Source organism: Streptomyces sp. NPDC001787 (assembly GCF_040297465.1).
In the GTDB taxonomy this organism is placed as follows: Bacteria; Actinomycetota; Actinomycetes; order Streptomycetales; family Streptomycetaceae; genus Streptomyces.
Window position 1 is genome coordinate 1 of sequence record NZ_JBEOZE010000012.1, and the last position, 230332, is coordinate 230332.

The 230332-nt window shown below is 72.2% G+C and carries 157 protein-coding genes, 1 pseudogene and 1 riboswitch; of the genes and pseudogenes, 82 read left to right on the forward strand and 76 right to left on the reverse strand.

What is annotated here, in order from left to right:
* Positions 1–259 precede the first annotated feature (259 nt).
* A complete protein-coding gene (locus ABT170_RS18290; protein WP_351868491.1) occupies positions 260–1708 on the reverse strand; it encodes an aldehyde dehydrogenase family protein in 1449 nt (482 codons plus the stop codon).
* A gap of 254 nt (positions 1709–1962) precedes the next feature.
* On the opposite strand from ABT170_RS18290, the gene ABT170_RS18295 reads away from it, so the two are divergent.
* Positions 1963–3420: an APC family permease gene (locus ABT170_RS18295; protein WP_329947064.1), complete on the forward strand. Its 1458-nt coding sequence runs from the start codon at positions 1963–1965 to the stop codon at positions 3418–3420.
* Here ABT170_RS18295 and ABT170_RS18300 read toward each other — a convergent pair.
* Entirely contained in the window at positions 3377–4333 is a 957-nt protein-coding gene (locus ABT170_RS18300) for a helix-turn-helix domain-containing protein (RefSeq protein WP_351868495.1), read from the reverse strand. The genes ABT170_RS18295 and ABT170_RS18300 overlap by 44 nt on opposite strands.
* A 228-nt stretch (positions 4334–4561) precedes the next feature.
* On the opposite strand from ABT170_RS18300, the gene ABT170_RS18305 reads away from it, so the two are divergent.
* Positions 4562–5962 carry an MFS transporter gene (locus ABT170_RS18305; RefSeq protein WP_351868498.1) on the forward strand — a complete coding sequence of 467 codons (1401 nt, stop codon included), beginning with the start codon at positions 4562–4564 and terminating at the stop codon, positions 5960–5962.
* 47 nt (positions 5963–6009) lie between these two features.
* Here the strand turns inward: ABT170_RS18305 and ABT170_RS18310 are convergent, their stop codons facing one another.
* The 3 genes from ABT170_RS18310 to ABT170_RS18320 all read right to left on the reverse strand — a co-directional run bounded on the left by ABT170_RS18310 (position 6010) and on the right by ABT170_RS18320 (position 11217).
* Complete coding sequence (locus tag ABT170_RS18310) at positions 6010–8490, reverse strand: SpoIIE family protein phosphatase (protein WP_351868500.1); 2481 nt, start codon at positions 8488–8490, stop codon at positions 6010–6012.
* A gap of 114 nt (positions 8491–8604) precedes the next feature.
* A complete protein-coding gene (locus ABT170_RS18315; protein WP_329947060.1) occupies positions 8605–9777 on the reverse strand; it encodes a glycoside hydrolase family 26 protein in 1173 nt (390 codons plus the stop codon).
* Between the two features lie 162 nt (positions 9778–9939).
* Positions 9940–11217, reverse strand: coding sequence for a cytochrome P450 (locus ABT170_RS18320; protein ID WP_351868502.1), 1278 nt, complete (start codon positions 11215–11217; stop codon positions 9940–9942).
* 222 nt (positions 11218–11439) lie between these two features.
* On the opposite strand from ABT170_RS18320, the gene ABT170_RS18325 reads away from it, so the two are divergent.
* Complete coding sequence (locus ABT170_RS18325) at positions 11440–11982, forward strand: tyrosinase family oxidase copper chaperone (RefSeq protein WP_329947058.1); 543 nt, start codon at positions 11440–11442, stop codon at positions 11980–11982.
* 19 nt (positions 11983–12001) lie between these two features.
* Positions 12002–12862 carry a tyrosinase family protein gene (locus tag ABT170_RS18330; protein ID WP_329947057.1) on the forward strand — a complete coding sequence of 287 codons (861 nt, stop codon included), beginning with the start codon at positions 12002–12004 and terminating at the stop codon, positions 12860–12862.
* Between the two features lie 120 nt (positions 12863–12982).
* Here ABT170_RS18330 and ABT170_RS18335 read toward each other — a convergent pair whose 3' ends face one another.
* The 12 genes from ABT170_RS18335 to ABT170_RS18390 form a co-directional block, all read right to left on the reverse strand.
* Positions 12983–13264 (reverse strand): chaplin, encoded by a 282-nt coding sequence (locus ABT170_RS18335; RefSeq protein ID WP_329947056.1) that lies wholly within the window; start codon positions 13262–13264, stop codon positions 12983–12985.
* A 212-nt stretch (positions 13265–13476) separates the two neighbouring features.
* A complete protein-coding gene (locus ABT170_RS18340) occupies positions 13477–14625 on the reverse strand; it encodes a GNAT family N-acetyltransferase (RefSeq protein ID WP_351868507.1) in 1149 nt (382 codons plus the stop codon).
* Positions 14622–15299, reverse strand: coding sequence for a YveK family protein (locus ABT170_RS18345; protein WP_351868509.1), 678 nt, complete (start codon positions 15297–15299; stop codon positions 14622–14624). Before ABT170_RS18345 ends, ABT170_RS18340 begins: the two co-directional genes overlap by 4 nt.
* Positions 15296–16432 (reverse strand): glycosyltransferase, encoded by a 1137-nt coding sequence (locus tag ABT170_RS18350; RefSeq protein WP_329947053.1) that lies wholly within the window; start codon positions 16430–16432, stop codon positions 15296–15298. Before ABT170_RS18350 ends, ABT170_RS18345 begins: the two co-directional genes overlap by 4 nt.
* Positions 16429–17253 (reverse strand): polysaccharide deacetylase family protein, encoded by an 825-nt coding sequence (locus tag ABT170_RS18355; RefSeq protein WP_351868511.1) that lies wholly within the window; start codon positions 17251–17253, stop codon positions 16429–16431. The genes ABT170_RS18350 and ABT170_RS18355 overlap by 4 nt, the downstream gene beginning before the upstream one ends.
* Positions 17243–19021 (reverse strand): lipid II flippase MurJ, encoded by a 1779-nt coding sequence (locus ABT170_RS18360; protein ID WP_351868514.1) that lies wholly within the window; start codon positions 19019–19021, stop codon positions 17243–17245. The genes ABT170_RS18355 and ABT170_RS18360 overlap by 11 nt, the downstream gene beginning before the upstream one ends.
* On the reverse strand, positions 19018–20376 hold the full coding sequence (locus tag ABT170_RS18365; protein ID WP_351868517.1) for an O-antigen ligase family protein: 1359 nt from the start codon (positions 20374–20376) through the stop codon (positions 19018–19020). The genes ABT170_RS18360 and ABT170_RS18365 overlap by 4 nt, the downstream gene beginning before the upstream one ends.
* Positions 20377–20378: 2 nt before the next feature.
* Entirely contained in the window at positions 20379–21869 is a 1491-nt protein-coding gene (locus tag ABT170_RS18370; RefSeq protein ID WP_351868520.1) for an exopolysaccharide biosynthesis polyprenyl glycosylphosphotransferase, read from the reverse strand.
* Positions 21866–23041, reverse strand: a complete 1176-nt coding sequence (locus ABT170_RS18375) for a glycosyltransferase family 4 protein (protein WP_351868523.1) — start codon at positions 23039–23041, stop codon at positions 21866–21868. The genes ABT170_RS18370 and ABT170_RS18375 overlap by 4 nt, the downstream gene beginning before the upstream one ends.
* Positions 23042–23518: 477 nt before the next feature.
* The gene (locus tag ABT170_RS18380) at positions 23519–24166 is read right to left on the reverse strand and encodes an SUKH-4 family immunity protein (protein ID WP_329947047.1); all 648 of its coding nucleotides are present in this window, start codon (positions 24164–24166) and stop codon (positions 23519–23521) included.
* Between the two features lie 171 nt (positions 24167–24337).
* Positions 24338–25387 (reverse strand): polyprenyl synthetase family protein, encoded by a 1050-nt coding sequence (locus tag ABT170_RS18385; protein WP_351868526.1) that lies wholly within the window; start codon positions 25385–25387, stop codon positions 24338–24340.
* The gene (locus tag ABT170_RS18390) at positions 25384–26436 is read right to left on the reverse strand and encodes a tetratricopeptide repeat protein (protein ID WP_329947045.1); all 1053 of its coding nucleotides are present in this window, start codon (positions 26434–26436) and stop codon (positions 25384–25386) included. The genes ABT170_RS18385 and ABT170_RS18390 overlap by 4 nt, the downstream gene beginning before the upstream one ends.
* 318 nt (positions 26437–26754) lie before the next feature.
* Here ABT170_RS18390 and ABT170_RS18395 point away from each other — a divergent pair, with 318 nt between their 5' ends.
* A complete protein-coding gene (locus tag ABT170_RS18395) occupies positions 26755–27813 on the forward strand; it encodes a phosphotransferase family protein (RefSeq protein WP_351868529.1) in 1059 nt (352 codons plus the stop codon).
* Positions 27814–27886: 73 nt separating this feature from the next.
* Here the strand turns inward: ABT170_RS18395 and ABT170_RS18400 are convergent, their stop codons facing one another.
* Positions 27887–30133, reverse strand: a complete 2247-nt coding sequence (locus ABT170_RS18400) for an FAD-dependent oxidoreductase (protein WP_351868532.1) — start codon at positions 30131–30133, stop codon at positions 27887–27889.
* A 97-nt stretch (positions 30134–30230) separates the two neighbouring features.
* Positions 30231–32048 carry a DUF8769 domain-containing protein gene (locus ABT170_RS18405; protein WP_329947042.1) on the reverse strand — a complete coding sequence of 606 codons (1818 nt, stop codon included), beginning with the start codon at positions 32046–32048 and terminating at the stop codon, positions 30231–30233.
* A gap of 228 nt (positions 32049–32276) precedes the next feature.
* On the opposite strand from ABT170_RS18405, the gene ABT170_RS18410 reads away from it, so the two are divergent.
* From ABT170_RS18410 to ABT170_RS18430, 5 genes are all read left to right on the forward strand, one after another.
* Positions 32277–33659, forward strand: a complete 1383-nt coding sequence (locus ABT170_RS18410) for an ABC transporter substrate-binding protein (RefSeq protein ID WP_329947041.1) — start codon at positions 32277–32279, stop codon at positions 33657–33659.
* Between the two features lie 96 nt (positions 33660–33755).
* Positions 33756–34724, forward strand: coding sequence for a carbohydrate ABC transporter permease (locus ABT170_RS18415; RefSeq protein WP_351868536.1), 969 nt, complete (start codon positions 33756–33758; stop codon positions 34722–34724).
* Positions 34724–35650: a carbohydrate ABC transporter permease gene (locus ABT170_RS18420; RefSeq protein WP_329947039.1), complete on the forward strand. Its 927-nt coding sequence runs from the start codon at positions 34724–34726 to the stop codon at positions 35648–35650. Before ABT170_RS18415 ends, ABT170_RS18420 begins: the two co-directional genes overlap by 1 nt.
* 169 nt (positions 35651–35819) lie before the next feature.
* Complete coding sequence (locus ABT170_RS18425; protein WP_351868539.1) at positions 35820–38618, forward strand: hypothetical protein; 2799 nt, start codon at positions 35820–35822, stop codon at positions 38616–38618.
* Between the two features lie 158 nt (positions 38619–38776).
* Positions 38777–39751: an acetylxylan esterase gene (locus ABT170_RS18430; RefSeq protein WP_329947037.1), complete on the forward strand. Its 975-nt coding sequence runs from the start codon at positions 38777–38779 to the stop codon at positions 39749–39751.
* 12 nt (positions 39752–39763) lie between these two features.
* Here the strand turns inward: ABT170_RS18430 and ABT170_RS18435 are convergent, their stop codons facing one another.
* The 6 genes from ABT170_RS18435 to ABT170_RS18460 all read right to left on the reverse strand — a co-directional run bounded on the left by ABT170_RS18435 (position 39764) and on the right by ABT170_RS18460 (position 48895).
* Entirely contained in the window at positions 39764–42778 is a 3015-nt protein-coding gene (locus ABT170_RS18435) for an alpha-mannosidase (RefSeq protein WP_351868542.1), read from the reverse strand.
* Positions 42779–42901: 123 nt separating this feature from the next.
* Entirely contained in the window at positions 42902–43612 is a 711-nt protein-coding gene (locus ABT170_RS18440; RefSeq protein WP_351868545.1) for a polysaccharide deacetylase family protein, read from the reverse strand.
* Positions 43609–44724 (reverse strand): Gfo/Idh/MocA family protein, encoded by a 1116-nt coding sequence (locus ABT170_RS18445; RefSeq protein WP_329947034.1) that lies wholly within the window; start codon positions 44722–44724, stop codon positions 43609–43611. The genes ABT170_RS18440 and ABT170_RS18445 overlap by 4 nt, the downstream gene beginning before the upstream one ends.
* 117 nt (positions 44725–44841) lie before the next feature.
* Positions 44842–46476, reverse strand: coding sequence for an FAD-dependent oxidoreductase (locus tag ABT170_RS18450; RefSeq protein ID WP_351868548.1), 1635 nt, complete (start codon positions 46474–46476; stop codon positions 44842–44844).
* Positions 46477–46490: 14 nt separating this feature from the next.
* Entirely contained in the window at positions 46491–47663 is a 1173-nt protein-coding gene (locus ABT170_RS18455) for a substrate-binding domain-containing protein (RefSeq protein ID WP_266926709.1), read from the reverse strand.
* A gap of 161 nt (positions 47664–47824) precedes the next feature.
* Positions 47825–48895, reverse strand: a complete 1071-nt coding sequence (locus tag ABT170_RS18460; protein ID WP_329947032.1) for a LacI family DNA-binding transcriptional regulator — start codon at positions 48893–48895, stop codon at positions 47825–47827.
* A 147-nt stretch (positions 48896–49042) separates the two neighbouring features.
* On the opposite strand from ABT170_RS18460, the gene ABT170_RS18465 reads away from it, so the two are divergent.
* The 3 genes from ABT170_RS18465 to ABT170_RS18475 are packed head-to-tail and all read left to right on the forward strand — an operon-like array spanning position 49043 to position 51353.
* Positions 49043–49720 (forward strand): ABC transporter permease, encoded by a 678-nt coding sequence (locus ABT170_RS18465; protein ID WP_351868553.1) that lies wholly within the window; start codon positions 49043–49045, stop codon positions 49718–49720.
* The gene (locus ABT170_RS18470; protein WP_329947030.1) at positions 49717–50394 is read left to right on the forward strand and encodes an ABC transporter permease; all 678 of its coding nucleotides are present in this window, start codon (positions 49717–49719) and stop codon (positions 50392–50394) included. The genes ABT170_RS18465 and ABT170_RS18470 overlap by 4 nt, the downstream gene beginning before the upstream one ends.
* The gene (locus ABT170_RS18475) at positions 50391–51353 is read left to right on the forward strand and encodes an ABC transporter substrate-binding protein (protein ID WP_351868557.1); all 963 of its coding nucleotides are present in this window, start codon (positions 50391–50393) and stop codon (positions 51351–51353) included. Before ABT170_RS18470 ends, ABT170_RS18475 begins: the two co-directional genes overlap by 4 nt.
* Before the next feature lie 16 nt (positions 51354–51369).
* On the opposite strand, the gene ABT170_RS18480 is transcribed toward ABT170_RS18475, so the two are convergent.
* Together ABT170_RS18480 and ABT170_RS18485 are read right to left on the reverse strand one after the other, a co-directional pair.
* Positions 51370–52344, reverse strand: coding sequence for an acetylxylan esterase (locus tag ABT170_RS18480; RefSeq protein WP_329947028.1), 975 nt, complete (start codon positions 52342–52344; stop codon positions 51370–51372).
* Positions 52345–52396: 52 nt separating this feature from the next.
* Positions 52397–53560 carry an ABC transporter ATP-binding protein gene (locus ABT170_RS18485; protein WP_329947027.1) on the reverse strand — a complete coding sequence of 388 codons (1164 nt, stop codon included), beginning with the start codon at positions 53558–53560 and terminating at the stop codon, positions 52397–52399.
* A 106-nt stretch (positions 53561–53666) separates the two neighbouring features.
* On the opposite strand from ABT170_RS18485, the gene ABT170_RS18490 reads away from it, so the two are divergent.
* Entirely contained in the window at positions 53667–54962 is a 1296-nt protein-coding gene (locus ABT170_RS18490) for an alpha/beta fold hydrolase (RefSeq protein ID WP_329947026.1), read from the forward strand.
* A 114-nt stretch (positions 54963–55076) separates the two neighbouring features.
* Here ABT170_RS18490 and ABT170_RS18495 read toward each other — a convergent pair whose 3' ends face one another.
* Positions 55077–55649, reverse strand: a complete 573-nt coding sequence (locus tag ABT170_RS18495) for a rhodanese-like domain-containing protein (protein WP_351868562.1) — start codon at positions 55647–55649, stop codon at positions 55077–55079.
* A 98-nt stretch (positions 55650–55747) separates the two neighbouring features.
* On the opposite strand from ABT170_RS18495, the gene ABT170_RS18500 reads away from it, so the two are divergent.
* Positions 55748–56026, forward strand: coding sequence for a metal-sensitive transcriptional regulator (locus ABT170_RS18500; RefSeq protein WP_323179569.1), 279 nt, complete (start codon positions 55748–55750; stop codon positions 56024–56026).
* Positions 56027–56082: 56 nt separating this feature from the next.
* Here the strand turns inward: ABT170_RS18500 and ABT170_RS18505 are convergent, their stop codons facing one another.
* Positions 56083–56850, reverse strand: coding sequence for a sulfite exporter TauE/SafE family protein (locus ABT170_RS18505; protein WP_351868565.1), 768 nt, complete (start codon positions 56848–56850; stop codon positions 56083–56085).
* Complete coding sequence (locus ABT170_RS18510; protein WP_351868568.1) at positions 56847–58214, reverse strand: MBL fold metallo-hydrolase; 1368 nt, start codon at positions 58212–58214, stop codon at positions 56847–56849. The genes ABT170_RS18505 and ABT170_RS18510 overlap by 4 nt, the downstream gene beginning before the upstream one ends.
* A gap of 131 nt (positions 58215–58345) precedes the next feature.
* On the opposite strand from ABT170_RS18510, the gene ABT170_RS18515 reads away from it, so the two are divergent.
* From ABT170_RS18515 to ABT170_RS18580, 14 genes are all read left to right on the forward strand, one after another.
* Positions 58346–59080: a PIG-L deacetylase family protein gene (locus tag ABT170_RS18515; RefSeq protein ID WP_329947022.1), complete on the forward strand. Its 735-nt coding sequence runs from the start codon at positions 58346–58348 to the stop codon at positions 59078–59080.
* A 131-nt stretch (positions 59081–59211) separates the two neighbouring features.
* Positions 59212–61905: a glycoside hydrolase family 84 protein gene (locus ABT170_RS18520; RefSeq protein ID WP_351868571.1), complete on the forward strand. Its 2694-nt coding sequence runs from the start codon at positions 59212–59214 to the stop codon at positions 61903–61905.
* Between the two features lie 133 nt (positions 61906–62038).
* The gene (locus ABT170_RS18525; RefSeq protein WP_266926729.1) at positions 62039–62638 is read left to right on the forward strand and encodes a helix-turn-helix domain-containing protein; all 600 of its coding nucleotides are present in this window, start codon (positions 62039–62041) and stop codon (positions 62636–62638) included.
* A gap of 170 nt (positions 62639–62808) precedes the next feature.
* Positions 62809–63777: an NADPH:quinone oxidoreductase family protein gene (locus ABT170_RS18530; RefSeq protein WP_329947019.1), complete on the forward strand. Its 969-nt coding sequence runs from the start codon at positions 62809–62811 to the stop codon at positions 63775–63777.
* Positions 63774–64964: an acyl-CoA dehydrogenase family protein gene (locus tag ABT170_RS18535; protein ID WP_329947018.1), complete on the forward strand. Its 1191-nt coding sequence runs from the start codon at positions 63774–63776 to the stop codon at positions 64962–64964. Before ABT170_RS18530 ends, ABT170_RS18535 begins: the two co-directional genes overlap by 4 nt.
* A complete protein-coding gene (locus ABT170_RS18540; protein ID WP_329947017.1) occupies positions 64961–66094 on the forward strand; it encodes an acyl-CoA dehydrogenase family protein in 1134 nt (377 codons plus the stop codon). Before ABT170_RS18535 ends, ABT170_RS18540 begins: the two co-directional genes overlap by 4 nt.
* Positions 66095–66306: 212 nt before the next feature.
* Positions 66307–67908 carry an ABC transporter substrate-binding protein gene (locus ABT170_RS18545; protein ID WP_351868577.1) on the forward strand — a complete coding sequence of 534 codons (1602 nt, stop codon included), beginning with the start codon at positions 66307–66309 and terminating at the stop codon, positions 67906–67908.
* Positions 67909–67931: 23 nt separating this feature from the next.
* Entirely contained in the window at positions 67932–68897 is a 966-nt protein-coding gene (locus ABT170_RS18550; protein ID WP_266927934.1) for an ABC transporter permease, read from the forward strand.
* Complete coding sequence (locus ABT170_RS18555; RefSeq protein WP_329947015.1) at positions 68890–69747, forward strand: ABC transporter permease; 858 nt, start codon at positions 68890–68892, stop codon at positions 69745–69747. Before ABT170_RS18550 ends, ABT170_RS18555 begins: the two co-directional genes overlap by 8 nt.
* Entirely contained in the window at positions 69744–70739 is a 996-nt protein-coding gene (locus ABT170_RS18560; RefSeq protein WP_351868581.1) for an ABC transporter ATP-binding protein, read from the forward strand. Before ABT170_RS18555 ends, ABT170_RS18560 begins: the two co-directional genes overlap by 4 nt.
* Complete coding sequence (locus tag ABT170_RS18565) at positions 70732–71412, forward strand: ABC transporter ATP-binding protein (protein ID WP_351868584.1); 681 nt, start codon at positions 70732–70734, stop codon at positions 71410–71412. Before ABT170_RS18560 ends, ABT170_RS18565 begins: the two co-directional genes overlap by 8 nt.
* Positions 71413–71649: 237 nt before the next feature.
* Positions 71650–72516, forward strand: coding sequence for a phosphatidylinositol-specific phospholipase C/glycerophosphodiester phosphodiesterase family protein (locus ABT170_RS18570; RefSeq protein ID WP_351868755.1), 867 nt, complete (start codon positions 71650–71652; stop codon positions 72514–72516).
* A gap of 135 nt (positions 72517–72651) precedes the next feature.
* A complete protein-coding gene (locus tag ABT170_RS18575; RefSeq protein ID WP_329947012.1) occupies positions 72652–72846 on the forward strand; it encodes a hypothetical protein in 195 nt (64 codons plus the stop codon).
* Between the two features lie 81 nt (positions 72847–72927).
* Positions 72928–73668, forward strand: a complete 741-nt coding sequence (locus ABT170_RS18580; protein ID WP_329947011.1) for a hypothetical protein — start codon at positions 72928–72930, stop codon at positions 73666–73668.
* 24 nt (positions 73669–73692) lie between these two features.
* Here ABT170_RS18580 and ABT170_RS18585 read toward each other — a convergent pair whose 3' ends face one another.
* A complete protein-coding gene (locus ABT170_RS18585) occupies positions 73693–74058 on the reverse strand; it encodes a DUF779 domain-containing protein (protein WP_329947010.1) in 366 nt (121 codons plus the stop codon).
* Between the two features lie 87 nt (positions 74059–74145).
* Here ABT170_RS18585 and ABT170_RS18590 point away from each other — a divergent pair, with 87 nt between their 5' ends.
* Together ABT170_RS18590 and ABT170_RS18595 are read left to right on the forward strand one after the other, a co-directional pair.
* Positions 74146–74523, forward strand: coding sequence for a hypothetical protein (locus ABT170_RS18590; protein ID WP_329947009.1), 378 nt, complete (start codon positions 74146–74148; stop codon positions 74521–74523).
* A gap of 87 nt (positions 74524–74610) precedes the next feature.
* Complete coding sequence (locus ABT170_RS18595) at positions 74611–74802, forward strand: DUF6381 family protein (RefSeq protein WP_329947008.1); 192 nt, start codon at positions 74611–74613, stop codon at positions 74800–74802.
* 53 nt (positions 74803–74855) lie between these two features.
* On the opposite strand, the gene ABT170_RS18600 is transcribed toward ABT170_RS18595, so the two are convergent.
* Positions 74856–75872, reverse strand: coding sequence for a PHP domain-containing protein (locus ABT170_RS18600; protein ID WP_329947007.1), 1017 nt, complete (start codon positions 75870–75872; stop codon positions 74856–74858).
* 184 nt (positions 75873–76056) lie between these two features.
* Here ABT170_RS18600 and ABT170_RS18605 point away from each other — a divergent pair, with 184 nt between their 5' ends.
* Both ABT170_RS18605 and ABT170_RS18610 read left to right on the forward strand, forming a co-directional pair.
* The gene (locus tag ABT170_RS18605) at positions 76057–76668 is read left to right on the forward strand and encodes a hypothetical protein (protein WP_351868591.1); all 612 of its coding nucleotides are present in this window, start codon (positions 76057–76059) and stop codon (positions 76666–76668) included.
* An 82-nt stretch (positions 76669–76750) separates the two neighbouring features.
* Positions 76751–79258 (forward strand): SpoIIE family protein phosphatase, encoded by a 2508-nt coding sequence (locus tag ABT170_RS18610; RefSeq protein ID WP_443034404.1) that lies wholly within the window; start codon positions 76751–76753, stop codon positions 79256–79258.
* Between the two features lie 46 nt (positions 79259–79304).
* Here the strand turns inward: ABT170_RS18610 and ABT170_RS18615 are convergent, their stop codons facing one another.
* Positions 79305–80705: an FAD-dependent oxidoreductase gene (locus ABT170_RS18615; RefSeq protein ID WP_351868594.1), complete on the reverse strand. Its 1401-nt coding sequence runs from the start codon at positions 80703–80705 to the stop codon at positions 79305–79307.
* Between the two features lie 488 nt (positions 80706–81193).
* Positions 81194–81352: riboswitch (cyclic di-AMP (ydaO/yuaA leader) on the forward strand.
* A gap of 2 nt (positions 81353–81354) precedes the next feature.
* Here ABT170_RS18615 and ABT170_RS18620 point away from each other — a divergent pair.
* Together ABT170_RS18620 and ABT170_RS18625 are read left to right on the forward strand one after the other, a co-directional pair.
* Positions 81355–82251, forward strand: coding sequence for a transglycosylase SLT domain-containing protein (locus ABT170_RS18620; RefSeq protein ID WP_351868597.1), 897 nt, complete (start codon positions 81355–81357; stop codon positions 82249–82251).
* 187 nt (positions 82252–82438) lie between these two features.
* Positions 82439–84082, forward strand: a complete 1644-nt coding sequence (locus ABT170_RS18625) for a GMC oxidoreductase (protein ID WP_329947003.1) — start codon at positions 82439–82441, stop codon at positions 84080–84082.
* A gap of 1 nt (position 84083) precedes the next feature.
* On the opposite strand, the gene ABT170_RS18630 is transcribed toward ABT170_RS18625, so the two are convergent.
* The 3 genes from ABT170_RS18630 to ABT170_RS18640 all read right to left on the reverse strand — a co-directional run bounded on the left by ABT170_RS18630 (position 84084) and on the right by ABT170_RS18640 (position 86624).
* Complete coding sequence (locus ABT170_RS18630; protein ID WP_329947002.1) at positions 84084–84563, reverse strand: carboxymuconolactone decarboxylase family protein; 480 nt, start codon at positions 84561–84563, stop codon at positions 84084–84086.
* Positions 84560–85639, reverse strand: coding sequence for an NAD(P)H-dependent amine dehydrogenase family protein (locus tag ABT170_RS18635; RefSeq protein ID WP_329947001.1), 1080 nt, complete (start codon positions 85637–85639; stop codon positions 84560–84562). Before ABT170_RS18635 ends, ABT170_RS18630 begins: the two co-directional genes overlap by 4 nt.
* Positions 85640–85730: 91 nt before the next feature.
* Positions 85731–86624, reverse strand: a complete 894-nt coding sequence (locus tag ABT170_RS18640; protein ID WP_351868602.1) for a UbiA family prenyltransferase — start codon at positions 86622–86624, stop codon at positions 85731–85733.
* Positions 86625–86741: 117 nt separating this feature from the next.
* Between ABT170_RS18640 and ABT170_RS18645 the strand changes: the two genes are divergently transcribed.
* Genes ABT170_RS18645 through ABT170_RS18655 form a run of 3 tightly spaced genes read left to right on the forward strand, consistent with a single transcriptional unit; the run spans position 86742 to position 89353 of the window.
* Complete coding sequence (locus tag ABT170_RS18645) at positions 86742–87797, forward strand: type III polyketide synthase (RefSeq protein WP_351868604.1); 1056 nt, start codon at positions 86742–86744, stop codon at positions 87795–87797.
* A gap of 12 nt (positions 87798–87809) precedes the next feature.
* Positions 87810–88337 carry an isoprenylcysteine carboxyl methyltransferase family protein gene (locus ABT170_RS18650; protein ID WP_329946998.1) on the forward strand — a complete coding sequence of 176 codons (528 nt, stop codon included), beginning with the start codon at positions 87810–87812 and terminating at the stop codon, positions 88335–88337.
* Positions 88334–89353 carry an NAD(P)/FAD-dependent oxidoreductase gene (locus ABT170_RS18655; RefSeq protein ID WP_329946997.1) on the forward strand — a complete coding sequence of 340 codons (1020 nt, stop codon included), beginning with the start codon at positions 88334–88336 and terminating at the stop codon, positions 89351–89353. The genes ABT170_RS18650 and ABT170_RS18655 overlap by 4 nt, the downstream gene beginning before the upstream one ends.
* 7 nt (positions 89354–89360) lie before the next feature.
* On the opposite strand, the gene ABT170_RS18660 is transcribed toward ABT170_RS18655, so the two are convergent.
* Genes ABT170_RS18660 through ABT170_RS18710 form a run of 11 tightly spaced genes read right to left on the reverse strand, consistent with a single transcriptional unit; the run spans position 89361 to position 103692 of the window.
* On the reverse strand, positions 89361–90959 hold the full coding sequence (locus ABT170_RS18660; protein WP_351868608.1) for a PucR family transcriptional regulator: 1599 nt from the start codon (positions 90957–90959) through the stop codon (positions 89361–89363).
* A gap of 2 nt (positions 90960–90961) precedes the next feature.
* Positions 90962–91897, reverse strand: coding sequence for a serine hydrolase (locus tag ABT170_RS18665; protein ID WP_351868611.1), 936 nt, complete (start codon positions 91895–91897; stop codon positions 90962–90964).
* Positions 91894–93000, reverse strand: a complete 1107-nt coding sequence (gene menC, locus ABT170_RS18670; protein ID WP_329946994.1) for an o-succinylbenzoate synthase — start codon at positions 92998–93000, stop codon at positions 91894–91896. Before menC ends, ABT170_RS18665 begins: the two co-directional genes overlap by 4 nt.
* A complete protein-coding gene (locus ABT170_RS18675) occupies positions 92997–93857 on the reverse strand; it encodes a GNAT family N-acetyltransferase (protein ID WP_351868615.1) in 861 nt (286 codons plus the stop codon). The genes menC and ABT170_RS18675 overlap by 4 nt, the downstream gene beginning before the upstream one ends.
* The gene (locus tag ABT170_RS18680) at positions 93854–94999 is read right to left on the reverse strand and encodes a M20 family metallopeptidase (protein ID WP_351868618.1); all 1146 of its coding nucleotides are present in this window, start codon (positions 94997–94999) and stop codon (positions 93854–93856) included. Before ABT170_RS18680 ends, ABT170_RS18675 begins: the two co-directional genes overlap by 4 nt.
* A 1-nt stretch (position 95000) precedes the next feature.
* Positions 95001–96419: a serine hydrolase domain-containing protein gene (locus ABT170_RS18685; protein ID WP_351868621.1), complete on the reverse strand. Its 1419-nt coding sequence runs from the start codon at positions 96417–96419 to the stop codon at positions 95001–95003.
* A 23-nt stretch (positions 96420–96442) separates the two neighbouring features.
* The gene (locus tag ABT170_RS18690; protein ID WP_351868624.1) at positions 96443–98359 is read right to left on the reverse strand and encodes a S9 family peptidase; all 1917 of its coding nucleotides are present in this window, start codon (positions 98357–98359) and stop codon (positions 96443–96445) included.
* On the reverse strand, positions 98356–99159 hold the full coding sequence (locus tag ABT170_RS18695; RefSeq protein WP_351868627.1) for an ABC transporter ATP-binding protein: 804 nt from the start codon (positions 99157–99159) through the stop codon (positions 98356–98358). Before ABT170_RS18695 ends, ABT170_RS18690 begins: the two co-directional genes overlap by 4 nt.
* Positions 99156–101072 (reverse strand): dipeptide/oligopeptide/nickel ABC transporter permease/ATP-binding protein, encoded by a 1917-nt coding sequence (locus ABT170_RS18700; protein WP_351868630.1) that lies wholly within the window; start codon positions 101070–101072, stop codon positions 99156–99158. Before ABT170_RS18700 ends, ABT170_RS18695 begins: the two co-directional genes overlap by 4 nt.
* 2 nt (positions 101073–101074) lie before the next feature.
* Positions 101075–102088 (reverse strand): ABC transporter permease, encoded by a 1014-nt coding sequence (locus ABT170_RS18705; protein ID WP_351868633.1) that lies wholly within the window; start codon positions 102086–102088, stop codon positions 101075–101077.
* A complete protein-coding gene (locus tag ABT170_RS18710; RefSeq protein WP_351868636.1) occupies positions 102088–103692 on the reverse strand; it encodes an ABC transporter substrate-binding protein in 1605 nt (534 codons plus the stop codon). Before ABT170_RS18710 ends, ABT170_RS18705 begins: the two co-directional genes overlap by 1 nt.
* Before the next feature lie 280 nt (positions 103693–103972).
* On the opposite strand from ABT170_RS18710, the gene ABT170_RS18715 reads away from it, so the two are divergent.
* From ABT170_RS18715 to ABT170_RS18725, 3 genes are all read left to right on the forward strand, one after another.
* Positions 103973–104839: a hypothetical protein gene (locus tag ABT170_RS18715; RefSeq protein ID WP_329946985.1), complete on the forward strand. Its 867-nt coding sequence runs from the start codon at positions 103973–103975 to the stop codon at positions 104837–104839.
* 84 nt (positions 104840–104923) lie between these two features.
* Complete coding sequence (locus ABT170_RS18720; protein WP_329946984.1) at positions 104924–106582, forward strand: MFS transporter; 1659 nt, start codon at positions 104924–104926, stop codon at positions 106580–106582.
* A 394-nt stretch (positions 106583–106976) separates the two neighbouring features.
* On the forward strand, positions 106977–107180 hold the full coding sequence (locus ABT170_RS18725; protein ID WP_015613078.1) for a cold-shock protein: 204 nt from the start codon (positions 106977–106979) through the stop codon (positions 107178–107180).
* A 116-nt stretch (positions 107181–107296) separates the two neighbouring features.
* Here the strand turns inward: ABT170_RS18725 and ABT170_RS18730 are convergent, their stop codons facing one another.
* A complete protein-coding gene (locus ABT170_RS18730) occupies positions 107297–107692 on the reverse strand; it encodes a DUF5997 family protein (RefSeq protein WP_329946983.1) in 396 nt (131 codons plus the stop codon).
* Between the two features lie 58 nt (positions 107693–107750).
* Here ABT170_RS18730 and ABT170_RS18735 point away from each other — a divergent pair, with 58 nt between their 5' ends.
* Positions 107751–108536, forward strand: a complete 786-nt coding sequence (locus ABT170_RS18735; RefSeq protein ID WP_351868641.1) for a LysR family substrate-binding domain-containing protein — start codon at positions 107751–107753, stop codon at positions 108534–108536.
* Between the two features lie 118 nt (positions 108537–108654).
* Here the strand turns inward: ABT170_RS18735 and ABT170_RS18740 are convergent, their stop codons facing one another.
* Positions 108655–108873, reverse strand: a complete 219-nt coding sequence (locus ABT170_RS18740; RefSeq protein ID WP_329946981.1) for a ferredoxin — start codon at positions 108871–108873, stop codon at positions 108655–108657.
* 5 nt (positions 108874–108878) lie between these two features.
* Positions 108879–110066: a cytochrome P450 gene (locus ABT170_RS18745; protein ID WP_329946980.1), complete on the reverse strand. Its 1188-nt coding sequence runs from the start codon at positions 110064–110066 to the stop codon at positions 108879–108881.
* Positions 110067–110176: 110 nt separating this feature from the next.
* On the opposite strand from ABT170_RS18745, the gene ABT170_RS18750 reads away from it, so the two are divergent.
* The 7 genes from ABT170_RS18750 to ABT170_RS18780 all read left to right on the forward strand — a co-directional run bounded on the left by ABT170_RS18750 (position 110177) and on the right by ABT170_RS18780 (position 127062).
* Positions 110177–110773 (forward strand): TetR/AcrR family transcriptional regulator, encoded by a 597-nt coding sequence (locus tag ABT170_RS18750; protein ID WP_329946979.1) that lies wholly within the window; start codon positions 110177–110179, stop codon positions 110771–110773.
* Between the two features lie 283 nt (positions 110774–111056).
* On the forward strand, positions 111057–111890 hold the full coding sequence (locus ABT170_RS18755; protein WP_351868645.1) for a sterol desaturase family protein: 834 nt from the start codon (positions 111057–111059) through the stop codon (positions 111888–111890).
* 74 nt (positions 111891–111964) lie between these two features.
* On the forward strand, positions 111965–121378 hold the full coding sequence (locus tag ABT170_RS18760) for a non-ribosomal peptide synthetase/type I polyketide synthase (RefSeq protein ID WP_351868648.1): 9414 nt from the start codon (positions 111965–111967) through the stop codon (positions 121376–121378).
* Complete coding sequence (locus tag ABT170_RS18765; protein WP_329946976.1) at positions 121368–123053, forward strand: phytoene desaturase family protein; 1686 nt, start codon at positions 121368–121370, stop codon at positions 123051–123053. Before ABT170_RS18760 ends, ABT170_RS18765 begins: the two co-directional genes overlap by 11 nt.
* 50 nt (positions 123054–123103) lie before the next feature.
* Positions 123104–124768 (forward strand): phytoene desaturase family protein, encoded by a 1665-nt coding sequence (locus ABT170_RS18770; RefSeq protein WP_329947300.1) that lies wholly within the window; start codon positions 123104–123106, stop codon positions 124766–124768.
* Entirely contained in the window at positions 124765–125820 is a 1056-nt protein-coding gene (locus ABT170_RS18775) for an MDR family NADP-dependent oxidoreductase (RefSeq protein WP_329946975.1), read from the forward strand. Before ABT170_RS18770 ends, ABT170_RS18775 begins: the two co-directional genes overlap by 4 nt.
* A 36-nt stretch (positions 125821–125856) precedes the next feature.
* Positions 125857–127062 (forward strand): cytochrome P450, encoded by a 1206-nt coding sequence (locus ABT170_RS18780; protein ID WP_329946974.1) that lies wholly within the window; start codon positions 125857–125859, stop codon positions 127060–127062.
* Between the two features lie 159 nt (positions 127063–127221).
* On the opposite strand, the gene ABT170_RS18785 is transcribed toward ABT170_RS18780, so the two are convergent.
* Entirely contained in the window at positions 127222–128355 is a 1134-nt protein-coding gene (locus tag ABT170_RS18785) for a Rieske 2Fe-2S domain-containing protein (RefSeq protein ID WP_329946973.1), read from the reverse strand.
* A gap of 197 nt (positions 128356–128552) precedes the next feature.
* Between ABT170_RS18785 and ABT170_RS18790 the strand changes: the two genes are divergently transcribed.
* The 3 genes from ABT170_RS18790 to ABT170_RS18800 all read left to right on the forward strand — a co-directional run bounded on the left by ABT170_RS18790 (position 128553) and on the right by ABT170_RS18800 (position 131937).
* On the forward strand, positions 128553–128972 hold the full coding sequence (locus ABT170_RS18790; RefSeq protein WP_266926812.1) for a helix-turn-helix domain-containing protein: 420 nt from the start codon (positions 128553–128555) through the stop codon (positions 128970–128972).
* A 10-nt stretch (positions 128973–128982) separates the two neighbouring features.
* Entirely contained in the window at positions 128983–129399 is a 417-nt protein-coding gene (locus tag ABT170_RS18795) for a VOC family protein (protein ID WP_329946972.1), read from the forward strand.
* A gap of 153 nt (positions 129400–129552) precedes the next feature.
* Positions 129553–131937: an ATP-binding cassette domain-containing protein gene (locus tag ABT170_RS18800; protein WP_351868655.1), complete on the forward strand. Its 2385-nt coding sequence runs from the start codon at positions 129553–129555 to the stop codon at positions 131935–131937.
* A 73-nt stretch (positions 131938–132010) separates the two neighbouring features.
* Here ABT170_RS18800 and ABT170_RS18805 read toward each other — a convergent pair whose 3' ends face one another.
* Positions 132011–132322: an NIPSNAP family protein gene (locus ABT170_RS18805; protein ID WP_329946970.1), complete on the reverse strand. Its 312-nt coding sequence runs from the start codon at positions 132320–132322 to the stop codon at positions 132011–132013.
* A gap of 337 nt (positions 132323–132659) precedes the next feature.
* On the opposite strand from ABT170_RS18805, the gene ABT170_RS18810 reads away from it, so the two are divergent.
* The 3 genes from ABT170_RS18810 to ABT170_RS18820 all read left to right on the forward strand — a co-directional run bounded on the left by ABT170_RS18810 (position 132660) and on the right by ABT170_RS18820 (position 136471).
* A complete protein-coding gene (locus ABT170_RS18810) occupies positions 132660–133799 on the forward strand; it encodes a sensor histidine kinase (RefSeq protein WP_351868658.1) in 1140 nt (379 codons plus the stop codon).
* A complete protein-coding gene (locus tag ABT170_RS18815) occupies positions 133787–134476 on the forward strand; it encodes a response regulator (protein ID WP_329946968.1) in 690 nt (229 codons plus the stop codon). The genes ABT170_RS18810 and ABT170_RS18815 overlap by 13 nt, the downstream gene beginning before the upstream one ends.
* A gap of 216 nt (positions 134477–134692) precedes the next feature.
* Positions 134693–136471: a helix-turn-helix transcriptional regulator gene (locus ABT170_RS18820; RefSeq protein WP_351868661.1), complete on the forward strand. Its 1779-nt coding sequence runs from the start codon at positions 134693–134695 to the stop codon at positions 136469–136471.
* Positions 136472–136592: 121 nt separating this feature from the next.
* Here the strand turns inward: ABT170_RS18820 and ABT170_RS18825 are convergent.
* Positions 136593–137672, reverse strand: a pseudogene (locus ABT170_RS18825) (glycosyltransferase family 2 protein); the annotation flags it as partial.
* Positions 137673–138016: 344 nt separating this feature from the next.
* Here ABT170_RS18825 and ABT170_RS18830 point away from each other — a divergent pair.
* Entirely contained in the window at positions 138017–139585 is a 1569-nt protein-coding gene (locus ABT170_RS18830; RefSeq protein ID WP_351868664.1) for a DUF6056 family protein, read from the forward strand.
* Between the two features lie 91 nt (positions 139586–139676).
* Positions 139677–140624: a DUF5829 family protein gene (locus tag ABT170_RS18835; protein WP_351868667.1), complete on the forward strand. Its 948-nt coding sequence runs from the start codon at positions 139677–139679 to the stop codon at positions 140622–140624.
* A 138-nt stretch (positions 140625–140762) separates the two neighbouring features.
* On the opposite strand, the gene ABT170_RS18840 is transcribed toward ABT170_RS18835, so the two are convergent.
* The 4 genes from ABT170_RS18840 to ABT170_RS18855 form a co-directional block, all read right to left on the reverse strand.
* Complete coding sequence (locus ABT170_RS18840; protein ID WP_329946963.1) at positions 140763–141395, reverse strand: isochorismatase family protein; 633 nt, start codon at positions 141393–141395, stop codon at positions 140763–140765.
* Between the two features lie 16 nt (positions 141396–141411).
* Positions 141412–143097, reverse strand: a complete 1686-nt coding sequence (locus tag ABT170_RS18845; RefSeq protein WP_329946962.1) for a (2,3-dihydroxybenzoyl)adenylate synthase — start codon at positions 143095–143097, stop codon at positions 141412–141414.
* Positions 143094–144299 carry an isochorismate synthase DhbC gene (gene dhbC / locus ABT170_RS18850; RefSeq protein WP_351868669.1) on the reverse strand — a complete coding sequence of 402 codons (1206 nt, stop codon included), beginning with the start codon at positions 144297–144299 and terminating at the stop codon, positions 143094–143096. The genes ABT170_RS18845 and dhbC overlap by 4 nt, the downstream gene beginning before the upstream one ends.
* Before the next feature lie 127 nt (positions 144300–144426).
* Positions 144427–145227 carry a 2,3-dihydro-2,3-dihydroxybenzoate dehydrogenase gene (locus tag ABT170_RS18855; RefSeq protein ID WP_329946960.1) on the reverse strand — a complete coding sequence of 267 codons (801 nt, stop codon included), beginning with the start codon at positions 145225–145227 and terminating at the stop codon, positions 144427–144429.
* 286 nt (positions 145228–145513) lie between these two features.
* On the opposite strand from ABT170_RS18855, the gene ABT170_RS18860 reads away from it, so the two are divergent.
* Positions 145514–146002, forward strand: a complete 489-nt coding sequence (locus ABT170_RS18860; RefSeq protein WP_351868672.1) for an NUDIX domain-containing protein — start codon at positions 145514–145516, stop codon at positions 146000–146002.
* A 91-nt stretch (positions 146003–146093) separates the two neighbouring features.
* Here ABT170_RS18860 and ABT170_RS18865 read toward each other — a convergent pair whose 3' ends face one another.
* The 12 genes from ABT170_RS18865 to ABT170_RS18920 form a co-directional block, all read right to left on the reverse strand.
* Positions 146094–146684 (reverse strand): lytic polysaccharide monooxygenase auxiliary activity family 9 protein, encoded by a 591-nt coding sequence (locus ABT170_RS18865; RefSeq protein WP_329946958.1) that lies wholly within the window; start codon positions 146682–146684, stop codon positions 146094–146096.
* Positions 146685–146869: 185 nt separating this feature from the next.
* On the reverse strand, positions 146870–148165 hold the full coding sequence (locus tag ABT170_RS18870; RefSeq protein ID WP_329946957.1) for an alpha/beta fold hydrolase: 1296 nt from the start codon (positions 148163–148165) through the stop codon (positions 146870–146872).
* Positions 148166–148272: 107 nt separating this feature from the next.
* A complete protein-coding gene (locus ABT170_RS18875; RefSeq protein WP_329946956.1) occupies positions 148273–149337 on the reverse strand; it encodes a 2,5-dihydroxypyridine 5,6-dioxygenase NicX family protein in 1065 nt (354 codons plus the stop codon).
* A 96-nt stretch (positions 149338–149433) separates the two neighbouring features.
* Complete coding sequence (locus tag ABT170_RS18880) at positions 149434–151113, reverse strand: OPT/YSL family transporter (protein WP_443034403.1); 1680 nt, start codon at positions 151111–151113, stop codon at positions 149434–149436.
* Positions 151114–151297: 184 nt separating this feature from the next.
* Positions 151298–152095 carry an IclR family transcriptional regulator gene (locus ABT170_RS18885; RefSeq protein ID WP_329946955.1) on the reverse strand — a complete coding sequence of 266 codons (798 nt, stop codon included), beginning with the start codon at positions 152093–152095 and terminating at the stop codon, positions 151298–151300.
* A gap of 238 nt (positions 152096–152333) precedes the next feature.
* Positions 152334–153695, reverse strand: a complete 1362-nt coding sequence (locus ABT170_RS18890; protein WP_351868677.1) for an aldehyde dehydrogenase family protein — start codon at positions 153693–153695, stop codon at positions 152334–152336.
* 35 nt (positions 153696–153730) lie between these two features.
* Positions 153731–155506, reverse strand: a complete 1776-nt coding sequence (locus ABT170_RS18895; RefSeq protein WP_329946953.1) for an asparagine synthetase B family protein — start codon at positions 155504–155506, stop codon at positions 153731–153733.
* Positions 155507–155625: 119 nt separating this feature from the next.
* Positions 155626–156165, reverse strand: a complete 540-nt coding sequence (locus ABT170_RS18900) for a hypothetical protein (protein ID WP_351868680.1) — start codon at positions 156163–156165, stop codon at positions 155626–155628.
* Positions 156166–156273: 108 nt separating this feature from the next.
* Positions 156274–157194, reverse strand: a complete 921-nt coding sequence (locus ABT170_RS18905) for a hypothetical protein (protein ID WP_351868683.1) — start codon at positions 157192–157194, stop codon at positions 156274–156276.
* Positions 157191–158267 carry a serine/threonine-protein kinase gene (locus ABT170_RS18910; RefSeq protein WP_351868686.1) on the reverse strand — a complete coding sequence of 359 codons (1077 nt, stop codon included), beginning with the start codon at positions 158265–158267 and terminating at the stop codon, positions 157191–157193. Before ABT170_RS18910 ends, ABT170_RS18905 begins: the two co-directional genes overlap by 4 nt.
* Positions 158268–158374: 107 nt before the next feature.
* Positions 158375–159430 carry a hypothetical protein gene (locus ABT170_RS18915; protein ID WP_351868689.1) on the reverse strand — a complete coding sequence of 352 codons (1056 nt, stop codon included), beginning with the start codon at positions 159428–159430 and terminating at the stop codon, positions 158375–158377.
* Complete coding sequence (locus tag ABT170_RS18920) at positions 159427–160146, reverse strand: cupin domain-containing protein (RefSeq protein WP_351868692.1); 720 nt, start codon at positions 160144–160146, stop codon at positions 159427–159429. Before ABT170_RS18920 ends, ABT170_RS18915 begins: the two co-directional genes overlap by 4 nt.
* 259 nt (positions 160147–160405) lie before the next feature.
* Here ABT170_RS18920 and ABT170_RS18925 point away from each other — a divergent pair, with 259 nt between their 5' ends.
* Together ABT170_RS18925 and ABT170_RS18930 are read left to right on the forward strand one after the other, a co-directional pair.
* On the forward strand, positions 160406–162718 hold the full coding sequence (locus ABT170_RS18925; protein ID WP_351868695.1) for an FdhF/YdeP family oxidoreductase: 2313 nt from the start codon (positions 160406–160408) through the stop codon (positions 162716–162718).
* Between the two features lie 299 nt (positions 162719–163017).
* On the forward strand, positions 163018–164283 hold the full coding sequence (locus ABT170_RS18930) for a cytochrome P450 family protein (RefSeq protein WP_351868697.1): 1266 nt from the start codon (positions 163018–163020) through the stop codon (positions 164281–164283).
* Positions 164284–164444: 161 nt separating this feature from the next.
* Here ABT170_RS18930 and ABT170_RS18935 read toward each other — a convergent pair whose 3' ends face one another.
* Positions 164445–167792, reverse strand: coding sequence for an ATP-binding protein (locus tag ABT170_RS18935; protein ID WP_329946945.1), 3348 nt, complete (start codon positions 167790–167792; stop codon positions 164445–164447).
* A gap of 313 nt (positions 167793–168105) precedes the next feature.
* Here ABT170_RS18935 and ABT170_RS18940 point away from each other — a divergent pair, with 313 nt between their 5' ends.
* From ABT170_RS18940 to ABT170_RS18965, 6 genes are all read left to right on the forward strand, one after another.
* The gene (locus tag ABT170_RS18940) at positions 168106–168981 is read left to right on the forward strand and encodes an ACP S-malonyltransferase (RefSeq protein WP_329946944.1); all 876 of its coding nucleotides are present in this window, start codon (positions 168106–168108) and stop codon (positions 168979–168981) included.
* Between the two features lie 3 nt (positions 168982–168984).
* Positions 168985–169242 (forward strand): acyl carrier protein, encoded by a 258-nt coding sequence (locus ABT170_RS18945; protein WP_266926867.1) that lies wholly within the window; start codon positions 168985–168987, stop codon positions 169240–169242.
* A gap of 15 nt (positions 169243–169257) precedes the next feature.
* Positions 169258–171330 (forward strand): asparagine synthase (glutamine-hydrolyzing), encoded by a 2073-nt coding sequence (asnB, locus tag ABT170_RS18950; protein ID WP_351868701.1) that lies wholly within the window; start codon positions 169258–169260, stop codon positions 171328–171330.
* Positions 171327–191540, forward strand: coding sequence for an SDR family NAD(P)-dependent oxidoreductase (locus ABT170_RS18955; RefSeq protein ID WP_351868703.1), 20214 nt, complete (start codon positions 171327–171329; stop codon positions 191538–191540). Before asnB ends, ABT170_RS18955 begins: the two co-directional genes overlap by 4 nt.
* A 124-nt stretch (positions 191541–191664) precedes the next feature.
* Positions 191665–192594, forward strand: coding sequence for a LysR family transcriptional regulator (locus ABT170_RS18960; protein WP_351868706.1), 930 nt, complete (start codon positions 191665–191667; stop codon positions 192592–192594).
* Between the two features lie 53 nt (positions 192595–192647).
* Entirely contained in the window at positions 192648–194387 is a 1740-nt protein-coding gene (locus ABT170_RS18965) for a condensation domain-containing protein (protein ID WP_351868708.1), read from the forward strand.
* Positions 194388–194497: 110 nt separating this feature from the next.
* Here the strand turns inward: ABT170_RS18965 and ABT170_RS18970 are convergent, their stop codons facing one another.
* The gene (locus ABT170_RS18970) at positions 194498–195586 is read right to left on the reverse strand and encodes an NADH:flavin oxidoreductase (protein ID WP_351868711.1); all 1089 of its coding nucleotides are present in this window, start codon (positions 195584–195586) and stop codon (positions 194498–194500) included.
* A gap of 390 nt (positions 195587–195976) precedes the next feature.
* Here ABT170_RS18970 and ABT170_RS18975 point away from each other — a divergent pair, with 390 nt between their 5' ends.
* The 13 genes from ABT170_RS18975 to ABT170_RS19035 all read left to right on the forward strand — a co-directional run bounded on the left by ABT170_RS18975 (position 195977) and on the right by ABT170_RS19035 (position 220255).
* On the forward strand, positions 195977–196900 hold the full coding sequence (locus ABT170_RS18975; protein ID WP_329946938.1) for an SDR family oxidoreductase: 924 nt from the start codon (positions 195977–195979) through the stop codon (positions 196898–196900).
* 188 nt (positions 196901–197088) lie between these two features.
* Entirely contained in the window at positions 197089–198285 is a 1197-nt protein-coding gene (locus ABT170_RS18980; RefSeq protein WP_351868714.1) for a cytochrome P450, read from the forward strand.
* A 100-nt stretch (positions 198286–198385) separates the two neighbouring features.
* Entirely contained in the window at positions 198386–201799 is a 3414-nt protein-coding gene (gene car, locus ABT170_RS18985) for a carboxylic acid reductase (protein WP_351868717.1), read from the forward strand.
* Between the two features lie 429 nt (positions 201800–202228).
* Positions 202229–202468 (forward strand): phosphopantetheine-binding protein, encoded by a 240-nt coding sequence (locus tag ABT170_RS18990; RefSeq protein ID WP_329946935.1) that lies wholly within the window; start codon positions 202229–202231, stop codon positions 202466–202468.
* Positions 202465–203316, forward strand: a complete 852-nt coding sequence (locus tag ABT170_RS18995; protein ID WP_329946934.1) for a siderophore-interacting protein — start codon at positions 202465–202467, stop codon at positions 203314–203316. The genes ABT170_RS18990 and ABT170_RS18995 overlap by 4 nt, the downstream gene beginning before the upstream one ends.
* A gap of 102 nt (positions 203317–203418) precedes the next feature.
* Entirely contained in the window at positions 203419–204414 is a 996-nt protein-coding gene (locus tag ABT170_RS19000; protein ID WP_329946933.1) for an ABC transporter substrate-binding protein, read from the forward strand.
* Positions 204411–205433 carry a FecCD family ABC transporter permease gene (locus ABT170_RS19005; protein WP_351868722.1) on the forward strand — a complete coding sequence of 341 codons (1023 nt, stop codon included), beginning with the start codon at positions 204411–204413 and terminating at the stop codon, positions 205431–205433. Before ABT170_RS19000 ends, ABT170_RS19005 begins: the two co-directional genes overlap by 4 nt.
* A 59-nt stretch (positions 205434–205492) precedes the next feature.
* Positions 205493–206425, forward strand: coding sequence for a FecCD family ABC transporter permease (locus tag ABT170_RS19010; protein WP_329947298.1), 933 nt, complete (start codon positions 205493–205495; stop codon positions 206423–206425).
* Positions 206422–207207 carry an ABC transporter ATP-binding protein gene (locus ABT170_RS19015; protein WP_351868725.1) on the forward strand — a complete coding sequence of 262 codons (786 nt, stop codon included), beginning with the start codon at positions 206422–206424 and terminating at the stop codon, positions 207205–207207. Before ABT170_RS19010 ends, ABT170_RS19015 begins: the two co-directional genes overlap by 4 nt.
* Before the next feature lies 1 nt (position 207208).
* The gene (locus ABT170_RS19020; RefSeq protein WP_351868728.1) at positions 207209–217174 is read left to right on the forward strand and encodes a non-ribosomal peptide synthetase; all 9966 of its coding nucleotides are present in this window, start codon (positions 207209–207211) and stop codon (positions 217172–217174) included.
* Positions 217171–218592 carry an MDR family MFS transporter gene (locus ABT170_RS19025; RefSeq protein WP_351868731.1) on the forward strand — a complete coding sequence of 474 codons (1422 nt, stop codon included), beginning with the start codon at positions 217171–217173 and terminating at the stop codon, positions 218590–218592. Before ABT170_RS19020 ends, ABT170_RS19025 begins: the two co-directional genes overlap by 4 nt.
* Before the next feature lie 216 nt (positions 218593–218808).
* On the forward strand, positions 218809–220032 hold the full coding sequence (locus ABT170_RS19030; protein WP_351868734.1) for a cytochrome P450: 1224 nt from the start codon (positions 218809–218811) through the stop codon (positions 220030–220032).
* Positions 220033–220060: 28 nt separating this feature from the next.
* A complete protein-coding gene (locus ABT170_RS19035; RefSeq protein WP_329946927.1) occupies positions 220061–220255 on the forward strand; it encodes a ferredoxin in 195 nt (64 codons plus the stop codon).
* 135 nt (positions 220256–220390) lie between these two features.
* On the opposite strand, the gene ABT170_RS19040 is transcribed toward ABT170_RS19035, so the two are convergent.
* Positions 220391–221914 carry a chitinase gene (locus ABT170_RS19040; protein ID WP_351868737.1) on the reverse strand — a complete coding sequence of 508 codons (1524 nt, stop codon included), beginning with the start codon at positions 221912–221914 and terminating at the stop codon, positions 220391–220393.
* A 492-nt stretch (positions 221915–222406) separates the two neighbouring features.
* Here ABT170_RS19040 and ABT170_RS19045 point away from each other — a divergent pair, with 492 nt between their 5' ends.
* Positions 222407–223039 carry an SRPBCC family protein gene (locus ABT170_RS19045; RefSeq protein ID WP_351868740.1) on the forward strand — a complete coding sequence of 211 codons (633 nt, stop codon included), beginning with the start codon at positions 222407–222409 and terminating at the stop codon, positions 223037–223039.
* Between the two features lie 62 nt (positions 223040–223101).
* On the opposite strand, the gene ABT170_RS19050 is transcribed toward ABT170_RS19045, so the two are convergent.
* Both ABT170_RS19050 and ABT170_RS19055 read right to left on the reverse strand, forming a co-directional pair.
* Positions 223102–223668, reverse strand: coding sequence for a class I SAM-dependent methyltransferase (locus ABT170_RS19050; RefSeq protein ID WP_329946924.1), 567 nt, complete (start codon positions 223666–223668; stop codon positions 223102–223104).
* Positions 223669–223894: 226 nt separating this feature from the next.
* The gene (locus tag ABT170_RS19055) at positions 223895–224884 is read right to left on the reverse strand and encodes a glycosyltransferase (protein ID WP_329946923.1); all 990 of its coding nucleotides are present in this window, start codon (positions 224882–224884) and stop codon (positions 223895–223897) included.
* Between the two features lie 422 nt (positions 224885–225306).
* On the opposite strand from ABT170_RS19055, the gene ABT170_RS19060 reads away from it, so the two are divergent.
* Positions 225307–225678, forward strand: a complete 372-nt coding sequence (locus ABT170_RS19060; protein WP_351868743.1) for a nuclear transport factor 2 family protein — start codon at positions 225307–225309, stop codon at positions 225676–225678.
* A 119-nt stretch (positions 225679–225797) separates the two neighbouring features.
* On the opposite strand, the gene ABT170_RS19065 is transcribed toward ABT170_RS19060, so the two are convergent.
* Positions 225798–227027 carry an outer membrane protein assembly factor BamB family protein gene (locus ABT170_RS19065; RefSeq protein ID WP_351868746.1) on the reverse strand — a complete coding sequence of 410 codons (1230 nt, stop codon included), beginning with the start codon at positions 227025–227027 and terminating at the stop codon, positions 225798–225800.
* Positions 227028–227584: 557 nt separating this feature from the next.
* On the opposite strand from ABT170_RS19065, the gene ABT170_RS19070 reads away from it, so the two are divergent.
* Positions 227585–228988 carry a CLIPPER-2 domain-containing protein gene (locus ABT170_RS19070; protein ID WP_351868749.1) on the forward strand — a complete coding sequence of 468 codons (1404 nt, stop codon included), beginning with the start codon at positions 227585–227587 and terminating at the stop codon, positions 228986–228988.
* A 162-nt stretch (positions 228989–229150) separates the two neighbouring features.
* On the opposite strand, the gene ABT170_RS19075 is transcribed toward ABT170_RS19070, so the two are convergent.
* The coding region (locus ABT170_RS19075; protein ID WP_351868752.1) for a tetratricopeptide repeat protein at positions 229151–230332 on the reverse strand (1182 nt) is incomplete at its 5' end.

Genomic DNA, 230332 nt, shown 5'->3' on the forward strand with positions numbered 1-230332 from the left:
GGGCGCCGTGGGTGGCGCCCCCCGGGGTGGGGGGGGGTCGCGGCTGCCGCTCGGGGGGGGGGTGGGCGGTGGTCTGGGGGCGGTAACCACCAGGCCGGGGGGGGGGGGGCGGCGCGGGCCGGCCCCCCAACAGAGTGGGGCCGGCCCGCGCGGGCTGGACGGCGAAGACGTGCCGCGCGATGTGCGGCGCGTACGGCGGATGCGGCGGAGGCGGCGCCGAGGTGTCCGGACGGACCGGACGGCGGGCGCCGCCGGCCGGTCAGAGACTGATGACGCCGGTACGGGTGTCGGTCATGTCCATGAGCGTCCACTTGCCGCCGATGCGGCCCCAGCCGGTGGAGCGGCTGCCGGCGCCGCCGAAGGGCATGTTGATGTCCCACCAGTTGTTGCTCTCGTTCACGATGACCTGGCCGACCTCCATCTCCTCGATGAAGCGGAAGGCGGAGGTCATGCTGCGGGTGAAGACGGCACCCTGGAGCCCCAGCCGGTCGTCGTTGGCGATGCGCAGCAGGTCGTCCTCGTCCTGGCCGGTGATGATCGGGACGACCGGTCCGAAGGACTCCTCGCGGGAGAGCAGGCTGTCCTCCGGCACTCCGTCCACGACGGTGAACTCGTAGTACAGATCGGTGGGGTGGCCCGGGGCGCGCCTGCCGCCGAGCAGGACACGCGCGCCGCGCTCGCGGGCGTCGGCCATGTGACGGTCCATCTTGGCCGCTACGCCCTCGTTGTTGAGCGGTCCGAGCACGGTCTTCGGGTCGAACGGGTCGCCCAGCGTGATGCGCCGGGCCTCACGCAGCACGGCCTCGACGAAGGCGTCGTGGATGTCGGTGTGCACGATGACGCGTTCGGTGGCGCAGCAGACCTGTCCGGCGCACGGGTAGGCGCCGTCCACGGCGGCCTTCGCGGCGGCCTCGACATCGGCGTCGGCCAGTACGACGAGGGGACCGTTGCCCGAGCACTCCATGATGGAGCGCTTGAGTCCGGCGGCGGCCTGGATCTTCGCGCCGGTCTCGGTGGAGCCGATGAAGCCGATCGCGTGGATGCCCTCGTGACGGACCAGCGCGTCGCCGGTCTCCCCCTCGCCCGGGACGATGTTGACGAGGCCGTCGGGCAGCCCGGCGGCGACGAACGCCTCCATCGCCCGCAGGACGGTGAGCGGGGTGTTGGCCGGCGGCTTGACGACATGGGCGTTGCCGGTGGCGAGCCCGGGGGCGACGAACTCCGCGAGCATCAGCAGCGGGAAGTTCCACGGCGTGATGATGCCCCAGACACCGACCGGGCGATGGAACGTGAACATCCGCTTGGTGCTGTCGGTGGACGGCAGCGTCTCGCCGTGCAGCCGTACGGCGTCCTCGGCGTGCAGATGGAAGAGCTTCGCCGCCTCCTCGATGTCGGAGACGGACTCGGCGAGCGGCTTTCCCTGCTCCAGCGACTGGAGGCGGGCGAGTTCGTCGACCCGGCTGCTCAGCTCGTCGCCGATGCGGTGACAGAGCTCCGCGCGCTTCCACACGTTGGTCGCGGCCCACGCGGGCTGCGCCCGGTTGGCGGCGCGCACCGCGGCGTCGACGTCGGCGGCGGCGGGCAGCGGGAAGGTGCCGACGCGTTCGCCCGTGGCGGGGCTGATGACCTCGTGGTCGGTGGCGGAGGAGCCGTCGGTGTAGGCGCCGTTGATGAAGAGCTGGTGCCGGGCGGCGGTCGGGGTGCTCATGCGATGGCCTCTCAGTCCTGTGCGGGCCCGGGGGCGGGCCGAGGGGATACGGGCCCGGGGGCCGCTCGGCCCAGGGTCCGGTGCGAAGCGATGTCTGGAGACTCTCTGAGCAAACAGAAACTGTCAAGACTGCTGATTCAGCAAATCTAGTAGCCGAACATTGCTTGTTCGTGAGTATTGACAGGTGATTTTCGCTTGACCTATAACCAGGCCTCATCGCTACTTCTGTCTGCGTCCACCCCGAGGGGATCGCCATGTCAGCCCAGCCGAAGAACCCGCCGCCACTCGCCTCCCCACCACCCGCACAGCCGGGGACGGACGGACCGGCCCCCGCACTGCCCCGGAAGATGAGCTGGTTCGACGGCTTCGCGATGTCGCTGACGATGCCGGCCGCGCTCATCGCCTCGCTCGGCGCCTCCATCGGCGGCCTCGGCGCCTGGGGCGCGATCGCCCTGTGGGCCGTCTCGATGGCGCTCGCCACCGCGACCAACTGGATCTACACCGAACTGGCCGCGATGTTCCCCGAGTCCTCCGGCGGGATAGCCCACTACGCGACGGAGGGCTGGAAGAAGCGGGCCCCCGTGGTGGGGCCCATCGCCAGCATCGGCTACTGGTTCCCCTGGACCACGGCGCTGGCCGTCTACTCCGGGCTCATCGGCTCCTTCGTCCGGGCCCAGTGGTTCCCCGGCCAGGACTGGAGCGTCGAGTTCGGACCGCTCAAGGTCGACTTCCCCATCGCCGTGGGCCTGACGGTGATGCTCCTGCTGTTCGGCGCGGCGATGATCGGCCTGCACGTCGCCATGTGGGTCGTCTACGTCACCGGCGGCGCCCTGCTCATCCCGCTCGCCGTCTTCATCGTCCTGCCGCTGTTCTCCGGCGACTGGAGCGCCGAGGGCCTGCACTGGAACCTGCACGGCGCGGCGGGCCTGCGCGAGGCGCTGGTCTGGCTCTACGTGATGGCCTGGACCTCGTTCGGCGTGGAGGTGTGCGCGACCTTCGCCCCCGAGTACAAGGACACCGTGCGCGACACCACCCGGGCGCTGCGGGCCGGCGTGCTGTTCTCGCTCGGCGTCTTCGTCCTGCTCCCGCTGACCCTGTCGGGATACGTGGGTGAGAAGACCATCGCCGAGGAGCCCACCACCTTCTACATCGGCGCCTTCCAGGAGCTGGTGGGCGGCGCCTCCGACCTCATGGTGGTCTTCCTCATCGCCTCCCTGCTGCTCATCATGATCACCGGGCTCGCCGACGGCTCCCGGGTCCTGTACGAGATGGGCAGGTCCGGGCTCACGGTCAAACAGGTGGGCGTGCTGAACCGGCGCGGCGTACCGGCCAGAGCGCTGCTGGTGGCCCTGGTCCTCAACGTCTTCGTGCTGACGGTGCTCCAGACCCCGCTGGCCATCATCGTCACCGGCAATCTGGGCTACATCCTCACCCATGTGCTGGCGGTCTCCGGGTTCGCGCTGCTGCGCAAGGACCGCCCCGACGCGGTACGTCCCATCCGCCTGCCGCGCTTCTTCGTCCCCCTGGCCTGGGCGCTCGCCGCATTCCTCGCCGTGGTGCTGGTGGTGGGCGCGACCGGCTTCTCCATCACCGGATACGGCGGCTACACGGAGCTGGGGGTGGCGCTCGCCGTCCTGGTGGCGGCCGTCCTGCTGTGGCTGTACCGGATCAAGGTGCAGGACGGGCGGGACGCGGACGGCCGGCCGGAGTGACCCCGGGCGGCTCCGGACCGGGCGAGCCCGCCCGGCCCGGTCCGGTGTTCGCGCTCCGCTCCAGCGCCCGGTGCGAGGGCGAACCCTCCGGGGCCGTCATGACGACCAGTTCGAGGGCCCGCGCACCGGGGATCACGTACACCGTGTAGTCCAGACGCAGCCGGCCCGCCGACGGATGGTCGAGGTCCTTGTGGCCGGTGCCCGGTCCGCGTACGTCGTGGTCCTCCCAGGCGGCGGCGAACTCCGGGCTGTGCGCGGTGAGTTCGGCCACCAGGTGCCGGCCCCGCGCATCATGGGGATCCGCCGCCAGCGCATCGCGCAGCCGGTGCGCGTTGCCCCGGGCCACGGCGTCCCAGTCCACGAAGAGCTCCCGGGCGCGCGGGTCGCCGTAGGCGAACCAGGCGAGATTCCGGTGCGCGACGGGCAGCGCGGCGAAGTCGGTGATCAGCCGGACCGCCGCGTCGTTCCAGGCCAGCACGTCGCGTACGGGGCTGATCACATAGGCGGGCCACACCGTGGTCGCCCGCAGCAGGCGCAGCGTCGCCCCGGGGACGGGAGAGCTGTCCCCGGCCGGGCCGTGCGCCGGTCCCGTACGCCGCGCCGCGCGGACGGTGAGACGGTGCAGATGGCGCCGGGCGTCGGCGTCCAGGCGCAGTGCCGAGGCCAGCGCGTCCAGGACCTCCGCCGAGGGATGACGCTGGCGCCCCTGTTCCAGCCGGGTGTAGTACTCGGGGCTGATCCCGGCCAGCACCGCGACCTCGGCCCGGCGAAGACCGGGCAGCCGGCGCGCCCCGGCACGCGGCAGGCCCACGCTCTCCGGCGTCAGCCGGGCCCGGCGCGAGCGGAGGAAGTGCGCCAGCGCGGGCAGCGGGGAGGGGGCGCCGGAAGCGGACGCCGCCGGGGCGGGTCCCATGGCGGGAGCCGCGGCCGGGGTCGTCGGACGGGGTGCCGGCGCAGGGTCCGGGGAGCCCGGGGCCGGGGGAACGAGAGCCATACCGCCCCATTGTCCCCCTTCGGTACGACAGCTGCGGCCCCGAGGGTGGCCCTGCCGGGGCTACTCCCGGCAGGTGTCTGGTCCACCCCTTCCGGCCTGCGAAGACTGTGCGCTGTCAGCATCGTCCGTGCCTCCCGGAGTCCGCATATGCCCACCGCCCCCGTACTCGACCGCCCTACGGCGGCCCCGCGGTACCTGCCCCTGCTCGTCCTCAGCGCCGCCGCCGGGCTCGATGCCGGGAGCGTCGCCGTCCTCAACAGCGCCCTGCCGTCCCTGGGCGCCGAATTCGGCACCTCGGCGCAGGACCTGTCCTGGGCGGTGACCGGCTACGCGCTCGCGCTCGCCGGACTGCTGCTCTGCGGCGGTGCCATGGCCGACCGGTTCCGGCGGCGCCGGGTGCTGGCCGCGGGGCTGCTGACGCTGGCCGCCGGAGCCGTGCTTGCCCTCCTCGCCCCGGCCTTCTGGCCGGTCGCCGTCGGCCGCGTGATGCAGGGCGCGGGCGCGGCGGTCACCATGCCCGCGGCCACCGCCCTGGTCACCGAGCTGTACCCGGCGGGCGCCGCCCGGTCCAGGGCGCTCGGCGTCTACGCGTCCGCGCAGGCCGGCTGCTACGGGGCCGGGCTCGTCCTGGGCGGGGTGATCACCGACGTACTGGGCTGGCGCTGGGTGTTCGTCCTGCAGGCGGCCGCCGCCGTGATCACCGCGGCGGCAGCCGTGCGGTGCCTGCCGGCCGGCACGGCGCAACGGGCGCGCCGCCTGGACCCGGTCGGCGGCGGCGCCCTCGTCGCGGCGATCGTCCTGCTCGTGCTGGGCGCGGACCTGGCGACGCGGCCGGGGGACGGGCTGTTCCTCCTCGTCCTCGGTGCCGCCGCGGCGGCCGGGGCCGTGTGGTGGCGGCGAGGCCGCACCCGCTGCGCCGACGAGGTGCTCCTGGACCGGGCGCTGCTGCGGATGAAGGGTGTCCGCACCGCCGCGTTCGTGGGGGCGGCCTTCTACTTCTGTGTGAGCGGTTCGCTGTTCCTGCTGCCCCTCCACCTCCAGCGGGTGCAGGGGATGACGGCCGCCGAGTCCGGGCTCGCGGTGCTGCCGGTGAGCCTCGCCGTGACCGGCGCGGCGCTGCTGTCCGGCCGGCTGATCCCGCGGTTCGGCGCACGTCCCGTACTGGCCGTGGGCCTGACGGCCACCGCGGGCGGGGTGCTGCTCTGGTACCTGACCAGTGCCCATTCCTCGTACTGGTGGCCGGTCTTCGCCGGACTCGTCATCACCGGGGCCGGACAGGGACTGTCCTTCCCCGCGATCACCGTCACCGGTCTGGGCGGAGTCGGGGAGGCGGCCCACGGCACCGCGTCGGCGGTCACGGTCACCGCCCTCCAGATCGGCAGCGCGCTGGGCCCGGCGGTCCTGGCCGCGGTGGCCGCGAGCGCCGGATCCGGGACCCCCTCGCTGTCGGGGCACCACCTCGCGTACGCCGTGGCCGCGGCCGTCGTCCTGCTGCTCGGACTGCCCGCGGCCGTCCGGATCGGGGCCGCCGGACGGATCACGGGGTAGGGCCTCCGCCCGGACGGCCGCGGGGGCGCTCTCGCGGTGGACGGCCCTCAGTCCTCCGGAAGGCCCTGCTCGGCCCAGATGATCTTGCCGTGAGCGGCGTAGCGGGTGCCCCACCGCCGGGAGAGCTGGGCGACGAGGAACAGACCGCGTCCCCCCTCGTCCGTCGTGCGGGCGTGCCGGAGACGGGGTGAGGTGCTGCCGGAGTCGGAGACCTCGCAGATCAGGACGGACTGGCGCAGCAGCCGCAGCCGTACGGGCCCGGAGGTGTACCGGATGGCGTTGGTGACCAGCTCGCTGACGATCAGTTCGGTCGTCATCGCCAGCTCGCCCAGCCCCCATGCCTCCAGCTGCCGGGCCGCTCGCGCGCGCGTGCCGGCCACGGCAGACGGTTCGCTGGGCACGTCCCAGGAGACGACCTGGTCGCTGCTCAGGGCATGGGTGCGTGCGAGCAGCAGCGCGATGTCGTCGGGCTGCGGCACGGGCAGCAGTTGCTCGACGGTGGTGGAGCACAGGGTGTCCAGGGGCAGGTCCCGCCGTGCCACGGCGCGGCCGAGCCGGGACATGCCGAGTTCGACATCCTGGTCGGTTCCCGCGATCAGACCGTCGGTGTACAGGCCGAGCAGACTGCCCTCGGGCAGCTCCATCTCCATCGCTTCGAACGGCAGCCCGCCCAGTCCCAGCGGGGGACCGGCGGGCAGTTCGGGAAAGCTGACCTCCCCGTCCGGGGTGACGATCACCGGGGGCGGATGGCCGGCGCGGGCCATGGTGCAGCGCCGCGTCACGGGGTCGTAGACGGCGTAGAGACAGGTGGCGCCCAGCACCGTCGTACTGGCGGGGGCCGCCTCCGGGCCGGCGGACTCCTCCTGGCTCAGCGTGAGGACCAGATCGTCGAGCCGGGCCAGCAGTTCGTCGGGAGCCAGGTCCATGTCGGCCAGGGTCTGCACGGCCGTGCGCAGCCGTCCCATGGTCGCGGCGGCGCCGATGCCGTGGCCCACGACATCGCCGATGACGAGTCCGACCCGGGCGCCGGAAAGCGGGATCACATCGAACCAGTCGCCCCCGACCCCGTCCTTCGCGTCCGCAGGCAGATACGAGGAGGCCACCTCCAGCGCCGTTCCGCCGCGGAGGGTGTGCGGGAGCAGACTGTGCTGAAGGGTGAGCGCCGCGGTGTGCTCCCGGGTGTAGCGGCGGGCGTTGTCCAGGGAGACCGCCGCCCGCGCCACCAGCTCCCGGGCCGGCGCCACGTCCTCCTCCTCGAAGGAGACCTGGTTCCGGGACCGCAGGAAGGTCGTGAGGCCCAGTACGGTGTCCCGCGCGCGCATCGGTACACAGATGAGGGAGTGCAGCCCGAACTCGCGGACCTTCGCCGCCCTCGTGGGCCTGCCCACGTCCCACAGACGGCTGTCCGGGGCGATCACCGGGATGAGTACCGGCTCGCCGTCGGCCAGGAAGCTCAGGTCGTGCGGCGCGGCGGCGAAGTCCACCCGCTCCCCGATCCGCGCGACGGCCTCCGGGCAGCCTTCCCGCACCGAACGCATTCCGGCCCGCCGCAGCAGGGGACCGGCCTCCGGCCCCGGTGCGCCGGACCGCCACGCCCCGGGGTCCCCGGTGCTGACGACCGGCTCCAGAAGGTCGACGAAGACCAGGTCGGCGAAGCGCGGCACCGCGAAGTCGGCGAGTTCCTGAGCGGTGCGCATGACGTCCAGGGTGCTGCCGATACGGGCCCCGCCCTCGTTGACGAGGGACAGCAGCCGCCGGGCGTTCCACCGGTCGGTGACATCGAGAACGAGGTAGGAGACGCCGATGACGGTCCCGTCCCCGTCGACCAGGGGGAAGAACGAGGCCGAGTAGGCGTGCGGACGATGCGGATCGGCCCAGCTCCACCCCCGGTACTCGTAGTCGTTGACCGGTACACCGGTCTCCACGACCCCGCGCATCACCTCCTCGATGCGCTCCGCCCTCAGTCCCGGCAGCACATCGCTCATACGGTGGCCCAGACGCTCGTCACGGGGGACCCCGCCCAGCCGCTCCAGGGTGTCGTTCAGCCAGATGTAGCGCAGATCGGTGTCCATCACCGCCATGCCGACCGGCGAGCGCGTCAGGAACCCCTCCAGCACGGACTGGCGCATCGTCCACTGCGGCTTGCGTTCCCGCCCGGAGACGAGAAAGCTCTCGCGCCCCCCGATGAGGAACGACGCGGACACCCGCAGTTCCACCTCGACACGGCGGCCGTCACGGCGGCGCAGGGGAATCAGCCCGCTCCAGCCCGTCCCCGCACGGCACCGCTCGGCGATCGCGGCCGTGCGGATCGGGTCGGGGGGAACCGCCGGCAGTACGGCCGCCGACCGTCCGGTCATCTCGTCCGCCGGGTACCCGAGCAGGTCTTCGGCCCCCCGGGTCCAGCCGATGACCGTCCCGTCCCCGGACAGCACGGCCGTCGCGTCGTTGGACGCCGCGAAGGGCGCCTGCGGCCCCGTGGCGGGCGCGGCGCCGGAGCCCGCCCCGGGCTCCTCACTGGCGGCTGCCATGCACCTCACCACCGTTTCTAGGCTTCCATGGTCCCGCTTCACCCGGGAATGTGCACGAGCGTGGCCGAGGGGGCGGCCCGCGGCCGGCGGATTCGGGCCCGCTTCCCGGGCCGGTCAGTAGCGCACGCAGATCCTGCGTTCCCCGAGCCAGTGGCCGAACCAGTCGCCGAGGGGAAGGGCGATGCACCATCTGCGCCCGGGATCCGGGACGGGCACGCCAGGTGTGGGCCGAACGGGGTCAGGGGTGGTCGTGGGAGCGGGAGCACCCGGGGTCGGCGGCCCGGAGATCGCGGCGAGCGTGGAGCGGTACATCCGCGTCGACTCGGGGTTGTCCGCGCACTGCCACACGCCGTGCGGGCAGTAGTCCGTGACGGTCTGGTACACCGGGTCGTGCTCATCGATCCAGGCGAGCATGCGGCGGATGTATTCGGGATTGTCGCCGTTGCGGAAGAGCCCCCACTCCGGATAGGAGATGGGCTTGTTGTGCTCCGCGGCGAAGTCGACGTGCTTCCGCAGCCCGTAGGGGGTATCGACCTGCTCGTCGAACGACTCGCCGGGGGGCTGGTCGTAGGAGTCCATGCCGATGATGTCCACCACGTCGTCGCCGGGATAGCAGTCGGTCCAGGGAATCGCGTCCTGTCCTCTGCTCGGCGCGAAATCGAAGCGGAACCGCTGGCCCGGTACGCCGCGCATGGCGGTGACGATGCTCCTCCAGTACGTCTTCCACGCCGTGGGGTCGGGAGCGCAGCGATGTGTGTAGGTGGTGCCGTTCATTTCCCAGCCGAGCACGATCACGGTGTCCGGGATGCCCAGGGAGACCAGCCGCTCCGCCAGCTTCCGGAAATGCCCGTCGTAGTCCCCGGCGGCCCCCGCGCGCAGCATGGTGCGGACCTCGGAATCCGGAACATGATCCTCGTTCCGCTCCAGCATGGGTGTGTTGAGTACGAACATCCGGTCGTCCTCCGCCTGCCGCCAGGCCGCCCAGGAACGCAGGAAATCCGGACGGCCCTCGATGTTCACCCAGAGATCGCCCGGCAGGTAGCTGTGTCCCGCGCGCAGCTCCGTTCCGCCGAGCCAGCGCGACAGGCCCGCCATTCTCCGTACCCCGGCCGGTCCGTAGTCCAGATACGCGCCGTGCGCGGTGGCCGCGGAGCCCGCCGGGCCCGGGGCGGCGCCGTCGACCGTGTCGGGACCGGACGGCCTCTGCCCGGCGATGCCGCCGCCAGCCAGGACGCTGAGCACCATGGCCGCGACACACGCACTGATGAGACGGCGCTTTGCGGGCATGACCGCTCCTCCTGGCTCCGGTGGAACTCCGGCCGGTCGGCCGTCACAGGGAGATTCATCATCGGTTACCACAGGGTGCGAAGGTGCCATTGATGTTTTCTGGCGTTTCGGCCGGTCCATTCAAGTGAATCCCTGGCGGAAGGGTTTCGCCGGCGGATTTGGCTATTGAAGGGTGAAGGGCAGGGAACGTACCCGGTTGTCGAAATTCGAATCGACGAGCTCCGTTTCCCCGACCTGCCGGAAGACGTGCTTCCTGGTGAGCAGTTCTCGCAGCAGAGCTTTCATCTCCAGCCGTGCCAGGTGTGCGCCGAGACAGTGATGAGGGCCGCCTCCGCCGTAGCCGAGATGGGGATTGGGAGAACGGGTGATGTCGAAGGAGTCGGGGTCGGTGAATACGGTTCCGTCGCGGTTGGCCGACGCGTAGACGAGGGCGACCTTGTCGCCGGGGAGGAATGTGCGTCCACCCAGGGTGTATTCCGTCGTGACGGTCCGGCGGAACTGGATGATCGGTGTCGAATGCCTGACAATTTCGTCCACGGCGGCGTCGATGTGCCGGTCGAAGTCGGATTCCAGCAGTTCGCGTTGGTCCGGATGAAGGGTCAGCAGGGACAGTCCATGGGCGATGGCGTTACGGGTGGTCTCCACACCGGCCACGAGCAGCAGCGAGAAGAAGGCCCCCAGCTGCCGCGAGGACAGCGCCTGGCCGTCGATGTCCGCACGGACCAGGGCGGAGACGAGGTCGTCCTCGGGGCGGCGACGGCGCTCACGGGCGAGCCTCGCCATCACGAGCTGCATGCGGGCCAGGGCACGCAGACCGCGGCCCGGTACGCGCAGCCGGGCCCGGCCCCGGCGTTCGACACCGACGTGCTCCGAGGCGTGATCGATCAGCTCGGCGATCCCCGGACGGCAGTGCCCCGGGATGCCCATCAGGTCGCAGATGACCTCCAGCGGCAGCCGGGAGGGGGCCGACGGCACGAAGTTCCCGGGGGACTCGCGGGTCACCTCGTCCACCAGCCGCCGGGCGGCCCGGTGGATGTTCTCCTCGGCTGCCGCGAGCAGGCGCGGGGTGAAGGACCGGGAAACGATCCGGCGCATGGCCGCGTGCTCGGCACCGTCCATGTTCACCATGGAGTTGCCGAACACCGCGCGCGCCCAGCGCGCCGGCTCCGGTGCGGTGACGCCGGGCGCGCTGGCGAAGATCTGCGGATTGCGGCTGGCGGCCCGTACGTCGGCGTGTTTCACCAGCGCGTGGAAGGCGCTGGTGAAGGTGCGCGAGGCACCCGGACGGGGGGTGAACTCCACCGGCGCGTCGAGCTCCCGCAGCAGAGCGAATGCCCGCAGCCGCTCCGGGCGCGGAAGACGCCAGAAGAGCGGATCGGCGAGGTTCACCTCCTCCAGGCGCGGTACCCGGTCCCCGGACAGCTGTGCCGGAACGTTCATGCCCACCACCTCCACGAGTTCGCAGGCCATGTTCCGGCCCGGGACCCGCTGGTCCGCGAACGACGCGGAGGACAGGGGTCCCCGCCCCGGCACATCACGCGATTGCCGGAACGCCCGGCGGGCGCGCGGCGTCCGGACGGCGACCGCACCGGCGGCGACCCGCCGCCGGCTTCGACTTCCGCGACACCCCGGAAGAGCCAATGAGAGGAAGGTGGCCATCCCATGGCCTTGACCACGGAACCGAGCGGCCCCCCGGCCCGACAGCGTGTCCCGACCCGTCGCATCGTTCTGCGTGCCGCGTTCACGGTGGGCATGGTCGCGGGCACGGCCGCGGTGCTCGCGCCGGTCGTCGAGGGCGATCCGGCGCCCGGCCCCGCGTCGGGCGCCGGTGCGGCACCGGGCGCGGAGCGCGTGTCGCAGGACGGGACCATGACAGGGGCCCGGCCGGAACCGGCAGACCGGCCGCGCCCGGAACGGTTCGCCGAGATGTACCGGGGCCGCGAGATCCGGGGGACATCGACCGCCGAGCTGCCCGCGGACACCCCCGCGGCACCGGTGCACGCGGGCCATCCCGTCGTGGCCCTGAAGGACATCGAGGTCCATGTCGACGGCAGACCGCTGCACATCATGAGGCGCGCCGACGGGACCTATCTGAGCCACATCAACCACTACGAGTCCTTCCCGACGCTGGTCGAGACGGCCCGCGCCGCGGTCGACGAACTGGGACGCGCCCAGCTGCCCCTGCCTTCCACCCACAGCATGTGATCCAGGAGGACGAGTACCGGTGTACAACCGAAAGAACCAGCGCGATCTGACCAGGACGGAGAAGAGGCGGCTGGTCGACGCGATCCTGCGGCTCAAGCGTTCCGGACGGTACGACGAGTTCGTGGTCATGCACCAGGAGTTCTACGTGTCCGACGCCGAGAACCGGCTCCGGCCCGCGCACATGACACCGTCCTTCTTCCCCTGGCACCGCAGGTACCTGCTGGAATTCGAACGGGCTCTCCAGGCGGTCGATCCCGGGGTGTCGGTGCCGTACTGGGACTGGACCCGGGACAACACCCCGAGTTCCTCCCTGTGGGCCGAGGACTTCCTCGGCGGCAACGGCAGGGCCGGTGACCGGCAGGTCACGACCGGAGCGTTCGCGTACGCGCGGGGCAACTGGCCCACCAGCGGCGGCACGACCGAGGACCGCTTCCTCTCCCGCAACCTCGGCAGACCCGAGAACCCGATCACGCTGCCCAGCAAGCAGGACGTGGACCGGGCGCTGAGCGACCCGGTCTACGACGCGGAGCCGTGGAACAGCGTCAGCGGGACGGGCTTCCGGAACCGGATCGAGGGCTGGGGCATCAGGAACTCACGCCCGGTGGCGAACCACAACCGGGTGCACCAGTGGGTCGGCGGTCCCATGGCCGGGGCCGCCTCGCCCGACGACCCGGTCTTCTGGCTGCATCACGCCTTCATCGACCTGCTCTGGGCACGCTGGCAGCAGGCGCATCCCGGCTCCGCCTACCTGCCGGGCAGGAAGCCGGCGTCCCCCGGGGCGCAGCGCAGCCGGGTGTTCGGCCTGGACGACCGGATGCCGCCGTGGGATGTCGCGCCCTCGCAGCTCCTGGACCACACCCGCTTCTACCGCTACGTGTGAGAGCCCGCCTCCGGGGCCGGTGCCCGGAGGCCCGGGTCGGCAACGGCCGTGCGGGGCACGGGGAACGGCCGGTCTCCCTTCCGCCGGCGGAAGGGAGACCGGCCGTTTCGCCCGGGGAGATCAGTGGCCGTAGCCGTACGCCCCGTTGTCCTCGTGGCCACCGGAGGCGTTCACGCAGGTGTTGCCGAAGGCCGGGTTGAGCAGCCCGATCACGTTGATCGTGTTGCCGCAGAGGTTGACCGGCACGTGAACGGGGACCTGGACGACGTTGCCCGAGGCGACGCCCGGGGAGTGGGCGGCGACGCCCGACGCACCGGCGTCGGCGGACGCCAGGCCGGCGCCGCCGGCGATCAGGGCACCGGTGCCCGCCATCACGGCGGCAACCTTGGTCATACGCGACATCAGTACTCCTTGTAGGTATTGCGGTTGGCCGCGGAGCACGAGGCCCCGCATTCACTGACAACGCGAAAGTCGGCAGACGGTAACGGATCAACGCATAGGTGATATCTCCGGCCCACTCCGTACGCCTGCCGGAGTGCCCGCCGGCGGGCCCGCTCCGAGAGCCCGCACGTGCGTCGGCCGCGGGCGCCGTCACCGACGGCCCGACGACCCCGTCACCGTCCGACGGCGGTGAGGTCCGTCAGCCGGCCGTGCCAGTCCCGGGCGGCGGGGAAGCGCGCCTTCACGGTCCGTGCCGCCAGCCCCCGCGCGGTCACCTGCGACTCGCGCAGCCGCAGCAGCGGAGCCAGAGCGGAACGGGCCAGCAGCAGCCGCTGATTGACCACGGAGACCGGCTGCCAGTGGCTCTTGTACTGCTCCGATCCGCGCAGCAGGCTCAGCACATCGCGCCCGGCACCGGCGGCCTGCCCCGCCACATCGCGCAACAGCAGGGTCGCCATGTCCACCTTCCGGTCCCTGAGCGAGGGATGCGCCCCGTAGAGGTAGCCCCCGGTCAGACGGCCGGAGTGCAGTGCCATATTGACCGCGACCACCTCGCCCCCCATCCGGAACTCGGTGAGGGACGCCTCGCCGTCGCGCACCATCCGCCGGGTGGCACGCACCAGATGGGCGTGGAAGCGCGCCGTGAGGTGCTCCGGGTTGACGCTCCGTCCGTGCCACTGGAGCTCGTGCAGCCGCAGCAGACGGCCGACCGCGGCCGGCACCCCGTGCTCGGGCACCGGTTCGCACACGATCCCGAGCGCGTCGGCCTTGCGGAGCTTGGACCGCACCCGCTGACCGCGCGAACTGGACATGCGCCGGACGAGTACGTCGACCGGCTCGGCGGGCAGCTCCAGACACGTCGAGTCCGTGAGCCGGCTCCTGGCCCCCGGCCACATTCCGAACAGAAGCTGCGCCGACGCGTCCGGCCGCACCTCCCGAAGGTCGATCACCGTGTGCCGGGCGGCCCGGTCGAGCCCGCGCGCCAGGGCCGACGCCGCGCGGCCGGCCTCGTCCTCGTCGACGAGGACGTCGAAGAAGTCGGAGATGCCGCCGCCCAACGGTACGAGCAGCGGCATCGGCCGGTGCGCCAGCATCAGGGGGGCCGCGCCGACCAGCCGTCCGCCGCGGCGCGCCAGGATCACCCGGAGCCTGCCCTCCTGACCGTACGAGAGCCACCACGAGTGCAGCCAGGCGTGGCTCTGGAAGGGCGTGGCCGTGGCGCAGCGGCGGTGCAGCGCGTCCCATTGGCCACCGAGCGCGCCGAACTCCCGGGGATCGCGGCAGAGCGTGACGGAGAGGCCGCCGGGCCCGGGGGCGGTCATCGTACGAGCTCGCGGTCGCCCGAGGCGACGGGCTCACCGGCGGTCGCGGGCCCGGGGACCTGGGCGGAGACGGTCCAGCCCTTCCGGCGGGGCCGTACGAGCAGGACGAGCCCGCCGAACAGTCCGCCCGCGCTCGCCCCCACGGCCGTGCCGACCGGAACGGACGGGGAGGCCGCGCGGTCCGGTGTCATGGCGTGGGAGAACTTGATCAGCTTCACCCCGGTGTCCGCGGCGACGTGACCACTGCTGACGACGATGGCCTCGATGACCGCGTCGGCGATGTCGGCCGCCCGGCGGGGATCGCCCGAGGTGCCGGTGACCGCGATCATGGGCGAGTCGGGCGAGGTCTCCGAGGTCACCTGGGATCGCAGGACCGCCGCGGGCTCCCCCGCGGCCCCGTGGGCGTACGAGAGGGTCGCGTCACTGGTGGCGAGCCGGCCGTAGGACTGGGCGTAGCCGATGGCCGCCGCCGGATCGGAACCCTCCTCGGCCACCGCCAGCGCGTAACCGGTGGCGGCGTACTCGGGGGACGTGAGCAGGCCGTGGGAGAGCCCGCAGGCCGCGCCCAGCAGGATGCAGACGGGCAGGGGCCACCAGTGGGGCCGGCGCGTCAGGGCGCGCCGCCGGCGGTCGGGTCCGGCGGCGGGCGGCTGCTTCTCGGGCGACTCGGTCATGAGTGTGCTCTCCAGGTCGGTGGGGCGGTGTCGAGGGCGTGCGTGTAGATGTCCATGAGGCGTTCGCCGCTGCGCCTGATGTCGTAGTGGGAGACGGCCGGGGGCGGCGGCAGCCGGTGTGCGGCGCTCCGTATCCGGTGCCGCAGGGCCGCCGTCAGTTCCCCGGCACCGCCCGTGACGCGGGCGGCTCCCGGGGCGCGGTCGGCGGGCAGGTCATCGATCGCGGGGCAGGCACCGTGCAGCACGGGAAGCCCCGCCGCCAGCGCCTCGACCGCCGCCAGCCCGAAGGACTCCTCGCGGGACGCCGAGACGAACACGTCCATGGCGCTCAGCAGCGCGGCGACGCCGGGAGCGGGACCGGACCCTTCGGCCTCGCACGCGCCGAGGAAGCGGATCCGGTCCAGGGCGCCGAGCCGGCCGGCCAGCGCCCGCAGCGACTCGGCCTCGGGCCCCTCCCCGGCCAGCAGGAGCCGGGCGCCGGGCAGCGCCGCGACCGCGCGGACCAGGACGTCGAAGCGTTTGCCGGGCACCAGCCGGCCCACCCCGCCGACCACGAAGGCGTCGGCGGGCACACCCAGCAGCGCCCGGGTCGTACGCCGCTCCCGGGCGTCGAAGCGGAACCGGTCCGCGTCGATCCCGTTGGGCACGAGGTGAATGCGCGCGGCGGGTACGCCCCAGTCCCGCAGCCGCCCGGCGACGGTGGCGGAGACGGCGACCGTCGCCGACCCGAGCCGTTCGGTCCCCAGATAGAGCGCGCGGGTGCCACGGGTGAGCGGGCGGCCCTCGATCTCCGCCCGTCCCAGCGAATGCTCGGTGGCGACCGTGGCGCGGGTCCGGGCCAGACGCGCGGCGATCCGCCCGTAGACGCAGGCGCGGTACAGATGCGTGTGGACGAGGTCGTACCCGCCCGCGCGGATGAACCGGGTCAGCCGGCCCACGGCCGTGACGTCCCGGTTGCCGCCCATGCCCAGATGCGCCACCCGCACACCGTCCGCCCGCAGGCCCGCGGCCACCGCACCCGGATTGGTGAGCGTCACGACGTCGCAGCGGACCGGCAGATGACGCAGCAGCAGCCGCAGCTGCTGCTCGGCGCCCCCGACCCCGAGCCCGGTGATGATGTGCAGGACCTTCATCGGTGCCCGCCCGTCGGAGCGACGGTGGGGGAGACGCCTTCCGGGCCGTACCCACTGCCGTACCCGCTGCCGTACCGCCAGGCGTGCCGCAGCTCCTTCACCCGGAGCCGGACCCCCCGGTCCGCGTGGCTGACGTGCGTACGGGGCAGGGCGAACGCGCCGAGCGGGGCAGCGGGGGCGAGCGCGCAGCCGTAGCCGTAGCCCGCCTCGCGCACCGCGTCCATCACCCGCCGGTCCACCGTGCCGTACGGATAGCAGAAGCCCTCCGGCGCGGTGCCGGTGATCTCCTGGATCAGCTCCCGGCTGCGGTGCGTCTCCGCGTGGAGCTCCTCGTCCGTCAGCGCTGTCAGATGCCGGTGGAGCAGGCCGTGCGAGCCGATCTCCATACCGGCGTCGGCGACGTGGCGGATCTCCCGCGCGGTGAGCAGCGGCTTGCGCGGGCCCAGCGGGTCCCATGCGTTGGAGCCGGCCGGCCGGCCGGGCAGGACGAAGACCGTCGCCGTGCACCCGTACCGGCGCAGCACCGGCAGCGCCTCCTGGACGAAGTCCGCGTACCCGTCGTCGAAGGTCAGCCCGACCAGCCTCTGCCGTGCGCAGGCGTCCGCGCGCAGCAGGGCGGAGACCCCGACCCCGGTGAGGCGCCTGCTGCGCAGCCAGGCCAGCTGCCGGTCGAGCCGGCCGGGGGAGACGGTGATGCCGTACGGGTCGTGCCGCGGGTCGCCCACCGAGTGATAGGTGAGGATCCAGGGCTGGACGCGGGCGGCCGGACGGAGCCGGGAGAAAGGGGAGTCGGCGCGACGCGCCGAAGGGTCAGCGGCCATGGGAGAACCTCTGTCGGATGAGAGCCAGCAGATGAACCACTTCGGGGGCCCGCAGTACGAGTCCGGCCAGCAGGAACACGACGGGGACCAGAACACAGCCCGTGGCCAGGCTTCGCGCGGGGCCGGTCACCGCGGGCGCGGCGGCCCAGCCGGCCGCCCCCGCCACGCCGGCGGCGCCCGCCAGCCGGCCCAGGGAGGCGACGACCGTCCGGACCCGGATCGCGACCACACGTGTACCGAGCCCCATCAGCAGGAGCAGCGCCGTCGTGCTGATGCCGAGGGCGTTGGCCGCGGCGATGCCGTTGACGCCGAAACGGAACGTCAGGGCGTATCCGGCCCCCGCGGTGACCAGGAGCCCCGCGGCCATGGCGAAGGCCGGGAACCAGGTGGGCCGCCCGGCCGAGAAGAACGGCCGGCTCAGCGCGCCGACGAGACAGTGGCCGAGCAGCCCCGCGGCGTAGACCCGCATGACCTCGGCGGTGGCGGCGGTGTCCCGCGGGCCGAACGCGCCGCGCTGGAAGAGCACTTCGATGATCTGGGGGGCGTATCCGAGGACGGCCGCCGCGCCGAGCAGCACGACCGTCGCGGCCAGGGAGAGATCCCTTTCGACCCGGCGGCGGGCCCTGGCCCGGTCCCCGTCGGCCATGGCCCGCGCGACCACGGGAAAGGTCACCGTGCAGATCATGAGGGACAGCACCATCGGCATCTGCGCGACCTTCTGCGCGTAGTTCAGATGCGAGATGGCACCGGCGGGCAGGGTGGAGGCGAGGAACCGTTCGACCAGCACCTGAGACTGACGGCCCACCACGAACAGGACGACCGGGGCGAGGACCGCTGTCCCCAGCAGCGGGGCGGCGTTCTTCGTGACGCGGGGACGCCGGGCGCGGGACGGCCCGGTCCGGCGGCACCGGCGGGGCAGCAGCCGGAGGAAGGCGGGCAGCTGGGTCAGGATCATCAGCAGGCTGCCGACGGCGACCCCGGCCGCGGCGGCGCGGACGCCCCAGACCGAGTGGAGCGTCAGGGTCATGCCGATGATGCCGATGTTGTACGCGGCGTAGACCCCGGCGGGCGGCAGGAAGCTGCGGTGGGCGCGGAGCGCGGCGCTGAAGTAGCCGGTGATGCCGAAGGTGAGCACGGTGACGGCGGTGATCCGGGTGCAGTCCACCGCCGGCCGGGGGTCGTCCAGACCGGGCGCCAGAACGCCCACGACCCAGGGGGCGCCCGCGATCAGCAGCGCGGTGCCGCCGGCCAGCAGGGCGAGCAGCCGGGGAAGGGTTCCGGCGACCAGTGTCCGTACGGGGTCCTCCGTGCGGGCGTCGTCCTGGGGCGCGGCCGTGCGCCGGGCCAGGGCCAGGCTGAAGGCCGGGACGAGGAGCAGGGCCATGCCGTCCTCGATCAGTACGGTCGCCGCCATCTCGGGCACGGTCCAGGCGATGAGGAACGCGTCGCTCGCCTCGCTCGCGCCGAAGTACCGGGCGATGGCCTGATCGCGGACCAGCCCGAGCAGTGACCCGAGGACCGTCAGGGCGGCGGTGGCGGCGGCGGCCCTGGCCAGGACGGAGCCCAGTCCGGGAGGCCCGTCGTCGGTGCCGGGAGCACCGCCCGCGGACCGGATCCGAGCGGCAGCGGCGGTCGAGGTGGGGTGGCGGGCCCGCCGGAGGGCGGACCGCCGGGGTGGGGCCGCCCGTTCGGATGCCGGGGGAGCGCCGGGGGCGCTCTCCGGGAGGGGACGCGGCCCGGCCTCCGTTCCCGTGCCGGTATCGCTCACGCGGCGCCCGCCTGTTCCGGTTCGGCCAGGGCCCACCAGGCGGCCAGCCCGAGCACGACTCCGCCGAGCACGGTCGTCGGGCCGCCGATGTCCGCGTACAGGAAGTTGACGCTCTGCCAGATCATCAGGCCGACGGCGGCCAGCCCGCAGTCCACCGCCGCGTGACCCCGCGACCGGGCGAGGGACAGCCTGCGCACGGCACCGACCAGGATCGCGGCCCAGCCGCCGAGCACCGCGGTGAGCCCGATCAGCCCCTGCTCCGCGAGCACGAGCAGGTACATGTTGTGCGGCGACAGCAGCGCCTGCTTCCGGTACGCCTGTCCGGCGCCCTCGGTGTCGCTGCCCGCGGACAGTCCGATCGGGGCATGCCCGTCGAGGTGCACGGGGAAGCCCTTGAGGCCGACACCCGTCGCGGGCCGTTCGTTCCACATCCCCACCGCGGCCCCCCACAGGGCGTACCGGTCGCTGACCGACCGGTCGGGGTTCGAGGCCACCTCGGTGACGCTGTCGAGCCGCTGCGAGATCATCCCGGATCCGATGCCGAAGCCTCCGACGAGCACGACCCCGGCTGCGCACAGGACGGCGAGGGAGCGGGTGGCCTGCCGCCGGCCGGTCAGGACGAGCACGGCGAGGACCGCCGCCGCTGTCGCGATCCACACGCCCCGGCTGAAGGACAGCGCGAGCGGAACGGTCAGCGCGACAGCGATGACTCCGGCGCAGGGCCGGAGCCAGGAGGGCGCGCCCCCGGGCGTGCGCAGCGCGTGGGCGGCGGCCACGAGCAGGCCGTAGGCGACGACGGTGGCCATCCCCATGATGTCGCCGGGACCGAAGGTGCCCACCGCCCGGATCTCCTCGCCCCGGTAGGAGGCACCGGTGCCGGTGACGTACTGGTGGACTCCCGTGACGCCCTGGACGAGGGCGAGCAGCACGAGCGCGCCGGTGAGGACCCGGAAGCCCCGGGCGTCCCTGATCAGGAGGAACACCGCGGCGGGTACCAGGACGAAGACCTGGAGGTAGCGCACGAATCCGGGCAGCGCGGCCGAGGGGTCCGCCGCGGTGACCGTCGCCACGGCGAAACCGAGGGCGGGGATTCCCAGCACCAGGGCCGCCGCCGCGGTGAGGGGGCGCCGCCCGAGGTACAGCAGGCGTCCCACGCACAGGAGTACCGCGATGCCCGAGGCGATGTCGGCCGGGCGGATGTCCGGCCAGGCCGCCGGTCCCCGGGCCGGCACCGGGACGGCCGTCAGCAGCACGGTGGCGACCAGCGGGAGCAGGGGCCACCGGCTTCTCCACCCGCCCGCGGCAGCGCGGGGAACGGCGCGCGCGGGAGGAGCCGCGGGGTACGCGACGGCCATGGTCAGCTGCCTCCGAGCCGGAAGAGGGAACCGGCGGTACGGGCGAGCACGCACGCGTCCTGCCAGAGCGACCAGGTCTCGATGTAGCGGTTGTCGAAGCGCGCCCGCTCCTCGATCGAGGTGTCGCCGCGCAGACCGTTCACCTGTGCGAGACCGGTGATGCCGACGGGCATCCGGTGACGGGCCTGGTAGCCGGGATGCGCCCGGCTGAACTGTGCGACGAAGAAGGGGCGTTCGGGACGGGGGCCGACCAGGCTCATGTCGCCGCGCAGGACGTTCCACAGCTGCGGCAGCTCGTCGAGCGACGTGCGGCGCAGCAGCCGGCCCGCCGCGCTCATACGCTGATCGGCGGAGACGTTCCACCGGGTGGCCGACTCGTGGGCGTCGGCCGGCCGCAGCGTACGGAACTTGAGCAGGACGAACGGCCGGCCGTGCCGCCCCACGCGCTCCTGGCGGAAGATGACGCCCGGCCCGTCGGAGAGCCGCACCGCCAGGGCGCAGAGCGCCAGCAGCGGTGCCACCGCGACCAGGACCAGCGCGGCCAGTACGGCGTCCAGGGCCCGCTTGACCGCGTAGGTCACCGGCCGCCGGTCCGTGCTGTGCAGCGCGTAGGCGGCGAAGCCCCACAGATGGTCCGGGCCGGGCCGGGCCGGGTGCGGGGTGACGGCCCCGGTTCCGGGGCTGTTGATCAGCCAGACCCGGCAGCCGTGTCCGGCGAACAGCCCGAAGAGAGCCGCACCCTCGGGGCTCGACTCGGGCGGTGCGGTGAAGACCGCGTCCCGCACACCGTTCTGGACGACCGCACGGCTCACCTCCTCCAGCGTCACCAGGGTGGGCAGGGGGACGGCGCCGGGCGCGGGCGTGGTGAACGCCTCGTCCGGGGCGGCGGCGGGGACGAACCGGCCGACCGGCCGCAGCCCGTACTCGGGGTGGGCGAACAGGGCCGCCGTGACCTGCTGTGCGGTCGTGCCGTGGCCCACGACGACGGTGGACCGGGGGTTTCTGGCACCGGACCGCAGACGCGCGCGGTGGGCCCCGGCCCGTGCGGCCCCGCACAGCAGCGTCTGCGTCACCGCCGCCGCGGCCAGCGTCGGCCAGCCGATCGCGTGACGCGGGTCCCACGCCGCGAGCACCTCGGCGCTCGCGTACCACTGGAGCAGGGCGAGGCCGAGGAGCGCGGGCAGCTCGGACAGCGCCGAGGGGGACAGCCCCTGCCGGTACAGCCCCCGGTAGGCGTGCAGCGTCAGCTGGACCGCGGCCTGGACGGCGAGCGAGGGCGAGGGCCACGGCACCGGGGAGAACAGCGCCGTCGTGACGCCCACCGCGATTCCGTCGGCGAGCAGGAGCCACACCACCGGGCCGTACCGGCCCGCGCCGCGCGGGCGGCGCGTCACCTGGGCGCGGCCCCCGCTCCTTCGCGGCGGATGAACCGTGTGTGCCTGTACGGCTGTTGCCTGGGCGGCGCCGGGGGCCGGTGCACTCTCCGTGGTCATCGCTCGGTGCGCTTCCTCATCGTGGGGCCGGACAAGCCGACGAGTTCCTGGTAGATCCCGGCGACCGCCGCCGCGGTCCGCCTGACGTCGAAGGCCGCTCGCGTGTGGCGCTGGACGCTGCGGGACAGGGCGTTTCTCAGCGCCGGATCGGTGAGCAGGACGGTGAGCGCCGCGGCGAGCGCCGCCGGGTCCTCCGGCGGCACGATGCAGTGCGCCTCGCCCCCGGGCGGGAGGCTCTCCCGGGCGCCGTTGACGTCGGACATCACGACGGGCCGGCCGCAGGCCATGGCCTCCAGGGGTGCCAGCGCCATCCCCTCCCAGCGGGAGGGCAGGACGAGGACGTCCGCCGCGTGGATCCACGGCCGCACATCGTCGCTGGCCCCGGTGAACAGCACTCCGGCGGGGGCCGCGGCCAGCAGGCTGTCCCGGGCGGGTCCGTCGCCCACCAGGACGAGCCGGGCACCCTCGACCCGCATCCGCCGCCAGGCCCGCAACAGCACGTCCTGGCCCTTCTGCCGGCTCAGGCGGCCGACGCAGACGACCAGCGGGGCGCCGGCCGCGACGCCGGTCAGCGGCGGGAGGGCGGCGCGGGCCGACCGGCGGTCCGCGGGGGCACCCGGGCGGAAGCGGCCCAGGTCGATCCCGTTGTGGATCACCGACCAGCGGGCGGTGATGCCCGCCTCCCGGCCGGTGCGGAGCTCGGATTCGCTGACGCACAGGATGTGGTCGGCCCAACGAGCGCCGAAACGCTCCCACTTCAGTGCGAGATCCGCGGTGCGGCCGCCCACGGCCTCGAACGACCAGGCATGCGGCTGGAAGACGGTGGGCACCCGGCCGCGTACGGCGATACGCCCGGCCAGACCCGCCTTGGCGCTGTGCGCGTGGACCACATCAGGGCGGCATTCCCGGACCAGCCGGGCCGCGGCGGTGACCTCTCCGGCCAGCCGGGGGCCGGGGGTGCGTACCGCGGGCCAGCTGTGGACCAGCGCCCCCGCCGCCGCCGCTTCGGCGGCCAGCGGTCCGGCGGGCGGGCAGGCCACCACCGGCCGCAGACCGGCGCGGGCCTGCGCGCGGACGAGGTCGGTGACGACCCGGGCCACGCCACCGTCCACCGGCTGTACCAAATGAAGGACCGTCAATTGTCTTTCTTCAGTGCAACGCTTATGCAGCACGGCTGGCTCTCTTCTTACGTGCCGCCGGAGTACGGGCTCGAAAAGCCCCGGCGGCAGGAGTTTCAGGCGACGGTGATCCGGCCGCCGAAGAGGGTGGGCGGACGGACAGCCGAGTAGGAGAGACCGCATCCGTGAGGCCGTTCCACGACTTCTTGGATGTGACGTCCCGTGACGTCAACTTCGGAATCAATCCGGTGAGTAAAGACGAAGTGCACTTTGGCAGACCGGAGGCCGAAAGGCGTGTGTGACTCGCTCACGCGTCATCGCGGGGAACACCCGAATGGCAGCCCGTGGCCAGCTCTGTTCGGAGTGCGTTGAGCCTTTTGGAGTCAGTGTTCCCGGGGTTCCACCGGGCGATGCGGGGAGGTCACGGCAGCATTTTCACCCGGACGCGGGGCACATTTCGCTGCCTGTGTTTCACTCTTCCCGCGCGGCGTCCCTGCGGCCGTTCGCCTCAATATCTGTAAGGCGCATCATTCATTCGGCCGGTAGGTCGCCTTCGTCCGCCGAAGCGCGCGGAGGGCGTGCGTAGTACGTGGAATACAGGCCGTCCTCGATATCGCGGAAGAACGCCGGCCAGGGCCCTTCGGGGGAGAGCGCGCCCGGGTCCGCGGCGGCGAACTCGGCGCGGATCCGATCGGTGAAGCGGGCGAGTTCGGCGTACGGCGTGACCCAGTCCTCACAGGACTCGCCCTCGGCGCGAAGCTGCTGACGGAGCAACAGTTCCAGCAGACGGCGGAGCGACGACAGGTCCGTGTGCACGGGGCGGAAGTCCCCGGGGAAGAGCGCGACCTCGTCGGGGTAGGCGTACACCGTGCCGTCGCCCAGGTGGAGAAAGAGGTACCAGCCCTGTACGGCCCCGAAGAGCAGCAGGTCGCCGAACTCGCGTTCCGCGATCTCGACCGTGTCGCCGAGGTCCACCAGGCGGGACCCGCCCACGGTGCAGTCGTCCGCCGCGAGCGCCGGGGCCATCGCGAACGGGCGCTGGGGAAACCCCGTCCCGCAGAGGGCCTGGAGGTCCTGCGGCCGGCGCACCACGCCGGCGAGGGCCTCGGGCGAGGCCCGTACCCAGCGGGACTCCGGCACGCCGGGGCGCGGCTCCTCGTCGCCGACCTCGAAGATCATGAGCTGTGTCCCCTCCGCCGCGGCCCCGTCCCGGACCGGACACCCCGGGCCGCGACGCCCGCCATGATCTCAGGCGGCGTCGCGGCCCGGGAATCCGGCCCGGCGGTGCTCAAGGGGCGGTGCGGAGCGGGCCGGTGCGCACCGGGGCGGCAGCCGGAGGGGGCGGCCTCCTCACCCGGTGCGCCGGACGAGGAAGGGCAGGAGCGCGAGGATCTCCTCGTGGGCCGCCGGCGCGAGCGGAACACGCTCCAGACAGTCGCGGGCGGACGCCAGGTTCTCGTGCGCCTCGGCGAGGGCGGCGGCGCGTCCCCCGGCGTCCTCGACCAGTCCGGCCGCCCGGCGGCAGGCCTCTTCGCCGAGCGGTCCGCCGGTGCTCAGGAGCGTGTCCAGCCGACGGGCGGCGGGGTGGCCCGAGGCCAGCGCCGCGAGGACGGGGAAGGTCTTCTTGCGGCGGCGCAGATCGCTGTGCACCGGCTTGCCCGTCGCCGCCGGGTCGCCCCAGATGCCGAGCAGGTCGTCCACGGCCTGGAACGCCACCCCGAGGTGCCGGCCCGCCCGGTCCAGCGCGTCGGCGGTGCCGCCCGGCGCCCCGGCCAGTTCGGCGCCCAGTGCGGCCGCGCAGCCCAGCAGCGCACCGGTCTTGTTCTCGGCCATCGACCGGTACTCCTGCGGGCGCACCGCACCCGTACCCGTCCAGGGCCGCGACTCGAAGAGCAGGTCCTCCGCCTGACCGCGCACCAGGTCGCTCAGCGCCGAGGCCAGCCGCCGCACCGCCGGGGCACCGTACCCGCCGGGTGCGTCCGCCAGCGTCTGCACCGCCAGGGCGAACAGCGCGTCCCCCGCGAGAACGGCCGGGCCGGTGCCGTACGCCTTCCACACGGTGGGGCGCTGCCGGCGCGTCTCGTCGCCGTCCATGATGTCGTCGTGCAGCAGCGAGAACGTATGGATCAGCTCGACGGCCACCGCGCCGACGACCGCGTCCTCGCCCGGCCCACCGGCGGCCTCGGCGCCGAGCACCGCCAGTGCCTGGCGCAGTCCCTTGCCCTGCGGGCCGGGCAGCGGGCTGCCGTCCACGTCGCTCCAGCCCAGCGAGAAGGCGGCCATCCCGGCGTGCCAGGGGTGCAGACGCTGGACGGCCCGGGAGAGCGCCGGACGCACGAGGTCGCGGCAACGGGTCAGAACCAGGGGCGCGGTGTCCGGCAGGGTGACAGGGGCGGTCATCGTCGGCCGCTCCCGTCGCCGCTCGGCGCCACGTCGAGTTCGGCGTACGCCTTGTCGACCATGTCACGGGCGTTGAGCAGGCCGATCCGGTCGAGCGTCCGGCGCAGCTCGTCCAGTTCCGCGACGGTTTCGTGCCGGTCGCGGCCGAGACGGGCGCGGGACTTCACCAGACCGAGCCGGGCCAGTGCCTCGCCCCGCGGCTCGCTCATCTCGCGGAACTCCGCGAGCGCCTGCTCGTAGACCTCCCGGGCCTCCTCGTACCGGCCCGCGCGGAAGAGCACGTTGGCGCGCATCTTGTGGTTGTAGGCGAGCGCGCTGGACAGCTTCATCTCACGACAGGTGCTCTCGGCCTCCGAGAGCAGGGTGAGCGCGCGCTCCGTGTCCCCGTCGCGCACGGAGATGATGTCGGCTATCCCGCGCAGCGCCCAGGCGCGTCCGCGCCAGTCGTCCGCGTTCCGCGCCAGCTGGGCCGCCTCCTCGAACATCTCCAGGGCCGTGTCGAGCGAGCCCGTGTTGCGGTGGATCTGCGCGATGCCCTCCAGCGCCCACACGGTGTGCCGGGCCTCGCCGCGTGCGCGGGCCTCGGCGAGCAACTGCTCGTGCAGGGCCGCGACGGTCCCGTAGTCGCCCTGGATACGCCCCGTCTCGGCGAGACCGGCGAGTGAGTAGCCGCGGGCCACGACATCCCCGCCGCGCTTGCCCATGTCGGCGGCGAGCCCGAGCAGCCGGAACGCGAGCCGCAGGGCGCCCCGTTGCCGGGCCAGTGTGCCGCCGCTCCACAGCGCCCAGGCCATGGCCCCGAGGTCCTCGGCCGAACGCGCGGCGCGGTAGCTGGCCTTCCAGGCCAGGTCCGCCTCCGCCACATGGCCGAGCCGGCGGTGCGCCTCGGCCACGGCGAGACCGGCACGCGCCACCTCCGCCTGCGAGCCGGAGGCCTCGGCGTCCGCCAAGTGACGGATGCCCTCGGCGAGTACATCGGTCAAGGAGGAGTTCACCGACATCTTGGTGAGAGCACCTTGGTACTCGGGCGCCAGTGCTTTGCTCTGCATGGGTGCCTTTCGTGCGTCCGGTCCGGCCGCGGCACGGCTATGCAGGTGATGTATACACGGAGTGCATAGCGGTGGGTCGCTCGGAGCCGGAACTGGTGGGGGGTGGACGCCGCGTGTCCTGTGCGGCGGTCCGTCCTGTCGTGGATCAAGACGGCAGTCGCACGTCATGGGTTGCTCGCCGCCCCCAAATGTCTTGCCGGGATACGGATTCGGGACACCGGGGGAACGTCCTGCCGCGGAGCGCCGCCGTACGGCGCCCTGCCACGCCGTACGCGAGGGGGCGCGCCCGCCGGGGACGAGAGCCTCTACGCTGACCGCATGCCGAACCAGGTGCCGATGAGCGAGGCGGTCCGCGCGGTGCTGGGCACGCCCGCGCGATCCACCGTGCTGGAGAGCAGCCCCCGGACCAGGGTGTGGCGGGTCGGACTCCGCGACGGCGGGCGGGTGATCGTCAAGCAGATCGCCGACGGCGGCGACGCCACGCGTAGTGCCGACGCCCGCTTCGCCCGCGAGACCACCGCGCTGCGGCTCGCCGCGCGGGCGCCCCTGCCGGGCGTCGCTCCCGCGCTGCTCGCCACGGACCCGCCGAACCGGGTGATGGTCCTGGAGTACGTGGAAGGGCTCGGCCCGGCCGCCGACTGGCTCCCGGAGTACGCCGATTCGCTCGCCCGGCTGCACGCGCTCACCGGCCCGCGGGACGCGGGCGCCCTGCCCGCGTGGTCCGGTCCCACGGCCGGGGACGCCGAGTCCTTCCTCGCGTTCGCCCGCGCCCTCGACGTGCCCGTCCCGCCCCGGGTGCCGGACGAACTCGCCTCGCTGCTCGACCGGCTGGATCCCGCCCCCCACCACGCGCTGCTGCACGGCGACCCCTGCCCCGGCAACGACCTGCGCACCCTCACGGGAGTCCGCTTCATCGACTTCGAGCAGGCCTCCCTCGGGAACGGACTCGTCGAACTGGCCTATCTGCGGATCGGGTTCCCGACCTGCTGGTGCGCCATGTCGGTGGCGCCCGCGCCGCTCGCGGAGGCGGAGGACGTCTACCGCTCCACCTGGCGGACGCTGACGGGCACGGACGTACCGGGCGACCTCGCGGACGCCTGCGCGGGCTGGCTGATCCGCGGTGACGCGCTGGTCGAGCGGGCCCACCGGGAATCGGCCGATCACCTCGCCCGGGTACCCGCGGAGGACTTCCTGTGGGGATACGTCTCGGCCCGGGAGCGGCTGCTGCACCGGCTGGGGGCGGTCGCCGCACTCACCGCGGACCATGAACACCTGCACGGCCTCGGCCGGTTGTGCGCCGGCCTCCTCGCTCGCGCGACGCACCGGTGGCCGGGCCTGCGCCCGCTGCCCGAGCAGGACGCACGGCCCTGGTCCTGACCGCGAGCGCGAGGTCCGGCCGGGCACTGCCCGCCGGACCTCGCGCCGACACGGCGCCCGCGCGCCCGCCGGTTCACGCGTAGGCGCGGACCCCCACGATCCGTGCGTGCCGCGCGCCGTTCGTCGCGTCCACCCGCACCCGCAGCGCGGTGGCCGGGCGACGCGGGAAGCGGTGGACACGGTGGCGCCGGCGGTTGTCCGTCTCCTCGGCGACCGTCTGCCACACGCCGTCCACCAGCACCTCGACGCGGTAGTCCCGCGCCAGCTCCGGCATGATCTCGAACCGCGTGCGGTGCAGATGCAGATTGTTCAGGTACTCATCCACATCGTCGTCCAGGACCAGCTGTACGCTGCCCAGCTCGACGGGGGAGTCCCAGTCGAGCCGCAGCCAGGCCGCCCCCTCCTCGGCGGCCTGCCACAACTGCGGTCCGGCATACGGCCGCTGGTAGCCGCCGACGGTCTTCCCCGGGGCGTACGCGGCCGTCGGACCGGCCCGGAAGCAGAAGCTGCGCCGGCGCAGCCCGCGCGCCACCCACTCGGTGACCAGCTCGGCGCCGTCCTCCGGCGAGACCGGGATGAGCGGATCGGGATCCGGCTCGTCGGGCAGTCTGCGGCTGAGACAGAGGACCCCGGTCCGCCGTTCGTCCGAGAGGCGCAGCGCGGCGTCGGGGTCCGCCCGGACGATCACGACGGCGTTGCGGGGCTCCTCCGGGTGCCAGCTGAGCGGAACGCTGACCCACTGGCCCTGCCCGGCCGCGACCTCGACGGCGTGCGCCGACAACTGACGTACCGGAACGGCGTTCTCACCGCGCACCGTGTCCCACAGCTCGATGTGCAGGGTGGTGCCGGCCCCGGCGTCGACGAGCAGCTCGAACCCGTCGAGGGACGGATCCACCGGCAGCACGACGGCCAGGTCGTGGTCCAGCGGATACGGCTCGGTCCCCGGTCCCGGCTCGACGGACAGCCGCTCCACGGTGCTCGACGCACTCACCCGCGCCGCCCGCGCCAGGTCGTCCGGGTCGGTGTTGCGCACCCCGACCAGCGAGGCGTCCTGACGCAGCAGCACCTGCTGGAGGCGCCGGTCCGCGGCCAGTTCGCGCGGGGTCACGCCGTCCCGTACACAGAGCGCGGCACCCGTTCCCGCGGCCTCCCCGAGCGTCGCGCAGGTCGCCATCACCCGGGTCGTCCCGAAGGCGATGTGGGTGGCGGAGATGTTGCGTCCCGCGAAGAGGAGATTGCGGACATTGCGCGAGTACAGGCTGCGGAAGGGAATGTGGTAGACCCCGTCGGGATGGATCTGATGGGCGCCCGGCTTGGTCGCGTACATGCCCTGCACCGGATGCAGATCGATCGACCAGCCGCCGAACGCGACCCGGTCCTCGAAGGGTTCCTGCGCCATGACCTCGGTCTGCGTCAGCACATGGTCGCCGAGGAAGCGGCGGTACTCGCGTTTGCCGGGCACGGAACCCACCCACTCCAGGGTCAGCCGGTCCGCGTCGAACTTCCCCGAGTTCTTGATGTGGTCCCAGATCCCGTGGATCACGGACCACAGTTCGTCACGGATGCGCTCGTTGTCGTGCACGGTGTCGAGCTCGCCGCCCCACTCGATCCACCAGTAGTCGCAGCCGTTGTCGCCGGTCCGGATCAGCCGGTGCTCGGGAATCGGTGTGTCGAGGATGTTCTTCGCGAAGGACGGCGGCACGAACTTCACCGGGTGCCCGGCGTCCTTGGTGTAGAAGAGGATCGTCGAGCCGAGGAGTTCCCCGTCGGGGGTGTCCGGTGCCCAGCGCTCCCCGTACTCCTCCCGGGACTCCCGGCCGACGCGGTGGTCGGCGCCCGCCAGATGCCCGACCAGACCGTCGCCCGTGCAGTCGAGGAAGACCGGTCCGGTGAAGGTGATCAGCCGCTCCGAGCCCATCGTCCACCCGGTGACCGAGGTGATCGTGCGCTCGGCGGCCGAGCCGGTGGCCGCGACCTCGCGGACGTCCGTGTTGAGGAACAGCGACACATTCGGCTCGGCGCGCAGCGCGTCCAGGACCACCTGGTCCCAGTAGTACGGGTTTCCCTCGGGGTTGCGGTACTGGTTCTCCAGGTACAGCTCGCCCATGATGCCCGTCTCGCGGGCCCACCGCTGGGTGCCGTGCGCGGTCGCCCCGCACACCCACACCCGGACCTCACTGCTCGAATTTCCGCCCGGTACGGGGCGGTTGTGGACCAGGGCGACGCGCTGCCCCAGCCTGGCGGCGGCGATGGCCGCGCAGACACCCGCGAGGCCCCCGCCGATGACGGTGACATCGCTGTCCACGGTCTCTTCACGCATGACGTGAACGATCCTCTCTCCATGAATCCCTGCTCGGAAAGCTCAACTGCCGTGCGGGTGCGCGGGGGTGGGGGATCACGCCCCACCCCCACGGGCGCTACGGGGCGAGAAGGTTCGGCGACAGACGGGGCGACGGCGGTGCCGCGCCGTCGAGCGTCGCGGAGTGCAGCGCGGCGTGCTCCTCGCGGGACACGACCGACCGGCCCCCGCGCAGCGTCAGACGGTTCCCCCGCGGGGTCGTCCAGCGGAGCTCGGCGCAGGCGCCCGCCGCCACCACCTCGGGCGCGGATCCGGGCTCGCCGCCGTCGTCGGTACCGCCGGTGACGGGGGTGAGGGAGAGCGTCCCCGCCGCGAACGCCTCGCCCGCCGCCTGCCAGTCGAGCTCGACCGGGGCCGCGCTCTCGAAGAACACGACCTCGATCCGTACGCCGTCCTCGCGCGGGATGAGCCGCGCCGTCGGCGTACGGCCGCCGAAACCGCCCCCGGCCAGCCGGAAGTCGAGCTTCGCCGTCCCGAGGTCCACCACGACGCCGTCGGTGAACGCGGCGGCCCGCGGTAGGGGCGGAGCGCCGATCGCGTCCACCACCAGGCGCAGCGAACGGGCCCGGAACCGGTCGCCCGGCCGGATCATGTCGAGGTGGTGGTGGCGGTCGCCCGCGGGGCAGGCGAAGCCCGTCATCCAGGCCACGTGCGGACCGCTCTGCACGGTGCCGATGACGCCGGAGGCGAAGTCGAAGTCCTCCGCGCCGTCGTCCTTCACGAGATGGACGTGCACATGCCCCGCCCCGCCGTCCGGCCGTACCCAGTGGCCGAACAGCGGGCGCCGCTGCAGCCAGGTGTCCTGGTGGTTCACGCTGCCGAGCGTGGTGACCCGGTCCAGCCAGGTGGTGCCCGTCTCGGGGGACGGGCTCTCCAGGAACAGCTCCCGGTGCTCGTGCTCGCTCTCCAGCTCCAGGAGCCGGGGGCGGGCCCAGTCGGGCATCCGGTAGTCCACGCAGGCGTGCACCCCCTCCAGCAGACCGGTCGGGGCCGCTTCGCCGGCCGGGCCGCCCACCAGGCCCCGGGTCGCCTTCACCAGGTGGGGCGGCGCGCCCAGGTCATTGCTGTAGCAGCGGGCCATCGGGCCGGACAGCTGACCGGTCGCAGGGTGCCAGCGGGCCAGGAAGTGTTCCCACAGCCGGTCGTGCAGCCGCTCGTTGACGGCCAGCACCTCCTCGTCCCGGACGTGTTCCCTGATCAGCGTCAGGGTCTGGATGACGACGCCCCAGTAGGACGGGCTGTTGAACTCGGTGAAGCTGCCGGTGGTGTCGATCGCCTCCGCGAGTCGCGCCATGCGCTCCTTGCCGTACGCGAACACCGCCTCGTCGCCGAGGACCCTGCCGGCCGCGAGCGTGACGAACGTGCCCATAGCGGCGACGTTCGTGTACGTCAGATGGACGTTCCTGCGGATGATGGAGGCGGCCGCGTGCCGCAGCGACTCGTGCACCTCGCGCAGCACGGGGGCCGGCAGCCGCTCCCCGTGCCGGGCGTGGATCAGGAGCAGGTGGATGCCGAGGAAGTCCGCCCAGTTCCAGTCCGCCGGGTCCATCCGGTCGGCCGGTTCCTCGGCGTAGTAGCCCCAGATGCCGTAGGTGTCGCTCGCCGTCGACCGGTCCTGGAGCCGGGCGACCTCCAGGATCACGGAGTGGGCGCGTTCGGCGTCGCCGGCGCCGTCCCGTTCCAGCAGCAGCAGAGCGTAGTGCAGGGAGTTGCGCGTGGGGTGTGCGGGACCGCCCTTGATGTTGGTGTGGATGGGGTTGTACGGGGCCTCGACCTGCAGCAGGTTCGCCTCGGCGTCCCAGCAGCGGTCGCCCTCGGCGAGGGCCGCACGCAGCAGGGAACGGTCGTACTCGGCGGCCGACCAGGCAGGGTGCACGGGATGTCCTCCAGCTCGCGATCGCCTCTCCGGCGATCTCGGAAACGCTTGGGAAACGTTTTCCAGAGGCTAAGCCGATGTCAACGCCCCGGCAAGGGTCCAATGGTGGAACCGAGGCAGGAAGTCCGCACCGTACCCATTGACGCGGCGATATGTCGCGAGGCAAGGTGACCCCGGCTGGAAAACGCTTTCCGGCTGGTTCCCGCTCTGCCCCTGAAGGAGTTCCCGATGAGACCCTCCCTGCGCACCGCCCTGACGGGCATCACCGCCGGTGCGCTCGTCTGCGTGCTTGCGTCGTGCTCCGATGCGGGCAGCGGAGCCGCTGCCGACGGCACGGTGACCATCACCGTCTCGGGCCGCCCCCCGGCCACCAACGCCGCCGCGCTGAAGACCTTCGAGACACGGGTCGCCGCGTTCGAGAAGGCCAACCCCAAGATCCGGGTGAAGACGAACGAGTACCAGTACGACCAGCAGAGCTTCCAGACCAAGGTGGGCGGCGGAAGCCTGGAGACCGTCGTCAGGGTACCGCTCACGGAGATGTCGGGGCTGATCAAGCGCAAGCAGATCTCGGACGTCACCGCGGAGTTCGGGCAGCTGAAGAACGGCGACCAGTTCAACGACGCCGTGCTCGCCGCGGCCAAGGGGCAGGACGGCAAGATCTATGGCGTACCCACCGAGGAGTACGCCATGGGCCTCCTCTACAACCGGGACCTCTTCGAGAAGGCCGGACTCGATCCCGAGAACCCGCCCAGGACCTGGTCCGAGGTCCGCACGGCCGCCAAGGCGATCACGGACAGGACCGACGCCGTCGGCTACGCCCAGGCGACCAAGGAGAACGCCGGCGGCTGGATGCTGACCGCCATGACGTACTCCCACGGCGACGACATGCAGAAGAAGACCGGCGCCAGGTGGGCCAACTCCTTCGACGCCCCCGGCAGCGGAGCCGAGAAGTCCCTGGACCTGCTGCGGCAGATGCGCTGGTCGGACGGGTCGATGGGCAAGAACCACCTGCGCAGCATCACCGACATCGAGAAGGACTTCTCCGCGGGCAAGATCGGTATGGCGGTCACCGGACCGACCGCGGTCAACCACTATGTGCAGCAGTACAAGGGCGACCCGCAGACGGTGGGGCTGTCCGCCATGCCCGTGGACGGTTCCGCGCGGCGCACCCTGGCCGGCGGCAACGTCGCGGTGATCAGTCCGAAGGCGAGTCCCCAGGAGCGGGCTGCCGCACTGAAGTTCATCGACTTCTACTACCTGACGACCAAGTACGACCCGGAGATCGCGGGCGCGGACGCGGCGGCCAGGAAGAAGGACGGCGGCGTCGTCGGCGTCCCGGTCGTGCCGTTCTACAAGCCCGCCGTCTCCGACCCCGTCGACGCCGCGGTCAACAAGCAGGCCAATACGCCGGTCGCGCACTTCGCCCTGTACACCCAGGCCCTCAAGGAATTCGAGCTGGTCGTCGAGCCGCCCATCGAGGCGCAGAACGTCTACAAGGCCCTCGACAGCGCCGTACAGGCCGTACTGACCCGTGAGGACGCCGACCCGGCCGAGCAGCTGAAGAAGGCCGCCGGACAGGTCAAGTCCCAGGTGGAGCGGGCCCAGCGCTGAGCACCGCCGCACAAAACGCTTGAGGAGCCGTCAATGAGCAGGTCGGACGCGCCACCGGCGCCCGCCGGGGACCGCACACCGAAAGACCGCACACCGATGAACCGTTCCGTGAAGTCCACCGCGCCCCGGCCGGGCGAGCCGGACGGGCCGCCGCAGTACGCCTCCCCGCGTCGCGGCGGCCCGGCGGAACGCTTCGTCCACTGGGTCAGGCAGGGGGGCATCACCACCATCCTGTTCGGCCTGCCGATGGTGCTGTGCTTCGCCTACTTCTCCTGGTGGCCGATCGTCCAGAGCGTGCGGCTCAGTTTCCAGCAGACCAATCTGGTCGGGCCCGCCCAGTGGGTGGGCCTGGACAACTTCCGTACGGTGCTGGACGACCCGCTGCTGTGGACGGCGGTCGGGAACACCGCGCTGTTCGCCGTGCTGGCCCTGGTGATCGGCTTCCCCGTACCCCTGTTCCTCGCCGTCCTCATCGCCGAACTGCGCCGGGGCGGAACCCTGTTCCGGATCCTCGCCTACCTTCCGGTGGCGATTCCCCCGGTGGTCTCGGTGCTGCTCTGGAAATGGTTCTACGACCCGGACGCCGGCCTGTTCAACCAATTGCTCGCCCATGTCGGGCTCGGCCCCTACCCATGGCTCCAGTCCACCGACACCGCCATGCTGTCGATCGTCCTGGAGGCCACCTGGGCCGGCTTCGGCTCCACGGTGATCATCTACCTGGCGGCCCTCGGCTCGGTGCCGAGCGAGCTGTACGAGGCCGCCGAGATCGACGGTGCGGGCATCTGGCGCAGGGTCTGGCACATCACCCTGCCGTCACTGCGCGGCGTCATCCTGATCATGCTGCTGCTCCAGGTCATCGGGACCCTCCAGGTGTTCACCGAACCCTTCGTGATGACGGACGGCGGGCCCGAGGACTCCACCCTCACCGTCCTGATGCTGATCTACAACTACGCCTTCCAGAACGGCGACTACGGGGCGGCGACCGCCCTCAGCGTGCTCCTGGCCCTCGTGCTCGGCGCGCTCTCGGCGGTCTATCTGCGGGCGACGAGGAGCTGGAGCAACTGATGGCCGTCACCACACCCACCCGCCCCCGGGCCAGGAAGCGCGCCGAGGAGAGCTCCCGCGGGCTGATCTCCTCGGCCGACCGCCGGCGGACCTCCGTACGCACCTCGCTGCTGTCCGTCCAGGGGCTCTCCCTGCTCCTGCTGATCGCCTTCGGTGCCGCCCCGCTGTACTGGACCTTCAAGGGCGCCGTCTCGCCGACCCAGGAGCTGCTGCGCGACCCGCTGGCGCTCTGGCCCGGCAACGCGCAGTGGGACAACCTCTCCCGCGCCTGGACCGAACTCCAGGTCGGCCAGTACCTCTGGAACACGGTGGTCCTGGTGACCGGCTCGGTCGTCGCCCACCTCTTCATCGCCACCACCGGCGGCTACGTCCTGTCCGTCCTGCGGCCCAAGTGGGCCACGCCGGTGCGGTGGATGGTGCTCGCCACCCTCTTCATCCCCGGCTCGATCTCCCTGGTCGCGCTCTACCTCACCGTGCTCGACCTGCCCGGCCTCGGCATCTCGCTCGCCAACAGCCCCTGGGGCGTCTGGCTGCCGCACGCGGCCAGCGCCTTCACGGTGCTGATCGTGATGAAGTTCTTCGACGGCATCCCGCGCGAACTGTTCGAGGCCGCCCGCGTCGACGGCGCGGGCCCGCTGATCATCTTCCGCCGGATCGTGCTGCCCATGTCGCGGCCGATCCTCGCGGTGGTGACCCTGCTGACGGTCATGAGTTCCTGGAAGGACTTCCTCTGGCCCCTGATCGTCATCCCGGACACCGAGAAGCAGCCCATCTCCGCCGCACTGCCGCGCCTCGCGGAGACGGCGGAACAGTCACTGCTCATCGCCGGGATGCTGCTCGCCATCCTGCCCCCCGTCGTCCTGTTCCTGATCTTCCAGCGGCAGATCGTACGGGGCGGGGGAGGCTTCACCGGCCTCAAGGGATGAGAACCACCCGGGCACCCACGCGGCACCCTCCGCGCGGGCCGGCGGCGGCAGCGGTGCGCGCCGGCGGACCTGGCCGGTGTGCTCCGCCGGGGTACAGCCGACGGAGCACACCACCGCCCGGGAAACCAACCCGAACGCACCGCACCGATCCGATCGAGAGGACACCTCGATGGAACAGAACGGCACGATCCGGTCCGGAACCCCGGCTCCGGCCAGAGTAATGGGCCGCACCCGGCATCCCGCCGCGTGGGGCGGCGCCGCGGCCCTGCTCGGCTGCCTGCTGGCGGCAGCGCCGCTGCCCGGCACGGCACCCTCCGCCCACGCGGCGGCGGCCACGCTCACCGTCACCTCGCCCGACCTCTTCTTCGTCAAGGGCCAGGCGAAGATCACCCTCACCTCCGACCAGGCCTCGGTGTCCTGGAAGGCCGTCGACGACCAGGGCGTCACCGTCGCCTCCGGCACCGCGCCGGTGACGGGCGGCACCGCCACCGTGGACGCCACCGGGCTGGGCAACGGCTACTACACGCTCACGGCGACCGCGGGCACCACGACCCGCACCGTGAACCTCGGCGTGGTGAGCGCGCTCGCCGGCCATGAGCAGAAGGACCCCCGCTTCGGCACCGGCATCCACTACGGATGGAACGACGGCGACGACCAGAAGCTGCTGCGCTCGGTCAAGCTGATGGGGATGCACGGGATCCGGTCCGACATCAACTGGAGCGCGATCGAGAAGACTCCCGGCCAGTACGCCTGGAGCAACTACAGCACCGACCAGCACATCCCGTACGCGAAGAGCCTGGGCCTGGTCTCCCTGCCGATCTCCGGCTACCGCAACCCCAACTACGACAGCAACAGGACACCCGCCTCGCCGGCCGCGCTGGAGGCGTACGGGAAGTACACCGCCGGCATCGTGGAGAAGTACCAGCAGTCCTCGAAGGAGGTCGAGATCTACAACGAGTACAACTCGACCGGCTTCAACAACGGCACCTGCGGCATCTCCGCCGACTGCTACCTCCAGATGCTCAAGGCGACCTACGGCAAGGTGCACGCCAAGGTCGAGGACGCCACCGTCGTCGGCGGGGGCCTGGCCGGCCTCCAGCCCGACTGGCTGAAGCGGCTCTACGCCCTCAAGGGGCTGGACTACATGGACGCCCTCAGCGTCCACCACTACGGCTACCCGAGCCCGCCCGAGCAGGCCCTGGCGAGACTGCCGCAGGTGCGGGCCGATCTGGACGCGGCGGGCGGCGAGGACTTCCCGCTGTGGATGACCGAGAACGGCTACCCCACCCACGCCGACGGTGTCAGCCAGGCCGCCCAGGCCGCCTATGTGCCGCGCGCCCAGATCTTCTCCTTCGCCTCCGGCGTCGACCGCTACTACTGGTACGACCTCACCAACGACGGCACCGACGCCAACAACAAGGAACACAACTTCGGCGCGTTCAAGCGTCCCACCACCGGCGTCGCGGCCTGGCAGCCCAAGCCGTCCGTGGTCACCGAGAGCGTCCTGATCCGCCAGCTCGCCGGCCGCGCCTACGCGGGCCGTGACGACGCCGGATCCGCCGACGTCCGCTCGTACCGCTTCGGCACCGGGGCCTCCACGGTCCGCGCGCTGTACACGACCGCCGCGACCCCGGGGACCGTCCAGCTCGCGGCCACCGGTCCGGTCACCGTCAGCGACCAGATGGGCCGTGAGAAGACCTATGTCCCGGTCGGCGGCAAGGTGCAGCTCGGCATCGACGACAAGGTGCTGTACGTCAAGGGCGCGGTGAGCGCCGTCACGACCGTCGCCGCCCCCGCCTTCTCCCTCGAACTCCCCGGGCGCACCAACACGGAGGAGTCCGTCACCGCGGTGCTCAAGGTCGACCGCACCAAGGGGCAGCCCGCCTTCTCGCCGCTGTTCGACTTCCGCATCGCGGGGAAGACCTACCGGGTGCAGGCGAAGCCCGGCACGGTGACCCGCAGGACCATCGACCTGCCCACCTCGGCGCTGACCGGCACGCGTTCGGTCAGCGGCACCGTCGGCCTCGGCCCGGTCAACCTCGGCCGGATCACCAGCGACACCGTCGTGGTGCCCCCGACCGAGGTCACCTTCGACCCGGTGGTGAAGAAGGCCGAACCCTTCGCCGCCGCGCTGAAGGTCACCGTCACCAACAACCGCGCCCGCTCCGCACTCGACCTCACCAAGCTGGAGTGGCAGGTCAACCAGGACACCGCGTACCTGGACCGCGGCACCATCGCGGGGCCGATCGAGGTCGGTGCCGAGGACAAGGTCTCGTACACGGTCGACGCGCGCAACGTGAAGCCGTGGAACCGCTACTGGACGGCCGCCTACCTCAGCACCCCCGACGGCGCCAGGAACCCGGTGGGAGCCTGGAACGGCTGGGGCGCGGTGCAGCCCGCCGGCACCAGCACCACCCCGCCCATCGACCTGGCCACCCACGCAGGCAAGCACTACGCGGCCGGCTACCGGGGCGAGGCCGACCTCTCCGGCACGATGCGCCCGCAGTACACCGACGCCGGGCTCGTCCTGAAGGGCGAGTTCACCGACAACGCCCTCCACCAGCCCGCCACCAGCGCCGAGAACATGTGGCAGGGCGACAGCCTCCAGTTCGCCGTCACCCCCGAGGTCCCGGGCCGCAGCCGTCAGTACGTCGAGATCGGCGCCTCCCTCGTCGGCGGCAAGCCCCAGGTGTACACCTGGCGTCCGCCGGCCGGCCAGAGCGCCGGAATCACCCCCGGCGCGACCGCGCAGATCACCCGTGAAGGCACCACCACCCGCTACACGGTGACCGTCCCCTGGGCCTCCCTCGGCCTCAGCGGCAAGCCGGCCGCCTCCATCGGACTCGGCTTCGTCGTCAACGACTCCGACAACGACGGACGGGGCCGCGGCTGGTTCGAGTGGGGCGGCTCCATCGCCAACAACTCCAAGACCGCCTCCGGCCTGCGGGCCGTCCAGCTGACCGACTGACCGGACGCGACGACCGCGGCCCGGTCCGATGAAGGACCGCTCCCCATGAACCGGCGGGGCCGGGTGCACCTGACAGCACCCGGCCCCGCTGCTCCATGTCGTACGACCGGCACCGAAGATGTCATCACCCACCATCCCGCGAGGAGACGCACCACACCATGGCCCTGTTCGACCTGCCTCTCGACGAACTGCGCGACTACCGGCCCCGGATCGCGGAACCCGACGACTTCGACGCCTTCTGGGCCAGGACCCTGGCCGAGACCCGCGCCCACGAACCCGCCATCACCTTCGAACCGGTCGACACCCCGCTGAGCGGCATGCGCACCTGGGACACCACCTTCGCGGGCTACGGCGGCCACCCCGTCAAGGGTTGGTTCAGCGCCCCCGCGCACGCCGAGGGTCCGCTGCCGCTCGTCGTCCAGTTCCACGGCTACAACGGCGGACGCAGCCTGCCGCACTGCTGGGGCATGTGGCCGCTGGCCGGCTTCGCCCACTTCGTCATGGACGTACGGGGCCAGGGCAGCGGCGGCAACGTCGGGGACACCCCCGACCCGGTCGGCTCCGGACCCTCCCACGCGGGCTTCATGACCCGGGGCATCGAGGACCCGGAGAGCTACTACTACCGCCGCGTCTACGCCGACGCCGTACGCGCCGTCGAAGCGGCACGCACGCACCCCCTCGCCGACCCCGCCCGCACCGTGGCGCTCGGCGGCAGCCAGGGCGGCGGCCTGACCCTCGCGGTCGCCGGACTTCTCCCCGGCCTGTCGGCCATCTCCGTGGACGTACCGTTCCTCTGCCACTTCGGGCGGGCCGTCACCCTCACCGACGCCAACCCGTACTCCGAGATAGCCCGCTACCTCAAGGTCCACCGCGGCAAGGAGGAGAACACCTTCCGCACCCTGTCGTACTTCGACGGGGTGTCCTTCGCCGCCCGGGGCAGCGCCCCCGCGCTCTTCTCCGTCGCCCTCCAGGACCAGACCTGCCCGCCGTCCACGGTGTTCGCCGCCTACAACGCCTACCGGGGCGAGAAGGAGATCGAGGTGTACCCCTTCAACGGACACGAGGGCGGCGCCATGCACCAGGAAGCGGTCCAGCTGCGCCGGATACCGGCGCTGCTGGACCGCGATTCCTGATCCGGGGCCCGCTCAGCCCGCCGCGGCGACCGCCAGGCGCAGCGTCAGGATCTGGAACGGGCGCAGTACCAGCTCCACCACGTCCCCCTGGACGGTGACCCGCTCACCCTCCAGGGGGCGTTCCAGCAGGTCGGTCACCGTCGCCGAGGCCAGCGGGAAGCCGGCGCCCAGACGTGCGGCGGCCCGCCCGCCGTGCGCCTCGTGGACCCGGACGATTACGTCCCCGCTCCCGTCGTCGGCCAGTTTCACCGCCGTGGCGACCACCGCGTCACTGTCCAGCGTGACCAGCGGCGCCACCTCGCGCCCGCCCCGCACCCGGCGCTCCGGCAGGCTGAACTGCCAGCCCTCGCGCACCGCGTCGCCGACCGTCGCACCCGGCAGCAGCGCGTAGCGCAGCCGGTGCACCCCCTGGTCGGTCGCCGGGTCGGGGTAGCGGGGGGCCCGCAGCAGCGACAGCCGCACCGTGGTCGTGGTGGCGCCGTCCTCCCGGACCGTACGGGTCACATCGTGACCGTACGTCGAGTCGTTCACCAGCGCGGCACCCCAGCCGGGCTCACCGACATGCAGGAAGCGGTGCGCGCAGATCTCGAACTTGGCCGCCTCCCAGCTGGTGTTGGTGTGCGTGGGGCGCTGGACGTGCCCGAACTGCGTCTCCGCCGTGGAGTGACCGGCCCGCACATCGAGGGGGAAGGCCGCCTTGAGGAACTTCTCCTGCTCGTGCCAGTCGACCTCGGTGTCGATGTCCAGGCGCCGAGCCCCGGCCCGCAGCGTCAGCAGCTGGGTGACGCGGGACCCGCCGAAGCTGCGCACCACCTCGATGCCCTCACCCACCCGGCGCACCGAATCGGCCTCGGTCAGGTCGGTCACCGTGTTGCGGTAGAACGAGTCGACGTCCCAGGCATCCCAGCGATTGGGCAGGTCCGGGTGGATCTGGAGCAGGTTGGCCACACTGCCCGGGGCCACGGTCTCGCGCCCCCCGGCCACCAGGTCCAGGACCGACACCACCAGACCACGCGCGTCCACGGTCACCCGCAGAAGCCCGTTGTCGAGCCGGAAGCCGCCCTCGTACGACTCGATCCCCACGGGCCCGTCCGCGGCCTCGCGCACGAGCGCGCCACCGCCCGCCGGAACCCCCGCCCGGGAGTGCGGAGCGGCGTTGAACACGACCGTGCCCCCGCCCTCCGGCGATCCGGCCAGCGCCCGCTGCGCCCCGCCGATCACCGCCTCCAGCTCCTCGGCGATCCGCGCGTACGTGGCCTCCGCCTCGCGGTGCACCCAGGCGATCGAGGAACCGGGCAGGATGTCGTGGAACTGGTGCAGCAGCACGCTCTTCCAGATCCGGTCCAGCTCCTCCTGCGGATAGCGGAACCCGGTCCGCACGGCCGCCGTGGCCGCCCACAGCTCCGCCTCCCGCAGCAGATGCTCGCTGCGCCGGTTGCCCTGCTTGGTCCGCGCCTGAGAGGTGTACGTACCCCGGTGCAGCTCCAGATACAGCTCGCCCAGCCACACGGGCGGCCGGGTGTACTCGGCCTCCGCCGCGGCGAAGAACTCCGCCGGTGTCTCGATCGTCACCCGCGAGGAGCCCTCCAGGTCCGCCAGCCGCTCGGCGCGCGCCAGCATCTCGCGGGTGGGGCCGCCGCCGCCGTCGCCCCAGCCGAACGGCACCAGCGAGCGGGTGGCGTTCCCCTTGTCCCGGAAGTTCTCCTCGGCATGCGCCATCTCCTGGCCGGAGAGCTCCCCGACATAGGTGTCCACCGGCGGGAAGTGCGTGAACACCCGGGTGCCGTCCAGCCCCTCCCACAGGAAGGAGTGGTGCGGGAACGGGTTGGTGGTGTTCCACGAGATCTTCTGCGTCAGGAACCAGCGGGAACCGGAGAGCGCGACCAGCTGCGGCAGAGCGGCCGAGTAGCCGAACGAGTCGGGCAGCCACACCTCCCGCGTCTCCACCCCGAACTCCTCCAGGAAGAAGCGCTTGCCGTACACGAACTGCCGTGCCAGCGCCTCCGATCCGGGCATGTTGGTGTCCGACTCCACCCACATCCCGCCCACCGGGACGAACTGCCCGGCCGCGGCCTTCTCCTTGACCCGCTCGTACAGCGCCGGCTGGTGCTCGCGCAGCCAGTCGAGCTGCTGCGCCTGTGACATCGCGAAGACGAACTCCGGGTGGTCGTCCATCAGCGCCACCACGTTCGAGGTGGTGCGGGTGACCTTGCGCACGGTCTCGCGCAGCGGCCACAGCCACGCGGAGTCGATATGGGCGTGGCCCACCGCGGAGAGGCGGTGCGCGGAGGCGTTCGCGGGCGAGTCGAGCACCGCCCGGAGCCGCTCGCGGGCGGCGGCAGCGGTGGCGTTGACGGCATCGAGGTCCAGCGCGTCCAGGCACCTCTCCACGGCGCGCAGGATCTCCCAGCGGCGTGCCGAGCCGAGGGGGAGCTGCCGCATCAGCTGGTCGAGCACCTCCAGGTCCTGGACGAGCTCCCACACCTGCTCGTCGAAGACGGCGAGGTCCATCCGCTCGACCCGGTACAGGGGCTCGCTGCCCGCCGTCTCCCGGTCGCCGAGATCGCTGACCCCCTCCAGGATCTCGGGGTTGGCGGCTGCCTCCAGGTAGTAGGTGAACTCCTCGCCGCCCGCCGCCGGCTGTCCGACGCGCAGCCAGGTGTTGCACGGGTTGAGGGCCTTCACCACACTGCCGTCCGGCCGGTGGGCGAGGGCCTCCGCCGAGAATCCTGGCCGGTCGCGGGCGAATCCGAGGTCGATCACCGCCTCGACGGTCAGCCCCGCCCAGTCGGCGGGGACGCGTCCGGTGACCCGGAACCAGCTGGTGCCCCAGGCGGGGCCCCAGGTGTCACCGATCGCGCCGGGCTTGTACGGGGCGTTCACCGCCTCGGCGAACGGCACCGGCTCGCCCGGGGCGTGCCAGACCTCGATGTCCAGCGGCGCGGTACGCGGATGGATCGCCGGCCGGATGCGCTCGCGCAGGACACGGTCCAGGCGTTCCTCGGTCAGTGTGCGGTCGTCATGCATGGCAGAAGCCTCTTCCGGGCTGGGGGAGCGATGGGGATGGTGCGGGAGTCGGGGCTGTACGAGAGGGCGGGACGGGCAGGGGCAGGGGCCGGGGACGGGCGGGGACCGGTGACCGGGGACGGATCAGGGGAGCTCGTCGAAGCCCGCACAGGGCAGGGAGAGCTCGTCGGCCAGGGCCAGGAGCCGCTCCAGCCGCGCCGGTGTCACATGGTTCGCCTCGTGGGCGTCGGCGACGCAGTGGGCGTACAGCGTGCTGACGCCGCCGTCCTCGGCGCTCCTGCGCACCGCCGCCTCGACACCGGACAGATCGCCGCCGTACACGAGCGGCCCGCGCCCGGAGTCCACCGAACAGCCGGGCAGGACCCTGCGACCGGCCACTTCGGCCGCCGGCACGTGCAGTTCGTCCGCCAGCGACGGATCGGCGCGCCGGTCCGCCGGCACACCGCCGCGCAGCCGCTCGAACAGGCCGAGCAGCAGCCGGTCGGTGGTGTCGTCCCGGGCACTGCACGGGTAGGCGAAGGTCCGGGCCGCGAAGCCGAGACGGCGCAGCTCCTCCAGCGCGGGCAGGACCTCCTGGCGGAGGTAGGCGGCCGGGCCGTGCGCGGCGATGAAATCGGGCGCCCGCTCGTGCCGCAGGCCGTGGCAGCCGATGGTGTGGCCGTCGTCCGCGAGCCGGTGCAGCAGGCGCCGGTCCTCGCGGTCGAGCCGGTCGGGCTCGCAGACGAAGAAGGTGACCCGGGAGCCGTAGCGGCGCAGCAGCGGCGCCGCGGCGGCCCATTCGCGCAGGTGCCGGTCGTCGAAGGTGAGCAGCAGCGCACGGGTGATACCCGTCATCGCCCGGACTCCTCGGGGGCCCAGCCGGGGACGGAGCCGTGCAGCGCGGTGTAGAACGGGTCGCCCGGGACGATCTCGCCGGCCAGGACCGGGAGTCCGGTCAGGGCGGCCTTGTACATGGCGGTGATGAGTTCGAGGGAACGCCGGCCGTCCCCGGCGCTCGCCCGCGGCCGACGGCCCGCCCGCATGTCGGCGAGCAGCGAGCGCAGTTGGGCGGCGTGCGAGCTGGGGACGTCCTGCGCGGGGGTGGACCAGGCGGCCGACCGGGCGGGGTCGACGCCGGGCGCCGGGGTGTAGGTCCAGTCGCCGTTGCCGTATCCGTACAGATGGTTCAGCTCGATCGTGGCGTCGCGCAGGTCGATGCGCAGATGGCTGACCTCGCGCGGCGAGAGCGCGCTGTTGACGACGGTGGCCAGGGCGCCCGAGGCGAAGCGCACGGTCGCGGTGGTCACATCGTCGGTCTCGGTGTCGCGGGCCAGCCGGCCCGCCATCGCCCGGATCTCCGCCCAGTCCCCGAGGAGTTCGAGCAGCAGGTCGATCTGGTGGATGCCGAGTCCCATCGCGGGGCCCGCGCCCTCGGTCGCCCACTTCCCGCGCCAGGGGACCGCGTAGTAGGAGTCGTCGCGGTACCAGGTGGTCTGGCAGTGGGCGACGAGCGGTGCTCCCAGCTCACCCGAGGCGATGAGCGCCTTCGCGTGTTCGGCGCCCGATCCGAACCGGTGCTGGAACACGATGGGGGCGTACGGCCCGCGCTCGCCCTCGGCGGCGGTCATCGCGTCGTACTCCGCGAGGCTGAGCGCGGGCGGCTTCTCGCACCACACCCACGCCCCGGCCTCCAGTGCGGCGACGGCCTGCCGGCGGTGGGCGACGGGCGGGGAGGCGATGACCACGAGATCGGGACGCGCCTCGCGCAGGGCTGCCGGGAGATCGGTGGAGTGGTGGGGGAGGGAGAAGTCCGCGGCGAAGGACCGGGCGGCGCCGGGATCGGAGTCGACGGCGCCGACCACCGTGAAGTCCGAGGGGTGTTCGAGGAACGCCGGCATATGGACGGCGCGGGCGATATTGCCGGCGCCGACGAACAGGACGCGGTAGGGGGGCGGGGTCACAGACACGGAAGGACCGTCCAGGTGGGTGAGCGATGTCGTGGAGCAAGGGTGGTAAGCGTTTTCCCGCAGGTGGGGAAAGCGCCCTCCCCGAGAGGAGGGCGGAGTCGGGCTGGGAGGGATTGGTCAGAGCGTGGCGTAGAGCGCTCCGGCGCTGGTCACCGGACCGTTGCGGAGCCGGTCCGGCCAGTCGAGGGCGAGGCCGAGGGAATCGCTCAGCCGCCCCTGGAAGGAGGCCAGCCTGCGTTCGGTCCCGCGTACGGCGCGCGGCGGCAGCCGGTGCTCCAGGCAGTACGACACCAGCGCGCCCACGGCCTCGCCGATCGCCCACTGGCCGTGGTGCCCGCCGAACGCGGGTGCGCTGAGGTGCGTGGCGCCGAGGTTCTGCCCGGCCGGGAGCAGATTCTCCACCCGTACGGGCAGCAGCGCGCCCAGCGGCAGCTGGAACGGCAGGCACTCCAGATCCAGTCCGGGGCCGCCCCCGGTACCCGGTTGCAGGGTGATGCGGGAGCGCAGCGTCCCCACACTGTCCGTGAACGTCTCGGCCCCCGGCGCCCCCGCGCGGGCGGCGACGGTGAGATGGTGCTCCAGAACCGTGAACTCGGCCCGGATGCGCCGGGACTCACGCACCCGCGGCGACTTGGCGAACCCGTCCGCCGTCCCGGTCACGTCCGGCCGCAGCCGCAGCTCCGGATAGCCGTGGCCGTCGTCGTGGCGGGGCGCCCGGGTCTGCATCCAGTAGAGGAACGACAGCGCCTGCTCGCGCGCCTCCTGTTCGGCCCGTGCCCGTACGCCGTCACCGGCGCCGGCGAGCGGCAGCCGGGTGTAGGCCGTCTGCGGCCAGTCGACCAGGGTGATGTCGCTGTCGAAGGTCCCGGGCAGATACCGGCTGCGCGCGAGCGCCCGGCGCTGGTGCCAGCGGTCGTTGGGCGGCGCGGCCCACGGCGGGACGTCGTCCGGTTCGTGCAGGAACAGCGGCACGGTGCGCGGTGCCGCGCGGCCCGGCTCCGCCGTGTCCCAGGAGAAGGCGGTGGACCACCGGTCGTAGCCGGCCGGCCGCTCGACCGTGTGGTCCTCGCCCGGGCGGTGGTCCAGGGCGAAGACCCATGAGACGGGCTGCTGGTCCAGGGGATCGGCGACGGCGGCGGCGTGCGGCTCGCCGGTCTCCTCCCGGGACTCCGCCCCGGTGACGTGCTCGACGCCCGCGAGGCCGAGCAGTTCGCCCAGGTCGGTGGCGTCGACGACATACGAGGCGGAGACGGTCAGCCGGTCCCCGCCGGGGCGCTCCAGGGTGACGGCGGCGACCCGGTCGCCGTCCGGGTGGGCCGCGACCGGCCGGTGTTCCGGCAGCACGGTGACGCGTCCCGCCGCGAGATGCGGGGCCAGCAGCTCCTGGACGACGGCGAGCGCCGCGCGTGGTTCGTGGCTGAGGTGGCCGGTGGTGCTGAGCCCCGGGTCGAGCAGGGGATCCGCGTACGGCTCGGGGCACAGCGGGTAGTTGCGCCGGTAGAAGTCGCGTATCCGCTCCCGCAGGTCGCGATAGCCGGGCGAGACCGGGTCCAGTTCGATGCGGTGGCCGTCGGCGAGCGGTACCGCCTGGGCGGTGAGCAGGCCGCCGGGCCAGTCGGTGGGGTCGGTGAGCACGACCCGGTGGCCGAAGCGGGCGGCGGTGAGCGCGGCGGCGAGGCCGCCGGGACCGGCACCGACCACGAGGACGTCGGTCCCGAGTTCGCGGGCGGGGGGTGCGGGGGTGGCGGACACAGGAGTCTCCTCCCTCAGGGCCGGTGGGCGGCGACGGTGCGGAGCCGGACCGGCGCGGAGTCGCGCGTCCTGATCCGGACGGGAAGCACGATCTGCTCGGCGCTGCGGTACGGGTCCTCGCCCGCCGCGCGCTCCGAGATCCGGGTGACCAGGAGTTCCACCGCGCGGGCACCGATCTCCCGTGCGGGCAGCCGGGCGGCGAAGCTCGTCAGCGGCAGCAGGTCGTAGGGCCCGGCGTCGTCCATGCCCGCCAGCACGATCTCGTCCGGCACACCGATGCCGAGCGAGGCCAGATCGGCGGCGGCCGTGGCCACGGCGAAACCGTGGGCGCACAGCAGCGCGGTGGGCGGCTCGGGCGCGGCGAGGAGTTCGGACAGCAGGTTCCTGCGGTCGTCCTCGGGCAGCGCGGTGTACGAGCGCAGGGCGGTCAGCTGGGGGAGCAGCGGCTGCCCATGGGCCCGCAGCGCCTGCTTGTGGCCGGTCATCCGGTCATGGACGCTCGTGCACTCCGTCTCGCCCCAGAGCGTCGCGATGCGCTCGTGGCCGGCGGCGAGCAGCTGCTCGGTGAGGCGGTAGCCCACGTCGTAGTTGTCGGCGGTGACGGCGTCGATGGCGAGGTCCGGGAAGTACCGGTCGACCAGCACCATCGGGATGCGCAGACGCCTGATGTCGTCGAGCACGGCGAGATCGGGCGAACCCTGCACGGGGTACAGGATGATGCCGTCGACCCGGTCCTCGACCGCCTGGCGCAGCGCCCTGTCCTGGCGGGCGGTGGACGCGGGGTGGTCGGCGTGGCCCGTGGTGGTCATCCCCATCGCGGTGTCGGAGAAGAACATGCGCACCTCGCGTTCGGCGCAGCTCGACTCGATGCCGCGCAGTACGTCGGACTGGTGCGGCCCCTGACCGCTGATGATGCAGGCGATCACTCCCGAGCGCTGTGCGGCGGCGGGCTCCTCCGGCCGGTCCGAGGGCGCCGCGACAAAGGTCCCCAGACCCCGGCGGCGTACCAGCAGGCCTTCCGCGACCAGGTCGTTGAGGGCCCGCACCGCGGTGGTGGAGCTGACCTGGAACCGTTCGCGCAGCTGGTTCTGGGTGATGAACGGCGCACCCGCCTCGTACTCGTCGCGCGCCACCTCGGCCCGCAACTCGTCCTTGATCCGCTGGTACTTGGGTCCGGACGTGCCCATCCAGCCACCACCCCCTCTGTTTGACGCGTCAAAGCAGCGTGGGTCCCAGTGTGTTGATGGTTAACGCATTATTTCAAGAGGGTTGCAGGGAAAACTTGTGTCTTAGTGCGTCAAGTAAGCGGTTCGGGCCGCTTGAACGCGTCAACCCGATGGGTGGCGGCTCAGCCGACGGGGCGTGGCGGCGGTGCCGTGCTGGCCCGCACCACGAGCCGCGACGGCACCGCGAGCGACCTCGGGGAGGCCGACGCGTCACCCAGCGCCAGCAGCAGCGCCCGGCGCCCGATCTCCTCCAGCGGCAGCCGTACGGTGGTGAGCGCGGGAGTCACGTCGGAGGCCACCGGGAGGTCGTCGAACCCGACCACGGAGACATCGGCCGGCACGCTGCGGCCCAGGTCGTCGCGGAGCGCCGCCAGGGCGCCGAGGGCCATGGCGTCGTTCAGCGCGAACAGCGCCGTGATGTCCTGCGACCTGCGGAAGATCCGCACGGCGGCGGCACGTCCGCCGTCCCGGGTGAAGTCGGCCTCCGCGCGATGGCGCTCCTGGACATGCACACCGAGCTCCGCCGCGCGCTCCAGGAACCCCTGCAGCCGCTCCTGCACCGAGACCAGGGACAGAGGTCCGCAGATGACGCCGATCTCCGTGTGCCCGAGGCCGGCGAGATGCTCGGCGACCGCGCGGCCCCCCTCGCGGTTCCCCGGCATGATCGTGTCCACCGGAAGGCCCTGGTGCGCCACCGCGGTGACCCGGCCGCCGTGGGCCGCGAACGCCTCCAGCTCCTGGGTGAGCGCGGGGCTGCCGCCGGTGAAGCCGGACCCGGCGAGGATGACGGCACGGGCCCGCTGCGCGCGCAGCCGCGCCACGTACTCCGCCTGGAGCTGGGGTTCGTGGAACGTGCCCGCCAGCATCACCAGGAGCTTGCGGTCGCGGGCGACCTCCATGACACCGGCCGCGATGGCGGAGTAGTAGGCGTCGTTCACATCGTGGACGATCAGCCCGACGATGGAGGTCGTGGACTGCACGAGTGCGCGGGCCGGTGCGTTGGACACGTAACGGAGCCGGGCGGCCGCCTCCAGGACACGCTCCTGGAGCTCCTGGGTGACGTTGCGGTCGCTGTCGCTGAGGACGCGCGACGCCGTGGCAAGGGATACCCCGGCGTCCTGCGCGACCTGCTGGAGCGTCACGGCGGACGACGGGCGGGGGCGGGCGGAACGTCGATTGACCTGGCTCGGCATAGGGCTACGATAGCTGCACTGAAAGCGTTTTCCCATTGCATGCATCAGCGGATCCGGCACCGTGGACGTCCCATCGGGCAGGGGCCGCGCACCTCGAACAGACGATCATGGCGCGCGGCGGCCGGACGCCCGCGCTCCAATGGACGCGTGACCGCGCCCCCCGACGACTGCCTCGCGCGCAATGAATGGATCTGCGGCGCCTATCTCTCCAGCCGCCGGGAGATCCTCTGGGACGCGACGGTCCAGCACCTCCAGCTGACCTCGGTCTCGGTGCTCATCGCGCTGGCCCTCGCGCTGCCGCTCGCCCTGGCCGCCCGCGGAAGGCGCTGGGCGGCCGGACCGGTGCTCGGTCTGACGACGGTCCTCTACACCATCCCCTCGCTCGCGATGTTCTCGCTGCTGCTGCCGGTGTACGGGCTCTCCGCCACGCTCGTCGTCGCCGGACTCGTCCTCTACTCGCTCACCCTTCTCGTGCGCAACATCCTCGCCGGACTGCGGGCGGTGCCCGAGGAGACCCGGCAGGCGGCGCGCGGCATGGGCTACGGCCCCGTACGCCTGCTGATGACCGTGGAGCTCCCGCTCGCCCTGCCCGCCTCCATGGCCGGGCTGCGGATCGCCACCGTCTCGGCGGTCTCCCTGGTCACGGTCGGGGCGATCGTCGGCCACGGCGGGCTCGGCAACCTCATCTACGCGGGCATGAACACCTACTTCAAGGCCCAGGTGCTCACCGCGTCCGTCCTCTGTGTCCTCATCGCCGTGGCGGCCGACCTGCTGCTCCTGGGCGCGCAGCGGCTGCTGACACCCTGGACCAGGAGCCGGTCGTGACCACGCTCGCCGACTCCTGGTCCTGGCTCACCACCGCCGCCCACTGGTCCGGGCCCGACGGCATCTGGCACCGGCTCGGCGAACACCTCTACCTCACCGCGGTCTGCCTGCTGATCAGCTGTCTCATCGCCCTGCCGGTCGCCCTGGTCCTCGGCCACCTCGGCAGGGGCGGCGCCCTGGCCGTCAACATCTCGAACATCGGCCGGGCCGTCCCCACGTTCGCCGTGCTGGTCCTGCTGCTCCTCACGCCGGTCGGCGCGTACGGCCAGTGGTCGACCGTCATCGCGCTGGTGCTCTTCGCCATGCCCCCGCTGCTCACCAACGCCTATGTGGGGATGCGCGAGGTGGACCGGGACGTGGTCGGGGCGGCCCGGGGGATGGGCATGACGGGCGGGCAGATGCTGCTGGGCGTGGAGCTGCCGCTCGCGATGCCGCTCGTCCTCACCGGCATCCGGATCGCCGCCGTGCAGCTCGTCGCCACCGCGACGCTGGCCGCCCTGGCAGGCGGCGGCGGACTGGGCCGGATCATCACCGCGGGCTTCAACCTGGCCTCCACCCCCCAGGTCGTGGCCGGGGCGGTCCTGGTCGCCGTCCTCGCCCTGCTGGTGGAAGGGCTCTTCGAGGCCGGGCGGCACATCGCCCCGGACCGGCGCCGGGCCCGGGAGGCCGCGTGAGCCGCCCCCGTACCCCGAAAGCCCTGTGCGTCCTTCTGCTGCTGGCCGGCACCGCCGCGGCGTGCGCCACCGGCCCCGCCCTGGAGAGGCGGGGCGATGTCACCGCCCCGCCCGGCGACAGCAAGCACCTCACGATCGGCTCCGCCGGATTCACCGAGAGCGATCTGCTCGCCCGGATGTACGCGATCCTGCTCGGCCGGGCCGGGTACACCACCAGGATCATCTCCGTGACCAACCGGGAGATCTACGAACCCGCGCTGGAGAGCGGCCAGATCGACGTCGTGCCGGAGTACGCGGCGACCTTCGCCGACTGGCTGAACGCCAGGACCAACGGCGCGGACGCCGCGCCCGTCGGTTCCCCCGACCTCGGCACCACGATGAGGGCCCTGCGCTCGCTGGCCGCACCCCGCGGCCTCACCGTCCTGGACCCGGGCCGGGCCGTCGACCAGAACGCCTTCGCGGTCGCCTCCTCGTACGCCGCGCGGCACCGCCTGAAGACCCTCGGCGACCTGGGGAGGTCACGGCTGCCCGTGCGGCTGGCGGCCGGCGACGAATGCGTACAGCGCCCGTACTGCGCGCCCGGACTCAGGAAGACCTACGGCATCGACATCACCGCCGTCGATCCGAAGGGTGTCGGCACCACCCAGGCCAAACAGGCGGTGCAGAGCGGTCAGGACCAGATGGTCCTGACCACCACCACGGACGCCACCCTCGACGACTTCGGCCTCGTGCTCCTGGCCGACGACAGGCATCTGCAGAACGCCGATCACCTGGTCCCCGTCGTCAACCGCGCACGGGCGGGCGGCGCCGGGGTGCGCGACGCCCTCGCCCCGCTCGCCACCGCGCTGACCACGGCCGGTCTGGCATCCATGAACGAACAGGTCGACAGCTGGCGCAGGCTGCCCGAGGACGTCGCACGCGACTATCTGAGGAAGGCGGGGCTCATCCCGGCGGGGTGAGGGACCGCCCGTGTTCTCAGGCCGTCAGCTTCCCCGGGAGCCAGGCCAGCTGGGCGGCCTCCTGGAACGCGCCACCGCCCTCGTGGTCGTTGAAGTCGTACACCTCGATCGTCTTGTCCTGATGGCCGTACGCGTTGAACGCGGCGAACACCGTCGAGGGCGGGCAGGTCTGATCCTCCAGGGCCGCCGAGAACAGCGCGGGAGCCCGGCCGCGCGCCGCGAAGTGCACCCCGTCGAAATAGGCCAGCGTGGCGTTGGCCCGCTCGGTGCGGCCGCGGTGCGTCTTGAGGTAGTTGCCCACCTCGCGGTACGGCTGCCGGTCGGTGAGGGTGACCGCACGCGGGAAGTCGCACAGGAACGGCACGTCCGGCGCGACCGCGACCAGGTCCGGTATCAGCCCTCCGGCGGCGATCGCGATGCCGCCGCCCTGGCTGACCCCGGTGACGGCGGTGCGCGCCGCGTCGGCCAGGGGATGCGAGCGGGCCGCCTCCACGGCCCGCACCGCGTCCGTGAACACCCGCCGGTAGTAGTAGTCCAGGGGATCCTCGATGCCCCGGGTCATGAAACCGGGCAGCGAGGGCGCGCTGCCCACGGGGTCGGCCGTGTCCCCCGGCGCCCAGCCGCTGCCCTGGCCCCGGGTGTCCATCACGAAGTGGGCGAAACCGGCCGAGGCCCACAGCAGGTGGGTGTGCGCCAGACCGCGCCCGCCGCCGTACCCGAGGAACTCCACGACCACCGGCAGGGGCTCCCGGGTGCCCGCCGGAACGACGAACCATCCCTTGACCGGGTGCCCGCCGAAGCCCGCGAACGTCACGTCGTACACCTCGACGCCCGCCAGCCCCGTGCCGGTGTGCCGTTCGAAGCGGGCGTCCAGGTCATGGGCCCTGGCCTCGTCGAGGGTCGTCGACCAGAACGTGTCGAAGTCCGTCGGCTCCACCGACCGGCTGCGGTAGCCGTGCAGCTCGGGGAGGGACAGATCGAACAGAGCCATGAGGGACCGCCTTCGTCGCAGGAGTGGACGATCACACCGTACGGTCCCGCCCTCAGGCCTCCGCGACCGAGTCGAACGCCACCTCCTCGCGCGGGACGCCCTGAGCGTCCGCGTCCACCGAGCGGCGCAGCGCCTCATGGAGCTTCGCCGGAGTCAGCACCCCCAGGAAACGCGCCCCGTCCAGCACCGCCACCCACCCGGCGTCGTACTGGAGCATCTCGCTGAACGCCTGCTTCAGCGGGGCGCCGACGGGCACCCACGCCTCCATCCGCCGGGCCGGCCCACCTACCGTCGCCGGCTCCCCGGCGTCCCGCAGCGCGTCCACCGACACCCAGCCGTGCAGCTCGCCCGCACCGTTCAGGACCACCGCCCAGCGGGCCCCCGCCGCACCCAGCCGGGCCGCCGCGGACCGGGCCGGTTCATCGAGCCGGGCCACCGGCGGCTCCCAGAGGTCCTCCGGTTCGATCGCGGTGACCGACAGCCGTTTCAGCCCCCGGTCGGCGCCGACGAACCGCGCCACGTAGGGCGTCGCCGGGGTGCCGAGCACGGCGGCCGGGGTGTCGAACTGCTCGATGCGGCCCTCCCCGTACACGGCCATCCGGTCGCCCATCCGCACGGCCTCCTCGATGTCGTGCGTGACCAGCAGAACGGTCTTCCTGACCGTTGCCTGGAGTCCCAGGAACTCGTCCTGAAGCCGCTCACGGACCACCGGGTCCACCGCGCCGAAGGGCTCGTCCATCAGCAGTACCGGCGGATCCGCCGCGAGCGCCCGCGCCACCCCCACCCGCTGACGCTGACCGCCGGACAGCTGGGCGGGGTAGCGCGATCCGTAGGTGCCCGGGTCCAGGCCCACCAGGTCGAGCAGCTCCGCCGCCCGCTCCCTGGCCCTGGCACGCTTCCAGCCGATCAGCGCCGGGACGGTCGCGGTGTTGTCCAGGACCGTCCGGTGCGGGAACAGACCGGCCTGCTGGATCACATATCCGATCCGGCGGCGCAGCCTCACCGGGTCGACACCCGCGATGTCCTCCCCGTCGACCAGGATCCGGCCCGAGGTCGGCTCGATCAGCCGGTTCACCATCATCATCGTGGTGGTCTTGCCGCAGCCGGACGGTCCCACCAGCGTGACCAGTTCCCCCTCGCCGACCTCGAAGGACAGCCCGTCGACCGCGGTCGTGCCGTCCGGGTAGACCTTGCCGACCTGCTCGAACCGGATCATGACTGCACGTTAGGAGCCGCCCGGACCGGGCGCACACGGGCCGGGCCCGTCCGAGTCACACCCATGTGCTGAACTGTCCCGGAACCATCTGATTCAGGAGCCTTTTGTGAGCAGTTACCGGCAGCCCGGCGTCGTCCTCACCGACCGTCGTTTCACGGTCCCACTCGATCACGGTGACCCGGGCGGTGAGCAGATCGAGATATTCGGCCGGGAGGCGGTGGCGGCCGGACGGGCCGGTGAGCAGCTGCCGTGGCTGCTCTATCTGGAGGGCGGCCCCGGGTTCGGCGCCGGCCGGTTCGTCGGTACGGAGGCGTGGCTCGGCCGTGCCGTGCAGGAGTTCCGGGTGCTGCTGCTCGATCAGCGCGGCACCGGCCGGTCCGCCCCGGCCAACCGGCAGACCCTGCCGCTGCGGGGCGGCCCGCGCGAGCAGGCCGGGTACCTCGCCCACTTCCGCTCGGACAGCATCGTCCGCGACTGCGAGCTCATCCGCCCGCAGCTGACCGGTGGCGGCACCTGGACCGTGCTGGGGCAGTCCTTCGGCGGATTCTGCGCCGTGCGTTATCTGTCGGTCGCCCCCGAAGGGCTCGAAGCCGTCCTGATCACCGGCGGTCTGCCCGCGCTCGACGCCCACGCCGACGAGGTGTACCGGGCCGCCTACCCGCGGATCGAGCGGAAGAACGCCGCGCACTACGCCCGCTACCCGCAGGACGTACGGCGCGCCCGCGAGATCGCCGCGTACCTCGCCGAACACCGGCCCGAGAGCGCCGGGCACCGGCTGACGCCCGAGGGGTTCCAGTCGCTGGGCATCATGCTGGGCGGCGGCAGCGGCAGCCACCGGCTGCACTACCTGATGGAGAACGCCTTCGTCCGCACCCCGCACGGGACCGAGCTCTCCGACGCCTTCCAGGAGGGCATGCGCACGGCCAACTCGTTCGCCGGACATCCGCTGTACGCCCTGATGCACGAGGCGATCTACGGACAGGGCGGGGCGCCCACCGGATGGGCCGCGGAGCGGGTCAGGGCCGAGTTCCCGCAGTTCGACGCGGAGGCGGCACTGGCGGGGGAGGGCCCCGTCCTCTTCACCGGTGAGAGCATCCACCCCTGGCACTTCGAGGTGGACCCGGCGCTGCGCCCGCTGCGCGAGACCGCCGAACTCCTCGCGAACCGCACCGACTGGCCGGTGCTGTACGACGCCGGGCGGCTCGCCGCCAACGAGGTCCCGGTCGCCGCGGCCGTGTACCACGACGACATGTACGTGGACACCGGGCACGCGCTGCGCACCGCCGCGTCGATCCGCGGGCTGCGCACCTGGGTGACGAACGAGTTCGAGCACGACGGACTGCGCGCGGGCGGGCCCCGCGTGCTGGACCGGCTGCTCGCGATGGTCAGGGACGAGATCTGACCCGTACCGCCCGGTGAACGCGGGGGAGCCGGCCGCGCACGGTGTGCGGCCGGCTCCCCCGGGTGCGACGGTCCGCCTCCGTCACGCGTGACGGGGCGCAACAGTCTGCACGTGTCACCGCTGGAGTGCCTCCAGCGTGGCGTTCAGGCCGGTGGCGGAGCGCGGGGCGCGGTTGTGCGGGAGCCGGGACAGCACCGCCGCCATCCCGCAGGAGTTGGTCACCGCGGAGAACACCAGGCCGGAGCCGATACCGGCGGACAGCCAGCGCGCGGCCGGGAAGCGGAGCCCCGCCACCAGACCCGCCACCACCAGCGAACCGGCGGCGAGCCGGACCTGACGCTCCATCGGCCAGACGGTCCCGGCGCCCTCCGGCCGGTCCAGGCCGTGGCCGTCACCCTCCCAGGCGGAGGTGCCGCCGATGAGGGTCGCGGCGTCGATGTCGGCGCCGGCGAGGATCTCGCAGGCGCGCGTCGAACGGACGCCGGAGGCGCACACCACGAGGAGAGTGCCGCGCGCGGCGGCCGACTTCAGCGCGGCCAGCGCCTCGGGGAGCCGGTCGAGCGGGATGTTGAGGGCGCCGGGCACATGGCCGGAGGCGTATTCCCCGGGGGCTCGCACGTCGATGACGGTGAACTCCTCCAGACGGGCTGCGGCCTGGGCGGGGGAGAGGGAGGCGGGGCTGGTCACGAGCAGGTCTTCCTTTCGGTCACCGGGGTCGGGAAGACACGTGTCTCCCGTTCCCCGGACAGGTTAGAATACCCCTTGGGGTATTCGGAGGAGGATGTGTGGAACTCGACATGGCGGCCGATGAACTGAAGTCGGTCCTCAACCGCCTGCGCCGCGCACAGGGCCAGCTCAACGCGATCATCAGGATGATCGAGGAGGGCCGGGACTGTGAGGACGTCATCACGCAGATGGCGGCGGTTTCGCGGGCCCTGGACCGGGCCGGTTTCGCGATCATCGCCACCGGGCTGCAGAACTGCATGGCGGACGGCTCCGCCGAGCCCGCCGACCGTGACCGGATGCGTGCCCGGCTGGAGAAGCTCTTCCTCTCGCTGGCCTGACACGGACGCGCGCCGCCGGTCCGGCGGCGCGCACCGCCCCGGCGGGCTGCCGGGGGTCATCGAAGGACGGCGTCGACGACCATGCCGAGCGCCACCGCCAGGAGCACCCCGCCGAACACGCGCTGCAAGGCGTCCGTGGACACCTTCGAGGCCAGCCGTTTGCCGTCCCAGGCGCCGAGCACCGCCGCCGCCGTGAAGGGGGCTATGACGGCCCAGTCCAGTGCGGCCGGCGTCGCGAGCCGGGTGGCCAGCGCCGCCGTCGAGTTGACCGTGATGACGAGGAGGCTCGTCCCCACGGCGGCGGTCATCGGCACGGCGAGGAAGGTGACCAGCGCGGGCACCGCCAGGAATCCGCCGCCCACGCCGAGGAAACCGGTCACCGCCCCGAGCCCCGCACCCGCCCCGGCGGCCCGGCGGGCGGGCACGGGACCGGCTCCCCGCCCGCCGTCGGCGGCCGGGGGCAGCGGACGGGGCCGGAGCATCCGGACCGCGGCCACCGTCGCGAGCACGGCGAACGCCACCGTCAGCACCGCCGCCGGAATCCGTACCGACAGCGCTCCCGCCACGGCCGCCGGGACGATGCCCGCGGCCGCGAAGAGCGCTCCCGTACGCCACCGGACCGCGCCGTCCCGGGCATGGGCCAGCAGGCCGGTGAGCGAGGTCGCGATCACGATGAGCAGCCCGGCGGTGGTCGCCGCGGCCGGGCTGAGGCCGAGCGCGTAGATCAGCGCGGGAACGGCGAGGACGCTGCCCCCGCCGCCGAGCCCGCCGAGCGCGAGACCGACCACGGCCCCGGCCGTCACGGCCAGGATCAGCGAGGTCATGCGACGGCGGCCGTCAGGCCCGCCGCACGGGCCGCCTCGAACCCGTCGTCGACGGCCACCACCTCCCGCCCCGCCGCGTCCAGCAGTGACGCGCCGATCGCCGCCCGCATGCCGCCGGCGCAGTGCACCCAGACCACGCCCGGCGGTATCTCGCCCAGCCGCCCGGGGAGCTGGTGCAGGGGGATGTGCACGGAGCCCGGGATCGCGCCGCCCGCGCGTTCGGAGTTCCGCCGGACGTCGAGGATCACCGGTGCCCCGCCGTGGCGCCGGGCGGCGGCCAGCCCCGCGAAGTCCGACCGGGCGAAGGAGCGCAGCTCGTCCGGGGTCCGGACCCAGGACTCCGGGGTGCCGGTGGCCGTCGCGACGGGCCGGTCGATCCCGACCCGCGCCAGTTCGCGCTGCGCGTCCGCGATCTCCTCGGCGGTGGACGCCAGCAGGGTGACCGGCCTGCCCCACGGGATGAGCCAGGCCAGATAGGTGGCGGGCGCTCCCGTGCCCTCGAAGTTGAACGACCCGGCCACATGTCCCTCGGCGAACGCGACGCGGCTGCGCAGGTCCACCACCCACTCGCCCGCCGCGAGCCGCTGGGCCACGCGCTCCGCGTCGGCGGGTACGGGCGGCGTCAGGTCGATGGGGGAGGGGCCCGCCGCGTTGGCCGGGCCCATGTGCGCGTAGTAGGCGGGAATGTCGTCGAGACCGGCGAGCAGGTCGGCGACGAAGGTGTCCACGTCCTTGACCAGCGCTTCGTTGCTGCCGCGCTCGGCGCCCACCGTCGTCGTCGTGGCGCCCGCGCCCCGTCCGGCGGAGCAGAAGCTGCCGAAGCCGTGCGTGGGCAGCACGGCGACCTCGTCGTCCAGGGTGTCGGCGAGGAGTCGCACCGAGGCGTGCTGGGCGCGGGCCAGCTGCTCGGTCAGCCGGGGCTCGACCAGGTCGGGACGGCCCACGCCGCCGATCAGCAGGGAACCCCCGGTGAACGCGGCGACGGCCCGGCCGTCCTCCTCCAGGACGTAGGAGGTGTGGTGCGGGGTGTGCCCCGGGGTGGCCATCGCCCGCAGTGTGATGCCCTCGTCCACCCGGGCGGTGTCGCCGTCGGCGACCGGCGTCCGGGCGAAGGAGACCTGTGCGGCGGCCGGAACCAGGTAGCGCGCGCCGGTCGTCCGCGCCAGTTCGAGGCCGCCGGAGACATAGTCGTTGTGCAGATGCGTCTCCACCACCAGGGCGATCCGCACCCCGCGTACGGCCGCCGCGGCGATGACCCGGTCGATGTCGCGCGGCGGATCCACGGCGACGGCGGCCCGTTCGCCGCCCGCCAGGTAGCTGCGGTTGCCCAGGCCGGCTGTGTCCAAGGTGTTGACGAAGAACACGACACGCTCCTCTCGTACGGTGTACCCCCGGGGGTATCTCTCGAACAGCCTAGCATCGATACCCCCAGGGGTATTTTTCGCTCCGTGTGTCGGCTCCGGGCGGACTCCGCCGGCGTGGATAGCCTGCGGGTATGACGCAGCGACAGCTCGAACCCATGCCCACCGACTGGCAGCGTGCCCTGGCCGTTGTCGCCCATCCCGACGACCTGGAGTACGGAGCGGCAGCCGCCGTGGCGGGCTGGACCGACGGCGGCCGTGAGGTCTCCTACCTGCTCGCCAGCCGGGGCGAGGCCGGCATCGACACGCTCCCCCCTGCGGAGTGCGGCCCGGTGCGGGAGCGGGAGCAGCGGGAGAGCGCGGCGGTGGTCGGGGTGCGGACGGTGGAGTTCCTGGACCACCGGGACGGCGTGATCGAGTACGGCATCCGGCTGCGCCGCGAGATCGCCGCGGCTGTTCGCCGCCACCGCCCGGAGCTGGTGATCACGCTCAATCACCGTGACACCTGGGGCGGTGTCGCCTGGAACACCCCCGACCACCGGGCGGTCGGCAGGGCCGCGCTGGACGCGGTCGCGGACGCGGGCAACCGGTGGATCTTCCCCGAACTCGTGGAGCAGGGGCTCCGGCCGTGGGACGGGGTGCGCTGGATCGCGGTCGCGGGCAGTGACCGGCCCACGCACGCGGCCGACGCCACGCAGGGCTTCGAGCGCTCCGTCCGGTCGCTGCTGGCGCACCGCACGTACATCGAGGCGCTGACGGAGGAGGACCCGGAGGCGTACTGCCGTACGTTCCTGGGTGGTGCGGTGCGCTCCGTCGCCGAGCGGTTCGGCGGGACGCCCGCCGTGCCCTTCGAGGTCTTCGCGCGCTGAGCGGCGGTGCGCCGCGTCGCGGGTCAAGGGGGCGGCGTTGCGGAAGTCATTGACATGTAAGCGCCAAACTGTTGAATTCGGTGGTGTTGTGTTGCGCGACTCTGATGGCTCAAGTGACCAATGGAGGACCTGTGACGCGTCTCCCGCCCCGTCCCGCTCTGCTGGCCCTGACCGCCGGCCTGCTCGTCGGCGGACTCCTGACCGCGGTGCCCGCCGCGCAGGCCGCCCCGGACGGCCCCGGGAAAACCGGGGGGATCGGGGATACGCCGGCTGCCGGGAGCGACCGCCGGGCCCCCGGCATCACCCCGACCCCGCAGTCGGTGAGCCGGCGCACCGACCGGATCACCATCAGTCCCACCGTGACCGTGGTGACCGGCGACACCGCGGACGCCTCCTCCGTGCGTGTCGTGGAGGAGGCGCTGCGCCGCGCCGGCGCCCAGCGCGTCGTCCGCGGCGACGCACCGGCGCGGCGGGGGCTCACCGTCCATGTCGGTGATGCCGCGGCGCTCGCGGCCCAGGGCCTCCAGGGTCCCGAGGACCTGCCCGCCGACGGCTATGTCCTCGGCGTCGGAGCGGGCCGCGTCGTCCTCGCGGGCAAGGACACCACCGGCACGTACTACGCCGCCCAGACCCTGCGTCAGATCCTGCCGGAGCGAGGCCGGCCCGGCGCCGAGGTCGGCGGCCTGGCCGTGCGCGACTGGCCGGGCACCGCGCTGCGGGGTGTCATCGAGGGGTTCTACGGCACTCCGTGGTCGCACGAGGCGCGTCTGGACCAGCTCGACTACTACGGCGAGCACAAGATGAACATCTACGTCTACTCGCCCAAGGACGACGCCTATCTGCGCGAGAAGTGGCGGGACGCCTACCCCGCCGACCGGCTGGCGCGGATCGCGGAACTCACCGGCCGGGCCGCCGAGCGGCACGTCGAGTTCACCTACGCTCTCTCCCCCGGGCTCTCCGTCTGCTACAGCTCCGACGCGGACGCCAAGGCGCTCGTCGACAAGTTCGAGACGGTCTGGGACATCGGTGTACGGACCTTCGCCGTACCGCTCGACGACATCAGCTACACGGACTGGAACTGTGCCGGGGACGAGGCGAAGTGGGGCAGCGGCGGGGGTGCGGCCGGTGCCGCTCAGGCCTACCTGCTGAACCGGGTCAACAAGGAGTTCATCGCCACCCACCCCGGGGCCCAGCCCCTCCAGATGGTGCCGACGGAGTACTACGACGTCGCCCCCTCCCCGTACAAGAAGGCCCTAGCCGAGCAGCTCGACCCCGAGGTGCTCGTCGAGTGGACCGGTGTCGGCGTCGTCGCGCCGAAGATGACCGTCGCCCAGGCGAAGGCCGCCCGCGAGGTCTTCGCCCATCCGATCCTGACCTGGGACAACTACCCGGTCAACGACTACGCCACCAACAGGCTGCTGCTCGGCCCGTTCAACGGCAGGGAGAAGGGGCTGCCCGCCGAACTGGCCGGCATCACCGCCAACCCGATGATCCAGCCGTACGCCTCGAAGCTCTCGCTGTTCACCGTCGCCGACTACTCCTGGAACGACGCCGCCTATGACGCGCGCGCCTCCTGGGGCGCGGGGCTCACCGAATACGCGGGCGGCGACCGGCGCACCGAGAGGGCCCTGCGCGCCTTCGCCGACGTCAACTACAGCTCGGCCCTGAACGAGGAGAAGGCGCCGGAACTGGCGGCGGAGATCGACACCTTCTGGAAATCGGGTGACGGCGGGCGCCTGGACGCGGTGTTCACCGCACTCGGCGCCGCCCCCGGCCGGCTGCGCGCCGAACTGCCGGACCGGGGGTTCACCGACGACGCGGGCCCCTGGCTGGATGCCACCGAGTCCTGGGCGGGGGCGGTCCGCTCCGCCCTCGGCATGGTGCGGGCGGCCCGTGACGGCCGGGGCGCCGAGGCCTGGGAGCTGCGGCAGAAGCTCCCCGCGCTGGTCGCCGAGGCCCGGTCGTTCACCTTCACCGGGCTCGACGGCCGCGAGGTCCCCGTCGTGGTCGGCGACGGAGTCCTGGACGGGTTCATCGACGCGGCCGAGGCCGAGCACGACCGGATCCTCGGCATCACCGGCAGGCCGTCGGCCTCGACCACCCTGCGTACGTACGGGAGCAACGGCGTCGCCCGGATGCTGGACGGCGACGACGCCACGTACTTCTGGAGCGACGGCGCCCCCGCCGCGGGGGACCGGCTCACGGTCGACCTGGGACGGGTGCGCGACATCGGGGACGTCACACTCGCCATGGGCAAGCCGGGCAGCGCCGAGGACTACCTCCACACGGGCGTCCTGGAGTTCTCCGCGGACGGGGTGGACTGGCGGGAGCTCACCGCCTTCGAGCGGCGGCCCGAGGTGGCCGTGACCCCGCCCGCCGGCACGAGGGCCCGGTACGTACGGGCGCGCGCGACGGCCGGGCAGGCCAGCTGGGTCGTCGTGAGGGAGTTCCGGGTGGCCACCACCGAGGCGTCGGTGACCGGCGGCCCGCCCGCCGCCCCCGGATCGGCCCTGCGCTCCGCGGCCGACGGGGACACCGCCACGGTCTACCGCGCCGCCCGGACCCCCGGGGCCGCGGAAGCGCTCGACGTACGGCTCGTCGAGCCGCTCGCCGCACACTCCGTCACCGTCCTGCGGCCCACGGGCTCGACGGCCGCAGCCGAGGTGCAGCTGAGGGCGCCGGACGGCAGCTGGAGCACGGCGGGCGCGCTGGCCGGCCCGTACACCGAGCTGCGCACGACGGGCGGCACCGCCGACGCCGTGCGCCTGCTCTGGCGCGAGGGGGCCGGGCCCGCACCGCAGATCGCCGAGGTGATCGTCAGGTAGGGACCGGGCCCCGGAAGCGGGGGCGGGCGCGGGGGCGGGGCGGCCGGCCGCACGGCGGTGGGCCCCGCCCCCTGCGTACGCCGCGCATCCCCGCCCGATTGACAAACCGCCTTGCTGATTCTGCAATGGGGGCATGAAGGAACACGACCGGGACGACCCGGAACTGGATGCCGTGCTCACCGGCGTCGGACCCCGGCTGCGCAGGCTGCGCACCGACCGCGGGGTGACGCTCGCGGCGCTCTCCGCAGCCACCGGAATCTCCGTCTCCACCCTCTCCCGGCTGGAGTCCGGCGGGCGGCGCCCCAGCCTGGAGCTGCTGCTCCCGATCGCCCGCGCCCATGAGGTGCCGCTCGACGATCTCGTCGGCGCGCCGCCCGTCGGGGACCCGAGGGTCAGGGCCAAGCCGATCGTGCACGGCGGGAAGACCGCGCTCCCGCTCACCGGCCGGCCGGGTGGTCTCCAGGCGTACAAGGTGCTGCACGAGTCCGCCTCCGGGGACGTGCCGACGCAGCGCACCCATGAGGGGTACGAGTGGCTGTACGTGCTCTCCGGGCAGCTGCGGCTGCTGCTGGCCGAACACGATCTGGTGCTGGAGCCGGGGGAGGCGGCCGAGTTCGACACCCGGTTGCCGCACTGGTTCGGGCCCGTGGGTGACGAGCCGGTGGAATACCTCAGCCTGTTCGGGCCGCAGGGCGAGCGCATGCATGTCAGGGCCAAGCCCAAGAGAGGCTGAGACGGGTCGGCGGGGTGTGCGGGCCGGCCTTCCGAGGTGTTCCCAGATCGGCAAGCGACCGCTTAGTATGCGCCGGAGCGGTGGTAGTGCGAGCGGTGGCCGGTGCGCACGGCGGTCACGGGCGCGGGCGCCGTGAGCAGGTAATGCCGACAGTGTTGTGGAGGCCCCTCATGCAGGCATGGCGAGTGCACCGGAACGGCGAGCCGGGCGAGGTGATGCGGCTGGAGGAGACGGAGCGGCCCACGCCCGGCGAGGGCCAGGCGCTGATCAGGGTGCGGGCGGCCAACGTCAACTTCCCCGACGCGCTGCTCTGCCGGGGGCAGTACCAGGTGCGCCCGCCGTTGCCCTTCACACCGGGCGTGGAGATCTGCGGTGACACCGAGGACGGGCGCCGGGTGCTCGCTACCCCCGCCCTCCCGCACGGCGGCTTCGCCGAGTACGTCGTCGCGGACGAGGCGGCGCTGCTGCCCGCGCCCGGTTCCCTGGACGACGCCGAGGCGGCGGCCCTGCACATCGGCTACCAGACCGGCTGGTTCGGGCTGCACCGCCGGGCCCGTATCGAGGCGGGCGAGACCCTGCTGGTGCACGCGGCGGCGGGCGGCGTCGGCAGCGCCGCCGTGCAGCTCGGCAAGGCGGCGGGTGCCACCGTCATCGGCGTCGTCGGAGGCCCGGAGAAGGCCGCGACCGCCCGGGAGCTGGGCTGCGACCTGGTCATCGACCGCCACAGCGAGGACATCGTGGTGAGGGTCAAGGAGGCCACCGGCGGGCGGGGCGCGGACGTCGTCTACGACCCCGTCGGCGGCGATGCCTACGCCAGGTCCGTGAAGTGCGTCGCCTTCGAGGGACGCGTCCTCGTCGTCGGCTTCGCGAGCGGAGTCGTCCCCGCCCCGGCGCTCAACCACGCCCTCGTCAAGAACTACTCGATCGTCGGACTCCACTGGGGCCTCTACAACACGAACGACCCCGCCGCGGTCCGCGCCTGCCACGACGAGCTGACCCGGCTCGCGGCACAGGGAGTCATCAGACCGCTGGTCAGCGAGCGCGCCGCGATGACCGGCGCGGCGACCGCCGTCCAGCGTGTCGCCGACGGCACCAGCACCGGCCGCATCGTCGTCCTGCCGACGGGAGCCGCCCGATGACCACCGTCCTCGACGCGGACGAGGTCCGCCGCCGCACGCGCGAACTGCTCTTCGCGTACCCGCCGGCCACCACGGACCGCACCGCGTTCCTCAAGGCCCGCTTCGACGCGGGTCTGGCCTGGGTCCACTACCCGGCCGGACTCGGCGGGCTCGGCGCGCCGCGTTCCCTCCAGCCCGTCGTCGACGCCGCGCTCGCCGCCGCCGGGGCCCCCGGCAACGACCCGCGCCGCATCGGCATCGGCCTGGGCATGGCGGCCCCGACCATCCTCGGGTTCGGCACCGACGAGCAGAAGCGGCGCTTCCTGCGGCCCCTGTGGGTCGGCGAGGAGGTGTGGTGCCAGCTGTTCAGCGAGCCGGGCGCCGGATCCGACCTGGCCGCCCTCGGCACCCGGGCCGTCCGGGACGGGGCGGACTGGGTCGTCGACGGGCAGAAGGTCTGGACGTCCAGCGCCCATGTGGCCCGCTGGGCGATCCTGATCGCCCGCACCGACCCGGACCTGCCCAAGCACCGGGGCATCAGCTACTTCATCTGCGACATGACCGACCCCGGTGTCGAGGTGCGGCCACTGCGCCAGATCACCGGCGAGGCGGAGTTCAACGAGGTCTTCCTCACCGGTGTGCGCATCCCGGACAGCAGGCGGCTCGGCCCGGTGGGGGAGGGCTGGAAGGTCGCGCAGACCACCCTGATGAACGAGCGCGTCTCGATCGGCGGAGCCCGGATCCCGCGCGAGGGCGGCATGATCGGCCCGATCTCGCGGACCTGGCGCGAGCGCCCGGAACTGCGCACCCACGACCTGCACCAGCGCCTGCTGACGCTGTGGGTGGAGGCCGAGGTGGCCCGGCTCACCGGCGAGCGGCTGCGCCAGCAGCTCGTCGCCGGACAGCCCGGCCCCGAGGGATCGGGCATGAAGCTCGCCTTCGCCCGCCTCAACCAGGAGATCAGCGGCCTTGAGGTCGAACTCCTCGGCCAGGAGGGCCTGTTGTACGGGGACTGGACCATGCGCCGGCCGGAGCTGGTGGACTTCACCGGACGCGACGCCGGGTACCGCTATCTGCGCTCCAAGGGAAACTCCATCGAGGGCGGCACGAGCGAGGTACTGCTGAACATCGTCGCCGAGCGTGTGCTCGGGCTGCCCGCCGAACCGCGCAACGACAAGGACGTCGCCTGGAAGGACCTGTCCCGATGACCGCGCCGAACCAGCCCGCCGCCACCCCCGATCTGCTCTACTCGCAGGCCGAGGAGGACCTGCGGTCCGCCGTGCGTTCCCTGCTCGCCGACCGGGCCGGCGCACCGGCGGTGATCGCCGCCGCCGAGTCCGGCACGCCGTACGACCCGCGGCTGTGGAAGGCGCTCGCCACCGGCATCGGCGCCGCCGGACTCCTCGTACCGGAGAAGCTGGGCGGGCAGGGGGCCTCGCACCGGGAGGCCGCCGTGGTCCTGGAGGAGCTCGGCCGCAGCGTCGCCCCCGCGCCCTTCCTGACGAGTGCCGTCGCGGCGACCGGTACGCTGCTGGCGCTGGAGGCCGGGGACGGTCCGGTCGCCGCGCTCCTCGCCGAGCTGGCCTCCGGCCGCACGACCGCGGTCCTCGCCGTGCCGTTCGCCGTCCCGCCCTCCGGAGCGCTCGCCGGGACGGTGACCGCGTCGGCGGGCGTCCTCGACGGGGCGGTGCGCGGGGTGGCCGACGCGGTCGCCGCCGATGTGCTGCTGGTGCCCACCGCCGAGGGTCTGTACGCGGTCCGGACGGCCGGGGACACGGTCGCCCTGGAGCCGCTCGTCGCCCTCGACCTCACCCGTCCGCTCGCCGCCGTCACCCTGGCCGGTGCCACCGGGACCCTGCTCGCCGACGCGACCGCCGCCGACCGTGCCGTACGGCAGGGCCTGCTCGCCGGTGCCGGGCTGCTCGCCTCCGAACAGCTCGGCCTCGCCGAGTGGTGTCTGACCGAGACCGTGCGGTACACCCGTGAACGGCACCAGTTCAACCGGCCGGTGGGCTCGTTCCAGTCCCTCAAGCACCGGATGGCGCAGCTGTGGCTGGAGGTCGTCTCGGCCCGCGCCGCCGCCCGCAACGCCGCCGACGCCCTCGCCACCGGCAGCCCGGACGCCGCGCTCGCGGTCGCCGTGGCCCAGGCGTACTGCTCGAAGGCCGCGGTCCACGCCGCCGAGGAGTGCGTGCAGTTGCACGGCGGGATCGGGATGACCTGGGAACACCCCGCGCATCTGTATCTGAAGCGGGCCAAGGCCGACTCGATCGCGTACGGCACGGCGGGGAGCCATCTCGGGGCGGTGGCCGGCCTGGCCGGGATCCCGGCGCCCTGATCGAGGGCTGTCCGAAGCCTCTGCGCAGATCCGGCGAGCGGGGGTACGCGACCGCGTACCCCCGCTTCGCCGTGCCGGGGAAGCGGGGGGTGCCGGGCGGGCGTGCGGGCGGAACCGGGCAGGTGAGGGCGGGGTGGGCGAGGCTCTTTACGTGCTGTTTAATTGCGATCGGTTCGCAATAACATTCGATCTTCAATAGGGATGTGCAGAGTATGACGGCCCGATCGGTACGGGGAGCGGTCGCCACCACGCTGGCGGCCGTGCTGTCGATGTCCGCGGCGGCCTGCTCGAATCCGGAGAGTCCGGGCGGCGGTTCGGGTTCCGCGGACTCGGCCGTCGTCGGCATCGCGTACGAGCCGGACAGCCTCAGCCCGCTGCTCGGCTACGGCAAGGACGGCAACTCCAAGATCTTCGACGGGCTGCTCGCCCTCGACGGCGCGATGACGCTGCGGCCCGCACTCGCCACCGCCCTGCCCGAGGTCAGCGGCGACGGGCTCACGTACACCTACCGGCTCCGCAAGGGCGTCACGTTCAGCGACGGCAAGCCGTTCGGCGCGAAGGACGTCGTCTTCACCTATCGCACCATTCTCGACGAGAGGACGAACAACGCCTCCCGCACCGAACTGGACGCGGTGAAGACCGTCGAGGCGGTCGGCGACGACAGCGTCGTCTTCACCCTGAAGTACCCCTACGCGCCCTTCGCCCAGCGCACCGTCCTGCCCATCGCCCCCGAACACATCGCGGGCAAGCAGGACGTGAACACCGGCGCCTTCACCACCCACCCCATCGGCACCGGGCCCTATCTGCTCACCAAGTGGTCCAAGGGCGAGAAGCTGAGCTTCAAGGCCAACCCCGGTTACTGGGGCGGCGCACCGAAGATCAAGAAGTTCACCATGGCCATCATCAAGGACGACGACGTGCGCGCCACCCGGCTGCGCTCCGGAGACCTCGACGGCGCGATCCTGCCGCCCAACCTCGCCAAGGGCTTCAAGGGCGAGGGCAGGAAGACCTACGCGGCCACGACGTACGACTACCGCACGGTGACCCTGCCGACCCACAACAAGGTCGCCGGTGACACCGCCGTCCGGCGCGCGCTCGATGTCGCCGTCGACCGGCAGGCCATGGTCGACTCCATCCTCAACGGCGAGGGCAGGCCCGCCTACGGGCCCGTTCCCACCGACAGCGAGTGGTTCACCCGGGGAACCGAGCGCCGCCACGACCTCGCCGCCGCGCAGCAGATCCTCGACGCGGCGGGCTGGAAGCCGGGCAAGGACGGCATCCGCACCAAGGACGGGGTGCGCGCCGCCTTCCCGCTCTGGTACCTCACCGGTGACAAGCTCCGCCAGGAACACGCCCTCGCCTACGCCTCCGACGCCAAGAAGGCGGGCATCGACATCACCGCCGAGGCCGGGACCTGGGAAGTCATCGAGCCCCGGATGAAGCAGGACGCCGTCCTGGCGGGGGGCGGATCGCCCGCCGACCCCGACTTCGACCAGTACACCCTGCTGAAGTCCTCCCTCGCGGGAGACGGCTTCAACAACATGGCCCAGTACGACAACAAGGCCGTCGACGCGGCCCTCGAAGCGGGCCGCCGGAGCGGTGACAAGGCCGCCCGCAAGGCGGCGTACGACACCGTCCAGCGGGAACTGGTGAAGAACCCCGGCTACACCTTCCTCACCCACATCGACCACCTCTACGTCGTCGACGACCGGTTCGGCCCGCTCACCACCCAGGTGGAACCGCACGACCACGGCCTGGCCTCCGGCCCCTGGTGGAACGTCGAGAAGTGGATCCCCGGGGGCTCGGAGAAGTGAGCCACCGCCTCCCCTGGGGGCCGATGGCGCGGATGGCGGGACGGCGGGCACTGTTCGCCGTGCCCGTCCTCGGCGTCGTCACCTTCGGCGTGTTCGCCGTCGCCGCCGCCTCCCCCTTCGACCCCGTCAAGGCCTACGCGGGCACCGCGGGCCTCACCGCCTCGCAGGAGAACCTCGACCAGCTCCGCGCCAACCTCGGCGTCGACCAGCCCCTGACCGCCCGCTGGTGGAACTGGCTCACCGCCGCGCTCCGGGGCGACTTCGGCGACTCCAGCGTGATGCGCCAGCCCGTCGCCGATGTCATCGGCGAACGCATCGGCTGGTCCGTCCTGCTGGCCGCCACCGCCTTCGCCGTCGCGATCCTGCTCGGCACGGGCCTCGGCGTCCTGGCCGCCCGCAGGCCGGGCGGCTGGCTCGACCGCTGTGTCAGCTCGGCCGCGTACACCCTGGAAGCCGCCCCCGCCTTCTGGCTCGGGCTGCTGGCCATCTGGTTCTTCGCCCTGAAACTGGACGTCCTGCCGGCCGGCGGACTCACCGACGCCGCCAGCGACACCGTCACCTTCGGACAGGTCGCCTCCCATCTGGTCCTGCCCGCGGCCGTCCTCGGGATCTCCCAGCTGCCGTGGTTCTTCCTGTACGTACGCCAGGGCGTCGCCGACGCCCTGGACGAGGACCCGGTGCGCGGCGCCCGCGCCCGCGGACTGCGCGAGCGCACCGTGCTGCTCGGCCACGGCCTGCGCTCCGGCATGCTGCCGATGCTCACGCTGATCGGCTCCCGGGTACCCGAACTCATCACCGGCGCACTCCTCGTCGAGACGGTCTTCAGCTGGCCCGGGATCGCCGCGGCCACCGTGGAGGCCGCGACCTCGGTGGACTTCGCGCTGCTCGCCGCCCTCACGGTGCTCGCCACCGCGGCGGTGCTGCTGGGCAACCTCCTGTCCGATCTGCTGTACGGACTCGCCGACCCGAGAGTGGGCTTCGATGGCTGAGGCCGTGCTCGCCTCCCCACGCCGCGCCGACCGCCGCATCCGGGTGGTGACCTCAGCGGTGGTCGTGGCCGCCGTGCTGCTGGCCGTCCTGGTCGTACCTCCGCTGGCCCAGCTCGACCAGCAGGCCGTCGACCTCTCCGCCAAGCTGCGGCCTCCCTCCCTCGCCCATCCGTTCGGCACGGACGACGTCGGCCGGGATCTGCTGCTGCGCTGTGTCTACGGACTGCGCGTCTCCCTGCTCGTCGGGCTTGTCGCCGCCCTCACCGCCACCGTCATCGGCACCGCGGTCGGCGCGCTCGCCGCGGCGTTCGGCGGCTGGACGGACCGGATCGTGATGCGGCTGGTGGACACCTTCTCGTCCGTACCGCACCTGCTGCTCGGCATCTTCGTCGTCGCGATGTTCCGGCCCGGCGTCTGGCCGGTGATCGTGTCCGTGGCCGTGACCCACTGGCTGTCCACGGCACGGATCGTCCGCTCCGAAGTGCTCTCGCTGCGCTCGCGCCCCTTCATCGACGCGGCGGTCTCCGGGGGCGCCTCGCGCGGCCGGGTCATCGTCCGCCACCTGCTGCCCGGAGTGCTGCCGCAGGCCGGGCTGGCTGCCGTACTCATGGTGCCGCACGCCATGTGGCACGAGTCGGCGCTGTCCTTCCTGGGCCTCGGCCTGCCCGCCCATCAGGCGAGCCTCGGCAATCTCGTGCAGTCCGCACGCGGATCCCTGCTCGCCGGTGACTGGTGGCCGACGCTCTTCCCCGGTCTCTTCCTGATCATTCCGACGCTCGCCCTGGCGGGCCTCGCCGGTGCCTGGCGCGAGCGGATCAATCCGCGTCGCCGATCGGAGCTGATGCTGTGACCCCCTCACCCGACGCCCGGCCCCCGGTCCTGTCCGTACGGGGGCTCTCCGTCCGCTTCCGGCTGAGCGGCGGCCGGCACGTCGCCGCCGTCACCGACGCCCGCTTCGACCTCGCGGCCGGGGAGTGCCTGGCGCTGGTAGGGGAGAGCGGATGCGGCAAGTCGGTGCTCGCCTCCGCCCTGCTCGGGCTGCTGCCCGGCAACGCCCGCAGCACGGGCAGCGCCGTCCTGGACGGGGACACCGATCTGCTCGCCGCCGATGAACGCACCCTCGCCCGCTCCGTACGCGGCCGGCGCATCGGGCTCGTCCCGCAGAGCCCCGCCGCCCATCTCACCCCCGTACGCACGGTCCGCAGCCAGCTGGAGGAGACCCTCCGCGAGCTGACGGGCGTGCGCAAACCGGCGCTGCGTGAGGCGGCGGAGGCGGCCGCCGCCCGCGCCTCGTTCCCCGCCGGCCACCTCGACCGCTACCCGCACCAGCTCTCCGGCGGTCTCGCCCAGCGCGCCGCCACCGCCCTCGCCCTGATCGGCGACGCACCGCTGCTCCTCGCCGACGAACCGACCACCGGACTCGACCGGGACCTGGTGGAGCGGACCGTGGACGAACTGCGCCGCCACACCGACGAGGGCCGGGCGCTCCTGCTCATCACCCACGACCTGGCCGCCGCCGAACGGATCGCCGACCGGGTGGCCGTGATGTACGCCGGGCGCATCGTCGAACTCGCCGACGCCGGCCGCTTCTTCGAAGGGCCCGGACCCCGGCACCCGTACGCGCGCGGCCTGCTCGACGCGCTGCCGGAGCGGGACTTCGCGCCCATCCCCGGCATGCCGCCGGAGCTGGGAGCGCTGCCGGAGGGGTGCGCCTTCGCCGCCCGCTGTGCCCGCGCCGACGAACGGTGCGGGCGACTGCCCGTGTTCGACGGGACGGTCGCCTGCCACCACCGCCTGTCCGCCGACGACGACCGACGGAGCAAGGAGCGGACCGATGCTTGAACTCACCGGCATCACCGCCGGATACGAACCGCGCCGCCCCGTCGTCCGGGACGTCTCCCTGAGCGTCGCCGCGGGCGAGGCGGTCGCTCTGCTCGGCCCGAGCGGATGCGGCAAGTCCACCCTGGCCAGGGTCGCCGCCCTGCTGCACCGCCCCGAGGCCGGCACCGTCACCCTCGGCGGCGAAGTGGTACGCGGCTGGCGGCACCGCGCCCCGAGGGAGCAGCGCACCGCGGTCGGCGTCGTCTTCCAGCAGCCCCGCCTCTCCGCCGACCCCCGGCTGAGCCTGCGCGAGCTCATCGCACAGCCCCTGCGTGCCACCGGGCGGCGCCGCGAAGTGACGGACCGGGTGGGGGAGCTGGCCGCGAGGGTCCAGCTGACCGCCGAACTGCTGGAGCGCCGCCCGCACGCGGTGAGCGACGGGCAGCTGCAACGGGCCTGCCTCGCCCGTGCCCTGGTCCTGCGGCCGCGGCTGCTGATCTGCGACGAGATGACCGCGATGCTCGACGCCTCGACGACCGCCGCCCTGGTGGCCGTCGTGGAGTCCTACCGCGAGGAGTCCGGCGCGGCCCTGCTGGCGGTGGGTCACGACCGGGTACTGCTGGAGCGCTGGTGCGACCGAATCGTCCGCTGGGACGAACAGGCCGGGACCGGCGGGCTGCCGGAAGGCGGGTGACGCCGCCCCGGTGACCGGCAACCCGCGTTGGACGACGGCCCCCTGACCTTCCGGCACCCGGGAGCCGCGGGGGCCCGAAGGCCGGGGGAACGGCAGGCGCAGCAGAGCCGACGGGCGGACGACGACCGCTCCAACTCTTGGCAGGTACCTGCCGTAGAGGTGGTGCGCGCCCCCATACTCGGTCGGGTCCCTCCCCATCGCCCCGCCTCTCCCACCGCTTCAGGAGATCCCATGGCCATGGCACACCTGACCCGCCGCAGAGTCGTCACCACCGCGCTCGCCGCGGCAGCCGCCGGGGCGGTCCTCCCCATCGGCTCGGCCGCCGCTGCCGGCACCCCCGGCCGCCCCCACGGCCCGCGTCCGCTGCGCCACGCCCACGCGCACAACGACTACCTCCACCCCCGCCCGCTCCACGACGCGCTCGAACACGGCTTCACCAGTGTCGAGGCGGACGTGTTCCTGGTCGACGGTGAACTGCTCGTCGCCCACGAGGCCACCGACCTGGACCCCGCACGCACCCTCGCCTCGCTCTACCTCGACCCGCTGCTCGCCCGGGTCCGGGCGAACCACGGCAGCGTCCACCCCGGGGACCGCCGCCCGGTGCAGCTGCTGATCGACATCAAGGCCGACGGTGTGGCCGCCTACCTCGAACTGGACCGGCAGCTCCGGCGCTACCGCCGGATGCTGACCCGCTACAGCCACGGCCGCGTCCGCACCGGAGCGGTCACCCCCGTCATCTCCGGCGACCGCGCCGCGCGCGCCCCCATGGAGGCCCAGCGCACCCGGTACGCCTTCTACGACGGCCGGCCCGAGGACCTCGGCACGGCGGCCACCGCCTCCCTCGTCCCGCTCATCAGCGGCAACTGGACCCAGTCCTTCGGCTGGCTGGGCACGGGCCCCTTCCCCGCCGCCGAGCGGCAGCGGCTCGCGGCCCTGGTGAACACCGCCCACCGCGGCGGTCAGCGCGTCCGCTTCTGGGCCACGCCCGACCTCGCGGGACCCGCGCGCGACGCCGTCTGGACGGAACTGCTCGCGGCGGGGGCCGACCATCTGAACACCGACGACCTGGCGGGCCTCGAACGCTTCCTGCGCGCCCGGGGCTGAGCACCGTCCGGGGCGGCCGGCACCCCTGCCCGTGTCTACCCGTTCGGCGGACACGCCGGTGCGCCGAACGGTTCCTCCGCTGCGCCACACTGGCGGCCGAATGCCGCAATCCAGGCGCGGCGGAGGAGGTTGGCCATGGCCGTTTCGATCTCACTGGTGCTGCTCATGCTGATCCTCGCGGTGATCTTCCTGCGCAACGGCGGACTGAAGATCTCGCACGCACTGGTCTGTGCCCTGTTCGGGTTCTTCCTCGCGGGCACGAGCATGGCGCCGACCATCCAGGAGGGCATCGCCGCCACCGCGAACGTGGTCGGCAGCCTGAACCCCTGACCGCACCCGGCGCCCGGTACCGGCCCGGCCGCCCCGGCGCACGGTTCGTCGGAGCACGGCCGGATCCCGCACAATGGGGCAATGTCCTTCCCGCCTCCCGGACGGCACTCGGGCGCCGCCCACCACGAGTACTGCAACAACGGGCTCTGCTGCCGGTGCCAGATGCGGACCTGGTCGGCCAAGGTGGGCAACGAACGCCTCTGCGGGCCGTGCGCCTCCTGCTGCCGCGACTGCGGCCGGGCCCCCGCGCCCCAGCTGGACGGACTCGACGACGGACTCTGCGCCGAGTGCCGCGGTCTGTGCGGCCGCTGCCGGACACCGAGGCGGCCCGACGGCTCCTGCGAGTGCCGGCGGTGGCGCGAGGGCGCGAAGGGGAACCCGCAGGGCTACGTCCTCCAGGCCCTGCCGCCCGCCCTGATGCAGGCCTTCGGCGGCCGTGTGCCGCAGTCCGTCCGGGAACTCATCCACCAGGAACTCGGCCGGCGCACCGCCGGAGCGCTCCGCGAACGCATCGAGCGCCGCTGGAACCTCCGCTGGGCCCACGCCCTCAACGAGAAGGACGAGGAGGGCCGGCGCCGCTGGAGTGCCGAGGACATCGCCGACCGGCTGCTGCGGCCGGGGCAGTGCTCCGACCCGCAGTGCGAGGACGGCCACCTGATCACCACCGACGCGCCGTGCGGCCACTGCCGCCGCCCCACGCACCGCTTCGTCACCTCGGTCGCCGACCGCACCGCCACCCCGGAGCACGCCCGGTCGGCCGCGGCCGGGATCCGCCGGGCCATGCTGGAGAACCGGTCCCGGCAAAGGCGCCCCCGGCGCTGAGCCGCCCCCTCACCGGACCGGCGCTCATCCGCCCACGAGCCGGGAGCGGATGAGGAAGCGCACCCCCTCCGGCGCCTCCAGCGAGAACCCGCCGCCGCGCCCCTCCACCACATCGACGATCAGCCGGGTGTGGGCCCACACCTCGTGCTGGCTCCTGGACATCCAGAAGGGCACCGGCTCGGCGACACCCTCGACGGCGAGCTCCGCGAGCAGCACATCGGCGTTCCCGGTGCGGAACTCACCGGCCTGGTAGCACATGGGCGCGCTGCCGTCGCAGCAGCCGCCGGACTGGTGGAACATCAACGGGCCGTGGGCCGCCCGGAGCCGCCGCAGCAGACCGGCGGCGGCAGGGGTGAGCTCCACGGCCGGAGCGACCGGAACACCGTTCATGCGTCAGTCCTTCCCCGACCGGTCACGGACGGACCCAGTCAACTCCGCCTGACGTTGCGGAAAGGTTGCACGCCCTATGCTCGCGACATGGAGCAGAGGGAAGTTGTGAAGCGAGTGATCGGCATCCTCACCGAGGCCGGGGAGATGCAGCGGCTGCTGGAGGCGGACCTGGACCGGGACGACCTGGAAACCGGTGCCGGTGCCGTGACCGCCCTGCTGAACGAGACGATGCCGCACATCTCCATCCCCGAGGACTTCTCCGTCGAGGAGGTGGTCAGCGTCGTCGGGCGCGAGGTCGGTGGTGCGGTGGAGCAGCTCGTGGGGGCGTTCACCCTCGCCTTCACGATGCTGGCGCAGGTGCACGACTCCGGACAGACGGACGTGACGTCCACCGATGTGCTGCGGGACCTCGCGCTCCGGGTCGAGGCCGAAGGCCCCGACGACGACCCGGGGTCCGTGCTGTAGGCGCCGGGATGCGGGGGCGCCGGGGCTTTGGTTCGCTGAGGACGTCGGACCACGACGAGGGTGGTCCCTACCGTCCGAGGAGCGACGATGAGCGGTGTCGACGAACCGGCGAACCTGGCCCGGCAGATGCGTGAGAAGGCCCGGCAGCTGACCGAGGCCGCGGAGCGCGCGACGGATCCGCAGGAACGGGAGCGCCTGGAGAGGAAGGCCCGGACGATCCGTGACCGCAGCGAGCGGCAGAGCGGAACCGCCGGCGCGGACGTCCACCCGACGAAGTAGCCGCCGGGCACAGCACGGCCCCACCCGGGCGCGGCCGTGGGGGAGCGAGGACCTCACCGGCCGCCCGGCGAGGTCCACTCCAGCAGCCGGTCGGCGGTCCACGACGTGATGACACGCTCCACGGGCACCCCGCACTCCTCGGCGCGCGCACAGCCCAGGATCTGCCAGTCGAGCTGCCCCGGGGCGTGCGCGTCCGTGTCGACCGCGAACAGCACACCCGCTCCGACGGCCCGGCGGAGCAGCCGGCGCGGCGGATCCAGCCGTTCGGGACGGCAATTGATCTCCACGGCGGTTCCCGCCTCGGCACACGCGGCGAACACCCGGTCCGCGTCGAACTCCGACTCCGGCCGGCCCCGGCCGGAGAGGAGCCGCCCGGTCACATGGCCCAGCACATCGGCGTACGGACTGCGCACCGCAGCCTCCAGCCGCCGGGTCATCGCCCGCGCCTCCATGCGCAGCTTGGAGTGCACCGACACGACGACCACATCCAGCCGCTCCAGCACATCCGGTTCCTGATCGAGCGATCCGTCCGGAAGGATGTCGCACTCGATGCCGGTGAGCAGCCGGAACGGCGCCCACCGCTCGTTCAGCTCCGCCACCGCCTCCAGCTGCGCGCGCAGTCGCCGGGGCGACAGCCCGCGGGCCACCGTCAGCCGGGGGGAGTGGTCGGTGAGCACGGTCCACTCGTGCCCCAGCCCGATCGCCGTCCGCCCCATCTCCTCGACCGGACTGCCGCCGTCCGACCAGTCGGAGTGGACATGGCAGTCGCCACGCAGCCGGGCGAGCATCGCCGTACCCCCGCCGCTGAGCGGAACAGAGGCCTCCGTCTCCAGCCGGTCCAGATACTCCGGCACCCCGCCCTCCCACGCCTCACGGACCACCTGGGCCGTGCGGGGGCCGATGCCGCTCACCCTTTCGAGCGAGCGGTGTGCCACCCGCTCCGCGAGCTCGCTCTCCGGCATCCGGGCCACCGCCCCGGCGGCCCGGCGGAACGCCCGCACCCGGTACGTGGCGGCCTGCGACCGCTCCAGCAGAAACGCGATCCGCCGCAAGGCGGTGACCGGATCCATCGGCACCTCCCGGGGGCGCACGTGACAGCGGCGCTCCGTGGTACGCCCGCAACCAGCATGGCCCGGATCGGGGCTTCCCGCCGCCGCGCCCCCGCAGATGTGTACGCGTCGTGCTTGTCACGGCCCCGTCGGGCGCGGAGGCTGGTGACTGTTCAGCCCGGCCACCGAAACGGGGAGCAAATCCATGAACAAGATCCGCTCGGCCGTCATGACCGCCACAGCCGTGTGCATGACCATCGTGGCGCCCGGCACGGCCTCGGCCGCCGCCCCGGCCGCTCCCGCCCCGCCGAGGTTCCTCTCGGCCTCGGAGCTGCCCGCCTCCCTCACCCCGTGGACCGCCGGTCCGGTGCGTCAGGGACTGCCCGGCTCCGGCTCCGTATGCACCGCCGGGATCGCTCCCGCGGCGACCACGAGCCACCGCGACTTTTGGACCGAGCTGGACACCGGTGCGCGCCAGACGACCACGGTCGCCGCCACCACGGCACAGGCGACGGCCTTGGCCGCCGAGATCCGCGGCGCGCTCGAAAGCTGCCTGGACCGGCTCAAGGAGCAGGACCCCGGGCTGGAGGGCGAGGCTTTCTACCACGGGCGGGTGGATGTCGAGGAGGGCGCGCACATCTACAGCGTCGACACGTCCCGCCCGGACGTCGGCTCGACCGACATCGGCCTCCACTCCGTCGGCCGCGACGGCCGGACGGTGACCGTACTCGAATGGGGGCAGCTGGGCGATCTCGACGGCGCACCGCTGGAAGGCTTCAGGACGACGACCGGCACCGCCGTCGCCAAGCTCCACTGAGCCGCGCCCGCCGTCCGCCGGCAGCCACCGGAGAACGGCCCGCGAAGGTGCGCCGCACGGCAGCAGTGAGCATGCTGGCTGTGTGACCCGGTACGGTGCGGCCCGGCACACTCCGCGCGATCCGAGCGGGGCTGTGGCCGGGGGAGCGGACGCAGGCCGAGTACCGGACGAACTGTCCCTGGTGCTCGCCCAGGCTGCCGTGAGCGCGATCGAGTCCGCCGGTGGATACGCCGGCGGGGTCTATCTGCGCTCCCGGACGCCCGGACTGCTGCGGCTGGCGGCCCTCGCGGGGCTGCCCGGCCCGCTGTTCCGCCCCTGGTGGCGCATGCATGTGAACCGGCCCTTCCCGGTCTCCGAGGCCTACCGCTCCGGCAGACCGGTGCTCCTCGCCGACGCGGAGGAGGCCATGCGCCGCTTCCCGCAGCTGATGGCCGGGCTGCCGTTCCCCTTCGGCTCGCTCTACGTCCCGGTCCTGGCCGGCCGCGGACGGGCGGGCGTTCTGTTCGTCCTGCGCCCCGCCAGGCCCGGGGAGCCGGTCGAACCGGCGGTGAGCGAGCGGCTCCAGCAACTGGCCCGGCGGCTCGGCGCCGCCGTCGCGCGACGGGAGTCGGGCGGATCGCCGTGCCTGTGGGACAGCGAGCCGCTGCCCGTCCAGATGCCCGCGGCCCCCGCGCCTCCGCTGCGGATCGGCCGCTTCGACTGGAATCTCGGCGAGGGGACCGTCGCCGCCGACGAGGAGATGTGCGCGATCCTCGGCACCACGTCCGCCGACTTCCCGGGCACCGTCGACGCCCTGGCCGCACGACTGGTCCCGGAGGACGTGTACGGGCTGTGGGCGCTCGCCCACGAGGCGGCCGGGTCGGCGGGCCCCGTCGTGCGAAGAATGCGGCTGCGCGGCCCCGACGGCCGCTCTCACCTGCTGGAACTCTCGGGACACCGGGCGCACCCCCGGGGAGCCGGCACGACGGACCACCTCACCGGCTTCGTGGTGGACCTGGGAGCCGGCCCGCTCGTCGCCGAAGCCGCGGACCGGCTGCCCCGCGGCGTCTTCTCGCTCGACCGGCTCGGCCGGATCACCTATGTGAACCCGCTCGCCGAGAAGCTCCTCGCCCGCGGCCGGGGGGAACTGGTCGGACGCGTCCTGTGGGAGACCATGCCGTGGTTCGGGCACCCCGCCTACGAGGACCACCACCGGGCGGCCCTGCTCTCCGACGAACCCGTCCACTTCCTGGCCCGCCCCGCTTCCGGCGGATGGCTCTCCGTCTCCATGTACCCGGGCCACGAAGGGGTGACGGTCGTGCTCGACGACGCCGACCGGCCTGCCTACGCGCCGGAGTCCGTGCTCACACCCGGAGCCGGACTCAGCTCCCCGGCCGACCGGTCCGCCGCCCTGTACCGGCCGGTCGCCCTCGCCATCGCCCTGACGGAGGCGGTCACCGCCCGTCAGGTGTCCGCCGTCGTCACCGAGGAGCTGCTGCCCGCCTTCGGCGGCAGACAGCTGGCCATCTACCTGCTGAGCGAACGCCACCTCTACCTGGCCTGGGAGACCGGCTTCCCGAAGGGGTTCCTCGACCGGTTCGACGGAGTCGGGCTCGATGTCCGCATTCCCGGCGTGGAGACCCTCACCACGGGCCGTCCCCTCTTCTTCGAGTCCATGCAGCGGCTGGCGGGCGCCTACCCCGGCATCCCCATGGACGCCGACGTGGGAGCACGGGCCTTCCTGCCGCTGATCGCCTCCGGCCGGCCGGTCGGCTCCTGCATCCTCGGCTTCGACCAGCCCCGCGGCTTCAGCCCCGAGGAACGCACCGTCCTCACCGCACTGGCGGGGCTCATCGCCCAGGCCCTCCAGCGGGCGCAGCGCTACGACAGCGAATCGGCGCTGGCCCGCGGCCTCCAGGACGCCCTGCTGCCGCACCGGCTGCCCGAGATCGAGGGCGTCGACACCGCCGCCCGCTATCTCTCCGGTACCCAGGGCATGGAGGTCGGCGGCGACTGGTACGACGTCATCGAGACCGGCCGCGGGCTCGCGCTGGTCATCGGGGACGTACAGGGGCACGGTGTGGCGGCGGCCGCGACCATGGGCCAGCTACGCAGCGCCGTACGGGCCTTCGCCCTCAGCGGGCACGACCCGCAGGAGGTGATGAGCGGGACGAACAAACTGCTCATCGACCTCGATCCCGGCCAGTTCGCCAGCTGCTGCTACGTCGTCCTCGACCCGGTCACCGGCCGCACCCAGGCCGTCCGGGCCGGGCACCCGCAGCCCGTGCTGCGCCACGCCGACGGCACGACGGAGGTGCTCGACCTCTCCGGCGGAGTGGTCCTCGGCATCGACGGCGCGGCGGTCTACCCGGTCACCGAATTCCGGCTCGGCCCGGGAGCGACGCTGGCCCTGTTCACCGACGGGCTCATCGAGCGCGCGGGGACCGACATCGACGAGGGCATCGAGCGACTGCGCAGCACCATCGCCGAGTTCGGCCCGGCGCCGCTCGGCGACATCGCGGACCGGGTGATCGAGGAGGCCGGACAGGCCGAGGACCGGCCCGACGACATCGCGCTGCTGCTCGCCTCCCGCTGGACGGCGGCGGACTGAGCCCTCGCCGTCCGGCGGGCGCGGAACCTGCCGACGGGCCGGAGGATCAGGAACCGGCGGGGGCGTCCGTGGCGGGGGAGACCTCCGGCGCGCCGGAGGCGTCCAGCATCGCGGAGCGGTCCACGACCTTGATCCGCTCGCGGCCCTGCTCCGCGCCGAGCGCCTGCTCGTGCGCGTCCAGGCGGTGCCAGCCCTCACGGGTGGTGTAGCGGACACCGCGCTCGTCGAGGAAGGCGACGACGGCGTCCGGCTCCGGCTGGGCCGGGGCGGGGAGCCGGCCCTCGGCGCGGTCCTCCAGCAGGCAGGCGACCGTCTCGTTGGCATCGCCCTTGGTGTGACCGATCAGGCCGACCGGCCCCCGCTTGATCCAGCCCGTGACGTACACCGAAGTCATCGGCTCGTCACCGGAGACGACGCGTCCGGCGGCGTGCGGGACGGTGCCGGAGGCCACGTCGAAGGGGAGCTTGGGCAGCTCCTGCGAGTAGTAGCCGACGGCGCGGTAGACGCTCTGCACGTCCCAGTCGGTGAAGGAGCCGGTACCCCGGACGTTGCCGGTGCCGTCCAGCTCGGTGCGCTCGGTACGCAGACCGGCCACGCGGCCGTCCTCGCCCAGGATCTCGACCGGCGACTCGAAGAAGTGCAGGAACAGCTTGTGCGGCCGGTCACCGACGTCGCGTATCGCCCAGTTCTCCAGCGTGGAGGCGACCATGTTGGCCTGCTTGTTGCCCCGCCGGGTCTCGATGGACCCCGCGTCGTAGTCGATGTCCTCGGGGTTGACGATGACCTCGATGTTGGGCGAGTGGTCGAGCTCCCGCAGCTCCATGGGGCTGAACTTGGCCTGGGCGGGGCCGCGCCGCCCGAAGACGTGCACCTCCAGCGCCTTGTTGGCCTTCAGGCCCTCGTACACATTGGCCGGGATCTCCGTCGGCAGCAGCTCGTCGGCCGTCTTGGCGAGTACGCGCGCCACGTCCAGGGCCACGTTGCCGACCCCCAGCACGGCGACCTTCTCCGCCGTCAGCGGCCAGGTGCGCGGTACCTCGGGGTGCCCGTCGTACCAGGAGACGAAGTCGGCCGCTCCGTGGGAGCCGTCCAGATCCGCGCCGGGGATGTCGAGCGCGCGGTCGGCGTCGGCGCCGGTGGAGAAGATCACGGCGTCGTAGAAGGACCGCAGATCGTCCAGGCCGATGTCGTGGGGGTAGTCGACATTGCCGAAGAGCCGCAGCTGCGGCTTGTCCAGCACCTGGTGCAGCGCCTTGACGATGCCCTTGATCCGGGGGTGGTCCGGGGCCACGCCGTAGCGGATCAGACCGAAGGGGGCGGGCATGCGCTCGAACAGGTCGATCGACACACCCGGGTCCTGTGCGGCTTCGGATTTCAGCAGCGCGTCCGCTGCGTAGATCCCGGCGGGACCGGCTCCGACGATGGCGACGCGGACGGGGCGTGTCATGGCGTGTTGTTCCTTAGGGCGGACGAACGCGGGCAGGGTGCGGCGAGCAGCGGAGGTAAGGGTTGGCTTACCAGTCTCCAACGCACACGTTAAGCCCTGTCGCGTCCGGACGTCGGGCCGGGGTCCCGCGGAGCTTCCGGCCGGCCCGCCCCGAGGGCTCGAAATGGGCGATTTGAGCGATTGACCGGAATTGATCCCTCTCTTCATAAAAGATCATTCAGGCCGTTTGCCGGTTTCGCGCCTCGCGCAAATCGCCCTTATCGGACTCAGTGGTGAGCGTCACGTTCCGGGCCCCGGACGCTGTCACGCGCCGCCCGGTTCCCTTCTGTGCCGGGGAATCTGACTTCGTGTCGTGGGATTGCCGACAGGGGTTTCCGTCAATTGATCTTGCGAGGTAAATGCGATTCGGAATTCAGGGCTTGTTCCGATCAAGATTTCTCGCCTACGGTCACCGTCAATCCGGATGGAACGCCTAATCCTGCCGCCGTCCGGCAATCGAACCTACTCACGTACGGCAGGAGCGGGGGACCCAGGTAAGACGCCGGTCCGGTATCCGGACCGGCTGGGGTGAAGTCGCATTCACATGCGGCCAGGCAGCTCCAGCCTGAACCCGACAGCTCACCTCGCAGGCGGCGGAGAGGAATTCACCATGCCCGAAACGGGCAAGCACCGTCGTTCCACGTCCGCCCGTCTGACCCGCGGTTTCATCGCCGTGGGCACCGGCGGAGCCGCTCTCGTGCTCCCGCTGGCCGGTGCGAGCTTCGCCTCCGCGGCACCCGCGGCACCCGCGCAGCACTCCATCGCCGCCGAAAAGGCGGCGGCGCCGACTGCCGTATCCGTCAAGGAAATTGCCGCGCAGCAGTCGGGTGCCACGACCCATTCCGTGGTCGAGGGCGATTCGCTTTCCAAGATCGCCCGCAGCTATTCTCTCGGTGGTGGCTGGCAGAAGCTGTACGACGACAACCGAAAGGCCGTCGGTGACAATCCCGACCTGATTCACCCCGGCCTCAAGCTGTCGATCGGATCCAAGGCTCCGGCACAGCCCGGGTCCACCGTCTCCTCGTCCGACCGGAGCGAGGGGGGCGACCGCGCCGACCGCTCGCAGCGCACGAGCGCGCAGCCGGCCGCCAACGGCTCCGCCGCCGACGTGGCCACCGGTACGGTCACCGAGGCCGCCGCCGGTGCCGGCACCACCGCCGTGGCGGCCGAGCAGCCCACGGCGTACACGAACGACCTCGACGGCTGGATCAAGGAGTCGCTGGCCGTCATGGCCGAGCACGGGATCCCCGGCAGCTACGAGGGCATCCACCGCAACGTCATGCGCGAGTCCTCGGGCAACCCGCTGGTCGTCAACAACTGGGACTCGAACGCCGCCGCCGGAACCCCGTCCAAGGGTCTCCTCCAGGTCATCGACCCGACCTTCCAGGCCTACCACGTGCCCGGTACGTCGATGGACAGCCTCGACCCGGTCGCCAACATCACGGCCGCGTGCAACTACGCCGCCGACAAGTACGGCTCGATCGACAATGTGTTCGGGGCGTACTGACACCCGGCAGCCGCGGGAGTGAGTGGCAGGCCGGCGGGCGGTGCGGGGTCGCAGGACTCCGTGCCGCCCGCCGGCCTGTGCCGGTACGGCCTTGGGCCGGACTGCAAGTTACCCGTGAGTGTGTAGTGACTTACCACGCGTTCGACAGTAGAACCTGTTTCACTCTGTCGAGAGTGAGGGATGTCACATGAGTGACACTACCATGCAGAATGCGGGATCCAAGGGCGTCTCGCGTCGAAGATTCCTTGCAGGAACAGGTTCTCTTCTTGGGGCCGTGACCCTGGCGGGTCACCCGGCCTCGGCCAGGGCGGAGACCGGGGTGGCGACCGCCGGGATCGATCCCGGGGCCCATGTCCCGGCCCTGGTGATCGGCACCGGATACGGCGGCTGCGTCGCCGCGCTGCGACTCGCCGAGGCGGGCGTGGATGTCCATATGGTCGAGATGGGCATGGCCTGGGACACCCCCGGGCCGGACGGCAGGATCTTCGCCAACACGACCAGCCCGGACCGCCGTTCCTACTGGCTGCGGACCAAGACCAAACAGCCGCTCAGCAACTTCCTGGGCTTCCCGATCGACCGGAACATCCCGCGCTACACCGGGATCCTGGACGCCGAGGAGTTCGGCGGCATCACGGTCTACCAGGGCCGCGGCGTCGGCGGCGGCTCGCTGGTCAACGGGGGGATGGCCGTCACCCCCCGGCGCGAGAACTTCGGCGCCATCCTCCCCACGGTCGACGCCGACGAGATGTACGGCACCTACTACCCGCGCGCCAACGCCGGGCTCGGGGTCGGCACCATCGACCCGGCGTGGTTCGAATCCGCCGACTGCTACCAGTACGCCAGGGTCGGCCGCAAGCACGCCGAGCGTTCCGGCTTCCCGTTCCTCTTCGTGCCCGCCGTGTACGACTGGGACTACATGAAGCAGGAGGCGGCGGGCACCGTCCCGAAGTCCGCGCTGGCCGGCGAGATCCTCTACGGCAACAACTACGGCAAGAAGTCGCTGCAGAAGACCTACCTGGAGCGGATCCGAGCCACCGGCAGGGTCTCCGTCTCACCGCTGCACAAGGTCACCTCGGTCGCCCCCGCCGCCTCCGGCGGCTACACGGTCGTCATCGACCAGCTCAACACCACGGGGGACACCACCGCCACCAAGTCCGTGACCGCGGACCGGGTGTTCTTCGCCGCGGGCAGCGTCGGCACCAGCAAGCTGCTCGTCATGCTCAGGACCACCGGCGCCCTGCCCCGCCTGAACAGCGAGGTCGGCAAGGGGTGGGGCGACAACGGCAACGTCATGTGCGGCCGGGCCAACCACATGTGGGACCCGACCGGCAAGCTCCAGGCGTCCATTCCCACGGGCGGCATCGACAACTGGGCCGCGGGCGGAGCGTTCGCCGAGGTCGCGCCGCTGCCCACCGGGATCGAGACGTACGCCTCGTTCTATCTCTCGATCACCAAGAACCCGAACCGCGCCGAGTTCGTCTGGAACGCGGCGACGGGCAAGGTCGACCTGAACTGGCAGACCGCGTGGAAGCAGCCCTCCATCGACGCCGCCAGGACCATCTTCGACAAGATCAACAGAAAGGAGGGCACGATCTACCGGACCGACCTCTTCGGCACCTACAAGATCTGGGGCGATCACCTCACCTACCACCCGCTCGGCGGCGCCGTACTGGGCAAGGCCACCGACAACCACGGCCGCCTGCACGGCTACCAGGGCCTGTACGTCATCGACGGAGCCCTGATCCCCGGAAACACCAGCGTCAACCCGTTCGTCACCATCACCGCGCTGGCCGAGCGGAACATCGAAGAGATCATCGCCACCGACCTGTGAGTCAGTGACCGGGCAGCACACACACCGTGTCGAGGCCCAGGACGTGGTTGAGCCGGCCGAACACCAGCCAGGAGCCGATGCTCATCGTCAGCTCCACGATCTCCAGCTGGCTGTAGGCCGCGCTCATCCGCGTCCAGAACTCCTCGTCGAGACCGTGGTGGTCCAGGGAGTACCGCTCGGCGTACTCCGCGGCCAGCCGGGTCCGGACGTCGAACGCGTCGGTGGTGCGCCAGGCGGCCACCGCGTCGGCGAACGAGTCCTCGACCGTCTCCCCGTCCCGCTCGGTGCGCCAGTCCAGGCAGAACGCGCACCCGTTGATCTGGGCGATCCGCAGCCGCGCGGCTTCGAACTCGCGCAGCCCCAGGGTCGTGTGGTCGTACACCGACATCGAGAAGCCCGCGGCGGCGACGCCGATCCCGGGGACCATCTCCCCCCACACGTAGGCGATCGCGTCCTTGCCTTCGGGAATGTCGATGTTCATCGCTGTCTCCTTCCGAGCTTGCCGGCTGCGGGCCGCAGCGGGACGTCGAGTGCGTCGTACAGTCCGGGTTCCGCGTCCACGAGCCAGTCGACGGCGCCCACGAGCCTGCCCGCCGCGGTGGCGTTCCCGCCCGCCGAACGATTCTCCCCCTCGTCGGTGGCCTCGATCGTGACCTCGATGCGCGGGCGTCCCTCGATGACCACCCGGTGCGCGCCGTCACCGTCGGGAGGCGCCGGCCAGTGCGGTGCGCAGGACGGGTGGATGCGCGTGACGTGTTCGATGACGATGCGGGGCTCACCGCCGACGATGCCCTGCACCTCGAACCGCACCGCGCCCTGCGTGCCCGCCCCGAACTCACCCATCGTCCTGGTGGTCACCGAGGTCTCCAGCGGACACCGGTCCACCGTCTCGCGGATACCGTCGAGCTCGACGCCCAGTGCCCTGGCCATCAGCCGTATCTGTCCGCCCCACACCATGGTCGGGACCGTCGGGGCGAGCATCAGCGGCTCGTGGTCCATCGGCAGGCCCATACCGACCAGGTTCCGGACCGAGTCCTCCTGGTCGTAGGTGGAGTAGTCGAAGATCTCCTGGCAGCGGATCACCTCCACGCTGGAGCCGAGGCCACTGATCAGCAGCGGAAGCACATCGTTGCCCCAGCCCGGGTCCACGCCGGAGACGAACAGCGATCCGCCGCCCTCCGCGATGGCGGCCAGCACCGGATCCCGCAGCTCCGGCGGGGCGTTCAGCTGGTCGTACAGCGCGTACAGCGAGGGGGTGACGACCACGGCCCCCGCCCGGATCGCCCGGCAGATGTCGGCGAGCGCCCCGTCGGGCCGGATGTCGCCCGACCCCGCGTACACCACCGCCTGCGGACGGCCGGCCAGCACACCCTCGACATCATCGGTCGCGGCGACCCCCAGGGCGCTCTGGAGCCCGCCCAGCCGGCCCGCGTCCAGACCCACCTTGCCGGGGCTGTGGACGAGTACGGCGGTGAGCGCGAGCCCCGGATGTGCCGCCACGGCGCGGATCGCCGCGCGGCCGACGTTTCCCGTTCCCCAGACAACCGTGGAAATCATGCGCGGAGGGTAGCGGGAGGACCTCGCACTTCATAGAGCCACGACGGGAAAACGCGGGGCGGTGCCGCAACCCCGGGACGGGGGCGCGGGTTCACGCGATGGCGGTACCCCGCACCAGGAGCAGGGACAGGTCCACCGCCGCCACCGCCACCGTCCCCGCGAAGGCGGCCTTGCGCCAGAACCGCCCCAGCGCGAGCCCGGCGACCGCGGTCGGGAGCACCAGGGCGAGCGCGCACGCGCCCCATGGATCCGGCGGCCCCGCGGGTCCCAGGACCAGCACCGCCGTCGCCGCAGCCAGGGGGACCGGCAGCAGCAGCCGGGTGCCCGTGGCACCCAGCCGGTGCGGCAGACCGCGGATCGCGGCCTTCCCGTCCTCCTCGATGTCCGGGAGCGTGTCGCCCAGATGGGCCGCCGTCCCGAGCAGCGCACCGGCCGTCACCACCCACCACGCCGGCCAGGGCCGGCCCGGCAGGCTCAGGGCGACCACGGCGGGCAGGGCACCGAATCCGGCGACGTACGGAAGCCAGGACAGCGCCGTCGCCTTGAGCCGCAGGTTGTACAGCCACGCCGCGCCGACCGCCGCCAGATGCACCGCACCGGCCGCCGGACCGCAGGCCAGCGACAGCGGCACGCACAGGGCGAGGGCGGCGAACGCCGCGGCCCACACCTCGCCCCGGCGCACCGCTCCGGCGGCCACGGGCTTGCCCCGGCGTCCCGCCGCGGCGTCCCGCCCGGCGTCGTGGGCGTCGTTGCACCAGCCGACCGAGAGCTGACCGGCCAGGACGGCCGCGCAGACCAGGAGGCAGCGCGCGCCGCCGAGACCGGAACCGGCGGCCAGCGCGGCAGTCAGCACGGTCACCGCGAGGACCGGTCCGGGATGGCCGGCCAGGACCAGTGCCAGGGCACGCCCCGCCACGCGGCGCGGCGGCGGGGCGGCCGTCCGGGCGACCGCCACCGCCGTCGCCGGTCCGTCCGGGGTGTCCATCGGGTGAGCGTACGTACCCGGGTCGGCCCAACACGACAGCCGCACGGGTCGTTTGCGGCGATTCGTCCATTCATGTGGGCAGGATGGGGTCATGACGCCGTCGAAGCAGGAGTCGGGATGAGCCGGATCACCGCTGTCCACGGAGCCCTGCCACCGCACCGCCACACCCAGCGCGAGATCACCGACATGGTGGCCGGCACCTGCCTGCCGCCGGGCGCCGGGCGCCGCGTACTCGACCGGCTCCACGAGAACGCGCAGGTCCGCAATCGCCACACGGTGCTGCCGCTGGAGAGCTATCGCGCACTGGACGGCTTCGGCGCCGCGAACGACGTGTTCATCGGCGCGGCCGTCCGCCTCGGTGCCGAGGCGGTACGCGGCGCGCTGCGCACGGCGTGCCTGCGGCCCACCGATGTGGATCTGCTGATGTTCACCTCCGTCACCGGAGTGGCCGCCCCGTCGGTGGACGCCCGCCTCGTGGGACGCCTCGGGCTGCGGCCCGATGTGAAGCGGCTGCCGGTCTTCGGCCTGGGCTGTGTCGCCGGAGCCGCCGGTGTGGCACGGCTGCACGACTACCTCCTGGGCCACCCGGACGAGGTCGCGGTGCTCCTCTCGGTCGAGCTCTGCTCCCTCACCTTCCAGCGCGACGACATCACCCCCGCCAACCTGGTGGCGACCGCGCTGTTCGGCGACGGGGCGTCCGCCGCGGTCGTCGTCGGCGGCCAACGGGCCGCGGCCGGCGGGCCCGAGGTGGTCGCCACCCGGAGCCGGATGTACCCGGGCACCGAACGCGTCATGGGCTGGGACATCGGCGACAGCGGCTTCAGAGTGGTCCTCGACCCGGCCGTCCCCGATGTCGTGCGCCGGTATCTCGCCGAGGACGTGACCGAGTTCCTGTCGGAGCACGGCCTCAAGCCGAAGGACATCGCCCACTGGGTGTGCCACCCCGGCGGGCCGAAGGTCCTGCGAGCCGTCACCGAGGCGCTGGCACTGCCCGAGTCGGCGCTCGACGTCACCCGGCGTTCCCTGGCCGACGTCGGCAACCTGTCCTCGTCCTCCGTCCTGCACGTCCTGCGGGACACGCTGGCGGAGCGGCGGCCCGAACCGGGAACGCCCGGCCTGCTCATGGCCATGGGCCCCGGATTCTGCTGCGAACTGGTGCTGCTGCGCTGGTAGGACGGAGGACGCGTGATCTGGTACACCGCGCTGGTACTGGCCGTGGCGGGCGAACGCCTCGCCGAACTCGCCGTCGCACTGCGCCACACCCGCTGGAGCCTGGCCCGGGGCGGCACCGAGGCCGGCCGGGGGCACTACCCCGCGATGGTCGCCCTGCACACCGCCCTGCTGGCCGGCTGCCTGGCCGAGGCCGGCCTGGCCGGAAGGCCGTTCCTGCCCTGGCCCGGCTGGACCGCGGTGGCCGTGGTGCTCGCCGCGCAGGGCCTGCGCTGGTGGTGCGTCGGCACGCTCGGACACCAGTGGAACACCCGGGTCATCGTGGTCCCGGGCCTGCCCCTGGTGACCGGCGGACCCTACCGCTGGCTGCGCCACCCCAACTACGTCGCGGTCGCCGCCGAAGGGCTGGCCCTGCCCCTGGTCCACGGCGCCTGGGTGACCGCCACCGTGTTCACCGTTCTCAACGGAGCGCTGATGGCCGTGCGGATCCGGTGCGAGGAAGGGGCGCTGGCCCGTACGACGGCGGCGGGTGTACGGGCGTGATCGACCTCCTGGTGGCGGGCGGCGGACCCGCCGGACTGGCCGCGGCGATCACGGCGGCCCGCGCGGGGATGGACACCGTGGTCGTCGAACCCCGCGCCGCCCCCATCGACAAGGCCTGCGGCGAGGGCATCATGCCGGGCGGGGTGGCCGCGCTGCGGGCCCTGGGAGTACGGCTCTCCGGCCGCGACCTGCGCGGAATCGGATACCTGGACGGCGGACGCAGCGTCCGGGCGGCATTCCGCGACGGTCCGGGACTGGGCGTACGGCGCACCGAACTGCACGCCGCGCTGCACCGGCGGGCCGTCGAACTCGGTGTACGCGTCGTGCCGGGCCGGGCCGGGGACGTCCGCCAGGACGACCAGGGCGTCAGCCTCGGCACGACGGGACTGCGCGCCCGCTGGCTCGTCGCCGCCGACGGCCTGCACTCCCCGCTGCGCCGGGAACTCGGCCTGGACCGTCCCGGCGGGGGACCGCGGCGCTACGGGCTGCGCCGCCACTACCGGATCGCGCCGTGGAGCGACTTCGTCGAAGTCCACTGGTCCCGGAACGCCGAGGCCTATGTGACTCCGGTGGGGGACCGGCTCGTGGGCGTCGCCGTGCTCAGTGCCGACCGCCGGACCTACGCACAGCACCTGGCCGCCTTTCCCGCGCTCGCCGGTGTGCTCGACGGCCGGGACGCCGGCCCCGTGCGCGGCGCCGGACCCCTGCGCCAGGGCGCACGGAGCCGGCGGGCCGGACGTGTCCTGCTGGTCGGCGACGCCGCGGGGTACGTCGACGCGCTGACGGGCGAGGGCATCGCGTTGGCCGTCGCGAGCGCCGGCGCGGCCGTCGGATGTCTGGCCGCCGGCCGCCCGCAGGACTACCCCCGGCACTGGGCCCGGCTGACCAGACGTCACCGGTGGCTCACCCAGGGGCTGCTGAGGGCGGCCCGGTGCCCCTTTGGGAGCCGTCTGATCGTCGCGGCGGCGCACCGCGCGCCGGAGGTGTTCGGGGCGGTGGTGCACGCCCTGCGCTGAGCCGCCGTCACGGGTTCGGAGGCCGCAGACGCAGCTGGAGCATGGCCTCGAACCTGGCCTCGGGATCGCCGAGATCGATGCCCGCCACCGCCGCCAGCCGCTTGAGCCGGTACCGGAAGGTGTTGGGGTGGACATGGACGGCGGCCGAAGCGGCGATCACATCGCCGAACGTGCTCAGCCAGGCCTCAAGAGTGTCGGTCAGCGCGGTGTGGTGCGCGGCGTCGTACGCGCGCAGCCGGACCACGGGGCCGTCGGGGAGGTCGTCCTCGGCGGCCATCAGATCCGTCAGTTCCTCCAGCAGGGAGGCGGCGTAGACGTCCGACAGCCGGGCCGTGCGGCGCGGCGAGCGCCCGGAGCCCAGCACCCGCAGCGCCCGGTCCGCGTCCGCACGCGAACGCCGCAGCTCGGCCGGGCGCGCCGCGAGCCTGCCCACACCGATGACCGCCGGAACCCGGCCGCCCACACGGCACAGGAAGGCCTCGGCCACCCGCAGCGCCTGCTCGTCCGAACTCGTGGGCAGGACCGCGTAGGTGACACCCCCGAGCGAGGCCACGGCCGTACGGGGATGGATCGCCGACAGATGCAGAGCGAGGGCCTCGGCGACCCGCTGGCCCGCCGCCACCCGGTCGGGCGCCGGCTCCTCACCGGTCACCGCCAGCGCCAGTACGCAGGCTGGCTGCACCGCGAGGCCCAGCCGGACGGCCGCCTGCGGCGCGTGCGTACCGCCCTCCAGGACCGTGGCGAGCAGATCCGCGCGCAGCCGGCGCTCGACGTCCTCGCCCGTCCGGTGCCGCAGCAGATGCAGGGCGGCCACCTTCGCGGCCTCGTGCAGGGACTGCGTGCGGTCCTCGCTCAGCGGTCCGTCGACCACGACCCAGATCGAACCGAGGATCTCGCCGCCCGCCCGGACGGCGATCGCGACCCGGGGCCGGGCGGAGATGCCCTCCACGAAGACGGGCCCCTCGTTCCGGTACAGGGCGTGGAAGGCGCCGTTGGCCTCCAGCGCGCGCAGCTTCTCCGCCGGCACCTGCCGGTCCAGCACGGTCGCGATCCTGGCGTCGTCGCCCTCGTCCTGCCGGCTGGAGAACGCCAGTACCCGCCCGCCGCGGTCCTCCACGGTGACCGGGCCGTCCAGCAGCCCGGCCGTCGCGTTGGCCAGCGCGAACAGATCACCGGCCAGCGGCTCGGCGCCGTCGGCGTCGTCGGGACCGCCCACCGTGCCCAGCTCGTCGACCGCCAGCAGCGACCGCAGCAGCGCCGCGACCTGGGCCCAGGACGCCCCGGGGGTCAGCCCCAGCACGGTCAGGCCGGTACGCGCCGCCGCCTCTGACACCGGCCCCTGGACCGGGACCGGTGACCGGACCACCACGGCCGCCGCACCGAGACCGGCCGCCCGCTCGATCAGCGCGGCGACAGGCTCGGAGCCGTACACCCCGACCCCGAGCACCACCGCGCCGGGCAGCCGCGCCGGCTCGTCCAGCGGATCCTGGATCAGCACCCCGGTGACGGCGCGGGACGGGTCGGCCTCGCCCGCCACCACCTCGATCAGCGTCGATCCGAGATCGTTGAGAATCCGGCCGAGCACGGCCCGCGGCTGCTCCGTCATCGTCACAAGTTAAAGGACCGGAGCTCGTCCACGGCGAGTCGTGCCACCTGACCGATCACCCGGTCCGCCCGGGGGTTGCGCAGATCGGGGGTGTCGGAGCGGGTGAAGACGGCCACCGCCCACCGCCCGCCGTCCGGCCCCTCGATCACACCGGCCTCATTGCGCCAGCCGGGCAGCGTCCCGGTCTTCCCGGCCAGGCGGTAGCTGTCGTCGAACGCGGAGCCCAGCCGGTGCGGCCAGATCTGCTGGGCCATCACGGACCGCACTTCGGCGCAGGCCTGCGCGGGGCCCGCCTCGTCGCGCCAGATCCGGGCGAGGAGTTCGGCGGACTCGCGTGCCGTGGAACGGGTGGTGCGTTCGGGAACACACACCGAGAGCTCCAGAACCCTCCCCGGATCCGACGCGACCACCGCCGCCATCCTCGCGTGCGCCTCCGCCTCGGTGGACACGCCGAGCTCCGCGAAGAGCGAGCCGAGCAGCTCCCGGCAGCTGCCGACCAGATGGGTGCGCCCCAGACCGAGCCCGGCGAGCAGCTCATTGACCGTGCCCAGCCCCACCCGGGCCAGCACCACGTCGGTGGCCGCGTTGTCACTCATCGTCAGCATCATGTGGACCAGGTCGCGCAGACTCATCGAGACCGGGTCGGCACAGCCGGACGTGCCGATTCCGCCATCGCGGTACCGCATGTCCACCTCATGGCGCTCGGTCCGGTCCAGCCGTCCGGCGGCGGCCTCGCGGGCGTAGGCGAGCGCCACCGGGATCTTGAAGACCGAGGCGAGGACGACCGGTTCGTCCGCCGCGACGCCGATCGAGCGTTCCCCGTCGATCTCGCGGGCGAAGAAGAACCCCCGGACCCCGGCGTCGTCGAACGCCGCCCCGATGCGGGACTCGACGGTGTCCTGCCGCGGCCCCGGGACGTCCGGGCGGGTCGTGGTCATCGGCCGATCCATTCCGTCGACCGGGTCACCGCGGCCAGCAGCGCGGGGACGGGGGAGAGCCCGAGCCCCGGACCCCGCGGCACATCGAGATGGCCGTCCCGGAGCACGAACGGCTCGGTGATGTCCGTGCGGTAGTACCGGTCGGAGGCGGAGGTGTCGCCGGGGAGCGTGAAGCCCGGCAACGCGGCGAGCGCGACATTGGCGGCCCGGCCGAGCCCGGTCTCCAGCATCCCGCCGCACCACACCGGGACGCCGTGCGCGGCGCACACGTCATGGATCCGCCGCGCCTCCAGGTAGCCGCCGACGCGCCCCGGCTTGATGTTGACGACCGAACAGGCGCCCATCGCGATCGCGTCGGCCGCCGACCGCGCGGAGACGATGGACTCGTCCAGACAGATGGGGGTACGCACCCGCCGCGCCAGCGCCGCGTGCCCCCGGATGTCCTCCTCGTCCAGCGGCTGCTCGATCAGCAGCAGACCGTACGGGTCGAGCCGGGCGAGCAGACCGGCGTCCGCCAGGGTGTACGCGGTGTTGGCGTCCACCTGGAGCGCCACGTCGTCGCCGAAGCGCTCCCGCACCGCGCGTACGGGCTCCACGTCCCAGCCGGGCTCGATCTTCAGCTTGATCCGCCGGTATCCCTCGGCCAGATAGCCGTCGACCGCGTCGAGGAGAGCGGGGACCGAGTCCATGATGCCGACCGACACCCCGGCCGGCACCCGGTCGGCCGTCGCCCCCAGCCACTGGCCCATCGACAGCTCGTGCGCGCGCAGCCAGGCGTCGAGCACGGCCGTCTCCAGCGCGGCCTTGGCCATCCGGTGGCCCTTGAAGGCGGCGAGCGCCGGGGCGACCGCCCACGGGTCGAGCTCCGGGAGCGCGGCGAGCGCGGGCACCAGATGGGCGCGCAGGACGTCCACGGCAGCGTCGGTGTACTCCGAGGAGTACAGCGGATCGGCCATGGTGACGCACTCGCCGTACCCCTCGTGGTGCTCCGTCTCGACCCTGACCAGCAGGATCTCCCGGCTGGTCAGGGTGGCGAACGAGGTCCGGAACGGTGCCACCAGGGGCATCGCGATCCGGCGCAGTTCCACACCGACGAGCTTCATTCCCGCGTCTCCTGTCGCTTGTCGATCACATACCAGCCGTCCCGGGTGAATCCGGTGACGGCATGTCCCTGCTCCATCAGCCCGCCGAGGACCTCGCGCAGCGCGTACCGCCACTCGCGGGCCACGTCCGGGTCGGTGCGGCGCAGCTTCTCCATCTGCGCCGGGACATGGACGAGCACGGTGTCCCCGTCCCGGCGCCCGACGGCGGGACGGCCGTCGGGCTTGGCGTCGAGGCCGACCACGGTGCGCGCACCCGGGCTGTCGGCCGTGACGAGGCCGGGGGTGCCCGCGGCGGCCCGTACGGCGGCCTCACCCGTCAGCTCCCAGCGGACCAGCAGCCGGTCCGTCTCGGTGCCGGCGTTCACCGCGTCGTGCATCGTGCCGTAGAAATCGGTCAGGTACTCGCTCGGCACCGCGCCCAGTTTCGCCAGGTTGAAGTAGGCGTTCCGGCTGATCAGCGGGTCGAACGTCCAGGTCACCGTCGTGATGCCACGCTCCAGCGCCCAGGCCCGCTGGTGCAGTTTGACCGTGTAGCCGATGTTGCGGCCCCGGGCGTCCCCGTCGACCCCCGCGATATGCGAGTGCAGCCCGGTGCTGGCCAGGAACCCCAGACAGACACCGGTCATCCGGCCGTCCAGGTGGACCCCGACGACATAGCTGCCCGCGTGGGCGAAGACCCGCATCAGCTCCGGGGTGATCAGCGGGTTGCCGGGATCGGGCTGCCAGACCCGGTCCAGCAGCCGGCACGCCGCCAGGATCTCCTCCGGCTCGTGCAGCTCCCTCACGCTCACCCCCGCCCCGTGCGCCGCCCGCTCCGCGGCCGCCCCGGCCTCGGCCACGACGTGCGCGCTGTTCACGGCTCCACCCGGTCCGTCCCGGCCAGCGGCTCCCGGACGAGCGAGTCCACCAGCGCGGCCACCAGTGCCGCGCGGCGGGGGAGTTCGGCGACGGTCACATGCTCGTCGTCGGCGTGCGCCCCGCCGCCCACCGCCCCCAGCCCGTCCAGCGTGGGCGTACCCACCCCGGCCGTCAGATTGCCGTCGGAGCCGCCGCCGACCGCGACGCCGCGCAGCGTCCCGAAGCCGAGTTCCGCGTAGTGGCCCCGGGCCCGTCCGAACAGCTCCGCCGACGCGCCCGCCGCCAGCGGCGGCCGGTTGGGACCGCCCGAGAGCCGCAGCGAGGCACCGTCGAGCACCGGCGCGAGCCGCCGCATGCCGCGGTCCACCCGGGCCTGTTCACCGGCCGACCCCACGCGTACGTCGACCACCAGCCGGGCCGCGTCGGGCACGGTGTTGCGGGTGGTGCCGGAGGAGGCCACGGTCGGGGTCACCGTCGTGCCGGCCGCCGGGTCGGCGAGGGCCGACAGCGCGAGCACCTGATGGGCCAGCTCGGTCGTCGTGTTGACGCCCCGCTCGGGTTCGAGACCGGCGTGCGCCGCACGTCCGGCGATCCGCAGTTCGTAGCCGGACACGCCCTTGCGCACCGTCTTCAGCGCCCCGCCCTCGCTCGCCTCCAGGACCAGCGCCGCCCGCGTCCGGCGGGCCTCGGCCTCGATCAGGGCGCGCGAGCCGGGGGAGCCGATCTCCTCGTCGCCGGTGAGCAGCACCGACACGCCGTCGAGATCGTCGAGCACCGACAGGGCGTGGAAGAGCTGCACCAGCCCGGCCTTCATATCGAAGCAGCCGGGCCCCGTCAGCCGGCCCCCGGTCACCTCGAAGGGGTGCCGGGCCAGCGAGCCCACCGGCCAGACGGTGTCGAAGTGCCCGAGCAGCAGCACCCGGTCACCGGAGCCGAAGCGCCAGCGCAGGGTGGCCGGTCCCGAGCCGTCGAGCCACTCGGGAGCCGTCCCGGTCAGCCGGGTGCCGAGCCCGGCGACGACCCCGGCGCAGGCGACGACGGCGGCCGGGTCCTCGCTGGGCGACTCGCAGCGGACCAGCTCCTCGACCCCCGCCAGCAGGTCCGGCAGCCGCTCCGCCATCGCGGAGGCGAACGCGGCCACGTCAGCCGACCTTCGGGGTCGCGCGGGCGCCGTGGTGCAGATAGGCCGTGCCGTCGGCGAGCGTGTAGAAGACGACCGGGAGCCACGGGGTGAACCCCGGCCGCCGCAGCACGAAGAGACCCGGCTCGACCGGGTGCAGCGTGAACTCCTGCTCGGTGCTCGAAGCCAGTTCCGCCAGTGGCCCGGTGACCGTGTCGAGCATCACCAGAGTGCCGTCCCGCTCCACGATCTCCCTCCGGGAGGAGAGCCGCTCGTACACCCCGACGTACATGGCCGGGTCCACCGCCACCGGCTCCTTCGCGGGCTCCGGCGTGGTGCGCATCGTTGCCCCGGCCAGCTCCTGGACGAGCTCGGAGAACACCGCCAGGTACAGGCCCGCGGTGTCACCGCCGTTGGTGAGCAGGCAGATCGCGAGGTCGGAATCGGGCAGCACCCGCAGGAACGCGCTCTGCCCGATGGTCCCGCCGTCGTGTCCGTACACCCGCTGTCCGTCCCAGCTGTCGAGCAGCCAGCCCAGTCCCCAGGCACGGCCGAGCATGTGCGGGTCGGGAACCTCGACCTGCGGGGTCTGCATCGCGGTGGCGCTCTCGGCCGAGAGGATCTTGGTGCCGTCGTCGGTGACACCGCCGTTCATGTGCATCCGGGCGAAGGTGAGGACCTCGCGCGGCGTCGAGCAGATCAGCCCGGCCGGTCCGGCCGAACGCATCAGCCCCCACTGCGGGGTGGGCGCCGGGGGCTCGCCCGGGTGCCCGGTGGCGGCGCGGAAGCGCAGCACCTCCTCCGGCAGGGTGGCCGTACGGGTCAGACCGAGCGGCCGGTACAGACGCTCCTTCATCAGCTCGTCCCACTGGACGCCCGTGACATGCTCCAGCACCCGGCCCAGGAGGCTGAAGCCCGCGTTGCAGTACGACATGGTGGCGCCCAGCGGGTGGTTGGCGGCGACATCCGCCAGCAGCGCGGTGAACTTCTCCAGGCAGTCGTCGCCGCGGCCGGTGTCGGCGAAGAAGTCGCCGTCGATGCCGCTGGTGTGGGTCACGAGATGGCGCAGCGTCACCCCCTGGGTCAGCTCCTCGTTGACGAGCCGGAGCTCGGGGAGCACGGAGACGATGGGGGCGTCCAGTTCGAGGACGCCCTCCTCGATCAGGGCCATGGCCACCGTGGTGGTCCACACCTTGGAGATCGAACCGATCTGGAAGAGGGTGTCGGGTGTCGCCGTGATCTCGGCCTCGACGTTCGCCATGCCGACTGCCGTCTCGATGATCACCTCGCCGCGGTGCAGGACGGCGAGGTTCGCGCCGGGCACCCGGTGACGGGCGGCCAGCTCGGCGAGGCGGGCGCTCCAGCGGGCGGTCGGCCCGGCGGACGGGCCGGCGGACGGGGTGGCGGTGTCGGTCATGTTCGGCTCCGAATTCTTGGTCATGGTCGTTTCCAGCTCCGGTGGGTTCAGCGGTCGGTGTGGGCGGTGACCCAGTCGACGAGGCGACGGGAGTAGTCCTCGCGGTGCGAGGGCCGCCCGTTGAGGGGGAAGAGGTGGGAGCTGCCCGGGTACAGCACCAGCTGGGCGGGCACGCCCCGGGTGTACAGCGCGTGGAACCACTGCTCGGCCTGGCCGGCCGGGCAGGTGTCGTCCGCGCCGCCGTGCAGGATCAGCGTCGGTGCCCGTACCGCGTCGGCGTGGCTGATCGGCGACAGCGCCGGCAGCCGGTCCGGGTCGCCGATCTCCTGGGTGGCGATCAGCCGGCCCTCCGCGGACGTCCCGGCCATGGTCGTCAGGTCGACGACCGCACCGCCCGCCACGACGGTGGCGAACAGGCCGCTGCGGGCGGAGAGCCAGCAGCTCAGATAGCCGCCGTAGCTGTACCCGGTGAGCGCGATCCGGGCCGGGTCGACGAGCCCCTCCGCGATGAGGGTCGCGACGGGTTCGAGGACGTCCTGCTCGTCGGCCTCGCCCCAGGCGCCCACGGCGGCCCGGTAGAAGTCCTCGCCGTAGCCGTCGCTGCCGCGGATGTCGAGCGTCAGGACCGTCCAGCCCCGCGAGACCAGTTCCTGGTGGTGCGGGTAGGCCGGAGCGGCGTGCGGAGCCCAGGCGTTGTGCGGGCCGCCGTGCACGTCCACGAGCAGCGGTCCGCCGGGAGCGGTCCCCGGGGCGCGGGTGATCATTCCACGCACCGCGGTGCCGTCCGAGACGGTGAACAGGCGCTCGGTGAACGGGTGGAGGGCGATGCCGGGCAGCGACCGGGACATATGGGCGGTGAGCCGTACGGGCTCCGTCCCCGCCCCGTCGGGGCCGAGGGCGAGCAGCTCGATCTCGGCGAAGCTCGACGTGTCGGAGACGACCAGGGCCGCCCTGCCGGCCCGGCCGGCGACCGAGCAGCCGCTGACCCCGTTGCCGGCCGGCAACGGATACTCACCGATCCCCGCCGCGTCCACCCGGTAGAAGCGGGTGGCTCCGCCGTCACGGGCGCAGAAGACGATGGTGTCGCCGTGGAACTGCGGCAGCGCCCCCGGGCAACCGGGGCCCCCGGGCAGGACGTTGCGGTCCAGGGCGGCGCTGAGCGGGACCGGGGCGGCGCCGTCCAGCGGCTGGCGCAGCAGCTCCAGATGGCCGACGCCCGCGGAGGTCCGGCCGACGACGAGCAGCGCGCTCCCGTCGGGGTACCAGCTCACCGCCCCCGCGATCCCGGTGGCCGGGCCGACCCGGCGGGGCGCGGGCGAACCGGCCGCGACGCCGACGACATGCGCCGCCGAGGCCCCCGCGAGATCCCTGTCCGGACCGGACTGCGCCGGATAGGCGAGCCGCGTGCCGTCGGGCGACCAGGCGGGCTGTCCGGCGTGCGGGTTCCCCCCGGTGAGCCGCCGGACCTCGCCGGAGTCCACGTCCACCACGAAGACCTGGGTCCGGATCCGGCCCAGCAGCCCCGCCCCGTCCGCCTTCCAGCCGAGGCCGTCGATGACGACCGGGGCCGTGTCCTCGCGGCGGGCGGACGGTCCCGAGAACGCGATCCGGGTGCCGTCCGGACTCCACACGGGGATTCCGGCCCCCGCCGGACACCGGACCGCCGTGGTCAGCGCCACCGCCTCGCCCCCGTCGGCGGGCAGCAGATGCAGCTGCCCGGCACGCAGGAACGCCAGCTGTGTGCCGTCGGGGGACCAGCGCGGCGCGGTGTCCGCCGGGCCCCGGGTGAGCCGGCGGGCCGGGCCGCCGGCCGCGCGGACCTCCCAGATCGAGCTGTGCGCACGGTCGTTCGCGGCATCCTGGGTGGTCAGTGTGTACGCGACACGATCGCCGTCGGGGGACAGGGAGGGGTCGCTCGGGATCTCGAACCGGTACAGGTCCTCGATCGTCAGCGCTCGGGTCATGACGCCTCCGGAGCAGTCGTGAGAGTGGGCACACAGGAGATGAGGGTCCGGGTCGTCGGGTGCTCGGGCCGCTCCAGCACCCGGGCGGTGGGTCCGCACTCGACCAGCCGCCCGCCGTCCATCACGGCGACCTGGTCGGACAGATGGCGGACGACCGCGAGGTCGTGGGAGATGAACAGCATCGAGAAGCCCAGCTCCCGCTGGAGCCGGCGCAGCAGGTTCAGGACGGCGCCCTGGACGGAGACATCCAGCGCCGAGGTGATCTCGTCGGCGATCAGCACCGAGGGCCGGGCGGCCAGGGCCCTGGCCAGAGCGACCCGTTGGCGCTGACCGCCCGAAAGCGCGTCCGGGGTCAGCGAGGCCCGTCCGGGGTCGATACCGACGAGCTCCAGACATCGGGCCACCTCCGCCTCCCCGGCAGCGCGCCGTTCACGTGCCGTCGTGCCACCGGACCGTGCCCCGCCGGAGTCCGACCGGCGGCCCGGCGCCCGGCCGGGCAGTGCCTCGGCGACGGCGGCGCCGATGGTCATGCGCGGGTCGAGCGAGGCGTACGGGTTCTGGAACACCAGCTGCACCGGGCTGCGACCGCGCCGTGCGCCGATCTCCCGCCCCGCCACCAGGACCCGGCCCGCCGCCATCGGGGCCAGCCCGACCACAGCCTTCCCGAGGGTCGACTTGCCCGAACCCGATCCGCCCACCAGCCCGGTCACCGTGCCGTCCGGCACCACCAGGCTGACGTCGTCCACCGCGGTGAAGCGCCCGTAGCGGACCGTGATCCCGCGCAGTTCCAGTGAGCTCATGACGCCGCCTCCGCTCCGCGTGATGTGATCTCGACGGGCACGGCGCCCTCCGGCGCGCCCACCGGGTACCAGCAGGCCACCTCATGACCCGCCCCGAAGCCCGCCAGCGCGGGCGCCGCCCCGTGACAGCGTTCCCGGGCCCGTTCGCACCGGGGCGCGAACGAGCATCCCCCGCCGGTCCCGCCCGGCTCCGGCGGGCGGCCCGGGATGGTCGCCAGCTCCGTTCCGGGTTCCGTGGACATGGTGGGAACCGCGCCCACCAGCGCCCGGGTGTAGGGGTGCGCCGCGCCGCCGGCCAGCTCCGTGACCGGGAGGTTCTCGACGATCAGCCCCCCGTACATCACCAGCACCCGTTCGCAGACCTGGGCCACGACGGCGAGGTCGTGGGAGATCAGCAGCAGCGCCGCGCCGGAGTCCGCACGCACCTCGGCCAGCAGACCGAGCACCTGCTGCTGCACCGCCACATCGAGCGCCGTGGTCGGCTCGTCGGCGATGATCAGCTTCGGATCCCCCATCAGCCCCATCGCGATGACGGCCCGTTGCCGCATTCCGCCGGAGAACTCGTGCGGGCGCTGCCCGGCCCGGCGCTCCGGCGAGGGGATGCGGACGGCGCCGAGCCGGTCGACGGCGCGCGCCGATGCCTGCCTGCGGGACCGCCCGAGATGGACCTCGGCCACCTCGGCGAGCTGACGGCCCACCCGCAGGGCCGGGTTGAGCGAGGCCATCGGGTCCTGGAAGACCATGGCCAGCGCGGTGCCCAGCCGGGGGTCCGCCCGCAGATCGTGGCCGTCGAAGCGGAGGGTGCCGGTGACACGCCCCGGATGTGGGACGAGGTCGGCCAGCGCCAGGGCGGTGAGGCTCTTGCCGGAACCGGACTCGCCGACCAGGCCGACGGCCTCGCCCGCTCCGACGCTCAGCGAGACGCCGCGTACGGCCTCCCGTCCGCCGGGAAAGGTCACCCGCAGACCGTGCGCCCGTACCACCGCCGCGTCGTCGCCCCCGGGTTCCCCGTCCGGCGCGGCCTCCGCCGCGGTCTCCGGCGGCGCTGTCTCCGGCGCCCGCGGTGCCCTCCGGCCACCCGCCTGGGCGAGCACCTCACCGACCAGCCCGAACATCAGACCCGTCAGCACCACGGCCGCGCCGGGCGCCAGCGCCGCCACCGGGTTCACATAGACCCGGCTCAGCTGCTCGTTGAGCAGCCGCCCCCAGTCGTACTCCGGTGGCTGCACCCCGAGCCCCAGGAACGAGAGCCCCGAGAAGGCGACCAGGATGCCCCCCGCCGCCTGGGTGGCGAACAGCACCGACGGCTCCGCGATGTTGGGCAGCAGATGACGTACCACCAGCCGGAACCGGCCCACGCCGAGGATCCGCGCCGCCGCGACATAGTCCGAGCCCGCGACCGACGCGGTCAGGTTCTGCACCAGCCGCGCCATCGGCGGGACCATGGCGAGCCCCACCGCGAACACCGCTCCGGTGCTTCCCACCCCGAAGATCGTGGCGAGGAAGAGCAGGAACAGCAGTCCGGGGAAGGCGACCAGCACGCCCACCACGGCTGTGATCAGCCGGCCGAGGCGCCGGCCGAGCACCGAGGGCGCGACACCGAGCAGCAGTCCGCCGCCCACCCCGATCGCGGTGGCCAGCAGGGTGAGCCGCAGCGTCAGCCGGGTCGCCACCACGACCCGGGCGGCGATGTCGCGGCCCAGCTGGTCGGTGCCGAACAGATGCGTGGCGCTGCTGCCCTCGTTGATCGCGTCCGTGTCCACCCGGGCGGCCTGCTCGCCGAGGAGGACCGGGCCGAACACGGCGACCAGCGCCACCACCAGACAGGCGGTGAGAGCGGTGATCCCGATCGGCGTCCTGAGTGTGCGCCCCAGCCGGCAGCGCAGCGAGGTGCCATGGTCCTGATGAGACATCGTCAGCTCCCGCGAACGGTGGACTGGGGGTCGGCGACGGCCACGGCCACGTCGACGGCGAAGGTGATCAGCAGCGCCGCCGCCCCGTAGACCAGCACCACGCCCTGGACCAGCGGATAGTCCTTCTCGGTGATGGCCTGCACGATCGTGGTGCCGAGGCCGGGCCAGGCGAAGACGTTCTCGATGAGTACGGTGCCGGCGAGCAGCGAGCTGAACAGGAGACCGCTCAGGGTGAGCGAGGAGGTCAGCAGGTTGGGCAGCGCGTGCCGCAGATAGCGCAGCCGGGCCGGCAGCCGTTTCGCCCGCGCGGTACGCATGTAGTCCTCGCCGAGCACCCGCAGCGTCTCGACCCGGACGATTCTCGACAACGTCGCCGCCGGGACGAGGGCGAGGGCCAGCACCGGCAGTACGTAGGAGGACAGGCCGCTCTGCGAGGCGACCGGGAAGACCGGCCAGGTCACGGCGAACGCCGCCACCAGGCCGACCGCCAGCAGGAATTCGGGCACCGCGCCCAGGAACCCGGTGACACCGGTGAAGGCGAGTTCACCGCGCCGCCTCCGGCCGTCCTTGGTCAGTACGGCCGCTGTCATCCCGACCGGAATCGCGAGCAGCAGGATCAGCGCGAACGCGGGGACGGCGATCTGGAGAGTCGCCGGCAGACGGCTGGAGACGATCTCGGAAACGGGCAGCTGGGAGTTGATCGAGTCCCCCATCCGGCCCTGGAGGAGCTGACCGAGGAAGTCGCCGTACTGGCTCGTCAGCGGCCGGTCCAGGCCGAGCGCCTGCCGGCGGGCCTCGACCAGCGCGGGGTCCGCGGTGGGGCCGAGCGACGCCCGCACCGGGTCGCCGGGGATCAGATGGATCATCGCGAAAGCGGCCGTGACCAGCGCGGCCAGAGACACCATCAGCCGCCAGGCGCGGCGCAGGGCGAAGCTGACCCAGGGGCTGCGGGGGGTGGGGACAGGGCCTCGCGGGGAGCGCGGACGGCGCGCGGAGCGCGTGGGAAGCGTGGTCATCAGCTTCCACTCCGGCGCAGTGTGCTGGGGATGATGCCGCTGCCGTTGACCTGGAAGGTCACGCCCTTGCCGTACACCCGGTTCTCCTTGCTGACGATCGGCACGATGTCGACCCGTTCGACCAGAGCGGCTTCGGCCGCCTCCCACAGGTCGCAGCCAGAGGTGCCGGGCCTGGCCGAGCCCTGTGCGGCGAGCCGGTGGTAGCCGGGGTTGGCGATGGCGCCGAAGTTGTTGCCCGCGGGCGGCGGCGGACCGTCGTAGAACTGGGTCAGCTGGTCCGGGAGGGTCACCCCGATGGGAGCCCAGGCGACGTCCCAGTCACCGGCCACCAGCGCACCGGCGATACCGGCTCCGCCCACCGGCCGGGCCGAGGCCTTCACTCCGAAGTCGTCCCACCTCTGGACGGCGAGTTCGATCGCCGAGGCGACCTGCGGACCCTGGTTGACGGCGTAGGCGAGCTTGACGGTGAGCGGCTCGCCGTCCTTCTTCCAGGCGCCGCCGCTCTTGGTCCAGCCCGCCGCCCTCAGGTCCTTCGCGGCCCGGCCCGGGTCGTGGCGGGGGACGTTCCCGGTCACCGGGTCGCCGGCGCAGGGGGTGGGGGCCATCTCCCCGATGGCGGTGGGGGGTTTGCCCTCGCCGCCCGTGGAGACGTTCCTGAGCTCCCTCAGATCCAGTACGGAGACCAGCGCCCTGCGCACCGCGAGGTCGGCGGTCGCCAGTGGGGCCCTCTCGTTGAACATGAACTGCCCGAACAGCGCCTCGACGCTCCGGCTCTTCACCCCGGCCGCGTTCAGCCGCTGCTGGTCGGCACCGTTGATCTGCATCGTGTTGATCTGTCCGGCCATCAGGAGGTTGGCCGCGGTCGACTCGTTGGTGACGACCTTGAACACCACCGTGCGGGGCAGGTCCGCGCCCGTGGCGCCGCGGGGGCCCCAGGAGTAACCGTCCCGCCTGGTGTACGTGTAGTGGTCACCCGGCACCGCCTCGGTCAGCCGGTACGGACCGCTCGCCCCGGTGGCCCTGGCCAGCGAGTCCGGCGCCGCCAGGCTCTTCTCGCAGACCAGCGGGAGCATCCGGGCCATGTGCGCGATGAACGGCGCGGGCTTCTTCGTGGTGACCGTGACCGTGCGCGTCGCCTCGTCGGCCTCGGCCACCGCGGTGACCGGCACCGAGAGACCGAGCATCGGCGACCGGTTCCGCGGGTCGGCGATGTGGTTGTACTCGGCGGCCACATCGGCCGCCGTGAGCGCCGAACCGTCCTCGCACGTCACCCCGGAGCGGATGGTGAACCGTGCGGAGGTGGGTGTGACCGACCACTTCTCGGCCACACCGGGTACCAGCGAACCATCGGCCGCGAAGTGCACCAGCGTGTCGTACGCGAAGGTGTTCATGGACAGCGCGGTGCCGGCCAGCGCCATCGTGGGACTGAGACTGCCCGGATCGGCGGCGATGCCCAGCACCACCGTCGACGCCCCGCCGCCCGCAGCACCTCCGCCGCACGCGGCCGCGGTGGCGACCAGCCCCAGCGCCGCGGCGACGGCGGTCGCGGACCGCACCCGTCGCGAGGGTGTACGTCGCGTCTCCGTGCCTGGGGTGCTGCGCATGGTCACCTCCGAAGAAGCGGCAGGCCGCCGCCGAGTGAAGGGAACATTAAGCAGTGATGTACCTGCCCCGATGTGTCGTGGCGTACGAAAAACGGCCCTGCCGTTGGTGCGCCGCACCGAAGACGGCCGCCGCCCGGTGCCGGAAGGCGCCGTCGGACCCGGCGTGGCCACCGGGCCGGGGATGGCCGGATCCCGTCCACGCCCTGTTTCCCTCCCGCGCCCCGTACTGGAGGCTGGGACGTCCACGGCCGGGCGCCCGGCCGGCAGAACGGAGCGCCAGATGACCGACGTACCGGGAGACGGCGCGGACGAGCCCGCGCAGCGCACGATGACGCCGTTCGACGACATCTACGACCAGGCCGATCCCCGTGCCTTCTTCCGTGAGCTCGGGGCGTTCGGCTACCGGACGCCCCACCACGCCCAGGCCGTCTTCCGCCGTCTCGCCGGGCTCCGGCTCCGGAATCCGGGTGACGCGGTGCTGGACCTGTGCTGCTCGTACGGCATCAACGCGGCGCTGCTCAACCATGAACTGACCCTCGACGAACTGAACGCCCACTACACCTCGCCGCGGGTGGTGGCCATGACCACGCGGGAACTGGTCGAGCACGACACGGCCTTCTTCCGCGCCCGCCGCAGGCGGGACGCAGTCCCGGTGATCGGCCTCGACATCGCCCCCCGCGCCATCGCCTACGCGCGGGCGGTCGGCCTGCTCGACGACGGGTTCGCCGAGAATCTGGAGACCTCCCCGCCGTCCGCCGCACTGCTGGACACGGCACGGAGCATCCGCCTCATCACCATCACGGGCGGCGCCAGCTTCCTGTCCCGGGCGACCTTCCAGCCGCTCCTGGAACATGCCGCGACGCCCCCGTGGGTCGCCGCCTTCGTCCTGCGTACCGGCTCCTACGCGCCCATCGCCGAGCACCTGGCCCGCCACGGGCTGACCACGCAGATGTACACGGGGCGGACCTTCGTCCAACGCCGCTTCACCGGTGCGCCGGAGCAGCGGTACGCCGTCGACGCGGTGCGGGCCCTCGGACAGGACCCGGACGGCAGGGAGTCGGCGGGCCACTTCCACACCTCCCTGCACCTCGCACGTCCCGCGGCCGACGCGGGCGCGCCACCGCTGGGAGATCTGGTCACCGGGTGATCGATTCGCGGGGGGTGATGCCCAGGCCTAGGGTCGATGTAGTGAACGCGACCGTTCACGGCTGACCGACCACGCGAGCAACCCATGACGGGCTCCCACACGAAAGCCGCGCAGTCTGCCGATTCCCCGGAGCGGGGCCGCGGCAGCGCGATGGCGCTGTTCGTCATCGCCTCCTGTCAGCTGATGGTGGTTCTCGACATCACCATCGTGAACATCGCTCTTCCGCACATCCAGACATCACTGGGCTTCTCGACCGAGAGCCTGTCCTGGGTGATCAACGCGTACACCCTGACCTTCGGCGGCCTCCTGCTGCTCGGCGGGCGGCTGGGCGACATCCTCGGCCGCCGCAGGGTGTTCATGTTCGGCATCCTGCTCTTCGTCCTCGCCTCCCTGCTCGGCGGCCTCTCGCAGGAATCCTGGCAACTGCTCGCAGCCCGCGCGCTGCAGGGCGTCGGCGGTGCCATCGCCTCCCCCACCGCGCTGTCCCTCATCACCACGACATTCCGCGAGGGCCCCGAGCGCAACAGGGCGTTCGGGGTGTTCGCGGCCGTGTCGGCGGGCGGCAGCGCGATCGGGCTGCTCATGGGCGGCGTGCTGGTGGAGTGGCTCGACTGGCGCTGGGTCCTGTTCGTCAATGTGCCCATCGGCCTGCTGATCGCCCTCGCCACGCCCCGCTACATCCGGGAGTCCGAACGCCACCCGGGCCACTTCGACATCGTCGGCGCGCTCACCTCCACGCTGGGAATGGCGTTCCTCGTCTACGGCTTCATCCGTGCCTCCGAGGACGGCTGGAGCGATCAGGTGACCCTGGCGTCCTTCGCCGCGGCCGTCGTGCTCCTGGCCATGTTCATCGCCATCGAACAGCGCTCGAAGCAGCCCATCACCCCGCTGTGGCTGTTCCGTGACCGCAACCGCGCCGGTGCGTACGGGATGATGCTGAGCCTGGCCGCCGCGATGTTCGGGATGTTCTTCTTCCTGACCCTGTTCGTGCAGAACATCCTGGACTTCAGCCCACTCCGCGCCGGCCTCGCATTCCTTCCGGTGAGCGCGATCATCGCCGTGGGCGCGGGAATCGCCTCGCAGCTGCTGCCCCGGTGGGGTCCCAAGCCGTTCATGGTGACGGGCGCGGTGCTGGCCGCGCTGGGCCTGGGCTGGCTGACGATGACCGATGTCAACAGTTCGTACCTGGGGAGCATTCTCGGCCCCATGCTGGTCTTCGGCTTCGGCATGGGCATGCAGTTCGTGTCGCTGACACTGATGGCGGTGTCGGGTGTGGAGTCCCATGAGTCCGGGGCGGCCTCCGGGGTCCTCAACGCCACCCAGCAGGTGGGCGGATCGCTCGGCCTGTCCATCCTGGTCACGGTCTTCGGTACGGCCAGCCGCAACGAGGCGACCGACCAGATTCCCCGGTTCCTGGCGGAGTCCACCCCCGCTCAGCAGCTGGAGTTCCGCAGGACCGGTCAGCTGCCGGCGCCCTGGGGCGACCAGGTCCTGGCCTCGGGCGTCTCCAGCGCGTTCGTCGTCGCGGCCGTGTTCGCCGTGGTCGCGGCCCTGGTCGCCCTGGTGGTCATCCAGGTGCGCCCCTCCGACCTGAAGCGGCTCCAGGGTGCCGACCTGTCACCGGCGGCGGTGTCCGGGGACACGGCGACGGGCCCTTCGGCCTCCGGCGCACCGCCGCGCGACGGGGGTACGGGCACGGGTGCGGACACGGGTACGGACGGGAGTGCTCCGCCGGACCGGTGACGGGCGCACGCGGGATGGCTCGAAACCGCCGTTCGGAAAAGCTGTCCGGAACGCCGGTCCGGGCGGGGTCCGCCCCGGGCGATCCGGAGGCCATGACCGCCCCGGACACTGTGTGCCGCATGGCCGGACCGGTGTACCGGCACCCGGCCGCGGACCCCGTCCCAACGGGCGTCGGCCACGCTCCGCGCACGCCGGACGGGCGGCGGGACGTGGCAAATTGGCGTTGCTCTCTGGTGAGCGCCCCTCTCGCCGTGTAGCGTCATCCGCAGATGTCGTGGTTCGCAGCACCTGCCCGCGCCTGGCGCGGGCGTTTTGCTGTGCAGTGCCTGAGGACCAGGGCGATCACCTCCGGATCCGCGCGGTGCGGATCCGATATCGACTGAGAGGCACCGGCATGGCAAGCGGAACCGTCAAGTGGTTCAACTCGGAAAAGGGCTTCGGCTTCATCGCGCAGGACGGCGGCGGCCCGGACGTCTTCGCGCACTACTCCAACATCAACTCCACCGGCTTCCGCGAGCTCCAGGAAGGCCAGGCCGTGACGTTCGACATCACGCAGGGCCAGAAGGGCCCGCAGGCGGAGAACATCACCGCAGCCTGACCGGCTGAACAGCGACAGGCCCCGGACGACATGTCGTCCGGGGCCTGTCGTGTGCGGGGCGGTCCGGCGTACGGCCCGCGCGGCCCGTACGCGGCCCGTACGCCCGGCCGTGGCGGTCAGGAACGCGGCTGACGGGCCTGCTCGGCCTTCTTCTCCTTGATACGCACCGCTTCCTTGCGCACCTCGGCCTGCGTGGCGCGCTCCTTCACCAGCCACTCGGGAAGGTCCTTCTTCAGTGCCTCGATCTGCTCCGTGGTGAGCGCCTCGGTGACTCCGCCACGGGCGAGACCCGCGATGGAGACGCCCAGCTTCGCCGCGACGACGGGCCGGGGGTGCGGGCCGGTGCGACGCAGTTCCAGCAGCCACTCGGGCGGGTCGGTCTGCAGGGCGTTCAGCTCGGTGCGCGAGACGACACCCTCCTGGAACTCGGTGGGGGTGGCCTCGAGGTACACACCCAGTTTCTTCGCCGCGGTCGCGGGCTTCATCGTCTGGGTGCTCTGGTGCGACGTCATGGTGTCAAGAGTATCGAGCGTGTGAGCTACCGCCGACCACGACCGGTAATCTGAGCGAGTGACTGTCTCGGAAGAACCCCCCGCGTTCCGGCTTGCCTATGTCCCGGGGGTGACGCCCGCCAAGTGGGTGCGGATCTGGAACGAGCGACTGCCCGAGGTCCCGCTGACGCTGGTCGCGGTGTCCGCCTCCGAGGCGCCTGATCTGCTGAGGGCGGGCGGAGCCGACGCCGGATTCGTACGGCTGCCCATCGACCGTACGGACCTCAGCGCCATTCCGCTGTACACCGAGACGACCGTGGTCGTGATCCCGAAGGATCACCTTCTGGCGGCGGCCGACGAGGTGTCCGCGCAGGACCTGGCCGACGACATCGTGTTCCACCCCCTCGACGACACCCTCGGCCCGGAGCAGCCGCCGGGGCTGCCCGCGAACGAGCGCCCGGCCACCACCGCGGACGCGATCGAGCTGGTGGCGGCCGGAGTGGGGCTGCTCCTCGTCCCGCAGTCGCTCGCCCGTCTGCACCACCGCAAGGACCTCACCTACCGGCCGGTGCCCGGTGCGCCCGAGTCGCGCGTCGCGCTGTCGTGGCCGGAGGAGCGGACCACCGATCTGGTCGAGGAATTCATCGGGATCGTCCGCGGGCGGACCGTCAACAGCACACGGGGCCGTCCCCCGACCCCGGCGCAGCCGAAGGGCAAGCGCGCCGAAGCGCGGGGCGCGGGGCGGAAGCCCGCGGCCGGGAAGCCGGCCGCCGGGAGCCGGAGCGCGCAGCGCGGTTCGGGCGGGCCCAAGGGCGGCAAGCGCGGCAAGCCCGGCAATCAGGGCAAGCCGCGCCGCCGCTCGTAGGACCGTCCCGGCGGAGAGCGCCATCCGGCCGTGATCCCTGGCGGTGACATCCGGCCGTGATCCCCGGCGGTGACCTCCTGTCCGGGGCGTCGCCCCGTCGCGGCGGTCCGTCAGCGCGTCAGTCCCGGACCGGTGCGATCACCCTGTTCCCTTCGTGGACCGTGATCGCCTGGGCCGGACAGATGTCGGCCGCGTCCAGGACGCGTTCGTCCGGCTCGATCCCGCCGGGGTCCGTCCGCGCGTGCTCCCCATCCACCGTGAAGACCTCCGGGGCCACCCCGGCGCACATCCCCGACGCCAGACACAGCTGCGGATCCACTCGTACGTGCCATGTCATCGCAGTCACCACCTGACCGGCATGACCCGGGGGCCACGCACCAGCAACTGGGTCTTCCAGGTCACGTCCCCGGCCGCCTCCAGCCCCGGGAAGCGGGTGAGGAGCGCGCTGAGCGCCTCCTGGAGTTCCAGCCGGGCCAGCGGGGCACCGAGGCAGTGGTGGACACCGTGGCCGAATCCCAGATGCTGGTTGCCCTCGCGGGAGACATCGAGGACACCGGGGGCGGTGAACCTCAGCGCGTCGCGGTTGGCGGCGCCGATGGCGACCAGGACGGGGGAGCCTGCCCGGACCAGGGTGCCGCCGACCTCGATGTCCTCGGTGGCGTAGCGCGCCTGGCCGGCGCCGCTGCCCAGGGGAACGAACCGCAGCAGCTCCTCAACGGCGCCCGGGATCAGCTCGGGGCGGGCCCTGAGCAGTTCCATCTGGCCGGGGTGGTCCAGCAGGGTGAGGACGAAGTTGGGAATCTGCGAAGCGGTGGTCTCATGTCCGGCCACCAGGATGGCCACGCACAGATCGATCAGCTCCAGTTCGGTGAGCCGTTCGCCGTCGTCCCTGGCCTCGATGAGCGCGGTCATCAGATCGTCCTGCGGATCCTCGCGGTGCAGGCCGATCAGCTCGGCCATGTAGGAGCGCAGTTCCTCACGGCTGGCGTCGAACTCCGCGGCGGTCAGGGAACTGGTCGACAGCGCGTTGTCGCTCCACACCCGAAAGCGCGGACGGTCGGCCTCCGGAACTCCGAGCATCCGGCAGATCACCCCGACCGGCAGCGGCAGCGCGAACCGGTCCACCAGGTCGGCGGGCGGTCCGGCCGCCTCCATGCCGTCCAGGAGGCTCGCGGTCAGCTCCTTGACCTGGGGCCGTAACTTCTCGATCTGGCGGACCGTGAACGCCCTCGCCACCAGGGAACGCAGCCGGGTGTGACCGGGCGGGTCCATGCTGAGGATCCCGCTGTCCCGGCTGCCCTCGGACTGCCGGGGCTCGTCGTGCTCGATGCCCGCGGCCCGGCTGAAGCGCTGGTCGCCCAGGACCAGCCGGGCATCGGCATAGCGGGTGACCAGCCAGGCGGGTTCACCGAACGGCATCTGGACCCGGAGCAGTCCGGGCCGCTCGCGGACCCGCTCGTACTCCTCGGCGAGCTGGAGTCCCTCGGGGGTGTTGAAGGGATAGGCGTGGGTCTCGACGTGCGTCGTCATGCGGCCTCCCAGTTTGTAAGCAGCTGCTTACAAACGTAGGACCCGATCTCGAAGGCGGTCAACACCGCTTTACAGCCGTTACTCTGACGGGCCATTCGAAAGGACCAGCCATGTCGCAAGCGCCCTCCCCGCCGGCCGGCCAGGGCCGCCGGGACGCCGCGGCCACCCGCGGGCGGCTGCTCGAAGCGGCCCGTGACCTGTTCGCCGAGCGGGGCTACGAGAGGGCGACGGTCCGCGCCATCGCCGACCGGGCCGGGGTCAACCAGGCGCTGCTCTTCCGGTACTTCGGATCGAAGCAGGGACTGCTGACCGAGGTCGTCGCCGAGGGAGGGCTGGAGGAGCTGCGCGCGACCCCGCCCGAGGAACTGTTCGAGAAGGCGCTGCGGTCGATGCTGACCCGGAGTGCCCCCGGCGCCGCCGACCGCACCCTGGAGGTCTATCTCCGGTCCATCGGGCGGGGCGACGAGGCGACCGGGGCGCTGCGCGAACTGGGGGAGGAGTACCAGAGCGTGCTGGCCTCGCTCTCGGGCACCGCGGACGGGGCGCTGCGCGCGGATCTGGCGATCGCCTGGCTTCTCGGCATCGGCCTGATGCGTACGGTCGCCGCGCGTGAACCGCTGGCCGGCGCGGACCCGGACGCGGTCTGTGAACTGGTGCTCGGCGCGTTCGCCCACCTCCGAGGGGCATCCGATCAGGCCGCGCACTGACCATTTTCGCAGGGCGCTAATAATACTAAGTAACTCACATTAGTGACACCGGGCTGTTTTTATATTCCGCCCGGGTGGTGGGTCCGGTTCAATGGTCCACGGCTCATCGGTGACGCGCCCCGAATTCTTGTCTCTTGGGGCGTGTGAGGATTGAAGCCGTCGAAAAGGGAAAAGAATGAATCAAGCTCACGGGGGGCGGCGTTCATGTGCCGCCAGGCGGGGTATTTGACCTGCTCAGGCGCAGTTGAATGTCCCGCCACCGCATCGCTCGGAGGTGCTGTGGATGGATGAATATGAACAGCAGGCCGATGGTGCGGCACGTCCCTCGGCAATTCTCGCGGGGCGGGTAATTCTCTCCGAATTCAAGTGGAGTGCCGTCCTCCGTGTGGCTGCCCATCCGTTTTTTCCGGTGGTCACCGTTCTGGTGGGAGCGTCATCGATGCTCCTGCGCGGGGACCTCGCCCGGGTCGGCCCGCTGTTCCTGATGGGCACCCTCATCCATCCGGCGGTCCTCGGAAAGCTGATTCCGTACCCATGCGACCGGCACCCCGGTCGCGCCGAACGGCGCCGGTACGGCGTCCGCCTCCTCCCTGCCACCGGACCGCCGGGCAGCCGCCCCGTGCACCGACTGGGGCACACCAACCCCCTGTTGTGGCGGACGCTCGGAGCGCACCACGCACCGCGGAAGGCCGATGCCGCCAACAGCGGCGTCAATCATGTCCTCGACATCGTCCTCGTGCTGGCAGCCGTGCAGCTCACGCCGGCACTGATCGGCTTCTCCGGCGAACCGGTTTTCGCCCTGGGGCTGTTCGTGATGGCACAGGGCCATGTCATCCACGCCAACACCGATGCGCGCATGGGCCCGCTCAACCACATCCTGGCAAGCCCCGAGCAGCACCGTCCGCGTCACAGCACCGATTTCACCGAGGCCGGTCACCACGGCTCCGACCCTTCGTGCTGGGACCGCCTGTTCGGGAGCCTCACCTGGCGGCCCGGCCGCGAACCGGCCGCCGTCGGGCTCGGCGATCCGACGTCGTTCCCCGGCACCGGCGAGATTCTCGCCAGTCTTCTCCACCCCTGGCACCGTGCGAGGAAGCCCGGGAGCAGACCCGTCTGACCGGGTCCATCGGGTCCCGCACCGTCAACTGCACCACTGCCGCACGGCAGTCACGACCAGAGGAGCGTGCGATCTTGGCTGACGCGATCAACGACGCTTTACGGGGCAGAGTCGCGATCATCGGCATCGGCTGCCGCATGCCCGGCGGAGCGTCGGATCACCGCGCGTTCTGGCAGAACCTGGTGGAGGGCAAGGACTGCATCTCGCCCACACCGGCCGACCGGTACGACATCACCACACTCGGCAGCAGGCACAAGGACAAGCCCGGACGTCTGACCGGCGGCCGGGGCGGATACATCGACGGCTTCGACGAGTTCGATCCGGCCTTCTTCGGGATCAGCCCGCGCGAGGCCGACCACATGGACCCCCAGCAGCGCAAACTGCTGGAGGTGGCCTGGGAGGCACTGGAGGACGGCGGTCAGCGCCCCTCGGAGCTGGCCGGAAGCAACACGGCCGTCTTCGTCGGCGCGTTCACGCTGGACTACAAGATCCTTCAGTTCGCCGATCTGAGCTTCGAGACGCTGGCCTCGCACACCGCGACCGGCACCATGATGACGATGGTGTCGAACCGGATCTCGTACTGCTTCGACTTCCGGGGCCCCAGCCTCTCCATCGACACGGCGTGCAGCTCTTCCCTGGTGGCCGTGCACCTCGCGTGCCAGAGCCTGAACAAGGGCGAGACCGATCTGGCGCTCGCCGGCGGCGCGCTGCTGCACATGGCACCGCAGTACACCATCGCGGAGACGAAGGGCGGCTTCCTCTCGCCGGACGGCCGTTCACGTACGTTCGACGCCGCGGCCAACGGCTACGTACGGGCCGAAGGCGTCGGACTGGTGGCGCTCAAGCGCCTGGAGGACGCGCTGGCCGACGGGGACCCGATCCATGCCGTCATCCTCGGCAGCGGGGTCAACCAGGACGGTCACACCAACGGCATCACCGTGCCGAACGCGGAATCCCAGGTCTCCCTCATCAGGCGCGTCTGCGCCGAGGCGGGCATCACCCCCGGCGGCCTGCAGTACATGGAGGCGCACGGCACCTCCACGCCCGTGGGCGACCCCATCGAGGCCAACGCCCTCGCCCGCGCCCTGTCCATCGGACGCGCGCCGGGTGCCGCGTGCTACGTCGGATCGGTCAAGACCAACATCGGGCACACGGAGTCGGCCGCCGGGATCGCCGGGCTGATCAAGACCGCCCTGTCCCTCGAACACCGCGTCATCCCGCCGCACATCAACCTGGAGAACATCAACCCCGCCATCGACCTGGCGGCCGCGCCGTTCGACATCCCGACCCGGCTGACCGAGTGGCCCGCGCACGAGGGCCCCGCACGCGCCGGGGTGAATTCCTTCGGCTTCGGCGGCACCAACGCCCATGTCGTGCTGGAGGAGGCCCCCGCCCGGCCCACGGCGGCCGGACCGCCGGCCCCGCCCGCGGAACGGACCTGGAGCATCCTCCCGCTGACCGCACGTCACCCGGAGGCCCTGAAGGAGATGGCTGCGGGCATCCGGCGCGAGATCGACGAGGCCGGACCGGCCGTCGCGCTGGCCGACCTCGGCCACACACTCGCCCACCGGCGCAGTCATCTCGACTCACGCCTGTCCCTCGTGTACTCCTCGCGCGCCTCCCTCGAAGAGGCACTGGCCGCCTGCCTCCGCGACGAACCGCACCCCCGTGTGGTCCAGGGCCGCCGGCTGGACGCCTCGGAACGGCGCCTCGTCTGGGTCTTCACCGGCATGGGCCCGCAGTGGTGGGGGATGGGCCGCGAACTGTTCGCGAGCGAACCGGTGTTCAGGGACGCCATCATTGCCTGCGACCGGGAGATCCGCAGGATCGCCGACTGGTCGCTCGTCGAGGAGATGTCGGCCGACGAGGAACACTCGCGCATGGGGGAGACCTGGCTGGCGCAGCCCGCCAACTTCGCCGTGCAGATCGGCCTGGCGGCGCTGTGGCGGGCCCACGGCGTGGTGCCCGACGTGGTGGTCGGGCACAGTACCGGCGAGATCGCCGCCTTCTACGAGGCCGGCGTCTACTCGCTGGAGGACGCGGTCCGCATCGCCGTGCACCGCAGCCGGCTGCAGCACACGCTCGACGGGACCGGCACGATGCTCGCCGTCAGCCTGCCCGAGGACGAGGCGGAGCGCCGGATCCTCCCCTACGGGGACCAGGTGTCCGTCGCCGCGGTCAACAGCCCCGGCGCGGTGACCCTGGCGGGGGACGAGCCTGCCCTGACCCGGCTCGCGGACGAGCTGCGGGCCGAACAGGTCTTCACCAGGTTCCTGTCGGTGCGGGTCCCCTATCACAGCGCGGGCATGGACCTCATCAAGGACGAGCTGCTGGCCTCGCTGGAGGATCTCGCACCGCGCCCGGCTCAGGTGCCGGTGTATCTCACCGGCCGGGAGGGCACGGCCGAGGGCCGCGAGCTGGACGCGGAGTACTGGTGGCGCAACGTCCGCGACCGGGTCCGCTTCCGTGCGGCGGTCGACCGCATCGCCGACGACGGGCACAGCCTGTTCCTGGAGATCGGCCCCCACCCCGTGCTCGCCCACGCGATCCGTGAGTGCCTGGACAGCACGGGCCGGTCCGGACAGGCGGTGCCCTCGCTGCGCCGCCGGGAGGACGAGACCGAGCGCTTCGCCGCCTCCCTGGCGACCCTGCACAACCTGGGCGTCCCCATCGCCTGGGACGTACTCCATCCCACGGGTACGCCGGTCGCACTGCCCCGCTACCCGTGGAAGCGCGACCGCCACTGGACGGAGCCCGGGCCGGTCGCCCAGGTCCGCCTCGGCGAGGTCGACCACCCGCTCCTGGGCCGCCGCACGGACCATGCCGAACCCGCCTGGCAGGCGCGGCTGGGCACCGAGGCGCTGCCCTATCTGGCGGACCACCGCATCCAGGACACCGTGGTGTTCCCGGCGGCGGGTTACGTGGAAATGGCGACCCAGGCCGTCCGGGCGCTCACCGGCGGCACCGCCGCCGTACTGGCCGACATCGACCTCCGCAAGGCCCTCTTCCTGCCCGAGGGCGAGGACCGCACGGTGCATCTGTCCCTGTCCCTGGAGGACGCGGCGTTCACCATCGCCTCCCTGCCGGGCCCCGACACGGAACGCACCGTGCACGCGAGCGGCGTGGTCCGTGCCGGGCAGCGCCGCTCACCCGGACCGGCGCTGGACACCGACGCGGTCAGGGCCCGCAGCCGGCGCCATCTCGACGGCCCGGAGTGCTATGCAGAGCTGGCCGCCCTCGGCTACCACTACGGCCCCGCTTTCCAGGCCATCGACGAGGTATGGGTGGGCACCGGCGAAGTTCTCGCCCGTATCCGCCCGCCGGAGGCGATCGGTGCGGACGCGGCCCGCCACCACATGCACCCCGTACTGCTCGATGCCTGCTTCCAGTCCCTGCTGACGCCGCAGATCCTGAACGGCGGGGGGCAGCGGCAGAGCCCCCGCATCCGGCTTCCGCTGTCCCTCGGCGAGATCAGCCTCGACGCGGTGGGCGACCAGCCGCTGTGGGCACACGGCACCGTGACCCACGACGACGGCGACGAACTGGTCGGCGACATCACGCTGTACGCGCAGGACGGCACGGCCCTCGGCCGCATCCGGGGTTTCCGGGCGGCCGATGTGGAGAAGGCGTCGACGGCCGTCGCCCTGAGCACCATCGACTCCTGGCTGGCCGAGACCACCTGGCTCGACCGGCCGTGGGAGGCGACCGGCGCGCAGGACGGGGGAGAAGCACACGCCGAACAGACCGCCGGTGACGCCCAGGACTGGCTGGTCCTCGCCGACGGCACCGGCGTCGGCGACGCGTTCGCCGCCCTGCTCTCCGCACGCGGTGAACGCTGCCGCGTCGTGCGCCCCGGGACGGCCTACGGACGGGACGGGGAGGGGCGGGAGTTCACCGTCGACCCCGGAGCCGCCGCACACCTGGAACAGCTCTTCACCGACCTCGACCGGGACGGCGAGGCCTTCCGCGGCACCGTCGTCCATCTGTGGAACCTCGGGCTGCCGGGCATCGCGGACTGCGGACGCGAGGACCTGGTCCGCAACGGCGTCACCGGCGCGTACTCACTCATCGCCCTCGCACGCACCCTCCACGCCCGAGGACACGGCGGCGGACTGCACATCGTCACCCGTGGCGCGCAGCCCGTCTCACCCGGCGAAGGCGCCGAGCCACTGGGGGCACCCGCCTGGGGCATCGGACGCGTCCTCCGGCACCAGGAACTGACCTCGCACCGGGGCAAACTGATCGACCTCGACCCCGCCCGGCAGGCGGACGAAGAAGGGTGCCGCGCCGACGCCGCAGCCCTGCTGCGCGAATTCCTGACGCCCGACGAGGAGGAGATCGCCCTGCGCGGCGAGCGCCGCGCCACCAGCCGCATCCTCCCCGCCGAGGGCCTGACCCGCCCGCTGCCGCTCCGGCTGCGCGCCGACGGAAGCTACCTGGTCACCGGAGCCTTCGGGGCCCTGGGCCGGCTGCTGTGCCGCACGCTCGTCAAGCGGGGCGCCCGCAGACTCATCCTGATGGGCCGCACCCAGGTCCCGCCGCGCCAGGAGTGGCCGCACACCGACCCCGCCACCGCGCAGGGCCGGGCGGTGGCCCTCCTCAAGGAACTGGAGGTGCTCGGCGCCCAGGCGGTGCTCGCACCGGTCGACATCACCGACGAGGAGGCACTGACCGACTGGCTCGACGCACACCGGCGCACCGGCCCGCCGCCGGTCCGGGGCGTGTTCCATCTCGCCGGACAGGTCCGGGACACCCTGATCGCCGACATGGACCGGCCGACGTTCGACGCGGTCCACGACCCCAAGGTCATCGGCTCCTATCTGCTCCACCGCCATCTGCGCGACGAACCCCTCGAACACTTCGTGCTGTTCGCCTCGATCGCCTCGCTGCTGACGACCGCGGGCCAGACCAACTACGCGGCGGGCAACGCCTTCCTGGACGCGCTCGCCCACCACCGCCGGGCGCAGGGCCTCCCCGCGCTGAGCCTGGACTGGGGGCCGTGGGCCACCGGAATGATCGAGGAACTCGGCCTGGTCGACCATTACCTCAACAGCCGGGGCATGAGCTCGCTCGCACCGGACGTCGGCATGAGCGTCCTGGAACGCGTCATCGGCCAGGACCATGCCCAGCTGCTCGTCGCCACGGTCGTCGACTGGCAGACCTTCCTCTCCTGGTACGCCGCCCCGCCCCCGCTCGTCTCGGAGCTGGCGGCCGCCGCGCGTGAGCCGGCCGCCGACGGAGGTGACGGCTTCCTGGAGGCCTTCCGCGCCGCGGACGAGGCCGGGCGCCGCTCACTGGTGACCGAACGGTTCACCGTGCTGACCGCCACCGTGCTGCGCACAGCGCCGGAGGAGATCGACGAGACGACCGGACTCGGCATGCTGGGGCTCGACTCCCTGCTGGCGATGGAGCTGCGGGCCAAGGTCCACACCGAGCTGGGAATCTCCCTGCCCGTGGTCGCCCTGCTCAGCGGCACCCCCGTCGGTGAACTGTCCGGGCAGCTCTACGAGGGCCTGGTCGAGCGTGTGGCCGACGACACCGCCAGCACCGGGACGACAGCCGTCGAGGTGTTCTCCGACGAACGGCGCTATCCCCTCACCCAGAACCAGAAGGCACTCTGGTTCCTCAAGCAGCTCAACCCCGACGGATACGCCTACAACATCGGCGGCGCGGTCGAGGTCGCCGTCGAGCTCGACCCGGAGCTGATGTTCGAGGCCGTACGCAGACTGATCGCACGGCATCCCGCGCTGCGCACCAACTTCCTGCTGGAGGAGGGACGGCCGGTGCAGCGGGTGTCCACCGACACCGAGCCGGACCTCGCGCTGTTCGACGTCCAGGGCCAGGAATGGGAGACCATCCACCGGACCATCGTCGCCGAGTACCGCAAGCCGTACGACCTGGAACGTGACCCCCTGGTCCGCTTCCGCCTCTTCAGGCGCGAACCGAACCGCTGGATCATCATGAAGGCCGTCCACCACATCGTCTCCGACGCCATCTCGACGTTCACGTTCATCGAGGAACTGTTCGCCGTGTACGAGGCGTTGAAGAAGAACCAGGATCCCTCGCTGCCTCCGGTGAGGACCCGCTACCTCGACTTCCTCAACAAGCAGAACGAATTCCTGGCCGGCCGGGAGGCCGGCGGGATGCTGGAGTACTGGCGCTCCCACCTTCCCGCCGAGGTCCCGCTCCTGGACCTGCCCGTCGACAAGCCCCGCCCGGCCGTGCAGACGCACAACGGCGCCTCCGAGTTCTTCACGCTCGACGCCGGGCTGAGCGCCCGGGTCCACACCCTCGCGCGCGAGCACGGCGTGACCCCGTTCATGGTCCTGCTGGGCGCCTACTACGTCCTGCTGCACCGCTACTCCGGGCAGGACGACATCATCGTCGGCAGCCCGGTGACCGGCCGCACCGAGCAGGACTTCGCCTCCGTGTACGGGTACTTCGTCAACCCGCTCCCGCTGCACGCGGATCTGGCCGGCGGCCCCACCGTCGCGGATCTGCTGCAACAGGTCCGTGCCACCGTGCTCAACGGGCTGGACAACCAGGAGTACCCCTTCGTCCTGCTGGTGGAGGAGCTGGGCCTCCAGCACGACCCCAGCCGCTCCGCCGTGTTCCAGGCGATGTTCATCCTGCTCAGCCACAAGGTGGCCACCGAGAAGTACGGCTACCGGCTGGAGTACATCGAACTCCCCGAGGAGGAGGGACAGTTCGACATCACCCTGTCGGCCTACGAGGACGAGGCCGAAGGACGCTTCCACTGCGTCTTCAAGTACAACACCGACCTGTTCCTGCCGCAGACCATGCGGCGGATGGCCTCGCACTACGTGAATCTGCTCGACAGCATGACCCGGTCGCCGTCCGCACTGCCGACGCCCCGGCTGGAGATGCTCGGCGCCCGGGAGCGGGAACAGCTGGTCGGCGAATGGAGCGGAGCCACCCGTCCCGGCCCGGTCCCCGGCGGTCCGCGCGAGGGACGCGGTGACATCCGGCCCGTGCACACGATGATCGGTGACGTCGCCGCCGCGCACCCCGGGGCCACCGCGGTCTCGGCTCCCTCCCCGGGAGGCGGTGCGATCCGGCTGACCTACGCGGAACTCGACCACCGCGCCAAGGTCAGGGCCCGACGGCTCCGGGAGCTGGGGGTCACGGCGGGTTCCGTGGTCGCCCTGTGCCTGGACAAGTCGCCGGAACTGATCGTCACCCTGCTCGCCGTACTCAAGGCCAACGGCGCCTATCTGCCCATCCAGCCCGACCAGCCGGCCGAACGCGTCGCCCATGTCGTCCGTGCCGCCGGCGCCTCTCTGGTGATCGTCGCCGACGAAGCCCGCCGGGAGTGGGCGGCAGACCTGCCGGCCACGACGGTGACCCTGGAGGAGCTGTCCACGACGGAGACGGACGGCCCCGCACCGCCGGAGAGCGCCGACCCGGACGCCACCGCCTATGTGATCAACACCTCGGGCTCCACCGGCCGGCCCAAGGCCGTGCAGGTCAGTCACCGCAACCTCGCCTCGGCGTACGAGGCATGGCGTGCGGAGTACCACCTGGAACAGGACGTACGGGTTCACCTCCAGATGGCCGGGCCGTCGTTCGACGTCTTCACCGGCGACCTGGTGCGCGCTCTGTGCTCCGGCGGCAGCCTGGTGCTCGCCGACCGCGACCTCATCCTCGACACACCGAGGCTGTACCGCACCATGCGGTCGGAGCGCGTCGACTGCGCCGAGTTCGTGCCGGCCATCGTGCGGAGCCTGATGGACCACTGCGCCCGCGAAGGACAGCGGCTCGACTTCATGCGGCTCCTGGTGGTCGGCTCGGACGCCTGGAAGGTCGCCGAGTACCAGCGGCTGCGTGACCTCTGCGGGCCGGGGACCCGCGTGATCAACTCCTACGGCCTCACCGAGGCGACGATCGACAGCGCCTGCTTCGAAGGGCCCGTCGACGACCTGGAGCCGAGCCTGATGGTCCCGATCGGCAGGCCCCTGGCCAACAGCACGCTCCACGTCCTCGACGAGCACGGCGAACCGGTCCCGCCCGGGGTACCGGGCGAACTGTGGATCGGCGGCGACGGCGTCGCCATCGGATACGCCGGCGACCCGGAGCAGACCGCGCGACGCTTCGTGACCCGTACCCTCAGCCGCGAGCCGGGTGCCGCCCCCGTACGCCTCTACCGGACCGGTGACACCGCTCGCTGGGACACCCAGGGCCGAGTGCATCTGCTCGGCAGGATGGACAACCAGGTCAAACTGCGCGGCCACCGGATCGAGATCGGAGAGATCGAGGCGCACCTGGCGGGCCTGCCCGGCCTGGCCCGTGCCGTGGTCACCGTCCGCCCCGACAGCCAGGGGGACGACACGCTGTGCGCCTACTGCGTCGCCACGCCCGGCGCGGTTCTGGACCGCCGCGCCCTGCGCCGCCATCTCTCGACGGTGCTGCCGACGTACATGATCCCCTCCTGCTTCACCGAACTGCCCGAACTGCCGCTCACCCCGCACGGCAAGGTCGACACCGCCGCGCTGCCGGTGCCGCGGGCCGCCGAGCGGGAACAGGCCCACGAAGCGCCGGTCACCCTCTACGAACAGAGCATGGCCCGGCAGTGGGAGTCACTGCTCGGTCTGCGACAGGCCGGACTGGAGGACGACTTCTTCGAGTCGGGCGGCAGCTCGATCAAACTCATCGAACTGCTCCACCACCTCCGGACGGAGTTCGGCGTCAGCATTCCCGTGAGCCGGCTGTACCAGGCCACGACGCTGCACGGGATGGCCGCCACCGTCGAGGACCTCGTGCACAGCACGACGGCCGAGGAACTGCCGTATCTGACCTTCAACGCCGAGGAGGGACCGGCCGTCTTCTGCTTCCCCCCGGCCGGCGGCCACGGACTCGTCTACCGGGGACTCTCCGCAGAGCTGTCCCAGTACCGGATCGTCGCGTTCAACTACGTACCGGGCGACGACAAGGTGGCCCGCTACGCGGATCTCGTCGAGTCCGCCCAGCCGGACGGCCCCTGCCTGCTGCTCGGCTACTCCCTCGGCGGCAACCTCGCCTTCGAGGTGGCCAAGGAACTCGAACGCCGCGGACGCCGGGTGGACCATGTCGTCGTGCTGGACTCGCGCCGCATCCTGGAGAGCTACGCGCCGGGCGACGAGGGCATCAAGGCCTTCGAGGCCGAGCTCGGCAGGCATCTGCACAAGCACACCGGATCGGAGATCGTCACCCGCGCCACACTCGAACACGCCGCCGAGTACCTCACCTTCTGCGGCCGCAGTCCCAACACCGGCACCGTGAGGGCATCGGTCAGCATCGTGACGGACGAGGACAAGACGGAGCTCTACGCCGTCGGCGAGCGGGGCACCTGGCACGGCAGCTCCACCACCGGGACGACCGTGCTGCGCGGCTCCGGAACGCACGCCGACATGCTCGACGCCAAACACCTCGCCCGCAACGCCGACCTGGTCCGCGCCATCCTGACGGGAGACGCCGACCATGCCGGCTGACCACGAGTCCGACTGGAGCAGCCCCCTGCGGGACGCCGGCGGCACCCCCCGCGTCATCGTGATCGGCGCGGGGGTGGCCGGACTGTCCACGGGCTGCTACGCCCAGATGAGCGGCCTGCGGACCCGCATCTTCGAGAAGCACGTGCTGCCCGGAGGCTGCTGCACGGCCTGGGCGCGCGACGGCTACATCTTCGACTACTGCATCGAATGGCTGATCGGCACCGCCGAGGGCAACGACGCGAATCAGGTGTGGCGTGAGCTGGGCGCGCTCGATGGCAAGACGATCACGAACTTCGAGCTGTTCAACCGGGTCGTCGACGAGGACGGCCGCTCCGTCACCTTCTACAACGACCCGGCCCGGCTGGAGCGCCATCTGCTCGGCATCTCACCCGCCGACGCACGGCTGATCCGCTCCTTCTGCCGAGATCTGCGGCGGTTCATCGACATCGAGCTGTACCCCTTCCTGACCGCTCCGGCCCTGCGGACCGTACGGGAGAGGGCCGCGCTGCTGCGCACCGTGCTGCCGGCGTTCCGGCTCTTCTGGCGCAGTGCCGCGACCCCGATGCACCGCTTCGCCGACCGCTTCGAGGACCCACTGCTGCGCCGGGCGTTCCGGAACATCTTCTTCCAGGACCCGGAGGACTTCCCGCTCCTGCCCTACCTGTTCAACATGGCCAGCGCCTACCACCACAACGCGGGCTTCCCCCAGGGCGGTTCGCTGGGACTGGCCCGGTCGATCGAGGAGCGCTACACCGGGCTCGGCGGCACCATCACCTACCGCGCCCGGACCGAGAAGGTCCTGGTCGAGAACGGCCGCGCCATCGGCATCGAACTCCGCAACGGCAAACGGTATTACGCCGACCATGTCGTGTCGGCCTGCGACGGCCACACCACGATCCACGGCCTGCTGGGCGGCCGGTACACCGGCCCCCGGATCGACAAGCTCTACGACGACCTGCTGAACCGTCCCGGAGCGCTGTTCCCCGCGGTGGTCTCCGCCTTCGTCGGCATCCGGGGGGACTACGCCCCCGACGACGACGCCCACAGCACCACCTATCTGCTGTCCGACGAGGACGCCGCCGAGCTCCCCGGCGCCCTGCAGAACAGCCTGGTGGTGCAGTTGCGCTCGCGCTACTCGGACGGCTTCGCGCCCCCGGGCAAGTCCGTGGTCCACTGCACCTACTTCAGCGATTTCGCCTATTGGAAGGAGCTGCGCACCACCGACCGGAAGGCCTACTGGGCGCAGAAGCGCAAGGTGGCCGACTTCGTACGGCGCTTCCTGGAGCGCCAACGGCCGGGCACCGGCAAGCGCATCGAACTGGTCGACGTGGCCTCGCCGGCCACGACCAAGCGCTACACGGGCAACCACAACGGCTCCATCCTGGCCTGGAAGGCCTTCTCCGACGCCGACGACGTGGCCGCCGACCTCGTCGGCAAGGACCGGATGCGGCTGCCCGGACTGAGCGGATTCTCCATGGCCGGGCAGTGGGTCGGCATGGGCGGTCTGATCCGCGCCGCGTCCACCGGCCGCTTCGCCACCCAGTACCTGTGCGAGGAGCTGGGCGTCGAGTTCACGGCGTGGGAGAGCAAGGGCACCGAGCCCTGGCACAGCGGCAAATTCGGGCAACTGCCCCAGCTCGACCGGCGGTCCCCCCAGGAGGACACCGGCTCGTGAAGACTGAGGAGAGCGAGTTCATGGCGGGTTCGCCGCGCGGCAGAGAGACGATGATCATCATCGGGGCGGGGCTCGGTGGCCTCTCCACCGGCTGCTACGCCCAGCTCAACGGCTACCGGACGCAGATCCTGGAGATGCACGAGATCCCCGGAGGGTGCTGTACCGCCTGGGAACGGGGGGACTTCACCCTGGACGCCTGCGTCAGCTGGCTGCTCGGCAGCGGCCCCGGCAACGAGATGCACCAGATCTGGCTGGAGCTCGGCGCGTTGCAGGGCAAGGAGGTACGCCACTTCGACGTGTTCAACATCGTGCGCGCACAGGACGGACGGGCGGTGTACTTCTACTCCGACCCGGACCGGCTGGAGGCCCATCTGACCGAGCTCTCACCCGCCGACGCGAAGCAGATCAGACAGTTCTGCGGCCAGCTGCGCGCCTTTCGCAAGTGTCTGGCCGTCTACCCCTTCCTCAAGCCGGTCGGGCTGATGGGACGCATCGAACGCTGGCGCATGCTGGCCTCGTTCATCCCGTACTTCAACGCCGTCCGCAAGTCCATCAGTGTGCTGATGTCCGACTACTCCGCGAGGTTCAAGGACCCGCTGCTGCGCCAGGCCTTCAACTTCGTCCTGTACGAGAAGCACCCGGCGTTCCCCGTTCTGCCGACCCACTTCCAGCTCGCCTCGCACGCCAATCTCTCCGCCGGCGTTCCCGAGGGCGGATCGCTCGGACTGTCGGAGTCGATCGAACGGCGCTACCGGCGGCTCGGCGGAGAGGTGTCGTACAACACCAAGGTCGAGGAGGTGCTCGTCGAGGGGGACCGGGCGGTGGGGGTCCGCCTCACCGACGGGCGCGAGCTGCGTGCCGACATCATCGTGTCGGCCTGCGACGGATACACCACCATGATGAAGCTGCTGGGCGGCCGCTTCCTCAACGACGCCTACCGCCGGCTCTACACCAAGACCATTCATGAACCCGGCATGGTCTTCCCCGGCTACTTCACCCTGTTCCTCGGGCTCAAGCGGGCCTTCCCGGAGGGCGACCCGTGCACGACGTACCTGCTGGACGACGCCCAGGCGGCCGAGCTGACGGGCATCCGGCACCCGAGCATCAACGTCCAGTTCCGCAGCAGCCACTACCCGGAGCTCTCCCCCGAGAAGACGACCGTCATCTATGCCACGTACTTCTGCGACATCGCTCCCTGGCGCGCCCTGGACGAAGGGCCGGAACAGATCACCCGTGCCCGCGGCGGCCAGGAACTCCACACGCTGCCCGTGCGCCACGGACGTGGCTACTACGCGGCCAAACGCCGGGCACGCGTCGCGCTCGTGAAGTTCCTGGAGGAGCGCTATCCCGGCATCGAGGAGTCGATCGCCGTGCGCGATGTGTCGAGCCCGCTCACCCAGGTCCGCTACACGGGCAACCACGACGGGACGGTCCTGGGCTGGCAGCCGTTCGTGGAGAGCGGGGAGACGCTGGAGGAACTCGTCAAGAAACACGGCCCCGGACTGCCCGGCCTGAAGAACTTCTACCAGTCCGGTGTCTGGGCGACGACGGGCGGGCTGATCCGGGCCGCGGCGGCCGGCCGGCACGTCGTCCAGTTCATCTGCCGTGATGACGACCGGAAGTTCACCGCCTCCATCGACGAGACCGGGCCACTGCCGACCCATCTCGTCATTCCGGTCGGGAGGACCGTCGGCGTGGAAAGGGGAACGAAATGAAGATCAAGAAGTGGATCGTCCGTGAGCACATCGAGGGTGTGCCCGACATCAACCGCGTCTACGAGAAGGTCGTCGAGGACATCGACGTGGACCTCGCGCCCGACGAGATGCTGCTGCGGACGCTGTACGTCTCGGTGGACCCCTACCTCCAGGGCATCGCCCTGGACACCCCACTGGGCGAACTCATGGGAGCCGACTCGATCATGGAGGTGCTGGACGCCGGGCCGCGGGCGGCCCACCGGCCCGGCGACCTGGTGCAGGGTTTCGGAGGCTGGCGCACCCACCTGGTCAGCAAGGGCGTCCCCGAGCTGTGGCAGACCGGCACGTTCCCGATGGTCTTCCCCGCCTACCGCCGCCTCGATCCCGCCTGGTACGACGACTCCCTGCCGCTGCTGACGGCGCTGAGCGCGATGGGCGGCCCCGGCATGACGGCCTGGGGCATCCTGAACAAATTCATGACGGTCCGCCCCGGCGACACCGTGGTGATCAGCGGCGCCTCCGGCTCCGTGGGCACCCTCGCGGGCCAGCTCGCCGCGCTCGCCGGAGCGCGTGTGATCGGTACGACATCGAGCCCGCGGAAGGCCGACCGGCTCACCGGGCTCGGTTTCGACACGGTCATCGGATACCGGCACGGAGACAGCGCCGACAGTGTGCGCGAGGCCCTCCTGCGGGCGGCACCGGACGGTGTCGACCGATACCTCGACCATCTGGGCGGCGCCGTCACCGACGCCGTGTTCCCCCTGCTGAACGTCGACAGCCAGGTGGCGGTCTGCTGGCAGTGGGCGACACAGGTGGGCCGCGACGCGGTGGGGCCCCGTCTCCTGCCGTACATCATGTTCCCGCGCACGACGATCCGCGGCATCTTCTCCCTGGAGTGGTTCACCGACGAGAACTGGCAGGCGCTCCACACCGAGCTGGGCGGCAGCATCCGCCGGGGCGAGGTCGTCTGCGACCACACCCTGCACGAGGGCTTCGACAACATTCCGGCCGCCTACGGGAGCCTCTACCACCACCGGTCGGCGAACCTGGGCAAGGTGCTGGTCGAGCTGTGACCCGTAGCGAAACGGACGACAACACCCGGAGGTACCGTGCCCGCCGCGGACAGCACCACCCACACCGGCTCCGATGAGCCGCTGCTCCCGCTCCACCGTCTGCACTTCGACGAGCCCGGGGCACCCCGGACCATCACCCTGCCCGACGGGTCCCCCGCCTGGCTGGTGAGCCGGTACGCCGATGTGCGGCACGTGCTCAGCGACTCCGGGTTCGGCCGTGCGGAGCTGTACGCTCCGGACGGCCCTGCCCTGGCGGACGGGCCCGGCCTGGTGAACAGCCCGGACCTGCTGTTCAACCATGACGGCCCGGAGCACCTGCGGCTGCGGCGCACCCTGCGCCGTGCGTTCACCCCGCGGGCCGTCGCCCGCTGGCGTCCCTGGATCGCGTCGATCGTGGACCAGCTCCTGGACGAACTGGAGGGCGGGCAGCCACCGGTGGACATCGTCGCCGAGTTCACCCTTCCGCTGCCGGTCGCGGTGATCAGCCGGCTCATGGGGCTCGACGACTCCGCCCGGAGCCGGCTGCGGCACTGGAGCGAGCATGCCTTCACCGACGGCTCCCACTCCGGCGCCGAAGTGGACATGGCGCTGGCCGAGTTCACCGCGTTCGGCGCGGACCTGCTCGCCGAGCGGCGGCACAGTCCCGGGGACGACCTGGTCAGCAGTGTGGTCGTGGCCGCCGGGGAAGAGGGCGGAATCCCCGAGGCACAACTGGTCAGCCTGGTCTGCGGGCTGGTGGTGGGAGGCCACGACAGCACGATGACGATGCTCGGCAACTCGCTGCTCTACCTGCTCGGTGAACGGCCGGAGTCCTGGTCCCGCCTCGGAGCCGACGAGGAGACCGCGGGGGCGGCGGCCGACCGGCTGCTCCACCTGATTCCGCTGGGTGACGACCGGGGGAGCGTACGCCGTGCCTCCGTCGCGGTCGATGTGGGCGGGGTGACCATTCCGGCCGGGGCGGTGGTCGTCGCGGACTGCGGGATGGCCAACCGGGACCCCGAGGTCTTTCCGCGGCGGGCGGACGACGACCTGTTCGCGCCTCTGGAGGCCCCGAGCCTGTCGTTCGGAGCCGGGCCCCACTACTGCCTGGGTGCCTGGCTGGCCCGGCTGGAGCTGCAACTGGCCCTCCACCGGCTGGCCGCCAGATTCCCGGGGCTGCGTCCGGCGGAGCCGGTGGCCGATGTCAGCTGGCGCCTGGGCACCACTTCCCGCAGCCCGCTGCGGCTTCCGGTGACCTGGTAGGGCACCGGAAGCCCGGCCGGGCTCCGGGCCGGGGGCGGCACACCGGACGGGCACCACGGCGGTACGCGTTCTCCCGGGCCCGCACGACGGCCCGGGAGAACGGCGCGTCCCCTCCGCCTCACGGCCCTTGGCCCGGGGCGCGCCGGGAACCCGCCCGGCTCACGGGGAATCCGGTCCCGATGAAGCGGCCGGGGAGCTCTCGCGGCGTGCCGGCCCCGTCGATCCGTTCGCCGGAGCCTGTACGGGCACTTCCTCCGCCGCTGCCACCGGCGGGTAGAACCGCCGGGCCCAGCGCCGGAACGGACCGATCGGCCCGTCACCGGGAGCCAGACGGGGAGGCTGCTGATACTGCTTGTGATTCCAGATCGGGAAATCGGCCGCGGTGAACTCGCAGCTGGACCGGAAGACGGACCGGTCCAGCAGCCGGGCGGCGGTGCGGCTCACCACCCGGGCGAGCGGGGCCGGCAGCCCGGCCGGTTCGCTGAAGGAGATGCGGTTGCGCTGACGGAACTGCATCCGGTTGGGCGCGATCGCCGTCGGCATGACCATGGTGCACATCCGCAGCCCGATCCGGGGTGTGTACACATCTGCGTGCAGACAGCCGAGCCCGTATCCGTCCACCTCCACCTCGACGACGAAGTCCCCCAGGAGCGGCGCCGACTCATGGGCCCGCATGGACACATGGAAGGTGGCGTCGTCATAGACGACCGGCCCGCCGATCTCGGCCTTGGCCCAGCCGTGCAGGGTGGCGAAATGTCCGAGGTCCACCGAGTTCTCGATGACCTCCTGGACATTGCCGGCCAGCTCCCAGGCGGCGTAGCGGGCGGGCCGGGTCCCGATCTCGTGCCAGGCCGGGACGAACCAGTCCGGCTGCCGGCCGTCGTGATGGCGCCAGACGAAGACGGCTCCGTTGACCTCTTGCACCGGCAGGTGCGCCAGCAAGGACCTCGGCGGCGCTGTGTCGTATCCCGTACGGACACACGCGCCGTCGGGGCCGAACGCGAAGAAGTGGAACGGACAGACGAGATCGTCACCGTCGACCTTCGCCAGACCGAGATGTGCGCCGAGGTGCGGGCAGTAGGGACGCACGGCGCGCACCGCGCCGGTGCCGAGCCGGTAGAGCACCACGTCCTGCCCCGCCAGTGGCCGGGTGAGCACGACCCCCGGCCGCAGCTCCTCGGAGAAGGCAACGGCGGACCAGCCGCTCGGATAGGGCAGGGCGAGCGCCCCCGCGGTATCGGCCGGTGTCGGACCCTCGCTGATGGCACGCCCGTAGTCGCGTGACAGTCCCACGAATTCCCCTCCCTGGTAGGTCGTCTGGAGCCTGCCCACGCAGTGCCGAGACTTTCGCGACTCGCCAGACATCACCCGATCGGGCAGGCACGCGGCAGGCGTTGACTGTGCGCGCCGGTGCACCCTCCCTCACCAGGGCGTACGGCCGGGGACGGGAGCCGCACCGGCGGCGCTCGCCGCTGTGGGATGCTGGGCGTGTGACGCTGGAGGACCTCGTCCGGCTGCGCCGGGCCCGTGACCGGATGGACCGCGAGTACGCGGAGCCGCTCGACGTACCGGCGCTGGCGCGCACCGCCCTCATGTCCCCGGGGCATTTCTCCCGCAGCTTCCGCGCGGCCTTCGGGGAGACCCCGTACAGCTACCTGATGACGCGCAGGATCGAGCGGGCCAAGGCGCTGCTGCGACGGGGCGACCTCTCGGTGACGGAGGTCTGCTTCGCGGTCGGCTGTACCTCACTGGGGTCCTTCAGCTCGCGGTTCGCCGAGCTGGTCGGTGAGAGCCCCAGCGCCTACCGCGCCCGCCGCCACGACGAGGGAGCCGCCGTCCCGGCCTGCATCGCCAGGATCCACACGCGACCGGTCAGGAATGGAGAAGCGAAACCTGGCCCCCGCCCGTAGCGTGAAACGCATGGACATCACGCTTTCACAGTGCTTCATCGCCGTCGACGACCACGACAAGGCGCTCGCCTTCTACCGGGACGCTCTCGGCCTGGAGGTGCGCAACGATGTCGGATTCGAGGGGATGCGGTGGGTGACCGTCGGCGCGCCGTCGCAGCCCGACGTGGACATCGTCCTCGAACCGCCGCTCGCGAACCCCGACGCCTCGCCCGCCGACAGGGCGATCATGGCGGAGCTCCTGGCGAAGGGCCTGCTGCGCGGCGTCATCTTCGCCACCGACGACTGCGACGCCACCTTCGAGCGCATCCGCGCCGCGGGCGGCGAGGTCCTCCAGGAGCCGATCGACCAGCCGTACGGGGTCCGCGACTGCGCCTTCCGCGATCCCTCCGGCAACATGGTCCGCTTCAGCCGGCCTCGCAAGCACTGAGGTCCACAACCGCCGCTACGGTGGGCGGCCCATCGCCGCCGGGGCGGCGGTGGCGAGAACCGGACAGACAGCTCACAGCCTGCGGAGCGAGCCGCGCGACGCAGACGGAGACCGCGGCGACGGTCCCGCGCAACAGATGGGGATACGACAAGCATGGCCACGAGGACCGGCACGCAGGCGCCAGTGCCGCACGAGGCGGACCGCCACGATCTGATCCGCGTGCACGGCACGAGGGTGAACAACCTCAAGGACGTCAGCGTCGAGATCCCGAAGCGCCGGCTGACGGTGTTCACCGGGGTCTCCGGCTCCGGCAAGAGCTCGCTGGTGTTCGGCACGATCGCCGCCGAGTCGCAGCGGCTGATCAACGAGACCTACAGCGCCTTCGTCCAGGGTTTCATGCCGACGCTGGCGCGGCCCGAGGTCGATGTCCTCGAAGGCCTGACGACAGCGATCATCGTCGACCAGCAGCGCATGGGCGCCGACCCGCGCTCCACGGTCGGCACCGCCACCGACGCCAACGCGATGCTGCGCATCCTGTTCAGCCGGCTGGGCAAGCCGCACATCGGCCCGCCCGGCGCGTACGCCTTCAACGTTCCCTCCGTCCAGGCGAGCGGCGCCATCACCGTCGAGCGCGGTGCCAAGAAGGCGATGAAGGCCACCTTCAGCCGCACCGGCGGCATGTGCACCCGCTGCGAAGGCCGCGGGACGGTATCCGACATCGACCTCAGCCAGCTCTACGACGACTCCAAGTCGCTCGCCGAGGGCGCGTTCACCATCCCCGGCTGGAAGTCGGACAGCCAGTGGACCGTGGGCCTCTACGCCCAGTCGGGCCTCCTCGACCCGCACAAGCCGATCAGCAGGTTCACCAAGAGGGAAATGCGGGACTTCCTCTACGGTGAGCCGACCAAGGTGAAGGTCAACGGGATCAACCTCACCTACGAAGGGCTGATCCCCAAGATCCAGAAGTCGTTCCTGTCCAAGGACAAGGAAGCGATGCAGCCGCACATCCGGGCGTTCGTGGAGCGGGCGGTCACCTTCGCCACCTGTCCCGAATGCGACGGCACCCGGCTCAGCGAGGGAGCCCGCTCCTCCAGGATCAAGCGGATCAGCATCGCCGACGCCTGCGCGATGCAGATCAGCGACCTGGCCGCCTGGGTGCGCGGACTCGACGAGCCGTCGGTGGCACCGCTGCTCGCCGCGCTGGGGCAGACCCTGGAATCGTTCGTGGAGATCGGCCTCGGCTATCTCGCGCTCGACCGGCCGGCGGGCACCCTGTCGGGCGGCGAGGCGCAGCGCGTCAAGATGATCCGGCACCTCGGCTCCTCGCTCACCGACACCACATACGTCTTCGACGAGCCGACCATCGGCCTGCACCCCCATGACATCCAGCGGATGAACGACCTGCTGCTGCGGCTGCGGGACAAGGGCAACACCGTGCTCGTCGTGGAGCACAAGCCGGAGACGATCGCCATCGCCGACCACATCGTCGACCTCGGCCCCGGCGCCGGATCGGCGGGCGGCACCGTCTGCTTCGAGGGCACCGTCGAGGGGCTGCGGTCCGCCGGTACCGTCACCGGCCGCCACTTCGACGACCGGTCCTCGCTGAAGGAGACCCTGCGCAAGCCCACCGGCGCGCTGGAGATCCGCGGCGCGACGGCGAACAATCTCCGCGGTGTCGACGTCGACATCCCGCTCGGGGTGCTCACCGTCGTCACGGGTGTGGCGGGCTCCGGGAAGAGCTCGCTCGTCCACGGGTCGATCCCCGCCGACGAGGGCGTGGTGTTCATCGACCAGGCGCCGATCAAGGGTTCGCGGCGCAGCAACCCGGCGACCTACACCGGACTGCTCGACCCGGTCCGCAAGGCGTTCGCGAAGGCCAACGGCGTGAAGCCCGCGCTGTTCAGCGCCAACTCCGAGGGAGCCTGCCCCACCTGCAACGGTGCCGGTGTCGTCTTCACCGACCTGGGGATGATGGCCAGTGTCTCCAGCACGTGCGAGGAGTGCGAGGGGAAGCGGTTCCAGGCGTCCGTGCTGGACTATCACCTGGGCGGCCGTGACATCAGCGAGGTGCTCGCGATGTCGGTGACCGAGGCCGAGGAGTTCTTCGGATCCGGCGAGGCCGGCACACCGGCCGCGCACCGTGTCCTTGCCCGGCTCGCCGACGTCGGGCTCGGCTACCTCAGCCTCGGCCAGCCGCTCACCACGCTGTCCGGCGGCGAGCGCCAGCGGCTCAAGCTGGCGACCCACATGGGGGAGAAGGGCGGTGCGTACGTCCTGGACGAGCCGACGACCGGCCTCCACCTCGCCGACGTGGAGCAGTTGCTCGGCCTGCTGGACCGGCTCGTCGACTCGGGGAAGTCGGTCATCGTCATCGAGCACCATCAGGCGGTCATGGCGCACGCGGACTGGATCATCGACCTCGGTCCGGGCGCCGGTCACGACGGTGGTCTGGTCGTCTTCGAGGGAACCCCCGCCGACCTCGTCGCCGGCCGCTCCACGCTCACGGGCGAACACCTCGCGGCGTACGTCGGCGGCTGACCGGGGCACCGGTGGCCCCGGCGGGGCAGGATCGCAGGAGGGCGCCGGTCCCCGCGGGGGCCGGCGCCCCGGCTCACTCCCCGGTCGCCAGCGGCCTGAGGAACCGGCGTTCGTACCGCCTGATGCAGGCACTGGTACGGGCGAGTTCGAAGGCCTCCTGGCACTCCGGGTCGCTCGCGCTGGCGATGCGGTACCTCTCGTACTCCGCGAGACTGCCGAAGGAGAAGAGGGCGTACGCGATGTCGCTGTCGCCCTCGCTCGGCAGGAAGTAGCCGTGGTGCGTGCCGCCGAAACGGTCGACGAGCCTCACCCACCGCCTGCCGTACTCCTCGAAGTCCGCCAGTTTGTACGGGTCGATCTCGTATGTGAGGTGGACAGTGATCATGATCTGGCGCTCTCCCGGAGGCAATGAGGGGGCGGGCGGGATGCCGTTCCGCACCGGCCCGGCGGGGCGGTCGCCGGGCCCCGATCATCTCAGTCCGCAGCGTCGGAGCCGGACGTCCGTCCGTTCGTGCCCGCCGGAAAGCCTGCCGCGCACTTCTCTCCCCATGCGGACGCTGGGGCAAAATACGTGCTGGCAGTGACACTTGTGGACACTGCGGACCCCGGCCCCGATCCAGCGGGACGGTGCCGGGCCCCGCGGTGCCACTGGTCCGGGGAGGCATGACTTGTCGGCAGTACCCCTACCGAGACGTTGTTTACGAGGCTCCGGGGCCCCGCGGGTGACACCGGGGGTCGGGTCGGGGCTCCAGCGTGCCCAGTCCTTCATGGTCCTGGCCACCCTGCTCTACCGGGCGAGCCATCTGACGGTCGGTCTCCTCGCACTCGCCCGCAGCCGGCCGGGCCACCCCGTGCAGTACGCGGGACTCGCCGCGGCGCTGGGGCTGAGCGTGCTGGTCTACGGCACGGCGCTGCGGCGCGGCTGGTTCGACCGGTGGCACATCCGGGCGGACGTCCTGGTCAGCGGGTGCGCGCTGCCGTTCGCCCTCTGGGCGTGGGGCGGCGTCCAGGATCCCGCCTCGATGGGATGGGCGATGCTGCTGGGCGGCTCGGCGAGTGCCGCGGCTGCCGTCGCCCTCGAACGGTTCCAGGTCCCCGCCGCCATCGCGCTTCTCGTGCTGACCCATCTGATCGGCTACCGGCTGGTGGGCGCCGGCCCCGCGGTCCTCGCCGGACACGTCAACTCGCTGGTGTTCTCGGCCGCGATGGCGTGGGTCTTCTGGTGGTACCTGCGCCGTCAGGGACGTCTCCTCGACGAGGCCAACGCCCGCGCGCTGGCGGCCGAGGCGCACAAGGCGCGCTATGCCGAGCGGCTGGAGCACCACCGGGCGCTCCACGACACCGTCCTCGCCACGCTGACCACCCTCGCGGCCGGCGGCCTCGACGCCAACGCCCCGCAGGTGCGGGAGCGTTGTGGCCGGGAGGCGGCGTATCTGCGCCGGCTGATCCAGCAGACCGCCGACGAGGTCCACCACCGGGAGATCGGCGCCGCGCTGGAGGAGGCCATCGGCTCCGTGGAGAGCCTGCAACTGCGGGTCACCGCGCGGTACCACGACCTGCCGCAGGTGCCGCCCGAGGTCGCCGCCGCGTTCGCGGACGCCGCGCGGGAGGCCCTCAACAACGTTCGCCGGCACGCGGGTACCGGACACGCGTACCTCACCGCCGCCGGGGAGTCCCAGGGGGGAGGGGGCGCCGTCGTCACCGTGGTCGACCGGGGGCCGGGGTTCGACCCCGAGCGGTTTGTGCCCGGCCTCGGGCTGCGCGGCTCGGTCCACCGCCGGATGGCGGAGGTGGGCGGCCGCGCCACCGTGGACACCGCGCCCGGCGAAGGGGTACGGGTGGAGCTGCGATGGCCCGGGTGATCACCGTCGCGGTGGTCGACGACGACAGGATGCTCCTCGACGGCATGCGGGCCTGGCTGGACGGGGTGCCGGAGCTGCGGCTGGTGGCGACCGCGGCCACCGCCGGGGAACTGCTCGGCGAGCCGGACACGGAGCCCGTCCGCGGTGCCGCCGCACCGGTGCGCCCCGGGACGCGGTACGTCCCTCCCGACGTGGTTCTCCTCGACCTCCTGCTCAGGGACGGATCCACCTCCACCGACAACATCCGGCGGCTGCGGCGCGGCGGAAGCAGGGTCCTGGTGATCAGCACCGTCCCTGACCACGCGCGCGTCATCGAGTCGCTCCGCGCCGGCGCCGACGGCTATCTGACCAAGGACAACGATCTGCCGACGCTGGTCGCGGCGGTCAAGGACATCGCCGCTGGCCTGGGCGCCCACTCGCCGGAGCTCGCCTTCGCCTGCGCGCACGACAACAGCCCCGACCGTCCCCGGCTCTCGCCCCGGGAGCGGCAGATCCTGCTCGACTACGCGTCCGGGATGACCCTCAAGTCGGCCGCCCGGCGGGCGGGCATCACGGTCCACACCGCCAAGGACTACCTGGACCGGGTCAAGTCCAAGTACCAGCGGGCGGGCCGTCCCACGTACACGAAGATCGATCTGGCCCGGAGGGTGCACGAGGACCGTCTCGACGGGGACTGATCACCGCGCAAGCCCCCCAAAAGGACGGCTGCCGGGGACGGCCACCGCCTTCGTACGATCGTCCCCGGCGGCGCCGAGGCGGCCCCGCCGGGAAGGTGGGACCGGTGTCTGACTCATGGCCGGCGTCGGCGCACGAGGAGCCCTGCCCGTTGGCGCGGTGGGTGCCCGGCACGGGCGGGACCTGTCCGGAACCCTCCCCGATCCCCACCTGCTGATGTGAACGGGAACAACGACACGGGCTGGGACGGCGTCGTGGCCGACGGGCGGGCCGCGGGGCCGGCGGTCGACCGGCCGGACCCCTGCCGCCCCGTACCCACAGGCGCCACGGGCCGGGCGGCGGCCCCGCAGGCCGAGGCGCACCGGCTGGTCGCCCCCGAACCGTGCGCCACGGAACTGGCGCACCTGCTCGACGCGATCGCCCGCGCGGCCCGGCCCGACCGGCCACCCGCGCCGTCCGTCCGTCCACAGACCCCCGGCGAGGCCGGTGCGCCCGCTCCGCACCGGGCCGGGCTCCACGCCCGGCTGGCGGACATCGCCCTGCCGGCGGGCAGGCCCGCGGAAGCCCTCCGGCACCTGGACATCGCCCGCCGGCTGCTCGGAGGGTGCCCGGCCGACGCCGTGGCCGCCGCCGTGGACGTCACCGCGGCGCAGGTCGAGCTGAGCCGGCTCTCGCCCGAACGGCTGCGCACAGCGGCGGAGTTGGCCCGGCGGGCAGCCGAAGCAGCCCGGCGCGCGGACCTGCCGGCGGTGGCCTGCCGAGCCCTGCTGATACTCGGACAGCTCGCCCGGGACCAGGACGAGGAGACCGCGACGACGTACTTCCTGCGCGCCTGCGCGATCGCCCGCGCACGCCGGCTCCCCGCGCTCCGGGTGTACGCGGAGGTCCATCTGGCCCGGCTCGCGGCGCGGCGCGACGGCCGCCCCGCCCGGGTCGAACAGGCCCGGCAGGAGTGCCTGCGGGCGGGCCTGCTGCCGCTGGCGCACGAGACCGGTTTCGTCCTGGCCCTGGATCAGATCCGACGCTGCGAGTTCGAGGCCGCCGGGGACCGGATCCGCGAGGTGGCGGCGGAAGCGTCCCGGCTGCGTCTGGGCCGGGCGCTGTCCCTGCTGCGGCTCGCCGAGGCCGTACGCCACGCCCACCGCGGGCGGCGCGCGGAGATGCAGCAGGCGCTGGAGCGGCTGGCCCCGCTCATCGACGCGGCGCCGGGCATACGGCCCATGGCGTACGGACTGGCGCGGGCGTTCTGCTCGCTGCTGGAGGAGAAGCACGACGACGCGGAGCAGGAGTTCGCGCGGGCGCTCGCCTACGACGCGGAGAACCCGGCGAACGCGGATTTCGGCAGGCACGGCATCGTCCTGCTGCTCGGCGTGCTGGCCGGGCGCATGGGACGGCGGCACTACGCCGGAATCGCGGCGGCGAGCGTCAGCGAAACCCGCTGGAACCGTCAGTTCACCGGCCTGGCGCACGCCGTGCTGCTGGGCCGTGAGGGCCGCTCCGGCGAGGCGACGGCCGCCGCGGACGCGGCGCTGGAGGCGGCCGAGCTCTACCCCATGGCCCGCCATCTGTGCCTGCGGCTGGTAGCACGCTCGGCGTACGAGGACGGCTGGGGCACGCCGGTCGACTGGCTGCGCGAGGCGGAGGAGTACTTCCACGGAGCGTCTCTCCGGGAGGCGGCCGGAGCCTGCCGGGCGCTGCTGCGCGGGATGGGCGCGCCGGTCCGGCAGCGACGGAACGGTACCGAGCAGGTGCCGCCGCACCTGCGCAGGTTCGGCATCACGGTGCGCGAGTTCGATGTCGCCCGGCTGCTCGCCGAGCGGATCGCCAACAAGGACATCGCCGGCCGGCTGCACATCTCGCCCCGCACGGTCGAGAAGCATGTGGCGAGCGTTCTCCAGAAGACCGGTCTGCCCGACAGAGCGGCGTTCGCCTCCGTCGCCCGCGACCTGGTCGACGGCTCCGGTCCCCTGGTGCCGGACATCGCTCCGGCGGTCTGACCCGGCACGCGGTGGCCCGCCCGGCGCAGTGCGGTGGCCCCGCCGTTCAGTGCTGCGGGGGAACCGCCGGGGAGGAGGGCCGGTGCCCATCGCGCTCCAGCGGCTCACCGGCGCCGGCCGGCGCGGACCCACGGCCCTCGCCGGCCCGCCGGCCGGTCCCCGCGGCGCCGGAGCCGACGGCCCCGGCCGAAACCGTGACGGGCGCCGCCCATTCCACCGCCGGCGCCGTCGCGTGTCCGTCGCGGATCCCGGCGGGCCCGTTTCCCCGGCCCTTGCCGCTTTCCGTCTCGCGGACCACGTACGGCGGCCGGCGCTTCGTCTCGTAATAGATGCGCCCCACGTATTCACCGATGATCCCCAGCGTGGCGAGCTGAATTCCGCCGAGCGCCACGACGACCACCAGCATGGTGGCGAATCCCGGTACCCGCACTCCGTGCAGGGCGATGTCCGCGATGATCCACAGCGCGTACGCACACGCGGCGACCGACAGCGCGAGCCCGGCATGGATGGCCAGGCGCAGTGGTCGGCTGTTGAACGAGATGAGGCCGTCGATACCGTAGTTGAGGAGCCGTCTGCCACCCCACTTCGAGCTTCCCGCGGCGCGTCGGACATTGGGGTAGGTGAAACTGACGGTGTCGAAGCCGATCCAGGAGAAGATCCCCTTGGAGAACCGGTTGGCCTCCGGCAGGGCGAGGACCGCGTCCACGGCGGGACGCGAAAGGAGCCTGAAGTCTCCCTCGCCGTCGGTCAGTTCGACATCCATGCAGCGCCCCATGGTCCGGTAGTAGGCCGAACTGAGCACACCGCGCAGGGCGCCGTCGCCCGCACGGTCCCGGCGGGCGACGACCTGGTCGTAGCCGTGCTGCCGCAGTTCGAGCATGCGGGGCACGAGCCCCGGCGGATGCTGGAGGTCCGCGTCCATGAGGACCACGGATTCACCCCGTGACATGCGCAGCCCCGCGAGCATCGCCGCCTCCTTGCCGAAGTTCCGGCTGAAGGAGGTGTAGCGGATCCGCCGATCCGCCGCGGCGAGCGTGCGCAGCTGGTGTCTGGTCCGGTCACGGCTGCCGTCGTCGACATAGCAGACCTCGAAGGTTCTCCGGGTCGATTCGAGGACCGAAATCAGTGCGTGGTGAAAGGGGTTGAGCACCTCATCCTCGTTGAAACACGGAACGACGATCGAGATCTGGCATTCGTTCATTGAGTTCCCCGGCAGGTGTGGTTACGGAATCTCAGGGCGTGGCACGCGCTCTCCAGGCACGCCTCGGCCGGAATCTGTGTCGAGTGAATTTTGCCGTCCGGCGTGAGGGACGCGCGTCATATGACCGTGCGGGCCATCGCGGTGGCACCGAATGGGCGAAGCCGGGAGCCATTTCCCCGAACCTTCCCGCGGATCGCGCCTCCGGCCCCTCATGGGCCGCAAGCTGTATTCCCGCACGGAGGAAGCCGCTCTCCCCACGGGGCGGCTCCGGGCTGCCGCGACCGCCCTGTGCGGGCCGTGGGCCGGGCGCACCGTGCGTAGTCGACGTGGAAGGGAGACCAGTCGTGGAACGCGTGTCGGAGAGGACCGTTCGCGAGCGGCGCGTCAGCGGCACCCGGGACGCGGCCACACCGGAGAGACAGGGAGAGGCCACCCCGGAGAAGGGCGTCCGGGACAGCGGAACTCCGGCAGGGGACTTCCGGGCGGGTGGCGCCCCGGGCCAGGGGGCGGTGCGGCGGTGGACGCCGCTGTGGGTGAAGGCGCTCGCACTTCTGCCGCTCTGCCTGCTCGCCGCGGCGGCCCGGTCCGGCCGCTGGGTCCGCCCCAGCGGCGACGACTGGTGCTTTCTGCCGCTGGTCCAGGACGGCGGACTGTCCGCGATCACGCACAAGTTCTGGTTCCTGGAGAACGGGCGGGTCGTGAACGCCGTGCTGGTGTGGGCCTACGCGCGGTTCGGTGTCACGGGCCACCAGTGGTTCGGGCTGATCAGCGGGCTGCTGGTCCTCGGGCTTCTCTGGGCGTTCACCGCCGCGGTCCTGCGCAGGGCGGCGGCAGGCCTCCCGCGGGGAGTCCCGTTCCTGGTGGCGTCCATGGTGGCCGCGTTGTTCCTCTTCGGGACCGACAACACGTACAAGACGTTCTACTGGCCGGCCGCGTCCGTCTCGCACACCCTGCCGCCGGTGTTCGCCTGTGCCGCCGCCATTCCCGCGCTGCGGGCCACCTCACGGCGGGCCCGGGGCTTCGCGCTGCTCACCGTCCTCGCCGGCGGGCTGTTCCTGGGCACACTGTCGGAGGAGACCTGCGTCGTCGCGGTGGCCGTCCTGGGCGGCCTGCTGCTGATCAGCGGCCGGGTCGTTCCGCGAGTGCGACGGCGCTTCGTGCGGATGTGGTGCTCGGCGGGGATCGCGGGCATGCTGATCGCGGGACTGCTCCTCTTCACCTCCCCGGGGGCGCGGCACCGCCGCGAGGTCCACGGCGCCGATGCGATGCTCGACCCGGAGTCGCTCCTCGCCTCCCTGGACGGCTTCGGCCGGATCGCCGTCACCTGTCTCACGGCGTGGCAGTACCTGGGCGCCGTGGCGGTCGGCCTCGTCCTGGGGCTGCTGGCCCGGTTCCCGTACGGCCCCTTCCCCATGAGGAACGAGCTGCTGTGCGCCGGTGCAGGCTTCTGCGCCCTCGTCGTCTCCGGCTATCTGTGCACGGTCATCACGTATCCCGCCTTCGGGGCGAGCGTCGCGACCTCGAACCGTCTGTGGAACGACTACCTCCTGCTCCACATCCTGCTGCTCGTCCATGCGGGCACACTCCTCGCCCGGGGATGGCGGCGCCTCGTGCGCCGCGCCGGGGCGCCCCTGGCGGCGGGCGCGACGGTGTACGCCGTGGTCTGCCTCTCGTTGCTCGCGTCGCTGGGGACCCTCGACTCCGAGATGTCCGCACGGGCACGGAAATGGGATGACCAGGACACCTGGCTCCGCAGCCGCTCGGCGGCCGGCGAGCAGGTCCTGCCCTACCGGCGGACGCCCATCAGCAGGATGACCGAGCCGTTCAGCCGCAACATGGTCTGGCCCGCCTCCTGCGTCGCCGATTACTACGGCCTGGAACGCGTCACCCCGGCCGGACAGCAGGGCCGGTGAGCCGGTGGCGGGCCGGCGGAAGAGGCCGCTCCGGTCCGGCGGCGCGCTAATTACCCGTCGATCGCCCCGTACCCGGCCTACGATGCCTCGCATGCTGCTTCGCCAGATGTTTCGGATACCCCTCGTCCTCGCCATGACCTTCGTACTGGCCCTCGCGGGTCTGGCAGGCGGTGGCGGGACCGCACGGGCCGACGGGACGCCCCCGCCGGCGCCCCGGCAACTGCTCTTCTTCAATCACGCCTACGGGGTCCTGGACCGGGAGACCGCCGACGCCATCGAACACTCCGGCTATCTCCGTGACTTCGCCGAATTCCAGGTCCGCACGACGACCGGAGCGGACGGAGCCACCTGGACCGGCCGCTATCTGATGGGCCGCGAGACCTACCTCGAACTGTTCGGGGTGGGCGACCTGCCCGGCCAGGACGGCACCCACGGCTCCACCGGAATGGGGATCTCGGCCGAGCGCGCCGGGGATCTGAGGACGGTGGTCCAACGGCTGCGCGACCAGGGGACGGCCGATCCCGTCGAGTTCCGTCAGACACGTGACTTCGGCGACGGGGTCCCGGTGCCCTGGTTCGACGCCGTCTTCACCACCACCCAGTACGACGCCTTCGGGGCCTGGGGGATGGAATACCTGGCGGAGTACTTCGCCGACCCGCGCGGCAACACCGAGCCGGCCGCGTATCCCGGTGACGTCGGCCGGGAGCGCTATCTGTCCGACGGCTACCGCGGCCATTCGATGCGTGATGTGACCTCCGTGCGCCTCGCGGTCACGGAGGGGGACCTGGCCAGTACGGTGCCGCTGCTGCGGGCGGGCGGGTTCGACGTCCGGACGGCGACGGACGGCGGTGTTCTCGCGCAAGGCGGTGGCACCGCCCTTCGGCTGGACCCCGTCCCGCGCGAGCAGGCCGGTCTGCGGCAGATCGAGATGTCGCTCAACCGGCCCGTGAAGGACCGGCACGAGGAGAGGATCGGCCGGTCCACCCTCGTCGTCGGTCCGGGCAGCCGGGCCGTGTGGACCTTCGGCGACGGGGAATAGGAACGCCCTGCGCCCCCGACCGGGTCGGGGACTGAGCCCTCCCCCTCGCCGCACCGCCGTGCGGCCGGTGAACGCCACGGCGCCCACCGGCCGCACGGCGGAGTCAGAAACGGGAACCGCGCGTCGGAGCCCTGGTGATCAGCTGTCCCCGAGGACGGTGCCGGTGGTGGTGACCATCGCGCATTTGCCGGCCGCCCAGCGCAGCGCCATCGCGTGGTCGTCGGCCGAGAAGTCGGCCACGGCGTCGGCGACGACGAAGGCCTGGATGTCCTGCATCCAGGCGTCGCAGGCGGTCATCAGCACACCGATGTGCGCGTAGATCCCGGTGATCACCAACTGGTCGCGGCCCTGTTCGCGCAGCCGCTCCAGCAGATCGGTACGGACGAAACCGCTGTACTTCCACTTGGTGAGCACGATGTCCGAGCCGCCGGGAGCCACTTCGTCGGCGATCGCGGCCAGATGGGCGTCAGCGGGCAGCCCGGGGCCCCAGAAGTCCTGCTGGAGGCCGCGCTCGGCGGGCGACTGGTCGCTGGGCTGGGCCGTGTAGAGGACCGGGATGCCGAGCTCCTCGGCCTGCTTCCTCAACAGGGCGACATGGGCGAGGAGTTCGGTGACGGGGGAGGCCGTGCGGTCGAACGCGCCCAGGAAGTAGTTCTGGAGATCGTGTACGAGCAGTACGGCGCGCGCCGGGTCGACGCTCCACGCGACCCGATTGGCCGGCAGGTCGGCGGCGGTCGGCATCGGATAGGGGGAAATGGCGGGCAGGGGCATGTCGGTGACGGTCCGTTCAGTTCTGTGCGGTCGGTGGGGCGGTGGACGAATCGGCCGGGGACGAGCCCGCGGGAGCGGTGGCGGCCGCGCGCAGGTCCTTCTTGGAGATCTTCCCGACGCCGGTCTGCGGGAAGGCGTCCACGAACGCGACCCGGTCGGGCACCTTGTAGGCGGCGAGGCCGCGGCCGCGGACGAACTTCTTGACGGCGACGGGCGTCAGCGGCTCGGCCCCGGCCCGCAGAATGACGTACGCGCAGGTGCGCTCGCCCAGATACGGGTCGGGCTCGGCGACCACATTGGCATCGTGCACCGCCGGGTGGGCGAGGATGTGGTTCTCGACCTCCTCGGCCGCGATCTTCTCGCCACCCCGGTTGATCTGGTCCTTGGCGCGCCCCTCGACGACCAGATGCCCGGTCGTGGTGAGGCGGACGATGTCCCCGGTGCGGTAGAAGCCGTCCTCGGTGAAGGAGCGGGCGTTGTGCTCGGGTGCGTTCCAGTAGCCGCGGATCGTGTACGGACCGCGGGTCAGCAGATGCCCGGCCGTGCCGACGGGCAGGTCGTTGTCCTCGTCGTCGACGACACGGATCTCGTCGTCGGGGGAGATCGGCCGGCCCTGGGTGGTGACGATGGTCTCCGCGGGGTCGTCGAGGCGGGTGTAGTTGACCAGTCCCTCCGCCATTCCGAAGACCTGCTGGAGCGTGCAGCCGAGGGCGGGCCGCACCCGCCGCGCGGCCTCCTCGCTGAATTTCGCGCCGCCCACCAGGAGCACATCGAGGCTGCTGAGGTCGTACGCGCTCGACGGCGCCGCCTCCGTCCACACCAGCGCGAGCGGCGGCACCAGCCCGGTCAGGGTGACGCCCTCCCGTTCGATGAGCGGGAACGCGACGTCAGGGGTGGGCTGCGGGGCCAGCACGACGCGCGCACCCGCGTGGAGCGCGCCCAGCGAACCGGGCGAGGAGAGCGGGAAGTTGTGCGCGGCGGGCAGGGCGCAGAGGTAAACGCTGTTCTCGTCGACGCCGCACAGCTCATTGGAGCCGCGCAGTGAGTAGATGTAGTCGTCGTGGGTGCGCGGGATCAGTTTGGGTACTCCGGTGCTGCCGCCGGAGAGCTGGAGGAAGGCCAGATCGTGCGGGGCCGGTCCGGGGATGTGCACCGGTTCGGCCGGGACATCGGCGAGGGCCTCGTGCCCGCCGGGGGCGCCCCCGGCCACGAACACATGCTGGAGCGTGGGGACTTCGGCCCTGACCGCGGTGGCGAGGTCCCGGTAGTCGTAGCCGCCGTGCACGGCGGGGATCACATGGGCGACCGCCCCGGTGAACGAGCAGAAGTACCGGATCTCGGTCTCCCGGTGCGCGGGCAGCGCGAAGACGGGCAGTGCGCCGATCCGGAACAGCGCGAAGATCACCTCGAAGAACTCGGCGACATTGGGAAGCTGGACGACGACCTTGTCCCCCTTGCCTATGCCCCGGCCGAGCAGCCCGGCGGCGAGGGCGTCGGCCCGCCGGTCCAGCTCCGCGTAGCTCCAGCGGCGCCCGCCGCCGGCCGGGTCCACGATCGCGACGCGGTCGGGGTGGGCCGCGGCGCGGTCGCGCAGCAGCTGCCCGAAGGTCTCCCCGCGCCACCACCCGGCGGCACGGTAGCGCTCGGCGAACTCCGCGGGCCAGGTCGGCGCCTGAAGGTCTGTCGTACGGGCGTGGCTCACAGCTCGGCTCCCACCGCGTCGAGGAACGTACGGAACTTCGCGGCGGTCTCCGCGGTCTCCGACTCCGGCTGGGACGCGGCGACGACTCCCGCGCCCGCGTACAGCCGGAGCGCGTGCTCCCCGGCTTCGGCGCAGCGGATCGTCACGACCCACTCACCGTCGCCCTCCGCGTCGCCCCAGCCCACCATTCCGGTGAAGAACCCCCGGTCGAAGGGCTCGGTCTCGTGGATCACCCGGCGCGCGGTGGCGGTCGGGGTGCCGCACACCGCGGGCGTCGGGTGCAGGGCGCAGGCCAGTTCCAGGGCGGAGGTGTCCGGGGAGGCGAGGGTGCCGGTCACGGTCGTGGAGAGATGCCACATGGTGGCGGTCCGGATCAGGGTGGGCTGCGCGGGCACGGTGAGGTCCGAGCAGTGCGGGGCGAGCGCCTGATGCACCGCGTCCACCACGACGGCGTGCTCATGGAGGTCCTTCGCGGACTCCAGCAGGGTGGCCGCGCGGCGAACGTCCTCGGCGAGGTCGCCGCTGCGGGGTGTCGAGCCCGCCAGGGGATTGGCGACGACCCGGCGGCCCCGCCGGGAGACCAGCAGTTCGGGGCTGGCGCCGAGAAGGGTGCCGGTGGGGGAGGTGGGCAGGGCGAACGTATAGCCGGAGGGGTCGCGGCGGGCGAGGCGTTCCAGCAGCCCGCGGATGTCCAGTGGGCCGGCGGAGGTCAGTTCGAGGGTCCGGGCCAGGACCACCTTGCTGAACTCGCCGCGCCACATCCGCTCCACGGCCCCGGCGACCCCGGCCTCGTACTCCGCGGGCCCGGGGACCTCGCGCACCCGCCAGCCGGCGGCGTCCGGCGCGGGGGCGGGCAGCGCGATCAGCGGGTCCGCGGTGAGCGGCGGTGCGACGCGGACCGTCCGGGGGACGGCGAGCGCGGCGGGCGCCTCGTGGTCGAAGGGGATGGCGCCGATGACCACGGGCGCGAGATGGCCCGAGGCGCGGGCCGCCGCCAGGGTGGCGGTCACCCGCTCGGCCAACGGCTGCTCGCCGTGGGGTACTTCGCTGTGCACCCCGTGTGCGAGGAGCGTGCGGGAGGGGGTGGCCAGGAACCGGGCGCCTGGGGTGTAGGCGTCCAGGAGCGCTGTGGCCGCTCCGACCGCTGCGGGGGCCGGTCCGGCCGCAGGGACGTGTGTGGCGACCTCGGATGCCGTCGACACGGGGGCTCCATTTCTTGTGTTCCCGGAAAGGGAAGGTAGGGGAAGCAGGCGGGTGGAAGCGGTGCGGGGAAGCGCGGGTTGCGCGGGGGCGGGCGGGGCGGTCCGGTGGGCGGCCGCGCGGTCCGGCTCAGCGGAGCGTGGCGCCGCCGTCGACGTAGAGCTCCTGCAGAGTGATGTGGCGGGCCCGGTCCGACGCGAGGAAGAGCACGGCGTCCGCGATGTCGTGCGGCTCGGCGATGCGGCCCAGCGGGATCCCGGTGCGGTAGGTGGCCGGGTCGCCGTCGATCACCCGCCGGTGCGCGTGTTCGTCGGTCCACAGGCCGCGCTGCATGGCGGTGTCGGTGGAGCCGGGTGCGACGACGTTGCAGCGGACGCCGTCACGGGCGAGTTCCAGCCCGAGGCATTTGGTGAACATCGCGGCGGCGGCCTTGGACGCGGCGTAGGCGGCCATGCCGGTGCGGGGGATCCCGGCGGCGTTGGATCCGACGGTGACGACGCAGCCCGAACCGCGTCGCGCCATCCGGGCCGCGACCGCACGGGAGGTGTGGAAAACGCCGGTCGTGTTCACGGCGAAGGTGTCCGCCCAGTCCTGGTCGGACAGTTGGGCGGCGGGGGAGGTGCGGAGTATTCCGGCGACGTTCACCAGCACATCGAGCGGGCCGAGGTCGCTCTCCGCCTTCGCCACGATGTCGTCGACCGAGCGCCGGTCCGTGACGTCCATGACGTACGCGGTCACCGACCGGTGCGAGCCGGCGAGCCGGTCGATGCCGGACGCGCCGAGGTCGGTGGCGGCGACCCGCGCTCCGAGGGCGGCGAACGCCTCGGTCACCGCGGCACCGATGCCCTGTCCCGCACCGGTCACCAGCACCGTGCGGCCCTCGAACTCACCGTGACCGTACGGAATATGCCCCGGTATGTGATCAGGCATGAGCAACCTCCCCTGTCGTTAGGTAAGCCTAACCTAACGCGTATGGGCTGCCCAGTCGCACACCCCTGCGGGTCGCAAGAAACTTAGGTTAGCCTCGCCTCATGCGTATGTCGCCCTCTGTGGGCGTGTCCGCGGGGAGGCCGCGGGCGCGGAGGCGGGTGCGGGCATGGCCGCACAGACGCGCGGAGGGTGATGAACGGGCAACGGCCTTCGTACCGCGGGGACTTGTCCCGGCATAATGATCCGCTGCCACTGCCTGCCGCACAGCTCGACGGGACGGACCGAGATGACCCACGCCTGGCTTCCGCCGCATGAGTACGTCAAGACCATCGCCCAGTCCACCGGCTACGCCTGCCTCTACTTCACCGACACCGCCGGCCGTCCGGTCCAGCTGCGGTCCGTGTACGACCGGGAGGTCTGGCAGTGGCCCGGCGGGAACATGGACCCGGGCGAGACCCCGTGGCAGTGTGCGCTGCGCGAGTGCCGTGAGGAGACCGGGCTGGAATTCACCGGCGAACCCCGGCTGCTGGGCACCCACTTCATCGGGCACCGGGGTGAGGTGTGGCCCGCGAACCACATCGGTTTCATCTTCGACGGCGGTGTCCTGAGCGACGAACAGATCTCCGCCGTGGTGCTCGACCCCGACGAGCACACCGAGCTGCTCGTGCGCACCCTTGAGGAGTGGAAGCCCCTCATGGCCCCCCAGGGCTTCGACCGGCTCGTGGCGGTCGACGCGGCCCGCGCGGACGGGCGTGCCGTCTACCTGGAGGGCTGAGGGCGGGGGTGGTCGCACGTTCCGGGGCGGACGGTCCCGTGTTCGGGGACCGCCCGCCCCGGGCGGTTGTGGGTGCGGGAGCCGGTGGGGCTCAGAACTTCACGTCCGAGCAGGCGTAGAAGGCGTTACCGGTGTCGGCGATGGTCCAGACGCCGAGAATCAGGTGCTTGCCCGACTTCTGCGGCAGAACGCCGTCGTGGGTCACCGTGGAGCCCGGCTGGCGGCCTCCGAAGGGCACGGTCAGGAACGGCTGCGGGTCCAGGTCGGCCCGGGTGAGGGGCTTGGTGGGGTCGTATCCGTCCTTGGTGATGTAGTAGCGGAAGTCGGTTGTCGCGTGGCGTGCCGTGATCCGCCAGCGGAAGGTGTGGTTCTGTCCGCCGCCGACCTGTGTCGCGGGCCAGGCTCCGGCGCGCGGGTCGTCGAGTTCCGAGAACCGTCCGTTGCCGCCGGCGCAGAGGGTGCCGTCGACCGGGCCGCGGGCGGGGAAGCCCTTCGGCCCCTCGACGCTCGGCGGCTCCCACTGGATCTGGCCGCAGTTGCGCACGGTGCCGTTGCCGCAGAGCTGCTGACGGCTGATGGGGGAGTCGGTGTAGCCGTGGCTCTGGGCGCTGCCGGTGGTGGCGAGGAGGGAGGCTCCGACGATGCCGAGCCCGAGCAGTGACGAGGTGATCCTTCGGCGCATGCTTCGCTCCTGGGGGGAGGTGTGGGGGCGCTGTGGACGAGTGGGGCGGGCGCGCTCCACCTCACTAGGTCTAGACCAACTCCGAGACTAGCCATGACATTTGGTCGTGTCCATACCAAGAATGGGCCGCCGGTTCCCTGCCCGGCGGCCCGTCCTCGGTGCGGCCCGCGAGTGCGGGCGGACGCTCAGGCCTCGTGACGGGCCATGGCGATCAGCCGGTCCAGCACAGCGGCGTCGGCCCGTACCCCGTCGTGGGCGTAGGCGTCGGTCACCCAGGTCCGCAGACCGCGGACCGCGTCGGCGGTGGCGAGGGACTGGTCGCGGTCGACGTACATGTCGTCGTGGTAGACGGCCGCGACGACGGGCACCTCGTTGGCGGCGAGCCGGTCGAGGTCGTAGAGGACCGGCCAGTCGGTGCGCGCGGCGAGGACCTCCGCGGCGCCGCGCAGCGGGACGAGCGCGGGGTCCTCCTCGAACTGCCAGGGGTAGACCATCTCGCCGGTGAACCGGAGCGGGGTGCCCGCGCGGGCGGCGAAGGCGGGGAACTCCTCCCGCACACGGTGGGCGGACCACCCGGTGGCACGGCCGCCCTGCGCGTAGATCGGCTCGTGGAGCGCGGCGTACAGGGGGCGTTCGGCGAAGGAGACGGCGGCGTCCACCCCGCGCAGGAAGGTGTCGCTGAGCTCCGGGCCGTGGGCGCCTTCGGTGAACGCGGTCTCCAGCAGATAGTGGAGCGAGTCGAACCGGGCCGAGGTGCCGAACGTGATGCCGAGCGTCTGGAACCGGCGGAGGGTGAGGCGCTCGCCCGTCGGCATGCGGACGTCGCGCGCTTCGAGGTGTGCGGCGACGGCGTCGGCGAGGCGCTGGTCGCCGGGGTAGCGGGCGAAGTAGCGCTCGTTGTGGCCGAGCGTGCGGGCGTAGGCCGCCCGGTACACCTCGTCGGCGTGTCCGGTCAGCGTCGGCAGGCCGCCGGTGATGTACGCCTGGGTGAGCCCCTCGGGTGCGAGGCTCAGATAGGTGAGCGTGGCGAAGCCTCCGAAGCTCTGGCCCAGGACGCTCCACGGCGCGTCGCCCTGGAGGTGACGGCGCAGCAGTTCGGCGTCGCGGACGATCGAGTCGGCGCGGAAGTGCGCGAGATACCCGGCGGCCGCCGCGGAGTCGGTGCCGAACCGGGCGAGCGAGATACGGTCGGCAGGTGTGGAGCGGCCGGTCCCGCGCTGGTCCACCAGCACCACGCGGTAGTCGGTCAGGGCGCGGCGCAGCCAGGCCCCCGCCGCGTTGGGGCGCTCGGCACGGCCGCCGGGGCCGCCCTGCAGCCACAGCAGACGGGGCAGGTTCTCGTGCTCGCGGCCGGCGGCGACGACCTCGCGCGCGAACAGGCTGATGGCAGGTCCGTCGGGGGACCGGTGGTCGAGCGGCACGTCAAGGGTGTGGTCGGTGCAGACGAGCCCGTTGTGACGGTACGGGGCGGGAGTGGACATGGGCGCTCCTTTCGCGACGGGGGAACGGTTTCACGGACGGCGGCCGGGCCCGCACCGCGGGGTGCGGGCCCGGCCGCCGGGCATACGGCGGGACCTCGCGGCCCCCCTCAGTACCCTGCCACTCCGAGCTCGCGGCAGATCCCGACCAGCTCCGGGTGCACATAGCGCCCGTTCTCCTCGATGGCGACGCCGTCCAGGTAGATGGACGGGCCCAGGACACTGCCGTCGGTGTGCGCGGCGGCCACCCACGGCTCGCCGCCGATCCAGGCCCCCTTGGTGCCGATGCCCAGCTCGACGCAGCCGAAGACGCGCTCGTCCTCGACGATGCGGCCGGTCGGCGCGAGCACCCCCGGGTTGAAGCCGAGCGACCAGTGCGCGACGCGGAACATGTTCGGGTCGTCGAAGGACTCCATCCAGCGGCGGAAGGTGTCCGCGTCGGCGCCGCCCTCGATCCTGGTGACGACGCCCTTCTCCACGGTGCAGCGGACCGGGGAGCGCAGCAGACCGATCTCGTCCGGCGGCCACAGGGCCCCGTCGAAGACGAGGACGCCGTCCTGGGTCTCCTCCAGCGGGTTCCAGGAGATCTGGCCGGAGAGCATGACCGTCTCGCCGGGCTTCTCCGCGGGCTTGCCCCGCAGGTTGATCGGCCGGTCGCCGTTGCGTCCCACCAGGTCGGTGCCGTTGGCGGAGGTGATGCGGACCTCGTCCGCCGCCTCCAGCAGCGCCACGAGGGCCTTGCCGAGGCGGATGACGCCCTGGAAGTCGGGGCGCCCCACGGTGGCGACCAGCATCTGGACGTCCATCGCGGTGAGATTGGTGTAGCGGCAGCCCGCCGCCATGGCGGTGCGGAAGGCGTCGGAGTGCATCAGGTACGAGACGGCGAACTCGATCCACACATCGGCGTCGGCGATGGCACCGGCCACGGGCCGGGGCGGCTCCATGGAGGCGCCGGGCAGCGTCTCGTACCAGACGACGACGGGGTGTGCCCCGGCGGCGGCGACGGCCTGTGCGGTGGCCTCGATCACCCGGCGGTCGCTGCTGGTGTCGCCGGTGAGGACGACATGCTCGCCGCGCTTGACGAGCATGACCTCCTCGACGAGCTTGCGGGCGGCCAGGGCGAGTTCGAAGCTGAGGTACTCGGGGCGCGGTTCGAGCCTGCTGTACATGTCCATGGAGGGTTCTCCTTGCCGTGCGGGTCGTACTGGTGTGGAGCGGTGGTGCGGTGAAGGGGTCGGTCCGTCCGGACCGGAGCCCGGGCGGGCGGCCGGTCAGGCCTTGAGGATCTGGGCCGAGTCGCCGAGCGAACTGCCCGCGATCAGTCCGGCGCCGACCAGGTTCAGCTCCTCGTCGGCGGCGGGACCGCGCAGCCTGCGGTAGCCGACCCGGACGACGAGGGCGCCGAGGACCAGCCAGCAGGCCTGCGGGGTGAGGATGAGAAGGCCGGTGGCGAGCATGACGCCCATCTGCCGGCGCGTGCCGCCCAGCAGCTGGATGGCCGCGCCGGGGATGGCCCAGAGCAGCATCGTGCGCACCGCGTCCGGGTCGCTGAGCCCGCTCTTGATGGTGTCGGCGTACACCTTGGCGACCGGTGGGATGAGGCCCTGTCCGAAGTAGGAGCGCCAGGCGAGGGCGACGACGGCCAGCGCCACGCCGAATCCGATGAGGGCGGCCAGGAACTGCTGGCGGCGCCCTTCGCGTTCGTACGGGTCCCAGGGGCGGTGCTCGCGGCGCAGCAGCCAGCCCGCCTTGAGGTCGTACCCCATGTCGGCGAAGGCCGGTCCGGTCGCGGAGACATAACCCACCAGGAGGGCGAGCGGTACGGACGGGATGCCGATGGCCAGCCCGAGAATGAGGAAGATCAGGGTGACGGCGAAGGACGGGAACCAGCCGGACTGCATCGCGGCGAGACCGACGATCAGCTCGTGCACCAGGGCGGCGAACGCGGCGAACAGCACCCAGCCGACGATGCCGAGCGGGCTCATCTCGCCGATCAGCCCGCCGAGCACGGCCAGGACCACCGCACCCGCGGTGAACAGCGCGTAGCCGCGGATGAGGGAGAGCCGCAGGGCGCGCTCGTCCACGGTGTACGCGACGGTCGGGTCCTGTGCGGGGTCCGGCGCCGGGGCCGGTGCGCTCCGTGCCTTCTCGGCGCCCGACTTCCGTTTGCGCTCGCGACGGCCGATCAGCAGGACGACGGCCTGGCCCAGGGCCACGATTCCGGCGCCGACCATGACACCGTGCGGAATGAACCCGGCGCCCAGGTCGGTGTGGAGGACATCGGGGCTGTACTGGCGCAGCATCAGGCCGATGCCGAACATCATCAGCGCCCAGACATTGCCCAGGAAGGCGACGCCGGCCGCGGAGAGCGGCAGGCTGAGAAGGGTGCCGGCCAGGCCGACGGCGGTGCCGCCGGCGAGGACGAGGGCGCGTCGGCCGCCCCGGTCGCCGGCCTTGATGGTCTCGGCGGCGGCCGTGCCGGGCGGCCACGCCGCGTCGGCCGGCAGCAGCCGGGAGCCGAAGGCGCGGTAGAGCACCCAGGCGTCCACGACCAGGCCGATGAAGGCTCCCGCGAGCATCGGCCAGACCAGGTCGGTGCGCCCGAAGACGTACGGGACGGCCACCGAGGTCAGCAGCGCGTTCGCGGAGGCGAAGGTGGCGGCGGAGATGGCGCTCTGGGCGAGGTTCTGCCGGTGCACGGAGCGCATCCGGCGCAGGAAGCCCAGCGGGATGCGTCCGATCAGCATGGCGACGAGGGCGCCGACCACGGAGGTGTTGGCCGAGATGCCGAGCTTGGAGACCAGGTCGATGCCGATGACGGCGCCGACGGCGGCGAGCACCACCAGGATCACCAGCATGACGGGTTCCAGGACGCGCGGGTGCGACCGGGTGTCGTCGGTGTCGGGGCCCGGCGGTGGGACAGGGTGCGGGGCGGAGACATGGTGCGCCATGGGGCACCCCCTTCGGTGAGCGTGGCAGGGGAGATCGTTCGGGGCGGGCCGGTCTCCCCGGTGGGTGCGCGCGGGCAGGGCCGGGCGCACCGTCGACGCGGGGAGGCCGCACGTGGAGCGGTGAGGGCGTGGTGCTGCGGTGAGGTGCCGGGAGGTGGGAGGGCTTGCGCGGATACCGACCGTTTCAGCCGCCGAGAGCGGCGGTGATCTCCGCCGCGCCGGCGCGTACCAGCGTCACGAGTGTGCCGGCGGCCCGGTCCACCCGGTGGGAGGGGCCGATGACCGTCAGGGAGGCGGGGACTCCGTCGCCCTGGAAGACGGGTGCGGAGACCGCGGTCACGGCTTCGTCGTACTCGCCGTGGCTGATGCTGTACCCGTCGGCGCGGACCCGCGCGTAGCAGCTGAGCAGGGCGTCCAGGTCGGTGATGGTGCGGTCGTTGAAGCGGGTCAGCCCGGTGGGGCCGTACATCTGCCGGATCTCGCGCTCGGGGTGGTACGCGAAGATGGTGTGTCCGGAGGCTCCGGCGTGGCCGGGCATGACAGCGCCGATGATCGCCGTGTAGCGCACCGGTCCGGTACCGTCGACGGCGGCTTCGCAGCGGTAGCTGCCGCCGTGCGGGACATTGAGGACGATGCTCTCCCCGGTCTCGCGGAGCAGCCGCGCGAGCACCGGCCGGGCCAGCGAGGAGAGCACCCCGCTGTGCTCGCTCACCCGCGCCAGGCGGGAGAGAGCGGGCCCCGGTCGGTAGCGCCGCGTGCGGTCGTCGCAGACGAGGAAGGCGCGCGCGGTCAGGGTGGTGAGCAGCCGCTGGACGACGGCCTTGTCCCAGCCGTGGTGACGGGCCAGCTCGCTGACGCCCCACTCGGGCCGTTGCTCGGTGAAGGTGAGCAGGACGAGCAGGGCCCGGTCCACGGTCTGGAGGACTCCGGGGGCCTGCGGTCCGGCTGGGGCCGGGGCGGTGTCCGTGCCGTGCTCCGCCATGGGCCGACCTCCTGGTTCGCATGTTCCGTATCGGTGCGGAAATCGCAACGACGTTGCGATTTCTGGCGAAAGAATGCGTGCACGGTCCACGGGTGTCAAGGGTTTGCCGGGAATTCGCCTCCGCTCCGTGAACGGGCAGGTCGGAGCCGGTGGCACGGAGATGGCGGAGCGGCGGCCCGGGAGCCGGAACGGTCCGGTCCGGTGCCGGACCCGGATGGTACGGCGACGGTGCCGGGCCTCAGCCCTCGCGCACGCCGGGCGCCAGCCGTACCGTCACCGTCTTGGGCCGCTGGTACTCCTGGAGCGCCAGCGCGCTCAGGTCCGTGCCGTGGCCGGACGCGCCGCGCCCGCCGTGCGGAAGCTCCGCCGTCTGCACCAGATGACAGTTGAGCCAGGCCTCGCCCGCGTCGAGGCGTGCGGCGAGATCGAGCCCCGCACCGAGACTGTCCGTCCAGACACTGGCCGCCAGGGCCTGCGGGACGCTGTTGGCCAGGCCGAGCGCCGCTTCCACCGTGTCCGCGTGCTGGACCGTGAGGAGCGGGCCGAAGACCTCCTCGGTGACCGTCGGGTCGTCGTCCGGGAGATCGGCCAGCACGAGGGCCGGACGCCAGTGGCCCCGCTCCTCGCCCGGTGCCACGGCAAGCGTCGCGGGCCGGCGACGTCTCGCGGACGACGAGGCGACGAGGGCGTCGTACCGCGCCACCTGGTCCGCGTTGTTCAGCGGGCCGAAGTCGCGGCCCGCCAGCCGGGCGCCCATCGCCTCCGTCAGCCGGGCCACCGCCTGCTCGTAGTTCTCCGTCAGCGTGATCACCCGGGCCGGAGCGGCGCAGCTCTGTCCCGCGTTGTACGTGGCCGCCGCCGCGAGCGAGTCGTAGGTGTCCGCCGGGGCGTCCGGAAGCACGACGGCCGGAGCGTTGCCGCCCAGCTCCAGGCTGATCCGGCGCGTCCCCGCCCGTGCCGCCACATCCTGGCCCGCCCGGCCGCTGCCCGTGAACGCGACCATGTCCACCGGGGATTCGACCAGCAGCCGGCCGGTGTGCCGGTCACCGGGCAGACACTGCACCACGCCCTCGCCCAGTGCCCGCGCGGCGTGTTCCGCCAGCAGCCGCAGCGAGTCGGGGGTGCTCTCCGCCGGCTTCACCACCACCGTGTTGCCCGCGGCGAGTGCCGGGGCGCAGCGCCAGGCCGCCATCATCAGCGGATAGTTCCACGGGACGATCACCCCGACCACGCCCATCGGCTCCCAGCGCACCCAGCTCTCGTGCCCGGCCACCAGCCGTCCCGCCGCGGGGGCCGTCCGGGTCCGGGCCGCCGTCGCGTAGAAGCGGAACAGATCCGCCACCTGTTCGACCTCGCCCGCACTCTCCGCGTCCGGCTTGCCCGTCCCGGCCCGCTCCAGCGCCGCGTACCGTGCCGCCCCGTCCTCGATCAGCGCCGCCAGCCCCTCCAGGCGCCGAGCCCGGTCCCTGGGTGTCAGGGCGCTCCACGCGCCGAGCGCCGTGCGGGCCGCCGCCACGGCCGCGGCCACCTCGGCCCCGCGCGAGAGGGGGGCGGTGCCGCGCGGGCGTCCCGTGCGAGGGTCGGTGAGTCCGGTGTTCATCGCTGCTCCGCTCGTCGCTTCCTGCCGCTCGTCCTTCACAACTCGTACGACCGCAGCCACAGTTCCAGCGTCAGCACCAGCCAGAGCTTGCCGCCCTGACGGGGCAGGAGCGTGCCCTCGCCCTTCATCCACGTACGGATCGTGTCGGGGCGGAACAGTCCGCGGCGGGCCGACTGCCGGCTCAGCAGCAGATCGTTGCCCAGCTCGCGCAGCGGCCCCGTCAGCCACTGCTGCACCGGCACCCGCATCCCGCTCTTCGGGCGGTCCACGACAGTGTCCGGGAGGAGGTCGCGGACGGCCTCCTTGAGGATCCACTTCTCCGTCGAGCCACGGAGCTTGTACGCCGGCGGCGTCGCGAAGGCGTGGTCGATGACCCGGCGGTCGAACAGCGGCGCCCGGCCCTCGATGCCCCGGGAGGCCGTCAGGCGCTCCACCTTGGTCAGGATGTGGTGCGCGCCCTTGGTCCGCAGATTGCAGTGCAGGAGCTGGTTGAGCAGATGGCCCATCCGGTGCGGGCCGCCCGCCCCCGGGCTCAGATACGGCTCGACGAACCGCTGGGGGGCCGGGGCGTCGCGCAGCGCGTCCAGTGTCCCCGCGGTCAGCAGCACCGGCAGGTCCGTCCAGCACTTGCGGTACGAGCGCAGATAGGCCGTCGCCCGGTCCTCGTCCCAGGGGGCGCCGGGTTCGCGGTGCATCTCCTGCACCAGCATCGGGAGGTTCTTCGGACCGCCGAACACGGGGTCGCCGCCCTCGCCGTTGAGCACCACCGAGGCGCCGTCGGCCGCCACGGCCTCCGCGAGCAGCAGGTTCGGGACCGTCAGGGGATCGCCCACCGGGCTGTCCAGGAGCCCGGCCGCCTCCGCGAGCCGTGCGGCGACCGTGTCCCCGGACACGTTCAGCACCCGGTGGCGGGTGCGGCAGTGGGCGGCCACCAGGCCCGAGTAGCCCAGTTCGTTGGGGAGTTCGTCACCGAAGCTGATGGAGTACGTATGCACCGGACGGCTGTGGAGCCGCGCCGCCAGCGCGGTCACGAGGGAGCTGTCGATCCCGCCGGAGAGCAGGACCGCCGCCGGCTCGGCCCGCGGGAGCCTGTCGGCCGTCGCCCGCTCCAGGAGCGACCGCAGGGCCAGGACATGCCCCGCCGGATCCCGCGGCGCCGGCTCCGCGAGCTCCTCGCGGGGTTCCCAGTACACCGTCTCGACGGCCGTGCCGTCCCTGCCCAGCCGCAGCACCCGGCCGGGCAGGACCTCCCGGACACCTGTCAGGAGTGTCTCCTCGCCCGGCAGATAGGCGAACGTGAGGAACGAACGGACCGCGGACAGATTCATCGATGTGCCGAGCGCGGGCCATCGGCGCAGCGCCCGGAGCGAGGTGGAGGCCGCCCAGGCGCCCTCGGCGCGGGCGTAGAAGGCCGTCCTCGCGCCCACCTGGTCGCGGATCACGATCAGGTCCGTACCGTCCAGCACCGCCAGGACGAACATGCCCTCGGCGAGCACCAGGCCCGCTTCGCCGAGCCGCGCCCAGCAGCGCAGCAGGAGTTCGCCGTCGGAGCACCGGGCGGGCACGGGAGCCCCCTCCGCGTGCAGCGCGGCCAGCAGGTCCGGGCGGTTGTGCAGGGTGACCTCGCCGGCCGCCGTCAGACCGTACGCGGTGAACGGGCCCTCCGCACGGCCGGGTTCGCCCGGGACCAGTCCGAGATCGGCCCCCGGTACGTCCACGGGGTCCCGGCGGTCCCCTGCCGCGCCCATCGCCTCGGTGTGCGACCGGGCCTGCCCGGTCGTCGGGGCCAGACTGACACACAGACGTGCCATGGACGGCTCCTTTCCCTGGTGTTCCTGTTCCGTACTGCCCTGCCCTGCCCGCTGCCCGCCGCCCGCCCCCCCCGGCCTCCGCCGCGGCCGGGGCCCGCGGTGTCGTGACGAGGCGGGGCTCAGCCGAAGTCGTCGTCGCTCCAGGCGACCTCGTCGTCGCTCCAGCCCGCGTCCCAGTCGTGGGACCCGCCGTCACCGGAATCGCCGCCCCCGCCCCCGCCCGAATCCCCCGCGGACGACTGGCTCTGCGCCTGCTGCTGGCGGAGGGCTTCCTCCTCCTGCGGGCTCATGCTCAGCGGCGGCAGTTGGGCGGCGGTGATGGCCAGCCCCGCCACGCCCAGGCCCGCGAGCATGGCGCCCGTCCTGCCGCCGAACGACGTCCGGTTGACCATCACCGTCTCACCGCGCCCCCACAGGGTGCGGCCGTATCCGATGTCCCGGGCGTACGTCACCGTCCCGTCGGCGAGGGTGCGTTTGATGATGCGGTCGCCGAGCAGTTCGTCGGTGCCCGAGGCGTTCCGGTTGTCGTGCCAGCGCACGAGGTGATGGTGGGACCGCTCGCGGTGGCGCCACTCCTCGCGCCCGTCCTCGTAGCGCCGGTGGACGCTGCCGTCGGCGAGCAGTTCGTCGGAGTAGCCGATCTCCTGGGGCCGGATCATCGTGTGTTCCTCGGGTCTGTGGGGCGGTCGTGGCCGCGGGGTTCGGGGCCCGCCGGAGCGGGGCGCCCGCGGTTCACGGGCGGGAGGCGCGGCGGTTCATGAGGCGGTTCATGAGGCGGGCCAGGTCAGAAAGCCCGTGGTGCGCAGCCCCCGCAGGTCGGTCCACAGGGAATTCCGGGGCGGTCGCGGCCCCCGCGTGAGGCGCAGCACCGTACGCACCAGGCGGGGCGCCGGCACGGCCGCGACCTGCGCGAAGCGCCCCCGCGCCAGCCACGCGGCCTCCTGGGGCCGCAGCGCCGGTGGCCGGGGCCCGCACGGCGCGGCCGGTGCCGGTCCGCGCCCGGTGGGAAGCCGCAGGGCTGCCGCGTGCCGGGGTACGAGTCCGATGGAGGCGACGCGGACGCCGGGCACGGGACCGAGCGCGGCCCTGATCCGTGCGGGAAGGCCGATGCCCCGCGGGCTCGCGTCGTGCAGCACATGGACCGTCGCACCCTCGGCCCGCTCCAGAGCCGTGCGCAGATGCGGGGCGAGCGGCAGGGCGTCCGCCGCCGCGAGAACGAGGCACGCCGCCTCCAGATGCACATGGTTGGCCAGCAGCATCCGGGCGATCGAACGGTCCTGGCAGACCAGAACGCGGGGCAACCCGTAGGCGTACAGGTCGGGTTCGCCGGAACCCGGCGCGGCCGGCGGCCGGGGAAGCGGCGGTGGCGCGGCCGGGACCGGCGGGAGCAGGCCGGCGACGCTCTCCCTGCCGCGCGCCTCCAGGGCGCGGGTGAACGCCGGCAGCCGCAGGGGAGGGGACGTCGTACGCGGGACACGGCTGAACAGGGCCGCGGCCGGGTTCAGGACGCGGCATGTCTCGTAGTAGAGCTGCCGTTCCGTGAACCTGATGCCGCCGGGGCCCGCGGCGCGGGCGGCGGCCCCGGTGAGGGCGAGATCGAGGAGACGGATTCCGGGCCGGTGGCCGGTGCGGGGAGCCGGGGCCGCGGAGGCCGCGCCTCCGGGAGCCTGGGGGCGTCGCGGGGTCATGCGGAGCTGGGCCTTTCGTTCCGGGATGTGCCGCTGCCGGGCCGGCCGGTGCCCCGCTCCCGAGCGGGGCGCGGCACCGGGGGCCAGCTGAGGAAGCCGCCGGTGTCCGCGTTCCGGGGGCCGGGGGGCTCGGCGGCCAGGGCCCGTTCCACCGCCCGTACGACGACCGATTCGAGAAGGCGCGGCGGCACGGCGGCGACCGGGCTCCAGAATCCGTCGATGAGCCACGCGGCGTCCGCCCCGGACAGACCCGCCACCGTGCGGAGCTGTTCCTCGTCGGCGGACCGGCAGGGCCGGGCGAGCCGTACGGCACCGGCCCGGCCCCGGGCCGCCGAGACGGGAAGTCCCGCGTCCACCACGACGCGGCCGGGCTGCGCGGCCCGGAGCAGCGGTGCCAGCAGGACTCCGGACGGGTCGGCGTCGTGCAGGACCACCAGCGGCAGCGCGGTGCGGTACCCGGCGAGTTGGGCGAGGGCATCGGTCAGCGCGGCGGAGTGCTCCGCGGCAGCCTCCGGGGCGGTGGCGCGCAGGAGAACGGCACCCAGCCGGCCCGGAAGGTCATTGGCCGTGAGGAAGAGCGCCGCCACCGGGTCGGTGCACAGGATCACGGACGTGGGCCGGGCCACCGGCGCCGCCGTACGGGCACGGTCCGTGCCACGCGGCCGGGGCAGCGGGTGCGCGTCGTCGAAGACGCCCCTCGGCAGGCTGCCGTACGCCGCTGACCAGGCGCCTGTCATCAGCCGGCGGAAGGTCTCCTCGGACGGGATCACCTGCGAGCGCGGCAGCTGACCGGGGCGATGGCGCATGACCGACGCGGCGACGAGGACCAGGAAGGCCGCGACCCCGGCGAAGAACGCGAGGTCACCGCCTGCCAGAACGGCGCACACCAGGAGCGCGGCGGCCACCGGCAGCGCCACCAGCCAGCGCAGCCCCGCCGGCACGCCCTCCGGCTCCCGCGCGCCCCAGGCGTAGTTGCGGGTACGGGACAGGTACCAGAGCTGGGTGAGGGTGACCTTCAGCCGGCCGTGATCGGTGGCGCGCTCGGCGATGCCCCGGATCCGGATGTCGTGCATGCCCGGACCGTGGACCGCGGGGTCGAGCGCGAAGCGCTTTTGGCAGCGCGGGCACACACGGCCCGCGCGCTCCTTGCGCTTGAGCGAGGCGGCGCACCGCGGGCAGATCACCGCCCACCCGGCCCGTCCGGGCCCGGCCAGGTCATGAAGCCCACGGACGCGGCACGGCGCCGTTCCGGATCGGCGTCGCGGGTGAGCTGTTCGCAGACCCGTGCGACGACGGCCAGCAGCCGGGCCGGGGGCATCCCGACGAGCGGAAACCGCCAGCCCTTGCCCAGCCACTCAAGCTCCCGCGCACTGTGTCCGCCGAGCGCGGCGAGTCGCGCCATGGTCGCCCGGTCGGGCCTGCCGCCCCGGTCGCGGTAGGGCACCGCCCGGTCGAGACCGCGGACCGACCGCAGCGGCAACCCGGCGTCGATCACGGTGCGCCGGTCCAGGCTCTCGCGGACACGCCGGGCGAGCAGCTCCCCGTGCGCGTCGGCGTCATGGAGCACGATCACCGGTCCCCGGGTGGGCAGGGCGCGCACCGTGCGGAGGTCCTCGGCGAGCGCGATCCCGTACCGGCCGGGCAGCCCGTCGGCGGCGAGGAACGCCAGGACGGAGCGGTCGGGACACAGGAGTACGGCCCGGGGCGGGGCACCGGGGAGCGGCTGTGTCCCGGCCGGGGAGGCGAGGGGCCCGGCATCGTCGAGCACCCCCGGCGGCAGAGCGCCGTACACGCGCCGCCAGGGTGCGAGCGCCTGTGAGCGGAACGCCGCACGGCTCATGGCGGGGATTCCCCGGCCCGCACCGGCGGCCCGCGCGGAGGCGATGCCCGCGGAGACGAGCAGCAGGACCCCGCAGACGACCGCGAGGAACACGGCCTCGATGAAGAGGGCGAGGACACCGGCCACCAGGCCCACGAAGAGCGAGGTGCCCGCGCACCCCGGCGCGTACGTGCCCTCCTTGAGGCGTTTGCGCGAGAGCGCGTACCACAACTGGTCCGGTGTCACCGCGATGCTGCCGTCCTGTGTCACCTTGGCGAGGACCCTGCGCACCCGTAGATCGCTCAGCTGCAGGGAGTTGCTCTTGGGGTCGAGCGCGTAGGCGCGCTTGCAGCGGGAGCAGGTGTTCCTGGGGCGCTCCTTGCGGAGCAGGTTCTTCTCGCAGTGCGGACAGATCACCGGCGGACCTCCAGAGCGGTCGCCATCCGGCGCAGTCGCGCGGCCAGACGTTCACGGACGGTGGTGGCGGCGATGCCGCGCTCCCGCTGGAGCCGTTCGATGTCGCGCAGGGCGGCGGCGAGCGCGCGGTAGTCGGTGGTGGCGGCCGCGGCCGGCCGGCCGGATCGAGCGTCGCCGCCCTCGGCGCGGCGCTCGGCGTCCCCGGCGGTGATCGCGTAGTCCTCGTGGTCGATCCCGTAGCCGGTGTTGGCCGCGAGGATGGTCAGTGGACCGGTGCCCCTGTTCGCGAAGGAGTGCGGCATCATCTCCGGGATCCTTATCAGCATTCCGGGAGTCAGCGGGACCTCGGTGACCAGACCACGGTCCCGGTCGTGGAGGCCGCAGGACGCGTGGCCGAGGCTGAGGACGAAGTGCTCGCCGCCATGGGCGTGCGGGGTGAAGGCGCTGCGCGGCCCCACGACGCCGAGCTTGACGGTGGCGTTCGAGGGGCGCTCCGGCGAGGTCGCCGCGTCGCCCACCAGATAGCGCGCGAACTGCCCGTCGTCGATGAAGCGGAGGAACTCCCGGTCGGACGCGAGCTCACGCGCGCCGTCGCGGTCAGCCAGCTCGACACTTCCGTCCGGCCGCAGGTGGTACAGCTCCACACCGCCGGGGAGTGCGCGCCACGCTCCGTGCGGCATGGTGTCGGATATGCCGTCCTGCGGCCGTCCGGACATCGCGGCTTCCCCCCCCCGTGGTCCCGATTCGCTGCGCAAGCGCATCGTATGGCGCCGGTTCACCACGGGGAGAGCCTTTGGGGTGACTGCCCGGAGAAGCGCGGGGAAACGGCGGGGGGAGCGGGGGAGGGACGAGGCGCGGCGGGCCGCCGGGCCCGGCCGGTACGGGGGCGACCGGCGCGCCCGGGAGCCGCCTCGCCCTTAGCCTGGTCCGGAGTGCTGTTTCTCCGACCGTGCCGCACGGCCGAAAGGTGAGATCGTGAGCGCCTCCCAGGACGAAGAGGGCAGGACGGAGCCCCGCGTGGGGCCCGAACCCCAGGGGGATCCGGAATCCCGGCCCTATCACCACCCGGCCGCCGGATGGGGTGCGGCCAGGAGCGTGAGCCGGTTCATGGTGCGCGAGGGCGTCCTCGCCGAGGGCCCGCGGGCGATCATGCGGATGAATCACGAGAACGGCGGATTCGACTGTCCGGGCTGCGCGTGGCCGGACGACACCAAGGGCCTGCATCTCGACATCTGCGAGAACGGCATCAAGCACGTCAGCTGGGAGATGACCCGCAAGCGCGTCGGCCGGGAGTTCTTCGCCGCGCACTCGGTGACCGAACTGTCCGGATGGAGCGACTACGAGCTGGAGAACCAGGGCCGGCTGACCGGGCCGATGGTCTACGACCCCGGGTCGGACCACTACGTCCCCATCAGCTGGAAGGACGCCTTCGCCCTCGTCGGGCGCACCCTGCGCGAGCTGGACAGCCCGCATCAGGCGTCCTTCTACACCTCCGGCCGGCTCGGCAACGAGGCCACCTTCCTCTACCAGCTGATGGCCAGGGAACTGGGCACGAACAATCTGCCCGACTGCTCCAACATGTGTCACGAGGCGAGCGGCCGCGCGCTCCGGGCGTCACTGGGCACCGGAAAGGGGACCGTCGACCTGAAGGACTGGGAGGCCGCCGACGCCCTGTTCATCCTCGGTGTCAACGCGGCCTCCAACGCCCCGCGGATGCTGACCGCCCTGGCGGAGGCCCACCGCCGCGGCGCGCAGATCGTGCACATCAACCCACTGGTCGAAGCAGCCGCCACCCGGACCATCATTCCGCACGACTTCACGGACATGGCCACCTTCCATGCGACCCGGACCAGCACCCTCAACCTCCAGCCGCGCATCGGCGGCGACATGGCGCTCCTGCGCGGCATGGCCAAGGCGATCCTGGAGCGGTCCGCCTCCGACCCCGGGGCACTGGACCGGGAGTTCATCGACCGGCACACCGCCGGCTTCGAGGAGTACCGCGCCCTGTGCGAGGCCACCCCCTGGGAGGAGATCGAGAAGCAGTCCGGAATCGGCCGGGACGGCATTCTCCGGGCCGCGGGCGTCTACCGCGCCGCCGACCGCTCCATCATCAGCTGGTGCCTGGGCGTCAGCCAGCACGAGCACGGCGTCGACACCGTCCGCGAGATCGTCAACCTCCTCCTGCTGCGCGGAAATCTGGGACGTGAGGGGGCGGGCCCCTCTCCCGTGCGCGGACACAGCAACGTCCAGGGCAACCGGACCTGCGGCATCGACCACCGCCCCTCCGGCGAGTTCCTGGACCGCCTCGCCGCGGTCTGCGCCATCCGGCCGCCCCGTGAGCACGGCCTGGACACCGTCTCCACCATCCGGGCGATGCACGACGGAGAGGTGAAGGTCTTCGTCGGGATGGGCGGCAACTTCGCCCTCGCCGCCCCCGACACCGCGTACACCCATGAGGCGCTGCGCACCTGCGAACTCACGGTCCAGGTGAGCACCAAACTGAACCGCAGCCATCTCGTCCACGGCCGTCGCGCCCTCATCCTGCCGTGCCTGGGCCGCACGGAGAAGGACCATCAGCGCGAGGGCGTCCAGAGCACGTCCGTCGAGGACTCGATGAGCATGGTGCATCTGTCCGTCGGCATGAAGCGCCCCGCCTCACCGCACCTGCTGTCCGAGCCCGCGATCATCGCCGGCATGGCCCGTGCCGCCCTGCCCGGCAGCGCCACGCCCTGGGAGTGGTACATCGAGGACTACGACCGCATCCGCGACACGATGGCCCAGGTCCTCGACGGCTTCGAGGACTTCAACCGCCGCGTACGGCTGCCGCTCGGCTTCCGTATCAAGCAGCCCGCCCGGGAGCTGGTCTTCCGCACCCACTCCGGCCGCGCCGAGTTCTCGGCCGCCGCCCTGCCCGACGTCGTCCCGGCCCCGGGGACGCTGGCCCTGGGCACGATGCGCTCCCACGACCAGTGGAACACCACCATCTACTCCGGAAACGACCGCTACCGGGGCATCAAGAACCTGCGCACCCTGGTCTTCATGAACCGGGACGACATGCGCGAGCGCGGAATCTCGAAGTTCCAGCCCGTCGACATCACCAGCACCGCCAAGGACGGGAGCCATCGCTCCCTCGCGGGCTATCTGGCCGTTCCCTACGACATCCCCCGCGGCTGCGCGGCCGGATACATGCCCGAGATGAACGTCCTGTGCGCGCTGTGCGACTACAGCACCCAGAGCGACCAGCCGCTCATGAAGCACGTCAAGGTCACCATCGCGCCCGCGGCCTGAGCGGGGAGCCGACCTGACAGGCGGTGGTGTTCCACGCTCCCGACGAGGGCCGTGACCGGCGGCCCGTGAAGCTCCGGGTGCCGTAGCCCCCGCTCGGCCTCCGCACCGCCGGGCGCCCGCGGCGCGTCGGGGAACCCGTCTCCCGCACCGCGTGCACGGCGCCCCGGGCGAACCGGGGACGCCCCGTCTGCGTCGAATGCGCTCATCCAGGTGGATTCGCTCCCTCGGGGGTCCGCGGGGGCGAATCCCGGCGGGATGATGCCGCAACGGAATGGCCCGACTGTTGGGAGATCCCTGGTATGGCTGTGCACGAACCCGAATCCGGCGACCTCGAGGACGCACCCCTGGATCTGGCCGGTCAGGAACTGGTGCGGGATCCGTTCACCACCTACGCGCGCATCGGCGAACGCGGGCCGATGGTGCGCGGGTGCGTGCGCGGTGTCGACCCGATGTGGGTGGCCACCCGGTACGACGACATCCGCACGCTCATGAGCGACCCCCGCTTCACGATCGACGCCGCGGCCGTCCCCGGCACACCGGTGGCACACCGCACCGAACAGACCTGGCAGGCCCGCGGGATGCACGCGGACAACGAGAGATATCTGCGCGCCGGGATCTTCGACGCGGACGGAGCCGACCACCGCCGCCTGCGCGGCCTGGTCACCGCCGCCTTCTCCCCCGGGCGGGTGGCCTCCCTGCGCCCCAGGATCGACACCATCGCCGCCCAGCTGCTGGACCGCCTGCCGGAGCGGGCCGAGAACGGTGTCGTCGACCTCGTCGAGCACTTCGCCCGGCCGCTGCCCATCACCGTCATCTGCGAACTCATCGCCGTCCCCGAAGCCGACCGCGACCGCTGGCGTGCCCGCAGCACCACCCTGACAGCAGGCGTCTGCGGCGAGGAGCTGGGCGACGCGCTGGCCGGCATGGTCGACGACGCCCACACCCTCGTCGCGAGCCATGCCTCGGACCCCGGGGACGACCTCATCTCCGACCTGCTCAGCCCCCACCGCGACGACCGGCTGAGCACCGACGAACTGGTCTCGCTCATCGTCAACCTCGTCGTCGCCGGGCACATCACCACCGTCAACCTCATCAGCAACGGCGTCGAGGCGCTGCTCAGCCATCCCGCCCAACTCGCCCTGCTGCGCGAGGACCTCACCCTCATGCCGCACGCCGTCGACGAACTCATGCGCTACTGCGGCCCCGTCGTGCGCGCGCTGCCCCGCTACGCCACCTGCGACACCACCCTCGGCAGCACCCCGGTGCGCGCCGGCGACGCCGTCCTGCCGATCGTGTCCGCGGCCAACCGGGACCCGGCCGCCTTCACCGACCCGTACCGCCTCGACATCACCCGCAACCGCCGCGGCCGCGAACCCCACCTCGGATTCGGCCACGGTGCCCATCGCTGCCTCGGAGCACACCTTGCGCAGGAAGAGGCCGCCGGCGCTCTGAGCGCGCTGTTCAGCCGCTTCCCCGGCCTGCGTCTCGCCACCGCCCCGGAGAACCTGGAACGAGGCACCAACCCCGTCAACTGGCATCTGAAGGCCCTCCCCGTGTATCTGTGACCCCTGGTCAGGGGCATGAGGGCCGCCCCGCAGCGAAAGGCGCCTGCCGGGTGGATAACCTGGTCAGGCGCCTCTTCCCGCATGTACGGAGGCTCTTGGCCTCCTCGCGGCAGATGTGTGTCCCGTGAGGGCGGGCCTCCCCAGCGGCACCGGGGCGCCACTCACTCCCGCAGCACCGGCTCGGTCGTGTCCTTGCCCAGGAGCTCGTGGAGCAGTTGCGTGGCGGGCAGCGCGGAGTGGAAGTACACGTACTCCCGCCGGTGCTCGACCACGGCGACCATCGTGCGCAGGGTGTCCACCGCGTCCTCCCGCTGCCCGGTACGGTGCTGGGCCTGGGCCAGCAGCCCCAGATGGAGGGGCAGGCGTATGTGGGTCCGGGACAGCCGCAGTTCGGCCAGCGAGGTCTTCATCCCGGGGATCCCCTCCCGCCGGCCGCCGTGCGCGAGCGCCCAGCCCAGCGGCAGGTGCAGCATCGCCTTCCAGTAGTACAGCCCGTGCTCGACGGCCAGCCGGACCCCTTCGGTGCCCGAGGACCGCGCCGTCTCCACATCGCCCTCCCAGGCGGCCACGACCGCGTCGACATAGAGGGCCTGGGCACGGTCCCAGGGCTTGCTGTCGTGCTGGGTCAGCCTCAGCAGACGCCGGCGCTGTTCGGCCGCCGCCGCACGGTCCTGCAGCAGCCAACGGGCGAAGACGTCGTAGCAGCGGAAGTAGACACGGGGATCGGAGCGGTACACGCCGTCCGGCAGCCGGCCCTCACGCGCGAGCCGGTCGGCCAGCCCGACACCCTGCTCCAGCTCCTTCAGCGCGTCGGGCAACAGGCCGCGGACGAAGAGCGCCGTACTCTCGCCGAACGACGCGCCCAGCTGCGCCGTCGGGCCGCCGGTGCGCTCGGCGATGTTCCTGAGCAGGGCGGACAGCTGCCGTGACTCGTCGTAGCACCCGCGCACGAGGAGCGATGCCCCCAGCATCGACAGGACCGCCGGGTCGTCGGACGTCTGGGGGGTCGGGAGAAGGGCGTGCCCCCGGGCGATCTCCGCCTCGGCCTCGGCATCACCGAATCCCCGGATCTGGCCCAGCAGACGGCCCAGCTCCAGGTGGAGGCGCTGTTCCAGGTCGCGGGCGTCCGTGCCGCCGCGCAGCGAGCCGGCCATCCCGACCGCGCGGCGCAGCCACAGCTCGCGTTCCCCGGAGGCGAGGCGGGACTCCGCGTTCTCGGCGGCGCGCAGCAGCCAGGGGAGCACCCGTTTCGAGGGCATGGCGTCCTTGCCGTGCCATGCGTGGTGGGCCACGCGGCCGATCTCCTCCGGAGCGCTCTCCGCATGGACCTGCGAGGACAGCGCGTCGGCGTACCGGGCGTGCATCTGGTGGCGCTCCTCGTCCGTCAGCTCGGCGGTGAGCACCTCCTGCGCCTGAGGAGGAGCGAGGCGGAGCCGTCCGGTGCGCTGCCGGTCGGGGGCGAGCAGGCCGTAGCGGATCGCCGACTCCACGACCGCGACGGCCGAATTGCCGCCGGTGGCACGGCAGAGCGGTTCGATTTCGCTGTCGGGCGAGACGACCGCGCACAGCCGCAGCAGCCGCAGGACCGGTTCCGGCAGCATGGCGAACTCCTGGCGAAGGACCTTGCGCGCGCACGTCACTATGAGGCCGAGGAGTTCCTCGGTGCCGCGCGGATCACGCAGGTCCCGGGCGTCACTGAGCAGGGAGAGCATCTGGAGGACGAAGTAGGGACTGCCCGTGCTCTGGTGGTGCAGTGCGTCGATGACCCGCTCGTCGACACCCGGCCCGGCATGCGCGTCGACCAGGGTGGCGACATCCTGCCGGGCCAGTCCCGCCAGCCGCAGGATGTCCGCGTTGGGGCCCTTGAGCACCTCGGTCATCACCCGGAACCGTGAGGCATCGGGCCAGGCCTCCAGGTCCCAGCCGGTCAGCACGATGCTGAGGGAATGCCCCTGGCGGCGGGTGCTCAGCAGACGGAGCAGGTCCAGCGATACGGCATCCGCCCAGTGCACGTCCTCCAGGAGCAGGACCAGCGGCCGCTGCGCGGCCAGCGTGAACAGGACTTCGCAGAGCGCGTCATGGGTGCGGAAGGAGTCGTGGGAGCTGTCCGGATCACGGTCGCCCCCGCCCGGCGGCGCGGCCTGCCCGCCGGGCAGGAGAGGGGCCAGTAAGGAGCCGAAGGGCGCGGCGGCGGCCCGGAACTCCTCGGGCCTGGCCGCCGCCAGCCGGCGCAGCACCTGGGTCCACAGCCAGTACGGCGGGACTCCCTCACCGCGGAAACAGCTGCTCCGGATCGTCTCGATGTTCTCGTCCAGGTGCTGGAGACGCTGGACCAGCTCCATCACCAGATGCGTCTTGCCGAGCCCGGAGGAGCCGAACACACAGGCCAGATGTCCACGGCCGGTCGCCGAACCGGATGTCGCGGCGACCAGACGCCTCAACTCCCTTTCGCGGCCCGTCAGCTGCGGCGGCATCGCCGGTTCGCCGAAGGTGAGGCCGGGCACCAGGGACAGCGTCTGTGCCGTACGGCCGGGATCCTCGGGCGTCTCCATGGTGTGCACGGCGGGTTTCCCCGCCGGTGGGGAAACCCCGGTCACCGGTGGGGCCCCGGCCGGGACCGTCGTCCGTCCGGGCAGCGGGAACGCGGTGACCCTGTTCAGCTCGTGCTCGCCCGCCGGGGCGAGCGCCCGGTGGCCGCCGAGTTCCTGCCGGAGCAGCGCGGTGTGGAGCTGCTGGAGTTCGGCGGTCGTGTCCACGCCGTACTCCTCGACCAGATAGTTCCGCGTCCACTCGTACACCTCCAGCGCCTCCGCCTGGCGGCCCGACCGGAACAGCGCGGTCATGAGATGGCCCACCAGGCGCTCCCGCGTCGGATGCTGACGCACCTCGCGTTCCAGTTCGGTGACCACCTCGGCGGTCTTGCCCAGGACGAGTCCGGCCTCGGCGGAGGCCTCCAGAGCGGTGAGCCGGACCTGCTCCAGGCGGGTGCTCTCATCGGCGAGCGGCTGGTGGACGGCGAACTCCGCGTACGGGGAGCCCCGCCACAGCGCGAGCGCCCGGGTGAGCCGGTCCCGGGCGGCGGCATGGTCCTGGCGGGCGAGGAAACGGCGCCCGGCGGAAAGGAGTTGCTCGAACTGGTGGACATCCACTTGTTCCGGGGTCAGTTCAAGGACATATCCAGGGGCCCGGTGGCGCAGTACTGCCGACCTGCCGGGCCCCGCCGCGGGGGCCAGCGCCCGGCGCAGGTGGGAGATATGGCTCTGCAGGGTGGCGACGGCCCGCTGCGGCGGGTCGTCCCGCCAGAGCTCCTCGATGAGGACCGTGGTGGGCACGACCCGGCCCAGTCTGATCAGCAGAAGGGCCAGCAGCGCCCGGCGCCGGGGCGGGCCGAGCGGAAGGTCGTGTCCCCCGCACTGGGCCGACATGGGGCCCAGGACCTGCAGCACCGGTCCGGAGGGGGCGGGCGGCGGTGGAAGCGGCGGTGCGGTCTGAGCCTGGCGTGCAGACATATTCGGCCCCATTCGTTCTCACGCTTGAGACTTCTCCGGCCAATTGATCTTAGAGCAGGACATGTACTTCCGCGTGAATCGTGTCTGATGAATGGCTAATAAACGATCACAGAATTGGCAATGCGATTCTCGTGTATGCCGATGCGACGGGCAAGCGAACGGCAATCGGACGGCAAGGATCCGGACAAGGGTTCGCGCCAAGGCATCAGCATTCCAGCCAGTACGCCGCAAGGGCGGTGTCGCAGCATGTTCCGAACCGACATCGCCGAGCGGGTGTTGGCCGACCACCGGTGCAGACCCTGGAGGCATCAACGTGTTTGCGATTCTCTTCCCTGGGCAAGGGGCGCAGTTTCGGGGCATGGGTGCAGATGTTTTCGGCCGCTATCCAGGCATCGCGAGATACGCCTGTGACGTCCTGGGCTATGACCTCGTCGCGCGGTGCCGCGACAATCGGGACGACGTGCTCTCGCGAACGGAGTGCACGCAGCCGGCCCTCTTCACCGTCAATGCGCTGCATACATTCGAGCGCGAGCGTCACGAGGAGAGGCCTGCCGACTGCTATCTCGGACACAGCCTGGGGGAGTACAACGCGCTCCTGGCGGCCGGAGTCTTCGACTTCGAGACCGGTCTGCGGCTGGTGAGGAAGCGCGGCGAACTCATGGCCGCGGCCTCGGGCGGCGGGATGAGCGCGGTCATGGACACCCCGGGTCCGCAGCTGCTCGACATGCTGAGGGCGGACGGCGTCGAGGAAGTGGACCTGGCGGCCTACAACACCGACACCCAGGTCGTGATCGCCGGCAGTGACAGGGCGCTGCGCGCGGCCCACGCCGCGCTCAAGGAGCGGGGCATCCGCTTCGCCCCGCTGCGGGTCAGCGCGGCCTTCCACTCCCGCCACATGGAACCCGTTCGCACCGAGTTCGAAAAATTTCTCGGTGAATTCACTTTCGCGGAGCCCCGGGCGACCGTGATCTCCAATGTGAGCGGACGGCCCTACGAGAAGGGCACGATCGCCCAGATGCTGGGCAGACAGCTGGTCGAACCGGTGCGCTGGTCCGACAGTATCCGTCACCTCCTTTCTCTCGACCCCGGGCTGGAGTACGAGGAGATCGGCGGGAACTCACTTCTCCGGATGGTGAAGAGTCTCGCGAAGACCGGTGCCCGGGACAATCTCAGGAAAAGCGGGGTGTGAGACATGGACCGAACGAGGCATATCCAGACTCTTATCGAGGATCAGTTCCTCGTGGAGTTCGATGATGAACTGACGGCTGAGAGCGACCTTTTCAAGGCGGGGGTGATGGACTCCTTCGGATACATTCAGCTCCTGAGCTCCCTCGAAAAGGACTTCTCGCTCAAGCTGACGGACGAGGAGTTCATCGCGAACATTTTCTCTTCGCTGGCGGCCATCGACGCCTTCATAGCGAAAAAACTCGCCGAGCGCGACGACCACTGAGCAAGGAGACCCCGCATGTGCGGAATCGCAGGCTTCGTCTCGCCCACGCTCGACGCCGGAGCCATGCCCGAGGTCATGGCCTCGATGCTGTCGCTCATCCACCACCGCGGACCGGACGACGCGGGCTACTACCTGGATGACGGCATCGCCATGGGCACCACCCGGCTGTCGATCGTCGACCTCCCCATGGGCGCACAGCCGATGGCGGACCCGGCGGAACGCTACTGGATCTGCTTCAACGGCGAGCTGTACAACCATGTCGAACTGCGCGAAGAGCTGCGCGGGCTCGGCCGCCGGTTCCGTACGCGTTCGGACACCGAGGTCTTCGTGCAGGCGTGGGCCCAGTGGGGGCCGGGCTGTCTGCCGCGTCTCAACGGGGCGTTCGCGGTCGCGATCCGGGACGTGCTGACGGGCGATCTGTTCCTGGCACGCGACAGGTTCGGCAAACGCCCGCTCTTCTACGTCGAGCCCGCCCCGGGCGACGGCCTCGGCGGCGGCGCGCCGGACGGCCGGGGCGGGGAATTCCTCTTCGCCTCCGAGATGAAAGCGTTCCAGGCGTTCCCGGGGTTCCGTTTCGAACTCGATCCCCATGAACTCGCCTCGACCTTCGCCGTATGGACGCCGCTGCCGGACCGGACTCCCTTCAAGCGCATCCGTCAAGTCCCCATGGGCGGATACCTGACCGTTCGCGGCGGACGGGCGACGCCCGGCGACTACGCCGCGCTGGAACTCGATGTGCCCCCGTTCACCGGTTCCGAACGCGAAGCGGCCGCATTTGTCCGTGAAGCACTCCGGGAGAGTGTCGAGTTGCGGCTGCGGAGCGATGTCGAGGTCGGCGTCTACCTGAGCGGCGGCCTCGACTCCTCCATTGTGACCAAGCTGACCACGGACCTCTCCTCGCACGACGTCCGCACCTTTTCGGTGGAGTTCGAGGACGCGGCCTTCGACGAGTCGAGCAGCCAGCAGGTCGTCGCCTCGCATCTCGGGACGCTGCACTCGTCCATCGCCGTCTCGCACGCCGATATCGCGGCGAACTTCCCCTCAGCGGTGTATCACGCCGAAGTGCCCGCATTCCGCGCCGCGTTCGTGCCCATGTATCTTCTCTCCCGCCACGCGCGGGACGCCGGAATCAAAGTGATCCTCAGCGGCGAAGGCGCCGATGAGGCCTTCCTCGGTTACTCGCTCTTCCGCGAGACACTGCTGCGCGCTTCCTGGAACGAGCTGTCGGACGACGAGCGGATGGCCAGGCTCGGCAGTCTCCACCCGGAGCTGAGCCACTTCGGTCCCGCGAACCGGGCCCGGCTCAAGGGCCTCTTCGAGCAGTTCGCCGTCGAGCGGCTGCCCGGACTCTTCTCGCACGAACTCCGCTACCAGAACGGCCGGTTCGCCGCACGGCTGGTCGAGCGGCGTGACGAACCGTTCGCGGACCTGCTGGCACTCACGGACGCGACCACCGGCTACGCCGCGCTGAGCCCGGTCCGCAAGGCGCAGTGGCTCGAATACAAGACGCTCCTTCCCGGCTACCTCCTCTCGACGCAGGGCGAGCGCATGAGCCTCGCTCACGGCGTCGAGAACCGCTGTCCATTTCTCGACCCCGCGGTCGTCCGCGCGGCGGCGTCGGTCAACCTGCGATTCGACGACGGTTTCGAGGAGAAGGCGATCCTGAAGAAGGCGTTCTGGGGCGAGCTGCCGGAATCTAGTCTCACCCGGCGGAAGCAGCCCTACCGCGCGCCCGGCGCGACCGTCTTCAAGGAGCAGCGGCCCGACTATCTGGACCTGCTGCTCTCGGACACCGAGCTGCGGAAGATCGACGGCATCGACCCGGTGTTCGCGCGGAAACTCGTCACCAAGATCATGGCCACGCCCGAGGCGGAGATCAGCACGAAGGAGGACCAGGCCTTCGTCTATCTCCTCTCGACCGCGGTCCTCAACCAGCAGTACGTCCTCGGCCGGGGAACGCACCGGTACACCGCCCCGCCGCCCGGATTCACCGTGCGGACGATCGTGGATCACCGCTCGTCCCGGCGGCCCGAGCCGGCCGGACAGGCACTCACCGAAGCCATGCCCCGGACAGGAGGACTCCGATGAGTACGGCCGGACCGGCGCCCGCGCCGGACGATGTCGCGATCATCGGGCTCGCCCTGCGATTCCCCGGTGCCGACACACTGGAAGAACTCAGCCGGCATCTCATCGCGGGCCGCTCGCTCATCTCGGAGGTCCCCTCCGAGCGCTGGTCCAAGGAGAGGTACTTCGGCGATCCGAAGCGCGGGGCCCAGAGGACGAACAGCATCTGGGGAGGCTTCATCGAGCACGCGGACTGCTTCGACGCCGACTTCTTCGCCATCTCGCCGCGCGAGGCCGAGAGCATGGACCCGCAGCAGCGCATGGCACTCGAACTCGCCTGGCGGGCCCTGGAGGACGCCGGTTACGCGGCGAGCGGGCTCGCCGGTACGGAAACGGGCGTCTTCATGGGCGTATGCCATGCGGACTACGCGGAGATGATGGAGCGCGAAGGGGCCAGGACGGACGTCTACTTCCCCACCGGCACCGCCTACTCGATCATCGCGAACCGTGTCTCGTACCACTTCGACTTCCAGGGTCCGAGCATCACCAATGACACGGCGTGCTCCAGCTCGCTCGTCTCCGTGTACGAAGCGGTCCGCGCACTGCGCAACGGCGAGTGCGGCCTCGCCCTCGCGGGCGGCGTCAACCTGATCTGGTCGCCGAAGCACTTCGTCGCCTTCAGCCAGGCGAGCATGCTCTCCCGCACCGGCCGTGCGAGCGCCTTCGACGAGAGCGCCGACGGCTATGTGCGCGGTGAGGGCGGAGCCGTCCTTGTGCTGAAACCCCTGGCCCAGGCGGTCGCGGACGGTGACCTCGTCCACGCGGTCATCAAGGGAGTCGCCACGAACCACGGTGGCCGCACGAATTCCCTCACCGTCACCAACCCGGCGGCCCAGGCGAATCTGATCGAGAGGCTCTACACCCGCGCCGGAATCCGCCCGGAGACCGTTTCCTACATCGAGGCGCACGGCCCGGGAACACCGGTCGGCGATCCCATCGAGATCATGGCCCTGAAGCGGGCCTTCCGCAATCTGCACACGGCCCAGGGCACCGTCGCCGAGCCGTCGAGCTGCTGGATCGGCTCGGTGAAGACCAATATCGGCCATCTGGAAGGGGCCGCGGGGGTAGCCGGAATCGCCAAGGTGATCGGCTCCCTGGCCCACCGGACGCTGCCCGCGACCGTCAACTTCCGGAATCAGAACAGGCTCATCAAGTTCGAGGACAGCCCCTTCCACGTGGTCCGCGACACCCGGCCCTGGGACGCGCCGCCCGCGGGGACGGACGGAAGGACCCCGCCGCGCCGGGCCGGGGTGAGCTCGTTCGGTTTCGGTGGCACGAACGCGCATGTCGTGCTGGAGGAACACCTCGCCGGGGACGGGGCCGGGGAGGCGGACAGGGGCCGCGAAGGCGCTGACGACGCGGCCCGCCGGGAGGCTCAGCTCGTACCTCTCTCGGCGAAGACACCGGAACGGCTTCGCGCGGTCGCCGGCAATCTGCTCGCCCATCTGCGCGAGCAGCCCTCGCAGGCGCTCGCCGACATCGCGTACACCCTGCGGACCGGCCGTGATCCGATGCCCGCACGGGTGGTGTTCGTCGTTGCCGACCGGGACGAACTCGCTCTGCTCCTCCAGGAGTTCGCCGACGGCACCCGCGCCGAGGGCCAGGTCCACCTGGGCGACGGGGCCGCGGGCGCCGATGGCGGAGCCGACGTCCTGAGGACGACAGGAGCACGCTGGGTCAACGGCGAGGCGGTGGAATGGGCGGAACAGCACGGCCGGGACGGCCTCCGGGCGCGTCCGCGCCGCGTGCGCCTGCCCGGATACCCCTTCGCCCGTGAGCGCCACTGGTTCAGCACACCGCCGAAGGAAACCACGACGGGCGCGACGCCCCCGACGAGTGGAAGCGCCGTGTCACACCCGCTCGTTCACACCGACACCTCCGGCCCCACCGGGAAGCGCTACAGCTCCCTCTTCACCGGGGAGGAGCCGTTCCTCGCCTCGCACATCGTGGGCGGACGGCGGGTACTGCCGGCCGCGGCCCAGGTGGAGATGGCGCGCGCCGCGGTGGAGCGCGCGGTGGGGCGCGACGCCGCGGCGCCCGCCGTACTCGCACTCCGTAACGTCGCGTGGACGCGCCCGCTCGTCGTGGGGGACGCACCGGTCGACGCGCACGTGGCGCTCACCCCGCAGGCCGGCGGCGCGACGGCCTTCGAGATCTCCACCGGCACCGGCGAGCCCGTGGCCCACAGCTCGGGCATCGTCGTGATCGGCGGGCCCGAGCGGCCGGAACGGCTCGATCTCGACCGGCTGCTGGCCGCCTGCCCCGGGGAGTGCGCACCGGCGGAGGCGTACGCGGCCTTCCACGCCCGGGGGCTGGAGTACGGGCCCGCCATGCGCGGCCTGGAGCGGATCCGGCTGGGCACACGGGAACTGGTCGCGCGCATCGGGAAGCCCGCCGCCGGCCGGGCCGGGGACACCGGGTGCGTACTGCCCCCGAGCGTGCTCGACGCCGCCCTCCAGGCCTCGCTCGTGCTCATGGCACAGACATCGGACCAGCAGGCCGACACTCCGGCACTGCCGTTCGCCTTCGAGGAACTCGCGGTGTACGGCCCCTGCGGGGCCGAGACCTGGGCGTGGGTGCGGCGCCGTGCGGGACACAGCACCCTGGACATGTTCGACATCGACCTCTGCGACGCGCAGGGCGTCGTGAGCGTCGCGCTGCGCGGGCTGGTCCAGCGCACGGACCCGGCGCGGCCCGCGCACGGCACCGGCGTCGTGACCGCCGCCGTCGACTGGGTGCGTGCGCCCCTGGACGTACACGCGGAGGGGGCGCCCCTCCCGTCCGTGCGCGGATACCTCGGCGGAGGCGCGGCCGGACACAGCGCCGCCGTGGGGAAGACCACCGGCTTCCCCGTCACCGGCCTCCCCGAGGTCGCGCCCGCCCATGTCGCCGATGGCGCCGGGGCCGTGCTGGATCTGCTCTTCGGACACGTCACGGAACTGGTGAGGTCGAAGCCCGGGGGAGCGCACCGGTTCGTCGCCCTGGTGGACGACCGGACACCGCGCCACCACCACGCGCCGCTCACCGGCCTGTTCCGGACCCTCGTGCTGGAGAACCCGCGCATCTCGGGCCGTCTCGTACGCGTCGCCGGGCTCGACACCGCGCCGCCGGAGCGGATCGCGGAGATCCTGCGGGCGGAGGCGGCGGACCGGGGGCCCGACTGCGAGATCCGCTACGGCGCGGACGGTACGCGCGAGGCGTCCCGGACCGTGGAACTCGGCCTGGGCGAGGGGCCCGAGGTCCCGCCGCTGAAGGAGGGCGGGGTCTACTGGATCACGGGCGGCCTCGGCGGCCTGGGGCTGCATGTCGCACGGTACTTCGGCCGCCGCGCCGGGGTCACCGTCGTGCTGAGCGGGCGGTCGGCGCCCGGACCCGCGAGCGAGGCGGCCCTGCGAACGCTGCGCGAGGAAGGGGTCGACGCCCACTACCTCCCCGTCGACGTGGGGTCGAGGGCGGAGGTGGACGGGGCGGTCGGCGCCCTCGTCCGGGACCACGGAAGGGTCGACGGCATCGTCCACGCGGCCGGCGTCCTGCGTGACTCGTACCTCTTCACCAAGGACCTCTCCGACCTCCGGGCGGTGCTGGAGCCGAAGATCGACGGCGTTCTCAACCTCGACGCCGCCTCCCGCGGCCTCGCGCTGGACTTCTTCGTCGCCTTCTCCTCGGTGGCGGGGGTGTTCGGTAACCCGGGGCAGTCGGACTACGCGGCGGCCAACACCTTCCTGGACGCCTTCGCCCACCATCGCCGGGCCCTCGTCGGCCTCGGCGAGCGCACCGGGCGGACCTGCGCGGTCGGCTGGCCGCTCTGGGCCGACGGCGGGATGACCATGGACTCCGTGACGCGGGAGGCGATGCGCCGGGACCGCGGCTGGGAGCCCCTCCCGACGGAGGACGGCCTTCGGGTACTGGGCCGCGTGCTGCGCGACGGGCCCGAACAGGTCGTGGTGGCGTACGGCGCGGCGGCGACGCTCACGGCCTCCGCCCCGCCCCCGCGGGCGCCCGCTTCCGTGCCCGTGGACACGGTCCCCGCCGTCGCCGGGGAAGATCTGACGGAACGGACGACCGCACTCCTGCGGCGCGTCGTGGGCGACGTGCTGCACCGCGACCCCGGGACGATCGACGAGAGGGCCAACCTCGTCGAGTACGGCATCGACTCGCTGGCCATCCTGGAGACGACCTCGTCGCTCGAAGAGCTCTTCGGCCCGCTGTCCAAGACGATCTTCTTCGAGCACACCAGTATCGAGGGCGTCGCAGGCCACTTCATCGCGGAGCACGGCGAAACGCTGCGCGCGGTCCTCGGCGCCGGAGACCCGCCGCCGGCCTCCGCCGAGGCGGCCGGCGCGCCGGCTCCCGCCGCGCCCGCACACCTCGCACCGGTCACCGCCACGCCCACGGCCGACGAGCGGTACGACACCGCCCCCGCACCGGACCGCGACGACTACCACGACATCGCGATCATCGGCATCTCGGGGACGTACCCGGGAGCGGACACGCTCGACGAGCTGTGGTCGGTGCTCGAAGAGGGCCGCCACGAGTTCAGGGAAGTGCCGCGCGAGCGCTGGGACCACGACGCGGTCTACAGCCGCGACCGCAGCGTCCTGGGCAAGAGCTCCATCCGCACCGGCACCTTCCTCCAGGACATCGACACCTTCGACCCCCGCTACTTCCGTATCTCCAAGCGCGACGCCGAGAGCATGTCGCCCGAGGTGCGGATGTTCCTCCGGACCGGCGTCGAGGCGCTGGAGGACGCGGGCTATTCGCGCGAGACGATCCACCGGATGTACGAGGGTGACGTCGGCGTACTCGTCGGGTCCATGAGCAACCACTACGGCCTGTACGGATTCCAGAACAGCCTGACGCGCGGGTCGCAGGCCAGCGGCAGCTACACGGGGACGCTGCCCAACATGCTCTCCTACTTCTACGGACTCACCGGGCCCTCGATCTTCGTGGACACGATGTGCTCGGGATCCTCGACCTGTGTGCACCAGGCCGTGCAGATGCTCCGGGCGCGCGAGTGCAGGATGGCCGTCGCGGGCGGGGTGAACCTGCTTCTGCACCCGTACAACCTCATCAGCTCCTCGCAGGAGCACTTCACGACGGCGACCTCGGACGTGATCCGGAGCTTCGGCGTCGGCGCGGACGGGACCATCCTCGGTGAGGGCGTCGGCGCCGTCGTCCTCAAGCCGCTCGTCGAGGCCGAGCGCGACGGCGACCACGTGTACGCGGTCATCAAGGGAACGGCACTGGCCAACGCGGGTGTGCGCAACGGGTTCACGGTCCCCAGCCCGCGGATGCAGGCCCGTGCGATCGAGAAGGCGATCGACGACGCGGGGGTCGACCCCCGGACCATCAGCTATGTGGAGGCCCATGGATCCGGGACCTCACTGGGCGACCCGATCGAGGTCAAGGCGCTGACCACCGCCTACCAGAAGTACACCCGGGACAGCCAGTTCTGCGCGATCGGCTCGGTCAAGTCCAACATGGGACACCTGCTGCACGCCGCCGGAATGATCGGCATCGCGAAGGTGGTCCTGCAGTTCCAGAAGGGGAAACTGGCCCCCTCGCTGCACAGCTCGGTGACGAACCCGGACATCGACTTCTCCCGCACCCCGTTCCGGGTGCAGCAGCGACTGGCCGCCTGGGAGCCGGCGGTGACGACCGTCGACGGACGCCGGATCACCCACCCCCGGCGGGCGGGCATCACCTCGATCGGCGCGGGCGGGATGAACTCGCACATCATCCTGGAGGAATACCCGCGCACCGACAGCGTCCCGCGCGGTACGGGGGACGGGCCCGAGGAACTCTTCGTCTTCTCCGCGATGAACGAGTCCGCGCTCGCCGCGTACCTCGGCCGCTTCCGCGCGTTCCTCGCCGCCGGGACGGAGACCGACACCGCGTCGATCGCCTTCACCCTCCGCGTCGGCAAGAACGAACTCCCGCACCGCTGGGCATTCCTCGCCAGGACCACCGGCGAGGCCATCGCCGCCGTCGACCGCTATCTGGCGGGGGACCGGGACCCGGCAGCCGCTCTCGCGAGCGGTGACGGGCGAAGCGAGGACCTGCGGACGCTGGCGACCACCTGGACGGGCGGCAGGAGCGTCGACTGGAGCGGGGCCGTACGGGGGGCGCGCGCACCCCGGCGGGTCTCCCTGCCCGCGTACCCCTTCGAGCGCGTGCGCTGCTGGGTCGCCCAGGAGGACGGCGCGCCGTCCGTGACCGCACCGCTCGCACTCCGCGAGAAGCTCCACCCCTTCCTCGGCCGGAACGAGTCCGACGTGAGCGGGCTGCGGTACGTGCTGGACGTCCACCTGGACGATCTCCTGGACTACGGCTGCACATCGGGGGAGCGCCACGACAGCCGGCGGACCGTGGTTCCCACGTACGCCGTCGATCTGGCGATCGCCGCCACGAGGGTCTCCGGATTCTCCGACGGATCCGTCGTGCGCGGGCTGCGCCTGCCGGGGCCGGTGCCCTGGACGACCGCGGCCCGGCTGACGACGTCCTTCGACCCCGCCACCGACGGGAAGTCGGCCTCCGCCCTCGTGTTCGCGGAGGACGCGTCGGGGGCACGGGTGCCCGTCGCGGCGTTCGACGTCACCGCGGGTGATGAGGACCGCACACCGCCGTCCGGCAGGTTCCGCGCGAAAGCCTTCACGGGGATTGCGCCGGCGGATCTCACGGCCGGCCCGTTGGAACCGCGCACCCGCGCCGAATTCCTCGCGGAACTCGCCGAAGGCGGACTCGGATACACACCGGAGCTCAACGGCACCGAGAGCGCACACCGGCTGCCGGACGGACGACTGGTGCTCGGGGTCACCACCCCCGAGCTCCAGCGCGACCATGTGAAACCGAACGTCACCCTCGCGCCGCATGTCCTCGCCGCTGTCGCGCAGGGCATCCAGTACGAGGCGAAGCGGGCGGGCCTGCCGCACTGGGCGCGGACCGCACCGCACCGGATCGACGAGATCCGGCTCCTCGCCGAGGGGAGCGCCGCCGGTGAACCGGTGGCCCATGTCGTCCTCGACGTGACCGCGGACGGCGAGGGCCTGGGCGGTTCCGTCAGCCTGCTGGACCGGCACGGCGAAGTGACCGCGGTTCTCCGCGACATGTGGTGCGGCGATGACGAAGGACCCCGAAAGGAAGAGGCAGTGGGCTCAGGCGCTGTGGACGCGACCGAGGCGACGGACAGCCGCACGCCCCACCAGGACAGCGACGGCATCATCTCCTTCGCGGTGGACGAGCTGCGTGACATGGCGAGCGGCATTCTCAAGTTCGAACTCGCCGAACTCGACCCCCTTACGGGCTTCGACGCGTTCGGCTTCGACTCGATCTCGCTCGTCTCCCTCTCCAAGCGGGTGCGCGAGCGGCTCGGCATCGATCTGACCCCCGCGGTCTTCTTCGACCGGAACACGTTCGACTCACTGGGCAGGCACCTCGCCGCGGAATACGAGGGCCCGCTGCGCGTGGCGTACGAACGGTCGCTCCCACAGGCCCCCGCCGGGCACCGCGCCGCCCCCGGTCACTCGGACCCGGTCCACGACGGGACGGCCGAGACCACCGGTGCGGTGCGGGAGACCGTCCCGCACCGCCCGGCGCCCGCGGACCCGCGCATGCCGGTCGCCGTCATCGGAGCCGCGGGCCGCTTCCCCGGCGCACCCGGCCTGGAGGCGTACTGGGAGAACCTGGCCGCGGGGGCGGACAACGTCACGGCGTTCCCCCTCGACCGGTACGACGAGGCCTACCGGCGGATCGTGGAGGCGTCCGAGTTCCCGCGCCACGCGGGCGTCCTGGACGATGTGGACGCCTTCGACGCCGCCTTCTTCCGCATCCTGCCGCGCGAGGCCGAGCTGATGGACCCGCAGCACCGCCTGGCGCTCCAGACGGTCTGGAACGCGCTGGAGCACAGCGGCTACACGCCCTCCGGTCTGCCGGACAGCACCGGGCTGTTCTTCGGTGTCTCGGGGACCGACTACGCGACCCTGCTCGCGGCCCACGGCACCCCGCCGGACGCCTTCACCTCCACGGGCAACGCCCACTCCATGCTCGCCAACCGCATCTCGTACGTACTCGACATCCACGGTCCCAGCCAGCCGGTCGACACGGCCTGCTCCAGCTCGCTCGTCGCCGTCCACCGGGCCGTCGAGGCCATCCGCTCCGGGGCGTGCGACGCCGCGATCGCGGGCGGGGTGAACCTGCTCCTCAGCGTCGACACCTTCGTCAGCGCGGCGCGGGCCGGCATGCTGAGCCCGGACGGACGGTGCAAGACCTTCGCGAGCGACGCGAACGGGTACGTCCGGGGCGAGGGCGTCGGCGCCGTCGTGCTGAAGCCCCTCGCGGACGCCGAGCGGGACGGGGACGCCATCCTCGGCGTGATCGTCGGGAACGCCGAGAACCACGGCGGGCGGGCGAACTCCCTCACCGCGCCCAACGGCACCGCGCAGACCGACCTCGTGGTCCGCGCGCTGGGCGGCATCGACCCCCGCACGATCGGCTATGTGGAGGCCCACGGCACCGGTACGGCCCTGGGCGATCCCGTCGAGGTGCGCGCGCTCCAGAGCGCCTTCCGTCAGCTGGGCGCCGACGGCACCGCGACCTGCGGACTCGGTTCGGTGAAGACCAACATCGGGCATCTGGAAGCCGCCGCCGGGATCGCCGGGCTGCTCAAGGTGCTTCTCGCGATGGAACACGGCACGCTGCCGCCGACCCGGAACTGCGACGAGATCAATCCCTACATCCAGCTCGACGGCAGCCCGTTCCGCCTCGTGCGCGCCGGTCAGCCCTGGGAACGCTCCCGCGACCGTGACGGCGTCCCCGTGCCGCGCCGGGCGGGAGTCAGCAGCTTCGGCTTCGGCGGCGCGAACTGCCATGTCGTGGTCGAGGACTACGCCGGACCGGGCGCGGACGCGTCTGCGGGGCGGGCGGCGGACGGCCCCGGCGACCGCGTGGCCGTACCCCTGTCGGCCCGTACGCAACAGCAGCTGCGCGAGCGGGCGCGGGACCTGCTCGCCCACATCGAGGACAACGCTCCCCGGCCCGCCCCGCTCGCCTCGATCGCGTGGACGCTCCAGACCGGGCGCGAGGCCATGGCCGTGCGGGTCGGCTGGGTCGTCGCGTCCCGTCGTGAACTCGCGGAAAAACTGCGGGAGTTCATCAACGGGACGACTGCGCCGGATCAGCGGCGCGGCACTGACGCGCGGCAGGGCACCGAGCCCGTTGCGGACGGCCTCGACGACGTGATCGCACGCTGGAGCGAAGGCGCCGAAGTGGACTGGCGCCGGCTGCACGAAGCCACCGGATCCGCCGCGCCGCGCCGCGCGCATCTGCCCACGTACCCGTTCGCACGCGACAGGTACTGGCTCCCGGACGGCGCCGAGGCGACCGCGAGCGCCGCGGTGGCCGCGAGCACGGCCGGGACCGGAAGCAGCCCGGTGAGCGGCCGTGCCGCCGTACCCGCAGGCGCTGCCACGACCACCCTGCTCGTACCCCGCTGGACCCCGAAGCCCGTGACATCGGGCGGCGCCGGCGAGATGACGTACACGCGTCATGCCGTGGTCCTCTGCGGAGCGGCGGCGGCAGCGCGGGACGCCGTCGAACAACGGCTGCCGGGTGCGCGCTGCCACACCGTGACGACCACCAAGCGGCGTCCCGAGAGCCGCTTCACCGACCTCTCCCGGCAGGTCTTCGAGATCGTCCGCACGCTCGCCGGACAGGCGGGCGGTACCACGCTCGTGCAGGTGGTGACACCGGCGGACGGCGACGAGGCGGTCGCACTGGCGCTGGCGGGCCTTCTGCGCACGACGACGCTCGAACACCCGCACATCACCGGGCAGGTTGTCGGTCTCGAAGAAGAGAGCGACGCGGACGGCATCGCGGCCCTCGTCGTGGAGAACGCGCGGCACGCGGACGACGGACTCGTCCTTCACCGGGAAGCCGGACGACGGGTGCGGACCTGGGCGCCGAAGGAGGCCGGCGGTACGGGCACACCGTGGCGCTCGGAGGGCGTGTACCTGATCACAGGAGGGGCCGGAGGCATCGGCGCCGTCGTCGCCCGCCGCATCGCACGGGACTGCGCCCGCCCCACGCTCGTCCTCGTCGGACGGTCGGCACCGGACACCCGGACCGGCCGGCTGCTCGACGAGCTGCGGGAGGCCGGGGCGGTCGCCCGGTACGCCGTCGCGGATGTCTCGCGCTGGGAGGAGGTGCGTCATCTCGTCTCGCGCGTGGGTGAGGAGAGCGGCGCGATCCACGGAGTCATCCACGCGGCGGGCGTGATCCACGACGCATATCTGACGGACAAGTCCGCGGAGGAGTGGGAGAGCGTCCTCGCGCCGAAGACCGACGGCCTTGTGCACCTGGACCGGGCCACGGCGCATCTGCCGCTCGAAGCCTTCCTGCTCTTCTCGTCGGGCGCCGCCATCACCGGAAATCCCGGCCAGTGCGACTACGCGACGGCCAACGCCTATCTCGGCGCGTTCGCCGCCCGCCGCAACGAGCGCGTCGCGGCTGGCGAGCGGCCGGGCCGTACGCTCTCGATCGCGTGGCCGCTCTGGAAGGACGGGGGAATGGCGGTCGACGACGCGACCCGCGCCTACCTCCGGCGCCACCGCGGCCTCGTGCCCATGGAGTCGGACGAGGGCATCGACGCCCTTCTGGGCGCCTGGCGGCTCGGCGGGTCGGGCGAGGACCAGATCTGGGTGCACCACGGCGACGCGGCGAAGGCCGTCCCCGGACGGGCGCTCACCCCCGCCTCCGCTCCCGCTGCCTCCGTCCCGGTCCCCGCCCCCGTCGCCTCCGTCCCCGCTCCCGTGTCCGTGCCGGGGACGGCCGGCGGGCAGCCCGACCGGGAGACGCTCCGCTCGGTCGTGGAACTCTTCGCCCGCGTCACGAAGCTTCCGCTCCCCGACATCGACGCCGACCGGCCGCTCGACGACATGGCCCTCGACTCGGTCATGATCGTCCAGCTGAACAGGGAGCTGTCCACCGTGTACGGAGAGGTTCCGACGACGCTCTTCTACGAATCCCCCACCCTGCGCGCCGTCGCCGGGCACTTCGCCGGGAGGCATGCCCCCTCGGCTCCCGGCGCACCGACCGGCGCACCCTCCGCCGCACCGTCCGGCGCGGCGTCGGGCACCGCGGGGACGACGGCGGCACGGCCCGGCTCCGCGGCATCCGGCGCCCCCGGCACGCCCGGCCCCGACGAAGCCATCGCGATCATCGGAATGAGCGGGCGCTACCCGCAGGCCGCGAACACCGACGAGTTCTGGGAGAACCTCAAGGCGGGACGGGACGCCATCACGGAGATCCCGCCCGGCCGCTGGCCGCTGGACGGCTTCTACGAACCGGACCGCGCCACAGCCATCGCCACGGGGCGCAGTTACAGCAAATGGGGCGGATTCCTGGACGACTTCGACGCGTTCGATCCGCACTTCTTCCGGATCGCGCCGCGCGACGCCTACACCATGGATCCGCAGGAGCGCCTCTTCCTCCAGGCCGCCTGGGAGGTGATCGAGGACGCGGGCTACACCCGCGAGGAGCTGGCGCGCCGCCACCGGAGCCGGGTCGGGGTCTTCGCCGGGGTGACCAAGTCCGGTCACGCACGGCACGGCGAGGCCCGGCTGCCCTCGGGCGAGACGGTCGTGCCCGCGCTGTCCTTCGCCTCGCTCAGCGCACGGACCTCCTACGTCCTGGACCTCCATGGGCCCAGCCTGACGATCGACACGATGTGCTCGTCCTCGCTCACCGCGATCCACGAGGCCTGCGAGCACCTTCGACGGGGCTCCTGCGAGATGGCCATCGCCGGTGGGGTGAACCTGTATCTGCACCCCTCCGACTACGTCGAGCTGTGCCGCTCCACCATGCTGTCCTCGCAGGCCCGGGTACGGAGCTTCGGCAGCGGCGGTGACGGGTTCGTGCCCGGCGAGGGCGTGGGCGCCGTGCTGCTGAAGCCGCTCGGGCGCGCTCTGGCGGACGGCGACCGGGTGCTCGCGGTGGTCCGCGGGACCGGTATCAACCACGGCGGGCGGTCGCACGGATACACGGTGCCGAGCCCGACCGCCCAGGCGGAACTGATCGGTGAGGTGCTGACCCGGGCCGGGATTCCGGCGCGCGAGGTGGGCTGTGTCGAGGCGCACGGCACGGGTACGGAGCTGGGCGATCCGATCGAGGTGAAGGGCCTTTCGCTCGCCTTCGAGGAGTCCACGGACGAGCGGCAGTTCTGCGCGCTCGGCTCCGTGAAGTCGGGGATCGGCCATCTGGAGGCCGCCGCGGGCATCGCGGGTGTCACCAAGGCCGTGCTCCAGCTCCGGCACCGCACGCTCGTGCCGAGCCTGCACGCCGAGGAGCTGAACCCCGGAATCGGGTTCGACGGGACACCGTTCTTCGTCCAGCGGGCCCTCACACCGTGGGAGTCCGAACGGCCGAGGATCGCCGCGGTCTCCTCCTTCGGAGCCGGCGGGTCGAACGCACACGTGATCCTTGAGGAGTACGTGGCGGCCGACGACGGCGACCGGGCGGCCCCCGACGGGGGCGAGCACATCGTCGTCCTCTCCGCGCGGACACCGGAGCGGCTGCGGCACTCCGCCGCACGGCTGCTGGCGTTCCTCGAACGGGAGGACACGGAGGGCGGCGCGGTCGCCCTGGCGGACCTCGCCTTCACGCTCCAGACCGGACGTGAGGCGATGCGGGAGCGCCTGGCGGTGACCGTGGCCTCCCTGCCCGAACTCCGGCGCGTACTGCGCGGATACACGGAGAACGGGGACGGAGCGGGCACGCCGGGAGTCCACCGGGGCAGCGCCGGACAGCTGCCGGGAGCCGTCGCCGAGATCTCCGCCGACGACGACCTGCGGGAACTGCTGATCGAACGGTGGGCACGGGCGGGCAAGCACGACAAGCTGGCCGCGCTCTGGGCCGGCGGCGTGGAGCTGGACTGGCGGACGCTGCACGCGACGGCCGCGCCCCGCCGGATCTCCCTGCCGACGTACCCGTTCGCCGGGGACCGCTTCTGGATCGGGGACCTGGAGCCCGTCCGCCGGGTGACCGAGGGCGGCGACGCCCCCGCCTCAGCGGCACCGGCGCCGGCCACGCCCGGGACCACCCGGCCCATCGCGCCCGAGCCCACCGCGCCCGTCGCACCCGGCCCCATGGACGAGGTGGACTCCGGCCTCACCCGGGACGAACGGGTGGCGCGCGTCGTGGCGGAGAAGATCGCGGAAGTCCTGGTCATGTCCCCGGACGAACTCGACGGCGGGCTCGCGTTCGCCGACTACGGACTCGACTCCATTCTCGCCGTCCGACTCGTCCATCTGCTCAACGAGACGCTCGACATCGACCTCTCGACCGGCGTCGTCTTCGACCACAGCTCCGCCGACCGTCTGGTCGCGCATCTGCTCGCCGAGTACGGCGACATCGACGCCCCCGCCCCGGCACGGGCCGAGGCCGCCGACGACCATCCACGGATCACTCCCGCCACCGCCACCGCCACCGCCGCCGCTCCCGCGGACCGGCCCGCCGGCCGCTCCACCGGCCGGACGCCGATCGCCATCGTCGGGATGAGCGGACGGTACGCCGGTTCCGACACCCTCGACGACCTCTGGACCCACCTCGTGAACGGTGACGATCTGGTCACCGAAGCCACCCGCTGGAATCTCGCCGACAGCGGGGCCGATGGATCGGCGCGCTGCACACGCGGCGGATTCCTCGACGGGATCGACCGGTTCGACCCGCTGTTCTTCGGCATCTCGGGCGTCGAGGCCGCAGTGATGGACCCCCAGCAGCGCCTGCTCCTCGAAGAGTCGTACAAGGCGCTGGAGGACGCCGGATACGCCGGCCGGCAGCTGAGCGAGACCCGCTGCGGTGTGTACGTGGGCTGCTCCAACGGCGACTACCAGGACCTCGTCGGACAGGACGCGCCGGCCCAGGCGTTCTGGGGGAACATGGCCTCCCTCATCCCGGCCCGTGTCTCCTACTTCCTGAACCTGAAGGGTCCCGCACTGGCGGTCGACACCTCGTGCTCCAGCTCGCTCGTCGCGATCGACCTCGCGTGCCGGGGGCTCTGGTCCGGCGAGACGGAAATGGCGCTGGCGGGCGGTGTCTTCGTCCAGTCGACGCCACGCCTCTACGAGCGGGCCGGACGCGCCGGAATGCTCTCGGCCACGGGACGCTGCCACACCTTCGACCACCGTGCCGACGGCTTCGTGCCGGGCGAGGGCGTCGGGGTGCTCGTCCTCAAGCGGCTGGACGAGGCCCTCGCCGACGGCGACCACGTCCACGGCGTGATCCGCGCCGTGGGCAGCAACCACGACGGTGCCACCAACGGCATCACGGCGCCCAGCTCCGTCTCGCAGGAGCACCTGCTCCGCGACACCTACGAGACCTTCGGCATCGACGTCGAATCCATCCAGCTCCTGGAGGCGCACGGCACCGGGACCCCGCTCGGCGACCCCATCGAATTCTCGGCGCTCACCCGTGCGTTCCGGGCAGGCACCGGGAGGAGCGGATACTGCGCGCTGGGATCGGTCAAGACGAACCTGGGGCACACCCAGTTCGCCGCCGGGGTCGCGGGGGTGTTCAAGATCCTCCTCGCGATGCGGCACGAACAGATCCCCGCCTCGCTCCACTTCGAGAAGCCGAACGCCGCCATCAGCATCGAGGACAGCCCCTTCTACCCCAGCACACGCAACCACCGCTGGGAGGCCCCGCCCGGCGGCGCACCCCGCCGGGGAGCCGTCAGCTCCTTCGGCGCGAGCGGCACCAACGCGCATCTCGTCATCGAGGAGGCACCGCCCGCCTCCCGGGCAGGGGCCCGTGCGCACCGTTCCGCGTACCTCGTCGTTCTCTCGGCGCACTCGCGTGAGCAGCTGGCCCGCCGGCTGACCGCCCTGGCGGCACACTGCCGGCGGCCCGACGCCCCGGACCTGGGCGACCTCGCCTACACACTCGCCGTGGGAAGGGACCGGTTCGCCCACCGGTTCGCCTGCGTGGTCGCGGACCGCGCCGAGCTGCTGCGGATCCTCGACGAAGGGCTCGACGGAACACGGGCGTTCACCGGCCACGCGCCGCCGGCGCGCGGGGCAGGAGCGGGCGCGGCGAAGGACGAGGGCGCGGCCGTGCTGCGACGCTGCGCGGACCCGGCGGACACCGGAGGGGACAGCGACGCCCACCGCGCCGACCTCACCGCCCTCGCCCGGCACCTCACCCGGGGAGCCGACCTCGACCTCGGTACGGTGTTCGCGGCGGGAGCCCATCTGCGGGTCCCCCTGCCGACGTACCCCTTCGCCCGGGAGAGCCACTGGGCCGGGCCTCCGCCCGCGTCCCCCGCACCGCCGGCCCGCCCCGCGGCGGTGCGCGTGCCGGTGACGGAACACCCCCTGATCCACCGGTCCGAGGCCGTGCCCGGCACCCCCGGCGCACTGCGGGCCTCGACGGTGTTCCGGGGCGACGAGCCCGTCCTCCGCGACCACACGGTGCGCGGGCAGCACGTCCTGCCCGGCGTCGCCCAACTCGAAATGGCACGGGAGACCGCGGTCCGGGCCTGGGGCGCCGACGGGACGGAGCCCCTGCTGATGCGCGACATCACCTGGGTGCGGCCGGCCGCGCTCGACGGTGAGCTCCTGAGCGTCGAGGTCCTGGTGAAACCGGCGAAGGGCGGCGAACTCGCCTTCGAGATCGCCGCGAAGAGCGACCCGGCCGGCGAAGCCGTCGTGGTCTCCACCGGGCGCCTCTCACCCTCCGGCACGGTGCGCCCCGACCGCGTCGACCTCACCTCGCTCCGCGCGGCCTGCGCGAGGACCGTGTCGGCGGAGCGCATCCATGAGGCGCTCGCCGCGATGGGCATCGTCCACGGTGCCTCGCTGCGCGCCGTCCGCGAGGCACATGTGGGTGACGGCACCGTCCTGGCCCGGCTCGGCCTGCCCGGCGGGGCCGCCCCGGCCGACGCCGCGTACGTCCTGCCCCCGGCCCTGCTGGACTCCGCCATCCAGGCCTCGACCGCCCTGCACCTCACCGAGGGCGCGGACTCGCCGGAGACCGTGGTGCCGTTCGCGCTCGACCGGTTCGAACTCCTCGCCCCGTGCCCGGCCCGGGTGTGGGCGGTCGTCCGTGTCGCGGACGCCACGCGGACGCCGACCGCACTGAGCCGCCTCGACGTGGACCTCGTCGACGACGACGGCGAGATCCGTGTCCGGATGAGCGGATACACCTCGCGCCGGGTGAAGGAACCGGCACCCTCGCTGTTCGCACCGGTCTGGGAACCCCTGCCGGACGACACCCCGCACGAAGCCGCGGCCCCGTCGACGGACCGGGTACTCGTCGTGGGAGGAAGCACCGGACAGCGCTCCGCGCTCGCCCGTCAGTACCCCCGGGCCACGGTGTGGGACCTCGCACCGGGCGCGTCGACCGACGAGATCGCCTCCCGGCTCCGGGCATCGGCGGCCATCGGCCATCTCGTCTGGATCGCGCCCGACGCGGGCCGGGAGAGCGGGACGGCCCTCCTGCCGACCGACACGGCCGGCTTCACCGCCGCCCAGGAGGACGGTGTCATCGCCGCCTTCCGCATGATCAAGGCCCTCGTCCGCACGGGACACGACGCCCGCCCGCTGACCGTGACCCTGATCACGCGACGCGCCATGGCCACGTACGACAGCGAGCAGGCCGCACCCGCCCACGCCGGACTGCACGGGCTGTTCGGGTCGCTCGGGCAGGAGTACGCGAACTGGTCGGTCCGCCGGATCGACCTCGACACCACGGACCTGCCCGAGGACCTTCCGGCACTCCCCGGCCACGTCGGCACCGACGTCCTGGTGCGCCGCGCGGGCCAGTGGCTGGTACGCCGCTGGGCGCCGAACGACCCCGGGAGGACGGAGCGGGCCGCGTACCGGGAAGGCGGCGTCTATGTCGTGATCGGAGGCGCGGGCGGACTGGGCACCGTATGGACCGAGCATGTCGTCCAGCGCTACGGCGCTCATGTGATCTGGATCGGCCGCCGCCCGCTGGACGCCTCGATCGAGGCGAAACTGACCACCGGCCGCGGCAGTGTGCGCTACATCTGCGCCGACGCCGCGGACCCCGTCGCGCTGCGCGCCGCCCACGAGGAGATCAGGAGGCATCACCCCCGGATCGACGGTGTCGTCCAGGCGGCGCTCGTCCTGCGGGACCAGAGCCTGGCGAGGATGGACGAAGCGACACTGCGCGCGAGCCTCGGCGCGAAGGCCGACGTCAGCGTGGCGATGGCCGAGGTGTTCGCGGAGGAGACACTGGACTTCGTCCTCTTCTTCTCGTCCGTGCAGTCGTTCACGACGGCCGCGGGCCAGGCCAACTACGCGGCCGGATGCACCTTCAGCGACGCCTACGCCCACTTCCTCCACCAGCACTGGACATGCCCGGTGAAGGTGATGAACTGGGGCTGGTGGGGGAGCATCGGCAGCGCCTCGTCCGAACTCCACCGGGCGAGCATGGCGCGCTGGGGCCTCGTCTCGATCGAACCGCCGGAGGCGATGGCGGCGCTCGACACGCTGCTCGGCGGCCCGCAGCGCCAGCTGAGCTTCATCAAACTGAGGAATCCCGACGCCATCGGGGGGATCGACCCGGCGACGCGGCTCACCGTCCACGCGCGGGCACGGTCCCATGTCGCCCCCGCCGCCGTCGTGGCGGGCACCACCGAGCCCTCCGCGTGGGAGGCCATGCGCGCGATCGCCACCTGGCGCAGGACCGAGCGCGATCCGCTTCTCGCCCGTATGATCCGCGGCCACCTCGAAGCGCTCGGCGGCCTCGGCGGATCGGGCACACCCTCGTCCGCCGCCGACATCGCCGGGCTCCGCCGGCGTGCCGGAATCCTGGAGCGGTACGGCCCGTGGCTCGACCACGCCCTCCGCGCCGTACCGGAGTCCGCCCCGCCGCTCGGCATCCTCGACGAGGAGTGGGACCGGTGCCGCGCGCAGTGGTCCGCGGACCCCGACAAGAGCGCCGAACTCGCCCTGCTCGACGCCACCCTGCGGGCCCTGCCCGACATCCTCACCGGCCGGACCAGGCCGACGGACATCATGTTCCCGCGCGGCTCCGTCGCGCTCGTCGAAGGCACGTACCGCAACAACCGCGTGGCCGACATGTACAACCGCGCCATGTCGGACGCGGCGGCCGCCATCGTCGCCGAACGGCTGCGCCTGGACCCGACCGCACGTCTTCGCATCCTGGAGATCGGCGCCGGCACGGGCGGCACCAGCGTGGGGATGTTCGCGGCCCTGCGCCCGTTCCAGGACCACATCGAGACCTACACGTACACCGATCTCTCCAAGGCGTTCCTGAACCACGCCCGGACCGAGTACGGACCGGAGGTCCCCTACCTCACCTACGCCCGCTTCGACGCCGAGAAGCCGCCGACGGGCCAGGGCATGGACGTCGGCAGCTACGACCTGGTCATCGCCGCCAACGTGCTGCACGCGACGCGCGACACCCGGAACACCATCCGCAACGCCAAGGCGACCATGCGCGACGGCGGGTGGCTCCTGATGAACGAACTCGCGACGTTCGATCTCTCCAGCCACCTCACATTCGGGCTGCTGGAGGGCTGGTGGCTCTTCGAGGACCACTCGCTGCGCGTGCCGGGTTCGCCCGCGCTGTCACCCGCGAACTGGCGGGAGGTGCTGGCGGGCGAGGGATTCCCCTCGGTCGTCTCCGTGCTGCCCCAGGCACTTGAGCTCGGGCAGCAGATCATCGCCGCCGAGAGCGACGGGATCGCGCGCCGGTCCGTGGCCCCGACGGCACAGCGGAAACCCACGCCCCGCACACCGGCGAGGACCACGCCCGAGATCACCGCACCGCCGGAGCCCGCGCCCGTCCGGGCGGCCCCGCCGGCACCCCGAACCCCGGCAGCGCCGGAGACCCCGGTCGCCCCGGTACTCCCGGCGGCTCCGGTACGGATCCCGGCGCAGCCGGTGGCCGAGGCCGAGGCCGCGACGCTCACCGTCCCCGGCACCGGTACGCGCGGACGGCCCGGCATCATGGCCGGATACCTCCGCGAACAGGCGGCACGGACCCTGGGCGTTCCGGCGGAGAAGATCGAGCTCTCGGCGCCGCTGAGCGACTACGGGATGGATTCCATCCTGGTCCTCCAGCTCACGAACGCGCTGCGCGAGGACCTCGGCGAGGTGTCGTCCACCCTGCTCTTCGAAGCCGAATCCATCGAGGAACTCGCCGATCACTTCCTGACGGCCGGCGGCGGCGAGGTGGAAGCCCTCCTCGCACGGCTGGACCCCGCGGCGGAGACACCCGCCTCCGGTGCCGTCCCCGGTGACGCCTCCCCGCCGTCGCCGGAGCCCCGGGACCGGACGGCGTCCCCCGCCCCGTCCACGTCGCACCCCATCGCCGCGCTCTTCCGCACCGCGCTGGAGACCGGCACCCCGCAACAGGCCGCCGACCTGCTGTCGATCGCCGCCCGGCTCCGGCCGACCTTCGCGGCCGGGGCGGGACCCGAGCCGGAGACGCTGCGGCTCTCGGAGGGCGAGCAGGGACCGGCGCTGGTCTGCCTGCCCTCCCTCATCGCCCCCACCGGGCCGTTCCAGTACGTGAAGTTCGCAGCCGCGCTCCGCGACCGCCGTCAGGTATGGACGGCCGCGGTCCCCGGATACGAGGCCGGGGAGCCGCTGCCCGTCAACCTGGACGCCGCCGCGGACCGGCTCGCGGACAAGCTGCTGAGGCGGTTCGAGGGCCGGCCGTTCGCGATCGGGGCCTATTCCTCCGGAGGGTGGCTGGCTCACGAGCTCGTACGACGGCTGGAGTCGGCCGGCGCTCCGCCCGCCGCCCTGGTGCTGCTCGATACGCCCCGGTCGGCCGGGGAGGCCATGGCCCGGGGCATGACGGTGATCACGCGGCGGCTGCTGGACCGCTTCCCGCGGCTTCCGGTCGTCGACGAACAGCTCACGGCGATGGCGTGGTACGCGCAGTTGCTCGACGGCTGGCGCCCGCTGCCGGTGACCACCCCGACCCTGCTGGTGCGGGCCGCGGAGGACAAGGCCCTGCCCGAACTGCTCGGCGACGACACCCGTGTCGGCTGGCCGCTGGAACACCTGCGGACCGAGGTCGCGGGGGACCACTTCTCCATGCTGGAGGAACACGCCGACGCGACCGCCCTCGCGGTGCATCAGTGGCTGTCCGAACACAGCGACGTCCGGGAGAGGTTCTGATGGAGCCGTGTGCCACCGGCACGGCGCGGACGGAGCCCGGCCGCCGGCCGGTGCTCCGCCCCGCGCCCGCCCGACAGCGACGCCGGCCGGCCGGGCCCCGGGAGAACCGCTCCGGATGTGCGCGATGAACGACCGCCTGGGCTTCAGCCTGACGCAACTGCGGTACTTCGTCGTGTCCGCCGAGCTCGGCAATATCTCGGAGGCGGCCGAGAAGCTGTGCGCCTCGCAGTCGACGGTGTCGTCGGCCGTGATGCGGCTGGAACGTCAGCTCGGTGTGCAGCTGCTTCTTCGCCATCACGCCCGTGGGGTGAGTCTCACCCCGAGCGGGCGCCATCTCCTGCGGGAGGCGCGCGCGCTGCTGGGCCAGGCCAGGAACCTCAAGGCCCAGGGCGATGCCCTGGCGGGCGGCACCGCGGGCCAGCTCGATGTCGGATTCCTGCTCGCCCTCTCCCCGTTCCTGCTGCCCATGGCCCACCGGGTGGCCGGGGAGCGGTACGGGGCGCTGCGGCTGAACGTCCACGAGGAATCCGCCGACGGGGTCCTGAAAGCCCTTCAGGACGGCCGGTGCGAGATGGCGGTGACGTACGGCTTCCTGTCGGGCGAGTCCCGGTTTCACCCCCTGGCCGATCTGCCCGTCCACGCGCTGGTGGCCGATGACGACCCGAGGGGTCTGTCCGGCCCCCTCGGCCTGGACGAGCTGGCCGTCCGGCCCCTGGTCACCGTGAACGATCCGGCCGTCCTCCGCCACACCGAGGCGCTGTTCGCCGACGCCAGTGTCCGCATGCCCCGGGTGATGACGGCGACGAGCGTGGAGACCGTGCGCGGGCTGGTGGCGGCCGGCGCCGGGTTCACGCTGATGTGCCAGCGTGTGCCGAACACGACGACCCTGGACGGAGGGAGGGTCCGGGAGGTCGAGCTCCTCGGGGATCTCCCCTCCGTGTCGCTGGGGGTGGCCGTGATGCCGGATCTGACCATGAGCAGCCGGGGCGGAGCCTTCCTGGATGTGCTGAGATCGGCGGTTTCGATCAGCAGCGAGGCGAACTCCCATGTGTGAACCGGAGTTCCACCGGCCGGTGGGCGTGATCCCGTACGACCGAGGAGTGTGCCGTGCGTCCCACTGACGGTATGTCCGCCACCGCCGACCAGGTCGTCGTCCTCTCGGCGCGGACTCCCGGGCAGCTGGCCGCGTCCGTCGGCAGGCTGTCCGGGTTCCTCGACCGCAACCCGGACACCGGTCTCGCCGATCTGGCGTTCACGCTCCAGGCGGGACAGGAGGCGATGGGCGAGCGGTACGCGGTCGTGGTGTCCTCGACCGAGGAGCTGAGGGCCGCCCTGCGGGCCGGCCGGGGACACCCGGCCACCGTCGGGGCCGCCCGGGGGCTGGCCGCGGAGATCCGCGACGACAGCGATCTGCGGGACCTGCTGATACGGCGCTGGGCCGCCACCGGAGAGCTGTCCCGGCTGGCGGCGCTGTGGGTGTCGGGCATCGAGGTGGACTGGGCGGTCCTGCACCGGGAGGCACCGCGCCGGGTGCCGGATCTGGACTCGGTGCTCTCCGGCACCCCGGGCACGGCGGGCGAACGCTGGAACCTGTCGAGCGGTCAGCTGACGATGTACCGGGACCACCGGCGCTGGCCGGAGCCGATCACCTATAATCTCCCGCTCCTCTTCGAGATCCACGGGGACCTGGACACCGCGGCCCTGGAACGGGCGGTCCGGGCGCAGACGAGGATCCACCCGGTGCTGAGCGCGGTCTTCGGGGAGCGGGACGGTGTGCCGTACATGGACATCGACCCGGACAGGGTCCCGTCGTTCGACCGGGTCGGCCTCGGGTCCACCTCGCGCGCCGGACAGCTGGCCGAACTGCGGGCACTGGCCGACGTTCCCTTCGACCTGGCGACGGGCCCCCTGGTCAGGGCCCATCTGGTCTCCCTCGCCGGTGGGCGACGGCTGCTGCTGATCACCGTGCACCACATCCTGCTGGACGGCACGTCCACGGCGCTCCTGATCCGCACCCTCAAGGAGGCCTACCGGGGCCGGGAGAGCGCGGGCCGGGCCACGTACGGCGACTTCGTCGCATGGGAGGAGGCGATGCTCGCCGGCCCGGGGGCGGATCGCCACCGGGACCACTGGGTCCGTGAGCTGGCGGGGACGCGCAAGGCGCTCGCGCTGCCCTACGACCGTCCCTACGACCCGGAACGGATGCCCCGGGTGGAGGTGGTGACGATGAGGCTGCCGCCCGCGCTGGTGACCGCGCTGGCCGACCGGGCCCGGGAGCACCGGGTCAGCGTCGCCATCGTGCTGTTCTCGACGTATGTGCGGTTTCTGCACCGGCTGACCGGACAGGCCGACCTGGTCACGGGCCTGACCGCGGTCGCCCGCTACGAGGAGCGGTTCCAGGACGTGGTCGGCCAGTTCGTGAACTGCCTGCCCATCCGCTCCACCGTTGCCGGCGGCTTTCCCGAGCTGCTCAAAGCCATGCAGCGCAAGGTGATCGCCGGTATCGACCACGGAGCCCTCCCCCTGCCGGAGATCGCCCGCGCGCTGGGAGCGGGGGGAAAGCCGCTGGTACTGACGAATTTCCTTTTCCAGAATTTCGACGGCGCCGACCTGCTGACCAATGACTCTTCGGCCGGTCATGGAGAATTGGACCTGCGCCGGTTCGGCGACCTGCCGTACGCCGGAGAGTTCGTTCTCTCGGTGGAGTTCTACCGGGAGGGCGACGGGTACAAAGTGTTCCTCAAGTACGACGCACAGGTATTTGACGAATCCACGGTGCGGCGTATGAGGGACGAATGGTATTCGGTCATGCAGGAGGAAGCGGGCATGGAACAGGGGCCCCCGTAGCCCGCGGCCCGTGACACCCGGGCTCCCAGGGGCAGGAGCAGGGGCAGGGTCTGGCCGTGGTGCCGGCCGCCGCGTCGGGGATCCGTCGCGGCGGCCGGCGGGGACGGCGGTCAGGCCAGGGTCTTCAGGACGGCCGGGTCGTAGGGGACGGTCTGGGCCAGCTCGCCGCGCAGTGCCTTCGCCGCCCAGTCGGGGTTGGCCAGCAGCGTCCTGCCCACCGCGACGAGGTCGAACTCGTCGCGCCCCAGCCGGGCCACCAGCTCCTCGATGCCGGTCAGTCCGGCCGGCCGGGTGAAGCCCTCGGTGAAGAGGCCCTCTCCGTACTGCCGGTCGAGGCCGACCGAACCCACCGTCACCGTGGCCCTGCCGCTCAGCCTGCGCACCCAGCCGGCCAGGTTGAGGTCGCTGCCCTCGAACTCGGGCTGCCAGTAGCGGCGGGTCGAGGCGTGGAACGCGTCGACCCCGGCGTCGGCCAACGGGGCCAGCAGCCGCTCCAGTTCGGCCGGGCTCTCCGCGGTGCGGGCGTCGTACCTGTTGACCTTCCACTGGGAGAGCCGGAAGAAGACCGGGAACCCCGGGGCGACGGCCGCGCGGATGGCCTGCACGATCTCGGCGCCGAAACGGGCACGGGAGGCCGGATCACCGCCGTACCGGTCGGTCCGGCGGTTGGTGCCGCTCCACAGGAAATCGTCGATCAGATAGCCGTGCGCGCCGTGCAGTTCGATGCCGTCGAACCCGAGCCGCTCGGCGGCCACGGCGGCCTCCGTGAAGGCCGCCACCGTGTCGTCGATGTCCTGCTGGGTCATCGCCCTTCCGGCCGGTGAGCCGTCCAGCCCGAGCCCGGAGGGGCCCTCGGCGGGCGGCTCGGTCCCCGGACGCACGACCCCGGTGTGCCACAGCTGCGGAATGATCCTGCCGCCGGCCCGGTGCACCTGTCGCACCACGTCCGCCCAGCCCGCGAGGGACCGTTCGCCGTAGAAGTGGGGCACGTCCTCGTACGCGCCGGCGGCGGCGCGGTCGACGTAGGTTCCCTCGGTGATGATCAGCCCGACCTGGTGGGCCGCCCGGAGGGCGTAGTACTCCGCGACGTCCTGGCCCGGCACACCGCCGGGGGACTTCATTCTGGTCATCGGGGCCATCACGATCCGGTTCGGGACCACGAGATCGCCCACGGTGAACGGCTCGTCCAGGCTGGCCATTGTTCCTCCCGAGTTTTCGCAACTGTTGACACAGATGTTCCGTGCGCGCCTGTTCCGCCACCCTGAAGCATTCGCGGAAAGGCCGGTGGTGCGGCCGTGACGGGGTTCCCGGGCGTGATCGGGGGATCGCGAGCCCGAGGAGACCTGACACATCGAAGGGTGGCTGTGGGGGGATGCCATTCCAGGCGGTGCGGAATTATTCACGGCCGCACACCGGTAAGCAGTAATTATCGATTGTGCTGATCAAGATGTCCAGTCGACCGGGCAGGGCTGTTCCACGCCGCGGCTGTTCCTGGCTTGTATCGCATGGGGCGATCCAGTACATCGATATAATCAGTTTGACCGTGTCAAAGAGATCGTTGATAGTGGTTCTGGTGATTCCGCGCCACCATGATCGAACGGGATGAATTCCCCATTCTGGACTGCAAATCGGGCGATCTGTTTCTCTCGCCGATCTGTGCCGCGCGGACAGGGCTGTCGAGCCAAGAAGGGGCGGAACCCAGGGTGAGCCAGAGTCGCCTTTCTGCAGAGATACCCCAAGAGCTGGAAGGCAAGCGGGCGGTCGTCACCGGAGGCAGCCGCGGCATCGGCGCGGCGATCGTGCGGAACCTGCTCGACGCCGGTGCCACCGTGGTCACCTCGGCCCGTAGTTCGACCGAACACACCCCGTCCGCGGCCGAGTTCGTGAAGGCCGACCTCAGTACGCCCGACGGTGTGCGCGATTTCGCCGATGCCGCTCTGGAAAGCCTCGGCGGAGTCGACATCATCATCAACAACGCGGGTGGCTGCCGGACCTTCCAGAGCGCGCTGGACATCGAGCGGGACTGGCAGTACACGATGGACATCAATTTCCTGGCCGCCGTCCGGATCAACTCCGCGCTCGTGCCGGCCATGCGCGAGAGCGGGGGCGGGGTCATTCTGCATGTGTCGTCCATCGCCACCATCTCGTCCTACCCGATGATCCTGCACTACGCGGCCGCCAAGTCCGCGCTGGAGACGTACAGCAAGGGTCTCTCCACCGAACTGGCGCCGCAGGGAATCCGCGTGGTCGCCGTCTCCCTGGGGAACGTGGCGACACCGGGAGCCGACGAAGCGCGCGACAAGATCATTGACTATCTCGGCGGCGACAGCGGTGCGAGCGGCGGCAACGGCGAGAGCGGCGAATCCGCGTCGTGGGCCGACGAGATTCCCCTCGGACGGATCGGCCGCGCGCAGGACGTGGCCGACGCGGTGAGCTTTCTCGTCTCCCGGCGCGCGGCCTGGATCACCGGCAGCAATCTCGTCATCGACGGTGGGCGCGTCGCCGCCCTGTGATCCGCGGCGGCGAACCGCTGCCGATATCTGCGGGCCGCGGCCCCGGCCCTTCCTCATCCCTCGCCCGGCGGACCGGGTTTCCCCCGCACCTCCGTACGACGGCCGACCCGCCGGGCCTTCCCGCGCTATTCATTCAGTAACCCCATATCCGTAGGTAACGGCTTGCCAGGACTGGAAGGACTGACACGATGACCACGACAGGGGAAGAGGTACGGGCCTATCCCTTCGGCCCGGCCGACCGGCTCAACGTGGACGCGAAGCTGGCCGAGATCTGCGGCGAACAGCCGGTGCTGCGGGTGAACCTGCCCTACGGCGGCGAGGCCTGGCTGGTCACGCGGCACGCCGATGCCAAGGTCGTGCTGGCCGATCCCCGGTTCAGCCGTGCCGCGGCCGTCGGTGAGGACATCCCCCGCACGGTCGCCGCCGGTCTGCCCAGTACCTCCATGATGAGCATGGACCCGCCGGAGCACAGCCGGCTGCGGCGCCGGGTGGCCAACGCGTTCACGGTGCGCCGTGTGGAGGCGCTGCGCCCGCGGGCCCAGCAGATCATGGACGGCCTGCTCGACAGCATGATCGCCGCCGGACCGTCGGCCGACCTGACCAGGACGCTCACCTGGCCCCTGCCGATCACGATGATCTGCGAACTGCTCGGTGTGCCCGTCGCCGACCGCGACCGGTTCAACATCTGGGTGGACGGTCTGCTGATGCTGACCGATCCGGCCCAGTCCCTGCAGGCCCGCGAACACCTCAACGACTACCTCGCCGGGCTGATCAGGCTCCGCCGTGCCGACCCCACCGACGACCTCCTCGGCGAACTGGTCACCGACCCCGACGAGGAGGACCGCCTTGAGGAGAATGAGCTGGTCAGCCTCGGGGTCAGCCTGCTGTCCGCCGGACAGGAGGCCACCGCCAACCAGCTCGGCAACTTCGTCTACACGCTGCTGACCAACCCCAGCCTCTGGCAGCAGCTCGTCGCCGATCCCGCTCTCGTACCCGACGCGGTCGAGGAACTCCTCCGGATCATCCCGATCAGCGCTTCCGCAGGCTTCACCCGTATCGCCCTCGCGGACGTGGAACTGAGCGGACAGACCATCCGCGCCGGGGACGCGGTGGTCGCCGAGCTGGGCATCGCCAACCGGGACCCCCTGGTGTTCGAGCACCCCGGGGAGATCGACTTCCACCGCGGGAACAACCCGCACCTCACCTTCGGACACGGCGTGCATCACTGCCTCGGCGCACAACTGGCCAGGATGGAGCTGCGCGTGCTCCTGGACTCCCTGGTCCGCCGCCTGCCCGGACTCCACCTCTCCGTCCCGGTCGACCAGGTGCCCTGGCGTACCGACCGCCTCATCCGCGGGGTGGCCGCGCTGCCCGTCAGCTGGTGAGGTCCGCACCGGCCGGCGCCGCCGCACGGCAGCGCCGGCCGCCCATGTGCCCGCGCACGACTCGACGACATTCACCGGGACGCCGGGGGAGGGGCTGACCATGGCCGAAGCAGTGGAGGAGGTCACCGCGGCGGTGCGTGACCCGGGCAAGGGACTCGCCGAGGTCATGGCAGCAGTCCTGGAGGGCTACGGGGACCGGCCGGCCCTCGGTGAACGGGCGAGTGACCCCGCGACGGCGCGCCTGCTCCCGAGGTTCGACACCATCAGCTACCGCGAACTGTGGGCCCGTGTCCGCGCGGTCGCCGGTGCCTGGTACCACGACCCGCGGTCCGTGCCGGGCGCGGGCGACCGGATCTGCATCCTGGGCTTCACCAGCACCGACTACGCGACCATCGACCTCGCCTGCATCCATCTGGGCATCGTGTCCGTGCCGCTTCAGTCCAGTGCGCCGATGTCCCAGCTGAAGCCGATCATCGAGGAGACCGAGCCGCGCGTCCTCGCCGCGAGCATCGAGCGCGTGGACGCCGCCGTCGAAGCGGTCATCGGGGCGGCCTCGGTCGAGCGGGTCATCGTGTTCGGGTACGACCCACGGATCGCGGAGCAGCGCGAGACCTTCGAGTCCGCCCGGCGCCGCCTGGCCGAAGCCCGCGGCACGGTCGCCGTCGAGTCGCTGGACGAGGTGATCGAACGCGGCAGGGATCTGCCGTCCGCCCCGCTGTTCGTCGCCGAGCCCGGCGACGACCCGCTGGCCCTGCTGATCTACACCTCCGGCAGCACCGGGACCCCCAAGGGGGCCATGTACACACAGCGGCTGGTCGGCACCGCGTGGTACGGCTTCAGCTACGGGGCCGCGGACGGCCCGCCCATCAGCCTCCTCTACATGCCCCAGAGCCATCTCGCCGGCCGCTATTCACTGATGGGGTCGCTCGTCCGGGGCGGAATCGGCTACTTCACCGCCAGGAGCGACCTGTCCACCCTGTTCGAGGACATCGCGCTGATCCGCCCCACCGAGCTGACCATGGTCCCGCGGCTGTGCGACATGCTCTTCCACCAGTACCAGAGCGAACTGGTCCGGCGGGCCGGCGAGCCGGGCGACGTCGAGACGGCGGTCAGGACGGACCTGCGCGAGAACTTCCTGGGCGGACGCGTCGCCAAGGCCTTCTGCGGGACCGCCCCGCTCTCCGCCGAAGTGGCGGCCTTCGTCGAGTCCTGCCTGGGCCTCCACCTGTACACCGGCTACGGATCCACCGAAGCCGGCGGGGTGCTCCTCGACACGGTGGTGCAGCGCCCGCCGGTGATCGACTACAAGCTCGCCGACGTCCCGGAACTGGGCTACTTCCGCACCGATTCGCCCCATCCGCGCGGCGAACTGCTGCTCAAGACGGACTCCATGATCTCCGGGTACTACAAGCGCCCCGAGGTCACCGCGCAGATCTTCGACGAGGACGGCTACTACCGGACCGGCGACGTCATGGCCGAGACGGGTCCCGACCGGCTGGTCTACATCGACCGCACCAAGGACACCCTGAAACTCTCGCAGGGCGAATTCGTGGCCGTCTCCCGCCTGGAGACCGTCTTCGGCGGCAGCCCCCTTATCCAGCAGATCTTCGTGCACGGCAACAGCGAGCGCGCCTATCTGCTCGCGGTGGTGGTGCCCACGCCGGAGGCGCTGACCAGGGGAGGGGACGCACCGGGGGAACTCAAACGGCTGCTCAGCGCGTCGCTCCAGGAGATCGCCAAGGGGGCCGAGCTCAACCCGTACGAGATCCCGCGTGACTTCCTGATCGAGACCGAACCCTTCAGCGCCGGGAACGGACTGCTCACCGAGAGCCACAAGATGCTGCGCCCCAGACTCAGGGAGCGCTACGGCGAGGTCCTCGAACAGCTGTACGTCGACCTCGCCGACGCGCAGGCCGAGCAGCTGCGCGAGCTGCGGCGGGCCGCGCCGGACCGGCCGGTGCTGGACACGGTCAGCCGGGCCGCCCAGGCCCTGCTCGGCTGTCCGGACACCGACCTGGGCGCGGATGTGCACTTCACCGACCTGGGCGGGGATTCGCTGTCCGCGCTGTCCTTCTCCCAGCTCATGACGGAGATCTTCCACGTCGAGGTTCCCGTCGGGGTGGTCATCAGCCCGGCCAACGGTCTGGCCCAACTGGCCGCGTACATCGAGGAGGAACGGGAGTCCGGGGCGAAGCGGCCCACCTTCGCCTCCGTGCACGGCCGGAGCAGCGCCGAGGTCCGTTCCGGTGACCTCACCCTGGACGGATTCCTCGACGCGCCGACGCTCGCCGCGGCACCGGGGCTGCCCCGCCCCGACGGCGCCGTACGGACCGTGCTGCTGACCGGGGCCAACGGCTACCTCGGCCGGTTCCTCTGCCTGGAATGGCTGGAGCGGCTGGCGGCCTCGGGCGGCAGACTGATCTGCCTCGTGCGCGGCAGCGGAGGGGATGCCGCGGCGAAGCGGCTGGAGGACGCCTTCGGCAGCGGCGAGGACGAACTGCTCCGCCGGTTCCGGGACCTGGCCGCCGGGACCCTGGAAGTGCTCGCGGGTGACATCGGCGATCCGCGCCTGGGCCTCGACGCGGACACCTGGAGCAGGCTGGCCGGCACCGTGGACCTGATCGTCCACCCGGCTGCACTGGTCAATCATGTCCTGCCCTACTCCCAGCTGTTCGGGCCCAACGTCGTCGGCACGGCCGAGGTGATCCGGCTGGCGCTCACCACCCGGATCAAGCCCGTCAGCTATGTGTCCACCGTCGCCGTGGGGACCGGAGCCGGGGCCGCGGCATTGGACGAGGACGCCGACATCCGCGTCACCGGCCCGGTCCGGCGGATCGGGCAGGACTACGCGGGCGGGTACGCGACCAGCAAATGGGCGGGCGAGGTCCTGCTCCGCGAGGCGCACGACCTGTGCGGCCTGCCGGTGACCGTCTTCCGCTCGAACATGCTCCTCGCGCACAGCGGATACCCGGGCCAGCTGAATGTGCCCGACATGTTCACCCGCCTCCTGTTCAGCCTGGTCGCCACCGGCATCGCCCCGCGCTCGTTCTACCGGGCCGGCGCCCGCGCCCACTACGACGGTCTGCCGGTCGACTTCACCGCCGAGGCCATCACCGCGCTGGGCGAGCGCGCCACCGGGGGCTACCGGACCTTCAACGTGCTGAACCCGCACGACGACGGCATCTCGCTGGACACCTTCGTCGACTGGCTCACCGAGGCCGGACACCCCGTCCAGCGCATCGACGACTACGGCGACTGGCTCGTCCGCGTCTCGGCGGCGCTCCGCGCCCTGCCGGAGAAGCAGCGTCAGCACTCGCTGCTGCCCCTGCTGCACGCCTTCGCGCAACCCGATGACGGCGTCCCCGGTACGGCGATCACCGCCGGGCGGTTCCACGCGGCGGTGCGGGCCGCCAAGATCGGCCCCGACGAGGACATCCCGCACCTGTCGGCCGCCCTCATCCGCAAGTACGTCACCGACCTGCGCCGGCTCGGCCTGCTCCACGCCCGCGGCTGAGGGGCATACGTACCCATACCCACACCGACACCCACACCGACATCCGGCACCCACGGCTGGTGGCAGCGCCACGGCCGTGGGTGCCGGCCGTCGTCCGCCGGCACGGCGCGACTGCGCCGCAGCGGCCGATCGGCCCTCGTACGAGGCGATGTGACAAAGGGTCATGGAACGCGGAGTCGTGTTCGTCATCGGCGGCCGTCTCCCGGTCAGCCCGCTTTCACATAATCGGCCCCCATGGATTAGGTTAGCCTTGCCTTGCCTGGGTGTTGATGGGAAAGGGGGACCCATGCCGGCCGAACGACGCTTCGGCGGACACTCCGCCGCGGTGTGTCCGCCGGGCGGCCGGCCGCCCCCAGCGCTGTGGCGTCGTATCCACCACCGCCGACGCGCCGAACGCGCCGTCGGCGTCCATTCCGCAGGAGTCATCCGATGAGTCAGACCCTGTCGCCCGAACGTGTCCGCGCCGATGTCGCGGAGCTGCTCGACTGCGACCCCGCCGACATCGCTCCCGAGGAGAATCTGGTCGACCTCGGCCTGGACTCGGTGCGGATCATGATCCTGGTCGAGCGCTGGCGTACCGCGGGGGCGAGCGCTCTGGAGTTTCCGGACCTGGCCGAGCAGCCCGAACTCGGGCACTGGACGGCGCTGCTGACGGGTGGGAACGCATGAGCCGCATCGACCACAGGCACCGCCATCTGGAGCGGATCGCGGAGGTCAGGGCGGGCCGCCACGCCGAGAAGGTGGGCTATCCGATCGGCATCCGGGAGACCGAGGTCGTGCGGGTCGCCATGGTCGGCTCCGGTCTGCTGCGGGTGACCTTCGCAGGTGCGGGCACCGAGGGCTTCGAGGCCCACGCGCCGGACGAGCACGTGAAGCTGATCTTCCCGGACCCGGACGGCACGCTGCGGCTGCCCGAACGGAACGGCGCGATGCTGCGCTGGCCGCGGCCGGCTCTCGTCTCGCGGGAGTACACCGTGCGCCGCTACGACCCGGCCTCGGGCGAGATCGACATCGACATCGCCCCGCACGAGGGCGGGCTCGCCTCGGACTGGGCGCGAGAGGCCCGGCCGGGCGCGGTCATGCACATCGCGGGGCCGCCCGGCGGGATGATCGTCCCGCACGTCTACGACCGCTACCTGCTCGCGGGCGACATCACGGCGCTGCCCGCGATCGCCCGCTGGCTGGAGGAGCTGCCCAGGGCGGCGAAGGGCTGGGCGTTCATCGAGGTGGCCGACGCCGCGCAGGAGATCGAGCTGTCCGCGCCCGAGGGAGTCGAGGTGCGCTGGCTGCACCGCGGCGACCACCCCGCGGGGAGCGGTGACGCGCTGGAGCGGGCGGTGACCGCCGTGGCCGTGCCCGAGGGGGAGCGGGTGTACGTGTGGGCCGCGGGGGAGGCCGGCCAGATCAAGCCGCTGCGCCGCTGGGTCCGCGACGAACTGTGCCTGGACAGGGCCGACTCCGACATCACCGGGTACTGGAAGCGCGGCGTCGCCGACTTCGACGAGGACGATCACTGACGGACCGGCCGGACCGGGGCAGGTGTGACGCCGGTCCGTGGTTGTCCTGCCGAAAGGCCATCAACTAAGGTGAGCCTTACCTAACTAGCAAGGAGCAGTTGCATGTCCATACGCAGATCGTTCGGCCTGGTCGGCGCGGTGTCGCTGGCCCTCGTCCTGGCCGGATGCGGGTCGTCGGAGGACGGGTCGGACTCCTCGGACAAGGCCAGGACCCGGGTGTTCGCGGCGGACAACGGCAAGATCACCATCCCGGCCCAGCCGAAGCGCGTGGTGGCCACCGGCTACGCCGTGCCCGCCATGTTGGAGGCCGACGCGCCGCTCGTCGGGATCTCGTCGTGGAAGCGCGGCGAGCCGATGATGAGCAAGGAGGACCTGGCCACCTACAAGAAGCTCCCCAAGGTCGCGGGCGAGTCGGCGGCCGAGACCAACTACGAGGCCGTCGCCGAGGCCGAGCCCGACCTGATCATCATCGGTGTGCCCGCCCCGGTGCTCGGCGACATCGACATCAAGCGGCTGGAGTCCATAGCCCCGGTCGTGGCGATCGGCCCGACCGTGCCGTCCGCGTGGCGCGAGCTCTCGCACAAGCAGGCCGACGCCGCGGGCGCGCTCAAGCAGTTCGACACCGTGAAGAGCACGTACGAGACCAGGGCCGCCGAGTTGGCCACGAAGTACAAGGACGTGCTGCCCCAGCTCAAGCTGGGCCATGTCGGCTCGTACGGTGAGGTCGCCAAGGGCACCTTCCAGCGCGAGTTCGGCGGTTCGTGGGGCACCAACATCGCCGAGGACTTCGGCGCGAAGTACTACGGCAAGGTCAAGGAGTCCGGCCCCGGCTCGCGTTCGGTCAGCGAGTACCCGTCCATCGAGGAACTCCCGGCCGCGTTCGGTGAGGCCGACGTCCTCACGTACTCGGTCAACGCCGACGGCACCGTGCCCGAGCCGGTGAAGTACGTCATGGACTCGAAGCTGTGGAAGAACCTGCCCGCCGTCAAGGCCGGCAAGACCTTCCCGCTCCGCTACACCGAGGCCGCTACCTACGGATCGGCCATGAAGACCCTGGACGCGATCGACGAGTCGCTCGCTCCGCTGCTGAACCGGTGACCGTCGCGGGCCGCGCGTCCGGTGCGGCGGGAACCCGGCGGGCCGTGCCGCAGATCGGCTGGCTGATCGGCGGACTGGTGCTGCTCGTGGTGATCGCCGTGATCAGCATGGGCGTCGGGGCCCGCCCGGTCCCGCCCGCCGAGGTCGTACGGGCACTGTTCGACTATCACGGCACCGACGACCATGTGATCGTGCGTGATGTCCGGGCACCGCGCGCGCTGCTGGCCGTCGCGGTGGGTGCCGCGCTCGCGGTGGCGGGCGCACTGATCCAGACGCTGGCCCGCAACCCGCTGGCGGAGCCCGGCATCCTCGGGGTCACCGCGGGCGCCGGGTTCGCCATCACCGTGGGCTCGGCACTCGGACTGGCCGCCGGACAGGCCGGCGAACTGGGCTTCGCCGTCATCGGCTCCGTGCTCGCCGCGCTGCTGGTCGCCGCGGTCGGGCGGCGCTCGCCGCTGCGTCTGGTGCTCACCGGAGTGGCCCTGACCGCGGTGCTGAGCGGTGTCGCCCTCGGGCTGCGGCTGATGCTCCCGGACGTCTTCGACATGTACCGCTTCTGGTCGGTCGGATCGCTGGCGGCCCGCGAACAGGCGCCGCTGGCCCTGCCGCTGACCGCCATCGCGGTGTCGCTGGCCGGCGCACTGCTGCTGAGCCGGGCACTCAACGCCCTGACGCTGGGGGAGAGCGTGGCGCACACACTGGGGGCCGGCGTGGGCCGGGTGAGGGGCGCCGCGCTGGTGCTCATCACCGTGCTCAGCGGGGCGGCGACAGCGGTCGCCGGGCCGATCCTGTTCGTCGGACTGATCGTGCCGCACCTGGTCCGCAGGCAGGCGTCGGGATCGGTGCCCTGGCTGATCCTCTACTCGATGGTGCTGGGGCCGGTCCTGCTGCTGGTCGCCGACATCGGCTCGCGGATCCTGCTGCCCACCGGCGAGGTGCCGGTGGCCATCGTGACCGCGTTCCTCGGCGGGCCCATGCTTATCTGGGCCGTCCGCCGCTACGGGGCGGGGTCACTGTGAACAGGCCCGGACCGAAGGCCGAACGCCGCACCGCCGTACTCGTCGTGGTGTTGGTGGCGATGATGCTGTGCCTGGGGATGCTCGGGCTCTGTTACGGGGCGTCATGGTCGACGCCCGGCGAGGTGCTCGCCGCACTGACCGGGGCGGACCCCTCCGTGGTGATCCTGGACTGGCGGCTGCCGCGGGTCCTGGCCGGGCTCGTCTTCGGCGCCGCGCTCGGCGTGGCGGGGGCGATCTTCCAGAACCTCACCCGCAACCCGATGGGCAGCCCGGACGTGATCGGCCTCGACGCCGGCGCCTACACCGGTGCCCTGGTCGCCATCACCGTACTGTCGGGCACATCCGCCCAACTGGCCGCCGGATCGGTGCTCGGCGGACTGCTGGTCGCGGCCGCGATCTACCTGCTCTCCTTCGAACGCGGCTTCTCCGGAATGCGGCTGGTCGTGATCGGCATCGCGGTCAACGCGATGGTGACCGCGATCAACTCATGGATCGTGCTGCGCGCCGAACTGGAGGTGGCGATCGCCGCCGTCGGCTGGAGCGCCGGCTCGCTCAACGGTGTGGGCTGGGCGGACCTGGGGATCCCGTTCACGGTGATCGCCGTACTGCTGGCCGTGATGACCGCGCGGGCCCACGCCATGCACCAGGCCTCGCTCGGCGACGCGATTGCGGTGACCACCGGGGTCGGGCTCGACCGGCTGCGACTGCTGATGGTGCTGGTCGGCGTCGGCTGCACCGCCACGGTGACCGCGGTGGCCGGACCGATCGCCTTCATCGCCCTGGCCGCCCCGCAGATCGGCCGGAGGCTCGCCGGCGCCGCCGGGGTGCCGCTGCTCCCGGCCGCGCTGACCGGCGCGGTCCTGCTCCAAGGCGCCGACCTGCTCGCCCAGATGCTGCTGGCGCCCGTCGCGCTGCCCGTCGGCGTGGTGAGTACCGCGATCGGCGGTTGCTATCTGATCTGGCTGCTGACCAAGGAGGTGAGGCGCGCGTGACCGCACGCCTGACCGCGCGGGACATCACCCTGCGCTACGGAGACCGCGTCGTTTCCACACGGCTGAGTCTCGACGTCCCCGACGGCGCGTTCACCGCCATCGTGGGCCCCAACGCCTGCGGGAAGTCGACCCTGCTGCGGGCGCTGGTGCGGCTGCTGCGCCCCGACAGCGGGCAGGTCGAACTCGACGGCCGGGCGGTCGGCGGCTACGCGCCCAAGGCACTGGCCAAGCAGCTCGGCTTCCTGCCGCAGGACCCGCTGGCCCCCGAGGACATCAAGGTCCGTCAGCTCGTGGCGCGGGGACGGTTCCCGCACCAGTCGCTGCTGGCGCTGTGGTCGCCGGAGGACGAGGAGGCCGTCACCGGGGCGATGGACGCCGCCGGTGTCGGTGACCTGGCGGGCCGCCCGGTGCAGGAGCTGTCCGGCGGCCAGCGGCAGCGGGTGTGGATGGCCATGGTGCTCGCCCAGCGGACGCCCTACCTGCTGCTCGACGAACCGACATCCTTCCTGGACATCACCCACCAGTACCAGTTGCTCGGCCTGCTGGCCAGGCTCCGCGACGAGGGCCGCACGGTGATCGCCGTCCTGCACGACATCAACCAGGCCTGCCGGTTCGCCGACCACCTGGTCGCCATGAAGGACGGCCGGGTGGTCGCCGAGGGCGACCCCGGGGACATCGTGGACGCCGCGCTGATCAAGGACGTGTTCGACCTGCCGAGCGTCATCGTCCCCGACCCGGTGACCGGCACACCGATGGTCGTTCCCACACTTCAAGGAGAGTAAGTTGAGCACCGCAAGCGTGCCCTCGGACGGCCTTCTCGCCCTGACCAGCGCCCAGTTGGGCATCTGGAACGCACAGCGGCTGGAGCCGGACTCGCCGTACTACGTGGTCGGCGACGTGGTGGAGATATCCGGCGGCGAGAGCGTCGACGTCGCCGCGCTGGCCGAGGCGGTCAGAGCGACCACGCAGGAGGCCGAGACCCTGCGGCTCCGCGTGTACGACACCTCCGAGGGGCCACGCCAGGCGGTCAGCCAGGAACCGGTCGAGCCGCCCGAGGTGGTGGACGTCAGCGGCGCGGCCGACCCGGTGGCCGCCGCCCACGCCCTCGTCGAGGCCGAGCGGGCGCGGGCGGGGGAGGCCTGCCGGGGCATGGTGGACCGGCCGCTGTACGCACGCACCGTCATCCGGCTCTCCGACCGGGAGGTCTGGTACACCCAGCTCGGCCACCACCTGGTCTTCGACGGCTACACCGCCGCGATGCTCGCCCGCCGCACCGCCGCCCGCTACACCGCCCTGGTCCGGGGCACCGAACCCGCGAAGTGCACCTTCGGCGGCTTCGCCGCGCTCGTCGCCGCCGACCGCGCCTACCGGGACAGCGACCGGTTCACCGAGGACCGCGCGTACTGGGTCGAGCGGTTCACCCCGCTGCCCGACCTCGGTGACACCGACACCGCCGCCGGTCCGCCCGACCGCACCCTGACCGCCCGCGCCGTCGTCACGCCCGAGGAGACGGCCCGGCTGCGCGCGTTCGCCGACACCCGGGGCATCACCTGGGGCGAGGCACTGATCGCCGGGTACGCCGCCTTCCTGCACCGCATGCTGGGCCGCACCGACATCGTGTTCGCGCTGCCCCTGATGTGCCGGACCGGCTCGGCCGAGCTGCGTACCCCCGCCATGGCCGTCAATGTGCTCCCGCTGCGGGTGACCGTGCGCGGCGGCGACGGGCTCGGGGAGCTGAGCCTGCGGGTCGCCTCCGCCATGCGCGAGATGCGCGACCACCAGCGCTACCGGGGCGAGGACCTGCCGCGCGACCTCGGCGCGCCCGGCGCGGGTGCGCTGCTGCACGGACGCGGGATCAACCTCAAGGCCTTCGACCTGGCGCTCGACTTCGCCGGGGCCGGCGGGGTGATGCGCAACGTCGCGGGCGGTCCCCCCGAGGACATGGGCCTGAGCGTCCTGCCCACCCGTGACGGCGGGCTGCTGCTCGGCTTCGAGGTCGACGCCCGGTCCACCGACCAGGCCGCGGTCGACAGCCTGCTGTCCGGGTTCAGGGCCCTGCTCTCCGGCCTGATGGACGGTCTGCCCGTCGGACGGATCGCCCTGAGCGGCGGCACGGACGGGCCGCCGGCGGAGTGGTCCCCCTCCGCGCCGCCCGGCACGCCGGTGGATGTGCCGACCGCGTTCGACGCCATGGTTGCCGCCGGTCCCGGACACACGGCACTGGTGTGCGCGGAGGTCCGGCTGTCCGCCGCCGAACTGGCGGAGCGGGTGCACCGGCTGGCCCGTGCGCTGCGCGCCCGCGGCATCGGTCCCGACGACGTCGTGGCGCTGGCGCTGCCGCGCTCCGCCGATTCGGTGGTCGCCCTGCTGGCGGTGCTGGACGCGGGCGCCGCGTTCCTGCCCCTGGACGCCGCGTATCCGCCCGAGCGGCTGCGCGAGCTGATCGACGACACCCGCCCCGCACTGGTGCTGAGCGCCGGAGCGGTCGACGGGCTGCCGTGGGACACCCTGCTCGGCGAGGCCGCCGGACTCTCCGGTGAGCCGCTGACGGCCGGTGAACTGGCCGCGCCCCGGCACCCCGAGCACCTCGCCTACGTGATCCACACCTCCGGATCGACCGGGCGCCCCAAGGGCGTGCTCGGCCGGACCGGTGGGCTCGCCGCGCTGCTGCACCACCAGCGGTCCACGGTCGTCGCGGAGGCGGAGCGGGCCGCGGGCGGGCGGCTGCGCGCCGCCCACACCTACTCCTTCGCCTTCGACTCCGCCTTCGACCACCTGGTGTGGCTGCTCTGCGGCCATGAACTGCACGTCTACGACAGCGAGACGGCCCGCGACGCCGACGCCCTGCTCGCCGCCTACGCCCGTGACGGCATCGACATCGTGGACACCACCCCGTCGATGGCCGCGCCGCTGGTCGACGGCGGCCTGCTGGAACTGCGCCCGGCGCTGCTGGTCCTCGGCGGGGAGGCCACCCCACCCGCGCTGTGGCGCAGGGTCGCCGATTCGGGCATCACGGCACGCAACATGTACGGGCCCACCGAGGCGACCGTGGACAGCACCACCGCACCCATCGACGGCGACGGGCCGACGATCGGCCACCCGCTCGCGGGCACCCGGATCTACGTCCTGGACAGCGCGCTGCAACCCGTACCGCACGGCACGGCCGGTGAACTGTACCTGGCCGGACCGCATCTGGCCCGCGGCTACCTCGGCAGGCCCGGGGCGAGCGCCGAGCGCTTCGTCGCCGACCCGTTCGGCGCACCCGGCGAGCGGATGTACCGTACCGGCGACCTGGCCCGGTGGGTGCCCGGCCGCGGCCTGGACTACCGGGGCCGGGGCGACGGACAGGTGAAGATCCGCGGCCACCGGGTGGAGACCGGCGAGGTCGAGGCAGCACTCGCCGCCGTGCCGGGCGTCACCGCGGCGGCCGTCGGTATCCGGTCCGAGCGGCTGGTCGGCTACATCGTGTCCACCTCGGTCACCGGGGACGAGGCGCGTGCCCACCTCGCCGGGCGGCTCCCCGAGCACATGGTGCCCGCGGCGGTGGTGGTACTGGGCGAACTGCCCGTCACACCCAACGGCAAGCTCGACCGAGCCGCCCTGCCCGCACCCGCCCTGCCCGGCGGCGGCCGGGAGCCGGGCACCGAGCGGGAGCGGCTGCTGTGCGCGCTCCTGGCCGAGGTGCTCGATGTCGAACGGGTCGGTGTGGACGACGACTTCTTCGCCCTCGGCGGGGACAGCATCACCGCGATCACCATCAGCAGCAGACTGCGGGCGGCGGGTCTCGGGCTGCGGCCGCGGGACCTGCTGGCGCGCCGCACCTTCGCCGCGCTGGCCGCCTCCGCCGAACTGCTGGAGGACGTGTCCCGACCGGTGGACGACCCGGCCGGGCCCGTTCCCGCCCCGCCGATCGTGCGCGGTCTGCTCGACCCGCACCCGGACGTGGACACCGTCGCCGGCTACGCGCAGTGGACCGCCCTCGGTGTCGGCGAACTCGGCCACCAGGACCTGGCCGCGGGTGTGCAGGCCGTGCTCGACCACCACGACGCACTGCGGCTGCGGGTCGCCGACGGCCTGGAGGTACTGCCCCGCGGCACCGTGCGCGCCGTTGTCTCCGAGGTCCGCGGCGAGGACGTGACCGCCCTCGCGGGACGCCTCGCGGGCGAACTCGACCCCCGGTCGGGCGACCTGCTGCGGGCGGCCCTGCTCCGTACCGCCGGGGGCACACCGGACCGGCTGGTCATCGTCGTGCACCACCTCGCCATGGACGGCGTGTCCTGGCGCATCCTGCTGCCCGACCTGCACACGGCCTGCACGGGCGGCACTCTCGACCCGGTCGGGACATCCTGGCGGCGGCACGCCACGCTCCTGGCCGAACAGGGGGCATCCGGCGCGCGCCGGGGCGAACTCGGCCACTGGCGTACCGCGCTCGCCTCCGCACCCCGGCTGGGCGCCCGGCCGCTGGACCCGGCCGAGGACACCGTCTCGACCGCCCACCGGTCGGTCACCGTGGCCTCGCCCGAGGTCACCGAGGCGCTGCTCACCACTCTGCCCGCGGCCTACCGCGCCGGAGTGGACGAAGTGCTGCTGGCCGCACTCGTCCTCGCCCTGCGGGGCTGGGGCCTGAAGGACGACGCCGTGACCGTGTCGATGGAGGGTCACGGCCGTGAACACCTCGACCTGTCCCGCACGATCGGCTGGTTCACCAGCGAATACCCGGTCCGCGTTCCCGCGTCCGACGACGTGGGGAAGACGCTGCGCGCCGCCAAGGAGGCCAGGCGCGGCGTCCCCGACGGCGGCATCGGCTACGGGGTCCTGCGCCACCTCGACCCGGAGGCCGGCGCCGCACTCGCGGCCACCCCGCCACCGGACGTGACTCTCAACTACCTGGGCCGGTTCGCCCCGCTCCCCGGAACCGGGTGGCACCTGCCGGAACACGACGCCTTCTCGGTGACCGAGCCCGGGGCCAAGGCCCTGGAACAGGTACTGGCCCTCAACTGCTTCGTCCACGAGGAGGGTGCGCCACGGCTCGCCGTCGAGTGGACGGCCGCGACCCGTGTGCTCGGCACCGATGCCGTGGCCGCCCTGCAACGGGCCTGGACCGCGGCGCTGGACGCGCTGGCCGAGCACGCGCAGCACACCACCGGCGGACTCACCCCCTCCGACCTCCCGCTGGTCGGCCTCGACCAGACCGCCATCGACGCCCTCGAACGCACCGGCCGCATCACTGACGTGCTGCCCGCCACCCCCCTCCAGGTCGGGCTGTCCTTCCACACCCTGCTCCGCGACGAGCACGACACCGACGTCTACGTCGTCCAGGCCGTGACCACCCTGGCCGGCGAGCTGCGCCCGGACCGGATGGCCGAGGCCGCACGCGAACTGCTGCGCCGTCACCCCGCCCTGCGCGTGTACCTGGGCACGGCGGGGGACGAGGTCGTGCAGGTGATCCCCACCGAAGTCGCCCTGGACTGGCGGGAGGCCGACCGGTTCCCCGAAGCGGCCCGCGCCGATCTGGAGCGGCCGTTCGACCCGGCCCGGCCGCCGCTGATCCGCTTCCTGCTGTCGCGTGTCGGGCCCGCCGAGCACAAGCTGGCGATCACCAACCACCACGCCCTGCTCGACGGCTGGTCGATGCCGTTGGTCGGCCGCACCCTGCTCGCCATCTACGCCGAGCTGAGCGGCGGCCCCGCCGCCCCCGCTTCGCCGCCGCTGTCGGAGTACTTCCGGTGGCTGGCGGGCCGGGACCGGGAGGCGTCCCTCGCCGCATGGCGGGACGCGCTGGCCGGAGTCGACGGCGCGACCCGGCTGGCACCCGCGAACACCGGGACCGCGGTGGAGCGGCCCGGCCGCGAAACCGTCGGCCTGGGACGCGAGTTCAGCGACCGGCTGCGGGCGTTCGCCCGCGAGCAGGGCATCACCCTGACGACCGTGCTCCAGACGGCGTGGGGTCTGCTGCTCGGCAGGCTCACCGGGCGCCGCGACGTCGTGTTCGGCTGCCCGGTGTCCGGGCGGCCCGCCGAGGTCGACGGCGTGGAGTCGATGATCGGCCAGCTCGGCACCACCATCCCGGTACGTGTCCGGCACACCCCGGACCGGAGCGTGCGGGACCTGATGGCGCAGGTGCACGCCGAGAGCGTCGCGCTGAGCGAGCACCACCACGTCGGACTGCCCGGGATCCAGCGGGCGGTGGGCATCGGCGAACTGTTCGACACGATGCTGGTGATGGAGAACTTCCCGCTGTCCAGCCGGAAGCGCACTCCGCTCGCCCCCGGACTCGACCTGGCCGGTGTGGACATCACCGATGCCACCCACTACGCGCTCACCGTCATCGTGATCCCCGACGACGAGATCACCATCGGCCTCGGCTACCAGCCGGGCGCCTTCGCCGGGGACACCGTCCGCGACTACGGCCGCTGGCTGCACAACCTCCTGCGGGAGATCGTCGACGACCCGGCACGGCCCGCGCTCCGGCTGCCCGCGCTCGGCACCGACGAGCGGCAGCGGATGCTGCGTACCGGCACCGAGATCGTCGCCGCCAGGAGCCGAGGCCACTGGCTGGAGGAGTTCGCCGCCCAGGTACGCCGAAGGCCCGACGCCGAGGCACTGGTCTGCCGCGACCGGAGCCTGGACTACGCGGAGCTGGACCGGCGGGCCAACCGGCTCGCCCACGCGCTGATCGAGCGCGGAGTACGGCCCCAGGACCCGGTCGTCGTCCTGCTCGGACGGGACATCGAGATGACCGTCGCGCTGTTCGGTGTGGCCAAGGCCGGCGCGGTCTACGTACCGATGGACACGAGCTACCCGCGGGAACGGCTCGCCTACATGTTCGACGACATCGCCCCGGCCGCGGCCGTGACGACCGGCGCCGAACTGCCCGTCGACCGCGGCATCCCGGTCCTGCGGCTGGACGACCCGGCCACACTCGCCTCCGTACCGGACACCGACCCGGCCGAGGCACGCGCCGGGCTCACCGAGGACGCGCTCGCCTACGTCATCTACACCTCCGGAACCACCGGTCGGCCCAAGGGCGTCGGAGTGACCCACCGGGGCGTGCCCGATCTGATCGCGCTCCAGGAAGAGGTCGTCGGCGTCACCGAGCACGACCGCTATCTGCACTTCGCCTCGACCGGATTCGACGTCGCGTTCTGGCAGACCATGGTGCCGCTGCTCTCCGGCGGTACGTCCGTGATCGCCCCCGAGGAGGTACGCGTCCCCGGCGACGAACTCCTCGACTACATCACCGAGCACCGGGTGACCGGAGTGAACCTGCTGCCGTCGTTCCTGGCCGCGATGCCCGACGACCGCACCGTCGACCCCGATGTGTTCTTCGTCGTCGGCGCCGAGCGCCTCGACCCCGAGCTGGCACGGCGCTGGGGCGAGGGGCGCCGGGCGCTGTTCAACGCCTACGGTCCGACCGAGGTCACGATCAACTCCACGACCTGGCACTACGACCCGGACGACACCGGCCCGCTGCCGATCGGCCGCCCCGACCCCAACGTCCGCGCCTACGTCCTCGACGGCGGGCTCCAGCCGGCCGGCGTCGGAGTGACGGGCGAGCTCTACCTCGCCGGCCCGAGCCTGGCACGCGGCTACCTGGGCCGCCCCGCCCTGACCGCCGCCGCCTTCGTGGCCGACCCGTTCGGCCCGCCGGGAGAGCGGATGTACCGCACCGGCGACCTCGTGCGATGGCGGCCCGACGGACAGCTGGTGTTCCTCGGCCGCGCCGACCACCAGGTCAAGATCCGCGGCTTCCGGGTCGAACTGGGCGAGATCGAGTCCACGCTGACCGGTCACCCCGACGTCCGCGCCTGCGCCGTGATCGTGCGGGAGGGCAGGCTCACCGGCTATGTCATCCCCACCGACGGCGCCGACCTGGACACCGCCCGGGTGCGCGAGTACCTGGCACGGGAACTGCCCGACCACATGGTGCCGACCGCGCTCGTACCGATCGACCGGCTGCCGCTGAGCCCCAGCGGCAAGCTCGACGCCGCCGCGCTGCCGGCCCCCGAGACCCTGGCCACCGCGCGGCGCGAACCCGCCACCGAGGCAGAGGCGGTGCTGCTCACCGTGCTCCGGGACGTCATGGGCCGCGACGACATCGGCCCCGACGACGACTTCTTCGCCATCGGCGGAGACAGCATCGTCTCGCTCCAGGTCGTCTCGCGCGCCCGGCGCCGGGGGATCGGACTGACCGCGAGGGACGTCTTCGAAGGAGAGACGGTCGCCAAGATCGCCGCACGGGCCCGCGCCCTCGACGGCGCGGAGGCACCCGCCGTCGGGGACGCGCCGCTGACCCCGGTCATGCGGGACCTGCTGCGCCGGGCGGGCACTGCCGCCGACGGCTTCTGCCAGTGGGCGGAGATCTGCGTCCCGCCGGGCGGCGACGAGGAGACCTGGCGGACCGTGCTCGACGCGGTCCTGGCCCGGCACGACGTCCTGCGGGCCCATCTCGCCGACGACGTGCTGCGCGTCCCGCCGGCCGGCGCGGTGAGCGGAGCCCAGGTACTGACCCGGGTGGGGGCCGCGGAGGACCTGCGCGCCGCGGCCGACGCCGGTATCGCCGAGGCCCGGCAGTCGATGGACCCGCGCACCGGCCCGCTGCTGCGCGCCGTCTGGGTGGACGCGGGGCCGGACCGCCCCGGGCGCCTCGTCCTGATCGCCCACCACCTGGTCGTCGACGGTGTGTCCTGGCGCGTCCTGCTGGACGACCTGGAGCACGCCTACTGCGGCGGGACCCTGGCCCGGCACGGACAGTCCTTCCTCGGCTGGGCGCGTTCGCTGCGCGACGCCGACCGGCGCGCCGAACTGCCGCACTGGCGGCGGATGACGGCCACCCCGGCACTCACCCGCCCGCTCGACCCGGCCCGGGACACCGTGGCCACCGCGTCGCACCACGAGATCCGGCTCGACACCGAATCGACCCGTGCCCTGATCACCACACTGCCCACCGCCTACCGCACCACCCCGGACGCCGTGCTGCTCACGGCGCTCGCCCAGGCGGTACGGGACTGGCGCGGAACCCCCGAACTGCTGGTCGCCCTGGAGAGCCACGGCCGGCCGCGCCAGGTCGACCTCTCCCAGACCGTCGGATGGTTCACCGCCGTTCACCCCGTCCGGCTCGACGCGGACGACGACGTGAAGGCGGTCAGGGAGAGGCTGCGTGCCCAGGGCGACGGCCTCGGACACGGCATCCTCACCTCCGCGGGCCTGCTGGACCCCGTGGAACCGGAGGTGGCCTGGAACTATCTCGGCCAGTATCCCGGTGCCCCGGCCCAGGAGACACCGTGGCAGGCGCCCCCGGACGCCGGACCGCTCGGCTCCGACGGGTCCGACACCATGCCGCTCCCGTACGGCCTGATGGTCAACGCCCTGGTGCGCGAGGACATGCTCGGCGTCCGGATCACCTGGCCGGCCGCGTTGTTCACCGCCGCCGAGATCGAGGAACTGGCCGAGGCCCTGCGGGCCGCGCTCCTGCGCACCGCCGCCGCGCCGGAGATCGGGGCGCTCGACCCCGACAGCCCGGTCGCCGGGATGCAACCGCTCACCCCGCTCCAGGAGGTGATGCTGCGGCACTCGCGCACCGAGCGCCCCGACCCGTACACCGTGCAGTCGACGTTCTCCCTCGCAGGAGCGCTCGACATCGAGGCCCTGCGGGGCGCCGGCGCCGATCTGCTGGTCCGGCACCCGAACCTGGGAGCCGCCTTCCCCGCCGACCTGGCGGTGATCCCGGTGTCGCCCCGGCCGGACTTCCGCGTGGCCGACGGACCGGCCGAGGAGGTCCTGGCCGCCGACCTGGCCGAACCGTTCGACCTCGCCCGCGGCCCGCTCCTGCGCCTGACCGTGATCCGGTGCGGCCCCGGGCGCGCCGACCTGGTCATGACCAGCCATCATGTGCTCTCCGACGGCTGGTCGGCCCCGCGCATCCTCACCGAACTCTTCGCCCTGTACACGGCGAGGGTCCGCGGCGGGGCCCCGGATCTGCCCGAACCCGTACCGTTCGCGGACTACCTGAGCTGGTGCGCCGACCACGAACCGGACCTCGGCGCCTGGGCGGCGGAACTGGACGGTCTGCCCGAGGGCGACTACCTGGGCGGCGGCGAACCCGGTCCGGCCTGGCAGGAACCGGAGCTCATCGAGTTCGACGCGGGCCTGGTGGACCGCCTCACGCGCCTCGCCGCGCGCCGCGGGCTCACCCGGAACACCCTTGTGCAGGGCGCGTGGGCGGTGCTGCTCGCCCGGCGCTCCGGCCTCACGGACGTCTGCTTCGGCGCCATGGTCGCCTGCCGTCCTCCGGAGCTGGAGGGCGTCGAGGAGATCATCGGGCTGCTGGCCAACACCGTGCCCGTCCGGGCACGGCTCGAAGGCACCCTCGCCGACACGCTCGCCGGTCTCCAGAGCGGGCAGCGGGCGCTGGTCGAGCACCACCATGCCGCCCTGTCCGACCTGGAACGGCTGACCGGGCGGCGCAGGCTGTTCGACAGCCTGGTGGTGTTCGAGAACTACCCGGTCGACCCGGACCGGCTGCGTGAACCCGCCCCCGGGCTCACCGTCGTCGGAACCCGCTTCCGTGAATCCACCCACCACCCGGTGACCCTGACGGTCATGCCGGACGGGGACGGCTGGACGGGCGTGCTGGCCCACCGGGCCGGGGTGGACATCGACGGGCTCGCAGGGGAACTGCTCGGCCTGCTCCGCACCCTGGACACCCACCTCGACAACGACGTGCTCGACCTTATGGAGGGCCGATGAGCGCGAACGCCGCACCGCAGGAGGGGAAGTCCGCGCCGTCGGCCGAACGGGTGGACGGACAGCTGCTGCGGATCGCGTTCATCCTGGTGCTCGGCACCTTCATGGCGACCCTGGACGCCACGATCGTCAGCGTCGGCATCGACAGCCTGACCGAGGAGTTCGGCGCTTCCGTCGCCGAGATCCAGTGGGTCACCACCGCCTATCTGCTGGCCGTCGTCGCCGCCGTGCCCGCGTCCGGCTGGCTGGCCGACCGGTTCGGGGGCAGGCGGACATGGCTCGCCGCCGTGGGAGTGTTCCTGCTCGGCTCGGTGCTGTGCGCGATGGCCTGGTCGGTGACCAGCCTGATCGTGTTCCGGGTCATCCAGGGACTCGGCGGCGGGCTGCTGCCCGCGACCGGCCAGGCACTGCTGGCCCGCGTCGCGGGGCCCCACCGCACCGGACGGGTGATCAGCGTCGTCGCGGTCGTCCCGCTGCTGTCCCCGGTGTTCGGCCCGCTGGCCGGCGGCTCCATCCTCAGCGTGGCGCCCTGGCCGTGGCTGTTCCTGGTCAATCTGCCGATCGGCGCGGTCGCGGCGGTGCTCGCCCGCCGCTATGTGCCCGCGGTCCCGCCGTCCACACGGCGGACCGCGTTCGACCTGCGGGGGGCGGCGCTGCTCTCGCCCGGCCTCGCCGTGCTGGTGTACGGACTGACCGAAGTCGCCCACGGCCGTACGCTTCCGGCCGCGGTCGGTGTGACGGCGGGGCTGGCGATGCTGGCCGGATTCACCGTGCACGGGCTGCGGACCCGCGGTACGCCACTGGTCGACCCCCGGCTGTTCACCCGGCCGCCCTTCGGCGCCGCCGCCCTCGCGCTGCTCGTACTGGGCGCGTCGGTGTTCGGCACGATGTTCCTGCTGCCGCTGTACTTCCAGACGGCCCGCGGACTGACGGCGTGGGAGGCCGGGCTGCTGCTCGCCCCCCAGGGGCTGGGCGCGGCGGCCGGTTCCGTGCTGGTGACCCGCACCATCAGCAAGGTCGCGCCGCGGACCCTGGTGGTCACCGGCATCGTGCTGATCCTCGCGGGGACGGTCCCGTTCACCCGGCTCAACCACGATCTTCCGGACCTGGTGATCGCCGCGTCGCTCGCGGTCCGGGGCATCGGGATGGCCATGGTCGGCGCGCCCGTGATGAACATCGTCTACAGCCGCATCGAACCCGAGCATCTCCCTCGCGCGTCCGGGGCGCTCAACCTGCTCAACACGGTGGGCGGTTCGGTCGGGACCGCCGCCCTCGCGGTGGTCCTGGAGAGCCGGCTGGCCGCCCGGGGCCAGGACATCTCCTCGGCCTTCGCCGACACCTTCTGGTGGGTGCTCGGCTTCTGCCTGCTCGCCGCCGCGGGGGCGACGAGGCTGCCCCGTACCGGGGCAAGGAAGCCGTGAGCCGTCCGATGCGTAACACGGCCCGCCCCCGCCGCGGTCGCGGGGCGGGCCGGCCGCGGAGCTCCGGAGACGGCGTCGGGCATGAGCCGCACAGGCGGTCACGCCCCGGGGCGGACGCGAGTTGGCCGAACAATGCATAGACCAAATAGGTGACTGAGGCATCTAGTAGGGAGTGATCGGTAGGACTTCTTCCCTTCTGCTCTTGCGAGGCTCGTCATGGCAGACACCGACACCGGCACCGGCGTTCGGACCGGCACCATCGCCTTCCCCCAGGACCGCACCTGCCCGTACCACCCGCCGACGGGATACCGGCCGCCCCCCGGCGCGGAGCAACGACCGCTGTCGTCCGCCACACTCTTCGACGGCCGGACCGTCTGGCTGGTCACCGGGCATGCCGAGGCCCGAGCACTCCTGGCCGACCCGCGGCTGTCCGCCGACCGGGAGAACCCCGCGTTCCCCATCCCCACCGAGCGGTTGGCGAAGATCGCCTCGCGCCGCGTCGAACTCCTCGGAGTCGACGACCCGGAACACCGCACGCAACGCCGGATGCTGGTACCGAGCTTCACCCTCAAGCGGACCGAGACCCTGCGGCCCCGGATCCAGGAGACCGTGGACCGGCTGCTGGACAGGATGATCGCGCAGGGACCACCCGTCGATCTGGTGAACGCGTTCGCGCTGCCCGTTCCCTCGATGGTGATCTGTGCGCTGCTCGGTGTCCCGTACTCCGACCACGACTTCTTCGAATCCCGTTCGCGGAAGTTACTGCGCGGGCCCGGGGCCGTCGATGTCCAGGCGGCGCGGGACGACCTCGACGAGTACTTCCGCGGGCTCATCGAGCACAAACAGGCCGTCAGGGGTGAAGGACTGCTCGACGAGCTGATCGCCGGACCGCTCGGCACCGGGGCGGTCGGCCGCGACCAGCTGGTCCGGCTCGCGCAGATCCTGCTCGTCGCGGGCCACGAGACGACCGCGAACATGATCTCGCTGGGCACCTTCACCCTGCTCCAGCACCCCGATCAGCTCGCGCGGTTGCGCGGCGAGGAGGAGCTGATGCCGTCCGCGGTGGAGGAGTTGCTGCGCTTCCTGTCGATCGCGGACACGCTGGCCCGGGTGGCGACCGAGGACATCGAGATCGGCGGGGTGACGATCAGGGCCGGCGAAGGCGTCGTCATGTCCGCGTCGACGGCCAACCGCGACGCCGCCGCCTACCCCGCACCGGACGAGCTCGACCTCGGCCGCGCGGCGCGCCACCACGTCGCCTTCGGCTTCGGTGTCCATCAGTGCCTCGGTCAGAACCTGGCGCGGGCCGAGATCGAGATCGCGCTGCGCTCCCTCTTCGCCCGGCTGCCGGGACTGCGGCTCGCGGTGCCCGCCGACGACATCCCGTTCAAGCCGGGCGACACGATCCAGGGCATGCTTGAACTGCCCGTGGCCTGGTGACACGGCTCTCTGCGGAAAGGATCCAGTCATGACGCGGATCAGTATCGACACGGATGTCTGCATCGGCGCGGGACAGTGCGCGCTGACCGCCCCGAACCTGTTCACGCAGGACGACGACGGCTACGGCGAGCTGCTGCCGGGTTCGGAGGGCGGCGACACCGTCGACCCTCTGGCGGGCGAGGCGGCCCGCGTCTGCCCGGTGCAGGCGATCACCGTGGCGTAGGGCCTGTCCGGCAGGGTGCCACCCGCCCGGAGGCGTCGCGGGCCGGGCGGGAGGTGCCGGTGATCACGCCGTGCCGGATGCGGCACGATCCCGCCGGGCCGGGCCGGGGTCGCCCGGCCCGGCCCGGCGGAGTGCTCAGCAGGCGCCGAGGTCCTGCCAGACGCCCCACTCCCCGGTGGTGCCGGGCTCCTCGCCCGTCGTCCACCACTTGGCCTTCCAGCTGTGGCCGTTGTGCGACACCTGCTGGTTGCCGGTGTAGACGGTGCCCGGGGCCCAGGGCGCGGCCGTGCACTGGTTGCCGTTGCCGCCGGTGACGGTCAGGGAGTACGTCGCCGAGTGCGCGGCCGAGGGGCTCGCGCCGTTGACCGCTATGGCGTAGGTGCCGTTGACGGCCGCCGTGGTCGTGGTGAGGGTGAGCGTCGCGGTCCCTCCGGCCGTCACCGAGGCGGGGCTGAGCGAGGCGGTGACCCCGGCCGGCGCACCGCTGACCGTCAGGTTCACGGTCTGGGCGCTGCCCGCGGTCACGGCGGTCCTCACCGTGGTGCTGACGGAACTGCCGGCCGTGACCGTCGCGGCGGCCGGGGCCGCCGTCAGCGAGAAGTCGTCGCTCGGCGCGGTGTTGCCGCTGGTGAAGGGAGCGAAGATGCGGGAGAAGTCCCAGGTGTTCTGCTCGATGCCGGAGCAGTTGTCCGCGGCGGCACCGCCGGGGCAGCTTCCGTTGTCACGCTGGAGCGCCCAGAAGGAGAGCATGTTGATTCCCTTGGAGACCGCCCAGTCGTACACCTGCCCGGCGTTGGCGAGGGTGAAGGTCTCGGCCGGGCCGAAGTCGTCGACACCGGGCATCTCGGTGACGCCGATCATGCCCCAGAGCTGGGCCGGGGTCTTGCCCGGGTAGAGCTTGGCGAGCTGGTCGTACAGCCCCTGGGCGGCGGTCTTGGTGTCCTGGGCCATGTCATGGACGGCGTTGTCGTAGTAGTCGAACGTCATGAGGTTGACGACATCGATCCGGGCGCCGTTGGCCACCGCGTTCTTGAGTACGGCGAGACCGCTGGGCGCCAGGCCCCGGGTCGTGGTCGGCAGGGTGTACGAGATCTCCAGCTTGCGCCCGGAGGCGGCGGCCCAGTCCTGGACCTTCTTGATCGCCTTGTTCCGCCGGTCCATACCGGCGGTGTTCTCCAGCGCGTCGACCTCGATGTCCATGTCGAGCCGGGGGATGTCGTAGGTCGTGACGACCTTCTGGTAGACGGCGGCGACCTGGTCGACGTCCGAACAGCTGTCGGCGATCTCGGTTCCGGTGGTGTCCGCCGTGTAGCCGCCGAAGGACGGGATGACGTCCCCGCCGCGCCCCTGGATCGTCTTGATGTCGGCGCCGAAGGATGCCGAGGCGATGGGCAGCGAGGTGTCGCCGTTCCAGTACGCGGTGCAGGACCCCTTCGTCGCCGTCTGGAGAAAGGCCATCGTCAGGTGCTTGGCCCCGGACTGCGCGCTGAGGGCGGCGGGGCTCTCGCCCGTCCATGACTCGAAGTAGGGGGCGAAGACATGGGCGGGGAGCGGGGTCGCGGCCTGGGCCGGGGCACCCGAGACCGCGGTCAGGCCCAAGGCGGCCACCGCGGTGGCCGCCGCGGTGAGAGCGGCACGGAGGGAACGCATACGTCTCATGGCCATCCAAGATGTGAGGGGGCGTCAACTGATGTATGACGCGCTGGTGTTGCCCTACGGAATAGCCCCGTGATCATGTGCGTGTCAATGGTCTGGACCAAATGAGGACTAGACCAATTCGAGAGCCCTCCGTGCGCCGGAGGGGCCCTCGCGGTGACGTGTGCGGCAGGGGTGCTGGTCAGGCGGGCGTCCCGGGTTCCGGTTCCGCCCGGATGGGTGGTCGTACCACTCGATGGCCGCCCGGCCCTCCCTGTGCGGGCGGACGCGTCTTCCAGGGTTCGTTAGAAGGTGTCACGAAAGCTATTGACCGCTCACCTCGTGTCGCGTTACAACTTATAACGAACGCGCGCCCCTCTAGCTCGCTTCGGCGGGGCCGGCCGCGACCGGCGACGTGTCTGCCGGACGGGCCGAAGCCCGCCCGACGCGCGGCGCCCCACCGGACACCCACGCGTAACGCGCCACGCTCACCCAGGAACTGACAAGGAGAACCCCATGTCCAGGATCCGCCGCACCGGCGTCCGCGCCGCACTGTTCGCCGTCCCGCTCGTCGTCGCCGGTGCCCTCGGTGCCGCCGTGCCCGCCGGAGCCACGCCTCATCCCGGCACGTCCCTCGCCTGCCGAGGCGAGGGCGTCGACCCCAAGGCCCTTGTCCGGTCCAGGGCCGAGACCGTGATCCGGGCTCCGCTGAGCGCCGTATGGCGGCTCCAGACCGATGTGGAGCGCTGGCCGTCCTGGCAAACCCCGGTCAAGACCGCGGAGCGCCTCGACCACGGCCCCTTCCGGAAGGGCTCGGCGTTCCGGTGGACGACCCCGATACCCCCCAATCCCTCGACCCCCGCCACGAGTCTGGACATCACCTCGACCGTCGAGCAGCTCAGGCGCAACTCCTGCATACGCTGGACCGGGCCCGCCACTGCCGAGGGGCTGCACATCGACGGCGTCCACGTGTGGAACTTCACCGAGGTGAAGGGCGGTGTCCTCGTGCGCACCGAGGAGACCCACACCGGAGAGCAGGTCGAGGCGGACGTGCCCACCGCCACCAGGATCCTCCGCGAGGGCCTTGAAGGGTGGCTGCGCGAGTTGAAGGAGACCGCCGAAGCCCGCACCGGTCACCAGCAGAGCTGAACCGGTACGGGACCCGCGCCGCCGACGTCCTGATCCCGTACGAGGAGGAAGGCGGCGCGATATCAGGCCCGGCGGGCCAGGAAACGGATCTGCCGGCCCGGCTCGTGCTGTGACTCGACGCCTTCGAAACCGGCCCGGCTCAGACGTCCGGGCAAGGTCGCCGGATCGAGCACCACCATGGTGTCGCCGATGTGCAGCAGCCGGAATCCCAGGCTGGGCAGGCTGTCCACCCCGCGGAACACCCCACCCGGCCGCAGTACCCGGTGGGCTTCGGCGAACAGAGCGTCCTGCAGGTCGGCGGAGGGCACATGGTGCAGCATGGTGAAGCAGACGACGGCGGAGAACCGGCCATCGGGGAAGGGGAGTCGGGCGCCGCTGCCATGGACGATCTCGACCCGGTCGGCGAACTCGGCGCGCAGCAGGGCCACCGACGCCTCGTCGATCTCCACGGCGGTCAGCCTCGTCGTGCGGGGAAGTAAGGCCCTGGTGGTTGCACCGAAGCCGGGCCCGATCTCCAGGACGTCGTCCCCGAGGTCGACGTCGGCCAGTATCCCGGGCATGCGCTCGGCCACCCCGGCGGCCCATCCAGGAGAGCTGCAGAGCCTGCGGTGCAGGAAGTTCATAGGCATGGCACGACCCTAGAAAGGTTGTGTGCCGGCGGCGAGACGCGGCCGGGCCAGATGATGTCGCACAGAGGCCACCGGCTGTCGCCGGACCGGGACCGTCGACAGCCGGAACCGTCCACGATCGGTCGGCCGCCCGGCCGGTACTTCTCTCCGCTCCGGCGGCGCCGTCTCGGGGCCGACGCGGTCAAGCCCCGGCGGCACCGGACCCGGATCCTCATCGGGAGGTTCGTCACTGCCCGGTGGCGGACCGTTCCACCTGCGTGTTCGTCTCCGGCGGCACGGGGAAGCGGCTCAGCAGTTCCTCCATCCAGGCGGTCGGATGGGTGGCCGAAGCCGAGCCACCGGGCAGGGCGCGTGCTTGGCGGACGCCCTCGATCAGCGCCTCGGTGGCGGCCTGGGCGGTGTAGCGGTCGGCCACCCACCGGCGGCCCGCCCGCCGTACGCGATCCTGGCCGGGCAGGTCGAGCAGTTCCAGGGCCTTGTCCGCCAACTGGGCCGTTTCGAGCTCCGGTACGCGCCAGGCGGACGGCGAGTCGAACAGCTCCGAACCACCGCCACCGGCATAGCCGGTCACCAGGCAGCCGCTGGCCATCGCCTCGGCCGGGGGCAGGCCGAAGCCCTCTCCCTCGGGAGCCGCCAGCGCGATGAACACAGCCGTCTTCGACATCACGCGAGCGACTTCCTCGTGGGGAACCGCGTGGATGTCGTACAGATCGACCCCGGTGGACCGCGGGTCGGCGTGGAGCAGGCGGCGGAGCAGCGTGGATTCGATGGGACGTTTGCGGGACATCCAGGCGATGCGCCGGACCCGCCCGGTCGATGCCGGCCGGAACAGTTCGGTGTCGACGACGTTCGGCACCAGATGCGGTTCGAACCCGGGCAGGGCGCGGCGGAGCATGTCGACGCCCGCCCGCGAGATCGCCCACAGAGCGGGCCGCTCCGACCAGCCCGGGTACGGGCCGGGGGCGGGGCAGGTCAGGAAGTTGAGGTAGTGCCCCTGCGAGTAGATGACCTTGTGGCCGCCGGGCGCCGGGTCGTGGTTCGGGAGCACGCTGACCTCGTGCAGCACGAGGACGTCCTCGTGTCCGAGATCCAGGGTCATGCCGGACAGCGTCGGTACGTCGTCGTCGAACCACGTGTAGCGGAATCCCGGCGTGGGTGTCCAGCGGAATGCTTCGACGCCGGCGGCCCGCAACAGCGAGACCTGCTGGTTCAGCACACGAATTCCACCCAAGGGAAACTGGAATTCGAACGACGCGTAGATGACTCGACCGGTCACCGTACCTCCCTGGGAGACATCGGCAGGCGATATTCCATGGACGCGAGGGAGGGGGAGGGAACCGGCGCGCGGGGTGAGTGCGTGCTGCCGGCGCAGGTGCCGGTCCACATCGGGCCGTTCGGCCCCTGGTCACCGGCGCCCACGGGGCAATCACCGACGCTCGAATCCTGCGGCTCCGGATGAATGCATCGCACCGCGCGATCGATTGCATCGACAGAATGAGCTTGACCGCATGGGCAGGGTCGTCGACAGTGGTTCGAGTTATGACCGCGTACGGCGTGGACGTCGGAACTTGTCGTCGCCCACCCGCCATTGGCTCGATCGATCACACTCCGTCTCCGCAGAAGGAATGAGGGATCGATGTGCGGCAGGATCTGAATGCGAAAGTGAATCTCTTTCTGCAATGCCTGGAGACGTGTGATTTTTCCCGCGCCCGGGCGTTGTGTACGGACCGGGCGACCGTTTGGCAGAACGACGGCAACGGAGCGCAGGGGATCGGTGAGAGCCTGGAGCAGTTCAAGGTCTTTGCCGCTGATGTCAAGTCGCTGCAGTACGACGTCATCCGCCGATTCCACAGTTCGAACGAGGTGTTCCAGCAGCACGTGCTTCATCTGAATATGGTAGGCGGGTCATTCGAAGAGGTCCACGCCGTGGTGTATTTTCGATTCGAGGATGATCTCATCGAGCGGATCGAGGAGTGCATCTACACCATGCCGAAGGCAAAGGCTCCATGAGCCGGTGGGCGAACTCGGGGACCGGAAACCGGAGTTCGCCCACCACGGAATGCGGCGTCACACGGTTCGGGCGCAGGCGTGTGGAACCCGGCGCATGGAACCGGACGTGGGTACGACGATCACACCGCGGGCAGCGCGTAGAGCCGCTTTCCGTGCATCACGGCCAGCCGGCTGCCCGCGGCCACCACATACCACTGCTGGATGTCGCCGGTGCCGTCGTTGTAGGTCCAGCGCAGCTTCCCGGTCGCCGTGTCGAAAGCGTGCACGCCGCCGTCCTTGTCGAACTCGGTCGCGCCGTAGAGGGTTCCCTTGACCTTGGCGAACTGCCGTGCCTGCGTCGCCGACTCCAGCAGATCCTCGTTGTGCCAGATCGCTCTGCCCGTACCGGGATCCACCGCCCACATGCCACGCGCGCTGTCGGCGGCGTAGAGCACCCCGTCCAGGATCTGCGGGTCGTAGAACTTGCTGAACTCTTCGGTCCTGAGCGACCAGCGGTCCTTGCCTCCGGCCAGTTCGAGTGCCCGCAGCCGCCCTCCGTCCGCCACGATCACCAGGTCCCTGTGCACGGCGAAGCGGCGGCGGTTGGACTCGCTGATCTTCTTCGTCCACACCTGTCGGCCGGTCGCCGTGTCACGGACGGTCACATTCTCGCGGTAGTCCGTATAGATCAGGTGTCCGTCGACGGACGCGGCGGTGATCCCGTGCTCCTCGGTCCCCGCGTCACGCTGCTCACGCCAGACGACCTTGCCGGACGTGGTGTCGATCGCCGCGATCACATTGTTCGGCGTCGTGAAGTCCTTCTCCAGAATGCCGGCGAGGACATACACGTGGCGCTCGTCGGCCGCGATCGGGCGCGGCAGTTGGTACTTCTTGCCCAGCCGGCTCCGCCAGGTCTCCTTGCCCGTGGCCGGATCCAGCCCCACTACGTCGCCGTCGTACTCGGCGCTGGCCAGATAGAGCGTCCCGCCGCCGACGATGAGTCTGGCGCCGGGGGTGGTGACACCGGCGCGGGACCACTTCTCCGTGCCGCGTGCCATGTCCCTTCCGACCAGCGGATCTCCCGACACCAGGACCGTGTCGCCGACCACCGCGAGTGCGTCCATCCCGGCCAGATCGGTGTTCGCGGCAGCCGACTTCCACAGAGGTTCGGGTGCGGTACCCGGCGGTGGTGTCGTGGACCCTCCGCCTTTCTTGTCCGCGCCCGGCGCCGGACCGCCACCCGGCGCTTCCGGCCGCTCCCCGGACTCGCACGCCACGGCCCCGGTCCCGAGAGCGACCAGCCCCAGACCTGTCCCGGCCAGTCTGATCATCTGCCTGCGCGACACCGTGCGCCCGTACCGTCTGCCCATGTCTGTTCTCATTTCCGTCCGGTCGTTACGACGCCTCCCTCGGCGTCCGTGCCAGCTAACCAGCGAATTTCGGCCGAACGGCCGATGGCACACAGTCGGGACATGGCGGTGAAGCACCTGTCACAGGACGGCCTGGCGGGCGAGGCGCGACGGCAGTCGGCGAAGGGCGCTGGGGCGGAACACCCGGTGCTCCCGAGGCGCCGGCATCCGGGGATTCCCCCGGCAGTCAACCCGTTGCGCATCGGATCACCCTCACACGAGGTGAGTGAGCGTGGCAGCGGCGTTCTTTTCGGCCGTTCAAGGGGTGGCTGCAGGGAGAGCTGAGCCCCGTGAGTTCCGGGTGATGTGCGGACGGCCGCCGGTGCGGGAACGGCGCGGTCACTCCTGGCGGATGTGCCCGGTAAACCGGCCGGGCGGGTTTGGCGAGGACCGATGAGGAGGCGCTTCCCGTATCCGCGGGATTGCGTTGTGCTCTCGGGGGCCACAGCTCCGCCGGGGCCCGCCCTCCTGGTCCGGCCGGCGGGACATGCCGGACCTCGCAGAACCAAAGGGGACACGTGACTACACCTCCGTCCGCACCGCTCCGGGTCGCACTGGTCAACGGAAGCTTCGAAGAGCCCGTCGTCACCGACTACGAGATCCTTCCGGACTCGTCGCAGACGCAGGCAGCCAAGCGCGTACCGGGATGGCGTACCACCTCGACCGATCACATGATCGAGCTGTGGCGTTCCGGTTTCAACGGGGTGCCGGCCGTGCACGGCTCCCAGTTCGCCGAGCTGAACGCGCGCCAGGTTGCCACGCTCTACCAGGATCTGCCGACCACACCCGGGTCGAAGCTGTACTGGAGGCTGTACCACCGCGGACGCCAGGGCCGGGACACCATGGCACTGGACATCGGCACACCGGGCTCCGCGGTCGAGCAGCGACGTTTCACCGACGGCAACAATGCCTGGGGCCACTACACGGGCACGTACATCGTCCCGGCAGGCCAGACCATGACCCGGTTCGCGTTCCGCTCCATCTCCGCCGCCGGCGGCAACCAGGGGATCGGGAACTTCCTGGACGGAGTCTTCTTCGGCACCGCTCCCCACGTGGTGCTCACCAAGACCGCCATCCCCGTGGGGCCGCTGGAGGTGGGGGACGTCGTCACCTACCGCGTCACGGCCAGGAACGAAGGCGGAGGCCCGGCCGAAGCCCTCGTCCTGACCGACGTCATCCCCGCCGGTACGACGTACCTGCCCGGATCCCTGCGTGTCGTCGACGGTCCCAACACCGGGCCGAAGAGCGACCGGAGCGGTGATGACCAGGCGTACTTCGACGCCCGGGGCAACAGGGTGGTCTTCCACCTGGGCAACGGCGCCTCGGGCGGCCAGGCCGGCAGTCTGCCCAGCACCGAGACCCTGCCCGGCGGCACCACGGTGGAGTACCGCGTCACCATCGGCCTGGCCGCGGGAGGCCGGCGGGTCGTCAACAGCGCCACCGCTGCCTACGAGAACCGCCTCGGGCCGACTCCCGAACCGCTGACCGCCACGTCCAACGAGGCGGTCACGGAGGTCAATCCGGCCGCCGATCTGACGGTGGCCAAAGCGGCCGACGCGACCACGGTCACCGAGGGACAGACCGTCACCTACCGGATCGCCGTCCGGAACACCGGCCCGAACCGGGCCACCGGAGTCACCGTCACCGATGAACTGCACGACGATCTCACCTTCCTGTCCGCCAGGCCCTCACCCGGCACCTACGACCCGGTGACCGGACAGTGGACGGTGGGTGACCTGGCCGTCGGCGCCACCGCCACGCTCGTGCTGCGGGCCAAGGCGACCGCCTCGGGCCAGATCACCAACACCGCCACGGCCACGGCCCGCGAGAAGGACCCCGACCCCACGGACAACGCCGACAGCGTCACGATCTGCGTCGAACGCGCCCGCGACTGCTGCGACCCCTGCTCCGGCCAGGAGTGACCGGACGCCACCCCTCACCGGCGCCGTCGCGGTACGGTCCCGCTCGTACCAGCGGGACCCGCTCGTACCAGCGGGACCCGCTCGTACCAGCGGGTCTCCTCGGCCGACGGCGTCGGCACCGGGCGCCCGCGCCAGGCCGGCGGCGGACGGTGTCCGGTGCCGCTACGCGGTGTTCGGTACGGGGGCGGACGCCCGGCCCTCGACCAGTTCGCGCACCTGCCGGGCTTCGGGGGAACCGAGTTCCTCGAAGATGTCCAGGGCCTCCTGCCAGCACGCCCGCGCGCGGTCCACCTGTCCCACGGCCTGGAGCGCGCGCCCCAGGACCGTCAGTACGTTGCCCCTCCGCCAGTCGCCGCCGATGCCGACCAGCACGGCCAGGGCCTGCTCGGCCAGATCCAGCGCCGGTGACGGGCGCTGCGCGCAGAGTTCGGCCTCGGCGATCCTGAACAGGGTCATGCCCTCCCAGAGACGCTGGCGGCTGTCGGTGAACCTCAGATGGGCCTCGCGGAACGATGCGATCGCCTCGTCGAACCGCTGGGCGGCCGTGAGCGCGAGTCCGAGCGAGTAGCGGGCGTTGGCGCCACGAAGGGACATGCCGAGGTCGTCATAGACGGCCATCCCCTGCTCCGCGAGCGTCAGGGCCGAGGAGACCTCCCCGACGGCGAGCCGGACACGGGACAGATTGCACAGGGCGCTCGCCTCTCCGGGCCGGTCGTCGACGGCCCGGAAACCCGCCAGCGCAGCCGTCAGATGACGTTCGGCCTGCTCATGGTGGTTCCGGTAGAGAGCCATCGTTCCCTGGCTGTTCTGCGACCAGCAGGCTGTCAGGGCGTCCCCGCAGCTCTCCGCCATCAGGAGCGCGCGGGCCGCCGCGTCGTCCGCCTGCTCGAACCTGCCCGCGTTCATCCGGGTCCTGGCCACCACCAGCGCGGCCCGCCCCTCGGCCCTCGCGTCGCCGCGCCGCGCCGCTTCCTCCCACAGGGCCGTGGCGACCGCCTCGTACTGCCCGGACGTGGCGCCCGAGTCCGCCAGATCCTGGGTGACCCACAGGGTGTCCACGGCGCGCCGCAACGACGGGCCCGCGGACTGCCGGACCGAGGCGAGCAGACCGGCCGCCTCCGAGTACAGCCAGTCGATCGCCGTGGACCGGCCGTCGAAGACCAGGCCGCCGTGATCCGTGGGCTCCAGATGGTCGACCAGCCGGTCGCCGGGATGCTCCAGCGCGTACACCTCGGCCGCCGTGGCGAGGTAGAAGTCCAGCAGCCGCGACAGCGCCAGCTCCCGCTCCACCGGCGGCTGCTCGTCGCGCTCGGCGCAGGCACGCGCGTAGAGGCGTACGAGGTC

What these genes read in the sequence shown, in the direction of transcription:
- ABT170_RS18355 (WP_351868511.1), bottom strand. Translation starts at nt 17,253, where the DNA reads ATGGCCGCTGACCCTTCGGCGCGTCGCGCCGACTCCCCTTTCTCCCGG.
- ABT170_RS18320 (WP_351868502.1), bottom strand. Translation starts at nt 11,217, where the DNA reads ATGAACGTTCCGGCACAGCTGTCCGGGGACCGGGTACCGCGCCTGGAG.
- ABT170_RS18550 (WP_266927934.1), top strand. Translation starts at nt 67,932, where the DNA reads ATGGCGCGGATGGCGGGACGGCGGGCACTGTTCGCCGTGCCCGTCCTC.
- ABT170_RS19010 (WP_329947298.1), top strand. Translation starts at nt 205,493, where the DNA reads ATGATGCTGTGCCTGGGGATGCTCGGGCTCTGTTACGGGGCGTCATGG.
- ABT170_RS18455 (WP_266926709.1), bottom strand. Translation starts at nt 47,663, where the DNA reads ATGGGCACGTCCGGACCCAAGTACCAGCGGATCAAGGACGAGTTGCGG.
- ABT170_RS18350 (WP_329947053.1), bottom strand. Translation starts at nt 16,432, where the DNA reads ATGAAGGTCCTGCACATCATCACCGGGCTCGGGGTCGGGGGCGCCGAG.
- ABT170_RS18740 (WP_329946981.1), bottom strand. Translation starts at nt 108,873, where the DNA reads ATGACATGGCACGTACGAGTGGATCCGCAGCTGTGTCTGGCGTCGGGG.
- ABT170_RS18910 (WP_351868686.1), bottom strand. Translation starts at nt 158,267, where the DNA reads ATGCACGACATCCGGATCCGGGGCATCGCCGAGCGCGCCACCGATCAC.
- ABT170_RS19040 (WP_351868737.1), bottom strand. Translation starts at nt 221,914, where the DNA reads ATGAGACGTATGCGTTCCCTCCGTGCCGCTCTCACCGCGGCGGCCACC.
- ABT170_RS18750 (WP_329946979.1), top strand. Translation starts at nt 110,177, where the DNA reads ATGTCGCAAGCGCCCTCCCCGCCGGCCGGCCAGGGCCGCCGGGACGCC.
- ABT170_RS18625 (WP_329947003.1), top strand. Translation starts at nt 82,439, where the DNA reads ATGAGTGACACTACCATGCAGAATGCGGGATCCAAGGGCGTCTCGCGT.
- ABT170_RS18800 (WP_351868655.1), top strand. Translation starts at nt 129,553, where the DNA reads ATGGCCACGAGGACCGGCACGCAGGCGCCAGTGCCGCACGAGGCGGAC.
- ABT170_RS18385 (WP_351868526.1), bottom strand. Translation starts at nt 25,387, where the DNA reads ATGACCGCCCCTGTCACCCTGCCGGACACCGCGCCCCTGGTTCTGACC.
- ABT170_RS18515 (WP_329947022.1), top strand. Translation starts at nt 58,346, where the DNA reads ATGACGCAGCGACAGCTCGAACCCATGCCCACCGACTGGCAGCGTGCC.
- ABT170_RS18415 (WP_351868536.1), top strand. Translation starts at nt 33,756, where the DNA reads ATGAACCGTTCCGTGAAGTCCACCGCGCCCCGGCCGGGCGAGCCGGAC.
- ABT170_RS18290 (WP_351868491.1), bottom strand. Translation starts at nt 1,708, where the DNA reads ATGAGCACCCCGACCGCCGCCCGGCACCAGCTCTTCATCAACGGCGCC.
- ABT170_RS18705 (WP_351868633.1), bottom strand. Translation starts at nt 102,088, where the DNA reads ATGACCACGCTTCCCACGCGCTCCGCGCGCCGTCCGCGCTCCCCGCGA.
- ABT170_RS18720 (WP_329946984.1), top strand. Translation starts at nt 104,924, where the DNA reads ATGACGGGCTCCCACACGAAAGCCGCGCAGTCTGCCGATTCCCCGGAG.
- ABT170_RS18980 (WP_351868714.1), top strand. Translation starts at nt 197,089, where the DNA reads ATGACCACGACAGGGGAAGAGGTACGGGCCTATCCCTTCGGCCCGGCC.
- ABT170_RS18660 (WP_351868608.1), bottom strand. Translation starts at nt 90,959, where the DNA reads ATGACGGAGCAGCCGCGGGCCGTGCTCGGCCGGATTCTCAACGATCTC.
- ABT170_RS18685 (WP_351868621.1), bottom strand. Translation starts at nt 96,419, where the DNA reads ATGACCAAGAATTCGGAGCCGAACATGACCGACACCGCCACCCCGTCC.
- ABT170_RS18710 (WP_351868636.1), bottom strand. Translation starts at nt 103,692, where the DNA reads ATGCGCAGCACCCCAGGCACGGAGACGCGACGTACACCCTCGCGACGG.
- ABT170_RS18545 (WP_351868577.1), top strand. Translation starts at nt 66,307, where the DNA reads ATGACGGCCCGATCGGTACGGGGAGCGGTCGCCACCACGCTGGCGGCC.
- ABT170_RS19035 (WP_329946927.1), top strand. Translation starts at nt 220,061, where the DNA reads ATGACGCGGATCAGTATCGACACGGATGTCTGCATCGGCGCGGGACAG.
- ABT170_RS19045 (WP_351868740.1), top strand. Translation starts at nt 222,407, where the DNA reads ATGTCCAGGATCCGCCGCACCGGCGTCCGCGCCGCACTGTTCGCCGTC.
- ABT170_RS18640 (WP_351868602.1), bottom strand. Translation starts at nt 86,624, where the DNA reads ATGGACACCCCGGACGGACCGGCGACGGCGGTGGCGGTCGCCCGGACG.
- ABT170_RS18570 (WP_351868755.1), top strand. Translation starts at nt 71,650, where the DNA reads ATGGCACACCTGACCCGCCGCAGAGTCGTCACCACCGCGCTCGCCGCG.
- ABT170_RS19065 (WP_351868746.1), bottom strand. Translation starts at nt 227,027, where the DNA reads ATGGGCAGACGGTACGGGCGCACGGTGTCGCGCAGGCAGATGATCAGA.
- ABT170_RS18805 (WP_329946970.1), bottom strand. Translation starts at nt 132,322, where the DNA reads ATGATCACTGTCCACCTCACATACGAGATCGACCCGTACAAACTGGCG.
- ABT170_RS18930 (WP_351868697.1), top strand. Translation starts at nt 163,018, where the DNA reads ATGGCTGTGCACGAACCCGAATCCGGCGACCTCGAGGACGCACCCCTG.
- ABT170_RS18755 (WP_351868645.1), top strand. Translation starts at nt 111,057, where the DNA reads ATGGATGAATATGAACAGCAGGCCGATGGTGCGGCACGTCCCTCGGCA.
- ABT170_RS18335 (WP_329947056.1), bottom strand. Translation starts at nt 13,264, where the DNA reads ATGTCGCGTATGACCAAGGTTGCCGCCGTGATGGCGGGCACCGGTGCC.
- ABT170_RS18605 (WP_351868591.1), top strand. Translation starts at nt 76,057, where the DNA reads ATGAACAAGATCCGCTCGGCCGTCATGACCGCCACAGCCGTGTGCATG.
- ABT170_RS18795 (WP_329946972.1), top strand. Translation starts at nt 128,983, where the DNA reads ATGGACATCACGCTTTCACAGTGCTTCATCGCCGTCGACGACCACGAC.
- car (WP_351868717.1), top strand. Translation starts at nt 198,386, where the DNA reads ATGGCCGAAGCAGTGGAGGAGGTCACCGCGGCGGTGCGTGACCCGGGC.
- ABT170_RS18295 (WP_329947064.1), top strand. Translation starts at nt 1,963, where the DNA reads ATGTCAGCCCAGCCGAAGAACCCGCCGCCACTCGCCTCCCCACCACCC.
- ABT170_RS18530 (WP_329947019.1), top strand. Translation starts at nt 62,809, where the DNA reads ATGCAGGCATGGCGAGTGCACCGGAACGGCGAGCCGGGCGAGGTGATG.
- ABT170_RS18400 (WP_351868532.1), bottom strand. Translation starts at nt 30,133, where the DNA reads ATGCGTGAAGAGACCGTGGACAGCGATGTCACCGTCATCGGCGGGGGC.
- ABT170_RS19050 (WP_329946924.1), bottom strand. Translation starts at nt 223,668, where the DNA reads ATGCCTATGAACTTCCTGCACCGCAGGCTCTGCAGCTCTCCTGGATGG.
- ABT170_RS18730 (WP_329946983.1), bottom strand. Translation starts at nt 107,692, where the DNA reads ATGACGTCGCACCAGAGCACCCAGACGATGAAGCCCGCGACCGCGGCG.
- ABT170_RS18300 (WP_351868495.1), bottom strand. Translation starts at nt 4,333, where the DNA reads ATGGGACCCGCCCCGGCGGCGTCCGCTTCCGGCGCCCCCTCCCCGCTG.
- ABT170_RS18935 (WP_329946945.1), bottom strand. Translation starts at nt 167,792, where the DNA reads ATGTCTGCACGCCAGGCTCAGACCGCACCGCCGCTTCCACCGCCGCCC.
- ABT170_RS18835 (WP_351868667.1), top strand. Translation starts at nt 139,677, where the DNA reads ATGCTGCTTCGCCAGATGTTTCGGATACCCCTCGTCCTCGCCATGACC.
- ABT170_RS18645 (WP_351868604.1), top strand. Translation starts at nt 86,742, where the DNA reads ATGAGCCGGATCACCGCTGTCCACGGAGCCCTGCCACCGCACCGCCAC.
- ABT170_RS18665 (WP_351868611.1), bottom strand. Translation starts at nt 91,897, where the DNA reads ATGACCACGACCCGCCCGGACGTCCCGGGGCCGCGGCAGGACACCGTC.
- ABT170_RS18855 (WP_329946960.1), bottom strand. Translation starts at nt 145,227, where the DNA reads ATGCCTGATCACATACCGGGGCATATTCCGTACGGTCACGGTGAGTTC.
- ABT170_RS18395 (WP_351868529.1), top strand. Translation starts at nt 26,755, where the DNA reads ATGCCGAACCAGGTGCCGATGAGCGAGGCGGTCCGCGCGGTGCTGGGC.
- ABT170_RS18770 (WP_329947300.1), top strand. Translation starts at nt 123,104, where the DNA reads ATGATCATCATCGGGGCGGGGCTCGGTGGCCTCTCCACCGGCTGCTAC.
- ABT170_RS18725 (WP_015613078.1), top strand. Translation starts at nt 106,977, where the DNA reads ATGGCAAGCGGAACCGTCAAGTGGTTCAACTCGGAAAAGGGCTTCGGC.
- ABT170_RS18995 (WP_329946934.1), top strand. Translation starts at nt 202,465, where the DNA reads ATGAGCCGCATCGACCACAGGCACCGCCATCTGGAGCGGATCGCGGAG.
- ABT170_RS19030 (WP_351868734.1), top strand. Translation starts at nt 218,809, where the DNA reads ATGGCAGACACCGACACCGGCACCGGCGTTCGGACCGGCACCATCGCC.
- ABT170_RS18870 (WP_329946957.1), bottom strand. Translation starts at nt 148,165, where the DNA reads ATGTCCACTCCCGCCCCGTACCGTCACAACGGGCTCGTCTGCACCGAC.
- ABT170_RS18860 (WP_351868672.1), top strand. Translation starts at nt 145,514, where the DNA reads ATGACCCACGCCTGGCTTCCGCCGCATGAGTACGTCAAGACCATCGCC.
- ABT170_RS18420 (WP_329947039.1), top strand. Translation starts at nt 34,724, where the DNA reads ATGGCCGTCACCACACCCACCCGCCCCCGGGCCAGGAAGCGCGCCGAG.
- ABT170_RS18695 (WP_351868627.1), bottom strand. Translation starts at nt 99,159, where the DNA reads ATGAGCTCACTGGAACTGCGCGGGATCACGGTCCGCTACGGGCGCTTC.
- ABT170_RS18945 (WP_266926867.1), top strand. Translation starts at nt 168,985, where the DNA reads ATGGACCGAACGAGGCATATCCAGACTCTTATCGAGGATCAGTTCCTC.
- ABT170_RS18690 (WP_351868624.1), bottom strand. Translation starts at nt 98,359, where the DNA reads ATGACCCGAGCGCTGACGATCGAGGACCTGTACCGGTTCGAGATCCCG.
- ABT170_RS18315 (WP_329947060.1), bottom strand. Translation starts at nt 9,777, where the DNA reads ATGCCCGCAAAGCGCCGTCTCATCAGTGCGTGTGTCGCGGCCATGGTG.
- ABT170_RS18380 (WP_329947047.1), bottom strand. Translation starts at nt 24,166, where the DNA reads ATGATCTTCGAGGTCGGCGACGAGGAGCCGCGCCCCGGCGTGCCGGAG.
- ABT170_RS18435 (WP_351868542.1), bottom strand. Translation starts at nt 42,778, where the DNA reads ATGCATGACGACCGCACACTGACCGAGGAACGCCTGGACCGTGTCCTG.
- ABT170_RS18630 (WP_329947002.1), bottom strand. Translation starts at nt 84,563, where the DNA reads ATGAACATCGACATTCCCGAAGGCAAGGACGCGATCGCCTACGTGTGG.
- ABT170_RS18700 (WP_351868630.1), bottom strand. Translation starts at nt 101,072, where the DNA reads ATGTCTCATCAGGACCATGGCACCTCGCTGCGCTGCCGGCTGGGGCGC.
- ABT170_RS18840 (WP_329946963.1), bottom strand. Translation starts at nt 141,395, where the DNA reads ATGCCCCTGCCCGCCATTTCCCCCTATCCGATGCCGACCGCCGCCGAC.
- ABT170_RS18575 (WP_329947012.1), top strand. Translation starts at nt 72,652, where the DNA reads ATGGCCGTTTCGATCTCACTGGTGCTGCTCATGCTGATCCTCGCGGTG.
- ABT170_RS18525 (WP_266926729.1), top strand. Translation starts at nt 62,039, where the DNA reads ATGAAGGAACACGACCGGGACGACCCGGAACTGGATGCCGTGCTCACC.
- ABT170_RS18595 (WP_329947008.1), top strand. Translation starts at nt 74,611, where the DNA reads ATGAGCGGTGTCGACGAACCGGCGAACCTGGCCCGGCAGATGCGTGAG.
- ABT170_RS18370 (WP_351868520.1), bottom strand. Translation starts at nt 21,869, where the DNA reads ATGACCACGGAGAGTGCACCGGCCCCCGGCGCCGCCCAGGCAACAGCC.
- ABT170_RS18955 (WP_351868703.1), top strand. Translation starts at nt 171,327, where the DNA reads ATGAGTACGGCCGGACCGGCGCCCGCGCCGGACGATGTCGCGATCATC.
- ABT170_RS18440 (WP_351868545.1), bottom strand. Translation starts at nt 43,612, where the DNA reads ATGACGGGTATCACCCGTGCGCTGCTGCTCACCTTCGACGACCGGCAC.
- ABT170_RS19000 (WP_329946933.1), top strand. Translation starts at nt 203,419, where the DNA reads ATGTCCATACGCAGATCGTTCGGCCTGGTCGGCGCGGTGTCGCTGGCC.
- ABT170_RS18555 (WP_329947015.1), top strand. Translation starts at nt 68,890, where the DNA reads ATGGCTGAGGCCGTGCTCGCCTCCCCACGCCGCGCCGACCGCCGCATC.
- ABT170_RS18960 (WP_351868706.1), top strand. Translation starts at nt 191,665, where the DNA reads ATGAACGACCGCCTGGGCTTCAGCCTGACGCAACTGCGGTACTTCGTC.
- ABT170_RS18305 (WP_351868498.1), top strand. Translation starts at nt 4,562, where the DNA reads ATGCCCACCGCCCCCGTACTCGACCGCCCTACGGCGGCCCCGCGGTAC.
- ABT170_RS18565 (WP_351868584.1), top strand. Translation starts at nt 70,732, where the DNA reads ATGCTTGAACTCACCGGCATCACCGCCGGATACGAACCGCGCCGCCCC.
- ABT170_RS18905 (WP_351868683.1), bottom strand. Translation starts at nt 157,194, where the DNA reads ATGACCCCGCGACGCCCCCAGGCTCCCGGAGGCGCGGCCTCCGCGGCC.
- ABT170_RS18535 (WP_329947018.1), top strand. Translation starts at nt 63,774, where the DNA reads ATGACCACCGTCCTCGACGCGGACGAGGTCCGCCGCCGCACGCGCGAA.
- ABT170_RS18540 (WP_329947017.1), top strand. Translation starts at nt 64,961, where the DNA reads ATGACCGCGCCGAACCAGCCCGCCGCCACCCCCGATCTGCTCTACTCG.
- ABT170_RS18590 (WP_329947009.1), top strand. Translation starts at nt 74,146, where the DNA reads ATGGAGCAGAGGGAAGTTGTGAAGCGAGTGATCGGCATCCTCACCGAG.
- ABT170_RS18325 (WP_329947058.1), top strand. Translation starts at nt 11,440, where the DNA reads ATGGCCTTGACCACGGAACCGAGCGGCCCCCCGGCCCGACAGCGTGTC.
- ABT170_RS18580 (WP_329947011.1), top strand. Translation starts at nt 72,928, where the DNA reads ATGTCCTTCCCGCCTCCCGGACGGCACTCGGGCGCCGCCCACCACGAG.
- ABT170_RS18880 (WP_443034403.1), bottom strand. Translation starts at nt 151,113, where the DNA reads ATGGCGCACCATGTCTCCGCCCCGCACCCTGTCCCACCGCCGGGCCCC.
- ABT170_RS18745 (WP_329946980.1), bottom strand. Translation starts at nt 110,066, where the DNA reads ATGACGACGCACGTCGAGACCCACGCCTATCCCTTCAACACCCCCGAG.
- ABT170_RS18425 (WP_351868539.1), top strand. Translation starts at nt 35,820, where the DNA reads ATGGAACAGAACGGCACGATCCGGTCCGGAACCCCGGCTCCGGCCAGA.
- ABT170_RS18875 (WP_329946956.1), bottom strand. Translation starts at nt 149,337, where the DNA reads ATGGACATGTACAGCAGGCTCGAACCGCGCCCCGAGTACCTCAGCTTC.
- ABT170_RS18365 (WP_351868517.1), bottom strand. Translation starts at nt 20,376, where the DNA reads ATGGCCGTCGCGTACCCCGCGGCTCCTCCCGCGCGCGCCGTTCCCCGC.
- ABT170_RS18505 (WP_351868565.1), bottom strand. Translation starts at nt 56,850, where the DNA reads ATGACCTCGCTGATCCTGGCCGTGACGGCCGGGGCCGTGGTCGGTCTC.
- ABT170_RS18600 (WP_329947007.1), bottom strand. Translation starts at nt 75,872, where the DNA reads ATGGATCCGGTCACCGCCTTGCGGCGGATCGCGTTTCTGCTGGAGCGG.
- ABT170_RS18480 (WP_329947028.1), bottom strand. Translation starts at nt 52,344, where the DNA reads ATGGCTCTGTTCGATCTGTCCCTCCCCGAGCTGCACGGCTACCGCAGC.
- ABT170_RS18975 (WP_329946938.1), top strand. Translation starts at nt 195,977, where the DNA reads ATGATCGAACGGGATGAATTCCCCATTCTGGACTGCAAATCGGGCGAT.
- ABT170_RS18485 (WP_329947027.1), bottom strand. Translation starts at nt 53,560, where the DNA reads ATGATCCGGTTCGAGCAGGTCGGCAAGGTCTACCCGGACGGCACGACC.
- ABT170_RS18430 (WP_329947037.1), top strand. Translation starts at nt 38,777, where the DNA reads ATGGCCCTGTTCGACCTGCCTCTCGACGAACTGCGCGACTACCGGCCC.
- ABT170_RS18635 (WP_329947001.1), bottom strand. Translation starts at nt 85,639, where the DNA reads ATGATTTCCACGGTTGTCTGGGGAACGGGAAACGTCGGCCGCGCGGCG.
- ABT170_RS18885 (WP_329946955.1), bottom strand. Translation starts at nt 152,095, where the DNA reads ATGGCGGAGCACGGCACGGACACCGCCCCGGCCCCAGCCGGACCGCAG.
- ABT170_RS18585 (WP_329947010.1), bottom strand. Translation starts at nt 74,058, where the DNA reads ATGAACGGTGTTCCGGTCGCTCCGGCCGTGGAGCTCACCCCTGCCGCC.
- ABT170_RS18895 (WP_329946953.1), bottom strand. Translation starts at nt 155,506, where the DNA reads ATGGCACGTCTGTGTGTCAGTCTGGCCCCGACGACCGGGCAGGCCCGG.
- ABT170_RS18345 (WP_351868509.1), bottom strand. Translation starts at nt 15,299, where the DNA reads ATGACCGAGTCGCCCGAGAAGCAGCCGCCCGCCGCCGGACCCGACCGC.
- ABT170_RS18990 (WP_329946935.1), top strand. Translation starts at nt 202,229, where the DNA reads ATGAGTCAGACCCTGTCGCCCGAACGTGTCCGCGCCGATGTCGCGGAG.
- ABT170_RS18865 (WP_329946958.1), bottom strand. Translation starts at nt 146,684, where the DNA reads ATGCGCCGAAGGATCACCTCGTCACTGCTCGGGCTCGGCATCGTCGGA.
- ABT170_RS18340 (WP_351868507.1), bottom strand. Translation starts at nt 14,625, where the DNA reads ATGACCGCCCCCGGGCCCGGCGGCCTCTCCGTCACGCTCTGCCGCGAT.
- ABT170_RS18765 (WP_329946976.1), top strand. Translation starts at nt 121,368, where the DNA reads ATGCCGGCTGACCACGAGTCCGACTGGAGCAGCCCCCTGCGGGACGCC.
- ABT170_RS18390 (WP_329947045.1), bottom strand. Translation starts at nt 26,436, where the DNA reads ATGCAGAGCAAAGCACTGGCGCCCGAGTACCAAGGTGCTCTCACCAAG.
- ABT170_RS18410 (WP_329947041.1), top strand. Translation starts at nt 32,277, where the DNA reads ATGAGACCCTCCCTGCGCACCGCCCTGACGGGCATCACCGCCGGTGCG.
- ABT170_RS18815 (WP_329946968.1), top strand. Translation starts at nt 133,787, where the DNA reads ATGGCCCGGGTGATCACCGTCGCGGTGGTCGACGACGACAGGATGCTC.
- ABT170_RS18620 (WP_351868597.1), top strand. Translation starts at nt 81,355, where the DNA reads ATGCCCGAAACGGGCAAGCACCGTCGTTCCACGTCCGCCCGTCTGACC.
- asnB (WP_351868701.1), top strand. Translation starts at nt 169,258, where the DNA reads ATGTGCGGAATCGCAGGCTTCGTCTCGCCCACGCTCGACGCCGGAGCC.
- ABT170_RS18310 (WP_351868500.1), bottom strand. Translation starts at nt 8,490, where the DNA reads ATGGCAGCCGCCAGTGAGGAGCCCGGGGCGGGCTCCGGCGCCGCGCCC.
- ABT170_RS18900 (WP_351868680.1), bottom strand. Translation starts at nt 156,165, where the DNA reads ATGATCCGGCCCCAGGAGATCGGCTACTCCGACGAACTGCTCGCCGAC.
- ABT170_RS19025 (WP_351868731.1), top strand. Translation starts at nt 217,171, where the DNA reads ATGAGCGCGAACGCCGCACCGCAGGAGGGGAAGTCCGCGCCGTCGGCC.
- ABT170_RS18615 (WP_351868594.1), bottom strand. Translation starts at nt 80,705, where the DNA reads ATGACACGCCCCGTCCGCGTCGCCATCGTCGGAGCCGGTCCCGCCGGG.
- ABT170_RS18890 (WP_351868677.1), bottom strand. Translation starts at nt 153,695, where the DNA reads ATGAACACCGGACTCACCGACCCTCGCACGGGACGCCCGCGCGGCACC.
- ABT170_RS18970 (WP_351868711.1), bottom strand. Translation starts at nt 195,586, where the DNA reads ATGGCCAGCCTGGACGAGCCGTTCACCGTGGGCGATCTCGTGGTCCCG.
- ABT170_RS18460 (WP_329947032.1), bottom strand. Translation starts at nt 48,895, where the DNA reads ATGCCGAGCCAGGTCAATCGACGTTCCGCCCGCCCCCGCCCGTCGTCC.
- ABT170_RS18715 (WP_329946985.1), top strand. Translation starts at nt 103,973, where the DNA reads ATGACCGACGTACCGGGAGACGGCGCGGACGAGCCCGCGCAGCGCACG.
- ABT170_RS18920 (WP_351868692.1), bottom strand. Translation starts at nt 160,146, where the DNA reads ATGTCCGGACGGCCGCAGGACGGCATATCCGACACCATGCCGCACGGA.
- ABT170_RS18775 (WP_329946975.1), top strand. Translation starts at nt 124,765, where the DNA reads ATGAAGATCAAGAAGTGGATCGTCCGTGAGCACATCGAGGGTGTGCCC.
- menC (WP_329946994.1), bottom strand. Translation starts at nt 93,000, where the DNA reads ATGAAGCTCGTCGGTGTGGAACTGCGCCGGATCGCGATGCCCCTGGTG.